This is a genomic window from Anaerotignum neopropionicum, assembly GCF_001571775.1.
In the GTDB taxonomy this organism is placed as follows: Bacteria; Bacillota; Clostridia; order Lachnospirales; family Anaerotignaceae; genus Chakrabartyella; species Chakrabartyella neopropionicum.
This window is the reverse complement of sequence record NZ_LRVM01000004.1, coordinates 1-230,686: the sequence shown is the minus strand read 5'-3', so window position 1 is coordinate 230,686 and position 230,686 is coordinate 1. Positions and strand designations below refer to the sequence as shown.

Below are 230,686 nucleotides of genomic sequence, written 5' to 3'. Positions count from 1 at the left end.
CAATATGGAGAATAGGTTTCAATCCCAAAGGATTCATTGCGAATGGCCGAGGGGCCAAAGCGTGTACCTGGGCGAAAGGAGGTGGTTCCGTCAAAGGGCACACCAAAGAGCACAATCTCCGCTTCCGCATATTCTGCATCGCACCCCAAAAAGGTCTGTATATTTTTATTCATCCTTCAACATCTCCTTTACATAAGTGGGTAAGCCAAACGCCCCCTGATGCAATTCGGTATTATAATACTTGGTTTTGATACCCAATGCATTCCATGCTTCGACTTTCAAGTCTTTTAAGGGATGCAAACCCTTTGATGCAAACCCAAACAGCCAATGCCCCGAGGGGTAGGTAGGGATATGCGCCTGATATACATAACTCATGGGGAAGGAATGAGAAATTCGCCGATGGGCGTACTTCATCGCCTTTGCATCCTCTTGATAAAAGGGACTTTCATGCTGATTGATGAGAATCCCCTCCTCCGTAAGGGCACGGCAGCAGTTCCCGTAAAATTCCTTGGTAAAGAGCACCTCACCCGGGCCAAAGGGATCTGTGGAATCCACAATAATGAGGTCGTATTTTTTATCCGTGTGGCGCACAAATTTCAATCCATCCTGAACATGCAAATGCACCCTTGCATCCCCAAAACCACAAGCCGTTTGTGGCAAAAATTCCTTACAAACGGCTACCACACGCTCGTCAATTTCCACAATGTCAATTAATTCAATGCCACTATACTTTCCAAGTTCTCGTACCACACCGCCGTCTCCGGCACCAATGACCAATACGTTTTTAATCGCCGGATTGACCGCCATGGCAGGATGAGTAATCACATCATGATAAATAAATTCATCCCGTTCGGTAAGCATCATGATCCCGTCCAAGGTCAAAAAACGGCCAAATTCTAGGGATTCAAACACCGATATTTTTTGATATTTGCTTTCTTCGTAATGAAGCTGACGAGAAACCTTTAACGAAAACCGTACGCTTGGCGTATGATATTCACTGTACCACAAATCATCCATTTTCTTCTCCTTCCCATACATTCAGCCGACTAATGTCCATACTTTCCGGCCCCGTAACCACACAGCCCTTATCCTTGGCATATTGAATATACGCAATAATTTCCTGGGTAATTCGTTCCCCTGGGGCAAGAATTGGGATACCTGGTGGGTAGCACATGACAAACTCCGTACAAACCCTGCCGCCGCATTCCGCCAAGGGAAGGCTGGTTTTTTCCGCATAAAATGCTTCTTGGGGCGAAATAACAACGGTTGGGCTGATATATTCCGTATCCAGCATATTTTTGTTGTCTTTTTTATAAATGCGCCTGATTTCAGAAAGGGCACTAATCAGCCGCTCAATATTTTTATTTTTATCTCCCACGGAAATATAGGCAAGGATATTCCCCAAATCGCCAAATTCAATTTGAATGCCATATTCATCCCGCAGCAAATCATAAACCTCGATGCCCGCAAGCCCCAAGTCTAAAGTATTTACGGAAAGCTTTGTGGTATCAAAATCAAACACGCTGTCGCCGTTCATTAGCTCCTTGGAATAGGCATAATAATCCCCGATGGCGTTGATTTCCTCCCTTGCATACTGGGCAAAATTCTTCACTTTCTCAAAGGTTTCTTCCCCCCATAAGGCAAGGTTCCTTCTTGAAATATCTAAGCTAGAAAGCAAAAGATAGGAACCGCTAGTGGTTTGAGTCAAATTGATAATTTTTCTAACATAATTGGCATTTACCTTCTCGCCGCAAAGCAATAAGGAGCTTTGGGTCAAGGAGCCGCCCGATTTATGCATGCTAATCGCCGCCATGTCCGCCCCTGCCGCCATAGCCGAAACGGGCATGTCCTTGCCAAAATAAAAATGAGTGCCGTGGGCCTCATCCACAAGAACCAGTAACCCCTTTTCATGGGCAATTTGGGTAATTTGCTTTAAATCGGAGCAAATTCCGTAGTAGGTGGGGTTGTTCACTAAAATCGCTTTGGCGTTAGGATGCATAACAATGGTTCGTTTTACGTCATCAATGGACATTCCCAAGGCAATCCCCAGTTTTTTATTCATTTGGGGATTAATGTAAACAGGCACCGCACCACAAAGCACCAGTGCATTGATCACACTTTGGTGCACATTTCTGGGCAAAATGATTTCATCCCCACTTTTTACACTGGAGAGAATCATGGTTTGCACCGCAGAGGTTGTACCTCCCACCATGAAGAAGGATTGTGCCGCACCAAAAGCATCGGCGGCAAGCTCCTCCGCCTCTTTAATCACACTGACGGGATGGCAAAGATTGTCCAAGGGCTTCATGGAATTGACGTCCACAGACAAGCATTTTTCACCCAAAAATTCCGTCAGCTGGGGATTTCCTTTTCCATGCTTATGCCCCGGCACATCGAAGGGCACCAAGCGTTCGTGGCGCATCCGCTGCAAGGCTTCCATGAGGGGCATTTTACTTTGATCCTTCAAGACTTCACCTCCTGATATACGTTCGTTCCACTAAATATTTCAATCATTTCTTGACGCAATGCGTTTGTAATATCCAAACGGATTTTGGGCGGAATTTCATAAACATCTGAATTAAACAAGTAATTTTGCAGCACCAAATCCTTTATGAGCATTTTCGTATGAAAAATATTGGACTGATAAATATTTACATCAATAGCGTCATATTTATGCAAAATATCGCTGTGGATATAATCCTGAATCGACGTTATATTGTGGTCAATAAACAGCTTTTGTCCCTCCAAATCCCGAGTAAACCCACGCACACGATAATCCATAGTGATAATATCGGAATCGAAGCTTCCAATCAAAAAATCCAACGTAGACAACGGTGTAATTTCTCCACAGGTTGCCACATCAATATCCACGCGAAAGGTGGCAATAGAGGTTTCCGGATGGTATTCGGGATAGGTGTGCACGGTAACATGGCTTTTATCCAAATGGGCCACAACGGTTTCGCCGCTGCGGGTTTTTGCCATATTGACCTCAGCAATCAAAAAAGTTACACTTGCACCTTGAGGCTCATAATCCTGCTTGGAAATATTTAGCACCGTTGCGCCAATCATTTCCGTTAGCTTCGTTAAAATCGCCGTCAAACGCTCTGAATTATACTGCTCGTTGATGTATTTAATATAGTCCTGCTGTTCTCTCGCCGTTTTGGCATAGCAAATATCGTAAATATTAAAGCTCAACGATTTTGTAAGATTATTAAAACCATATAATTTCATTTTATCTGCCATTTCGAAGTCCCCCAAACAAAAAAAGATGCACCAAAGTATTCTATGGCACATCTTATAAACCGTTCAAATTAATTTGGGGTACACACAAAAATCCAGAACTCAAGCATTGTATATAGAATGAGTTTCGCCTGTTCCCTAATTGTTTTCAGAGTCTATATAGTAAGAACTACTTTTACTACTCTTATTGACCGTTTCACAAGTGTGTACCCTAGTACACTTGGTTATGAAGTAACCAACTGGCAATTGAGTTGCCAACTTATAAAAGTTGCGCTCTTAACGCAATCAATAATGTGAAGAAATGCTTCACAATCGGCAGTTGACCCGGCTGTCCGTATGGCCTTAAGTTCAAAAAGAAACTGGTCAAAAGTGTTCTCGCTATACGCGATTGAAAACAGGATTATTTTAAGGCATAACGATTGGTTTTGTCAACAATTTTCAACAAAAAAAATAAAATTAATTTTTGTTAATAATTACCTATTTATCTTTATAGCTTAACAAACTAGTTTAAACTGCAACCACCTTCAGTTTATTCTATATTCTAAGCTTATGTTTCCCCTTAAAACATGAAGTATGTACCAACTTCATGGATTTTAAATTTATGCTTTTAATTACAGTTTCTCACACTGGTGGTTTCTATTAAATTTTTGTGTTATAATGTAAAAAAATCTAACATTAATGATGCTAAAATAAAAGGGGATTCAATATGCAGTTTAAAGCATTGGAATACTTGGAAGCAATCTATAAATATAAGAACTTTACAAAAGCAGCTGAAGCGCTTTTCGTTTCTCAACCTGCTATTTCTGCGGCAATCCGCAAGTTGGAAGAGGAGTTTAATGTAAAGCTTATCATTCGAACGCCCAAAAAAGTTATTTTTACACCCGAAGGAGAAGCTTTCATAACCAAAATCAGTCCAATTCTTAAAGAATTGCGTGAAATTGAGTGGGATATGCTGGCAAAAAGCCAAAAGCAAAAAAAGACACTGCACCTTGGACTTTCCCCCACGGCTCCTCCCGATATTGTTCATGGAATTTATCAGTATTTCCTACCTTCCCTGTCGGAAAACGAAGAGGTTTCCTTTGATGAGGGCGGCGCTTATTACCATATTGCAAAAATCTCCAATGGTGAGGTTGATGTTGCAATTAATGTAATCCCAGAGAATATTTCTGATTTTTCCGTTGCATCGATTCCTCTTTATCAACAGGAAATTTGCCTTTTAATTCACGAAAACAGCAAATTAGCACAATATGATAAAATTCCCATTCAGCTATTAAGTACTACCCCTATTGTCAGCCTAGGTGCCTCATCCTATTTGCCAAAACGACTGGAAATGGAGGCGGCAAAGAGAAATATTCATTTGAAGGTTACCTCCAAACATGTGCATCAAACAAGCTATATCGAAGAAATTCTTATAGGCGGCAGCTCAGGTATCATAAACGTAGATAAAAACAACATTCCACGGGCCTTATATGCCCATAAATCTTTAGTAACAAGGCCATTTCAAGAACCAATGTTTCTAACTATCGGAATTTTATATCGAAAGGACAGCCAGCTTCAACCGCTAACCAAAAAAATACTTGAATTCATTCAAGAAGCAGCAAAGCTTTCAGTACAAAAACAACAAATAGCTGAAAAACCTTCAAAAAAATAATATTTTTGAAGGTTTTTTTATGCAAAAAATTGAAATAATAAATAAAATTTATGATATAAAAAGATTTATGTATTGTACAATTCAACATAAATCTTATAAAATAAAAGAAAATAATATGTTATTTTAGCCAATTATTATTCAAAGGAGGAAAAATAATGACTCAAATGATGAAATGCGTTATAAAAGAAAAACCAGAGCCCGGCGCATTGGTTTTTACCGAAAGACCCATTCCTACCTATGGCGCAAATGATATTCTTGTAAAGGTAAAAGCAGCAGCTGTTTGTGGAACAGACGTACACATTATGGATTGGAACGAATGGTCCCAAAAGCGATTAAATCCCCCCTCAATTATCGGACATGAATTTGCCGGAGAAGTCATTGCTGTTGGTGATAATGTAACGACAATTAAAATTGGCGACTTAGTTTCCGCTGAAACACATATTGTTTGTAATTCCTGTGTGCTTTGCCACAATGGCAATGAGCACGTTTGCCCAAATACAAAAACAATTGGTGTAGCCAGAGATGGCTGCTTTTCCGAATATATTTCCATTCCTGCCGAAAATGCCGTTGTTTATGACCCTTCCACACCTGTGGAAATTGTATCTATCATGGAGCCCTTCGGCGTAGCCGTTCACGCCGCAATGGAATTCCCAGTTGCCGGAAAAGTGGTTATGGTAAATGGATGCGGCCCCATTGGGGTTATGGCAGTTGCCGTTGCAAAAAAATGCGGAGCCGCAAAGGTGTTTGCCGTTGAAATCAACAAGCAGCGAGGCGAATTAGCCTTGAAAATGGGTGCAGATGAAGTTTTGAACCCTATGGAGGTTGATGTAATAAAGGCAATCAAAGAAAAAACAGCATACGGCGCTGAGGTTGTAATTGAATTTACAGGTAATACCCGCGCAATCAAAACTGCCATTGAATGCATGGCACCGGAAGGAAAAATGGCGGCAGCAGGTCTGCCCGATGGCTCCGTTGACTTTGATTTCTCTGAATTTGTTTATAGTGGCAAGGTGATCAAAGGCATTGCCGGAAGATTAATGTATAAAACCTGGGAGGATGCAAAAGGCCTTCTTGCAGGCGGATTAGATCTCTCCCCCATTATCACGCATACACTACCTTTGGAAGAATTCCAAGAAGGTTTGCGCTTGATGAAAAGCGGAGAATGCTGTAAGGCAATTTTAATCCCTTAATTTAAAATAGCTTCCCCTTACCGTTCAGATAAAAATAATAAAATACAAAAGAAAACCTTTCGCCATGGGAAGGTGAAAAGAGTGTCGACAATATCGGCACTCTTTTTCTATTCAAATATTAGCAAGTATTATCATTCGTTACAGAACAGAATGAAACTCGAAGGGCTCCTCCTTTAGCAATGTTGCAACGCCTTTTAATCCTTCTGCCAAAACTTCCCTTGAATCAACACCGCTTAAAGAAATGCGAACCGCCTTAGGCGGCAGTGTGCTTCCAACAACAAATTTTTCAGCTCCAAAAACATTGATTCCGGCTTTTTTTGCATACATTTCAAATTCATAGGCATTCCAGTGGTCGGGCAATTCCAGCCAAATAAAATAGGTGTTTGGAAACCCATGAAAGGTAAAACCATTTAGATACAATTCAGCACTTTCATAACGTTTTTTTGCCTCTGCCAATTTTGAAGCTACTATCTTTTTTGCATAGCCCTCCATAATTGCCTCAGATACAATGGCTGAATTGAGTGTTGGCGTCATCCAAATGGTATTGAGGATGGCTTTTATCATGGGGTTTTTAAAAGGATTTTTTGCCACCACAAAAGACACACGCAAACCAGCATAAAACGCCTTTGACAAACCCTCGATGTGAATGCAGCGATCAGGAATCAGAGAATACATGGACAGCAACTGACTTTCCATAGTAAAGCCGTAAGTATTATCTTCAATTACAATCAAATCATTTTGAACTGCAATTCCCGCAAGCTCCTTTTTTCTTCCCGTGCTCATTGTAATGGTTGTGGGATTATGAGTGCCTGACATAATATAAATACCCTTCAACTGTTCACGATGGCAGGCAGACTCCAGATTTTCTGGGTCCATGCCTTCCTCATCAAAGTCAATGGGTACTAATTTAATTTTTAGCTCTTTTACCAGAGCCTTTAGCCCCGAATAAGTCAATTTGTCAACGCCGATGCTCTCACCAGGCTGAAATAAAGAAATAAAGCAGCAAGTCAAGGCATGCTGCGTTCCCGCACAAATAACGATATCCTCCGGGGAAACGTTGATCCCATAGCTCTGCATCCATTTTGCACCCGCCTCCCGGTGCCATGGATGCCCCTGGGGATTGGAATATTTTACATACTCATTGAGATTTCCCTTGCGGCTAAGCTTCTCTATCAAACCAAACATGTCTGTTTCCTGACTATATAAGGGATATACAGGGCCAAGATCAATATAAGATGATGAATTTCCGTCAATATCCAAGATGCTGGGGTCTGTGCGAACGGCAGCGGATACATATGTCCCTCGTCCCGTTGTGCCACTGATTAACCCCCTGCGTTCCGCTTCTTGATAGGCTCTGGTGGCCGTTGAAACATTGATGCCTATAATCTCCGCAAGCTCCCTATGCGCTGGCAGCTTTTCCCCAGGCCTCAATACGCCTGTTCTGATGTCATTTTCCAAAGCATCCGCTACGGCAAGGTACAAAAAATTGTCTGTATTTATGATTTTTGGTTTCCACATACCCTATCCCTCCAATTGTCATGCACACATTGTAGCATTGACTACACACAATTTCAAGAGTTATACTCTATCGTGTGCACACTACATGAAATTGTATGGTTAGAAAAGAGGGATACTATGAATGTAATAAATATCAATAACTGCTTTAACAATTTACAGCAAGATGAACAATCAGACATTCAAACCCTGCCCATTGTTGAGGGCGAGCCATCCTTTATCCTGGCTGCGTTGAAGCCAGAAAGAAAACTAGGCGCCCATTATCACACCAAAGGCCAAGAAATTTATCATGTTTTAGAAGGTCAAGGTGTAATGGAAATAGGCGTTTTGGAAGACGGACTGGTAAAATGGGAGGAAAGCTGCGTTCTGAATGCCGGCGATGTTTTTACAGTACCTCCTAACATGGTTCATCGGTTGGCCAATACAGGAAAAGCTTCATTAAAGCTTGTTTTTTTGACCTCTCCAACCCATTTAAATGAGGATCGTTTTTTTATCCATTAAGGAGATTTGCATATGAAAAAACTGAATTTTAAAAAAATTGATGCCTTTACAAAGGGTGCCGCCCAAGGAAATCCAGCAGGGTATGTGTTGATGGATCGTTCAGACACTTTAAATGAAAAAGAAATGCAAAAATTAGCAAGGGAATTAAAAGGTTTTGTCAATGAGGTTGGCTTTGTAAGCAGGCAGGACAAGGAGTTTGAACTGAAATTTTTTTCTTCTGAATGTGAGGTTGCATTTTGCGGTCACGCAACCATAGCAATTATGTATGATCTGATTTCCACAAATTCTGAACTTTCGAGAGAAACGGAATTAAAAATCAAGGTCAAAGGGGGAATCCTTTCCGTATTTAATCACCTTCTGGAGGAGGATGCCGTTTACATTATGGCACCCGAGCCCAAATATCTGGAAAGCCAAATCATCTGGGATGAGATTGCCCAAGCTTTACAAACAGATATTTCCAGCTTCGATAGGGAAAAACCGTTTCAGCTGATTGACGGAGGGCTTCGCACCCTTATTGTTCCCATGGCATCCTTCGAGGCGTGTGTTGGTCTACACCCTCACCAGGAAAAATTGCGGCAGTTCTGCATGCATAAAGATTTTGATATTATTCATGTATTCACAGAGGATGTATCTTTGCCCCAAAGCGGCTACAGGACACGAGTTTTTGCGCCAAAATACGGTTATCTTGAAGACCCAGCTACAGGTTCGGGTAATTCCGCATTTTGTTATTATTTATTCCAAAATAAGATGTGGACAGGCGATTTTGCCATTGAGCAAGGGACCTCCGTTGATAACCCCAATATTGTTATGATGAAGCGCTATGAAATAGAACGAACAGAAAAAGTTTTGTTTGGTGGTTGTGCAGCAACGAGAATTGCTGGGAACTATTTTTTGTAACCCAGCGGGAAGCAAACATATGATATAAAGATTTTTTAAACGAAAGATTTTTAAATGACAAAAACGTATAAAACAAATTATCTATAAGATCTTCTGTGGTGAAAACACATGAAGGTCTTATTTTGGTATAAAATCGAAGAATTGAAAAACAATGATAGAAATCATTGAAATTCTCCTACACAAAAAGCAGGATGGCTGATATTCAATCATCCTGCTCATTCTTTTTTGTTGCAAAAGAGAATTTTTTATCCACTTCAAATTATTATTTTTAATGGGCAAAAATACCTTCTTACGGTGCATCAGTTTCGCCCTCTTCTGCAAATAGTTCTTCCGCATCCTCCCATAGGGGCATACAGACAATTGCCTTAAACAAATCTCCATCCACCTTGATACCAAAGGTACCACCTTGGGCCTCCGCTAAACTTTGGGCTATGGAAAGCCCCAAGCCTGAGCCCTCAGTCGTTCTGGAAACATCTCCTCTGACAAATCTGTCTGTTAAGCGTGTTTCATCAAAATCAATGGGCGCTGCGGAAATATTCTTCATTACCAAAATCCCTCGTTCCTCAGCTTGAAAAATGTCAATATACACCCGGGAATCCGGCAAAGAATATTTCACTGCATTGGAAAGCAAGTTCTCCAATATTCTCCATAAATGTCTGCCGTCAGCCTTAATATACAAAGGCTCGGGGCAGCTTACTTTGACTTCAAGCCCTGCTGCCTCTATCTTCTCTTCCAATTCACCAATGGCCTGCAGCGTAATTTGGCGATAATCAACGCGTACTGCTTCTACGGTAATATTCCCACTGGAAACCTTGCTTGCTTCAATTAAATCCTCAATAAGCTGTTTTAAGCGATAGGATTTATCATATAAAATTTCCACATAATCCTTAGCCGCCTGATTTTCCAGCTTAAGGCTTCGCAACAAATCCACATAAGAAATAATAGAGGTTAAGGGCGTTTTTAAATCATGAGAAACATTTGTAATTAGTTCCGTTTTTATTCGTTCGCCCTTTACCGCATCAGCAACGGAGTTTTTTAATCCATCTTGAATATTTGCGATATCCGTTGCAAAATTAATAAAGGAAGGTGATATTTCCTCCAAATTAAATTGATACTGCAAATTTCCCTTAGAGGTTTCTCTGGCAGAAATCATAATTCTTTTCAACGAGCGCAGTGCCCTTAAAAAGAAAAATATGCAAAAACCATTAAATACAAATAGGGCTATCGTAGCCAGTATGCAAATGATAATGGAATGCATTTGTGCAGTAAGGATAACCACTCCCATAATGACGCAGTTTCCCAGGCCATAGCAAAGCATGACAAAAACCATCCATCCGCGGAAGGTTTTGCCTGTAAACAGTTCCGACAAACGTCGGATGGTCACAGAAATCCATGTGTTTCGCCAAAAAATTTTGCCCTTAAATTGCCTTGCAACTGACGTAACATAAGAAATAATCATTGCAATGTTGGAAATGTAAATTATTCCTAAAATAGTTGTGAAAATGTACGCCCAAAAAATTGCCGTTTCCCTAAGTATGCTCCTTAACAGGGAAAGCCCAAAAAACAAGGAAAAAAGCATTAATCCGCAAACCATCAAAAAATGGATTTCATTGTAAATTTTATCTACCGCCAGATAAGAAATTTTACCGCCCTTTTCTGTTTGCCCTGTAACACGAATCAAATAGACAAAACACAACATAATGATCAGTGTCGAGGCTGTAAACACACTAAATAATATAGGTAAGCCTGCCTTAGCAAAAATATATTCCTGTCCCAGATTATAAAATTCATCGCCCACAGCAAAAGGATCACGAATTCCAGCATAAACCTTATAATCGCTATTTTCCATAAGTAAATTATTTTGAATATATGGCATAACACCAACGTTGTCACTGCTAAAGCCTGAGGAAAGGACAACCGTTTGGTCAATATTACTCATCTCGCCACGGGTAGTATTTCCAGCAACAAGATTCCCCTGGCTATCCTCTATAAAATATAAGAAATTGACCATGCCATTAAAATAGCGAACACTTCGTTTATATTCATCCACCTGATTTTGAATATACATTTTCCGATAAAGAGGCAGTCTGCTTTCCACCAATTCCTTGTACTCATCAAAATTGTTTTTCAAAGAAATGGGAATACTTCCGTGAATGATCAAGCCATCAAAACTTTCGTTAATAGAAGTATTTCCTGTGATAATACCATCTTTGATGCCGTAATACCGCTTAAAATCAGCAATTAGTTCATCTTTGTCGATTAACTCGCCGCTTGTAATTCTACTTTCATTCCGATAATAAACCTCGGCTTGAATAACCTCATCTAAAGCCTGGGCAAATTTGCTTTTAAATTCATAGGTTTCATATACGGATTTCGCCTCAATGATGCTTCTGTCCCACTGATTTGAAATATTCGCCGCAACAATGCCGCAAAAAAAGTTTGCCATAGCACAAATAAATAATAATACAATAATGGCTGCCTTACATTTTGTTTGATAGCATTTAAATTTTTTCAATTTTGTACCCAATCCCCCACACCACCTTTAGATATCTTGGCTCTTTCGGGTTAATTTCTATTTTTTCTCGAATACGGCGGATGTGAACTGAAACAGTATTCTCCGGCGCAAAGGAAAGCTCATTCCAAACCTTTTCATAAATTTGGTCAATGGAAAAGACCTTTCCCGCATTTTCCATCAACAACTGAAGGATTCCATATTCCGTCGCCGTAAGCTTCACCGGCTCCCCGCTCACTCGAACCTCTTTTGCATCCTTATCCAACTCAAGCTCTCCAATTTTAATCACATTACTCTTTTCCGCAATACTGCCCAAAGCTGTATACCTACGCATTTGGCTTTTCACACGTGCAGAAAGCTCCAGCGGATTAAAGGGCTTTGTAATATAATCATCCGCACCAAAATTTAACCCTAAAATTTTATCTGTATCCTCCGACTTTGCCGAAAGAATAATAATTGGTATATTTAGGGTTTCTCTTATTTTCACCGTAGCATTTAACCCATCTAATTTGGGCATCATGATATCAAGCAAAATTAAATGTATTTCGTGTTCCTCCAAGGCTTTTAAAGCTTCTAGTCCATTATAGGCCTTTATTATATGATAGCCCTCTTGCTTTAAATAAATTTCAATAGCATCAACAATTGCTTTATCATCATCACAAACCAGAATATTGAATTTTTCCATCAGAAAGTACCCCCTAATTTTACAAGCTATTTCTAATTTATCATACCATGCTACTTTTACAAAATAACTCATACTTCCTTAAAGAATTCTTAATTTCTTTTTCATTTTATCCCATTACTACAAGAAAAGAAAGCCAAACCTTTTGAAAAATTCATTGACACATACTATTTTTTCTAATATCCTAAGGTACGTTGTGGGTCACTAGCTTAGTTAGTAGTGCACTGGACTTTTAATCCAAGTACCTCGGCCTCGAGTCCGGAGTGACTCGTTTTTTTGTTGACCCCAAATCCTCTTCCAAATTATCCCCACACATTTCCTTTTGAATACATTTACATACATTTGTCAGGATGCTTTCAAAAACCCATAAGCAAATATTGCAAAATTTGTAATTTTATTTTTTTTAGTATTTTTTTATTTTACTAATAAAAGAAGCACCCTTTTTTAAAGCTTTTCACTGATTACTGTTTTTATACTCCCCCCTGCTTGAAAACTTGTTTTAAAAAAGTTGCCATGAAAAGCCATGGGGGTTATAATGATGTAAGAAACACTGTTTTCCCAAGGTTACCTTTCAATTGGTCTCTTTTGCAGCATTCTGTAAAGAACATTTTGAAATTTATTTCACATCAGGAGGAAAAACATGTTACGAAAAATAGTCAGAGAATACAAGGAGATCCTTTTATATTCCCTTATTGCCCTATTTGTAGGTGTTATTATTGGAGGAATTGACGCCATTTTTGGAGAAGTACTCATTAAGATTACTGAAATACGCCGCGATAATGTCTTAACATTAGTTCCCTTTTTACCCATTTCCGGCATTCTCATTATGCTTTTATACCGCTATTTTAGTAAAGAAAGCTTAAAGGGTATGACCCTTGTATTTCAAACCGGGCATGGCAATAATGATCGTATTCCCAAAATGCTTGTGCCATTAATTATGGTAACCACTTGGATTACCCACCTTTTTGGGGGAAGTGCCGGTCGAGAAGGTGTTGCCGTGCAACTTGGTGCAACAATTGCACATACACTTGCAAAAAAGCTAAAATTTTTGAAGAATTCCCGTGTTCTTTTGGTAATAGGAATGGCAGCGGGTTTTGCCGGTTTGTTTCAGACACCCCTTGCAGCTACTTTTTTTGCTTTGGAAGTTCTCGTTTCGGGAGTATTTTTATATGAAGCCTTATTGCCTGCCTTAGTTGCCTCTTTTGCCGCAAGCACAACCTCAAATTTACTTGGCTTGGAAAAATTCGCAGTAGACATTCCAAATGTTTTGTCCTTTTCCCCGGAAATCCTACTGAAGCTTATTTTTGTTGGTGCTCTTTTTGGAATTGTTGGAGGTAGTTTTGCCTATCTTTTAAGCTACAGCAAAAAAAAGCTTGCCACCTTCATTGAAAGCCCATTAAAGCGGATATTCATTGCCGGATGTATTTTATCCCTGCTGCTTCTTTTATTGCACACAGGAAGGTATTGTGGACTGGGTACCAATTTGATCAGCCTAAGCTTTTCGGAAAAAGAAATTTTTGGATATGATTGGCTTTTGAAGTTTTTACTTACTGTTTTAACGTTAGCGGCTGGTTTTCAAGGCGGAGAAGTGACACCGCTGTTTTCTATTGGGGCAAGCCTTGGCGTTATTTTGGGGAGTTTATTAGGCTTACCCACGATGCTCATTGCCGCCCTTGGTTATGCTGCTGTTTTCGGCAGCGCAACCAACACATTGCTTGCGCCAATTTTAATTGGTGCAGAAGTATTTGGTGCACAAAACACACTTTTTTTTGTAATCGTATGCTCCTTGGCTTTTATATTTAACGGAAATAAAACAATTTACTCAGCACAAAAAAGATTCAATTTCTTTTCAAATGAAAATGTTGAAGTATAATTTTTAGGAGTAAAGTGCTGTAATGGCGAAATATTATGTTGGGATGCTTCAGGAGTCACCTTCATTTTTTAGCCTTTCAAAGAAATTGATATATATTAAATTTAGTGCGTTTTTCAATAGAAAATACGATTTTGGTACATACTGTTTCTATACGAAATATAATCATTGTCTTTGTCATTTTTTTGATCCCTTTTTTACACTTGAAATAATACGTTTTTTTTGGTATATTGTAATTTATAATGTTTTTGGAGGTGTACCATGGAATGTCCAACCTTTTCCTTATCGGAAAGAGATAGAGCAATTTTAAATTCTTTTATTCACATAACAGATGGTATTGCGGAATTTTTGGGTGGCTATTGCGAAGTCGTAATACATAATCTTGAAAATATGGATCATTCTGTGATGCATATTATTAACGGACATCTTTCCGGAAGACAGACCGGAGCTGCAATTTCAGAGGTAACCCTATCCTTCCTAAACCGAATGATGGCAGAGCCAAGTTTAAAGCATGTTTGTTATTTTGCAAAAAACAACCGCGGCGAAACCTTTAAAGCATCTATTATACCTATTTTAGGGGAAAAAGGAAATATCATTGGTCTGATTTGTTTAAATATGTATTTGGCAGCACCAATTTCAGCCTTAGTACAAAGCATGACGCAAGGCGACGGAACAAAGCAGGAGAGTATTTCCGAAACATTTGTGGAAAACACAACAGAGTTGATGCTGAATGCCTTGGATGAGGCAAAAAAGACTGTATTCAGCAATCTTTCCATCTCCTCCTCCAATAAAAATAAAGAAATTGTTTCTATTCTTTATCAAAAAGGGATTTTTAATTTAAAGGATTCTGTTATTACCATTGCGGAACATCTGGGCATTTCAAAAAACACCGTTTATATGCATATTCGTAATATGAACAAGTAAAAAAGGCCTTACGAAATCAAACATAAAAAAGCAACCCTCTTTACCAGGCATGATGTGACCCCAATAAGTTAGACTTTATAGCGTAGCAGTTTTTTTGACTGCTACGCTTCTTTTATGCAGCCAATTGGTGGAGCCTGTATTCTACTGGTCTCATCCATCCTAGTTTCTCTTTAATTCTGTATTTGTTGTAAAATTTTATGTATTTTTCAATAGCTATCTTAAGTTCTTCATAACTGTAATAAACCACACAATAATGAATCTCCTACTTCATGATTCCAAAAAAGTTTTCCATTACAGCATCGTCATGACAATTACCTTTTCTAGACATATTTTGAAAGATTTTATTTTCTTAAAGTGCATAAATGTATGCATTCATCTGATACGCCCAGCCTTGATCCGAATGGAATGTACGTCTGTATTGGCAGTCCGACGTGCTTTCTATTGCATCGTTTAGAGCGTTCATTATATTTTGTGCAGATAGCTACTGAGAAATTCCATAGCTAATTATTTCTCTATTGCACAGATCCATAAATGTATCTAGGTAAAGCTTTTTAATAATCATTCTTCCTTTTTCATCTATTTTATAATACCTGAACTCGGAGGTTTTATAATACCTGAACTCGGATGTGTCTGATGTAATCTTCTGGTGTGGAATGTACGTTTCAAAAAGCATATGAATTCTGTTTGGCGCAACCTTACTGACCTTGCCTTTATAAGAACTGTATTTGTGACTTTTCCTAGTAAATGATGTAACATTCGATGGGATACTTTTCCATAAAAAAACTGACCTCCTATAAGTAGATTTTTGGTCTAACTTATTGAGGTCAGTTCAGAAAACGGTGAAAAGGCTGCTTTTTTTATCTAAAACCTTACAGCTTCAAAATATCTTTTTGAAATTCATTATTAATAATCTGACCAAGCGCAGAGTAAATAGCACTACCACCACAGAAAATACCCTCATAGCCGGCAATTGTTTTGATAAAGTGGCTGCCTGTAAAATCACCCAAGGATAATAGGAAAAATAATAAGGTTAAGGAACCAAACACAACCCTCGTAGCCATATTATGCTTAAAAGTACCGATAAACATACCCAGTGTAAAAATACCCCACAGCAACAGATAAAAGCCCATGGAAATTTCATCCCCAGCCTGCATGCCGCCTTGAGCTATCACAGAGGGCAACAGCCAAATTCCAACCAAAGACCACCAAAATGTTCCATAGGCGGTAAAGGCAGTTGCACCAAAGGTATTGCCTGCTTTAAACTCCATAACGCCTGCCACAACCTGTGCAAAACCACCCAAGCAAAGCCCCATGCTAATAATAACTGCGGATAACGAAATAATGCCTGCATTATGTAAGTTCAACAAAATTGTAGTCATTCCAAAGCCTAACAGACCTAAAGGTGCTGGGTTTGCAACATTGCTTTTTTGGCTACTCATAAATATTTTCCTCCTAAATATACACTTAATATTCACTTTTATTTTTTTTGCCCGCACAACACCAACCCAAATTTTGAAAACTTGGGCTGTAAAGGAAGGGCTTCTCTAGCAGCTTATAGCTCAATGCCATTCTTTTTTAAAATTTCAATGTCTTCTTGGCTTAATTCAGCCGCCTTTAATAAATCTTGTCGCTTTGTGGCAGTGCGAAGAAGTGCCTGCTCTCTGCGCCATTTTTCCACATTCCCATGATGGCCGCTTAATAACACCTGGGGGACCTCTTTTTCCATAAACACAGGAGGTCGAGTATATTGGGGATATTCCAAAAGACCGTGGGAAAAGCTTTCCTCCTCAAAGGATGCCTCTTTTCCAAGGACGCCAGGCATTAGGCGAGAAATTGCATCAATCATGGTAATTGCCGCCAATTCACCACCAGTTAATACAAAATCCCCCAGAGAGATTTCATCCGTGACGATTTCTTCAATCACCCGTTCATCCACGCCCTCATAATGTCCGCACAAAAAAACCAGGCTTTCCTCCTGTGCCAATTCCTCCGCCATACGCTGGGTAAAAGGCTTTCCCTGGGGTGTCATATAAAGAACACGCGCCTTTTCGGCCTTTGGCAATATGCTTTGATAGGCGTCATAAATGGGCTGTGGCTGCATAACCATGCCTGCCCCACCGCCATAGGGATAATCATCCACCTGTAAATGCTTGTTGTTGGAAAAATCTCTGATATTGATGGCCTCTATGGAGATTATGCCTTCTTTTTGCGCTCTGCCCAAAATGCTATGGGATAACGTTTCTTGAATCATTTCAGGAAATAATGTCAGAACAAGAAACTGCTTCATTATCTCAACCCTTCCAGAAGTGTTACCGTCATAACCCCTGCTTTTAAATCCACTTTTTTAATACAATCTTTGATTGCAGGAATCAAAAGCTCCTTCTCGTCAGAATTTTTTTGCACTGCATAAACGTCGTTTGCGCCTGTAACATAAATTTTAGTAAGCTCACCCAACTCTTCTCCATCTTCGGTGATGACCTTTAAACCATATAAATCTCTGGTGTAATACTCATCTTCCTCCAAAGGGATGGCAAAAGAATCAGGAATCAAAATGGTTCCATTTTTATAAAGCTCTGCCACGTTAATGTCTGTGATTTCTTTTACAGTCAGCAAAACAAACTGCTTATGATATGCAACCTTTTGTATTTGAAAGGTTTCTCTATTGTCTCTGATTTCAACGATAATTTCTTTTAAACGCTCAAATCTAGTGGGATCTTGCGTAGTAGGAAATACGCGCATTGTTCCTTTAATTCCATGGGTACCTGTAATTTTACCGATTTCAAAATACTGTTCCATATACACCTCAAAAATGATAAATTCTCTAAATAAAAACAGGCAGGATGCTCACACCTCACCACTACAACAATAGAGTAAGCTTTGTTCAAAGGGTGCCGACAAAGTCGACACCCCAGAACGTAGACAAACCTTGGGCGTTGCCCAAACCCACTTACTTTTTGAAAAAAGCAAGACCAAAAACCTTCACAGAACCCGCATTCTATGCGGGTTTAGACAGATTAATGGTGAAACCCATGTGGGTGTTTGAGGGCAAAACCCTCAATATTTTGACTTTGTCTTCAGCCTGGGGCGCCGACAAAGTCGGCACCCTTATACTGCCCAAATATTAAGGCATTTTTTCATTGAATAATCTCAACGATAATTTTTTTATCCTCATGAACACCGGAAGCTTTTACAAGGGTACGAATTGCTTTTGCAATTCTTCCCTGTTTGCCAATCACCTTCCCCATATCTTCAGGGGCAACCTTCAATTCCAGCACTAATGTACGTTCATTTTCGGTTTCGGTTACTTGTACCTTTTCCGGAAAATCCACAAGATTTTTTGCAATGACCTCTAATAATTCTCTCATAGTCAAGCCTCCCGCCTTCGGATTATTCGCCGATTACGCCAGCTTTTTTCAACAGAGCCTTTGCAGTTTCGGAAGGCTGTGCACCGTTAGCAATCCATTTATTGGCTGCTTCCGCATCAACCTTCAGAACAATAGGTTCCTTTGTAGGATCGTAGTAACCAATCTCTTCGATAGATTTACCGTTTCTGGATGTTCTGGAATCCGCAACAACAATTCTATAGAAAGGAGCCTTTTTTGCACCCAATCTTTTCAATCTAATTCTTACTGCCATATCATTTCACCTCCTAAAAAATTTAAACTTCATTTATCGGAAAAAAGGAAGTTTCCCTTTCTTACCCTTTTGCATATTGTTCATCTGCTTCATCATTTTTTTCATTTCTTCAAATTGCTTCAGCAGACGATTCACCTCCGCAATGCTCCTGCCGCAGCCGTTGGCAATGCGTTTTTTACGAGGACCATTAAGAAGAGAAGGATTTGACCGTTCTTCTTTTGTCATAGATTGTATAATGGCTTCTACCTTCACCATTTCCTTGGCAGGGTCAACCCCTTCCATTGCCTTATCCAAATTCAGACCGTTCAGCCCGGGAACCATTCCCATTAAATCCTTCAGCGGGCCCATTTTTTTAATTTGCTGCATTTGTGACAGGAAATCCTCCAAGGTAAACTCGTTGGAGCGCATTTTCTTTTGCATCTCCAAGGCTTCCTGTTCATCAATATTTTGCTGTACCTTGTCAATCAGGGAAAGAACATCTCCCATCCCTAAAATCCTGGAAGCCATGCGGTCGGGGTAAAAAGGCTCAAGATCCTCCATTTTTTCACCCATACCAATATATTTAATTGGTTTGTTGGTAACACTTCTGACGGAAAGCGCGGCACCGCCTCTGGCATCGCCGTCCAACTTTGTCATAATAATACCATCCACACCCAACTGGCTGTCAAAACTGCCCGCTACGGTTACGGCATCCTGCCCGGTCATAGCGTCTACTACCAAAAGAACCTCCTGCGGTCTTACTGTGGCTTTAATATCCAACAGCTCCTGCATCAATTCTTCGTTAATGTGCAAACGACCTGCGGTATCGATCAAAACCACATCATGGTGTTGCTCAGCTGCATATTCCAAGGCCTTTTTGGAAATTTCCACAGGGCTTACCTCAGTACCCATTTCAAAAACAGGAATACCGTAATTTTTCCCTACCACCTGTAATTGCTTAATTGCAGCAGGACGATAAATATCACAGGCAACCAAAAGGGGATTTCTGCCCTGCTTTCTAAGCTGCCCCGCCAATTTACCGCTGCTGGTGGTTTTACCTGCACCTTGCAGACCCACCATCATATATACGGTAGGCGGACGGTTAGAGTAGGTTAGTCTGCTTTGGGTACTGCCCATCAAGGAGATCAATTCTTCATTTACGATTTTAATAACCTGCTGACCCGGGTTTAAGCCTTGCAAAACCTCCACGCCAACGGCACGGTCCGTAACCGTTTTGATAAAATCCTTAACAATTTTAAAGTTTACGTCTGCTTCTAGTAGTGCGATCTTCACTTCTCGCATCGCAGCCTTTACATCATCCTCGGTCAAAACGCCTTTTCCCCGGAGTTGCTTGAACACTTCCTGCAGCTTAGCGGAAAGATTTTCAAATGCCATAGATCGCCCTCCTTTTTACGATAATATCGAATCTGCAATTTGCTTCATGGAAGAAATTGCTTCTGTGGTTTCTTTGCTGATTTCTCCGATTGCTATTTCATCAAGAATACTTTTCATTTTGCGAACAGCCCTTTGCTGCTCTTGAAAGCGTTCTACCAAACGTAGTTTTTCTTCATATTCAATCAGTATTTTTTCTGTGCGCTTTAGCTGATCCCGCACAGCCTGACGACTGATTGATAATTCTTCTCCGATTTCAGAAAGAGAAAGATCGTTCTGATAATGCATCTCAAACACTTGCTTTTGCTTTTCTGTCAAAAGCTCACCATAAAAATCATAAAGCAACGTCAGCTTTAAAATTTCAATCATCTTTCATTCCCCCTGTAAAGGAAAATCACTTTACAATCACTTGCAATATCATACTAAAAAAAAAGCAAGCTGTCAAGTATTTTCCCTTTACAGCTTGAAATTTTTTTCAAATTAAACAGGACAGTTTATTTTCTCGATGGTAATCTTTTTTTCGGAAATAAATGCAGAACTATAACACCCCTGTTCAGAGAAAAATCGCCAAAAACCGTCTGGGCCCACTCCTGTTAAATAACAAAGCATGGCACTCATAGGTCCATTATGAGATACAATGATTACGTTTTTACTTTTATTCTCCTCAATTACGCGAATTAATCCATCTGTTACCCGTTGATAAAAATCAAAAAAAGCTTCGCCGCCGGGGAAAGCACTTGTTTTCCATTCCTTTAGCCATCGACTTAATTCTTCACCATGATTTTCCCGTATGTAAGAGCCTTCCTTATCCTCCCAATCTCCATAATGCAGCTCTCGAAAGCAGCTGTCCTTTAGTACATCTATTTTTTTATCTTCGGCGATAATTTCAGCCGTATGCGCTGCCCGGAGTAAATCACTTGCATATATTTTGTCGTAGGAAATTGTGCCAAAATATTTTTTTAATCTTTCTGCCTGCATGATTCCTTTTTCATTGATATCGCAGTCTGTCCATCCATAAAACATCCCACGCAAATTCCAATCCGTTTCACCATGTCGAACAAGATAAACCTTCATAAATATATCACCCCAAGTTATTTTACGCTATAATTGCATGTCCTAGCAAGCCTATTTGGGTTAAATTCGCAAGAAATGCGGGCATCCTTTTATGTTAATCCATAAAAAGAAGCCCGCTATCAAAAAAATAACCGGTTATCTTACTTTATATTGAAGGATTTACAATCTGTACATTGATCCATGGTTGGATTTCCTTCATGTGTGCCTACCTGAATTGCATCCAGGGTACAGTAATTTTTCGTGTTGTGATGATGTCTGCAGTTATCCACAGTACAACGAATACATTCATTACATCTTTCCATTTGAATTCCCTCCTTTTGATTAGATTTCGCTATTATTTTGTCCGTAATATAAATAAATATTACTGTTTGAATACGGTTTTTTTAAAAATAAATGGCATCCATAAATTTTATGAATACCATAAGAAATTTTTGTACTTTTTTAAAATTACTTTGCTTTTATTGTTACCAGGTTATTTGCCTGTTTGTTTAAAGTGTAAACTTTCGTCTTTTCATAGCCATTAGAAGCCTTGATTAAAACCTTCAACTCATGATCTCCAGCCAACAATGTACTTGCATCCACATTACACTTATAGGGCATTTGACCGGCAGAAGCGAGCTTTTTACCGTCTACGGAATATTCCACCGTCACAGGCACATTTCCCGGCAAAATACAATAGGTTGACAGCTCAATCATGGGGAGCGTATCGCTATAGCTTCCTGCCTTCACATAGGCCTTTGGTGTAACCCCCATTTTCTTAATGAGGTCTGCATTATCTTCGGTAGATGCAATATATTGACGCATCATTTGGGCGTTATTACTCAAAGAATATAAGTATTTATTGCTACTCCCCAAATCAACATCAAAATAAATGATACCTTTCACCTGAGGGAATAACATATTGGCGTAGGTGTAAAGCATCTGGATTCTTTCTTTTGCAAAAGCATTCAAATCAACAGACTTCCCATTGATTCCATAGCCAACCCCAGTTTCGGTAATGATGATAGGCTTTCTATCACCGTATTTGGATACAATATTTTTAAGCTTTGTAAGGGGATTTGCATATAAGCCGTTTCCATAGTACATTTCATCAGAATCCTTGCCTACTATGGGATTTTGAGGATTTTTATATTGGTTTATATATAATGAAACACCAACCCAGTCCACATAAGCATCGCCGGGATAATAGTCATCCATATCTACGTTCCAATTTGACACATCATTTGGGGAAAAAACCAATGCCACATTGGGTGCGATCTGTCTTGCAATATTGGCAATTTTAATGTACGCCTGCTTAAACAAAGCAGGATCGGCAAGATTTTGCCATACATTCATCTCGCCACCTATTCGGACCAATACCGGTGCATTCAAAGACTTCAAATACTCCATGGTTTCCTTGAGATAAGCATCTGAACTAGATTGCATAACAAGCTTTAAGGAATCATTTTCCTCCGGCATATTCAATGCAATATGAATTAACCTTGTCCCATCGGCATAAGGCCTGATTAAATAATCGAAATCTGCCACCTTGTTTTGCATACATTCAACATAAAATGAGATTGCCGTTTCCTGTTCCATGGACTTAATTCCACCACTTGAATAAACTCTACCATAATATGTACCCGCCTTAGGTTCATTTTTCATCCCATAATAAGGCACAGAAACTGTATTTTCAGTCACAGCATATACCTCTGTCATGGGATTGATTTTATTGACCCTTTCCCTCGCAAGCTTCACTCCATCAGCATAACCCAAATACTCCCCATAGGGTATCTGCGCCTTTAAAATATCAATGGCATTTCCATATTTCCCTGTATTTTCATAGGCCTTGTACATTGCATCATAAGTGCTATATAAAATTTCCGCCTTATCCCTATCCAGCGGCTTGTCCTGAAAAATATTTACAATTTCATTGCCATACTTAATGATATCATTGTTATTCCCCGCTTCTCTTGCAGTAATAAACGGCTGCTGCACCTTCCAATATGCGCTGGGAATTGCTCCAAAGGCATAAATAGAAAGCATCATAGAAAACAAAATGCTTGCCGCAACAACACGGATACCCCTTCCTTTTACAAACTTCATCTTATCCCCCCCATTCTCTAATGTAATATAGCTAAATTATAGCCAACAGACTTTCACTAATTTCTTGGATCCGCTTTCATAGCCTCTAGCGTCTTTATCATTAAATCGTCCAATTCCCAGCCTAACTGCTCTGCGCCTCTTCGGATTACATCTCTATTGCAGCCTGCGGCAAAAGCTTTATCTTTAAACTTTTTCTTAATGGATTTCAGCTCCATATCCTGAACGCTTTTTGAAGGACGCATTAAAGCCGCCGCGCCAATTAACCCAGTTAACTCATCTACAGCAAAAAGCACCTTTTCCATTTCATGGATAGGGGCAACGTCACAGCAAATTCCATATCCATGGCTTGCCACCGCATGAATCAAGCGCTCGTCCAAATCATGCTCCTTCATAATCTCCTGACATTTAATGCAATGCTCCTCCGGGTACATTTCAAAATCCAGGTCGTGCAGCAGCCCAACATTGCCCCAAAACGCCTCTTCCTCGCCATATCCCAGTGCCTTAGCAAAATAGCGCATTGCGCTTTCCACTGTTTCGCCATGACGCAAATGAAAAGCATCTTTATTATATTTTGTAAGTAATTCCCAAGCCTCATCCCTTGTAATTTGCTTCGACATGTATATTCCCCTTTTCCAAAGTATATTTTTTCCTATTTTACAGCAAAAAACAAAACCGTTCAACCCTTACAATGGAAAGTTATGTCGGAACGCTTGAAAAACTATTAAAAAAAAGGTAGAATGACCTTGTTTAATCTTATAAAATAAGAAAGGATGAAAGCTATGGACGTAACCAGCTTCGGTATTGATCATAATACACTATTGAGAGGAATTTATGTATCCCGAAAGGATACCGTAGAAAACGGAGTTTTAACAACCTTTGATGTTCGCATGAAAGAACCGAACCGAGAGATGGTTTTAGACACTTCCGTCATGCATACCATTGAACATTTGATGGCAACCTTTTTCCGCAGCCATCCCCTGTGGTCCCAAAAAACAATCTATGTTGGACCCATGGGCTGCCGTACAGGTATGTATGTTATTTTTAAAGGCGACTTGGAACCCGCTGATGTAGCAACCATTATGAAAGAATGCTATGATTATATGAGCAGCTTCGAGGAAGAAATTCCTGCCGCAAAATCGGAAATGTGCGGAAATTTTCTGGATCATAATTTGGCAATTACAAAGCTTGAATGCAAAAAATTTGCAGATGAAGTTTTAGCCTGCCTAAAAGAAGAAAATATGGTTTATCCTCGTCAGAACATCTGATTTTCTTAGGCTTTGTATTTCAAATATAAGCAAAAAACAAACATCTGAAAAATCCCATTTTTTTGGGTTTCTGTATGTTTGTTTTTTTATTTCTATTGTTATCGTAAATTTTAAGCTTTCACTAAGAAAATCAACAGTAAAAAATTATTAAAAAACTTTTTTCATGAGGAATATCACAAAAATTATGAACGCTAAAAAGGATTCTTGCATAGCAAAAATCCTTATAATTTATTTTTACGAGTTTTTGCAAAACAAAAAACTTCTTTGCAAACTTCAAAAATCCATAAAAAAGGCGGTGAATAAAATCACCGCTCATTTTATATCTCTTCTCATTATGCTTAAAGAAAATACATCTTTGTATATTTCAAAAAACTACTTTTTCGTACAACCAATACCATTCATTAATATAATTTAAACATTACCATTTGATGGGTTTTCCTTCTTTTCTCCACTGTCTGAATTCAGCCGCAGCTGTGAACAGTGCATCAGTAGAGGAATTCAAGCCAGTTTCACATGAATCCTGCACAACACCGATAATAAAACCAACGCCTACAACCTGCATTGCAATATCGTTAGAAATGCCAAACAAGGAGCATGCCAGAGGAATTAGCAGCAAGGAACCCCCTGCTACGCCGGAAGCACCACACGCAGATACTGCAGCAACAATACTTAAAACCAAAGCTGTTCCAATATCAACAGAAAACCCTAGTGTATTTACTGCCGCCAAAGTCATAACCGTAATCGTAATTGCAGCACCAGCCATATTAATTGTTGCACCCAAAGGAATAGAAACAGAATAGTTATCTTCATCCAAGCCCAAAGATTCGCAAAGTGTCATATTTACGGGAATATTTGCGGCAGAGCTACGGGTAAAGAATGCTGTAATGAAGCTGTCCTTTAAGCATTTAAACACCAACGGATATGGATTTTGCTTGATATTTAAGAAAACGATAATAGGGTTTACAATCAGCGCAATGACTACCATACAGCCAACCAACAATAACAACAGCTTGCCGTAGTCCGTGAAAATACCCAGCCCACTTGTGGAAACCGTGGCAAAAACAAGACCTAAAATACCAAACGGAGCAAAACTGATTACCCATCTAACTGCCTGAGAAACTGCATCTGCAAAGTTACCCAGCATCGTTTTTGTGGTATCGGAGGAATGCTTCAGCGCTAAACCAAAAACAACTGCCCAAGCCAAAATACCAATATAATTTGCAGTTGAAATAGATGCAATGGGGTTTTGAACTACATTCATAAGCAAGGTTTTAATTACAGTGCCAACGCCATCAGGAGGTGTGCTGTTTTGAACTGCATCCGTCAGGGTTAAAGACACTGGGAACATGAAACTACCAACAACCGCTACCAAGGCAGCAGCGAATGTACCGATTAAGTACAAAACAACAACAGTGCCCATGTTTGTTTTTGCACCCTTCTTATGCTGAGCAAGAGAGCTCATTACCAAGAAAAATACCAAGATAGGCGCAACGCCCTTTAATGCACCAACAAACAGATCTCCTAAGATGCCAATCACCGTTAAAGATGGCAATACTCTGCCAAGAACAGCACCAATAATCAGGCCTGCTACAATACGTTTAACCAGACTAATAGAATTCCATTTTTGAAATAAATTATTCATTTTATCAATTCTCCTATTTTTATAATATCATTGCGGTTACTTTGGTTGTACGAAGAAAGATAATTTTTATCAATGACCAAACACCTTTTCACAAAGTTTTTTCCCTGTGGGGGTTGCCGCCAAGCCCCCTTCTGCCGTTTCCTTTAAGGCAGGCGACATTGCCTCCCCTATTTTCTTCATGGCATAAATAACTTCATCTGCGGGAATTGCACTTTCCACCCCGGCCAAGGCCAATTCTGCTGCTACAAAAGCATTCGCAACGCCCATGGCATTTCTCTTGATACATGGAATTTCCACCAAACCTGCCACAGGATCACATACTAACCCCAGAATATTTTTTAAAGCGATAGCACAAGCGTGTTCACTTTGTTTTGGCGTTCCGCCGCAAAGCTCCACCAAAGCAGAAGCTGCCATGGCACTGGCTGCGCCACATTCCGCCTGACAACCACCTTCTGCACCGGCAATGCTCGCCTTATTGGCAATTACCATTCCCACCGCAGATGCAGTAAAAAGGGACATTACTACGTCATCCTCGGAAATATTTCTATCATCAGAAATTGTTAATAATGCCGCAGGCAAAATACCGCAGCTACCCGCCGTTGGTGCAGCTACAATTCTTCCCATGCAGGCATTTGTTTGAGAAACCGCAAGAGCCTTCACCATTGCCTCCCCAAAAATCCTTCCACAAATATTCTTGTTCGCATTTACGGCCTCTCTCATTTTAAAAGCATCTCCGCCTGTAAGACCGCTGGCAGAGCGTTTATTGGCATCCAAGCCACTTTCAACTGATTCCCGCATAACGATCAGCGAGCGCTTCATATTTTCAAACAATACCTTTTCTTCCGTTTCAGCCTGCTGTGCTTGATCCCTTAAAATCAGCTTACAAAGAGGGATGTTTTCATTTTCTGCTTGCAAAACCAAATCTGCCAAAGAGTCATATTTCATATTATCACCTCCAATTCCATATTTTTTCATATATTAATACCCAAATTGAAAACTACACCAACAAAATCTTGGGTTATTTGCATTTTCTCATTCGTTGGTATCTTTCAACTCCAAAATGCTTTCATAAGCACCATATAACCGTGTTGCTACCGCAAAAAACTCCTAAATTACGTTTTCAAACTATAGATATATTTTAATCAAATTGCTTTTAATATTGTAGAAGCCAGAATATGGGGTTGACTTAAAATAACTTGATTGATAGATTCATCTATACCACCATCAATTTCTATGGTCATTACCGCAATGCCCCCTTTGTGATCTCTGCAAAGAGAAAATCCGTGGATATTTACACTGTGCTCCGCAAGAATTTTTGTTACAACTGCAATCATACCCGGAACATCCTCATGAGGAATGATCAGTGTATCCGATTTCCCGGAAATAGAAACAACTGTATTATTAATTTTATTGATAATAATATTTCCACCGCCAATAGATGCACCTTGAACCAGAATTTCACTTCCATCGGCATCCTTTAAAAATATTTCCGCCGTATTGGGATGCGCTCCGTCAATTTCTGTTTCCTCAAATGTATACGCCAATCCTTCTTCTTTGGCAACCTCCAAGCTAATACGAATACGCTCATCATCAGTTTCCATGCCTAAAATACCAGCAACAATTGCCTTATCCGTTCCATGCCCCTTATAAGTCTTTGCAAAAGAACCACTAAAACGAATCAACGCAGAAACAGGAACAGTTCCCAGAATAGAACGCGCATATTTCCCAATGCGAACCGCGCCCGCAGTGTGGGAGCTGGATGGACCAATCATGATAGGGCCAATAATATCGAACACCTGCAGCAAACCTATTCCTCCCCTCTTTGAAACTATTTTTCCATTAAAAATCCGGACTGAAAAATCTTTTTGTCCTTGCATAGCAATTATATATGAACTTTTTCGTCAAAGTCAATAGAAAATCCCAAAAAAGTTTCCACACGACGGACATTTTTTTGTTTTAGTAACACACTTGTCTTTGATGTAAATACATTTTGCGAAATTATTGCTAAAAAAGGCAAATGTCAAAAATAAAGTTGTATTATTTTGCTACAAAATTCTTTTTTACCTTAATAAAATTATTTTCATTTTTTTATTTTTTATCCTTCAAAATTCCAAAAACGGAATTTTTATTTCAGAAGCTTCCCGACTCTGTCTAAAAATCTTTATAAAGCCTGCTTTTTCTAATATTAAAAAACCTCCATCCAAAGGATAGAGGTTTTTTTACTATATTCATAATGAAAATGGAATTCGCTGTTCTTGAAACTGTTACATATAGCCGCCCATTCCGCCCATTCCTGGATCAGGCATTGCGGGAGCCTTTGTAGGCAATTCTGCCACAACAGCTTCCGTTGTCAGGAAAGAAGATGCAACAGAAGTTGCGTTTTGCAGTGCACTTCTTGTCACCTTCGCAGGGTCAAGAATACCTGCCTCCACCATCTCAACATATTCTTCTGTTAATGCGTTAAAACCAACGCCTAAGGGCATTTCTTTCACTTTATTTACAATTACAGAGCCTTCTAAGCCAGCGTTTTCAACGATTTGGCGCAAAGGTGATTCCAAAGCCTTGATTACAATATCCGCGCCTGTTTTTTCATCACCAATCAAGCTTGTGCATGCCGCTTTTACCTGATCGATTGCATGAACCAAAGCAGTACCGCCGCCTGCAACAATGCCTTCTTCAACAGCTGCTCTTGTAGCTGCCAAAGCATCCTCCATACGCATTTTCTTTTCCTTCATTTCCGTTTCAGTAGCCGCGCCAACCTTAATTACCGCAACTCCGCCGCTAAGCTTTGCAAGTCTTTCTTGCAATTTTTCTCTGTCGAAATCGGACTCGGTTTCTTCAATTGCTTTTTTAATCTGATGAATACGACCCTCAATTTCTTCTTTATTGCCAGCACCATCTGCAATGATTGTCAATTCTTTTTCTACACGAACAGTTTTTGCACGACCCAGCATATTTAATGTTGTTTCCTTCAAATCCAGTCCAATTTCTTCGGAAATAACCTGTGCACCTGTTAAGGCAGCAATATCTGCCAACTGTGCTTTTCTTCTTTCACCATAGCCAGGCGCTTTTACCGCAACACAGGTGAAAGTTCCTCTTAATTTATTTACAACCAAGGTTGCCAAGGCTTCGCCTTCCACATCATCGGCAATAATTAAAATCTTACCGTTTGCCTGCATCACCTGTTCCAAAAGGGGAACCAATTCCTGAATGTTGGAAATTTTCTTATCCGTTACAAGAATAAAGGGATCCTCTAAGATAGCAACCATTTTCTCCATATCTGTGGACATATAAGAGGACAAATAGCCCTTATCAAACTGCATACCTTCCACCAGTTCCAGCTCGGTTTTCATGGTTTTGGATTCTTCCACTGTAATAACACCGTCGTTTGTAACTTTTTCCATCGCATCTGCAATCATATCGCCAACTTCATCATCCCCTGCGGAAATGGCAGCAACATTTGCAACATGTTTTTTCGTTGTTACCGCCTGGCTCATTTTTTTAATTTCAGCCACAGCGGCTTCCGTTGCTTTATGCATACCTTTTCTTAAAATAATAGGGTTTGCGCCTGCCGCAATATTTTTCAAGCCCTCTTGGATCATTGCCTGAGCCAAAACTGTTGCCGTTGTGGTACCATCACCGGCAACATCATTTGTCTGGGTAGCAACCTCTTTTACTAACTGTGCACCCATGTTTTCATAAGGATCTTCCAGTTCAATATCCTTTGCGATGGTTACACCATCATTTGTAATCAAAGGGGATGTAAATTTACGATCCAAAACAACATTACGGCCCTTGGGTCCCAATGTCACTTTTACCGTATTCGCCAATTTATCCACACCAGCAGCCATTAAGCTTCTAGCATCTGTGCTGTATTTAATTTCCTTTGCCATATCTATAACGCCTCCTTAAAATCAATCTTTTACTACTGCCAAAATATCATTTTGTCTCATGACCAAATATTCTTCACCGTCAAATTTGATTTCCATTGCGCCGTATCTAGAGAAAATAACACGATCTCCCTCTTTCAGCACCATCTCAACCTTTGTATCGCCTACCATACCACCTGGGCCTACTGCAACAACAATGGCTTCCTGGGGCTTCTCCTTGGACTGAGAGGTTAAAATCAATCCTGATTTTGTTGTCTCCTCCGCTTCTAACTGCTTTAATACAACCTTATCTCCTAATGGTGAAAGTTTCATATCATTACCTCCTTATTTGATTCTGTTAGCACTCGTGTTTATTGAGTGCTGATTTCTGTTATTATATTAGCATTTTTTCAAGAATATTCAAATATTATTTTTAGCTATTTTATGCTAAAATGGATTAAATTACAATAAAATTTTAAAAATACAATGCTTTTTTTAATTTTTTCTCGAAATCCCTTGCATTCTCTTTGAATTTCATCTCTATCAAAATTTTATTGTGGTAGTAAACTTATTTTACATTTATCCTATTTTTTCCCCTTAACCTACGCTCAAAAAAAACCTCTAGACATTTATGCATTTTGGAAGTATTTCAAAAAATAGTGTTCCCAAAGTAAAGGAGACAAACTGAACCATTCCTTGCCAATGCCTAAAGGGAGTCTATTATTTTTTCGTCATTTGGTCAATATCAGAAACAGCCGACAGCGCCGCAACCAACCCTTCCCCTACTGCCTTTGCAATTTGATAGGGAGCGCCGGTGCAATCTCCCGCCGCATAAACGCGCGGCAAATTCGTTGACATACGCCGATCAACCTCAATGTTTTTACCATCGGTTTTTAAGCCAAAAATCAAACTATCCGGCGGCATTGTATTTTTTGCAAAGAAAATACCATCACAGGAAATTGTTTCCTGATCCGTTTCCAAGGCTGTAAGCTTCTCGCCACTACCAATGACTGCCTTGGGCTTTGCAGCTAAAACCGTCACACTCTCCTTCAGAAATGAAACATTTTTATACAAAGGGATATAAAGCACTTCCTTACAAATATCAGCCAAAAAATTGGCCTCTGCTTCGCCTTCTTCGTTTTCACTTATGACAATAACCTTTTTGTTACGATACAGCATTCCATCACAGGTTGCGCAATAGCTGACGCCTTTGCCCAAATAATCTAATTCACCGGCAATTCCTTTGCTCTTGCTCAGCCCCGTGGCCAAAATTATGGCTTTTGCCTCGATAAAATTATTTTCCGCATTAATCATATAATGTTCACCCATATTTAATACCTGGGTAACACGGCACTCCTGGAACTCGACACCATTTTTCACTGCATGGGAATAGAAGCGGTTTAACATTTCCTCCCCATTTACGTCTGGCAGACCTAAATAATTATCCACCTTTTCAGCGGCAAATAGCAGGGAGCTATCCAGGCTTCTTCCGAAAATGCAAACCGTTTTATTACGCTGTCGGCAGTTAAGCGCCGCAGACAGTGCTGCCGGACCTCCGCCAATGATTGCTACATCAAGCATATAAAAACCTCCTAATCTTTACGCCTATTAAAAACTATTTTTCTCAATTTTATGCTAGTCATTCCAATTCGTTGAAAAATATTAAAATAAAAGTCTTATTTAATAATACTTAACGGAAATTCCGCTATATCATTCTTTTTAAAAACTATTATAAATCCAATATTTTCTTATTGTTTTTCTATAATACCATAAACTGTTTGTTTTGTCAGTGACTTTTGCACGCAAAGAAATTTCTTGCTCTAAGAAACACAAAACGATTATAAAGAAATTTTCTCAAAATACAAAAAAGACACCTGCCATGGAAAACTTGGACCGATATTTTCCATGGCAAATGCCCACTAAACACTTAAATTACTGTTTATTTCTCTTTTTCCGCCGCTCTACGTTCAATAATTTTTTTCTGGATTTCCATAGGCGCTTCCTCGTAGCGTACAAAATAATGCTTATATTCGCCACGGCTTTGAGTCATGGAGCGCAAATCAGTAGCATATTTATGCATTTCTGATGTAGGCACCTCCGCAATGATGCATTTTTTGTTTCCAGCAGCATCCATGCTTAAAATACGACCACGCCGCTTATTAATATCGCCCATAATATCTCCCATATATCTTTCGGGAACCAGAACCTCCACATGCTCAATTGGTTCTAACAATATGGGTTTTGCCTGGGGCACGCCCTCTTTGAAAGCTACAGAGGTTGCCATTTTAAAAGCCATTTCAGAAGAATCAACAGGGTGATAAGAACCGTCTGTCAAGGTAGCCTTTAAGCCAACCACCGGATACCCTGCCAAAACACCGCTTAAAACACATTCCTGCAGGCCTTTTTCAACGGCAGGAAAATACTGCTTCGGCACGGAGCCGCCAAAAATTTTCTCCTCAAATACATAGGGCAAAGTCATATCGCCACTAGGTTCAAATTCCATAACAATATCTCCAAATTGACCATGTCCACCGGACTGCTTCTTATAGCGACCTCTTACCGATGATTTTCCTTTGACTGTTTCTCTAAATGGAATAATGGGGTCAATCATATCCACTTCGATTTTGTATTTCGTTTTTAGTTTATTTACCATTACATCCATCTGCTGCTCCCCAATTCCGGAAATAAGCGTCTGTTTCGTTTCTTTATTAACCTCCATTTTAATAGTAGGATCTTCTTCTCTAATTTTTGATAAAGCCGCAGAAAGCTTATCCTCATCACCTTTTCCTTTTGGCTGAATTGCCATGGATAGAACAGAACTTGGCAATGGTAGCTTTGGAATTACAATTGGGTTCTCCTTCGTTGCCAACGTATCTTGCGTGGAGGTGTTAGTAAGTTTCGCCAGCGCACCAATATCACCGGTATGCAGCTCATTTACTTCTATTTGTTCCTTCCCTCTTACTATATAAAGATGACCAACCTTTTCAAAGGTATCCTTTTCAACGTTATAAATATTCATAGAATTGTCTAGTTTACCAGTCATTACTCTAAATAAATTCAAACGACCGATATATGGGTCAGAGATTGTTTTAAATACAAATGCGGAAAAAGTTTTATCTTCCGTACTGCAAAGCACGGTATCTGTACCATCAATAAAAGCGTGGAAATTTTTTCTTGCTTCAAATGCCGGAGACGTGAATCTCACCAAAGTATTCATCAGTAATTTGACACCATAGCCCAGTGTTGCAGATCCACACATAACGGGACAAATGCTATGATTTTTAATCCCCTCCAGTAAACCATCATATATCTCTTCCTCTGTCAGCTCAATATCATTAAAAAACTTCTCCATTAATTCTTCACTGCTTTCAGCCGCCACTTCAACCAGCATAGAACGAAGAACCTCTACCTGATCAACCTTATCTGCCGGCACCTGGCAAGGCTGCAATTTACCGTTTATTTTCTTTCTTGCATCTTTTTTAATTAAGTTAATAAAACCAATAAAATTACCATTCTCGTCATTAAAAGGAATTTGTAAGGGTGCAACCGCTTTTCCGAAATTTGTTCTTAAATCTGCTAAGGTTTTTTCAAAGTCAGCATTTTCATCATCCATTTGATTTACGAAAATAAATCTTGGCAGATGCATTTCTTCTGCATATTCCCAAGCTTTTTCCGTTCCAACCTCAACGCCTGATTTTGCCGAAACCATAATTAGCGCCGTATCCGCAACGCTCATTGCCAATTTTGCTTCCGCAACAAAATCAAAATAACCTGGTGTATCTAGGAAGTTGATTTTTGTATCCTGCCACTCAATGGGTAGTACAGATGTATTGATTGATACCTTACGACGAATTTCTTCTGCTTCATAGTCACTAACGGTATTGCCCTCATCCACTTTTCCAAAACGCTTTGTTGCGCCTGAGAAGAAAAGAGCTGCTTCGGCATATGTTGTCTTGCCGGAACCGCTGTGACCCAATAGAACTACGTTTCTTACTTTGTCTGCAGTGTAATTTTTCATAATACCAACCTCCTAAATCAATTTTATTGGCAAAAATGCCCATTTGTATATATGTGTATACATAATATGTTTTTTAAACAACATATACATTTATTATCTTTCTTCACTTGTATGGATTTTCCTTTATAATTAAATGCAAAAAAAAACATTCGGCACTTTGTACTAAAAATAGGCTTGAAAATTAGCAGTTTTTTAAAAATCCTTTGTAATAATTAGTAAAATCGCATAATTTTGTGGGATATCCTTTTATTGGTTAAGAAAGGTGCTTTTGTTTTACCAAAGAAGCGCCCTTTTGTATGAAAAAATAGACATAAACAGTTCTTAACAATAAAAAAGGCAGCTACAAAAGGATAGCCGCCCATTTTCAATATTTTAATCTTCGTTTTCGTTTTGATGCAATTCGTCAATATCCTCCACAGGAGCCTTCAAACCATGAATTTCCATTTGATTTTTCTGAGCGTAATCCCACAAGGCAGCATGCAGTGCTTCTTCTGCAAGACAGGAACAGTGCACCTTCACAGGGGGCAACCCATCTAAAGCTTCCATTACTGCTTTATTTGTTACTTCCAAAGCCTCCTGCAACGTTTTGCCTTTGACCAATTCCGTGGCCATTGAGCTTGTTGCCACGGCGGCACCACAACCAAAGGTTTTGAATTTAGCATCTTCAATACGACCATTCTCTATTTTTAAATAAACCTTCATAATATCGCCGCATTTTAAATTGCCTACCTGTCCAACGCCGCTTGCGTCCTCAATGACGCCAACATTTCTTGGGTTCATAAAATGATCCATTACCTTTTCGCTGTATTCCATCTACTTTTCCTCCTTTGTCCTTCAAGCCTAAGCTTTTTTATTCACAATTTCTTCATATAATGGTGACATATCCCTTAATTTTTGAACAATTTCGGGGATTTTTTTCAACACAAAATTAACATCCTCCTCTGTATTGCCACGGTCTAATGTCAAGCGCAAGGAACCATGGGCAACCCCATGAGGCAAACCAATTGCCATCAATACATGGGAGGGATCCAAGGAGCCTGAGGTGCAAGCAGACCCGCTGGAGGCTGCAACGCCAATGGCATCCAGCAACAGCAACATAGATTCACCCTCAATATAGGAAAACGAAATATTGCAGTTCCCCGGCAGCCTATCAGTAGGGTGACCATTCAACCGGCTATAAGGAACCTTTTCCAAAATACCGGAAATCAATTGATCCCTTAGGTGAAGTAAGCGTTTTGTTTCAACAGACATTTCCGCTGTAGCCAGTTCAACCGCTTTTCCCAACCCAACAATTCCCGCAATGTTTTCCGTCCCTGCACGTTTTTTCTTTTCCTGTGCTCCGCCAAAAATCAATGGCTGAACCGGGACACCCTTGCGGATATAAATAGCGCCGATGCCCTTGGGCCCGCCCAGCTTATGCCCGCTCATAGAGAGTAAATCAATTTTCATTTCCTCCACATGAATGGGTACATGGCCAACAGCCTGCACTGCATCCGTATGAAACAAAATTCCATGCTTTTCAGCTATTTTCCCAATTTCCCCAACTGGCTGAATGGTACCGATTTCATTGTTGGCAAACATTACAGAAATTAAAATTGTTTCTGGTCGAATGCTGCTTTCCAACTCCTCTAAACGAATTTTTCCAAACTCATCCACAGGCAAATAGGTTACTTCGTAACCATTTTTTTCTAAATATTCGCAAGTATGCAAAATTGCATGATGCTCAATTTTTGTTGTGATAATGTGATTTCCCTTAGTTTTTAAGGCTTCCGCAACCCCCCGAAGCGCCATATTGTCACTTTCGGAACCGCCGGCCGTAAAGTAAATCTCTTCCGTTTTTGCTCCGATTCCTTTTGCAACCTGTTCTCTGGCTTTTTCCAGCGCTTTTTTACTTTCCTTTGCAATACTATACACACTTGATGCATTTCCATAATACTCTTTAAAATAAGGAAGTATGGCGTCAAACACTTCATCCCTTACAGGTGTTGTTGCAGCATTGTCCATATATATTTTGGTTGTCATAAAAATGCTCCCTTCGTCGTTCTTTTTATATCATAGTATTCCGATATGTTTTGTGTGATTAAAAAATATCACTTTTTTTTGTACTTGTCAATAGATTTTGTGTATATTATGACATAAGTCATAAATAATACAATTAACATCGTTTTAATTCATAAACCATGATTATTTTATTTTAATTATTCCTTTTTTATGATTTTATCTTTTCCCCAATAGCTTTTCACTTTATAATCATTTTATAATCAATTTAAAATAATTTAGTCATTTATATATTGGGGCTACTATAATGAGGTGTTTTTATGGAATTTCACAATAGGCTTAAGCAACTAAGAAAAGAAAAAAAAATGACCCAAGCAGCTTTGGCTAAAGAATTAGCATATGGCGCAACTGCTATTTCAAATTATGAATCAGGCCATAATCAGCCTTCCATAACAGATTTGAAAAAAATAGCATTCATATTTAACGTTTCTATGGATTATCTTGTTGGAGTAAATGAAATTCGCCGACCCTATGAACCCGATAAAAAGAGCGATGATTTTGAAACCTTCATTAAGTATTATGATATGTTGGAGGACCGTGGCAAAAAAGAGTTGTTGTTTTATATGCAGTGGCTTTTAAGTCGCCAAGAAAGCGCTTATGAAAACCCTTATGATAATCCTGCGGGGTTTCAAAATTCTTCTCTCCAAGTGGCACAAAAGCCAAAAGATTTTAAATATTAAAGCACATAAAAAGAAACATACCGCTTATGTGGTATGTCTCTTTCTGATTTCTTTTTATTTACAAGCCAAGCTTCCCTTCTCGCAGTTCTTTTGCAGCCATTAAAGTAGCATTTGTTACCTCTGCACTACCCATAAGACGAGCAACCTCAGCTACGGAGGCATCCTCCTCCAAGCTTTTCACCATAGTAATGGTTTGGTCGTTTTTCGTTTCTTTTTCAATTAAAAAATGCTTGTCCGCCATTGCTGCAATTTGGGGCAGATGGGTAATACAAAGAACCTGTCGCTTTTCCCCGATGAGGCTCATCTTTTTCCCAACCTTTGCTGCAGTTTTGCCGCTGACACCTGTATCAATCTCATCAAAAATAAATGTTTCAATTTCATCCGCATCAACCAAAACAGCCTTTAACGCCAGCATAACACGGCTCATTTCACCACCCGAGGCAATTTTCGCAAGGGGCTTTAAATCTTCGCCCTTATTTGGCGAAATTAAAAATTCAACCTTATCCTTCCCCATTGCGTTCCATTCATCTCTTGGCGTAACTTGTATGTAAAACCTGGCATTTTTCATCTCCATATCCTTCAAAGAAGCTTCAATTTGCTTGGCTACACGTTCTGCCGCATCTTTGCGCAGGTCAGACAATTGCTGGGCGGTGGTATCTAAAATATGCTTTTCCGTTTCCTTCGCAGCCATTAATTGCAAAACCTTTTCCTGGCTGTTGGAAAAAAACTCAATTTCGTTTGAAATTTTTTCATAAAAATGCAAAACTGCTTCAACGCTACCACCATATTTGCGCTTCATTTTATAAATCGTTTGGAGTCGTTCTTCCACTCTTTCTAATTCCGCCGGATCATCCTCTAGATTTTGTGCATATCTCTTAACTTCCCTTGCAATATCCTCTAGCCTTGCATAGACATCCTCCAGCTCATTATAAAAATCCTCCAAGGCTGAATCCAAGGCAGTACACTCCCTTATCTTTGCCACCGCTATACTGAGGCTGTCGCAAGCTGAAGGTGTATCATCCGTGCCATCATACAAAAGGCTGGCACTTTCTACAGATAAGCGAATCAATCGCTCCATATTGGACAGACGCTTCTTTCTCTCAACAAGCTCATCTTCTTCTTCAGCTACCAATGTAGCATTTTCAATTTCTTCCTTTTGAAAATTCAATATATCCAAACGCTGCTCTCTTTGAGCTTCATCTCCCATAAGCTCCGCCAGCTGTTTGTCGATTTCTTTCATTTTTTCAAAGCTTTTTTTATACATCTCCATAACCTTTTCAAACCCGCCGCCGCAAAACCTATCTAACAGGCGAATATGCTTCGATGGGTTTAAAAGAGATTGGTGTTCATGCTGTCCATAAATATCAATTAAATCCCCAGCCAACTCACGCAGCATGCTTACCGTCACAATGCTCCCGTTAATACGGCACACAGATTTTCCGGCATCATTTAGCGTACGGGTAACCAATACGGTTTTATCCTCTTCGGGCTCTATGCCATTTTCCTCAAGCCTATTCAAAAACCCACTATCCTTTACGGAAAAAAGTGCCTCAACCAGCGCCATCTTTTGATCCTTGCGCAAGAAATCTTTTCCCATTCTTCCACCCAAAGCAAATTGCAGTGAGTCAATAATCATAGACTTCCCTGCACCGGTTTCCCCAGTTAGGATATTTAAACCATTGCCAAAAGAGACCTGACACTCCTCGATCAAAGCCACATTTTTAATATGTAAATTTTCAAGCATAGCCATCCCCCCTTATCGGCACTCAAGCACTATGAATAATACGATAAAGCTTTTCAATAATAATTGCCGCCTGATTATGGGTACGAACCACACAAAAAACAGTATCATCTCCGGCAATTGTGCCCAGAATTTCCGCATTTTGCATATTATCCAGCGCAACAGCAACTGCCATGCCCATGCCTTCCAGTGTTTTAATCACAATCATGTTTTGGGCATAATCCATCTTTACTACGGCTTCCTTAAAAACGCGGGTCAATCTTTCAGTGATTTCCGTATCATTTCCAGAAATGATCGCATATTTCTGCCGCCCCTTTTCCGTAGCAATTTTTGTCAGCTTCATCTCACGGATATCTCGGGATACTGTAGCTTGGGTAACCATAAACCCCTCGTCACACAAACGTTGTACCAATTCATCCTGAGTTTCAATATCATAGCTTTCGATTAATTCAAGAATTTTTGCATGCCTAGCAATTTTCATAGCCCACGCCTCCTTTTTCTTATGTCATTTTATTTTGATAATTTATGCCGTAAAACATCGTAAAAGTTCTGGGAATTTGTTTTTATGATTGTTGTATAAACCTTTGCTTTGCGAATTTGAACAACTTTCTTTCCCGTTAAGCTCCAGCTTTCCTGGCCATCAGCACTAATGGTAAAGGCTGTGTCCTCTCTGGGATTAATTTCTACCGTAATTGTATCCTCAGCGGAAACAACAATAGAACGGCTGGTTAATGTATGAGGTGCAATGGGTGTGATGGCAATAATTTGCGCATCCGCCTTCAAAACAGGCCCGCCGGCGGATAAATTATATGCCGTAGAACCAGTAGGTGTGCAAATGATAACACCATCTGCCCGCAGTGTGTTTACATATTCATCATTGACAAAAACATTAAACTCCAATATTTTATATAAAATACCACGGGTAATACAAATATCATTCAGGGCGTTGATTCCCTCAATTCGTCCATCCTCCGTGGCAATGGAGGTTTGGAGCATCATTCTTTTTTCCTTTTTATAGTCCCCCATTAGGACTTTATCAATGGCATATTCCGCCCGATTTTTTTCTTCCGCTGTTAGAAAACCCAATGTGCCTAAATTTACCCCTAATATGGGTGTATTATATTGACAAGCCTTTCTGCCAACGCCTAATAAGGTTCCATCGCCCCCAAGAGAGATAATAAAATCCGAATGTTCATAAATTTCATTCTCTTTTCGGGCATACATTTCCAATCCTAACAGCTCCGCTATTTTCTCCGTCAGCTGAGGAATACAGCCTTTATTCAATAAATATCTTACCAAACGCATTGTTACAGCCAAGTCCTTATCCTTATCTACATTAGGAATTAATCCTATTTTTTTCATTGGCCACCTCATTTCCCATTAAAGCTCATCGTGAGATTTGTCCACAATTTCCTCAATTAGGAAATGTATCTCCTCCCTTGATATCCCCTGCTGTTTTTTGTCTAAATAAATCAAGTACTCAATATTTCCCTCTGGCCCCTTAATGGGAGAAAAACTAAGTCCTAAAATGCCAAGGCCTTGTTCAAAAGTATAGTTTGCGATTGCTTCAATAACCTCCTTATGCACTGCAATATCTCTTACGACTCCTTTTTTTCCAACCTTTTCTCTCCCTGCTTCAAACTGAGGTTTGATCAAGCATACAAGCTGCCCTTCCTCGTGCATTACTCCCAAAACCGCCGGCAACACTTTCGTTAAGGAGATAAAGGAAACGTCTATCGAGGCAAAATCTGCTGCGTCCGGCACTTGTTCATGGGTAATATAGCGAACATTGGTTTTTTCCAAGCATACCACACGCTCATCGGTGCGCAATTTCCATGCAAATTGACCATAGCCCACATCAATGGCATAGACCTTCGCGGCACCATTTTGCAGCATACAATCGGTAAAACCTCCGGTAGAGGCACCAATGTCCATACATATTTTGCCCTCTAAAGAAATGCCAAATTCATCAATGGCTTTTTCCAGCTTGTATCCGCCCCGACTTACATATTTCATTTGAGGAGCTTTTACCTCAATATTTGCCGCAACGGAAACCTTTGTGCCGGCTTTATCCTCTTTCATTCCGTCAACGTATACATTCCCTGCCATAATATATGCTTTCGCCAGCTCTCTTGATGACGCCAATTTTTGTTCTACCAGCAAGACATCCAGTCTTTCCTTATCTGCCATAGTTCTCTCCTATTTTATCCTTCATTTTCCTAAAAATACCTTCGCCATCCAAACCATAACGAAAAAACAATTGGCTCTGAGAGCCTTGCTCAATAAATTGATCTGGGAAAGCCAAATTAGTAACGTTCACTTGATAGCCGCCATCGCTGTAAAACTCCAAAACCTTTGAGCCAAATCCACCTTTCCGAAGATTATCTTCCACCGTGAAAATATGTTTGCAGCTAAATGTTAGTTTTTCTAATAATTCCTCATCCAAAGGAGAAATAAATCGCATATTCACAAGCATAGGCGCATCCACCCCATCCTTCTCCAGAAGCTTAACGGCTTCTTGTGCCGCATGAAGCATATGTCCTTCTGCCAATACCGCAATCCCATTTCCATTTTGTATTATTTCTGCTTTTCCCAATTGAATGGGCGCTTTGTACTCCGCAAAGCCCATTTCCGCCGTCCCTCTAGGATAGCGCACAGCAACAGGCCCCTTACACTCATTCACCGCATATTCCAGCATTTCCTCCAATTCCCAAGCATTTTTAGGAGATAACACCGTCATATTAGGTATGTGTGTCAAAAAGGAAAGGTCAAAAACGCCTTGATGGGTTTCACCATCGGCCCCCACAATTCCTGCACGGTCAATAGCAAAAACTACATGAAGGTTTTCCATGCAGACATCATGAATCACTTGGTCATATGCTCTTTGCAAAAAAGAAGAATAGACCGCAAATACAGGCACAATACCCTGGCTTGCCAAGCCCGCAGAAAATGTAGTGCCATGCTGTTCGGCTATGGCAACATCAAAAAAACGTTCAGGAAAAGCAGTCTGAAAATCTTCAAATCCCGTGCCGCTGCACATGGCTGCTGTAATTCCAACCACATTGGGGTTCTTTTTTCCCAACTCAACCATTTTTTTGCCGAAAACCGCTGACCAACTTGGTCCGCCGCTTTTCCCAATTCCGTTTCCTGTTTTCATATCAAAAGGCCCAACTCCATGAAAATGTCCCGGATTCGTTTCTGCGGGTAAATAACCTTTTCCCTTGGTGGTTTTTACATGAATTAATATGGGCTCTTGCATATCCTTTACATTTTGAAAAATTTCTATCATTTCTTCTAAATTATGGCCATCTACCGGCCCGATATATTTAAATCCGAACTCCTCAAAGACTGCTCCCTCAATAAACAGCAGTTTTGCACTGTCCCGAACTTTTTCCAAAACCAAATAAGTTGCTTTTCCAAGAAGGGGAACTTGATCCCGAAATTGTTTGAAATTGTCCTTTAATGTGCGATAGCGATTACTTGTACGAAGGCTATTTAAGTGCTTACTGATTGCACCCACATTATGATCAATGGACATTTGATTATCGTTTAAAATCACAATAAAATTTGTTTTTTCCCGCCCTGCATTGTTCAACGCCTCATAGGCAAGGCCACCTGTCATGGAGCCATCACCGATTACGGCAATCACATTGTTATTTTTGCCTTGTAAATCCCTTGCTTTTGCAATTCCCAATGCAGCGGAAATAGAAGTGGAGCTGTGCCCCGCTGCAAACACATCGGCTTCGCTCTCCCCAGGCTTGGGAAAACCGCTTAAACCGTCTAATTGCCGCAGAGAAGGAAAATTATTTTTTCTGCCTGTCAATATTTTATGGATATAGGCTTGATGCCCCACATCCCAAACGATCTTATCCTCCGGAAGATTGAAGATGTATTCTAACGCAACTGTTAACTCCACCACCCCTAGGTTGGAAGCCAAGTGCCCGCCTGTTTTACACACATGTTGGATCAAAAAACACCGAAGCTCTTTGCATAGAGAATCCAATTCCTCTTTCTTCAATTTTTTAATATCTCCGGTGGTTTGGATTTTATCCAGTAATCCCCCCACAAATTCACCTGCTCTCATCAAACTTATATCCAAATACCTACCACGATTCCCAATATTCCTCCGACAAAAACCTCCAATGGCGTATGGCCCAAAAGCTCCTTCAGCTTTTCCATATCCGGCAGTTCGTGGTCTAAAATTAATAAATTGATTATTTCCGCCTGCTTTCCTGCAGCCCTTCTTATTCCTGCCGCATCATACATGACAACAAAGCAAAAAATAAGTGCTAAGGCAAAAAATGGCGAGTCAAAACCATTGTATTTCCCAATGCTAACGGCCAGAGCCATAACCAAGGCCGTATGGGAGCTTGGCATACCACCTGTTCCTACAATTCTGGTGGCATCAAATCGCTTTTCCGTAATAAATACCAGAATGATTTTTGAACTCTGAGCAATGGCCCATGATATGATTGCTGCCCATAAAGGCACGTTATATGCGATTTTCGTAAATCCCATACTCCCACTCGCTTTCTCATGTTATCCCCAATAAAATTAATTGGTTCTTTTTGTCAAGTATTTCGTTAAACCCTTCAAAAAATTGCAGCTGTCCCCCAACTCATCCCAAATGGAAACTGCTTCGTCGGAAAGTCTGAATGCAATTTCTCTGGATTTTTCAATACCATATAGATTTACATAAGTTGTTTTTTCATTTTTCTCATCACTATGAATGGGCTTACCCAGTTCCTCCATCGTGCTTGTTACATCTAAAATATCATCTAAAATCTGAAATGCCACGCCGATTTTTTCTCCGGCAAGGGCAAATTTTTCAGCCACAAGCTCTGTTGCCCCGCCCAAAATAGCACCGGCTTTTAAGGCAGCACGAATCATCGCCGCCGTTTTATTGATATGAATAAATTCAAGTGTTTTTCTATCCAACGGCTTTCCTTCATAAAAAACATCCACCACCTGCCCCACTAGCATTCCATGAATTCCAGCACCCTGGGCAATTGCCTGCATAGCACCTGTTGTTTTATGGCAGGGATTCAAGTTACAAGCCTCCGCCATTACCTCCATGGCATTGTGTAGCAAGCCATCCCCTGCAAGAATTGCCATATCTTCGCCGAAAACCTTATGGCTTGTGAGCCTCCCCCTACGATAATCGTCGTTATCCATAGCGGGCAAATCATCATGAATGAGGGAATAGGTGTGAATCATTTCCATGGCACAAGCAAAGGGCACAGCTTCCTCTTTATCACCGCCTACGGCTTCACAGGCCGCCAAAACCATCATGGGGCGTAATCGTTTCCCTCCGGCAAAAAGACTGTACCGCATTGCTTCAAATATAACCGGGGGGAAAGCCTCCTGTTTTGGAATATAATTTTCCAGACTTCCTTCTATAAATTCAATCCATCGACACATTTGTTCTTTAAAATCCATCATAGCTCCTGCTCCTCTGTTTGAAAAGGTTCCTCCTGCCAAAGGCCCGCCTCCTTACGCAAAAGTAAAATTTCACCCTCTGCAACCGTCAGTTTTTCTTTGCAAAATGCAGAAAGCGTTAATCCCTCTTTGTAATAAGCCACAGCTTCATCCAAAGAAATTTCTTCCGTTTCCAATCGCTCCACAATTTGCTCCAGCCGCTCAATGGATTCTTCAAAGTTCAGCTTCTTTTTCGCCATCAGCCATCACCGCCTTTTCCAATACCTTTGCCCTTATGTGGCCATCCTGCAGTCTTAATTGTAAGACCTCATCAATTTCAACCTGTTTTACCGAAACAATGGTTTTTTTATTTTCATTTAATGCCATAACGTAGCCCCGCTTCATCACTGCTAACGGAGAAGAAGCATACAGCCTCCCATCAAGGACTCCAACTCTTTGTCCATAACGCAATATTGTTCGGTTAAAAGCCTTTTCTATATCCAACTCATAACCTTCCAAAAGAAGCTGTGTGTTACGGATCTGTTCCAAAGGACGTTTTAATACAGGCCGCTCTTTTAAATATAGCAGTCTGCGTTTGGCATCCTCTAGAATTGCCAGTATATTTCTTTGCAAACGGCCTTCAAGCTGCGCCACCCCCTCTAACCTTTGTTGCAAAGGCTGGGTTGCCAATTCAGCAGCAGCGGAAGGTGTAGGGGCGCGTAAGTCAGAAACAAAGTCTGCAATGGTAAAATCGGTTTCATGTCCAACGGCGGAAATTATAGGGATTTCCGAAGCGAAAATCGCTCTTGCAACCTTTTCTTCATTAAAAGGCCATAAATCCTCCATAGAGCCACCGCCACGCCCTATAATAATCACATCCGCCTTTCCCCATTCATTGGCAAGCTTTATTGCCCGAACAATATCGTCGGCAGCCCGTTCTCCTTGCACCAATGCCGGAAAAACAGCTATTTCAACCCTTGGATCTCTGCGCTTTGCAATTTGAATAATATCTCTAACTGCAGCCCCCGTAGGGGATGTAATCACTGCAATGGTTTCTATGTGGGTAGGAATGTCTCTTTTAAAGTCTTGATCAAACAAACCTTCCTCTTCCAGCTTTCTTTTCAGCTGTTCAAAAGCTATTTGCAAAGAACCAATCCCCACAGGCTCCATCATTTCAGCATAAAGCTGATATTGCCCGGTTTTTTCATATAATGAAACATGTCCAAAAATGATGACACTCATTCCGTTTTCAGGCAAAAAAGGTAGGCAAAGAGCATCTTGTTTAAACATCACACAAGAAATTGCACCCACAGCATCCTTTAGGCTAAAATAGAAATGTCCCCCGGAATGTGCCTTAAAATTTGAGATTTCACCCTTCACCAAAAGACTGCTCAAAATAAAATCGTTTTCCATTAGGTTTTTAATATACCTGTTTATTTGTCCCACCGAAAAAACCTTTGGCTCAATCATAAGCTCGCTCCCTTAAAACAAAATCGGTTCTTTGCTTGCCATAAAAGGCCGTAATATTTCCAAGTTTTTTAACTCTAACTCATAAACAATGTTTTATGTTAACATAAAACATTGTTTATATTGATCTATTTTCTACGCTTCAAATAATAAATGGAAAACATACAGACAGTAATTATTTTGCCGCTACTTTCCCCAAAATACCATTGATAAAACCGGGGGCTTCATCCGAGCTGAATTTTTTGGCCAGCTCTACCGCCTCGTTTATGGCAACACCCACAGGCGTATCCTCACAAAAGCGCAGCTCATAGACTGCCAAGCGGAGAATTGCCAAATCCACCTTGGACATTCTGTCCGTATTCCAACCCTTAGCACACTCGCCGATGATGTGATCAATTTCCTCTAAATGACCTCTCGCACCTTCAACTTCACTTAAAATAAAATCTTTGTCTTCTTCTTCTACAGGTTCTTCCTTTTCCGCAAAGAAAATTTCTTTTACCTGCTCGTATTCCTCCGCCTTGTTAAAATCCATCTGAAACAGCAGGAAAAACGCATTCTTTCTGGCACTTCTTCGGCTCATAATTTAAATCCTCCACAAAAATTAAAAGGACAAATACCACCCCGAAATTTGGAGTGGTATCCCAACAACTCACTGTTTATTCTTCTTCTTGCACCTTAACGGCTTTTTCCTTCACAATTCCTGATACGCAAACATTTACAACGGGAACTTGCAGCCCTGTCATAGTTTCAACGGCGCTTTTAACCTTCTTTTGAACCTCTTCGGCTACCGTTTGCACTTTTGTGCCAAAGTTTACAATAATATCCATATCAAGAACAACTTCGTTCTCATCTTTGGCAACCTTCACACATCTCGTTTGACCTTTTTTACCAAAAAACTCTGTCAATGCCTTGGACACATTTCCAGAAACACCCTCAACCTCAAGGGCAGAGGTAACCGCAATAACACCAATGACTTCATCGGCAATCTCAATTTGACCGCCTGCTATTTTATTTTCAGACATTTTCAATTCCTCCTGTCTTTTATTCATGATTCTATGCATTTATAGAAAACTCATACGCAATAAGCATTGTCGGCTTCCATTATATCAGAAAAAACAATGGGATGCAAATAAATATGCATCCCTTAATCATACTTTTATTTTAAAAAAAATTTCAAAAAAAATCTATAATTTATTCATAATGAACGCCTTTTTCAACATCTTTGTATTCAATGGAAGTTTACTCTCCCAGAAAATGCATTTGACAAATACCCACCGTCTTAAGAACCGGAGACTTATGAAAATCCGTTAAACAAAATTAAGCGGTCACAATAAGATAACACCGACGTAAGATGCGGCTTCACGGCCGCTTTTTTTGTCAAGTCCCCAAAAATTTCTTACAGGATACCTGCATTATGCAAACACAAAACCGTTTTCCCCTACATCAACGCTCCTATTTTGACCGCTTAACGGCAACATTATTATTTGCAATTTCCCCATAAAAATACTGTGGCTGTTTAATTTGTATATTTCAACATGAAAAAATTAGGAAACAACACCTATAATGCAAAAATTGCTATGTCTGAAAAAAATCCATCCTTAATTAATTTCGAATAAATTACGTAAATATTTATTTCTTTTTTAACGGATTGATTCTAATTTGGTCAGCCTTAAATCCTGTTTTCCGCTTTACGATATCCTCAATTTGCGCAATCTCTGCATCCGTCAATGTCTCCTTATCCACCACAACATCAACGGTTTCATCATCAATTCTAACATATGCCTCTTCAAAGCCCTTTGCCTCAATCATTGCTTCCGCAGCCGTTTCTTTTTCAATTCTTTCTTGCAGCTTCAGCATACTATCGCTACATTTGTCTTTTTGGCTTTGGCTAACATTTTCGTTGTTCATCATTTCCGACAAAATGTCCTTTTGCTTTGCTCTTGCCTGTTCTCTATCCAGCTTTGCCTCAGCAAAAAACTGAGAACCGCTCTGCATTGCATCCGCGCTTACAAATACCGCAGCACCATCTCCTGTTGTGGAAGAAATTTCTGCGGTGATAGGATCAAGGCCAATTTCCGCTGCAGACAAATCGTCCGGCAAAGTGTCATAGTCCGTAATTACGGCTGCTGCATCCCCTTCCTCCGTAAGCTGCAACGCCGTTTTTGTTTCCTCAGCTTTTTTGCTGTCTTGAAAATTTAAATACCCTGCCGCAGCAATCATAACCGCCAGCGCTGTAACCACTACTTGATTTCTTTTAATAACAAACATCCTTATTCCCCCTTATTTCATTTTTAGTATCGCAATTTTATGAGCCGGCACATCCAGCAGTGCCTGCGCCGCACTGCTTAAAGCCTGGCATACCACGGCATTATTGCCGCCTTCTGCCACAATCACCACCCCTTCTACCTGCGGAAAATTCTCCATCAATACCAAAGGGGATGTACTTCCGTTTCCATCCTCCGTCATAACCACAGATGATTCCTTGCGCAAATTTTCACTGTTTTTTCCATTCTCCTGAGAACGGGTTTCTTCCGTCTTTTCTTCGTGGGCCACCACACTCTCTGTGCCCGCACGGAACGTCAGCATTACGTCAACTTGCCCTGCCCCCTGAATTTTAGAAAGGATTTCTGCCAAACGCCGCTCCATGTTTTGCTCACTTGAATTATGTACTTCCGTTATTTGTTCTTCATGGCTCGCCTTCACTATTTTTTCCTCAGTAGGAAAAAAAGTTTTCCCTAAAACTACAAGTAACACACCAATCAATAATACCAACAGTATGTTATTGCCTGTCTTTTTATTTTCCGGACGAAATAAATCCCGCCAAAAGTCTTTTTGCATCTTATGTCACCCTTCTTTCGTCATTTTTCCACCGAAATCGCTTCCTCCGCCAGTCCATACCTTTTGGCAGCGTAGGTCTGTATCTTTTTTGCATCCTCGTTGGCACAGCCAATTGCAATGCCCTCTATCATGCCATAGTTCTCATCTGTGCTGTCTTCACAAAAAGTTACGTCAACCCATTCTATATCACTATACTTTTGGGTCAAATCTTCCTTGACTCTATCCTGCAGCACCTGACCATACGCTGCTGTTACCCTTTGCTGTTCCATCTCTTCGTATTCCTCCGCCGAAAAAAAATTCTTCTCCAGCCGAACCTGATTTTGAAGCACACCAAGCTCCATATGCACTTGATCCGTGCCAAATATACCCAGGAACGGATTTAAAACGGCAGTCAATACCAGCACCCCAAGAACTAACTCAACATACTTTCGAAAGGAACCATCCGGCATCAACATACAAGCCAAAGCAGAGAAAATGGTCAAAGCCGTTATAGTTTTTATATATGCGCTTAAAGCCGCCATCATTCCAATTCTCCTTCCTAGAAACCGCCTAAAAGTAGTAAGGCAGAAAAAAGAAACATCCCTTCTGTGAGAAAAACAACACCTAATAGCAAAGCCGTATAATCTCCCGCAGCACTGATACAATCAACCAGGCGTTCCTCGCAAATAAATTCCGCCGCTGCCGCCGTAATCTTAAACACTAGCAAAATCACCGCAAGCTTTACTAACAGCGGAATGCACAAAAGAAGTAGAAAAATTGCCGCCGCCGCCAGGGTTCCGCTTTTTAACGTACCTGCCACTGCCGCCGCTGTTTCCACCGCCCCTCCCATAACATCGCCAACTACAGGGATGGAGCCTACTGCAATTTTCGCCGTTTTTGCAGCCAAGCCGTTGATTGCACCACCGCCCACCTTTTGAAGGGACAGCAAAAGCATAAAAACAATGGCTGTTCCCTTTAACGCCCAGGCAATTCCTTGGCGAAACAGCTCAGCAAAGCGAGAAAGCATGGGTTTTTCCGAAATATGATCTGCCATTTCCATGGCAACAGCCAGAAGAATTGCCGGCACAATAATCCCTTTTATTGCAAAGGATAAAACCGTAGATCCGCCCATAATGGTAGGTCCCATCAACGCTGTCTGGGTAAAATTCCCCCCGGAAACCGAAAGAACTAAAAAAATAGGAAGCATTCCCAAAAAAACTTTACAAGTTTGGTCAATCCTCTCCACAACTACGGATGCAATACTATAAAACGATGTGATAATCACCACAATCAACACCATATAGCATACATAAAACCCCATTTCCCCCACCGACTTTCCATGAAAGGAGCCACTAAGCTGCTTTAAAACAGCACTCAAAATGACAACCAAAAGTAGCTGAGTAAGTAAGCGGCCTTGTGTTTTAAATTCGCCAAAGGCCATGTTTCCAATGGTATGGGGTAAATCCTTAAAGGTAAAAGAAAATTCCCCCGAAATAATGTCTCGCACCAGAGAAGAAAAACTTGTCCCGTCCTCCAGTCGGGCATCCACATTCTCCAAGCCTAAGGAATCCAACTGGCTTTCTAATAAATCTTCTGCATAGGCGGGCGAGGGCATCAAGCCAAAAATCAAAAGCAAAACAATGATAATTTTTTTCATACTCCCTCCCCCTCTATACCAAATTCATAACTAATTCCAACAATGCCGTTAAAACAGGTGCTGAGGCCGCCATAATTAAAATTTTCCCAGCCAATTCCACCTTTGCCGCAATGGCATTTTCCCCTGCATCGGCACATAGCTGTGCGCCAAATTGTGCCAAATATGCTATTCCAATAATTTTAAGTACAATTCCAAAATAACCGCTGCCGACTCCTGCTTTTTCTGCGGCATCCCTTAAAAGGGAGATTAATCCGCTAAGCGGCGTGCAAATTGCAAAAAAAATCAAGATTCCCGCCGCTGCAGAAACCATAAGGCTTATTTGCGGAGTTTCCTTTTTTAACAGCACCGCAAATATGGTAGCCACCAGCCCCAGCGCAATAATCCGCCCCATTTCCATGGCATCCCCCCCCTTACAATTGAAATAGTGTCTGCACCGTTTGAAAAAGGGTACTAATATACTGGATTACCCAAAACAAAACAACCACAAGCCCCGCCAATGTCGTCATCATCGCTTGTTCTTCTCTGCCTGCACGAATCAAAACCTGATTTATTACGGCTACCAAAATGCCAACTGCAGCAATACGAAATACAATATTAATTTCCATAACCTTTGCCTCCCCCTTATTTCTACAGCAATGTAATAACCATTAAGAGGCCACCAAGAACCCCCATGCTAAAGTATAAACGACCGTTTTTATCCAAACGCTTATTGATCCTTTCCTCAACTTCCCGCAAATAATGCAGTAACATATCCATGCTGCCTTCTTGCTGCTCTTTTTCTAAAAAGCCAAGGGTTCGACCAAAGGCCATCAGTTCGTTCAAGTCCACAGCAGTCAAATAAGATTTTTTTCCAAGCTCCACCCATGTGCTTTCCCAAATTTCATCCGCTGAATTTCCCTGTCTTTCCTCCATTCGACTTGCAATTTCCTGAAAGGCAAGCCCCGCTACACCCTCAATTTTCCAGCTAATTTCATCTAATAACTGTGCCAGAGGCGTTCCTAAATACGAAATTTGATTTTTCATCAATAGGATTCCTCTTTCAATTTCACCCAACTCCTTTAATCGGTATTTATCCTTGGCAAAAAAGGCGTACCCCGCAAAAGTAGTTGCAGATACAATCAAAAGCGCGCCCACCCCTTGAATAAACATAGTTCTATCCCCTTTCGTATTGTATTTTTCCATGTGTATCCCAAATTTCTTCCACCGTTCCAACACCACATTTTTTAGAAAGAAACACAACTCGTCCATTTTCTATTTTTTCAAGCATATTTTTTATTTTTTTATTTCTCAAAAGCCCGTCCATGTCGTTCCCGTGAACTGTTGAAATCAGTGTTACTCCTGCATGAAGCAATTCTTCAACTCCGATAAAATCCGCCTCCTTTCCAAGCTCATCTACGGCTATGATGTCAGGCGTCATACTTCTTAGTAAAAAAAGCATTCCATCGGCCTTGGGGCAGTTTTCCTGCACATCCGTGCAAGGGCCGATATCCATTTGCGGCACCCCGTCTTTCATTGCCGCAATCTCTCCGCGCTCATCAACCACACCAACGTTATAGCTTTCCTTGCAGTTAACACCATAGCTTAGGCAGCGAATCATATCGCGTAACAGCGTAGTTTTTCCACAGCCAGGGGGCGATACAATCAGCGTATGACAAGGAACGTTATCCTCAAACAAATACGGAATCCACCTCTCGCCGCACCCTTTCACTTCCCCTGCAATTCTTATGTTTAAGCTGCTGACTTGTCGTAGGGTTTTTACCCGACCATCCTCAAGTACAGCTTTACCGCAAAATCCAACACGATGTCCGCCAGCAACGGTAAGGTATCCTTGTTTTAATTCCTCCTCAAAAGCATACAGGGAGTAGCCGCCTAATTTTTCTACCGCTTCCTTGATGTGTTTGTTCATAACAATCCAGTCTTTATCCCCATCTTTTAAAAAATATTTATTTTTGTTTGTTTTTACAAACAAAGGCCTTAAAACACGCAGTCGAATTTCCTGAATATTTTCATTGTTTAGCATTTCTTCTTCCCTTAACCTTTTTTTTACCTCAACGGGAAGTAGCCTCCATATTTCTTCCATCATCTGCATCTTTTCACCAACTTTCTACCATTTGTTTCAAATTCAGTGCAAATTATTCTTTTTTTTATTCATGCTTTGTGATATAGTTATGTTAAAATAATTTATGAGAGGTGCCAAAATGTTTTCGGTTTTGCTAGGCTTTTTTGATGCACCCACGCAAAAATTATTATTCGATTTTTGTGATCAATGCGGTGAAATTAATGTTTCTTGTGCCAGTACAAGAGAAGAATGGTTCGCTCTTTTTGAACAACATGAATATGACTGCTTCTTTTTTAGTTTTGATAAAGAAATTATGCAGGTGCGCAGTGTAATTTTTACATTGAGAAATCATGAGCAACACCAACACACACCCATATTGCTTTTTTCAACCAAAATTGAATACCTTATTACAGCCTTTGTTCATTGGCGTTCTTGCGAGTGTTTCCTTTTGCCCTTTGATGACAAAAAGAGAAACGCATTAAGTAGTCTGTTACATTACTATGTGGGCATGTACAAAAAAATACACTTTGCCGACCGCAAGTTTTGTCAGATTAATACATCTAAGTGTCTCTATAATCTTCCTTACAACGAAATTCTTTATATCGAAAGTGCAATGAAAAAATCCATTATTCATCTTAAAAAAGAAGTAATTTATGTCCCCAGTCCGCTATACCAAGTGCGAAGCATAATTCCAGGAAATAACTTTGTACAAACGCATCGCTCTTTTATTGTTAATTTGGATAATGTTTCCTATATTGATAAATCAAAGGAGCCGTGGGGGATTTTTTTCTTCAATTCGGACAAAGAAGCCTTTGCCAGCAGAAGTCATAAAAAGTCCCTTTTGCCATTTTTTCCAGGCATAGATAATGAATTATCCTCAAAAAAATTTGAATGAAAGAGAGTAGTTTTATGGAGCCTTTTACAATTATTGCTTTTGGAGATAGCCTTACTTACGGATATGGTGTTTTAGATCATATCCCTTTTCCAGCCTGCTTAAAGAAAGACTTCCCAAAATGGCGCGTCCTCAACAAAGGCGTCAATGGCGATACAACCAAAGATGCATTAGAACGCATTGAAAGAGATGTTCTCATGTTTCATCCGCAAATTGTTACCATCTTTTTTGGCTCCAACGATTGTTCCCTGGTCGAAGGCTATTACCTTCCTTTAACAGAATATGAAAAAAATTTGCGTTCCATTACTGAACTTGTACTTTCTTTGCAACATGATAAAAAATTTAATAATGGGAAAACCTTACCCATTTTCATTACGCCTCCACCCGTGGTGGATACTGACTTTTTCCCTTTTACTACTACGGATCGTGTGATGCTTTATGCAGAGGCAGTAAAAAAGATTGCCTTGGAATATGATTGTCCTTTGGTTGACTTTTTTTCAGCTGTTTGGGCAAAAAAACAAGAAGCCTACGAAGACTTCTTTCAGTTTGATGGCATTCACCTAAGCAATGCAGGCTATGCCCTATTGTATCCAATGATTCGAGATGCCATAGCCAGCTTTACAAAATAATAATTCTTACTGATATTTTTTAATGGCATGTGGTGCATAACATCTATCATTATTTAAACTCTTTCTTCCTCGCATTTTTCGCGGGGGGTTTTTTTATTTGGAAAACGTAAACACTATGAGATTCCTTAAAAAATAAAAAAGTTGAAATGTTCTCACGCTTAACATTTCAACTTTTTTTAATTTAGACCGCCCAACATTAATGATACTAACAATTTTAGCGGTTATCTCTAAAAAAGGGTAGATTTCATGGAGAACGCGTAGTTAATGAAGGATATTTTTCATTGGCAAGGAGAATAGATGTGGCGCAAAATACATCTGCGTTTTCTAAATTCAAAAACCCACAAACAGCTTTTTAAGACTTCATGCGGTTTGGCACACCCCATTGAATCCATTCATCCTCAATTTCTTTGGTAATTAATTTTCTTGAAATATGTATTCTCTCGTCCACGGCAATTCGTTATTTACGCCTTTCGTAAATATAAATTGATGAATATAAATGTTCCCACAATGAAAGGATGCCGCACACGCATTTAAATATAACCTCCACATTCGTATGAAGGTTTCATCCTTCATTTTACTAATTTCCGGCAATGCATTTTCAAAGTTTTCAATCCATTTTTCCAGTGTTTTCCAATAATGTCTTCTAAAATCCTCCACATCAATTAGGCATAAATTTTGCGCTGCAATTTGAGAAACTAATTCAACAACAGAGGGTACATATCCACCCGGGAAAATATACTTATTAATCCAAGAATTTGTTCCCCCCTCCTTATCCTCTTCTCGCCTATTTTCTTGACTTGTAATACAATGCAGCATTGATAGCCCACCCTTATTCAACAGGTCATTCACCTTAGAGAAATACACATGAAGATTTTCCTTACCTACATGTTCAATCATCCCAACACTAACCACTTTATCAAATTTTCTATCCTTTATTTCTCTGTAATCTATAAGCTGAACCTCAACAAGCTGACCTAAACCTTCTTCTTTAATTCTTTCATTCACTCTGGAAAATTGTTCCTTACTTAGCGTTACACCCATTGCTTTTACCTTATATTTTTTTGCGGCATTCAGAATTAATTCTCCCCATCCGCAGCCGATATCAAGCAAGGTTTCACCCTCTTTTAATGCAAGTTTTTTCAAAATATGATTGACCTTATTTTTTTGCGCTTGACTCAAAGAATCCTGAGGCGTTTTAAAATAAGCGCAAGAATAAGTCATACTCTCATCCAACCAAAGCTTATAAAAGTCATTCCCAATGTCATAATGATGCGCAGCATTTTCCTTACTTTTTTTAAGATTGTTTGAAATTTTGCTGATAATATGCGCATATTTTCCACTGTTACCCAAAAAACTTTCTTTGTTGTTGTAGATAGACTCCACTACGTCTTCAATACTGCCATGAATCTCTATTTTTTTATCCATATAGCCTTCGCCAAAGGCAAGGCATGGATCGTTCAAAATATCGGCCTCATGAATCGGTTCATGAAATATAATCTCAAATTTAATTTCGCCTTCTTTATACTCTACAACCTCTCCATCCCAAAAACGAATCCTACAGGGATCAGAAAATAAGTTTTTAAATAATGTTTTTAAAAATGCTTTTTCAATTATCATGATACCCCTCCTTATTTTCTTCACAATTATTTTATAAAGCGCTGAGAAATTCCAAATTCTAACGTCTTCATCTTAAAAACTATTTTCATGAAGATCCTTTTGCCGTATGCTCTGCCTTTTTGCCCAATTTCACAAGAAGCAAATCTTAAGTCCAGAAAAGCCCCTGCCTATGTCCGCAAAAAAAGGATGAAAAGTATATAAACTTTCTTAGGCATCGGCAAAAAACGATCTAAAGTCTTAAGGAGGAAGCCCCCATTCTCCAGCCATACAAAACATGTGTAGAAAATCATACCAAAAAAGCCATCGAGAAATATCCTCCATCGCACCCAGGATTTGTGGATAATTATTTTTTGTTTTTTGGTAGACATATTCTTTGTCGCAAAATATTTTTTGAGTCATGGTATCAGCACCTTCCCTTGATGCCTTTTTATCCAAAAACTCTGAGAAATGTTGAGTCAAAAATAAATTTACAATACCTATGTAATCAGCGGAAGGTTGAACCTTCCGTGAAATGCATTTTAAAAGTTGCCCATGCCGAAAGAGGCAACGAGCCCAGGAAATCTGGCTAATCAACATTTGACTTGGGTTTTTACGAATAAAAATATAGGTCTTTCTTACAAAAAAAGTTGATAGTTATTAAAGGCTAACAATTTTGCATCTACTATTATTGTATTTCATCCAGCTCCGGCTCTACAAAAAAAATGGCAAAATACTCAGTCAGGGAGCGGGAAAGTTCCTTTGCAATCAAACGAACATTGTCTTTGATCCACTCTGCATCCGCAAAAGTGTCGTTATACCCCAATTTCACTAAAGCAGCCGGCGCCGTTGTGTGAGATATTTCTTTTAAAGCAATCGTCGGCGTAACTTTTACACTTTCGGCATTGGGATAAATCTTTCCTAAATTCTTCCCCACACCCTCTGCCAGTTCTTTCCCATAAGGATTTTTTGCATAGTAAAAAACCTCAGGCCCCCGCAGCTTGCCCGCCAGAAAAGGCGGAGCTGCATTTGTATGGATGGAAAAATATACATCAAAATCTCCTTTATTCACCTCTCGAAGCATTTCAGATAGTGTCAAGTTCGGATCATTTCTGGCATACTCAATTCCAGATGCAAATAAATAAGGCTCCATTGCATCTGCAATTAAGTTTACATATTCTTCCTCTGTGCCGCCATTTATAAAAAGGTTAAACTCCTGCAAGGACGGGCTAAGATATACTCTAGGCATAAAATCCCCCTCCGCTTTTTTCTAATAGCTTATGTGGGAAGGGGAAAATATGAAATTTGTCCTTACCAATTATGACAATAGGCTTTTTTTAAAAATTTCAAAGATATCCTCTTTCTCAACCCCGTAGGGAAACGTGGCAAGCTTTTGTGGGCTTTCCATGGAGCGCTCTGTGTAATATGAAATTTCCTCCACAGTAAAGGTTTCAGAGGTATTTAAAACATCCTTGAAAAACGCTCCCATTTCCTCCGTATTTTTCATCCCAAGACACTGCAAAAGCCGTGAAACCTTTTTGTCCTCCTTGGGAAACAGCTCCAAATAAGCTTGGGTAACCAATCCATTTGCTCTACCGTGGGGTATTTCTTTTTCGTAGGTTAGAAAATAACCAAGAGCATGGGGAATAGAAGTACCCGTTTGGGCAATGGCGACACCGGCCAAGGTGGATGCCAGCATAAGCTTGTCACGATCCTGCGCCGTATAGGTTCTTGCTTTTAGGGCTGGAATGCATTCCTTGAAGATGGAAAGCCCCATCTCCACTATTTTCTCACTAATGAAATTTGCATTTATCGATAAATAGCTTTCAATTAAATGGCTTAAGGCATCCACAGCCGTATTATTTGTAATTTCCGGCGAAAGTGCATCCATATATTTGGGGTCCAAAAAAGAAATCTTAGCAAAAATCTTTGGCATTATGGCACTTTTGGTTCGTTTTTCATGGAGTGTTAAAATGGAAAATTGGGTGACCTCAGAGCCCGTTCCTGCCGTTGTGGGAATTTCCACAACATTCAGCGCCTTGACCTTTGCTTCTGTAAATAAAATATCACAGCTTTTTTCCGGGTTTGCAGCCAAAACGGCAATCGCCTTTGCTGCATCCATGGGAGAACCCCCGCCAATTCCAATCAAAAAATCAACCTCTTGAGCGACTGCCAATTTTCCCGCTCTTTCCACCGTTTCCACATCAGGATTCTCGCCAATTTCATCAAATAAAACCCAAGGGATATTCAAAGAATCTAAGGCATTTGTAACATCCTTTTGCGCTCCGTTTTTCTTAGCCGAGCCGCGCCCGGTAACCAGCATCGCTTTGCTCCCCAAGGGGGAAAATGCCTCCTTATTTGCTAACACACACCCGCGTCCAAAAAAAGTATCCGCCGGCATAAAAAATTTAAAGTTTTCCATAATTTGTCTCCTTCTCCTTCGTTAAAAGTGAAAATCATACCATTCCCATTCAGTATTCATAATTGACGCAATGTCTTCATTAGCATCCTCCGCCAATTCAAACACCACTTCAAACTCATGGTACCGCTCTCCTTCAATGGTTGCTATCCCTGAAATCATGTAGTTTCTGCCTTCCCCCTCAATATACTCACCCTCCAAAAGAAGTTCGTCTTCTTCCAGATAAATTTTATTCAGCTCTTGCTCCTTTTGTTCCTCGGTAAAATAAAGCTTCATATTTCGCCTCCTTTGCTTTTGTTTATTTCTTATCCTATTTTAGCACTAGCTTATACCAGATACAAGAAATTTTGCTTCTTCCATTTAAATGCCATTTAGTGTATACTAGGAAAAGACAGGAGGAGCTTTTATGAATTATATCGTTTTGGATCTGGAATTCAATCAATCCTTTCCTTTTAAAACAGGAGAAGTCGTTGCCCCGGTTGCAGAATGTCCCTTTGAAATCATTCAAATCGGCGCTGTAAAACTGAATGGTTATTTTCAGCAAATTGATTCTTTTAGTGTTACGATTCAACCTAAAATTTATACAAGACTGCATCCTTTTGTTGAAAAAATAACAGGCATTACGGAAGAAAAATTACAAAATCAGCCTAGCTTTCCAGAGGCTTTTGATAGGTTTGTTTCCTTTATTGGCGAGAAAGATGCCATTCTTTGCACTTGGGGCACTGATGATATTAAATCATTATTCCGAAACATTTTGTATTATAAATTGGATACAAACAGCATATCAAATAAATATTTGAATGTCCAAAAATATGCCTCTACCTATTTAAAATATGAAGATGGTAAGGCAATCGGGCTGAAAAATGCTGTCACCGAGCTGAATTTAACCGTGGATTTACCCTTTCATGATGCTTTATTTGATGCCATATATACAGCAAAGGTTTTTGAGCTTGTTCATCCCGAAGAACTTATCCCTTCTGTTTTCAAACCGGCAGCCTTGTTAATACGCACACCAAAGGCTCCTCGCACAAATACTTCGGCTTTGCTTCGCCACATCGCGGATTTAATGGAAAGAGATTTGACAACAGAAGAAAAGAAAATGTTGAAAATTGCATACTTCTTAGGACGTGCTCATACTTTTGACGTCTCAGGCCTTGCAAAGGAAAAAAAGAAAACCTAAACTTGACTTCACTTTCGCACCGATGGCAAATTTTATTGCAGCGGTGCTTTTTACATTCAATTATTAATAGAAGGTATAAAAAATTACTATGGCAAATTATTCTCTATAAAACCCCTTAAAATTGCATATTTTTGCATTGCAAAATTTTTTCTTTTTATATATATCCAAATAGCAGTCAAACAATGCCTATAATTCCAGCAAAGTGTATACCATTATGGTTAGAACACTTACAAAACGAACGCCTCAATAATTTTATATGATTAATAATTCGAAACAAAAGCATATTAATACAGCATATTTTCCATTGACATTCTTTTCAAACGCTATTAAAATTTGAATATCAGGCAAAAAATCAATCATTATTTTTTATATCAAAAACAAAGGAGGCTATCTTCATGTTGACTTCTATCGTTGGCATCAACTGGGGAGATGAAGGCAAGGGTCGTATGGTTGACCTGCTTTCAGAAGAATACGATATCGTATGCAGATATCAGGGAGGGAATAATGCAGGGCATACCGTAATTAACCATTTAGGGAAATTCGTGTTAAATTTGCTGCCTTCCGGTATTTTAAGAGAAGATGTTGTAAACATTATGGGAAACGGTATGGCAATTGACCTAGAACATCTCTATCACGAAGTAGACCGTTTAAAGAGCGCCGGAGTAAAAATTACTGCTGAAAACTTAAAAATCAGCGACAAAGCCATCATATGCCTTCCTTATCATAAGCTTTTGGACTGTTTGGAGGAGGATCGCTTGGGAGATGCTAAATATGGCTCAACCCGCAGAGGCATTTCTCCTGTTTATGGCGACAAGTACATGAAAAAATGTTTGCGTATGGGGGATTTGCTTCATCCCGAATCCTACCCCGAAACACTGAAAAACCTGATCAACTATAAAAATTTGGTAATCGAAGGAGTTTATCATGCCGCGCCTGTGCAATACGAAGAAATTTTGCAGTGGCTGGATACGTTTGGTACTCCTTTTAAAGAAAATATCATAGACACAGGCTTATATTTAACTGAAGCCGAAAAATTAGGAAAGAAAATCATGTTTGAGGCGCAGCTTGGAGCTTTAAGAGATATTGACTTTGGAATTTATCCCTTTACCTCCTCCTCCTCAACCATTGCAGCCTATGCACCCATCGGTGCCGGTGTTCCCAATTTACAATTGGATAGTGTGATCGGTATCATGAAGGCATATTCAAGCTGTGTAGGCGAAGGCCCCTTTACTTGTGAAATCTTTGGTGAAGAAGCAGATGCTTTAAGACAAGCCGGAGGCGAATATGGTGCTGCAACAGGCAGACCTCGTCGTGTTGGACCATTTGATGTTGTTGCCAGCAAATACGGCATTCGGGTTCAAGGCTGCAACGAAATTGCCTTAACAAAAATGGATGTTCTATCCTATTTGGATGAAATCCCTGTTTGTACAAAATATAAAATTAACGGCGAAGATGTAACCGAATTCCCTTACGCTTCTGTTTTGAAAACAGCTGAGCCTGTGATTGAAACAATGAAAGGCTGGAAGTGTGACATCAGCGACTGCCGCAGTGCTGCCGAACTGCCCAAGGAAGCACTTCTTTATATTAAATATATTGAAGAAGCAGTTGGCTGCCCGATTAAATATGTTTCTGTCGGCGCACAAAGAGACGCTTATATTACTATGTTTTAATTTTAACTTGTAATTGCAAGGAGGGGCTTTATGAATCAGATCATGATTATTGCAGGAAAGGAAACCGAAAAAGAAAATTTAGTCGGTCTTTTGGACTGCTATTCCGATTCTCAAATTCTGTACGCATCCAACAGTAAGCAGGCAAAAGAAATCATTGCAAGTGCATCACCCGCCCTTATTATCATAAACGCTCCTCTTCCAAGTGAATCGGCACAGGACTTAGCAATTTTTATGACACAAAGAACGGATGCTGCTGTTGTTGTTTTATTGCCGGAATCATACAGGAATATCAAGGAATACAGCGGTGAGGATTACGGAATTCTTACACTGTATAAACCCTTTAAGCGTTCAGAATTTGATCGTACGGTGAAATTTGCAATGGCCTTTGAAAGCCGCATTGCAAAAATTCAGGAAAAAAATAAGAAGCTGCAAAAACAGCTTTCTGAAGTACGAACTGTGCACCGAGCAAAATGCCTTTTAATTCAGCATTTGCAAATGACCGAATCTCAGGCACATCGCTATATTGAAAAGCATGCTATGGATTGCAGAAAAAGTAAACTCGAGGTGGCAAACAGTATTTTACAAACGTATCACGAAACATAATACTTTTACATTTTCATCTCATTAAATTTTTGTTTTCATTAGCGATAAACCTAGTGTTATGGGGATATCGCTATTTTTAAAAATTTAAGCTTTTAAAACTGGTCGATGTATATATTTCATTTAAAATAATTCGTTATAATTGATTTTTTTGTTGTTATGAAAACAAAATATACTTATTTTATATCCATAGACATAAAAAGGAGGAGCTAATGGATACACTTCAACTTTTATCGGCATTTTTAGACAAACAGGATTTATTATCCAAACTTACAGAAAGCGAAAAACTCCACGGTTTTGGTTACTCGGACATTCATGTAATTTCCGCAATCCATACCTTAGATCATGCAAATGTCACTAAAATAGCAGAATATATGCATATTACCAAAAGTGCCATTAGCAAAATCGCAAAGCGTTTGATAAAAAGCGGCTGCATATTGTCCTACATGGAAGAATATAACAAAAAGGAAATTTATTTTCGTTTGACCAAAAAGGGGGAAGCATTAAATGCGGAACATGCCAAAAGGCATAGCCTTTGGCATGCACGGGATCTCCAATTTTTAAGCACATACTCCGAAAAAGAACTTGAATTTATCCATCAATTCATGCAAGACTACAACGACTATTTGTCAGCGCAAATTAAAGAATTGGAAGGAAGATAGTGTGTATATTGATATCACATTAAAAATTACGCCAAAAATTGCAGAAGTTGCTCAAGGGAATGAGTCAAAAGCCCTTTTGGGGCATCTAGGCACGCACTTTGATGCTATGAACAAGGAGTTCCCGTTGGAATATCTGGAACGAAATGCCCTAGTCTTTGATGTAAGCACAGTTATGGAGCGAGACATTGAACTCTCCGACATTGACATCAGCAAGGTGCAAAAAGATATGTTTATTGCTTTTTACACCGGCTTTATTGAAAAAGAAGGCTATGGAAGCAAAGCTTATTTTACCCAGCATCCTCAGCTTTCCAACGAACTTATTGCAGCCTTAGTTAAAAAAGATATTTCTATCCTTGGGATTGACTTTGCAGGGGTGCGTCGGGGGAAAGAACATACGCCGACAGACCAATATTGCGCCGACAACGGCATTTTCATCATAGAAAATTTGTGCAATCTTTCGGAAATAATCCAACAAGGCTCTTATTTTCAGGCCTATACCAGTCCCATGAATTTTGCTAATATAACAGGCTTACCCTGTCGGGTGATTGCCAAGCTGTAAAAGAATTCAAATATAATGGACATTCCCCATCTATTGTGGAATGCCCATTTTCTGCTTTATTCACCACTTCTTAGTGCTTTGCAGCTATATTTCATAATAAGTAGCTCCACTGCCGCTTCCTCTGCAACCCTACCTGTTTTTATATCCAAGTCCGTTTTTAAGCAGTCCTTTAAAGCCATTTTCCAAGCTTCCTTGGAAAAGCGCCTTGCCTGGTTGATGTATTCCCTTACCGCAAAATCTCTGATTTCCAACCTCTGTGAAATTTCACTATTGGGCATACCTTCCCCAGAGAGTAAAGAGCTTAATAAAATTAAGCGAAACTGCCTTGTGATTAAAGAAAGTACCATATACGGTGACTCCTTTAAAAGCAAAAGATTATGGTAAATTGAAATCGCTTTTTCCGGCTTTTCCTCAACAACAGCCCGAACTAAATCGAACACCTTGGCCTCTAGGGATGGCGTGCATATTTCTTTAATGTCACCAATTTCAATATTTCCCTGGTTTCCTTTATAGGCAAGAAGCTTTTGCATCTCCCGCTCAATGGATTCCATATTGGACTCAACCGTTTGCAGAAAAAATTGCACCACGCTGCCTTCTATGGAAGTGCCATTTTTTTCGCACTCCTTCTTGATCCATATAGCAAGCTCCTTTTCTCCTGGCGTTTTAAACTCAACCGCTTCACCATATTTTACCATTGCTTTGTATAGTCGACTATTCTTTTCAGCCTTTTCCTCAATAAAAAGAATGCAAACGCTCTCTGGCAGCTGACTGAAATAGTCCAACAGCCTTTCTCCCTCCTCCTTGGTATTCCCTTTTTGGAAAAAGCCGCTGTTTCTAACTGTAATCAAACGCTTTTCATTGAGAAAAGGAAGCGTTTCCGCCGCATCCATAATTGCGCCTTCACTTGCCCTCTTTTCTTCAAAAATATCATGATTCATTATTTCTGACCCCGGTGGTAGCAATGCCTCCATAAGAGCCTTTTCATAATTTTTTATCAAATAGGCTTCTGGGCCAAAAAACAAGTAGCAGCCCTTAAATTCACCGTTTTTCCATTGTTTTTTTAATTCTTTCATATATCGGTTCCCTTTCCGCAACAGCTTCCATCTGATAGCTGTCCTTAGGAGATATTTTCGCTAAAATTGTTCCCTGCCTGTCCGTTCTATAAACAGATACCCCTTGGGCATTCAGTCTTTTTAGGGTTTCTTCATGAGGATGCCCATAAAAATTGTCCTCCCCGCAGGATATAATGGCAACTGTAGGCAAAACTTCTGACAAAAAAACCTCACTGCTTGAGTATTTTGAGCCATGATGCCCCAGCTTTAGAATTTCCGCCGACACATCAAGTTCCTTATACAGCATAATCCGTTCATCCTCCGTAGCAGCATCTCCCATTAATAAAACCTTTGTTCCGCCATATTCATATTTTAAAACCAAAGAACCGTGGTTATCATCGTCCCCCACGAACCTTACGCCCTCCGGAGGATATAGGCATTCAATCCTCTCACCGGATTCCCAGCTTGCCGCATCCCGCTCTTTCACAGTATACAGCATAATATCCCGTTTTTCCAATACTTCTTTCAAAGTCTGCCAATTTTGAGAATCAGCATAGGGATACTCTGAAATATATAATGCCTTTACGGGCACATTTTCGCAAAGCTCGATAACCCCCAGCATATGATCAGCGTCAAAGTGGGTTAAAAATATTCCGTCAATTTCCTTTATTCCCAAATACTCCAAATAGGGCTTTACCACTTTTACGCCAGTATTCTTTCCCAAATTCGTGCCATACCAGCCTCCCCCATCAACAACAACAGCTCTGCCATTGTAGGTTGAAATCACTGTACTATCTCCTTGTCCAACATCCAAAAAGGCAACGGTGTTTTCATGAAAAATCACCCTATTTCCAAAAACCGAAAAGCCCAAGGCAAGCATAACAAAAAAAAGGCTTTTTTTATTACAAAAACGCTTCCCATAAAAGCTCACTACACTCAAAGCAAGATAATATAAGGCGATTGATAGAATTGCAGGCGCACCAACCAAAAAATAACCATTTGGAACAGCAACCGAAACGTGACAAACAATTTCAAAGAATTTTAGAATTCCATATATCCCTCCTGCAGAAATTGCCGCCAGCGGCGGAAAAATCAACCCTCCTACAGCTGTTAAAAACGTAAAAAACAGCAAAGGCCCGCAAAAAGGAAGTATAAATAAATTTACAACAATGCCTACCAAGGAAATATGAAAAAAATGATAGGCCACAAAAGGATAACTGAATAAGGATGCAACCAAGGAAAGAATACACGCCTGCTCCGCCCTCCCCCATAGGCCGCTCTTTCCGGTTACAACCTGCAGCCCCACCCAAATGCCAAAGGCGGTCACAAAAGACAACTGAAAACCAACATTCCACAGGTAAAGGGGTTGGAATAACAAAATGATAAGGGCGGCGATTGCCAAATTGTTCAGCCAATCGCTTTTTCTAAATAAAACACGCCCCAGCAATACTACAGTAATCATAATAACCGCTCTTACCGATGAAGGAGAAAACCCGGTAAATACCAAGAAACTTGTGCAAAAGGCAATGGTAGTCAACGCCGCCACACGCGGTGTTTGCTTCAACCCCCTTTTCACTAAAATGTGTAGAAATAGGGCAAAAAAGGAGACATGAAGCCCTGAAACGCAAAGAATATGGTTGATTCCGGCTTTTCTGTACAAATCCGAAGTTTCATCATCAATATCATCTTTTTCCCCGGTAACCATGGCCTTTACAATACTACTTTCCTTTTTGGGCAATACTGTGTCAAACACCTCAAATACCTTTTCTTTTTGCTTTTGCAGCCAAACGGCAGGGCCATTGGTTTTTCCAACTTTTTCGATTCTCTCAGGATAAATTTTGTAGTCAATACCCTTCGTCTTCAAATATAATTTCTCATCATACCCTCCGGGAATGGTTTGTTCCTTAAGTGAAAGAATCTCGCCCGAAAGCACAACCACATCTCCGATTTCAAAGCGCTCCTTTCCAGTCCAGACAGCATACAATTCAATTTTTCTCTCGTCCTCCTGGCGAACCCCGCGATCTAAACGGATAAAAAGTTTTTGGTTTCCCGAAGCAGTTTTTCCTTCCTCCTTGATCACCCCCTGAATATCAGAAATTATTTGCCCCTCTAAAGAAGGTAGACCTGCCTTTACAGACTGCCCCGCAAGTGTAAACCCAATGCCTAGCATTATCATATAGCACAATGCCATGGAAATTTGTCTTTTTATCACGAAACGTGAAACTGTATAAATTGCAAAAATAAAACCGACTAAGCATATCTCTTTCGATACACCTAGTCGGAAATAAATTCCACATATAGTGAATAGCAATGCCCACAGGGCCGGACGTTTTATTTTCATAATTTTGAGTTTAGCGTCGTCTATTGCGTTGCGTTGACTGTTTTCAAGCTTTTTACGGGTACAAAAGGTGTACTGAAATCAACATGACCCTTGAAAGCTTCCACTTTCTCACCTTCAATTAAAAATTGTACCTTTCCTACATTTTCCATCTCAGCAAGGGAATTTACAATGGAATAAATAGTGAGCAGTTCTCCTGCAGAGCCTCCATTATGCTTTGTCACAAACTCTTGACTGAGGTTTACATAGCAGACTCCATCGCTGGTTGTAGTTACATCCATAATTTTCGTTTCAGGAGGAATGGTTGCAAAGTGACCCTCCTCTTTGGGTCCTGCAATGAGCTGCTCCAAAATAGTTCTTTCCTTGGGTTGATTTGCATTTACCTCTACCACTCGATCCTCAACAATTAAATCAGATGCATCTGAATTGGAAAAATACAGCTTTAATATAGCATATTCCGTTGTAGTAGCCGATACAATTGGATCAATTAATACATTTTGGCGATTCATTGCCCCATAGGCCTCGTCATCTTTTGACTGTAAGGGCACGCCCTCTACGGTGAATACAACAGCTTCCAAAAATTCTAAGGAAGTCAGCGACCACACAATGGAGGAGCGGCAAATCACTTCATCCACTCTTTCCATATCAAAATAAGCAGATGAAAAGTCAATCGTAACCTCTTGATCGGTTATTTGAACTGAATTTACCTCTAGGCCTTCAGGAATCGTTGGTTTTATTCCATCTGTTTTTATTCCCGAACGCAAATTATCTAAAACAGCGTTTATCATATCTTCCTTGTCACCCGACTGGATCTCTATTTCAAAAGCCTTCATTTTTCCACTGGCCCCCATGTAATAAATCTCAGCCACATTTTGGGTAGCGTGAAAAAACTGCTCTTTTATGAATAAACCTCCAGGAACTACCAACAATAACCCTAAGATAATTACCATAAAAAATATAACAACTTTCTTTTGTCTTGCCAAAGGGCAACCTCCTTTCTTTTGTTTTCGTGAGTATAAAAGTTCCTTGTTTTATTACTACTTTTATTATAATACGCTTTGTCGTATGGGGATTCGTACCAAAATCGTGGTGCCTTCCTCCTCTTTACTATAAACCTTGATACTCCCGTTGTGCATCATAATTGTACTATGGGTGATGGAAAGGCCAAGGCCTGTACCGCCGGTTTCTCTATCTCTTGTTTTGTCCACGCGGTAAAATCTTTCAAAAATCCGCCCCACCTCGGTATCAGGAATGCCAATTCCCGTATCTGCAACACTAATAAATGCATTTTGGTGATCCGCATCTAAATTAATTACTACACTGCCATTTTCAGGCGTATATTTTATTGCATTATCAACTAAATTTGCAATTGCCAATGTCAATTTCATTTCATCAGCCATTGCAACAACATCCCTTTCCTTTTCATAGTGAATAAATATTTTTTTCTCCTGCGCCAAAGGAAGAAGTCTTTTTATGATACCCTCTATCATCTCATTTAAATCAGTTTCCTTGAAATTTAAAGGTACCTCTTTCTGATCCAGCTTAACCAAGGTTAAAAGGTCATTGATAATGGCTGCCATTCGGTCAACCTCAGAATTAATATCATGGAGGAATTCTACATACATTTCTTTTGGTACATCTTCCTGGAGCAAAATAGACTCGCTTAAAACCTTAATCGAACTTAGCGGTGTTTTCAGCTCATGGGAAACATTGGAAACAAATTGCTGTCTTGTTGATTCCACCTTTTCCAGCTGATCTGCCATTTGGTTGCAAGCCAAAGCCAAGTCTACCACCTCGTTATGGATACGGGAGTGAACCTGTACTCTTTGCTCAAAATGACCCTCAGACATTTTTTGAATTACCTTAATCATTTTTTTAATTGGCTCAGTAAAAATTTGCGACATAAAAAACATTACAATGATAACGATAATCGCCAATCCCGCCAAAAGCAAATTGCCTTTTTGGGCAATATTGGCAATGGTATCTACAATATCTTTCATATCATCTGAAATTAAAACAACACCAACACGGCTGTTATTCATTCCGGAAATTGATACTGCCGCATATACCCTACCATCTTCCTGCTTTCTTGCAATATCTTTATTTTGCAAAGCCTCAATAACTTCAGGAATGAGAACCGTTTTTCCAGCATCACTATATCCTGTATCATATACAACCAAGCAAGAGGAATCCAGCACCAAAACGCGAAAATCATGCTCCTGGCTCATCTGAAGAATTGTTTCTTCCAACGTATTACGCACATCTTTATCCATCAAATAATCATGGGAGGTAATCTGCCCTGAAATTACATTAGCCTGGCTTAATAATTCTTTTTTGCGTTCTTCAATAAAATAATCCTGCACAGAATGAAGAATGGTGCTGGCAATTAAAAGCAGAGGAACAATCCCGATCACAACATACGTTGCCAAAAGAATCCATCGCAAGCTAAGAAAATAAAATTTCTTCTTTTTTATTTCATGCTTATTGCCCTTAATTAAAATAATAACCAACTCCCCATTTTGTAAAAATATATTTGGGCTCACTGGGATTTGCTTCGATTTTTTCTCTTAATCGACGAACATGGACATCAACCGTGCGTACATCTCCCGGATAATCATAGCCCCATACGGTATCCAGCAATTTTTCGCGGCTATAAACCTTCCCCGGATTTTCCATCAAAAGCTCCAATAAATCGAATTCCTTTGCCGTCAAATTTACTTCTCTCCCCTGAACAAACACGCGTCTGCTATCATAAGCAAGTTCCAAATCTCTGGCCTTCAAGATATTCTTGTTTACCCCCTCTACAGGTCCCTTTTTCACACTGCGGCGTAAAATCGCTTTGATTCTTGCCTTGAGCTCCAAAATATTAAATGGTTTTGTAATATAATCATCAGCACCATATTCCAACCCCATGATTTTATCCATGTCCTCCCCTTTTGCAGTAACCATAATAATAGGCACCTGGGAAAATTCTCTTGCCTGCTGGCAAACTTGCAGTCCATCCATTTTCGGCAGCATTACATCTAATACAACCAAATCAAAGCTGGAATTCTTGATTAGCTGAAGCGCTTCTTCCCCGTCATAGGCCGGCGTAACCTCCATGCCATCTTGCTCCAAAGAAAACTTTATCCCTTTTACAATGAGTTTTTCATCATCTACCACCAAAACTTGAAATGCCATATTGACCTCCTATTTATTGCGCTATAATAAACTCTTTCATCTGACTTAATTTCTTGATCCCGATGCCTGAAACATTTACGATATCCTCTGTTGAATGAAAAAGACCGTTTTTCTCTCGATAAATAATAATTTCCTTGGCAATCTTTTCTCCCACGCCAGGCAAAGCCTCTAACGTTTCCTGGTCTGCCGTGTTAATGTTTATTTTTTCTATTGTGCCAGGCAAAAAAAGGGCATACTCCTCAGACCATCTTGCTTCCAGCCCTTCCACGGTGACGGACGTTCCCATCTCTAAGAAACTACCACCCTTTATAGCGTTTAAGCCCAAGCCCAAAGCAAAAAACAAAACTACAAGCAGTAAAAGTTTCTGCTTTTTTCTAATTTTGCATAAATTTTCGCCATTTTCATTCAATTTCCATAAACCCCTTTTGTTTTCCGTTCCTTTTTGCTATACTTAGAGGCGTGTGAATTCAAAAAAATAATGAATTTTAACCATATTTTATGTTTTCTATTCTACCACAAAAATAAAGGACAGAACACAGTTCCATTTATTTTTTTAATCACCACACCAAATTTTATTCTAAAACCACCTTCAAATAATGCTTCATCCTAGAAAGCTTATTTTATTTTATCACAATTTTAGGAAAAGTTAAAGATATTAGGAGATGCCAATGAAACAATCATTTTTAATTATACTCTTGTCTTTTTGCATAACAGTCCCTTGTTTTTCCGCTTTTGCCGAACCTCTTTCATCGACTGAGGCAAGGAATGCCGCTGAAGAAATTAACATACCTGAGATTTCGGCTGAGGCCGCCATCCTAATGGATACAACCACTGGCAAAATACTATACGAAAAAAACAGTAAGAACAAAATGTATCCCGCCAGTATCACAAAGCTTATGACGGTTCTTCTTGCATTGGAAAACGGGAATTTGAACGATACCATCACCTTTTCCCATGAAGCTGTTTATAGCATTGAGCCAGGCAGTGCCCACATTGCAATGCAGGAGGGTGAGCAAATAACATTAGAACAAGCCTTATATGGCATCATGCTCCGCTCCGCCAACGAGGTCGCCAATGCCGTTGCCGAATATGTTGACGGCTCTGTTTCAGCATTTGCCCAACATATGACCCAAAAGGCAAAGGAATTGGGCTGTGAAACCACTAATTTTGTAAACGCCAACGGGCTTTTTGACGAAAATCATTATACCTCCGCCTACGATATGGCGTTAATTGCTAAGGAATTATTAAAGCAAGACGCCTATCTCGATATGATGAGCGCTACATATTACGAAATACCCCCGACAAATAAACAGCAAGAAACTCGTTATCTCCATGGCCAGCATCAAATGCTCAATCAAAATTCTCTTTACTACTATGACTATGCCACCGGAGGAAAAACAGGTTATGTAACCCAAGCTTTGAACACGCTAGTCACCTTTGCAAAAAAAGGAGACACACAGCTCGTAGCCGTTGTTTTTAAATGCAGCGGTGCACAGCATTATATTGATTCAAAGGCATTGTTTGAGTATGGCTTTGCCAATTATCAAACGACAAAGGTACTTTCCATGGAAGCTTATACTAAAACTGTTGAAGTAATAGAAACGTATAAAAACAAAACATCAACCCTTGGTAACATTACTATTGCGCCAAAGGGGGATTTCTATGAAACTTTGGCTGCTGATGCAGACTTAACGACGCTTAAAATCGAATCTGACTTTCCTGAAAAAATCAATGCTCCTGTTACGCAGGGACAGGAAATCGGTTCCCTCACGGTTAAGCTTGGAGAAAAAATAATTGCCACCGTTTCTCTTTTAGCTCAGTCCACTGTGGAAACAACCTCGCCGGAAACTCGCCTTGCCCAAGAAAAAGAGACAAAAATAAAAATATTAAAGCAAATCGGGTTAGTTTTTGCTTGTATTGCTCTTGCTTTTGTCATCCTGCTTTCTATTACCCGCACCATTGGTCACTTTAAACGGAAAAAACGTAGAAGGCAAAGGACATTGCGCAGAAAAAAACATAGCAAATACTAAAAGTCAATCCCTAGAGTGAAATATATGTAAATCCGTCGTCTTCATTTTCCCAAAAAACATAAAATTCAAGCTCGTATCGCTAGATTATAGTCAAAAATCCCTGTAATGCCAGTTTTTTATATGGTTAATTTTTGTTTGACAATTATAAACGGGGGCTTTTCATAAGCTGTGGTACCGCTCTAACTTTTGAAAGTCATCTTATTATTTTTAATAACTCGGCGCAATTAAAGGCCAATTGCAGTGTGATTCCTCAGTTTTTTAGGATAAGTTATTTTATACTTCTTATTCATATTAGCCCATCCTTTCCCTTGTTTTAAATTTAGCTTTTTCGGCAGCATTAGCTATTATGAAAAAAAAATTCCCAAACATCATTGGAATTTAGAATCACACCTTTAACGTATATTTCACCGCATAATTAGGACCACAAGCTTAGCTGGTGGTTTGTCTGCCCCCATAAGGGGCTATGAGGGTGTATTGAAAAAATACTCCTTATGCATCATACGCCCCGCTACCGTTAAAACGGTTTTAATGATTTTTATATATTTGTTAAAAGTTTTAGTATTACTACTCATAAAAGACAAAAGCCTACAGCTAAAGCAAAAACCATTCCTACCACCTGCCAAGCAGGTGGTTTTGTCATGCTAAAGCAAACAAAAAAGGACAGATTAACAATATGTTAATCCGCCCTGAAATTTCACTAAGTATTTTTATCTTATTACGCGTCTTGCTGTTACATAAGTTCTAGCACTGTAATCACTATTTAAAGCTGTAATCGTAACGCCATAGCCAGCACCATCGGTTGAGTGAATATAATTTCCATCCCCCATATAAATTCCAACGTGGCAAATTCGGCTATTTCCTCCACTGTTAAAGAAAACCAAATCTCCCGCCTGCAATTCGGACTTAGAAACCGCCACTCCATTAGATACCATAGAATAGGAAGATCTGTTTAAAGAAATGCCAAAATTTTTCATAACGGAATATACAAAACCAGAACAATCAACACCCTTACTCAAGCTTGTTCCGCCCCAAACATAAGGCGTTCCAACAAACTGCTTTGCATAAGCAACCACTTCTGCGCCTTTGCTAAATGCATAGGATCTGGTAGTACGCTCACCTTTGCGGATAGAAAGAAATTCCGCACTTACATATCCCTTCACACCATCATCGGTAATAATTCTAACCCACTCTTGACCAACACGGTCAATATTAACTTCTGCGCCATAAGGCAAAACCGCTAACACAACCGAAATCATTGATGCTTCTTTACGAAGCTTTAACCCCGTTGCAGAAGTAACTACGCCATAGGTTTCTTCAATATCCTGTCCTGCATTTTCCACGGCTACAGAAGCAGCTGCAGTTAAAAGCTCACCGGAAATAAAATCCTTGCAGACATAGCCGCTTTGACCATCGTAGGAAATGCGATACCAGTCTCCACTTTGCCCAGTAACGACGACATCTTGTCCTTCTGTCAAACGCCCTAAAATATCACTATTTCCATCGGGAGCTTTTCTTACATTTATATCATTCCCCGTAGCTGTTGCATCTGTTTTTGTGATTTCAAAATAATCAGCAGCAACAAAAGCTTTTTCGCTTTCGTAAGAAATCTGATACCAATCACCGCTTTTTCCCAATACCTTATATTCAGAGCCCTTATCTATTTTACCAACAACATCAGCGTCCCCACTAGCTTCTTTTCGAATATTAACGGCCGACCCAGTAGCCTGCCCCATATCTGCAGCAAAAGTAATAGAAGAACACGTCAAAACAATAGATGTTGCGACACAAACCTGCTTCAGTGCTTTGGAAATTATCAACACAATATCTCCTCCGTAACTAGCTAACGAAATTGTTACATAATTGTTAACTATAGTATAAATAAAATTAACAATTTTGTCAACTTAATTCTTCAAAATAATGAATAATTTTTTAATAAAAACATATACTCTTAGACTTAAATTTAAAACCTCTTTTTAAGAAAAAATAGTCATTAAAATATAGAAATTTTTCAGCTGTTACTTGGTGAATTGATATAAAACAGTTAATTGAAATGCTTATAAATCTATTTAACACATTTATGGACCTAAAATTCCACTTAAAAAAAACTCAGTTTTACAAAAAGTATCAACTTTTAAGAAGTACCTTATGGGCGCATTTTTATTTTTACTTTCATTTGAAATACTTTTGAAATAATAATCCATGATGCTCTGCTTTCATTTTTAACAATTTACTTAAGAAATTTGGCAAATTGGTAATATAGGCATCAATCCTGTTTCTTTGTCTCACTTTTTTACCGGTTTAAGCCTTTTTAAAAACAGCCGCATCTATCAAAAGATAAATTACGGCTGTTTTTATTTACTAGTATTTACTGTTATCCCCTTCATACATTATTTCATTATGGGTTTTTATTTTCTCATTGGTATCATCGTGATAGCTTTTCTCAACGTGATCACCATAGGCTGCCTCTTTTAACTTAAACTCCCCAATCAATTCTTTCAGCAATTCTGCCTGTCCGGCTAATTCTTCACTGGCGGCGGCACTTTCTTCAGCCGTAGCAGCATTCGTTTGCACCACTGCCGAAATTTGCGCAATGCCCATATTTATTTGTTCAATGGTAGTAGCTTGATGTTGAGAAGCCTTCGCAATTTCAAATATCAGCGAAATAACTTCTTTTTCACCTTCGGCGCTTTCCTCAATGGACTTTGCTGTACTAGCTGCAATTTCCGTTCCATTTTTGACAGCTTCCAATGTTTCTTCAATCAAAATGGTAGTATTATTTGCAGCCTCCGTTGATTTTGCGGCAAGATTTCTTACCTCATCGGCAACAACAGCAAACCCTTTACCCGCATTCCCTGCCCTCGCCGCCTCAATGGCTGCGTTTAGTGCGAGAATGTTTGTTTGGAACGCAATATCTTCTATTAATTTTATTATTTTAGAAATTTCTGTAGATCTAAAACTTATTTTTTCCATGGCTGCGATCATTTGCTTCATTTCCTCATTGCTGCCTTCAAGCACTTTTCCGGCTAAATCAGCCTTCTCCCGCACCAAGCTAGCATTTTCAGCATTTTTATTAATTTGATCCGCCACATCGGCAATCCCCGCAGATAATTCCTCTATTGAGCTTGCTTGCTCTGTTGCGCCTTGGGAAAGGGCCTGCGCGCCGTTTGCAACCTGATCCGAGCCGCTATCAACCTGTTGGGCTGCTTGATTAATTTGCATTAATATTGAATTTAGGTTGTCAAGCATCGCATGGGTATTAATTTTGATTTTTGCAAATTGTCCTTCATATTCTCTATTTAATTCTGTAGTCAAGTTCCCTTTGGCAATATCCAAAAGAACATCCGAAATTTCATCAATATATCCTTGATAATTTTTCAGCCTTTCAATGGTTTGTCCAAATGCATCGGCAAGCTGCCCAACTTCATCCTTAGAGTTAATATTTAACTCTGCATCAAAATTACCATCGGCAATTTGTTGTGCCGCTTTTGTGATTTTTTTAATGGGTTTTGAAATTGCGCCACTCACAAAAAATGTTACAATTGCACCAAGAAGAATTCCACCTAATATTAGAGCAATAAAGAGATTTCGTATGCTGTTTACTTCCTCCAAGATTTCACTGGTTTCCACGGTCATTGCTACAATCCAAATACTATTTGGAACAGGCGCATAGGCCGCAATTTTCTCTACCCCATTATATTGATAGCTTGTGCTTCCAGTTCCACCAGCAATCATTTTCTGAGTAAGCTCTGCCATCTCTTTTGCTGACTCATCTGTTTTCGCTATTTCAATTTGATTTGTCTGCTGCATTACCAAATCAATGTTTGCATGCCCTACCATGGTCCCCTGATTATTTATGATGTAGCCAGATCCTGTGGATCGAAAAGATAGACTCTTTGCAATCTCACAAAGGGCGGAGCCATCATTACGACCATAAAAAACCCCAACAATCTCACCGTTATCATAAATTGGTGTTGCATATATAACTACCAAAGTTCCTGTGGCATTACTAAGAAGAATATCCGATACATTAGACTCACCGCTTAAGGCCTTTTTAAAGTAATCTCTGCTGCTTACATCTACTTTGCTAGCCGCATCATCAAAAACCGTGGCCTCTCCCTGCTTACTAACAATTGCAAACGTTTCAAAGCCTTCTCTTTCTGCCTCTTTTGCTAAAAAAGCAACTTTGTCATCCCAAGAGATTTCAGTGTCTAAAAGAATACTATTATGTGCAAGCGCTTCAATAAATGTTAATCTTGCATCTATTAATGAATTTATGTATTTTGCCTCGGATTCTGCCATGGTTTCCAAATTTCTATTAGCATCCTCCATTAATTTGTCGCTTATAATTTTTACATTCACAACCCCCAGTGTCGCTGTAATAAAAAATATCACCAGCGTAAAAACAGTAACTAATTTAAGCTTTATCGATTTCATTCCCATTCCCCTCTCCTTTTTAAATTTTTTTCATTGTTTAAGTTCAAATGATTTCATCGGCTGATATTTTCTGTGTGTTTTCCCCCTCTGTTAATATTCCTAACAAATTTAATAAAAAATTTTTAACAAATATATTAATGTAACTAGCAAACAAATTTAATATTAATAATCGTGAAAAAAATACAAAATTTTAGAATTTTAGTTTGATTGTTTTAATAATATTTTACCATACAAAAGAAAAAATATCCACATATTTCGACAATATATTTTAATTATTCATTAAATTATTGCTTATTTTTTACAAAAAAAAAAATTTCCAAATTTTCAAATTATTATTTTTTTTTAAAACTAATATCATTTGAATATTATTCACTATTTACAAAAAACAGTTACATTTAATTTTTCAATGTAAAATTTTTTTTATATTTCAATATGTTTTTTCATGCAAAAAGCTTCTAAACTATAATTAGATATTATAATTCAGAAGCTTACAGTTTTATTGATTTTTTTCTAATTTGCTCTTATTTGTCTTACATTGTCCTCTTCGCCGTTCACACTTAACCCAATTTCCAGTTTTGTCTTTCCATTTGAACGCGAACCATACTCTGATAAATTCCATCTTAATATCATCGCACTGCGAAGCATGCAGCGTCTTTAACACCTCATCTTTGGGTGCATTTGGCTTTGCAATGCGAACATTTTCAAAAATGGATGCCTTCAAAAGCTTGCTGTCTTAAAAAACAAAAGAAACGGTACTCACTAAATCTTTTTTAACCATATCCTTCACGTAATGCCGCCAATACAAACCTCCCCTGCATTCACATCCTAAAAATAGACAATCACACTTGCCAAGGTAGTTTTCCCACCGCCGGAGGGCCTAACAAAAGGCACATGCTCACCATTTTTGATTTCCATATGAATTCCATCCAAAGCATTTATTTTTGCATCCCTATAGCGAAAGGTTACATTACGCAAAGAAATAGAATTGCCATTTGGCTGCTTTGGTTTTGTTATTTCTGCCATTGGCTACATGGACATAATACAATCAATTCAGCCTACAAACAGACAAATTTAAATCTAAGTATATTTCGCTTATCTTAATATATTTACAATTTAGGGTTTTCATAAAAATATTATTATCCATATGATTACAGCGTACAAGCAGACCTTGGGCGTTCCCCCTCCACTCACCAAGACAGGGCAGATGGCAAAGTCCTCTTTTTCAAAGCAAAAGTAAATAAGCCAAAATAAAAAGGATCAACCACGCTCTTGCTCAGTTAATGCTGAGAATTTTTGTGTCAGAAAACTCTTGTAAAACGTACTAATCTCCACGTATGTCCTACTTTTTCAAAACTTTGATTCATGCTAGTTAGTTTCTGAAAACTATATTTCTCAATACACCCCTGTCAAAATATGTCAATTACTCCATATGTTGTTCCTGAACCAAAGAGGGTAACTACCTTTATACAGGATACACCTTTATCAGCACACCATAAATAACCAAACCCATTTTATAAAATTTGAGGAAAGGAAAACTATCCCCAGCCTTTACTCCATAGCAAAAAAGTTAACAATATCGCTTTTTTCAAAGTTCTCAAAGAAATCATATTTTCAGTATGAACGCACAATTAAAAAAGGGTATCACCGCAACTGACACCCTCCCATGTTCCTTATTTTCCTCTCAGTCCATAGATCAATAAAAAAAACATAGCCACAGCATAGGATATGTAAATCCCATAGGTAATAGAGTTACTCCAAGGAAAGCTTGCCTGGGGATTATTTAAGGCATATATGAAAAAGAGGATTGCTAAAATCAGCATTAATAACCCAATTCTAAAGCACAACCTCTTCATTCCATCCATAACATCAACCCTCCACGAAACACATTTTCATTTATTTTACCATTAATTATTAAAGAAAAACAGTACAAAAAGATAATTCTTTTTATACTGTTTTATCAGTTTTCTTCCATAGTATATAAGCACAGACTATGTTTATAAGCTTCCTGTATTGGGTTATTGTACTTCTTTCAGTAGTTCTTCCGCTGATATATCATACAACTTTGCAATCGCAAGAAGATTTGAAGTGCTTGGGTCAGAAACGCCGCTTTCCCATTTTGATACGGCCTGTCGACTTACACCGATGCTTTCTGCCACAAATTCCTGTGTCATTTTGCATCGGGTACGGTTTTCCTTCAGCGCTTCACCAAGGGATTTTGTTATCATTTCTTTTTCCTTTCGCACACTGCCGGAGCGAATATACTTGAGAAGTGCTCGAATAACTAGCACAATAAGGATAATAACAACGGCTCCAATCCCTAAAAAAATCAGTAAACCTCCGAGTAACAACGAAACACTAAACGCCATTTTTAAGCCTCCTTTCTGGAAACAGTATAACAGAAAAACCAGATTACTTGAATCAACTATGGCGCAAGAATCAGTTTCATTTTGGTTGCACGCAAAAACTATGGTATTCAATGGAAAATTTAATAAACTAATTAATTTTTATCTTCTTCGAAAAAAAATCCATGCATGCGTTAAAAACATCATCCATAGATTTTCATACAAGTAACATCAATTATGAATATCATCCTATTTTTAAATTGGGATTTGAATCAGCATAACAAAATTAGCCTCATTTTGTCGTCTTAAGGCTAAGCTGTCTTTTTCCCAAAAAGGATAAAGATATAAGGAATAAAAGCATTGACAACGGCACCAACCCAAATATTATCGTTCAATCTATATAGTAGTTGCGGCACAATTGTGCTCCATTCAGAAATTTGATATATATACAAGAAAAAGATAGCGGCCCAACCAGTGGTAAGGTGAAATGCCCATTGAATAAAAATCATTGCAACCTGAAACACAACAATAATTGAGGCGGACAAAAACAGCTCTTTTTTCGTCATATTTCTAAAAACAAGCAGGCCGCCAATGAGCAGAGCCGCAAAGAATGTAGCAGTATATATAATAAGTACGCGTGAATTGTTTGCTGAAACAGAGCCATTCGCAAGGGTTACTATTGCAAAACGGCTTGTCAAAAAAATCACTACACGAAAAGCTACCCATCCTGCAACTACGCAAAACAGAGGAACCTTCCAAACCTTTTTCTTCACAGTATCCATTAACCCACTCCTCTCACTTAACAAAAACCATTCTAGCTATAAGTATATGCCAAATAACACAAAAAGTCATGTGTGAGTTCAAATGCTCATACATGACTTTTTGTTCGTGCGGATGGTGGGACTCGAACCCACACGATATCACTACCGCCAGATTTTGAGTCTGGTGCGTCTGCCAGTTCCGCCACATCCGCAAAGAAAACTGCTTATCTATATTAACACATATACCGACAAAAAGCAAGTAATTTTTTAATAATTCTTTTTCATTGCCAAGCAAAAGCCATCAAAAAATCAATGGCTTTTAGATTTGCAACCTTTCGACATTCAAATTAATCTACCATGTAAAAACTATTTTTGCCGCTTCCTTTCACTTTATACAAGCCTTGGTCTGCACGCCCATAAAGCTCGCTAAAATTGCACCCATCCTTGGGAAAGCAGGCAATTCCAATGCTACAGGTTACAATCGCTTCATTGGATTTCATTTCCGCCTTCTCAAGTGCCTCACAAATTTCTCCGGCTTTATTTGCGGCCTGCTCCTTATTTACATTTCTCAAAAATACCACAAACTCATCCCCACCAAGACGGCCTACAAAATCGCTATTGCGAACACAAGCTTTTAAAAGCTCGGCAGTTGTAATTAGGGCATAGTCTCCTAAAACATGTCCGTAGCCGTCATTTATTTGCTTAAAATTGTCCAAATCAAGCAACAATAGAGCATGCGTTTGTTCGCCTAATTCTTCCTTAAAGCAATGATTCACATAAAATTCAAATGCCATTCGGTTTAGCACACCCGTCAACGGGTCCTTTTCAACCTGTGTTTGCAGCTTTGAAATTTCTTTCATCTGCTGATCAATCGGCATAATCATCCCATAACACTTCTTGGGACGACCATGTCTATCATACCATACACGATATACAAACTGATTCCATTGGATTTTTCCATCACTTCCGAAAAACCGATATTGCACATTACCCGTTTCCTTGCCTGCAATTAAACTTTGCCCCATTTTCAAAAAGGCCTCTTGATCTTCTTTCAAAATAAATGGATGGGGTTTTCCAAAGTCGCTTATTTTATGCCATACAGGACTTCTGCCAAACTGCTTAAAATAATTGTCGCTTACCACAAAGGTATCTTTTTGATAATTTCCCTCAAAGGAAACAACGCCCGCAACCTCTTCTGCCGTTTTTAAACACTCATTCTCTTTTTTAATCTGAGTTGCTGCACGCCACATTAAGAAATAGATGAAAATGCAGGCCACTCCAAAAAGAAGAAACATTTGTATTATAAAAAACGTTTCCATGGATTCAAATTCGCCGGTGACTCCCGTCGTTAACACATTTGGCGCAAAACAAAAAATATACCAATCATTTATTCCCAGGGGAATATATGCAGTATACCACTTTTCCTCCCCATTGTCGTAGGAAAAGGAATTGATTAAATCATTGCCCATATCAGAAATCATCTCACCTGTATTCACATTTTTTGCATCAAAATATGCAAAAATATTGCCTTGTAGATCAAAGGATTCATATGGATGGGCAAATCTTAAAGCATTTCCCTGTTGATCTGTCACGCAAACAAAACCACTCTCCTCAAAGGACACCATAGGGGTTTGTTTTTCTGCCACAGCATCATTTAAAACGGCAATTAATACACCCGTAATCCTATTTTCTTGATATATGGGTGTTGCTAATATCAGCTTGCCCATGTCTGCCCCGTCGTGTTGAAAATAATCAATGTCTCGTTCTCCACGAATGGCATTTATATAAGCTTTTTTTTGAGAAATATCAACATACGTGCCATCTTCAAATTCCACAAGCCCCGTTTCTACATCAGCAATTGCGAATTTTTCGAAAACTTGCAAAAAACTGTTCTCATCTTTAAAATCACGAATTTTTTCTAAGGAAAAATCATCCTCTTTGCCCATATAATCAGAAAAAGAATCTAGCAGTGTAAATTCCCCCTCTAATCTTTGCCAAAAATCATTCCGCACAGTTTCTGCCTGCTTACGAAGGGCAGTATAAGTTTGCTCTTCAATAAAGCATTTACAGCGCCATGAATAATCAAAAATCAAAAAAAATACCACTCCGAAAAATATAACGAAAATCAAAAAAATGCGCCAAAACTTCTTGTTGCCTTGCATAAGCTTTCCTCACTAACTAATATTTTAAATAAACCATTTTTTGATGCTCAAAATAAATATTTTTCCTGTAATTTTCATCTAAAAAATAGATTCATTATAAATGAAGCGCATCATTATGGTTAAAAAACAGCTCACCAGGAAACTCAAGTGGCGAATGCAGTTAAAAAAACATCCTGAGCCTTTACTAGTTTACCACATTTGAGCGAAAACGTATACAAACTTTATTGGTACTAGGCTATTTTAAGGGAAGTATTCGGCAAACTTCAATCAGTGACTTTTACATTTTTTGGGTACCTATGAACAAAACAGGAAGGTACAAGTTGACACCGTGCTTCCAACCATGGGAAACAGTGCCCTGGAAAACTATGGTACATATTTTTTTGCGACCCCTTGAAGTTTAAAGCAGTAAAAAGCAGCGATGATCTTTTTTTAATAGAACCGCTATTTTGCACAAACTTCAAAAACACGCTAATCATTAAGAACCAACCTTAAACATTTCTTAATATTGCAATTTTAAAACCCCAAATTTTCAGCCAAAGAAACCAACTTTCAATAAGTAAATACTTTTTCACGTCAAAAAACATCCCTTTCGAGGCAACTCAGGCCATTGCCGTTTTTGGTCATCGCATCCAAACACGCAGCTTTGAGCTTTCCCGAAAGGGTAAAAAGGAGTTTTCTTATAGGCTTTTTTTGCTTTTTATCCATCATTCCATGAACTTTGATACCAACCTCAAACACAAATCCCCTGCTTTTTCTGCTGTTTTGCTTTTAACTTCCTTTCTTCTGTGCTTACTTTATATTATGTTTGTCCTATCAAAATGGTTCATACTTGTCCTAAACAAATATAATTTTTTTTGAATTCATTTTCAAGACAAATTACTTATAATAAAAATTAATAAAAAAAACCATTTGAACGCTGGATTGCCCTACTGCGCAGCCGTTTCGTAAAATGAACTTTTGCGAAAAAACGATACACAAACAACACCCCATCAATTTGGATGGGGTGTTCACAGCAATGATAATACCTTCATAGCTTCATTCCTACATTTCAATCTTGACTTCTCAAAACATTTACAAATACAGCCGTAACACGTGGATCAAACTGCTTTCCGGAACACCGAATCAATTCACAAATTGCCTCCTCCTTGGTTAAGGCCTTTCGATAATTGCTTTCCGTTGTCATCGCCTCATAAGCACCTGCAATCATAACGATTCTTGATACGAGAGGTATTTCTGTACCTTTTAAGCCCCTGGGATAGCCTGAACCGTCCCAATGCTCATGATGCGCCAAAACATACTCCGATAGATTTGCATAGGCATCCACCGATTTCAGAATATGATAGCCCGCCTCTGCATGTCTCTTGACTATTTCATATTCCGAAGAAGTTAGCTTTCCAGGTTTTTTGAGAAGTTCAACGTCAACAGCAACCTTTCCAATATCATGCAAAATCCCCGCCTGCTCCACCTCACGCAAATATTCTTCATTCAGACTGAGTGCCTCTCCAATTTTTCTGCTCGCTTCCCCTACGCCTTCAGAATGAATCCTCTCTCTATCATTGTTTTCGTGAAAAGTTTTGACGATTGTCTGAATTGTTTTTTTCTTCATATTTTGGCTTTCCGTAAGTTTTTTATGATACATATATTCTTCCGCTTTTGCATAAACATCCATAATATTTTGTTCCAAAGAAACCTTTGTATCCCAGCCAATGGAAACAGAAATCATTGTATCATTCAAACTTAATTCTCCAATTTGAAAATCAATCCGCTTCATAATTCTTTCCACTGCGTCTCTATTGGTTTTGGGTAACAACAGAATAAATTCATCCCCACCGATACGGCATATCATATCGTTTTTTCTGCAACTTAATTTCAAGGTTTCAGCAATAATTTGCAACAGCTTGTCTCCCTCTTGATGACCAAATGCATCGTTAGTCAGTTTCAATCCATTCACATCAATTAATGCCAAGGATAATGGCAGATGGCACTCCTTATCCAATGTCTTTAATTCTTTTTCAAAAAAATGTCTATTGTTTAATCCTGTCAATTGATCGTGATAGCTTAGGTAAGAAATCTCAGCCTCCTTTTCCTTTTTTGCTGTACAGTCACGAAAAACAATTACCACTCCGGTGATATTGCCTGCATCATCTAAAATTGGTGTTGTGCATGCTTCGATTGGAATCTTCTCACAACTCTTCTTTATTAAAATGATGTTTTCCTCCACCGCCTCCATTTCGTTCTCTACCAACACCCGTTGTACAGGACTCATTGTTATCTCACCAGAAATTTCATCAATGATACGGAATATTGTTTCAAATGGTAGTCCGGCAGCGTCGTCTTTTTGCCAACCTGTTAACCCTTCTGCCGCATCATTCATAATTTGAATGTTCCCGTTATGATCTGTGGATATTATCCCATCTCCAAGGGAACGAAGTGTTGTTTTAAACCTTAATCTTTCTTTATTCATAGTTTCTTTTGCATCATAGAGCTCTTGATTCTTTTGCTCAAGCCTTAATATATAATTCGATATTTTTTTAATCATATAAATAAATCCGTTTCCCAAAACACCGATTTCGTCATTTCTATCCAATATATTTTGCGGTAATTTTATAGACCTTTCATTGGTAAAATTTTGCATTTGCTTGCAAATCATAATCAACGGAGAAGAAAAAAATTTTTCCAAAGCAGATAAACCAATGAATAAAATAAAGATAATTAAAATTAGAATCAATAAATTTACAAATACAAATTGATTAATGGGAGCTAATATTTTTGATCTTAAAATTTCATTGTAAACAATAATATGTGTATTGTTCACAGGAAAATAAGCAATATATTTTTCTTGTCCCTGATCGGTATATCGGGCCACACCGCTTTCCCCCGAAAGCATTTTGGGGGCAATTTCCTCATCAAAAATATCTTGTATGTAGATTTTTTCGGTTTTATCTGCATCATTTACGTTTTGATAATACAAAACACGCCCGCTATTATAGAATAAGCCGACGCTTGAATTAATACCAGCATTAAATTCATTCATGATGGTATTAATATCTTCTATTAAAATATCAAGACCAAATACACCATATACCCCGTTATTATCTGACAAAGGTGCAGAAATTGTGATGGCAGTTTTATGTGTAATTAAATCCACATAAGGAGCCGATATTGTTGTTTTATTTTGCTCTATGGTATCGACATACCATTCCCTTTTTGACAAATCATAATCCGGCTCCATGTCAAAATCATAAATATTTGTAATTAAATCATCTGCATTTCCCAACGCAATATATGCTTGAGCAATATTCTCATCCAAGCTGCAAATATCAACAAGCTTATCGCATACCTTAGCATAGGTTGGGTTTTCTCGTTTCGAATAACGATCCTCTACTTCTTTCGCAATATTTTTGAACTCGGAATCCATTTTTGCCTGTTCTACAATTACTATGTATTTTTGCAAATAAGATTCAATTTCGGCGCAGAGATATTCTGATTCGTTTTTTAATTGTTCCTTTCCTTGCTGCTCCAAATAAGATTTAATTTGAATATTCAAAAAGTTGTAATATATAACAAAGATAAGTAACACAAATAAAAAAATTGTAATTCCTATTTTTCTAACGATACTATTTTTTATGCGAAACATACTCTCCCACTTCCCAAAGCGAAATATAAACCTCTTCCCTAAAATGAGTTACGGTAATTTGGAAATAAACATATAAAACATACTTTAAAATAATTATAACAAAAATATGCTAAAAAGAAAGGAATATTACAAAAATTCGCTTTAATTTGCTAAAAAACTCTTTTTTTAGAGTATATAATTAAAATTCATTGCTTTTATAAAGGTTTTCTTTAAAAAACTTTTATTTTCTAATAATAAATAAATTCAATGAAAAAACATAACTGTTATCTTTTTTTATTGTTCTGTATTTTTATTCAATTTTTTTTAATAAATAGATATATTTTGATTATTTATAAGAATTTTACCATTTTTTGGTTATAAAAATACTATGGTTTATTAAAAGAATATATACTTTTAGCAATAAATAGATTATAATGATATTATTGGAAAGGATGGCATTAATAAATTATTGTAACGTGGAATGACGCTTTTTGTTTCGCTCAGTATTTAATACTTTTAATCGTCTAAACAAAAATCAAAACCACCAGCAACGAAATTTTTTTTTAAATCAAGGAGGAATTACAAATGAAAAGTATAAAAAACAAACTAATTTTTACAATTCTAATTTTGGTTTTTCTCGCATCATCCCTTACTACAGCAATCAGTCTATGGGAGAGCTCGATAAATACAAAAAAAATCATGAATACTTTAATTGACGAAAGATTATCCAGTTCAAATAATATGTTGGGATCATATCTTGAGGAGCAATTTGGGTTGCTCAATTTAAATTCCTATGGTGAATTGATTGATCGCAATAATCGTCCCATTGCGGGGAATTTTGCATACATAGACCAATTTACGGAGGACATGGAGGTTGTTGCCACTGTTTTTGTTAAAAAAGGTGATGATTTTCAGCGTGTTTTAACCACAATTAAAGACGAAAACGGCGAAAGAGTCATTGGCTCAAGCTTAGAAACTAGTGGGCAGGCTTATCAAGAGCTTATAAATGGCAATACATTTTCAGGCGAAACCGATATTTTAGGCACAAGGTATGCGACCAATTACCACCCAATCTATGACGCAAGTAATCAAATCATCGGTGCCTACTTTGTTGGTGTGCCAATCGGGCATGTACATGACATTTTAAATGAAGGTGCATTCTCAACATTAAAAATTGTTGCAATCCTTGCTGCAATTGTTTTACTTATTGTTGCTGCAATCACTTATTATATCAGCGGAGGAATTGCCAAGCCAATTAAAAAAGTTACAAGTGCAGCGCAGCAAATTGCCCAAGGTCAATTTAATGTTGAGCTTTCAGTGCAATCCAATGATGAAATCGGGCAACTGGCAAGTGCTTTTGGTTCAACCATTGAACAATTACAAAACTATCAAGGCTATATTGATGAAATTGCAGATGCCCTTCGTGAAATATCTATGGGCAATTTAAAATTTGAGCTGCAAAGAGAATATGTAGGGCAATTTAAAAAGCTGAAAGACAGTATGCACGACTTACTTTCAAACCTAACCGAAACTCTGGTACAGATCAATCAATCGGCAGAACAGGTGCATTGTGGTGCGGAGCAGGTTGCTAACGGGGCACAGGCCCTTTCCCAAGGAGCAACGGAGCAAGCCAGCTCCATCGAAGAATTATCCGCAGCGATTGCCGATGTTGCCGACCAAATTAAGCAAAACGCAAATCATACGGCAACCGCGCAAGAAAAAGCTGAATTTGCCGGAAAAGAAATGACGATAAGCAACGGTCAAATGACAGAAATGACCCAGGCCATGAACGAGATTTCCGCCAAATCCGCGGAAATTTCAAAAATTATCAAAATCATTGAGGACATCGCCTTCCAGACAAATATTCTGGCACTAAATGCTGCTATAGAAGCTGCTCGTGCTGGGGCAGCCGGCAAGGGTTTTGCTGTTGTTGCAGATGAAGTAAGAAATTTGGCAGGAAAATCGGCTGAAGCCGCTAAAAATACCACAGTTTTAATTGAACATACAATTAACGCGGTGAATAACGGTGCGCAAATTGCCGATAAAACCGCAGGTTCTCTGGATGCGAGCGGGAATGCAACCAAAGCCGCCATCACTTTAATTGAGCAGATTGCCCAGGCCTCTCAAGCACAGGCAACGGCAATCCTTCAAATAAACCAAGGTATAGAGCAAATTTCCTCAGTTATTCAAACAAATGCCGCAACTGCTGAGGAAAGCGCAGCGGCAAGCGAAGAATTGTCCGGTCAATCCAATATATTAAAAGACCTTATTTCGGAATTTAAAATATAAATAAATAAACATCTCCAAAACACTATTATTCTAAGGTTGTAATCAAAAAGAGCTGAAGCACTCATAAAAATGAAATGCTTCAGCTCTTTTGATTTCCATTAAATTTTGCTTAAAGGATGAACGATAAATAAACAGAAGAAACAATTTTAAATTTATCAAATAGCCTTTGTTAAATGCCCCAAAATTTTTAAGCTCTTACTTCGGCAACAATATCCGCCGCCTTACGGCAAATTAAAGTAATTTCATCCCATGCTTTTGCATTGATTAATTTATCCGTTACCATAAAAGAACCTCCAACGGCACAAATGCTCTTAAAGGAGAGATATTCCTTTAAATTGTCCAAACTTATGCCGCCTGTGGGCATAAATTGAAATTGATGATATGGAGCGGACAACGCTTTAATGGTAGATAAGCCGCCATACTGCTGTGCAGGGAAAAATTTAAAGGTAGTTAAGCCCAAATCGTGTGCTGCTTCGATTTCCGTGGGTGTAACGCAACCAGGAAAAATAGGCACGTTCTTTTCAATGCAATAAGCCGCAATTTTGGGATTAAATCCAGGGGATACTATAAACTGTGCCCCTGCTTCCAAAGCTCTATCAACCTGCTCTTTATACAAAACCGTGCCTGCGCCGACAATCATATCTGGATAATTTTCACGCATCAGCTTAATGGCTTTTTCTGCACCTGCTGCACGGAAAGTAATTTCCGCAACAGGCAGTCCACCTTCCGAAAGTGCTTTTGCCAAGGGCAATGCATCCTCCTGGGGTCGTTCCAATTTAATAACAGGCACCACACCAATTTTAGAGATTTTTTCTGCAATTATCATATTTTCCTCCTTAGCGCTGTACTCTAGCACCTGCACCACCCATTAAAGCTTCTACTTCTTTGCGGCTTGCCATACTGGTATCACCGGGTGTTGTCATTGCTAGTGCACCATGAGCAGCACCATAGTTTACAGCAACCTGGGGATCAGCTGTTTCCATTAAGCCGAAAATCAAACCGGAGGCAAAGCTGTCACCGCCACCAACACGATCCATAATTTCCAGACCATCATATTTTTTTGAGAAATAAATTTCTCCGTTTGCCCAGCACATTGCCGCCCAATCATTTACTGTCGCAGTTTTTACACTTCTCAATGTGGTAGCCATTACCTTAAAATTAGGGTATGCTTTCGCAGCCTTTGCCATCATTTTTTTGTAACCGTCTAAGTTTAATGCAACCAAGTTTTCGTCGTTTCCTTCAATTTCAAAGCCGAGGCAAGCCGTGAAGTCTTCTTCATTACCAATCATAACATCGATATATTTTGCAATTTCTTTATTCACTGTCTGGGCCTTCTCCTGTCCACCGATGGATTTCCACATGGAAGGACGGTAGTTTAAATCATAGGAAACGACGGTACCATATTTTTTCGCTGCCTTCACGGCTTCGATGGTTACTGCCGCACTATTTTCAGACAAAGCTGCAAAAATACCACCGGTATGCAGCCAACGAACACCCAAAGTACCAAACAAATAGTCGAAATCAAAATCGCCGGGCTTCATCTGGGAAATTGCAGAGTTGCCACGATCGGAAACACCTACAGCACCACGCACGCCATGACCTCTTTCTGTAAAATTCAAGCCATTGCGTGTGGTTCTGCCAATGCCGTCATAAGGCAGCCATTTAATAAAGGAGGTATCTACGCCACCTTGCAAAATAAAATCTTCAATCAAACGACCGATTTCATTATCGGCAAAAGCTGTTAAAATGGCTGTTTTATAGCCAAAGCAACGACGAAGCCCACGGGCAACGTTATATTCACCGCCACCTTCCCATGCACGAAATTGTCTTGCTGTTTTGATTCTGCCCTCGCCGGGATCCAATCTCAACATTACTTCACCTAAGGAAATCTGATCAAACATACACTCATTTTTTGGTCTTAACTGAATCATTATAATGTCACCCCATCTTTAAAAATTGCAATCTCTCTGTATCCGTTTTTTTCATTTTTGGCAAGCTTGCCGCTGGCTGTTTCTTTCAATAAATCCATAAGCATTTTCCCAGCTTCTTCAAAAGTTGTTCCTTCTAAAATCATTCCTGCATTAAAATCTATCCAATTTGCCTTATGCTCCGCCAAAGCTGAGTTTGATGAAATCTTTATTGTAGGTACGACAGTACCAAAAGGCGTACCTCGTCCTGTAGTAAAGAGGATGATATGCGCCCCTGAAGCCGCAAGGTTAGTACAGGATACCATATCGTTACCTGGGCCCGTTAATAAGGAAAGCCCTGCCTGCTTCACTGGTTTTGCATAAGCCAAAACATCGGTAACGGTAGCCTCACCACCCTTTTGAATACACCCAAGGGATTTTTCCTCCAGTGTCGTTATTCCCCCTGCCTTATTGCCGGGCGAAGGGTTTTCATATACAACCTGGTTATGGCTTACATAGTAGTCTTTAAATGCATTAATCATTTCTGTTGCCTGGTCAAATACCTCTTTGCTTTCGCAACGAGCAAACAAGCTATCCTCAGCGCCAAACATTTCAGGCACCTCCGTTAAAATTGCCCGTCCGCCTGCAGAGGTGTGTAAGTTGGTCAAGCGACCGCACAGGGGGTTTGCGGTGATGCCGGAAAATGCATCGGAACCACCGCATTTAAACCCAATAATCAGCTCCCCAAGGGGAACCTTTTCTCTTTTGTCTTTTTCGATAAGGCTGGAAAGGGCCTTGATATGGGCTAACCCCGCTTCCATCTCATCCTCTTCTGTTTGTGTAATCATAAAGCGAACTCTCTCGCTGTCGTACTCTCCTAAAAAGGGTTGAAATACATCTAAATTGTTGTTTTCACATCCCAAGGACAAAACCAGAACACCCCCTGCATTGGGATGATTCACCAAAGCCGCTAAGGTCTTCTGTGTCATGGTCTGATCGTCACCCATTTGTGAACAGCCGTAAGGATGGGTCATGGCAAGAACGTCAATTCCCAATTTTTCAGCTTCCTTCGCCAGGCGTTCCGCTGTTTTGTTTACACAGCCTACTGTAGGCACAATCCAAATTTCATTTCTCACACCTACTCGTCCATCTTTCCTTCTGTAACCCATAAAATACTCGTCCCTGGCATTCCAAGCATATTCCTGGTTGCCAGAAAAAACATACTCCCCGCTTTCAGCCAAATTGGTTTTTACATTGTGCACGTGAACATGCTCGCCTTTTTCAATATTTTTCGTAGCATGCCCAATGGGGCTTGCATATTTTATCACGTTCTCCCCTTCTTTCATGTCAAAAAGGGCAATTTTATGGCCAAAAGCAATATCGTCTTTTGCCGTAAGGATAACCTGGCCGCACTGACAAGACTCACCTTTTTTAATATCGCAAAGAACCACGGCAACACTGTCCTTTGGATTAACAATAATAATATTATCCTTCATGGTTTAACACTCCTTAAGCCAGAAGGGAAGTAAGCACTTCCTTCACGTCTTTTTCATTCATTGCTTTTAAATAGAAAGCAACCAATGCAGTTAAGCCGTCAACGGCATTCAAATCGGTACCATCCCAAAAAGCAGTATTAGATAAAACTGCTTCAGCGATGCCCTCTGCATCCTTTTCTGTCCAAAGCTTTGCAAAATATTCCAAAACTTCTTTATCATCTTTAATGGTGTAAGATGTTCCATCCCCACGCATTCCAACATAGCTTCCATTTTCCATTTTTCCCTTGTAAAAGCGAATAAATGCTGCCAAGGAGAAGGCCAATGCCTTAGGTAATTCATCTTTTTCCTTCACATATCCAAGCAAACTAGGCATACATCTTGCACACCATTTCGAGCAAGAGTTTAAGGAAATATCCAACAGCTTATGCTTAATATAAGGGTTGCGGAAACGATCCTTTACGTCAGAAGCAAACTGTTCCAAGTCCGCCTTTGGTAAATCCAACGTTGGAATAATTTCTCCGTAAAGAAGCTGGTCTAAATATTTTTCAAATAAGGGGTCGTTCATCATTTCCAAAACAATGTTATGCCCTGCCAAATATGCTGCCAAAACCGTTGCGGTATGGCCACCGTTTAAAATTCGAACCTTACGTTTTTTGTACGGTGTTACATCCTCTGTCCAAATTACGTTTGCATCTGTTTTGTGAATTGGTAAAATCTCCGCCCATTCCTTTTTCCCTTCGATGACCCAAAGGTTAAACACTTCACTGGTTACAAGGCATTGATCCTCATAGCCCATTTCATTATAGAAATATTCCAATTCATCCCCAGGATAGCCGGTTACGATACGGTCAACCAAGGTGGAACAGAAATGATTGCTTTCCCTCACCCAGGTTTTAAAGCCTTCCTCCAAGCCCCATTCCTCGGCATACTGCAAAACGATACGCAATAAGTTTGCCCCGTTGTTATCAATTAATTCAACTGGCAAAAACAATAAGCCCATGTCCTTGGCACCATTAAAAGTCTGATATCTTTCATATAAAAAAGCGCAAACCTTTGCAGGAAAGGACTGTGCCGGGCGATCATTCAGCTTATCTCCTGCTTTGTAAGCAATGCCCGCTTCTGTTGTATTGGAAATTACCACCTTCAAATCCTTGGAGCGAGCCATTGACAACAAGGCCTCATAATCCTCATAAGGATTGATACAACGAGAAACTGATGTGTTCGGTTCAATTTTTTCAACGGCTTGACCGTTTTCAATCCCCCGCATAATCAAAGTATACATACCATCTTGAGAATTAATGATCTCGCCCATACCCTTTGCAATGGGCTGGCACAAAACAATAGAGCCATCAAAACAACCTTGCTTATTTGCTTTATTTATCATCCAATCCGTAAAGGCACGAAGAAAATTGCCTTCTCCAAACTGCAATACTTTTTCCTTCAAAGCCGGAGCTTGAGGAGTCAACACTTCATTTATTTTTTTCATAAACCTTATACCTCCAAATTTTTTTGGTTTAAGATATTCACAGCAACAGTATACAACAAAAGTTGTCCTGTTGTATACAACAAAAATTTAAATATTGTATTTTTAGTTAATCAAAACAATATAGCTCTCCATTTTTTGTGCATTTTGAGGTAAACACTTCTTTTTTTGTTTCTTTTTGATGTATACAAACTTCTTTATACCCTGTTATTTTTGTTGAAATATAAAAAAATATGCCTCTTCTTTTCAAGAGACATATCATACTTTGAACCTTTTGTTCCATTTTTATTCAGTTTTTTATCGCAAAACAATTCATAAGAAATGTACTCATACAAATGATTTCAGCATTACTTTTTATGATGAATTTTAGTACTCTTTTTATCTAAAACCAAATCAAAAGTAGCACTTTTTGAAGCCATCAAATGCATCTCCATTTCCTTTGCCGCCAACTCCCAGTCATGCTTCAAGCATGCAGTCACAATGCTTAAGTGCTCCTTATTTGTCATCTCTAAGCGCAAATCAACAAATTGCCCCGTCATAACACGAAAACGTAGATTTTGATTATGAATCCAGTCATAGGTCTTTAATAAATATGGATTCTGAATGGCTCCTACAATGGCTACATGAAAGGCATCGTCCAAAAAATAATATTCCTCCTCACTGAAGGTATGGGCAGGAGAAGAAAACGTATCAAAAAATTTATAAATTACCTCATCCTTAATTTTCGAGCCATATTTTAAAAGAGCATATGGTTCATAGAGAAGGCGCACCTCAAAAATCAAATTAATATCATTGATGGATAAGCCAGATACCTCAATCCCCTTCTTGGGCAAAATAGAAATTAAGCCTTCTTGCTCCAATCGGCTAAGTGCATCGCGGATTGGCGTTCTGCTCACATGCAATTCCTCTCGCAGAGCCTCCTCATTAAGCATTGCACCCGGTGCATATTCACAGCGAATGATCTTTTCTTTTATATCATGATAAGCTTTTTGCTTCAAACTTTCTTTTGCAGCCATCCCTAAGTTCCTCCCCCAAAAAAAGTTGGATAAAGTATACTACATATTTTTTAATTTGCAAAGAGAAAAATAAAATTTTGAGCAAAACTTTTCTAGAAAAGGCAAATTCTCTTATGCAATTTTTTATATATTTTCTTTTTTCTGGGAGAAACTGTATGCACTATTAAAATTTTCTTGCTTATATTTATAAAAAATTGAAATACTAAATGTTGTTTCAAAAAACATTGATTGTGCATGTGCTCTCTATTTGGATACATCATGCGACATAATTCAATTTATTTTTTAATTTTTTAAAAGTTGTTTTATCACTCACTTTTTTTGTTAAAACTAGTTCTCAAGATTTTAATGTGCTTTTTTGTTTAATTTGCTTAAAAATCACCTATCAAAATTGTTTATACTATTGAAAATTAAGCGGAATGAGATTTTTAAGTTGACACACACTAGCAAAAGCAATTATACTCCTGTTATAGGGTGATGTATACATCAAGTAAAACATCTCAGATGACTGTTAAAAAAGGAAGGTTTTTATATTATGAAAGCTCTTAAAATTATTTCACCAGGGAATGCGGCAATTGCCGAGATTGAAAAGCCCATTCCCAAAAAAGGCGAGGCGTTACTAAAGCTTCTCTACGGCGGTATTTGTGGCAGTGATTTAAGCTCTTATCGAGGCGCAAACGCCTATGTTTCCTACCCTCGTATTCCAGGACACGAATTTTCGGCAGAAATTATTGAGGTTGACGAAAATGAATATGGCTTAAAACCCGGTATGATTGTAACCTGCAATCCCTATTTTAACTGCGGTGAATGCTATTCTTGTCAAAAAGGCAGTGTAAACGTGTGTCAGGATAACCAGACCATGGGGGTACAACGCGAAGGTGCATTTAGTGAATATATTACCATGCCCTTGGAAAGAATTTATGATGGTAAGGGTCTGGATGCCGAAACATTGGCCTTGATTGAGCCTTTTTGCATTAGCTATCATGGTATATCCCGTGCGGAGGTGCAGCCGGGTGACAAGGTATTAATTATGGGTGCCGGCACAATCGGCGTTTTGGCTGCTATTGCAGCAAAGGCAAAGGGTGCGGAAGTTACTATTTGCGACGTGGCAGAAGAAAAGCTAAATTATGCCTACGAAACCTTTGAAATTCACCATAAGCTTTTAAACAGCTCCCCTGAAGTATTTCAAAAGGGGGTTGCCGAATGTACAAATGGAAATGGCTTTGATGTGGCCATTGAGGCAGTTGGTCTCCCTGTCACCTTTCAAAACTGTATGGATGCTGCCTGCTTTGGCGGCAAAGTGGTTTTGATTGGGGTTTCCAAGAAAAATATTGATGATTTTTTCTTTACAATTATTCAGAAAAAAGAACTGAATATTTACGGTTCACGCAATGCACTGAAAAAAGATTTTAATGAGTTAATCGATTTAGTATTGAATCATGATGTAAAATTAAATAAAGTAGTAACAAACCGTTATAAATGGACAGATGGCCCACAGGCTCTTGATGATTTTTCCAAAAATGCTGATAAAATGTTAAAGGTAGTATTGGATTTCACCAAATAAAAATTAGGTGAATTTAATAAAAAAAGAATTGAAAGGGGAAAAAGAAATGAAATTTAAAAAATTAATCGCTTCTATGTGTATTACAGCAATCTCCGTAGCTTCTCTTGCCGGTTGCGGCAGCAAACCCGCAGAAACACCTGCTGATCAGGGAGGGGCTGCAGCACCTGCAGACAAAGTAACACTGCAGATTGGGTTTGAAAACTCCATGACCGAGCCCATCGGACAGGCTTTGCAAAAATGGGCAGATTTAGTGGATGAAGAATCCGGCGGCACAATGGAAATCGTACTCTACCCTGACTCTCAGCTGGGCAATAAAACCGACCTCATTGACTCCATGCTTTTAGGTGAAAATGTTGCTACCTTGGCTGACGGTGCTTTCTACGCTGACTATGGCGTACCCGATTTTGGTATCGTTTTTGGACCATTCTTGTTTGACAATTGGGATCAGTGCTGGACATTGATTGAATCCGACTGGTACAAGGAACAAGAAGCAAAATTAGAAGAAAAGGGCTTGAAGCTCATTGCATCCAACTGGGCATATGGCTCTCGCCATACCTTGACAGTAAAGCCCGTTAACACAGTAGCAGATTTAGCCGGCATGAAAATTCGTGTACCAAGCAACCAGATTCAAACCTTAGGGTTTAATGCTTTAGGCGCTGCTGCAACAGGCATGAGCCTTGGCGATGTATATCAGGCATTACAGACAAAAACAATCGATGGCGCTGAAAATCCTCTTTCAACACTGTATGGTCGTAAGTTGCACGAAGTTGCTAAAAATTTGATCTTGGATGGTCACGTTTTGAACTTTACAACATGGGTTTGCTCTAGCGATTGGTTCAACTCTTTGACAGAAGAACAACAGAATATCCTTACAAAAACAGGCAAAGAAGCAGGTATTTACAACAATCAAATCCAAGAAGAATCCGAAGCAGATTATTTGCAGAAGATGAAGGATGAAGGCGTAACTGTTGTAGAACCTACAGAAGAAGTTATAGCTGGCTTCCGTGAAAAAGCACAATCATTCTACGAACAGGGCGACACATTCGGTTGGTCCGAAGGTCTTTACGACACAGTTCGCGCTGCAATGGGTGCAAAATAAATTTCATCCAAAATACAAACTGATTTTTGCGGCGGTGGGAACTCCCTTCCGCCGTAATTTTCAGAAATTGATTAGAGGGAGCGAATATGAGAAACAATAAAAAAATCTTATCTGTACTCGCTAATATTGATGTATTTGTTGCCGGAACGGCTCTTGCCATTCTGGTAGTTCTTACGTTTTTAGGCGTTGTTTGGCGCCGTGTCATTGGTGCGCCCTTCACTTGGTTAGAAGAGGTGCAGCTTGCCTGCATGCTTTGGATCGTTTTCGCAGCGGCGGGTGCGGCTTTCCGTTTTGGCAATCATGTTGCCATTGAGATGGTGGTTGATTTGATGCCCAAAAAGCTTCAAAAAGTGTTTACCGTTTTTATTTCTGTTGTTGTGGTAGCAGTTATTTCTTACTTATTTAAGCAAAGTATCGGCTTTATCGAGCTTTTTATAAAAAGTGGACGTTCAACACCCATGTTAGGAATTCCTTACAAATTCATTTATGGTATTGCACCTGTATCCTATCTCTTGATGATTATTAACTATTTCTATGCCCTCTTTAAGGGTGTAAAATCCGAAGCAAAGGAGGCGGTTGAAAGTGAATAGTGTGCTTGCTCTTTCCGCCATTGTGCTGTTGGTGCTGTTATTTTTAAAGGTTCCTGTATATTTATCCGTATTAGGCGGTTCCGCAGTTTATTTTGTTCTAAATCCGAATATAAACACCATTATGTTTGCCCAAAGAGCGATTACTGGTGTTGAAAGTATATCCTTATTGGCAATTCCTTTTTTCGTTTGTGCAGGTATTTTAATGAATTATACAGGCGTAACAAAGCGTATCATGGATTTTTGTGCCATACTCACAGGACGTATGCCCGGTGGGCTTGCGCAGGTAAATGTATTGCTTTCTACATTAATGGGCGGTTTATCCGGTTCAAACTTAGCAGATGCTGCAATGCAGTCAAAAATGCTGGTTCCTGAAATGGAAGCAAAAGGTTTTTCCAAAGAATTTTCCACAGTTGTTACAGCAACCTCTTCCATGATAACACCGCTGATTCCTCCCGGCATCGCCATGATTTTATATGGTTGTATCGCCAATGTTTCCATTGGCAAGCTGTTTATGTCTGGCTTGGGAATTGGTACTTTATTGTGTACCACAATGATGATTTTGGTACGTTTTATTTCCGTAAAACGTGGTTATCAGCCCCTTTATAAAGAAAAGGCCTCACCGAGGGAATTCGCAGCAGCAGCAAAACCTGCAATTTTGCCTTTGTGCTTGCCTATCCTAATTATTGGCGGTATCCGTTTTGGTATCTTTACCGCAACAGAAGCCGGTGCAATTGCCATTCTTTATGCAGTACTCCTTGGTGTATTCTACAAGGAGCTGAACTTAAAAAATACATTCCAGGGCCTAAAAGAAACCGTTTGTACCACTTCATCCATTATGCTGATTGTGGCTGCGGCCAGTGCTTTTTCTTGGATTTTGACCAAAGAGCGCATTCCTCAGCAGTTAACAGAATGGATTGTTGGAACAATTCATAATAAATATATTTTCTTATTGGTTATCAATATTTTCTTGTTAATGGTTGGCATGTTTATAGAAGGCAATGCCTCCATGATCATTTTGGTTCCTCTGCTTGCCCCCATTGCAGCAAGCTATGGAATTAATGAAATTCAGTTTGCCATGATTTATATCTTCAATAATGCCATTGGTGCATTGTCCCCTCCCATGGGAACGCTGATGTTTGTTACCTGCGGGATCACAAAATGTAAAACGGCAGCCTTTATTAAAGAAGCTGTGCCCTTCTATATTTTATTGGTGATCAACCTGCTGTTAATTACTTATGTGCCTGTATTTTCAATCTTTTTGGTGAATTTATTATACTGATAAAAAAAGACTTTGCAAAAAAAATCCGAAAAATGGAGCGCTTTTGCACAGTCTTTTTTATTTTGTCATTTTTTTGATTTCTAAATATAAATACTGGCTCTTTCTTTAAAACTTTTTTAAAAAATTTCTGTTTCTCAAATTAGGAATAAACAAATGCATCTGCGCTAAAAATAAGGTCAGAGGTGAATGAAATGAATCATCAAAAAACAGAAAGTCAAAGCTTTTCAGAACAAAGCAATATGGAAAACAGCCAACTCCTTCAAACAAAAATAAAGAGTTCCTCCACGTCAAAGGAACTGTTCTCGGATTTGACTAGGCATTTATGCGCCGACTTTAAACCCTCAGAATACTTAAATCAGCGATTGGCTGCCGGAGATTTTGACGAGTACCCTTTTACAATGTTAAAAATATTAGAAGATATCCCCCAATCCCCTATCCATCATCCCGAGGGCTGCGTGTGGAATCATGTTTGCTTGGTTGTGGATTATGGGGCACAGGTGCGCCAGCAAAGCCGGGATCCCCTTGTTTTTATGTGGGCTGCCCTTTTGCACGACCTGGGAAAATCAAAAACAACCAGAGAGCGTCGAGGACGGATAACGGCCTATGAGCATGATACCGTTGGCATGCATATGGCAGTTGAATTTTTGTCTGAGCTAACAGAGGATGAAGCCCTCATAAAAAAGGTTAGTATGTTGGTCAAATATCATATGCATCCATTATATATTCTAAAAAAACTACCCTTTGGAAATCTTCAGGCCATGAAGGCAGACACCGACATACGGGAAATTGCTTTGCTTGGGTTTTGTGACCGCATGGGCCGCACCGGAAGCAAGGGGGAGGACGAAAATAAAAGCATCAACGAATTTTTATTAAAATGTGGTATCAATAATTCTCCATTAAGTTTATTTTCCCATATCAATCACCGATAAAGGAAAAATGCCATGCATCCCCCTTCCTTTATAGACAGCACACATCCCTAAGATAGAATTTTAGCAAAGTCTTGGGAGAATACAACGCTCCATGAAAAAAGGGTGTCGACTTTGTTGACACCCTAAAATCTTTCCGAAACTGTATTTTATTCCTTTTTCTAGTTTTTATCGGCTCCCGGTTTATGGCGATTCCCCGATTGTTTCTTGTTGTTTCGCCCTTCTCCGTCCATTGCACTTTCTGCCATGGTAGACCCGCCCTGGGCTTTTTCTTTACGAATCCATTTTGGATCAAGCTGGCTGTCCTTTGCCATAATTTATCACCTCAAAGCAAGTATTTGCAAAAGAAAAAATACTATGCATGAAAGGCTTGAAAAAAGGCTTTTATGACAAAATAGGTGTGTTTTTTGCCATTGTCCTCTCATAAAAACAAAGCGCTTACCCATAAAATCCCAAGGAACAAGAGGTTCCACCCGGTGAATACAGCAAGATATTTGCCTGTCTCGGCATCCTTCGTAAAAGCATAAAGCTTATACGAAATAACGCTGGCCATTGAAGCAATTAATGTACCCAATCCACCAAGGTTTACGCCTATCAGTAATGCAGAATAATTTGTGGTAAACTTAGAAAGAAGCATTGCCGCAGGCACATTACTGATTACTTGGCTAAGCAAAATTGCCACCGCCATCTCTCGGGTGTCAACAAGCCTGGAAAGTGTGTCACTAACAATAGGAATATTTTTCATATTTCCGATAAATACAAACAGAAAAATAAAGGTCAACAGCAGTCCATAATCCACCCAAAGCAACGTTTTTCGTTCAAACAAAAAAGCTCCTGCCAAAACGATGACAAGTACAATACTATAGGGAAGAATGCGTAAAACCGCAAGCAGACACGCAAAAAACAGGACACACCATAAAGCAGCCTTCTTCCCCACCCTATCTGCTCCTTGCTGTTTTGGAGGAGACTCAATCTGCTCTGATGGAATAAGTAAAATTGCCGCCACAAGCAACAAAAAGGAAATTGCCGACGGTATTGCCATTGTCTTTAAAAACTGTCCCATTGTCATATTGAAAGCGGTATACAAAAATAAGTTTTGGGGATTCCCAAGGGGTGTGAGCATACTTCCCAAATTTGCTGCAATCGTCTGCAAAACAATGACCGGAATCAAAAGCTTTCCTTTCTCCGTCTGCGTCAGCGTTATAATGCAAAGGGGTACAAAGGTAATTAGGGCAACATCATTGGTAATCAACATACTGCCAAAAAAACACACACCCACGAAAACAAAAATCAGCATACGGGTAGTATGCACAAATTTAAATAAGTACGCAATAACACGGCTAAAAATGCCGGCTCTTTGAAAGCCAGCCACCACCAGCATCATGGAAAACAGCAGGCTTAAAACCCGTAAATCCAAGTATGTCACATAATTTTTTGACGGATGTACAAATAGTGCAGAAAGCAAAGCAAGCACAAAAGCCGCAAACAAAATGGGATCACCATATAAAAATGCCAAGGAATTTCTAATTTTTTTCATATTTTATTACTCCCAAATACAGAGGTATCGCTCAAATCTTTGAAAACATTTCCCTGAAAAAGATCATTTCAATTCACTGCATCATTTTACGCCTATTCTGTTTTTTTCACAATGATTTTTTGTAATGAAATTTTTAATTAAAACGGATAAACATAATCCATTTCCGGCTTTTCCGTATTTTCGATCTGCTCCACTTTAATTTTGGCAATCTCACTTCCGTCTAACTCACCTTTTTCAATGATGCCATATACCTTTATCCAGGCATCCAACTGCAGTTGGTCTGCATTCTGGTAACTGCATAAAAAGCCAATGGTCTGCATATCGGCGGCACAACAAACCATCATCATTCTTGCCAATGCAAACGCATTGTCCTCAAATTGTTCATCCTTATAAATAAAGCCCTCTACTTGAATTTTCTTCCCAATATATCTATCCAAATTATCGTATAATTCTTCCATCCACTTTACATAATTATCGGTGTCTACCATAACAGTTCCGTTCACCAACGAAAATTCATTTTCATTTTCTTCAAACACACTAACATCAACACCATAAGTATCCATATTCCCTTTGGTTTCGCCGTCGGAATACGCCTCCACACCTGGGTCAAAATATTGATTCCCCTCAAAATTTTCGCTCTTATCCACCAATGTCGTATTCGTGTCTGCAACTGCTGTATTTGCCAAGCCTCCCCCCACACTTAAACTCCCGTAAGATAATGAAGCTGCATTAAAGCTCTGGGTCGGAAGCAAAACCGCCATCAAAAGGGGTAGCACAAAAAACAAAAGGGAGCCAACGCCCTTTTTCACCCTTTGAGGCTTAAACACCTCCGGAATCAAAAAAGCAGAAATTAATACCATGGCAACAACCGCAAACTTGATTACCGGCACATTTCTGGGATGAACATATTTTAAAACCTGACCGGAGCGTATTGTCTGGAAAAAAAACAGCGCAAACCCCAGCATTACCACTGCCTTAATGGCAGCGTCTATATTATAGTTTCTTGTTTTCAGCCACTTCACAATGCATCCCACCTAAATTATAATAAATGTTAAAAAATATAGCAGTAAAAAAGCCACACAGGTAATCAGCAGCACAAGCTTTACAACAAAGGTTTTTCGAAAGCTTCCAAGCAGCATAAAAAGATTTTTAATGTCCATCATCGGGCCAAACACAAGAAATCCCATAATGGAACCGGCAGAAAAGCTGTTCCAAAAGCTTCTTGCAATAAAAGCATCGGAAGTGGAGCAAACGGAAAACAAAAAGGCTGTCGCCATCATGACAATTAGGGATAAGCCGTCTTTTGTTCCCAGCTCTAAAAAAATATTTTTGGGAACCATAACTTGAATCAGACTTGTTAAAAAAGCACCGATTACAAGATATTTGCCTGCATTGAAAAAATCCTCACCTGCATGCAAAAACAGCAGCCTCAGCTTTTCCCTAAGGCCTTTTTTTTCATTTCTTTCTATAGTGCAATAAACGCAGTCGCATGTCAAGCTATTCGCTTGTTCCAGCAGGGCAACCTTCGTTTCCGGAAAAATCATTAACAAAATCCCCACCACAAGGGCAATGACCAGCCCAAAATAAACTCTAAAAATTACAAATTCCGGGTGTCCCGGAAAGGCATAATAGGTTGATATAATAACAATTGGGTTAATAATCGGCGCAGCTAGCATAAATGTAACGGCAATGGGCAAAGCAACACCTTTTTTCACCAAACCCGTCATCACAGGCACAATAGCACATTCGCAAACAGGTAAAAATAATCCGCCAAACATTGCCGTCAAAAACCCTAATCCAAATTTTTTCGGAAAAAGCTTCACAATCGCTTCATTGGAAAAAAACACTTGTATTCCCGACGAAACAAATACCCCTATCAACATAAACGGAAAGGTTTGCATTAAAATGCTTAAAAAAACCATGTAAAACCCTTCAAAACCTGAAAAATCAAGCCTAATTTCACTGGCATTTAACCCTCGCACCACAGATAAGGCTAAATATGTAAGGGCAAACAACAAAAATATGCCAAACGAAATATTTGACAGCCTTCCCTTTGGAGCAGCCTCAATATTTGCAGCCACCTCAAAATCTGTTTCCACGGCCTGAGAAATTTCATCGTCAAATAGCTCCACCGTAAAAAGCTCCGCTTTCTTATTCAACGCTCTCATGCGCTTTTCCACGCTTTTCAAGGTTTCTTCTTGTCCATGGGTTACTTTATTTAATATAATTCGATCTGCCGTAGCAATTTGATTTTTCAATATTTCCCCAAGATTATTCATATACACTTCAAAGGTTGTTGCATCCACAAGGCATATAATATTCCCCAGCACACACTTTCCTCTCACCCCATTCTGTTCAAATAAAGTGAATACCTCTTGTACATCATACATTCCGTTGTACTCAATGATTATTTTATCGGGGGAATATTTTTCTATAATGCTCACCAAATAAGGAGCATCCAACGGAGCTTCCCCCTCCAGCGCATTGACAAAAACCATATTCTCCTTTTGAACGCCATAATCTATGTTAACCTCGCCTGCTTCAAATTGCACAACAACAATTTTTTCAGCTGATTGCGCTTGAATCTGCAGCAAGGTATTCACATAAGTTGTTTTTCCAGAATCCAAAAAACCAGTAACGATGTCCACTCGTGTTTTCATTTTCGTTCCGCCTTAATTTCTGCCTAAAAATAGTTTTTCAAGAGCACTTGTGTTTAACTGACTGCCAATAATACAGATTCTTCCCGTATAATCGGGGCTTGCTTCCATTATTTTTATCTCACCGGGAACATAGTCAAACTGAATCCATGCCCCATTTTCCACCTGCAAAAAGCCCTTTCCTCTTAGAATAACGCCATAAGTATCACCGTTTTCCAGACTGCCAAGCATCCTCTGCAATTCCTCCACGGAAAAAATCCGCGGCGTTTCCGTTCCCCATACCGCAAAAACCTCGTCTGCATCATGGTGGTGTTCATGGGCACAACAGTTGTGATGATGCCCATCTTCATGGTTATGCCCACAATGACAACCTTCTTCCCGATGAATTTCTTGTTGCAAAAGCTCTTTAAGCTGACTTTCAAGAGATTCTGAACCATCTTGTTGCGCAATATCCAGCATTTTTTCCGCACTTAGATCTTCCCAAGGCGTTGTAACAATGTTGGCTTTTCCATTCAACCCTCGAAGGGTGGAGATTGCCTGCTCCAGCTTTTGAGGCGATGCCTTTTGCGTTCTGCTTAGAAGAATGGTTTTGGCATATTTAATTTGATTTTCAAAAAATTCTCCAAAATTGGTAAGATAGTTGTCAAGCTTTAATACATCCACAACAGTTATGAGCATATTAATATGTAGCTTCTCACTCTGCTTTGCCGCCTGGCAAGCGCGAATGATCTCTGAGAGCTTACCCACGCCCGAGGGCTCAATAATGATTCTTTCCGGGTCAAAGCCTTCGATTACTTCCTGAATCGTTTTTTCAAAGTCCCCCACCAGCGTACAGCAAATACAACCCGAGTTTAATTCTTTAATTTCAATGCCGGATTTTTTAAGCAAAGTTCCATCAATGCCAATTTGTCCAAATTCATTTTCAATCAATACTACCTTTTCTTCTGATAATTTTTCTTCCAGTAATTTTTTGATGAACGTGGTTTTTCCTGCTCCTAAAAAACCGGAAACAATACCAATTTTTATCATTTTCAAAGATTCCCTCCTATTTTTTCTTACAATCGGGACAGTAACCAAAAAACACGAGCTTATGGCTGATAATCTCAAACTTAGTTTCATTTTCAAGGGCTATTTCATACTCTTTGATTGGACAGTGATCCAAGGCAATAATTTTTCCGCAGGAAATGCAGATAATATGGTGCTTATGACCAATGCCGATTACTTCATAAACAGCCTTATTATCTGTAATGTTGCTTTTTTGCACCAAGTTTTTGGAAACAAAAACATCAAGAATCCTATAAATTGTGGAAAGGCTCATATTTTTTTCTTGTTCCATCAGTATTACGTAAATTTCTTCAACCGTTAACGGTACATCGGAATCCGTCAACACTCCAAAAACCAATTCTCGCTGTTTTGTTGTTTTAATGCTGTTCTTTTTGAATATTTCTCTACAATCTTTGCCTTCCATAGAATCACCTTCCCATATAAATTATAGAATAGTTCAATTTATTTCATTACGCAATTTCGATTTAATCAAAAAAGTAATGTAAACAAACAAATAGCCTATTGCAGAAAGAATGACAATGGCCGCACCTGACGCAACATTTAGCACATACGATAGCCATAGCCCCGCGAAACAAAATAAACTACCTATCATTATAGATAATACCATTCGTAATTTCAAGTTTTTTGCCAATAACCCTGCTATGGCAGTGGGTGCCGTAAACAGCGCCAGAATCAAAATGATTCCAACAACGCGGATTAAAACCACAACGGACATTGCAATTAACACAAAGAGAAGATATTCCATAAACGCTGTTTTTATCCCTATAATGGAAGCAAATTCCTCATCAAACATATAGGCTTCCCAATAACTAAATAAAATGGTGATAACAAGCACAACAATAAAGGTGAACGCCGCCATAAAGTAAATGTCTCCCCTTGTTACCGAAAGAATGCTCCCAAACAAATAGGATGTTAAATCAGGGGGATACCCCGGCATCATGGCAATAAATAAAATGCCAAGAGCCATTCCCAAAGACCAGAAAAGTCCAATCACAACATCCGAGCGCGTTCCTCCCCTTCTTTTGATATAGCCTATACCCAAGGCTGCCAATACAGAAATGAACAGGGCGCCAATAATCGGTTCGAAACCAAAAAAATATCCCATCCCCACCCCGCCATAGGAAGTATGGGCAATTCCGCCACTCATCATAATCAGCCTTTTTTCCACAATAATCACACCAATAATACCGCAGACGATACTGGCAAAAATGCTGGCAATCACTGCATTTTGCACAAATTGGTACTGGAATAAAGATAATAGCATATTTTTTGTCCTCCTTCTTATTTTATATTCCTTGCATCCCTCCATGTTTCAAAAGGTCTAAAGGGTATCCATATAAAGCCTTCGCTATTTCTTCATTCAACTGGGTTCCACCATGATAAACCAACCTTCCGTTCATGCATGCCAAGGTTTTCACCTGGGAAGATACTGCAAGCAAATCGTGGGTAACCATAATAATTGTCATGCTTTGATTCAACTCACTAAGCAGGGAAAAAATTTGTTCTGCTGAACTTGCATCCACACTTGCCGTTGGTTCATCCAAGAGTAAAAGCTTGGGTTCCACCGCCAATGCCCTTGCAATCAGCATTTTTTGGAATTCTCCGCCGCTCAACTGGGAAATCATTCGATCCTTTAGCTTATAAATACCTACTCTTTTAAGGTATTCATCCGCCTTTTCCTTATCCTTTTGTGTATATTGATGAAACAGGGTAAAATTCGGCTTCAACATTCCCGTCTGAACAACCTGACGAACGGTAATGGGAAAGGCCTTATCCAGTGCCGAAATTTGGGGCACATAACCAATGAGTTTTTCACTTTTTCCCGGTTTTCTCCCATAAACGGATATTTTCCCACAAGATGGTGTTACCAACCCTAAAATTGCTTTAAGCAAGGTAGTTTTGCCGCCGCCGTTTGGACCGATAATCCCCAAATAATCCCCCTCCAAAACATCAAGAGAAACACCTGCAATTGCAGGTGTTTCTCTATACTTAACCGTCAAGTTTTTTATGCTAACCGCATTTTTACAATCCCCAGAACCATTTGTTGCATAAATCATTGCATAACCTCCGACATAACTTCTGCCATTTTTTTGAGATTTTCTATATAATCAGCAGCAAGGGGCGCCATCTGAACGGTCTTCCCCCCAATTTCTTCGGCGAAGGATTCAGCCTGTGCACTTGAAATTTCAGCTTGATAGAAAATCGCCTTTATATTCTCTTGTTTTGCCAAATCTATCATTTCCCGTAGTCTTTGAGGTGTTGCTTCCTTACCGCCATCTTCCAGTGCATACATTTGAAGGCCATAATCATCAGCAAGATAGCCGAAAGCGGGATGGAACACGATAAACTTCTTGTTCTGAACACCCTCAAGAGCAGTTTGAATTTGTCCGTCCAATACCTCAAGCTGTTCTATGTATGCTTGGGCATTCTCTTCATATTGAGCTTTGTTTGCAGGATCAATTTCCGCCATTTCGCCAGCAATAACCTGAACCATTACAATTGCACGTTTTGGTGAAAGCCAAATATGAGGATCTCTTTCCCCGGGGGCAATCTCTCGATCAGAATATACCTGTGAAACAGCATCCTGAAGGCTGACAATCTTCATTCCTTCTATTTCCTTGGCTTTCGGCATAATATTTGCTTCTTCTGTAGGCACACCGATGGAAAAATACAATTGAGCATTACTAAATTGCTCCATCTCCTTAGGTGTTGGCTCATAATTCTCAGGGCTGCTTCCCGGGGGAACCAAAACAACCACATCCGCCATATCTTTGCATACTGCCTTTACAAAGGTTTCCTCAGGAACTATAGATACTGCTAACACGGGTTTCTGGGTTGTTTTTGCTTCGGTATTTTCTTCCTTATCTGTACAGCCAGCCAGCATGAAAGGAACCATAATCAATACTAAAATACTAAATAAACCTATTTTTTTCATTTCTATACTCCTCCCTTTGAAATTATTGTTGTGTCAAATGCAAACTATTCGCATTTGCAACAATGATTATAATAAATTAAAATTAATCTGTCAAGTATTTTCCAGTTGAACCATTAAACTTTAATAATTATTTCCATTTTATTCAACTTTTAACAGTTATCTGCTTATTACCGAACCAATTATTTTCAAATAAAAAAAGTCGATTCCAAATGAAATCGACGCAGCCTGTCGAAGAACCTCGGACCCCGCCCAAACCTGCTTGCTTTTTGTAAAATCAAGCCCAAAAACTTACGTACAAACCGCATATTCATGAGGTTTGTATCGGGGTCAAGGTTGCAATGGCAAAGTAGTGCCATCTGCAAAAGGACAGCTTTGCGCAGCAAAGTGATGACCCCTCACTGCCCAAGATGTTCCATAGTGATTGTACTTTCTGTTAAGTTTGGTTTGTGGTGATTCAATCTTAACACAGAAAAATTTCTATGGATTTTTTATTTCGTTTAATTTGATTTTACTATGAAACAATAAATTAATTTAATGAAACACTCACTGCTTCTTGCATTATAATTTTTGTACCTAATTATTGATTTTTTTACTCTAAATTATTCTTTATCTTTTGAAAGATTAGTCGTAGCGTAAAATCTACGGCTTTTTTTGCTCACGAAAGAAAAAAAAATCATGCTTAATGCATGAATACAATTTTAAAAAAATCACCGCTTTACACAAAATCAGAATAGGTCTTTTAAAATGACAAATATATTTCCAAGCAAATGTTTAGAAACCGCCTTGTCCCACAGTTTAAAAGCACAAACACAAACTTAGAATTTATAGAAAATTTGTCGCATGGATAACAGGCTTTTGCCCCCAACGATTATCCTTCGCTTCTTGACATTGTATGTAGCCCTGGTATATACACCAAAAAATTTTCAAAAATAGGCGATTAAGTAACGGGAATTGATTTATCCAACCGATGATTATGCAAAAAAAATTGGTGTTCTTACAAGATTTAGATATTTAATACTTGATCTTAAAGAAGCATTAAAAATTCCATACTTTAAAACAAAAGCATCAGCCCAGTGAAGCAACGCTTGTCTAATTCTTTCATATATTTTCAAAACCATCAAGAGAATCTTATTGCCCATCACAACATTTCCTTGGGCTGTTGCGCAAAATCAACCAAAGGAGGATTAATTAATTTCTCCCTTTAACTCAGTAATTTTCTCCTTCGCCTGCTCCAAAACTGAAACACCCTTTTCCGTAATTGAATAATATTTTCTAATCTTGCCTGAGATTGTTTTATTTTCCCAGCTCAACAGTCCGTCCTTTTCAAGATTGTGAAAGATAGGGTACAATGTTCCCGCACTGATTTCATACCCATGACGTTTTAATTCCTCTATCATCCAAGCGCCATAAATGGGCTCTTTTTTTGCATGATGCAAAATATGAACTTGTATAAAGGCCAGGAATAATTTTCTCAAAACTGGTTCTTGCATTTTAGTACCTCCTATGCTATACTTGTATCGAAAACCGATATTGATTTCCGATAACATTATAACATATTTTATTAAAATAGACAAGGAGGATTTATGGATTTATTTTCTCTAAATGATGTTCAAATTCAGGGCATTGCCAGCTATAAACAAATCGTAATAGAGGAAGGCCGTACCACTTTTATCTGCGGAAAAAGCGGTTGTGGAAAGAGCACCCTGCTAAAGCTGCTCAACGCATCAATTTCCCCCGACCGTGGCGAAATAAACTATCGCGGAAAGCCCATTGCAAATTATAACACGGTTCTCCTGCGACGTGATGTAATACTGCTTTCTCAGAATGTTTTTCTATTTGATAACACCATAAGAAACAATTTCGTGCAGTTCTATGGCTATCGAGAGCAAACCCCCCCAACAGATGAAAAAATTGCAGAATTTTTGCAGCTATGTTCTATCAGCCTTTCTTTGGATACAAACTGCCAAGAGCTCTCGGGAGGTGAGCGCCAGCGTGTTTTCGTTGCCATTTGTCTGTCCTTTCTCCCCAAGGTTTTAATGCTGGACGAACCCACCTCCGCACTTGATGATTCCACATCAGAGGCGCTTATATTTAACCTAAAGGGGTATTGCGTAAAAAACAAAATTACTTTAATTGCAGTAACCCATGATAAATTGCTGGCACAGCGTTATGCAGATACAATTATTAACATGGAATAGGAGATGTGACATGAATCATATTGTTGTATTGAATCTTTGGCAATTCGGTATAGTATATTTGCTTTTACTGATTGTTTTGGCGATAATGAAACACTGTAAAATCAACCAGAGTAAATTGTTGGTTGTGGGCAGCTTCCGCATGAGTGTGCAGCTTGTGCTTGCCGGGCTAATATTAACTTATATTTTTAAGAATCCTCACCCACTATTTGTTTTATTGTACCTTTCTGCAATGATTGCCCTGTCTATTCACACGGCACTTGCAAGAAACAAGGGCATCAATCGACGATTTCAACGAATCGTTGCATGTGCCCTTACACTAAGCGGTCTTTTTGTTATCTTATTTTTTGTAACAGGAGTCGTTGGTGTCAGCTTTTGGAATCCCCAGTATACCATTCCAATCAGTGGTATGATTATGGGAAATGCCATGACAGGCGTTAGTCTTGGGCTGAAAACCTTTCACGAAAATATCACAATCCAGAAAACCCAAATTGATACATTACTTTATATGGGTGCTGCCCCAAAAAATATTTTGCTGCCCTTTGTAAACAAAGCAGTGGAAACGGCATTGCTGCCTACGCTCAACTCCTTACTGGGCATGGGGATCATCTCCCTTCCCGGCATGATGACAGGCCAAATCCTATCGGGGACATTACCAACAACAGCAATTATGTATCAAATCGCTATTATGATAGCAATTACCGCAGTGGTTTGCCTAGCAGTATTTTGCTCCTTATTTTTTGGATACAGAACTCTTTATAACAAACAAAACCAAATAAAGTTTACTTAAAAAAGAAAAATCTTTTTTTGCAGCACCGATGGCGCAGTGTCATCCCCCATGGCCGTTACTGCAAGAAACGACGCTGAAAAAAGCTGAAAAAATGAACGCAACAAAAGAACTGTTGGCCGCCGTGGGAATCATTGATAATCGTGTTTCATAGTATTCCAAGGGCATAAAGACGCGGCTCAATATTAAAGCACTACTGTATGAACCAGCGCTGCTCTGTTTGGATGAACCCACCAGCGACCTTGATCCCACCAACAGCCATATCATAAAGGATTTTATTTTAGCAGAAAAGCTAAATGGCAAAACCATTTTGCTGACCATCTATAACTATGCAAGACCGCGGAGCTTTGCAACGGCGTGGCGTTTCTCGTAGGTAACAGCATCTGTACACTTGACAGAGCCCTCAATTTGATTAGCGGGAACCCTCCATACATGGGTACCGTCCTTACTGCGGATATCATTGTTTTTCAGATATTCCTGCATCATTTATCTCATTGCTGCTTTTTGAGAGCTATCATTTTTTTTGCCATAAATAAACCTCCAAACCGAGTAATTTTTCTTGCATCAGTTTAGAGGTTTACACAAACTTTGCGCTACTCCTATGAAATGCTCTGGAAGCGATTTTATTGTTTCTGCATTTAGCAATTCTATTACAGCAGGCCATCCTTATTCATTGGTTCTTTCCAATGAAAACGCAATATACCGTTTCACGAAAGCCCTCATCCTTATATTTTTCTTTCTCTGTTATTGTACCTTCCAAATCCTGTACTAATTTTTTAACCATACATTGGCAAATAATATTGTCATCATCAATAGCAATTTCCAGCTCGTCAATTCCCATTTTCTTTGCTGCAGTCATAATGTTTTCCAGCAACCTTCTCCCAATCTGCTGGCCTCTTTCATTGGAGTTTACAGCGATTTGCCAAACAAATATCTTTTGTTTTTCCATAGATAAAAGAGCTCCTATATATCCTATAATTTGACCGTTTTTTTCTGCCACAAGGCAAGTAGACGGAAAATATTTTCCAAGCATCCAATATATATAATTATTATAAGATGCCACAAAGGGCGCTCCCTGTGCTAAAATTTCTCTCACCGTCTTGATATCGCCTTCTTCTAATGGTCTAATGTACAAAACATTCCCACCCTTCATCATTTCAAAGTTTCCATTTACTTTTCAAAGAGAGCTCCATACCCTTTCACGTGGTCATTAATATGAATACAACGCAAAGCATTCCACATAGAAGCCTGAATTGCCGTAATCACCGGCTTGTTCAATTTTTTTTCTAATCTCTCTATAATTGGTATGGTTCTAAGCCCCGTACATAAAATTAGTAATGCTTCCGCCTCTTCACAATCGGCATCAAAACAAAACCGATATACTTCATCCAGTTTCACTGCGTCAATCTGACTGTCTGTAATCAAGCCCATGCCCTTCATACTACATACTTCAATATCATTTTCCTTCAAATAAAGCTCTGCTTTTACGTTTACTTCATCAATATAAGGCGTTGCAACTGCCACTTTTTTAATATTCATATTCCTTAATGCATTGATTACTGAGGTAGAGGTTGTGGTAAATTTAATATTTGTTCGTTCCTCCATATCAGCAATCATTTGTTTTTCATAAGCCACGCCATTAATAAAGCTTGCACTGGTACACCCCAATAAAATAATATCCGTAGGGATATGTGACAACAGTTCGCCTGCCTCTTGTATGCTTAACAGTAACTTGTTCAGCCCTTCTACATCAGTTTTTCCCAAGGGAACCCTTGTTGCTTGGATAGAAATCCCCTCTGGTGCCATTTCATTCAATTCTGGTTCCATAACCCATCCTGCTGAAGGATAAATCAGCCCTATTTTCCCTTTATCTCCATAATTCATATCATTCATAACAAATTCTCCCCTTCCAAAACATTTTGTATGTTAGCAGCTTTATTATAATTCAGCCGAATCACAGCCGCCACAATCAACAAAACCCCTATAATTTTGAATAAATTGATTTCCTCATTAAAGAAAACAAAGCCAATCATACAAGTTGTTGTTGGTTCAATGGTTGTGATCATCGCGGCAGTGGATGCTGGAATATACTCCATTGCTTTTACATATACCAAATTTGAAATGGTGCCGCAAAATACAGCAAAATAAATACAAGTAAGTAGCAACGTACGATCTGCAAAAACCTTCCCTAGGGCCTGTGGAATATCTACCATAAATGATATTGCCGCCAAGGAAAATATAAAATTATAAGTAGTCACTGTCCATGCATCGTACTTTTTCATCATCACTGACGAAGTAATGCTATATACAGCGAAGCATACGCCTGAGGCCACCCCCCATAAAACTCCTGCAAACGAAAGCCTTCCCAAACCTTCATTGAAAACTCCCGTCACCAAAATACAGCCAAGCATAATCAAAAAAAGACAAGTTTTTTTTATCCCAGTTAATTTTTCCTTAAAAAAAACAACAGAAAACAATGTAACCAAGGCCGGTGCCGTATACACCAAAATTACCGCAACGCTAATTGGAATTCGGCCCACTGCATAACCATAAAACATGCCATAAAATAAATATCCTACCACCCCACAAATGATGAGCAGTAGTAAATCTCTTTTACTTTTGATTCTAGATATTTTTTTTGCAAATAACATGTCGAAAACTACAATTGATAACACACAAAAAAAAGCTTTTGAAAAAAAAATTTCATTTTCCGTTAATCCATGGTCAAGCAAAATTTTTATTACCGGGCCGCCCGTTGACCATATTATAGAAGCTAACACCACCAATAGTGCTCCAAACCTCGCCATTTTGTCACCTAGCCTTTTTAAGATACATTTTGGAAAATTCCGAAGAATGCCAAGCAGAATAAATCCACCTGGCATACCTCGATATCATTTATATTCTTTTATTGTTCGCTGCTCACAGTTTGTTCTGCTGTCTTTATATCTTCTCCCAGCACATCCAGCAAAGATTGCCCTTTCTCTCCTACAAGGTTTAAATACCAATCATAGCCACTAACCGCCTTTTCTTTGAAAACATTACGTTCTTCTTCCGTATATTCTTTTAGAGTGATTTGAGGCTTATTGTCGATGATCTTTTGCAGGCGTGAATCAGCATACTCATTTTGTATATCAAAGATATACGAATCCAGTTCATTTGTAATATCAAGTACCATTTCCTGTTCTTCTTCTGTCAAGCTATCCCAAAAAACAGGGTTTACGCAAAATGTGCCAACAAATATTTCTTGATTTAAAAAGTTTAAACACTTCTGAACCTCGTAAAACTTCATTTCCTCAATAGCAAACACCGGATTTACCTGCCCATCAATCATATTCAACTGAAGGTTACTATAAGTTTCCATATAAGGAACAGGCGTTGGATTCGCACCATATGCTGAATACGATGCAATCAAAAGAGGTGACGCCATAACTCTGAGCTTAAAACCCTTCATATCGTCAGGTTTATTAATTGGATGGTTCGACGTAATTACCTGGAACCCTTCTTGGAACCAAGCCAAGGGGATAATATCCTTTGCTCTGTATAACTCATTGATCTCTTTTATTGCATTTCCATCATTTAAAACCCTTCTATTTACTTCCATATCATCAGAAAAAACAAATTGTAAGCTTAATAACTGATTTTCCGGAACAATTGTTGCAACGGTTGCTGGGTTATTAATGCTGAAATTTACCGCATTATATCGAATCAGTTCAACAGCGCCAACGCCATCACCCAACTGACCTACAGGGTAAACATCCACCCTAATCTCCCCATTGCTTCTTTCTTCCACTTGCTCTTTAAATTTCATCGCATACATATCTTGAATGCTGCCAACACTTTCCTCATGAGAAAATTTCCACACCTTAACGTCTTCGTTTTCTGTCATATCTCCACTTTTGCCACACGCAGTTAATGACATCAAGCCCGATATCATAAATATAAATAGCAATGCAATTTTTTTCATGTGCTTCCCTCCTTTATCAATAAACCAGGTGATAGAACCAAGTTGCAGTTTCCGGAACCAAGATGAACAAAATGGAAGCAAGCGCAGCAAGAATTAAATATGCCGGAACGCCTTTTACAACTTTTAGATATGGCAGATTGAAAATGGCACTTGCTGTAAAAATGTTACATCCAAATGGAGGGGTTGCAGAACCAATTGCACACTGAACAGAAATAATTAATCCCAGGTGAATCGGGTCAATTCCTGCCGCCATTGCAATTGGGTAAAAAATCGGTGTTAAAATCATAATAACCACAAGCTGATCGGCAAACATACAGCCAATAAAGAAAAATACCGTTACCCAAATCAAAACCTGGAGTTGGGTGGGTGCATCCCCCAACAGCGCAGAGGTGAGCAACTGAGGGATTTGTGCGTAAGAGATCACCCAAGAGAATGCCTGCCCACAGGCTACCAAAATGAAAATTGTAGCTGTCAGCATACCCGTTGATTTTGCAATCAAAGGAAGATCCTTGATACGAATAGATCTATATACAAAAACCTCAACAACCACGGCATATAATACAGAAATTGCAGCAGACTCTGTAGGGCTGAAAATACCCGAATAAATACCGCCTAAAATAATTGCGGGAAAGCCCAAGGAAATAAGCGCACGCTTAAAGGCAACGCCTCTTTCACTCCAGGTGCATTTCTTTTCCTTTGGTGTTTTTTTGATTTTTGCGCGAATTACCGCATACCCCGCAAACAAAAGGAACAACACCAAACCAGGACCAATACCTGCCATAAATAACTCGGCTACAGATGTGCCTGTTACAACACAATACATAATCATAATTACACTTGGCGGAATCAAAAGTGCAATATTTGCAGAATTGATGATTAAACCAACGGCATCTTCTTCCTCATATCCTTCTTCTACCATGGTTGCCTTCATTGGTTTTCCAACGGCCACTACCGTTGCCTGTGTGGATCCGGAAATCGCACCAAACAAGGTACAAGTTGCAGCCGTAGAAACCCCCAAGCCGCCGCTGATATGTCCTATCAAGGAACCAACAAAATCCAGCAAACGACGAGAAATTTGACCGGCACACATAATATCAGCCGAAAAAATAAACATAGGTACGGCCAATAGCACAGATGATGAAATGCCGCTAATTAACTGCTGTGCTAAAATAATAGGGTTTACCAGTGGGAAGTATACCAACAGAACCGCAGCTGCCGCTACAATCAAAGACATAAACATAGGAAAACCTGCCAGTAATAATCCAAACATACAAACTAAGAGCAATGGGATCATGGAGCATCTACCTCCTTATTCTCTACCTTGTTTTCTGTCTCACTATTTGCTTCCAACTCTTTATTTTCAAATTCCTTATATTCCACTTCATAAATCATTTCCATACCTTCGCCACATTTCACATGGGAGCCCATATAAATGTCACGTTGAGTAATATTTTTAATAAAACAAATCAAATATTGTACTGCAACCAAAAACATGCCTAATGCAACAATTGCAACTAAAATCCACATGGGCAATTCCAATGCCGTACTGATGCGGCTTACCTTTGCATTATCCAATGCATATCTGATAAAAACGTATGTAAGCCAAGATGTTACAACCGTTGTAAAGCCGGAAATGACAATTGCCATTACTTTTTTTACCGCTCTGGGTGCATTATCCACAATGGCATTCATGTTAATATGCTTATAAAATCTCGCTGCAGTACTGATTCCTAAGAAAGTTACAATTACCATTAAAAATCCGCCCAATTCTTCGGCGAAGCTCAAACTATTATTCAATACACTCCTGCAAAATACATTGATAACCAACAAAACTGCCATGATAATAATGATATAGCCTAACAAAAACTCTTCAATTTTTAAAATAAATTTATTGATTTTCTCAATCATTTTTTTCCACCTCTCTCATTTATTGGACCGAGGATTTACGCTTGCCATAGTATTCTTTCCTTTTCTCGCTCCGAAAGAACACTCTATTTTCGACAATAGGCACCGATCCCCTGATCAGTGCCTATTGTCTTAGCAATAAAATTAGTCGTTAACAAAAAGCTTTCTAGGGAAATGAGCAAATGTCTCATGTCCTGTTTCTGTCACAACAAGAGCTTCACTAATAGACACACCATAATCATCTAAATACATGCCAGGAATACAATGGAATGTCATGCCAGGCACAAGTACTGTTTTATCTCCAGGTCTTAAGCTTGCAGTATGTTCGCCCCAATCGGGAGGGAAATTCAAGCCCATGGAATAGCCAATTCTGGACTCCTTCTCCATCCCATGCTTTGCCAACACATTCCTCCATGCAGCTTCTACCTGCTCACATGTATTCCCCGGTTTTACCTGTTCAAGGGCAGCATTTAAGCCTTCAATGGCAATTTCAGCTGTTTCCATCACTTGATTAGAAGGTTTCCCGATGCACACAGTTCTTGCCATAGGAGAATGGTATCTCATATGACAGCCTGCCAGTTCTACGGCGATAACAGTATTATTAGGATATTTTTTGTCTGTCCATGTTAAGTGAGGTGCCCCTGCTGTCTCTCCCTGAGGCATCAAAGGTACAATTGATGCGTAGTCGCCACCAAACTCTTGGGTGCCGCGCAACTGCGCTTCATAAATTTTTGCTACAACATCGCATTGGCGTGCGCCTGCACGAAGATTGTCGATTGCAGCCTGCATCGCCAGTTCGGCAATTTTGCCTGCTCTACGCTGTAAAGCAATTTCATTGGGAGATTTGACGATTCTTACCCAATTTACCAACAAATCACCATCTACAAAAGTTGCGTCGGGCAAACCTGCAATCAATCTTTCAAAGGCTCTTGCAGTAAAATAGTAATTATCCATCTCTACCGCGATGGTCTTATGATCCAACCCCAACTCTTTGACAACAGATGCCACATAATCCATGGGGTGCTTCACCAAGCTTTGAACGTGATCATCGCTATATGCTCTTACATGAGCATCATCCAGCCATGTTGTTTTTACAACGCCGCAGAATGCATCCATATAGCGACCAATAAAGTAAGGCATTTCTTCCTCAATATTAATCAAAACCATCTGATGTACATAAAAAGACCAAGCATTATGTCCTGTCACATAGCACATATTCGCAGGATCTGTAATCAATAATACATCAATCCCCTTTTCAGCCATGCTCTTTTTTACTTTAGCAAGTCTTTCAAGATACTCCCTTTTTTCAAAAGGCATTAACATTAAAATCACTCCTTTATTGTCCGAATATATATTACTATTTTAAATACTCTAACGCAGTCAACACATGGATTTTAACACCCGTTAACAATGTTTTTTCATCAATATTAAAGTCACATCTATGGTGAGGAATATCGCTTCCAACCGCCGGATTGCCCGTTCCCACAAATACAAGGGCTCCGGGTATGTTGTTATGATTGATATACTCTGAAAAATCTTCACCGCCCATGCAGCAATATGGAACAACCTTATTTCCATCAATAATTTGATTTAATACACATTCTTTTAGAAAGGCTACGCTTTTTTCCTCATTAATCACAGTATAGCTGCTGGGTAAAAACTCAACCTCACATGAAACACGATAGGCTTCACAAATAGCCTCCACCATACGCTTGAAGCGTCTTCTAGGCTGCTGTACCCCTTCATCATCACCATCATAAAGATATCTAAGTGTTCCTTCCATTTCAACAGTATCTGCAATGATATTGGAGGATGTTCCACCCTGTATTTTGCCAAACATAATCACCGTTGGCTCTAACGGGTCAATTTCTCTTGTTTGAATGCTTTGTACGGTTTGAATAATATTTGCGGCACATACAATGGGATCAACAGAATTTTGGGGTGAAGAAGTATGTCCTCCCTTTCCACGAAGTACAATTTTAAAATTATACATTTCTGCCATAACTGGGCCGCTCTTCAACCCAATATACCCACTGGGAATGGGTGTCCAAAGATGAATTGCAAAAGAAGAATCCACTCTTGGATTTTCCAGCACCCCTTCTTTTACCAAAAAGCTTGCACCATCTTCTTCTTCATTTGGTTGAAACACCAGCTTAATGGTTCCATGAATATCCTCTGTTCGACGGGACAAAATCTTTGCTGCAACCAACAGCATGGCAATATGTCCATCATGCCCACAAGCATGCATTACCCCAGGATTTTCGGAAATATATTCCACATCATTCTCTTCTTGAATTGCCAAAGCATCCATGTCGGCTCTTAAAAGCAAAGTTTTGCCGGGATATTTTCCTTTAATTAAGGAAACAACTCCTGTTTTTGCAATCGTTTTAGGCTCCAAACCTAAATCAGTTAAGTATTCTTGAATGAACCTCGAAGTTTCATATTCCTGAAATCCCAACTCAGGATGCCTATGAAAGTGTCGTCTCAGTTCTATGACCTCTTGTTTGTAGTCTTCAAAGTTTAGCATGTCACGCCGCCTTCCAGCTCTCAAAACTTATAATAATTAAATCCAACCACGAGCTTTCATGGAATTCTGAAGTTTTGTAAGCGCATTGATCCAAGCGCCATTTCTCATAGATGTATCATGCTGTTCAGATGCCGCTTTCGTTGCTTTGTATGCTTCTACAATTCTTTCTTCCAATTTTGCTTTTACTTTGTCAGCAGACCAATAATCATCTGTTAAGCCCTGTGTTCTTTCAAAGGAACAAACAATTGCACTGCCGCAATTTGTCAAAACATCAGGAACAATCTTAATTCCCTTCGCCTGAAGAATCTCTTCCGCCTCTGGTGTTGTAGGACCGTTTGCCGCCTCCATAATCAATTTTGCTTTAATTCTATCAGCATTTCCTGCATTTAATACGCTCTGCACTGCTGCCGGTACTAAAATATCGCAAGGCAACTCAAGTAAATCTGTATTGCTCAAACCAACCGTGCCAGCAAAACCTTCTACATAACCAGTTTTTGCAACATGCGCAACCAAAGCAGGAACATCAATGCCATTTTCGTTATGAATCGCATTTTTAATGTCACCGATTGCCACTACCTTAAAACCAGCTTCATGAAACAAAAGCGCAGCGGTTCTGCCAACATTGCCGAAACCCTGAATCACAATTTTTGCATCCCCGGGGATACCCATATCTTTTACCGCTTCTCTTGTAACGAAGAATACGCCTGTACCAGTAGCTTCCATGCTCAACTGGGTTCCATTTGCTGCCACGGGCTTATCGTTGATTGCAGCAGGCTGATGAAACTGCTTGATTTCTTCTAATTCATCCAGCATCCATGCCATTGTTTTGCCACTTGTGCCAATATCTGCGCCGGGAACGTCCACCCAAGCCCCTTTCATAGGTAGCTTACGGATATATGCACGGCAAAGTCTTTCATACTCGCCTTCGGAAAGGGTTCTAGGATCAACCTTCACCCCACCCTTGCCGCCACCGGCAGGGATACCCGCAACAGCATGCTTAATTGTCATCCAGAGGCCCAAGGCTTTCACGATGTCCAAATCCAAATCAGGCACAAACCTTAAACCGTTTTTCACCTGTCCTAGGGCATCATTAAAATGCACTCTGTAAGCTTCAAAAAATCTCAATTCACCGTTATCCATCTTCATTGGAATTGTAAATTGAAAAATTCTTTTGGGCTGTTCCAGATATCTCACTGCATCAGGATTGATTTTGCCAATTTCAGCTGCCGCATGCAGTGAAGCTTGTGATGTTTCAAAAGGATTGTTGCTCATTTTCGTTCCTCCATTCTTATACTTCTTCCTTAATAACTTTTTGCCGCACTATATTTTATGTTAAAATACATTGCCCTCTAGTTTAGATTGCTATTCTCTAAAACTGATACCCTCTATCAAGAGCGGCTTCGTTGATTGGAATCAATCTTTCTTTACTTCCAGTAAAAACAGCTTTTAATTCTGCCTTTACCGAATCTACATCCACAAAATCCAAATGCTTCATGGCAACGCCCAAAGCAACCATATTTGCAACCTTAGCATTCCCAATTTCATGAGCAATATCATTAGCGGGCACATAAATCACATGAATATCCGTTCTTTCAGGTTTGATTTCAACCATATTACTATTAATAATCAAATATCCTCCCGCCTTCACTTGTTTTTCATAGTCCTTCAAGGAACGTTCATCCATCACCAGCAATAAGTCGGCTTCAGAGATGATGGGTGATCCCATTTCCTCAGAAACAACCATTTGACACATTGTACGGCCACCACGTTTTTCTTGACCATAGGATGGTGCAAAAGTAACAACATATCCTTTTTTCATAGCTGCTGTACAAATCAGCTCGCCAATAGAAATAGCACCTTGTCCGCCTATGCCTGAAAACATAAATTGACTTTTCATCAGTGATCCACCTCCGTATCCTTGAATACACCCAAAGGATATACCGGTATCATGTTATCTTCAACAAAATCCAGTGACTTTAGGGGTTTCAATCCCCAGCCCGTTGGACAGGGTGAAAGAATTTCCACAAAACTCATGCCTTTGCCTTCCATTTGCAGCTCAAGGGATTTTCTAATGGCTTTTTTGGTCATAGCGATATTTCTTGGGCTATTTACTGCAACTCTCTCGCTGTAAATGCACCCTGTAATATTGGAAATGAGTTCCGCCATATTTACAGGCGCTCCTTCATGCGCAATTGATTTGCCATAGGGTGTTGTTGAGGTCTTTTGCCCCTCCAAAGTAGTAGGAGCCATCTGACCACCAGTCATACCATAAATCGCATTATTCACAAAAATTACGCTGAATTTTTCACCACGAATTGCAGCATGTATAATTTCAGACATACCCTCAGAAACCATATCTCCATCACCTTGATAAACCACTACAAGGTTTTGAGGACGAGCACGCTTAATACCCGTTGCAAGTGCAGGTGCCCGTCCATGCAATGCACAAATAGAATCAGTTTTAAAATACTGGTCTGCATAAACAGAACATCCAATGGGCCATACCATAATGGTATCTCCCAACCAACCTTTTTCATCAATAATTTCAGCAATTAATTTATTTATAATTGCGTGTCCGCATCCTCCGCAGTATTTGAAATAGTTATCCTGCAGTGCAGATGGTCTTTTATATACAACTTGCATTTCTCGCACTCCCTTCTATTTCAAATACAATTCACGGATTTTTTCATATAATTCTATGGGGGTAGGCGTAAAACCACCTAAGCGACCATAGAATTGAACATTTTCTTTGTTTTTTACAGACAGCTTTACATCTTCCACCATCTGCCCTGCATTCAATTCAACAACGAAGAATTTTTTATCATCCATATCTTTGAATGCTTTTTCAGGGAAAGGCCATACTCTCTTGGGACGAATCATCCCCACCTTTAATCCATTTTCTCTGGCAAGCTTTACAGTATCCAAGGCTACTCTCGCAACGGAACCAAATGCTACAATAATAATCTCCGCATCCTCTGTTCGAATATTTTCCCATTGCTGTTCATTTTCACGAATGGTTTGAAATTTCTCCTGTAATTTCAGGTTAAACGCTTCCCATTGTGCCGGACCATCCCCGCAAGTTGTAATTACATTGTGCGCTCTGTTTTTCGCACCGGTAACCGCGCCTTCAAATGAAACATCCTTGGTAACAATCTCACTTGGAAGTTCAACGTTTTCTCTCATTTTTGCCAACGTGGCATCACTTAACAAAACAACAGGATTTAAATACTTCTCAGCCAGCTCAAAAGCTTCCCCTATCATATCTACCTGTTCTTGAACAGAATAGGGTGTTAAACAGATTACATTGTAATCTCCATGACCGCCGCCCTTGGTTGCCTGGAAATAGTCGCCTTGAGAAGCTAATATTTCACCATCGGCCGGACCCGGTCTCATCACGTTTACAACTACCGCCGGCAATGCTGCCGCTGCCATATAGCTCATTGCTTCCTGTCCAAGGCTAAACCCTGGGCCTGCCGTGCCTGTCATGGCTCTTTTACCAGCCGCTGCTGCTCCTGCAATCATGTTAAATGCGGCCACCTCTGTTTCTGCCTGCACAAAAACCAAATCTCTACCAGGTGCCTGTTCTGCATAATACTCAGGCATTTCACTGGATGGTGTAATCGGGTAGCCAAAGAACATCTTGCAACCCGCACGAATTGCAGCTTCTGATAATGCTGCATTTCCTTGCATAAATACTTTTTCGCCCACGTAATCGCCTCCTTTACTCCAAAACGTCTTTCATTACTTCAATGGCTCCTTCAGGACAAACGCGAGCACAAGTTCCGCAGGCAATACATTCCTCCATATTTGTAACTATGGGGGTGTAATATCCCTGCTTATTAATTTTTTCCCCATTTACCAAAATTTTTTTGGGGCAAAATTTAACACAGTAATGACATTCTTTGCATCTATCAAATTCAATTTTTACAATATTCATAGGAGTATCTCCCTCCTTTTTCTTTTTTTGAGGAGGGCGGATTTAAAATTATAATCCGCCCAATGTCTAAAGTCTAAAGTAATGAGTAAATTGCTCATTATTAGCAAGTAAAAATTTGTTTCTATTTATTCACCAGGATGTTTTCTGTCTTGAAATGAAGATTCCTGAGGGCCTCTCTGGTCTTTTTTTGCAATATAAAGACTACCTGTGGCTGTACCACACAATACAGGAGGTTCGCAAGCTGTTGCGGCTGTGTGCTCGATCCCTGTCATATCAGCATCTGTTCTGTTGAGCATGGTAGCAACCTTCCAAGCCTCAAATTTACATAAATAGGATTGATTTCCAACTTTTTCAATCCAACCATGATATTCCATAAAATCACCTACATATACAGGTGCTGTGAATTCAATATCTTTATAGCCTAAGAACAAGCTTATGTCACCGTCTACATAAACCATAAGCTCTGTACCAACGTCGCCCCACTGATTTACGATTCTAGCGCCATTAACCAAATCTCCTACATAATGTCCATCTTTTGCACTCATCATTAAGTGATGAACAACCTTTTTACCTACCATAATTTCATTCTCCTTTCGTTCTACATTGTAGAATGTTTATTTTTTAAGAGGGAATTGTTTGTTTCTATTTCATTATAAGGAACAGCGTTCTCAATGTCAATGTTATTCTAAATAATATTCTAAATGAAAATCGGCCGGTTATTACAGTAGATTTTTGTAAATAAATTCGTATTATCCTTGCGTTTGCGGCTTAGCAAATTCCACAAAAAATTATGGCTTTTTCATAACCCTCTCCCTTTTTTTCAAAAGCAAAATTTATTTGTATCCCTGTAATTATTGGTAAAATCGCCCTTTCCACGCTTTGAAAATTATCACAAAGGCGATTGAATTCATTCTCATAATATAGCAAGTTCAAATCTTTTTAGAAAAACAAATTCCTATTGATAAGCTCTGTATAAAACGACCTAACCTTTTGAATCAACCGTAGTAAAGCCCTTCCTTTTAAAGTAACATTATCAAACTCTATCGCTAAAACTATTATTGGGGGTAAAAAAATACTCCCTTAAGTTATTTACATAACTTTTGGGAGTACTCATTTATACTTTGCGATACCACAAAGTTAAAACTTCATTTAATATTTCAGAAATTCACATCTTTATATCCCTTGATATCCTAAAAAATCAGACAACTCCATAGCAGCCTCTTTTAACTCTTTTATGATCTCTTCCTTTTTTTCTTCTGTATAACGACCTTTCGGAACACTTATACTCATTGCTGCCGCAATCTTGCCTTGAAAATCATACACAGGTGCCGCTGTACAGATTAATCCATCACAGAATTCCTCGTCATCAAAAGCATACCCTTGGGTTTTCACTTTCCTTAATTCAACATACATCTCCTCTAGATTAACAATTGTTCGCTCCGTTAGTTTCTCTAACTGAAATGACTCAAAATAAGTTTTTACTTCTTCTTTTGTTAAAGAGGCAAGAAATTGCTTTCCTAATGCAGTTGCATACAAAGGTTCTCTTTCCCCCACTGAAACGCTGGAACGCAAACGACGGTCAGGCTCAATCTTGCATATTATTACAACTTCCCCATTGCTGTAAACACCAAGATTTACGGTTTCCTTAAAATGACTGCATAATCTTTCCATAATTTTCTTGTAGCTTGTTTCACTTAAATAATGATTTTCAGGAATCATCTGGGCAATATCATAAAGTCCCCATCCCAATCTGTAGCCTTCACTGGTTTTTTCTACAAAACGATAAGCATATAACGTGTCCAATATTCTGTGAATTACACTTTTGCCCAAATCCAATTTTTCATTAATCTCCGCAATACTCATACCTTCGGGAGACACAGATTCTTTTAGACACAGCAATATGTCAATGGATTTTTCCAATGTTTGCACAGGATACTTTGGTTTATAATTATTAATCAACATAACTCCTCCGAAAATAAATAACGTTCCGCTCTACAGAACGTCAATCTTTTATATAGAATCTAATGTCAGTATATCATATGAACAACAAATTGTAAATATATGCTGATATGTATTTTTATGCTTCTCCTTATAAACGCTAATTTAATTGGCAAGAAAAAGGCATTTCCTCCAAAGTTGTTTCGTTAGATCCTCTTATGACAAAGAACCTACCCTTAGAATAGTGGGAAGGCTCTTTGCATTTTTTACTGCCAAGCTTATTATAGCACAATGTGTAACCAATCTCCTCAGCAACGTCTGCATACGGGATTTCAAAAGCAGATGCCATGACAGGTGGTCTGTGGCGGACGGGGAGCGTACTGTCCACAATATGAAGCAGGGTGATACAGCTACTGCCGGACACTATAATGCCCGGCAGTAATCTTATCCCCATACAAATACAAAGCAAGATACTTAATATTTGTTTTGGTTTATTTTATCTTATGGTTTTATCATTTTCCCATATACCGATACAGAAACGAAACAATCTGCCCACGGGTACAGGGTGTGTCAGGACTAAAGGTGGTTGAGGTAGTACCCTGCGTGATACCCTTTTCAGCCGCCCAAAGAATTGCATCATAATTGTACGCATCCTTGGCAACATCCGTATAAGGATTTGTAATGCTTGCCATTGGCTTGCCTGCCCCACGCCACAAGAAGGTAACCGTCTGTCCACGGGTTACGGTTGCATTGGGGCTAAAGGTTGTTGCAGTTGTTCCTGCGGTAATGCCTTTTTCCACTGCCCAAAGAACTGCTTTATAGTAATAAGCATCCTTGGAAACATCGGTAAAGGAGCAATTTGCAGCGGTAGGTTCGGGAGAACCCATAGCACGCCACAAGAAGGTAACCATTTGTGCTCTAGTACAAATCATGCTGGGACCAAAGGTGCTACTGGTGGTACCACTAGTAATATCCTTTTCCACTGCCCATTGTACCGCATCATAAAAATAGTCGCTGTCTTTTACATCAGTAAAAGGATTTTTAGTTTCTTTCGTTTCTTCTGTTTTTTCCGTTAATTCAGTCCATTTTGCATAAACCGTGGTACTTGCTGTCAGCGTTACGCTAGTGATTTTCTTGGTTAATGCTTCATCGGAGTACCATCCTGCAAAGGTATAGCCTTCACGAGTGGGTTTGTAGTCCTTCAAATCAACCACTACGCCGTTGGTTTTAGTAACACTGGCAATGTCAGAACCGCCGTTTGTCTTAAAGGTGAGGGTGCGAGTAAGGCTTACACCACCGCCACCGCCGCTACTGCCACCGGAATTACTGCTTGCTTTCTTGAAGGTCAGCAATCCTTTTACGGCGCCTATTAAGTTAGCAGGCGAAGGATCTTCATTTGTTACGCTTAAACTGCCGTTTGTGGGTACAAGACTCCAGTAGGTATAACCAAAACCTAAGTCATTGCCCTGCTCGGATGTTATTTTTGTTCCGCTTGGCAAGCCCGGAAGATTAATTACTTCGTTCTGTTCTTTGTTAGAAGATGTATCAACAACACAGAAAGGCGCAACTGTGCCGTTTGTAATCAGTTTACTGCTACTGTCTACTGTGAGTGTACCATCAATAATATATACACCATAATCACAACCTGCGGTCAGTGTTGAACCGCCTGTAACATTGACATTTCCATGGGCTTCTATTCCCCTTGAGCCATCACCTTGTGATCCTACATTTAAAGAAGCGCCATTTCCCACATTTACTTCGCCGCACAAAACTGCATAGCCCTGTTGGGCGGAAAGGTTTAGCACCGTGCCAGAACCACTTACATTCAAGATGCCATCGTAAACGCCCAGAGAGAAGACCCCATTTACCGTGACTTGTGCACCATCTTGAACGGTAACCGAATCACCATTTGCCCCTAAAGCGATAATACCGTTAATGTTAAGGGGCGCTGAACCGCTAAATACAATGTGTGCATAGTTACCGCTAGCTCCACTGATATTGCCGCTGATGGTGCTGCCTGAAGTAGTGTTGATGGTTGTGTTATTGGGCAAGGTTAAACCGCCACTCACAACGACATCACCAAGTGTCAGTGTATTGGTGACATCATCCCATGCGTAGCCGTCGTCAGCAACAGTTGCATTGCTGTGGCCGCCAACACTCAAGTCAAGATCGCCGATGATTTCTTTCACCGCAACACCATCGTTTGTGTAGGAATCCCACGCATTAGCCCATCCTTCTGCGCTATACGCCGTTGCCACTCGTACAACACCGGTACCGGAAAGAGGCAATGCCTGAATCTGTGCCACCGTTGTACCTTCTGGCAGGATGATATAGGTATTATTCACGATAGATGCACCAGTACCGATGGTCAAGTCACTGTGGAATGCATTTTGTTTAAATTCCAGATATCCTTCTTCTGCCAGTGTTAAAACCGCTCCAGAGGTCAATACCACCTTCGCAGTTGGACTGACGATGAGTCCGTAATAATCACTGACCGTAAAGCTGCCATAAATGGTGGTGGTGGTAACACCAGCATCCACAGTCTCATATCTTGTGTTTAATTTTGCCCCACTGTTTACTGTCAGTGCAGCAGTAGCATCATCATTTTCAAAAAGATATGTATCCAGCGAGCCACTGCCAGTAACTGTAATTGCATTGTATGCTTTTATTTGAAAGATCTCATTCTCTCCCTCTAGGGATAGCACAAGAGGCGCATTTGGCAGGGTGAGAGAAGTCAAAACTACATCATGCAAGTTTAATGTTGCAGGGGTTTCGCCAACTGCAGGTGCGACAGTAAGATAGCCATCATTTACATCCATGTATGCTGGTTCATCGGGAAGAAGAAGAGTAAACGTATTACTGCCCGATGGACCCGCATCCAAATAAATGTTATTGTCAATATAAATATAATAAGAGTTATTCACTGAATCGTAAAGCCTTATCTTGCCGCTGCCGCTGATATGCAGAGCCTGAATTTGCGCTACATTGTAGCTATAGGGCAGTTGGATTTCACCATTGTTGATAATTTGCCCGTTGTTTGTCACGGAATTTGTATTTTCGAGGGAAAGGCTAGTTCCCTCGGGGATGGTCAGCGTTGCACCTGTGGCGATTGTAACATCTCCAGTCAGATATAATCCACTTGGAACGGTTACATCACCATAAACAGTGCGGGCAGAAGCACCCTCATCAGAAATTGTTACGATACCATTCAACTTTACATCACTATTTCCAAAGGAGAGTGTATAGCCTGTATCAAGAATGATACCCTCTTTTCCACCGCTAGCGTTCAAGGTGCCGTCACCAGACAGAATAATATTTCCAACCTTAACACCTATACCATAGCCGTGTTTGGAGCTGATATTATTTTCATCCTCTACCTGAAGGGTGATGCTTCCTTTCGGCAGGGCAATGCCCATTTGTTCTGCTCCAATTCCGACGCCACCTATAAGCTCCGTTGTATTTTCAATGGTGGCGTTATGAAGAACCAGTGTGCCGGTGTAGCCATCTGTTGCGTTACCAGTAACGTCCTTCCACAGGGCATAGCCATTTCCTGCTGGATAATAGGTATCCACGACAGGAGTGGCGGTGACTAAATCCAAACCGGCAGATGCATCCCCACCATCTGCTGCGGAAATTGTACTGCCATCAGCAAGGGTAATGCTCGTACTGTTGCCATTTTTGTCAGTTAGCTTAACGACACCTCTTTCAGAGATTAACGTTGGGGTAACGCCTTCTCCATAGATTGCCGCTACGCTATTTGATCCTGTTACCTCTATATTACCTTTCGCTTTCAGCGTAACCGCCGTATTGGCGTTAATAACAGGAGCTTCGCCTTCACTCAAAATAGAAATACTGCCACCCGTTGTATCAATAGATACATTGACAGCGGCAATCGCCATACCATCGCCAGTGTTTTCAATATTGATATTGCCACTGGCGTTGATCGCAACATCAGCAGCATTAGCACAAATAGCAGGTGCCGGAGACTCATTGGCTATTACGGTGACATCATTTGCCCCATTCACCGTCAGCCCACCGACTGCATAATTATTGGTGCTAGAAATAGCTACATCCCCAGTTGCTGTGATATTTGCAGTACCGGTTATCGCTTGCGCCTTGGAACTTGAGACAGTGACATCCTGCGCCTTTGTTACCGTAAGGTTACCGTAGATAGCACTACTGTTAGTGACATTCCCAGTGTTTTCAACCTGAATATTGCCATTGGCAGAAAGGGTGATATTGTGGGCAGCCAGCAGCGGAGTGTCGCTTGCCCCTGTCAAAGATAAATCACTCTTTGTGGCAGTAATGGAAATTGCGGTTTCATCAGTATTTTCTGGATTTGAAACAGCGTCAACTAACATTCCATTATTGGTACGACTGCTTACACTGACGGATTCGCCCTCTAGTGTAACTGTACCAGAAGTAGCTATTACAGACACAAAACCGCCACCTGAAATAGAAATATCACCACTGGTTTGAAGATTTACAAGCGTTTCAAATAAAGCGCTGCTTGCGGTCGATGAAATGGTAATGTTACCTGAATACCCCTCTTCCGTTTCCACGGAACCATTCGTGATTGCAGGTATAGGGTTGGTGGAGGTTTGTTCAGCACTGAAATCCACACTTTCGGATAATGAAAGTGAACTATTGTTCATATTCACTGCCGGTCCAATACTACTGCTTAGGCTCAAGCTACCAGAACCAGCAATAACCAATTCGCCATTGCTGATACTAAGAGGATTTGGGCCTCCACTGGTTAAGCTGACATCACCCGATACGGTGAGAACGCCATCACTAAAAGAAAGGTATGGTGTATCCGTCGGCGGTTCATCGGTGGTTTCTACCACGAGGGCAAAACCATCATCATCACCAGTGATGATGGTATAATACATACCGTCCGCTAAAGTAGTCGTGCCGATGGTAACTTCGGGGTCCGCTGCAAAAGCCATTACGGGCAACAGCCCCAGCACCATGCAAAAGCTTAGCAAAATACTAAAAAATCTTTTTTTCATGTTGTACCTCCTAAAATTTTTTATGACGTTTTTAATTTTTTGTATATTTTAACAAAAATGTTACAATTTGTCCACGGGTGCATGGCTCCTCAGGACTAAAAGTTGTTGCGCCAGTGCCCTGTGTAATGCCATTTTCAGCCGCCCAAAGGATAGCATCATAATTGTATGCTCCCTTGGCAACATCAGTATAAGGGTTTGCAATGGTAGCCGTTGGCTTTCCTGCCCCACGCCACAAGAAGGTACCCGTCTGTCCACGTGTTACAGTTGCATTTGGTTCAAAGGTGGACGTAGTTGCGCCTGCGGTGATATTGTTTTCCACTGCCCAAAGGACAGCCTTATAGTAATAAGTATCCTTGGAAACGTCGTTGAATGCACAATTTGCAGCCGTTGGTTCGGGAGAACCCATAGCACGCCACAAGAAGGTAACCATTTGTGCTCTGGTGCAAATGCTGCTAGGATCAAAGGTGGTGTCGGTAGTACCGCTCGTCACACCGTTTTCCACTGCCCATTGCACTGCATCATAATAATAGTCGCTGTCTTTTACATCGGTAAAAGATTTTTTTGTTTCTTTCTTTTCTTTGGTTTCTTCGGATTCAGTGGTTTCACCTACATTTTCAATCCATTTTGCATAAACCGTTGTGCTTGCTGCCAGGGTTTCACTGGTAATTTTCTTGGTTAATGCTTTGTCGGAATACCAGCCTGCAAAGGTATAGCCTTCACGCGTGGGTTTGTAGTCCTTCAAATCAACCACTGCGCCGTTGGTTTTCGTAACACTGGCAATGTCAGAACCACCGTTTGTATCAAAGGTGAGTGTACGAGTTATGCTTACACCACCGCCACTACTGCCGGAGCTGCTCTTTTTAGCCTTCTTGAAGGTCAATTCACCTTTTGCAGCACCTGTTAAGGTAGCCAATCCCATTGCAGTTTCACCCGTTACGCCCAAAGCTTCATCTTTTATTAAGCTCCAGTAGGTATATTTTTTCTCGCTAAACACAGAGATTCCTTTTATGGATGAAATTCCTGTTCCTTGTGGAAGCATTTTGTCAGGAATATTTACAGTATCTTCCTGCCCCTTACTGGAAGATTTATCTACAACACAGAAGGGAGCAACTGAACCATTTGTTACAAGCTTACTACTGCTATCTACTGTGAGTGTACCATCAATGATATATACGCCGTAATCACAGCCTGCACTAAGCGTTGAACCGCCTGTAACGTTGACGTTTCCATTGGTTGCTATTCCCACTGAGCCAGTACCCCGTGAGGTAACGTTTAAAGTAGCTCCATTACCCACATTTACTCCGTCGCACAAAACTGCATAGCGCTCCTGGGAGAAAAGGTTTAACGTCGTGCCAGAGCCTATAACGTTCAACGTACTATCTACTACGGCCGACAAGCTTCCGTTTACTGTGATGTCTACCCCGTCCTGAACGGTAACAGAATCACCGGTTTCATCTAAGCTAATGCTGCCGTTGATGATAAGGGGTGCTGAGCCGGTAAATATAAGGTTCGTTTGAGAACCACTAGCTCCACCGATATCGCCAATGATGGTGCTGCTTGAAGTGGTGTTAATGGTTGTGCCGTCGGGCACAGTCAAATCGCCACTCACGATGATATCCCCAAGGGTCAGTGTATTGCTCGTGTCATTCCATTCGTAGCCGTCCGCCGCAACGGTTGTGCCGCTGCCACCGCCAGTGGTCAAGTCAAGACCGCCACTTATTTCTTTCACTGAATCACCTTCGTTGGTGTAGGTATCGAAAGTAGGAGGATCGTCTTCATTTGTATATACCCGTACTACACCGTTGCCTGTCAGTTTCAGTGCCTTAATCTGCTCGACCGTTGTGCCCAGCTTCATTTGCCATATACCATTATTCTCCAGCACGCCACTGTTTTCCACATTAACAGCGCCTAAAACCATTGCCTCTACACCGCTATTTATTGTCACCTTTGAACCGCTGATGGTAAGGTCGCCCGTAATCAAAGCACTACTCTCCTCGACGGTCAGGGCGCTGCCCTCGCTGACAGTCAGGCTATATTGTTCTGTTTCTGTGAGATCCGCAAGATGAACTGCATCACCAAAATCTCCACCGCTAGCGGATACCTTTGCGCCATTTTTGAGAATCACATTTCCCTCTGTATTGATGCCGTAACACTCGCCATCCATGGTAACACTACAGCCGTCGATGGTTAGTGCGCCCATTCTGGTGCACTGCCATGCGGAAACAGTCAGAGAATCGTCGCTGCCGCCTTGAATGGTCACTGGCTGCGCTATACCGCTGCTGCTTGAAATCGCGCTGATGCCTACGCTGCCATTGGTCTCGTTGCTGTTAGTAATACTGTTCGTCCCTTCCAGCTTGATCACCGTTTCTGCGCCCAAATCAAGAGGGGTTGCGCTGGAAGAAGTAATGCTGGCATTGTGTAAGGTTAGCGTTGCCTTTGTTTCGCCATTTGCAGGGGTGAACAGCGCATAGCCGTCTCCTGCCTTATAATAGGTAGTTACAGTAGGAGGAGTAGACAAATCCAATCCAGTGGAGGCATCCGTCCCAGTGCTTTCTATGCACAAAATTCTGGAATCGATTGCGTTTGCGCCACTAATGGAAACTGCACCGATAATCATGCCTGCATCCCCAATGGTAACCGTGCCTTGGTCATTTGGAGCGATGATTGCCTTCGCCTTGTTATTTCCGCAAATCAGCACATCATCCGCCTTGATATTCACATTGGAGGAATTGATTGCCGCCCAGCTATCGCTGCCACTGGTTCCAGTGATGGAAACACTCTTGCAGTTATCCGTGCCATCCGTGTTTGTGATGCTCACGCTACTTGCCAGAATGCCATCTTGGATAGTGCCTGCAATGGACACCTCATTTGCCTGAATGGTCAGTGTTCCCACCTTAAAACCATAGGCACTGGTGGAGGTTAGCTTGCTCCCAGCGGTGATGCTGACATTTTGATTGGATGAATGAATTGCAACGGATGCCATACCAGTGCCGTTGAGCGTAATATCCTTGGCTGCTGTCAATGCCACCCCACCGGAGGATTTAACGCATTCATAAGAATCACCACAGCTCATTTGGATACTTCCATTTGTTGAATTAACTGATACCACGTCGGAAGTATCACTCTTACCACTGTTGATACTGCCGCCATTGCTTGCGTTAATAATTACATCATTCTGCGCAGTCACAGTGATGGTTCCAGAAGTGCTATTTAGGGCATAACCGCCACCGCCATGAGTAATGTCAATTTTGCCACTTGGTGCATTTAGGGTAATGTCATTTGTCCCCACTATTTTTTCTTGTTTATATGTCTTTCCTGTATCATCAAACACAATATCTCCGTCCGTGGCGGTGAGAGACACCGTGCCACCAGAATAGAAAGGATAGCCCGAATTCGACGTAATGCTCTTTGCCGAAACAGTGACATCCTCAGCAGTGGAAATCGGCTGAGATGCAGTATCAAAGGTCAGGTTACCATCAATGCTTATGCTGACCGCACCCATACCGTTGACATTAACGCCATAATATGAACCCGCAAGGTTCAAATTGCCCTCGCCTGTGACGGACAATGCCTGCCCGTTGGTATAAATGACATCTTTGCTGCCCCCTGCCGTCAATGAATTATTTCCAGTGACAGTAATGTCAACGGGTTCTGCTGTCAATAAATTCAAAGCGGTAGCATCCGTCGTGTTGATGGTTGCGTTATTCAACTCCAGCTTTGCCTTTGCTCCGCCCTCTGCGGGGGTGAACAGTGCATAGCCGTTCCCTGCCTTATAGCGTGTCACTTCTGTGGGTTGACTGCTTGACAAGTCCAGACCGCTTTCCTTTATGTCACCGCCATAAGGGATGAATTCCCCATCCACAAGGCAATAAAGGGTGCCATAATCAAATTGGATTCCGCCGCCCCCAGAAATCTCGCCAAAAATACCGGGCTGATCCTTGGTTTTTCGATTCATGTTTAGCGTGCCGTTATTCTCCAAAACGGCACCGTTTTCCACCGTAACCGTGGACACATTAGGTTCTGCGCTTCCGCCAACCGAACCCATACTAAGCGTTGTGCCGCTGGCAATGGTCAGCTTGGAATCACTGTCGGTAATAATGAGATTGCCCACAATTCTACTCCTGCCACCGCTGATTGCGACCTGCGTACCGCCCTGGATGGTGACAACACCATTTGAGTTATAAAAATTATCGTTTGCATTTGTCTCAGTATTCTCTAGCCTCAGCGTGCCTTCGCCCATAAAGGTGATGTCGCCAGCCTGGTGAACCAGGACACAATAATTTCCGTTGCTTGTGCTCAATCTGTTTTCGCCCTCCACCTTTACAGTGACGTCAACAGGAAAGTTGGTTGCACTAGGCTGATTATCTGGCAACTTCAGCGCATAAGCATCAGAAGTGATTTCTGCATTATGCAGTGTCACCACGGCAGAGGTTGTCACGTCTACGCTTCTATAGTCAACGCTTCCCAACGTTGGGGTATACAGCACATAGCCGTCGCCCGCCTTCCAACAGTAGGCTTCCTGTAAAGCCATATAACTTTTCTCGATACCAGTGATCATTTCGATGCCACCGCCGCCACCACCATCTCCCTTATAGGTGTAATCAGTGCCGTCAATGGTGACAGTCTCACCTTCGTTCAAATTTGAAAAGTCAGGTCCATCCGTCGCCAATGCCGTTGCAGGCAACAGCCCCAGCACCATGCAAAAGCATAGCAAAATGCTAAAAAATCGTTTTTTCATGTTGTTCCTCCTTAAAATTTCTTATATACATTGTTTTAGAATAAGAGGTATGGTCGGCTCCCAATTTGGCGGGCCTGTGCCATAAAAATTTACACCAAGGCGCCTTGCTTCGGGCTCAAATTCCCTGCGGTCACACAGCCACAGGATAGGCAATGTGCTGTCTTGCGTTCGCAAATAATCACAGGCGGCAAGCCCCTCTGCCCCAGAATAGCCCACAATGGCAAGAGCCACTGAGGGGTCATTCCGCATAAAATACGCCAGCTTTACATCTCCACGCCGTTCCCGTTCATCGAAAAATCGTAAAATACGAAATCCCCTATATTGCTCCAGTATGTGGGATATTTTTTCACCAACACCGCAAAGTGCAATCATTTTTGTCATTCTTTCATTTCCTCCTTTCTTAGCTGTAAGCATCCTGTCACTGCCTCCCTCAACTCCATATCAGATACGGGTCTTTGCAGAAAACAGGTTACACGATATTGATAGCCAAATAAGCTGTAATCTTCATCGGAAATCCATAGGATTGGCACATCTGGTACTTTTTGGCGAAGCTGCCGCACCGCATCCAGTCCCGCCACGCCGTTTAACGCCACAACCAGAAGGGAGAACGGCTTTAATTCCAGCATAGACAAAAGTGCCCGTGCGCTATTACACTCCGTAATATCAAACCTTTGTGGGGAAGCTGCCTCTATCAGACGGCCTTCCCAAACATCCTCCTCCAGAAACGCCGCGCATACTGCAACATTCACACGACCGCCTCCTTTCCTTATCAAAAATGTAATTCTTAGGGAAATGCTGATTTCATGGAGGGCGCGCAGATAGTCAAAAAAATCTTAAGGGCTGTGCACACAAAATTTCCCAGTGTTTCCCTAATTGTTTCAATACTTCTTTCTCAAAATATGGAAATTCCATTGTGATTAACGTAGCACTTTTTCAAAGAAATTTCTAGGCGTTTTGCACAAGCGGTCGAAAATCTGCACAAGCGGTTACAGTTTTCCAAAATTTATGTTATAATATGAAATAGATTTATATATTCAAAGGAGGGATTTCAAATGAATGCGGCAATCGTAGACGATATGGCTACTGAATGTGAAATGCTCCGTAGCCTTTTGAAGCAATATGAAGTGGAACAGCAGAAAACGGTACAAATCAAAGAATTTCACAGCAGCAAAGAGCTGCTTTGTAATTACATACCAGGCAGCTTCGATGTTGTTTTTATGGATATTTTTCTGAACAATGAAAACGGCGTGGACTGCGCCTTAAAGCTACGGCAGCTGGACGAGAATGTCAACCTAATTTTTCTTACCACCAGCTCAGAATTCGGTGTGAAAAGCTACGATGTTCGGGCTGCGGATTACATTATAAAGCCTGCCACGTTAGAAAAGCTCACACGGGCGCTGCACTACTGCAAAATTGCAGAATCGCAAAGCGAACCCGCAATCACAGTTACCACAAAAAATCAGCCATTGGAAATCGCCCTAAACCGTATTCATTATGCAGATTTCCAGAACCGCTCCGCCTGTATCCATTTAGAAGACTGCCTTGTACCAGTATCCGGCAGCTTCTCAGAGCTTTCCCAACTGCTGACAGACTTTCCTCAGTTTATGTCCTGCTTTAAGGGCATTGTGGTGAACTTAAAGGAGGTACGGGAGCTTAACGGCGATTATCTCATCCTAAAAAACGGGGAGCAGCTACCGGTCAGCCGACGTTTACAACGGCAGGTACAACAACAGCGTTTGAGCCTTTCCGTGGGTTCACTTAGGGGGGATAGGCTATGAAACAAATGCTTGCATTGATTTTAACCGCCCTACTGCTTTGCGGAATGCTTGCACCTTCCGTTTTTGCAGAAGTACCTCCTGCTGATACAGAAACGAACGATACGGTTATGGATTCCCACAGCGACGCTGATACGGATGACAATATAGATACAATCACGCCTTCTGATACAGGTACGCCAACGGATACCGAGGAGCCCCCCGATACAGATGAAAACGACACACCGGATGAAACCCAGGATAGTTCTCTTCCCCAAGACTTTGACTATACCGACAGCATCATTTCCTATACCATTCCAGATGCCTTTACTGATACGTTTGAAATGGATTGCGAGGATACCAGCTTCACACAGCTACATAATGCACTCGATTCCGTTGGCATTTCCGGCACGGCAAAAAAGGATGACACTTCCTCTTCTCTTGCATTGTCTGTGATATGGGATTTCAGCACAGTGGATGCTGAGACACCCGGTAGCTACTCCGCTGTGGGATGCATTTCCATTCCCCATGGGGCCATACTGGCAGATGGGTTAGAAAGCACGTTGTCAATTTCCGTACAGGTAGTTGCGCCTATGCTTGCTATGTCCCCTGGGGCAATCACCCTGACCAGCTTTGATGAGCCCTACCGAACGGATGCCGTGGCGTTTGCAGTAAATACGCCCCAGGAGGTGCTTGACTCATGGTTTGCCGATTGTGTTGCAGGCTTTTCAGGCTATGACGCTGACGGTAATTACTATGATTTGGTATCAGGTGCATGGTCTTTAGATGCCGTTGATACCTCCACAGTCGGCGTATATTACGTTTCAACAACCCCAAACCTTGGAACAGAATATACGCTGGCGGAGGGTGTTTCTCTGCCCCGTCAACTGTGCGCCGTTTCCATTCAAACACCCGGTGAACCGGATATCAACTGTTGCGTAGCCGGGCGTGGCTTTTTGCATTTTCCCTGGGTAATTTCTGCTGTGCAACAAGAACAGCTAGATGATTTTACTGTATGGCTACGGCAGGATGACGGAGAATGGTCAAGTTTAAGCGATGGCTTCTTGCTTGTCTCCGATGGCCTCCAACTCTCCCAGTGGATTTTCATAAGCGGAAGCACTTATGAACTTAAGGTAACCTACCCCGGCGGTCAGACCGGTGTTCTGTCCTTTCAATTTGATGGAGAACTTAGTATAATCGATTATTCCGGAGGTGACCGGGATGGCGGTGACACTAATGGCAGCGATACAGGATCAAACACCCAGCCGGCCCCAACCACTCCCCATACACCTAACAACCCTCAAAATAAGGGCAGTCATAACAGTGTTAAAGAGACATTGGTTCCGCCGCCTGTTCCAGAGGAAGCGACGACCCAAATTCCTGTCCCTCCAACGCAATCGACACCGGAGTACTCCCAGGCAGCCTTTTCTCATGAAACAGAAGGCACTGTGGAGGGTACAGAGACATGTATGGCATTTCAACAACCAGGCACTGCTTTAACAGTGATGAATCCTGTTCCAAACAAAATTGACACCCAACAGGAGACAGTATTCCAATCTCAAGAACCCGCATCCCCTGTTTTTGAATCCTATTCTCCCACCCAAACGGAAATTTCCGCCATGCGTTTGCAAGATCTCTGCGCAGATGGGGAAAGCGTGGTTTTTGGTTCCGGTAATTTAACGGTCAGCATCCCCAGCAGTTTGCTTTTGGCGCTGAATCTGTCGGATTCAGATACCCTAACCGTTACATTGACCCAGCCGAAAAGCAATGAGATTCTTCTTGCGGTAGCGGCCTCCGGCAAATCGGTTATGGAACTAGCGGGAACAGTATTACGTCTTCGATATATGCCACTGTGGGAAAATTCGGAAATAACCGTGGGGAATGAAGCCGGCGAAAAAATCACAGACATTTCCTATGATGACGAGCTTCTGTGCTTTGCAGCAGATATGCCAGGAACTTACACGATTTCGGAATTGGCAAATGCAGAGAAAACACATAAGAGTGTTTCGCCGCTACTTCCTGCATCAATGGGCCTAATGTTGGCTGGGGGAGGAATTGCTTATTTTAGGAGGAAACACCATGGATAAAAAATCTTTTATATTGCGTCGGTCTTTGATGCTGCTCTTCATAATCACCCTATCCTCCGCCCTGTTTCTCGCTTTATACCACTTTGACAATAAGTACACAAAGACCGCGCCCCAAGCCATTAACGGCGCGCTTTATGTATCAAAGGCAGATTGGGCAAACACACCCATCCGCTATCTACAAGACGGCTGGCGTTACTACGCTGACCGCTTGCTGACACCGGAAACCTTAACGCAGCAGGGTGACAATTATCAATACCTATCCATTGGTGCGCAATCCAATTTTGCCATGGGGGACTCTCGCCGCTCTCCTCACGGAAGCGCCAGCTACGCCTTAACACTGTATCTGCCAGAAGAAGTGCACACATATACCATTGAGCTTCCAGAAATCTATTCCGCCTATAAATTTTACATTGATGATAAGCTGAAGCTGCAGATGGGCGAACCGGACTCGTTAGAATATCAGAATCAAACCCAATGTCGTATGATTACCTTTGAAGCCTCAGGAAAGACAACGCTTCTGCTGGCGGTTAGTGACCACTCATGGATATACAGCGGCCTTGTCTATCCACCTGCCTTTGGAGAACCGCTAAATTTAAATACCACTCGAGGACTGCGGATTGGCATTTGTTTGATCGTGACCACGGTGACCCTTATGCTTGCTATATTCAGCTTTTATCTTGCCATTCGTACCCGCCACAGGAACAATATCTGGATTTTTTTCCTGCTGTGCTTGGCAAGCACAGTGTTTACTTCCTATTCCGTAGTACATGGCATCCTGCCGTTATCCATCCAGCCCTGGTATTCCATAGAGCTGGTCAGTGGCTATCTGGTAACGCTGCTTGTCATCCTTCTCCACAACCGCATTTGCGATACAAAAAAATATGCACAGATAATCAGCGGTGCTTTGGCAGGATTGGTCTGCATACTGGCATTGCTTTATGGATTGTCTGCCTCACAGCTTACACTGCCATTGATGCTCGCCTTTTCCAATTTGGTTTTCGGCTTCAAGCTGCTTACCGCCGTTTATCTTCTATTCACTGCCGCAATGGCGGTTCGTCGAAATATAGAAAAGGCGACAATTCTGCTCTATGGGGATGTTATATATGCCTGTGCTTTTGTCTGGGATCGCCTTCTACCAAACTATGAGCCTGTCTTTGGCGGCTGGTTTCAGGAATGGGGCAGCTTAAACCTTGTAATCGCAACAGGCGTGGTTCTGTGGTACGATGTAGCCATGGGATACGGTCACAGCCTTATCTATGCTGAGGAACAGCGGCAGATGAAACGCCAGCTGGCTATGCAGGTGGAGCATCTTCGGCAGATGAACCAGAAGGTAGATGAAACTGCCAAACTACGCCATGACTTCCGCCATCATCTCCGCACCCTAATGACCCTTGCCAGCGAAGGGCGCTATGAAGAATTGGAAAACTATATCCGTGGTATTACGGAAATCAACGAAGGTATGCGGCTTGGCCGTCTTACTGACAACATTGAGCTGGATGCACTAGTGCAATATTATAGCAATCTTGCACAGGCAAACAGTATCCACTTCCGCACAAGGCTCCTGATTCCCGAAACGCTTAATTTTCCGATTGTTGATCTGTGTGGTCTTCTTGGAAACCTGCTGGAGAATGCTGTAGAAGCCTGCCTTCGGCAGAAAACAGGATCGAAAACGATTTTTATTGCCGGTCGAGCACAGGAAGGGCAGCTTGAATTTGTTGTGGACAATAGCTTTGATGGAGAGCTGAAAACCAGAGGAGAAAAATACCTATCCTCCAAGAGAAACGGCTTTGGTCTTGGCATTTCCTCCGTTTTGGAAAGCGTGGAACGCTATAACGGCGTAATTAATCTGTATGCCGACGACAAGGGTTTCCATGCAGAGGTTTCTCTGCCCCTTGGGATAGAACAAAGAGGAATATCTCAAAGTTTGGTAACCCGCTAAACTGATGTAAGATAAATTACTTTGTTTGAAATTTTTTTATGGAAATTTTATGGCAAAAAGAAATGATAGGTACAAAAAAGCGGCAATAACACAGATGATATAAAACTTTCTAAAAAACAATGAATCCATATTCTAATTTCTATATAAAACAAAAGGCTTCATAATAAAAATGCTTATTATTCACTCCACCGGATAACCCCTTCTCTGTCTTCATACCAAAGAACCGTACACAAGGAAAATCATATTTTGTTTAAGGGTGTCGACAAAGTTGACACCCTTCGAAGAAAACTCAACTTCTTCAAGCTTTTTCAAATATAAAAAAAACAAATAGATGATCCTCTACGACCAAAAGGCTGAAACCCCCTGACTCCCCGGATGGGCAAAGCGTATTCTGGGGAGTCCATTTCATTCGCATTCTCCTTCTCGTCCATCCCCCCAACCAGACACCGAAGATGTAAAAAAAAATTTTGAAAAAAAGACTTTTCCCAAACCCTTCGGTTTTAAAAAATTTAGTCTTCCGTCTGAAACATATTATGTTCATATGCCTTTTGACACTAAAAAATTTCCAACTTTCTTTTATGCTACCAAAAAAACACTTGGATTCTAAAATAAAATCCAAGTGTTTTTATATCTTAAATTCAGCACGGTGCAGTAACTTGATTTTTTGAGTTTCATTTCATATCAGCGTCTGTTCACAAATCCTTTACTTTTTAAATCAGACCAAAAACAATCTGATATCAGCATTTCCAAGATATATAAACTAAATTATTTGCATTCATAAAAATCTCCTATGCTCTATTGTGTCTTGCAGACTCAATTTATAGTAGCATAGGAGATTTTCTCATCGTTAAATCTTTTTTATTTTCCCTGCTTAGCAGGGAAGCTTATTGGGTTTACAAAAATAAGGAACCTATTGATGAGGTGCCTTGCTTCATGAAAAATCATACTTAGGTCGATGCTAATTTTATACATTCATCTGCACACGTTCTGCAAATTTCTGCACACTTTCTGCAATGGTCATCTTGCATCTCTGCACACTCCTGGGCACATTTCACACAGATTTTTCCGCACAACTCACATTGATCATAGGCTATCTGTCTATTCATAGACATCAAAGCAACTGACATTTGGCACATCATGGCACATTCCACTAAAATAGATACACATTTTTTTCGTTTGTTAAGATCAGTTTCTTTTAAACACGCGTCAAAACACTCATAGCAAGCCTGTGTACATTTCACACAAACATCAATACAAACTTGAAACTTATCTGTTGCTGTTGTAACAATACCCATTTTAAAACCTCCTTAACGTTGTTTCTTTTTTATCATTTGACTTTATAGTGATTTTATTCATATTCTTAATTATTTTATAAAATTGTATCCTAAAATGGTGAAATAATATTACCAAACAACAGAAAAGATTTTTTTGAATCTATCTTTGCATTATGTTTATACCACTCCATGCCATGCTTTTTACAGCTTTGAACAAAAAAATCTGTCCATCCCAAATAATCAGCATTTTTTGCCTGTAGGATTTTGTCAAAAATCAGACTGTCATGGTAGGTATCCTTGTTAACGAATTATACAAAGTAGTCTTAAAAATCACCAAATCCGGTGATCTATTTCTCATTTAACTTTTTATTATATTTAGTATATAAGCAAAAACACCTACTCGCTTTAGAATATAATATTCTAATTAAAATAGATGTTTTTAACATATACTTCCTCTTATTATTTCTCTCTTCTAATTAAAAGCTTTCTTTTATGATGTTATCATCTATGTGATGATGTAACATGCCCTGCCCATGTGAGAGATAGAACACTTCCATTTTCTCTGTACCACAGGATTCGAAAACTTTTTTTGCAAAATGACTGTTTTCAAGCACCTTATCCTTATCTTCTTGTTTGTTGCTAAAGGAAATTTCACCTGTGATTTTTACATAGTTATATTTTTCATCTGTTGCACAAAAACAAATATTGGGATTTTCCTTTAACTGTTTACTTAATTCTGTATCCGCAGACACATAGAACAAAAGTCCCTCGTTTGCAATATGCGCTACTTCAAAGGGACGGGTGTCCGGTTTGTTTCCGTTACAGGTTGCAAGATTTCCAAACTTATTCTTTTTCAAAAACTCCATAATTTCTTTCATAGCTACCTCCAAATTTTAATATCTTTTACTCTATTTTTAACGTTTTAAAGATAGTTATGCAAAATTTTATTACCCAAAATAACATTCATAAATCTTTTTATAAATAACATCGTTTATTTTAATTTTTTTCGCAGAAATTCATTTATTACAAACTAGTTTTGCGCTCCTAGATTTGGATTTCTTGTGTAGTTCCAACAGGCAAAAATCTCATTTAATATCGGACTTGATACAAAAATGGTTTCTATGAACCGTTATCAATCCTTCCCGCTGCATTTTACCTAGTTCATTTGAAAGGGCACTGCGGTCTACACTTAGGTAATCGGCCAATTGCTGACGATTAAAGGGAATGTCAAATTCACGCTGTCCTTCACGGGTCGCTTGGAAAGAAAGATACGAAAGCAAACGCCCCCGAATAGACTTCGCCGAAGTATGGAAAATACGACGGGATAAAACTAAGTTCTTCTGAGCGGAGATTGTCAGGAGGTTGCGAATAAGTTTTCCGTGATGTCCACAAGCGGAAGAACACGGCTGCAATGTTTTGGCTACATCCAAAAATAAAATACCTGTAGTTTCTGCAGCCACTGCACTAACCATCAACGGTTCTCCCGGGGCACAGGCATAGGTTTCCGCAAATACTTGACCAGGGCCAATTTTATCTAAAATACTTTTATTCCCCCAGATGTCATCGTTCTCAATAGAAACACTTCCGGTTATTACCATTCCAATTTTGTGAACAATATCTCCAGTGCGATAAATCACTTCATCTTTCCGATAGTATTTTTCTTCCGCCATAAGGCAACCCAGCATAGAAGCCACCTCTTCCGGGGTAGTGCCACGAAACAAATTTGTATTCGATAAAAAAAAAGTATCCATTTTTTTCTCCCGCTTTCATATAATACCATTATTTTCCAACATAAGGCTATTCTATTGCAAACGCAAAGTCAAGCGTATGAAGAGGCTTCCCTAAATCTTTCGAATACAAATGAGGCTTACTGCACCTTAAAGGGGTCGAGGTTCAGAAGCCAGAATAATTGTAAATTCATCATTTTGCTTTAAACCAGCAGCACGGCTTTGCAGTCTTGGGAAAGAATTCCTTTATAAATAGCAAACATCAATGCGTTCAAAACTTGAAATTTGGTCTTTCCATTGTTCGCAGCCCATACTATCGCCCCTGCTTTCTTCAATTAACAATACTTTTTCGTCAGCTGTTTCAGCAATTTTAAAGCAATTTGCTGAACACCCTCTTTTTCTGCCTGCTCTTCAAAACGCTCCACCTCACCGTCAATGCTCAGCATGATATCATCAGAAAGGCTGCGACTGGCAAACGTATAAACCACGTTATTTTCTTTGTCAATATGACGTTGCAACAAATTTGCCCATGCACCGGCATTTACTAAAATTTCCAGCTTATCCTGAATATTCGGGGCGGAATCATAGCGCGCTAATGCATTTTCAAGTTCGCCTAAGTGAAACCTACCCATATCATGCTCAACAAACATACCATGTTGAATTAGCTTTACAGCAGCAGGTCCCAGCCGCTCCATCATCTCTCGGAATAGAATCTGCTCCTCTTTTCCATGATGATGTTGATCCGCATAGGTTCGTGCAAAGGTAATCATATCCCGAAAATCATTCACTTCTACAGGGGCACCCTCCAAAATACGGCAGCTTGCATTGCGAATTACCGCCACAAGGGAAAGAATATTTTCATGTTCCTGTACCATTAAATCAATAGAGTTCATTTTCTACACCTCCTGAATGAGAAATTGCTTATTTTTCTGCTGAAAGGAAAAACGACTGCCTGAGAGACTTCCTAAAATAAAGGCGCCTCGTAATAAATAATAGTTTTCAATCCTTCCGCCTACTTCTTCCCAAAAAGATAAATGCAAATCCACAGTCTGCTGCCACAGAACATGCTGGTCACTCTGCTCCAAAATTTCATTAACGTGGTCACAGGGCATACCCTCCAACAGTACATTATTCAATGCTTGGTAGATCCCCATGGCATCATTGGAATCTGGCAATAGATTCTGCTGCCCTAATTGATATGCCGCCTGTTTCAGCTTTTCAATTTGTGTAGGATGGTTATGCAAAATTTCTGTGACTGCGGCGGCAAAGCGTTTCTCCGCAATGCCGATTTGGCTTTGCAGCCAACCATGGATGTTGCCGTTATCTATCACTTGTTCCAACGGCCCACGTTCTACAATTCCCCATTTTGCTTCCAAACTATTTTGCAAGGCAGTACACTTTTCCTCAGAGAGAACCGAATACAGGATGGCTTCCGTCAAGCTCTCCTGCAATTGAATCTTACGATACAGCCAATAATGAATTGGACCTAAAAACGCACTCATAAGCTCATCCCTTTCTGAAAATGTGGTCATGGAACAGCAAAGTGTCCCATGACCACATTCTTTTTATTATCCGCTTACTTTATCATTTACAGCTTTTAACACATCATTCACATTTAAACCATGAACCATACATGCATCTGCCAAAGTCTCCATCTGGGATGAAGGGCAACCCAGACAATGCATGCCACACTCCATCAGTGCAGGAGCGGTTTCAGGATATTTGCGTAAAATATCACCCATAATCATATCGCCTGTAACAGCCAAGCTTGTGCTTTCATCGCCAAAGAACAGCTTTAGGTCGTCCTCAACAGTGCCAATGCCCGCAATGCCGAAATTCTCTACCAGTACCTTTGCCACATTGGGACTTAAAAACGCAGGCAGTGTTGGCCCTAAATGGATATTTTTCACACCAAGATGCAACAAGGCCAGAAGTACAATCACTGCTTTCTGTTCATACCATGCAATGTTGTACACTATGGGCAGGTCATTGATGTCCTCCAGTCCAAAAACCTCTTTCAGTTTCAGTGCAATGACTGCCAAGGAGTAGGAATCGTTACACTGTCCTGCATCCAGCACCCGAGGAATCCCTCCAATATCACCCAACTCCAGTTTGTTATATTTATACTTGGCACAACCAGCGGTAAGAATTACAGCATCTTTTGGCAAAGCTTTGGCGAAGTCGGTATAATAATTACGGCTCTTGGCACGACCATCGCAACCCGCCATAACCACAAATTTTTTGATTGCACCCGTTTTCACAGCTGCCACCACTTGATCGGCGAGAGCCAAAACTTGGTTATGTGCAAAACCGCCTATGATTTCTCCCTTTTCGATTTCCGTAGGAGCTACACAACGTTTTGCATGTTCAATGATTTCTGTGAAATCCTTTTCCTCTCCAATGGCACCGGAAATATGCTTACATCTGGGGAAGCCTGCCGCACCAGTTGTATACAGCCGATCTTTATAGCTATCCTTAGGAGGAACAATACAGTTGGTCGTCATGAGAATAGGGCCGTTAAAGGACTCAAATTCTTCTTTCTGCTTCCACCATGCATTCCCGTAATTTCCCACAAAATTGGGGTAATTCTTAAATGCAGGATAATAGTGTGCGGGCAGCATCTCAGAATGGGTATATACATCTACGCCGCTTCCCTGTGTCTGCTTGAGCAGCATTTCCAAATCCCGCAGATCATGCCCAGAAATTAGGATACCGGGACGAGAACCCACACCGATGTTTACTTTGGTGATCTCAGGATTGCCATATGCTTCAGTATTTGCACCATCCAATAAAGCCATACCGGAAACACCATATTTACCTGTTTCCAGCGTTAGTGCCACCAAATCGTCTGCAGAAAGCTTGTCATCCAAAGTAGCAGACAGGGCGCGCTGAAGAAAAGCGTCAACCTCACCATCGTCCCGAAGCAAAACATTGGCATGTTTGGAATAAGCAGAAAGACCTTTTAAGCCATAAGTAATCAATTCACGCAAAGAACGAACATCTTCATTTTCTGTGGAAAGCACACCTACCACGGCTGCCTTCTCTTCAAATGTAGATTCATCCCCTTCCCAGCGTGCCGCCTCGGGCAGCGTTTCCCCGTTCCTTACCTGTGCAAGCAGTTCACGCTTTGCATCCAGCGTTGCACGGATGCGGGCTGTGATAGCTTCTTTATCAAAGTTGGCGTTGGTAATCGTTATGAAAAGATTTAATGTAATCAAGTGATTGATTGCAGTGGAAATCTCCGCGCCCTGTGCACGCAGCGCAGTCGTGACAGCGGATAAGCCTTTGGTGACATAAATCAACAGATCCTGCATCGCAGCAACATCCGGCTTTTTGCCGCAAACACCTACTTGGGTGCATCCGGTACATCCGGCGGTTTCTTGACATTGATAACAAAACATTTTATTTTCCATGGTTATTCCTCCTCATAAAGGGCATTGTTTAATATAGTTTTTCTAGGTAGACTCCATTAGGTAGCTGACGGAAAAACAACGGTAAGCAGCATTTTAAATGCTTCTTTGGCGAATACTGCGTGAGGCTTCTTTGCAGGCATAATCAAGGATTCCCCCACCCCCAGAACATACTCTGAACCATCCACAGTGAACTGACCGGTACCTTCCAGCACCAAAACCATTGCATCACCACTAGAATCATGAGAACTGATCTCTTCGCCTTTCCCAAAGGCAAAAAGCGTAATGCTGACATGTGGATTTTGCGCCAGTGTTTTACTTACGATTTGCCCTGCCTGAACAGTAACCTCATTGGCTAAAAACAGAGCTTTTTCCTGTTCCATATTTTTGATGTAATTCATTGAATAACCCCCTCAGTCTACATTTTCAATTGCATCAACAGGGCATCCACTTTGCGCCTGCACCGCTGCATCCAACACTTCATCAGAAACTTCTCCTTCGGAAGCAATTGCAAGCCCTGCATCCGTCATTTCAAAAACCTCTGGACAATCCATTGCACATAACCCACACCCGATACAACTGTCATTTACAAAATACTTCATAAAAACATCTCCTTTCTGGGAATCACTCGTTATATTGATAGAAGTTTTGTTTGTTGGACTCAGTATATCATGGCTTCTCAAACATTTACGTTGTTATTACAACGTAAATGAAGTTTTTTATATTTTTTACTTTTCATAATAAGAAAAAAGTACTTCTACGGGTTTTGACGATTTCAAAAATCCATACCGCAATGCCATGCATAGATAATAAGGGCAATGCATACAAAAATTCAAAATAACATAAAAACAGACAGGATTTGAAGAACCTTAATAAAATGAATTTGTAAGACATTATTCTAAAAGCATTCCTATAAAACGTTGCAAATATTAAATTTTCAACAAAAATATTATTTTTTTTCGTTAGTACTTTAGACCAAATTAATTGCAGGTAAAAAGAAATTAATTTTGTACATTTCCACAAAGTATTCTTTTATAAACAATCCTCATTGATTTTCCTATGCAAAATAGCATACTATTGGTTTACATACTTATATCTAAGGAAGCGCTGATTTAATGGAGGGTGTGCAGATAGTCGAGGAAATTTTTCAATTGGCAAGGAAAAAAACACAGCAATAGCAGCGCTATTTCGAGGCTTTTTGACACTGTCCAAGTGGAAAATTAACCGATTCGCTATGCACACGTAATTAATCAGCGTTTCCCTAAGGAAAGCGAGGCATCTTACATGGAAATTGGCTTGTATGAAAAACTCCCTGAAGATTTACGCAGTATACTCCTAAAGGAGTTACTTCAAAACCCCTTCATGGGAATCAACATTACAGATAAAAATGGAAAAGTCCTTTTTGTGAATAAAACCCATTACAAAATTACAGGACATCCACCAGAACTATATATAGGACAAACGATGAAACAAATAGCAGACAAGGGTTTAATTTCAGAGTCAGCTACATTAATCACTCTAAAAACAAAACAAACGACAAATTTGAGTCAGATTTCATCCCACAAAAACCGTTATTTTCAGGTAACAGCTATTCCTGTTATGGACAGCAGCGGTGAAATCAAATATGTCATCAACTATTTGATTGAAGTCTCCGATTTAGTAAAGTTACGGAATCAACTTCATGATGTCAATATACATAATCAAAAATTACTAAATTATAATGAGCATCTTCGTAAAAAATTAAATCTTTCCGGCGAATTAGTCTACCAAAGTCTTATTATGCAAAATGTTGTGGAAGCCGCAGCAAAAGTTGCAGAACACGATGTTTCCGTATTAATTACAGGGCCCTCCGGCACCGGCAAGGAAATGATTGCAAATTTATTACACGCCCATAGTAACCGCTACAAAGCACCTTTTATAAAAATTAACTGTGCTGCAATTCCTGAACAACTTTTGGAAAGTGAATTGTTTGGTTACGAACCTGGAGCTTTTACTGGTGGTAATCCAAAAGGGAAAAAAGGTCTTATGGAAAGTGCTGATACGGGTACATTGTTACTTGATGAAATCGGCGAATTACCTTTAAGCTTACAATCAAAACTCCTTCGAGTTTTACAGAATCATGAACTGCGACATATTGGTGGCAACAAAGATATTAACGTGGATTTCCGTCTTATTACATCTACAAATGCAGACCTAAAAACGATGATTCAACAAAAAACCTTTCGTGAGGATTTATACTATCGACTCAATGTAATTGAGCTAAAAATGCCTGGTCTGGAGGAACGCAAAGAGGATATTGTATTATTAATCAACCACTTTTTGAATATCTACAACACAAAACATAATACAAACAAAACCTATCAAAAGGAAGCTTTGCTTTACTTAACATCATGCAATTATCCTGGAAACGTGCGTGAGCTGCAAAATATTGTAGAAAGAACAGTGGTCATGAGTACAGGCGCCACCATCACCTTAGCGGATGCTCAGCTAGCAGCTGGACATCTAAAACCCGTGTTTCAAGAAAACATTCTCGCTGACACACTTTTTACTGATATTGAACATGGAAAATGCTTAAAAAAATTAGTTGCAGATTATGAAAAGGAGATTCTTGCACTATGCCAAAAAAAATATAAGAGCGGAGCAAAAATGGCAGAAGCTCTTCAAACAGATCAGTCTACCATTTCCAGAAAACTTTCACGTTATCACATTTTGAGCGATTCCGACTGATTAAACATCATAAAATCTATGAAAAATGCACATTTGCAAGGATTATGCGAAAATGCAATGATTCTTACAAATGTGCCCATATTAAATATGTACCCCCAATTTATTACGTTTTTATGTAAAGTTCCATAGATTTTGTTAAAATTTTATTTTTGTTTTTTTAGAAGTATGCATTTTTGCAAGAAAAAACACCATTTTTTCCCTTCCGAACTACTTTTTTCGATAAAAAAATATACTATGTGTCAAAAATACGTTTTTTCATTTCAAATATCATTTCTCCATATTTAAAATTACATTTTTCACAATTAAAATACAATTTTTTAATTAAATTTAGCTTTTTTTCGCTTTAATTTCTATAATAATGTGATTTTGGTATGAAATGTGCTGATTAATTTAGCATCGCGATAATTAATATTATGCTATTCAACGTTGTTACCAACAAATGAGTTAAACAAATTAAGAAGGAGCTGTTTGAAATGTATTTTTGCGACTTAAAAAGAATGGAAGACAAAATCAAAACTTTTGCAAAATTTGGAGATGCAGGTCATGGTGGTGTCACAAGATATTCTCTTTCTCCCGAATCTATCCTAGCTAGAGATGAATTTGTAAAAAGAATGACAGCTATTGGTGCTACAATTGAAACTGACGACTTGGCAAATATGTATGCTACTATTCCCGGTTCCGATCCGAATGCCAAAAGAATTGTAATGGCTTCTCACTGTGATTCAGTAAAAAACGGTGGAAATTATGATGGTATTTTAGGGGTTATGGGTGCTATGGAAGTATTAGAAACAGTAGTAGCCGAAAGTATTCCCCACAAACACCCCTTAACTGCAATGATTTGGACCAACGAAGAGGGCTCTGAATTCCCCCCTTGCATGATGAGTTCTGGTACTGTTTCCTATGACTATATGCCAGAAAGATTTAGAGATAACTTTGAATTTAATAAAATGATGGCTTCCAGATCCATCTTAGATCCAGAAATGACTTTTGGAGAAAAACTGTCCACATTTAAGTATAAAGGGGACAAGGCAAACAGAATCAATCCGGATCAATACAAAGCCATGTTTGAACTTCATATTGAACAGGGTCCTATTCTTGAGGATGCAGGAAAAGATGTAGGCGTTGTAACATGTGTACTTGGACAAATGTTATACAGAATAAAATTCTATGGACAAGCAGCCCATGCGGGCACATTCCCTATGAAAAAAAGAAAAGATGCTTTTTATGCAGCGTCTGAAGCACTTTGTTATTTGCATGAAGAAATTGATAAACTGGGACATGAAGATTTGGTATACACAACCGGTGAAGTTGTAATCCATCCTTGTGTAAACACAGTTATCCCAGACTTCTTCGACTTTTCTATCGACGTAAGACATGAAAATCCCGAAGTTCTTAATCAGGTTCGTGAAATTCTTGCAACACTTGAAAAAAGAGAGTGGCAAGGATGTAAATGTGAAGTTGTTCTTGGCTGGAACCGTGATACTGTTTACTTTGATGAAAAATTGATTGACCATGTTAGAGAAGCCGTAGCAGAGTCAGATATTCCTTATATGGAAATTAAATCTGGTGCCGGTCACGATGCACAATACATTTCTTATATGGTTCCTACTACAATGATTTTTGTTGTATCCAAAGACGGTCTGTCTCATACGGAAGTAGAATACACTACTCCTGAGCAATGTACAAACAGTGTAAGCGTTATGTTAAATGCAGTTTTAAAAGCTGACAAGGCGGATGATTAATTAGCTGATGTCTTCCAAATTAAAATACATTTACTCGGTGGGAGCTTCTCACCCCACCGAGAACTACTTTTCCTAAGGCTTGCGCAGCCTCTATCATTTGAAAGGAGCATATTATGGATTTATTTTTATTAACGGCCGATACAATGACAAACAAGGCCTATCTTGATGTTGCCAATTCCCCCATGATGTGGGCAGTAGTAATTCCTACCGTTATTATGGTTTGTATCCAGGCTTATGTTTTCATACAAGATGCGATTAAAGCAGGCCCTATTGTAGGTCTAACCAAACAAGATACCAAAGAAGCAATGCGTGCAGGTGCCATTTGCTCTATTGGACCTGGTCTTTCAATGTTTACGGTTATGATTGCTTTAATGAGTATTTTAGGCGGTCCCTTTGCTTGGCTGCGTCTTTCTATTATCGGTACCATCACAACGGAAATGCTTGGTGCAACCGCAGCCGCAACCGCAATGGGTGTTGACTTAGGTGGCCCGGATTATGGTATCACTGCATTTTCTTGTGCTGTTTGGGTTATCACATTAAATACATGGGGTTTCTTTATCGTAAACCTTTTATTTGCTCATAGAATGGAAAAAGTTAAAATGGCTGTCGAACGCCACGATGCACATATGTTTGACGCTGTTGGTCTTTGTGTAATGATCGGCTGTGTCGCTATGTTCCTCGCTGGACAAATGGTTGGCGGCACCGGCAAATTCATTGCAGCAATCGCAGGATTTATTATCATGACAATTTTAATTCAGATTTCAGAAAAATATCCGAAACTGAAAGAATACAACCTGGGTATTGCTATGTTGGCGGCAATTTTTATTGCACAGTTTGTTGTTCAAATAGGAGGTTAATACTATGAGTAATGTTCAAAATACTGCGGATATTGATAAGAGATTTTATGAAGAATACACTGTTAAAATGATTAAGCGAGGTCGTTTAACCACACTACTTGCTGCTCTGCTTACTTTTATACCTGCCCTATATTTATGGTTAGCATTGGGTTTTAAACCTTCTTGGAGTGTAATTGGACAAGGTTGGGCTATTATTGTATCATCTTATTTAATTATTTATTTTGTTGAACCACTAGGCTTTTATCCTGTAATGGGGCTATCGGGCATTTATATTGGTTATTTAGCAGGCAATATCCCCTCTGTTCGTCTACCCGCCATGATTTCTGCTCAAGTAGCCACAGGTTGTGAAGCAGGTACAAAAAAAGGGGAATTGGTAGGTACAATCGCTATCGGTATGTCTGTATTTGTTAACTTGGCCTTCGTTACTTTTGCCGCAATTACGGGCGTTGCAATTTTAAACGTATTGCCGCCCTTCATTGTTAGTGCTTTTAATTATACATTGCCTGCAATTTTAGGTGGTGTAATTGCCCAATATTTTAAGAAAAACAAAATTTTTGTGCCTTTGATTTTAACAATTTGTGTTGTATTGCAAAAAGCTCCGCTGCCTAGCGTTGCAAAATTCCCCAGTGCAATTTTACTAAGCTTTGTTCTTGGATATTTCATATATAAATCAAATAAGAAATAAACAAACTTTGTCATATTGAACTTCAATTGTGCCAATGAAAATCAGTAAATTTATTGGGGTGGCGGTGCCAAATCCCGCCGCCCGCTTTTTCTATCAAGGTATATTTTCAAAAGTGAATTGAAACTATACCTTGATAAAAAATTAAAAGTACTCTGTTTTTTTATTTAGAAAGGATGATTCTATGAACCAGACTTGCATAAAAATATTTTCCTTCGGCCCCGAGGATTACCACAAAATGGAGAATTTTTTAAATAAAATGCTTCAACAAGGGTGGCGTCTACGCTGGTGCAAGGGACCTTTGGCCGGCTTTGAGCGAACGGAAAATAAAGATCTACACTATATTGTAGACCCTTATGCCGTATCATCCATATTAAATTTTAGAAAATTCCCAAAACATCGATTAAACGAATATATGGAAAATGGCTGGTATGCCATAGGTAAAAGCAAAGGATGTTACATTTTTTCCAGTGACAACCCAAATCCAGAAATTCCAGCATTAGAAGAAGGATTGCCAGAATCCGTGAAAAAGACCAGTTTAATAACATCTCTTGTATTCGTTGCGCTCCTTACGATTGTACTTATAAAATTATTCACTACCCCAGCCATATTATATTGTATACTTCTTACTGACATTTATATTGTATTAACAGGAGTTATCTTGTTTTTAATTTTTTACCATATCGTCAATGCAATTTTTTTAAAAAAAGACAGAATTAATTCGATATGTATCCATAGCAAAAGAAACCTCATTCATGATGTAATGATATTTAGCTTCTTTATTTTGGCAATATTTTTACAGGCAAGGAATCAAAGTTCCATGCTAAGTTATTTACTTCTTCCTATTCTTGTTGTTGCAATTGGATCTATTATTTTAGTCACAGTATCAAAGGGAACAAAAACATCCCAAGAAAACAATAAAAAATTAATTCCTGTAATTTGTATTATGGGCCTGATATTGATCATACTAATCCCTTTATCAGTGCATCGTTTGCAGGAAAATAGTTTTATTAATGGTAAAAAAAGAGCAGATCAACTGCTTACAGAAAGCTATCTTTTACCTGTTGCCCATCTCAATGATTTTGTAACAGTAACAGGTTTTAAAAATGCAATTAAAGAAAATAACTCAATATTAGGGAATAATACTCTCTATGCTGAAGAATTTCAGGATTTGTCTGTATTTACAAATCGTACAAAAATGAAGTCAAAAATCCTCGCCAAACCAATATTTAACTATTTATTTTTTCAAACTCAAAAAGAACAAAATGATTATTTTAAGCAGAATAACTTTAATGGTATTACCTATTATAGCCTGGAAAAAACAAATACTATTTTATATCAGGTTGATAATATTGTTTATCTCTGTACCCCTCCTTCCGGTGTAACAAAGCAACAAGTTGTGGAACTCCTGCTTTCTTATTGAAAATATTAGGATCAAACAATATACAAAAATTTTTTCCATGTGCCATAGAGATATCTTTAAACCATGATGAAGTAGATAATATCTATCGGCAGACAGTGACGATTTCATGTCTGCCGTTTCCCTTTTACGCTATTTTTGCCTCAAATTTTTATATATTATGGACTTCTGTTTGCTCAATCATTAGATAAGGTATAATAAACTGTACAAATTAAAAAGAAAAGATCCATTCTCCCTGAGGAACTCTGTATTGCAGTTTTCTTTCTCGGAATATTTTTATACTTTACATCTATTGTCAAAGGTTTTTTCAAAAAAATGAACTGTGGAATATTGCATTAATTTTATTATATAAGAACATCAATCAATCGTTTTTGTATTGCAAAAAAGCAAAAGACAAGGCGTATCGGTAACCTTGTCTTTTGCTTTTTTATTGAATACTGGTTCTAAATATTATATGGAAAGGTAGAATTTTTCCTCTATATCTGTTAATTTTAGCTTTGCATTTTTATCAAAACCACTGCGAAAACTTCTAACATATTATAACAATCTTCTTCATAAATTTCGCCCATATTTGCAACTTGAATCATACCTTGTTTTGCATAATCACCTTTGCCAGCATAAAATGTATATCCTCGTTTTTCCATTTCAATAAGAAAAGCTGTGTTATCAACACCAGCAGGTAAAAATACCGATGTTACCGTATTCGCCATGTGTTCATCTAACAGCAAACGGCAATCCAAAGCTACAAGGCCTTCACGAATAATTTCAGCACATTTTTGATAACGAGCAATTCTGCCCGCCAAAGTTTCATCTTCAAATATATTTGTCAAAGCAACATTTAACGGCCAAAATAAAGTTACATTGGGTGTATTTGGTGTTTGATGTGCCGTTACTGCACTTTGATAGTGTTTGAACAAGCTTAAGTATACATTCTTGCATTGGTCAGCAGTCAACGCTTCCAAAATTTCACGTTTTGCGCAAACATATGCAGAACCGGGGAATGCACCAACGCATTTACCACCAACAGATGTACAAATGGAAATATTATTTTCCACAACGTCAATATTTTCACCGCCCGCAGCGGACACGCAGTCAACAAAGAAAATTTTGTTGTATTTTTTACACAATTCCCCAACCGCTTTTACAGGGTTAATCATTCCTGTACACGTTTCATGGAATACCATTGCCACTACCTTTACATTACTGCTTTGTGCAATCGCATTTTCTATTACAGCAACGTCAGGATAAGCGCCCCAGGGAAAAGCTATGTCTGTCAAAGGTGTTTTGTATTTTGTAATAATTTCTAACAAGCGTTCGCCAAACATGCCGTTGCGAATCAAAAGAACGCCTTCGCCTTCCGTAAATAAAGAAGAAAGGACGGTTTCATTGGAAGAAGTACCAGAACCAGAGATAATTAAACTTTCATAGCTATCATCTGCGTTAAAAAGCATATTGATTTTCTTTTGTGTGTCTACAAACATTTCTTCAAATTCTACACTACGATGGCAGATATCATAGTGTAATAATGCATGTCTTACATTGTCTTTTACTAAAACAGGACCTGGGCTAAATAATTTTGTCATGCTCATGTTGCGTTACCTCCCAAAGAATTCATCGGCTCAAATTGGTTGTTATTTTTTGTTTTTTTTTAGGAAAAAACCCTTTGAATTTTCCTTAACTTCATCATAGCAGTTTTGCTTTTAAAGTCAACGAAACCGAAGAAAACAGGTAAAAATCAGAACTCCTAAATCCCAGGGATAGCAATATATTCGTCTTTTAAAATACTTGTTCTAAATTAAAGGACATAAAAGCCTCTAAATTTCGTAGTTTGCAAGAAATAAATAATAAAAAAGCCACGAAAACAGGAATCCTACTTCCATACGCTTTCGTGGCAAAATATGGTTAAAAAATTGTAAAAATCAGCTCTAATCTTCTCGCCAATATTTCGCACGTTCCACCGCTCTATGCCAATTGTAAAGAAGCGTGTCCCGTTGGTCTGCACTCATTTTGGGCTCATAACGATGATGCAATTTCCAAATATTAGAAATATCATCTATGGAGCTATACTCGCCAATCCCCACCGCTCCCATAAAAGCAGCACCCAAAGCAGTCGTATCCGCCACTTGCGGAATATCCAGAGGAATACCCAAAATATCTGCTTGAAATTGCATCAAAAAACGATTTGTTGTTGGTCCGCCATTGCAGCGCATTACCGTAATTGGCACCTTTGCATCTTTTGACATAATATCAAGAACATCACGAACCTGATATGCGGTTGCCTCCAAGGTGGCACGTACAATATGCGCTTTTTCCGTAGCACCCGTTAATCCAATCAGCATGCCAGAGGCATAAGAATCCCAGTGGGGCGCAGCAAGCCCCGTAAAAGCTGGTACAAAAAAAACTCCCCCGTTATCAGGTACTGACATTGCCATACTTTCGGTTTCTTGGAAGGATGAAATAATATTCAAATTATCATGCAACCATTTTACTGCGCCACCTGTTATATATACACCGCCATCAAGGGCATAGGTGCGCTTTCCTTTTAATTGCCACGCAACTGTGGGCAAAAGTCCGCTCCCTGCGCAAACAGCAGTTTCACCAGAATTCATCAGCATAAAACAACCTGTGCCATAGGTGGTTTTAATGGTACCAGGAGTGACACAAGCTTGTCCTGCCAACGCAGCCTGTTGGTCTACCAAAATACCTGAAATCGGAATATTGGCACCCAAAAAATCAAGGGGATCCGTATGACCATAAATGCAGGCACTGTCTTTGATTTCGGGTAAAGCATTTATTGGAATGTCAAACAGTTGCAACAAATCTTCATCCCAATCTCCAGTATGAATGTTAAACAGTAACGTTCTTGATGCAGTAGATGCATCAGTTACATGAATCTGCCCATGGGTCATCTTCCAAACCATCCAAGTATCAATGGTGCCAATCAATAGGTTTCCTTGTCCAGCCAAAGTTTTTGCTTCAGGCACATTTTCCATGATCCATTGTAATTTTGGTGCAGTAAAATACGAATCAATTAATAACCCAGTTTTATTATGCACCAAATCGTTGTATTCATCAGCCATCAAATCAGCACGTCGGGAAGTTCTTCTATCTTGCCAAACAATTGCGTTATAAATCGGCTCCCCTGTAGCTCTATTCCATGCCAAAACAGTTTCGCCTTCATGATTTAAACCGATACAAAGTAAAGATGAAGCACTCACACCAATATTCCCCAGCGCCTGCGCTGTTGCCGCAAGGACACTGTTCCAAACTTCTTTCGGGTTATGTTCAACCCAACCAGTCTTTGGATAAAGCAGGGAGATTTTTTCATATCCCCTTGAAACCACATGCCATTCTTGGTCAAAAAGAATGGCGGTCACGCCAGTTGTTCCTTGATCTAATCCTAAATAATATTTTGCTCCCATATACTTTCCGCCCTTTTCTTGTCCAAAACCTCTATTTCTCTTCCAATAAATTTTAACGCAAAGAATAAAAACAATCAAGGGAAATCAAATTTTGTATAGATTGTATAAAAATTGTGCAGCCAAAAACAATAGGCTGCACAATTTAAAAGATTACGCCTTCGATTAATCTAAAATCCAATGCTGTGATCTTTCTACGGCTCTGTGCCAGTTGAATAATAGAGAGTCTCTTTGATCTTTATTCATACGCGGTTCATAGTATCTTGAAATTTTCCAAAAATGAGAAACTTCTTCCGGTGAAGAAAATTCGCCAATGCCCATCGCCGCCATATATGCTGCACCAAGGGCTGTGGTATCGGTAATTTCTGGAATTTCCAAAGGAATACCTAAAATATCCGATTGAAATTGCATTAAAAATTGGTTCGCAACTGCGCCACCATCACAACGCATAGTAGTAATCGGAACACCAGAATCTTTTTCCATCACATCCAAAACATCTTTCACTTGGTATGCAGTGGATTCCAATGTGGCACGCACAATGTGCTCTTGAGTGGTGCCTCCAGTAATACCAATCATCATCCCCCTTGCGTAGGAATCCCAATAAGGAGCGGCTAAGCCTGTAAAGGAAGGCACAAAATACACGCCTCCATTGTCCCCTGCCTGTCTTGCCATGGCTTCTGTTTCAGCGGCAGATTTAATGATTTTCAAGCCATCTCTTAGCCATTGGGTTGCCGCACCAGAAATATAAATCCCTCCATCCAGGGCATAGGAACATTTCCCGTTTAATTGCCAAGCAACCGTAGTCAAAATTCCATTCGGAGAATAAATTGGTTTATCTCCAGTGTTCATCAACATAAAGCATCCCGTTCCATAGGTTGTTTTTACGGAACCAGAAGTGATGCAATTTTGTCCAAACAAGGCTGCTTGTTGATCAACCATTACGCCGGAAATCGGTGCACGAATCCCCATAAAATCCATGGCATCGCTGTAGCCGTAAATCATAGCACTATCACAAATCGTAGGCATAACGCTACGGTCAATATGTAATAGATCCAAAATATCCTGATCCCATTCTCCTTTATGAATGTTGAAAAGCATCGTTCTTGAAGCAGTGGACGCATCCGTAATATGCACTTTCCCGTGGGTCATCTTCCAAATTAACCATGCATCCATATTTCCCGCCAGAAGCTGCCCTTTTTTCATTAATTCTCCAGCTTCAGGCACATTATCTAAAATCCATTGGATTTTTGTTGCACTAAAGTAAGAATCGATAATTAAGCCTGTGTTGTTACGCACAAGATCTGCGTATTTTTCGCTTAGTTCATCAGCATGTCTAGCAGTTCTTCTATCTTGCCAAACGATTGCATTGTATACAGGTACGCCGGTTAATTTATCCCACAAAACAACGGTTTCCCCTTCATGATCAAGACCAATACAAGTGATTTCTTTGGGCATTGCACCAACAAGCAACATTGCTTGTCTCGTTGCGGACATAATCGATTCCCAAACTTCAATGGCATCATGCTCCACCCATCCTGCTCTTGGGTAAATTTGGGTAATTTCCTTGTATCCTCTTGCTGCCAAAGTCCAATTCTCATCAAATAAAATTGCAGTGGTACCGGTTGTTCCTTGGTCAATTCCTAAGTAGTATTTTTTTGTCATAGAGATTCCTCCACATAATAAAGATATTTATAAAATATTGCAAAGCGAAGACAAACCTTGGGCGTTGCCCAAACCCACTTGCTTTTTGAAAAAAGCAAGACCAAAAACTTTTATGAGCCCGCATTCTATGCGGGGTTGGGTGATCAAGATTGCAAAGGCAAAGAAGTAACATCTGTCCCAAGGATAGCTTTAGCGTAGCAAAAGTGATGACCCCTCACCGCCAAGATTGGGCAGACAGCGTAGCTGGCTTTTGCGCAGCAAAAGTGATGACCCCTCACTGCCAAGATTGGGCAGACAGCGTAGCTGGCTTTTGCGCAGCAAAAGTGATGACCCCTCACTGCCAAGATTGGGCAGACAGCGTAGCTGGGATGACCCAAACCCTTGTGGATGTTTGAGGGGAAATCCCTCAAGGGTTTGGCTTTGTCTTCAGTCTGAGATATTTACAAAATATTGGTAATGGTATTCCAAGTTAGACTGTGTGCATTGGCATAGCGCATATCACAGGCTGTACAATCTAAAAACTTTTGGTAAGAACGGTTCATATGGGTTTGATCAAAATATCCAAAGGAAACCGCAGTATTTAATAGGGATTTGGGGCTTGTTGCAAGGATATTGTGAAGAGAGAATTGGAGTTGCGTCATTTCCGAAAATAATTTTGTAGAAACACCAACATGTTCCTGAAAAACGCGGTTCAGATATCTTTCGCTACAACCAACAATTGCGGCGATTTCGGCCACCTTAATCACACCTTGATTTTCAAGAATAATACCTACGCAACGGGAAACCAATGCCATAGGCGAAAATTGAGCAGCATTTAACCCATTTAAATAGCCACTCAACAAAATGTTTCTTTCATGGAAAGACTCTCCTCGTTTTAATTCGTTTAAAAAAACATCTATTTGAGGTAAGAATTGTTCCAAAGGCAAAGCTCTATCCGTTAAGTCATTGGCTGGGATGTCAAACAACCAATGTACCACATCAGGGTGCAGGTGAACACAATAAGCCACTGAACGCGGCATAATACGTAGTTTACGCAAAAAAGTCAAAACCCCACCTACATAACCATGTGAAGCGTTATTTCCCAGTATAAAATAAAGTGACATATATCCGTTGGGGATGAGTGGATAATGTAATTCTTCGCCACTTAGGTTTGCTATCTCAAAGGTATCTAGTATGAAATTATGGTGCTCATGGTCGTGGGGAAAAATACGCCGTTGTAATTGTATGCCCGTTCCATCAAGTAAAATAGGCGCTAAAGGTTGCGCACTTGGTCGGTACTTGGCTGCTTGTTTATTACTTATAAAAAAAGACATACAATACCACTCCTTGCTAGTAAAAATAAGAACATACCCCTTAATAAAATTAGTTTAACATATAATTTTGCAAATTAAAATTCCGATTTATGCCATCTTCTTTTTAAATAACATGCTAAACTTTACATATTAAAAGTTGGTAAAATGGTTTCAAGTAGGCAAAGCGGCACGATTGTCAGACACAAGTTCGTTGTAATGTAGCAAAAGTAGTACACATAAAAAGGAGGTAAACATATGAACGAAACCCGTAATAACAAAGTCTTAACACGTGCACTTGGACTTCCCGAATGCGTAACCATTACCGCCGGTGCTGTAATTGGCGTTGGGTTGTTCACAGTGGGTTCTTCTCAAGTAGGTGTCTTGGGCGGTTCCATCATCATCGCAACTATCATTGCTTTCTTATTAGTATTATGGCCTTCTGCAATTTATGGCGAGATGGGCGCAGCCCTTCCCTTAGCAGGTGGTACATATGCTTACGCAAAACGGGCGATTAACTATCCCGTAGCTGTGTTTTGCAGCTGGAATTATACTATTGCGCAAATCGGTATCGGCGGTTCTGAAGCCTTGGCTTTTGCAAACTATTTTCAACGTTTATTAGAAGCTTTAGGTCTTCCAAATAACATTGACCCTCGTATCCTTGCTGGTGCTTTATTCGTTTTATTCGTGTTTATTAATTATCGTGGCATCGCCATTGCCGGCAAATGGCAGGATGCTTTCATGTTTTTCTTCTGGGGTGCATCTTTGGTATGGTTTGCAACTGTAATCCGCGAAATGGATTTTACAAACTTCTCTTACGTTTTTGCTGGTATCCCAGCTGAAATCACTGCATTTGCAAAATGCGTATTGATGGTATGGTGGTGCTTCGCTGGTTTTGAAACAGTAGTTGGTATGGGTGCGGAAGTTAAGTTCCCTCATATTACGATCCCTCGTGCCTTAACAATTTCCCCTTTCATCGTATTTGGAGTAAATGCATTATTCCAATGGTTCTTATTGGGCATCACGCCCCCAGAAGCACTTGCTGGTTTGGCAACTGCTGATGCACCTTTCGCCTTCTCTATGGAAGCAGCCGGTTTGGTTGGTATTCCTTTAGTAATCCTCTGCTTAGGCATCACATTTGGTGGTGACTTTTCCACAATGAACCCCTGCGTAACTGGGCCTGCACGTTATATGTACGTAATGGCAAATGACGGTTCCATGCCTAAGGCTTTTGGTAAATTACATCCAAAATTCAACAGTCCTTATATCTCCATATTAACAGTTGGTGTCGTTGGAATCGCATTAATTGCAACAGGTTCTATCGCAGTATTGGCAGCGATGTGTGCATTCTGTCAAATGACCTGCTACATTATCGGCTATATTTCTTATTTAATGTTACAAAAGAAAGAGCCAAATTTGCACCGCCCTTACAAAGTACCTTTCGGTACCTTTGGTGCATACTTCAGTATCGCAGCTTATGCTATCTTGGCATTATTGGCTCTTGATATGAGCGCCCTTCCTTACAACCTTGGCTTTAACGTAATTTGCATCCTATATTACTTTGCCTTCGTTCGTAAGCGCCCTATTCCTCAAGAATCAGTCGATCTTGAATTATTAACATTGCAAACAGTTGAGCCTACTGCTGAAGAAAAAACTGCCTTGGATAAACAATATCTTCGTTGGAAATACGGCGGTTACATTGTATTTGTAGTATCCTTGTGTATGTTTATCGTTGGTTTTTTACTCTAATTCTCTGATTGACCCCTCAATTGAAAAGAGATAAAGATCTATTTGAAACGAATCCAACTGCAAAATTTTAGTTAATATTATTAAAAAAAATTCCCTAAACCATAAAAAGCCCTTATGGTTTGGGAATTTTTTTGTATTTTTGGAATGTCCGTTTGCACAACGTTAATCTTAATTTCAAACCATACCCCCATGCAAGGCGCTACAGTAATAAAACTTTAATTAACGTACTATCCTTGACCATTGCATAGATACCCCTGTATACAATTACAACGATTAGGCTAAGGTGTTACAACTACATTATACCACTACAAAGGTAGTATAGAAGTAGGCGAAAGCACCAATTTAACTTGCCTTAGGTTTTCATTTGAATATCAGCCATTTAATTCATCAAATATTTCTTTTACGGTTGTGATTTTATCCACACGCCATACATTTTCGCCGCAAAAAAGCAGAGAATTTTCTTTTTCCCCTAAAGCAGCTTGCATGAGGGCGCGGGAAATACAGTAATGGGTTGTTGCCGGATTACAGTGCTCTATACAACCAAAACACTTTTCCACAGGCTGACGGCTTGTTTCTCTTTCCTTAGCAAAATTATTGCGTATAGCTCTGCCTGGCAAGCCTACCGGACTTTTCACAATCATAACATCTTCTTTTTTCGCTTCTATATAGGCCTGTTTGTAGGCATCAGCTGCATCGCATTCTTGGGTGCCTACAAATCGGGTTGCCATTTGTACCCCACTACAGCCCAGACTTATATAATGATCAATATCTGATCTATCATATACTCCGCCGGCAAAAAACACAGGAATATGTCCATATTTTTCTTCAAAGCTATTTACGTATTCAACTATTTTTACGACCTCTTTATCGTATTCCTCATTGGTCAAGTTTTCTGCTTCTTCTGGTGTAAAGCCTAAATGTCCACCAGCTTTTGGCCCTTCAATAACCAGAAAATCGGATACTCGCCCAAATTTCTTGTCCCATCTTTTAAACATTAATTGGGTAGCCCTTAAAGAGGAAACAATAGGTGCAAATTTGACTTTTGTATCCTTAAGCAGTTCCGGCAGTTCCAATGGCAGTCCTGCACCGGAAATAATAACATCGGCGCCGCTTTCAACGCAACATTGTACATACTGGGCATAGTTTGTGGCTACACGCATTATGTTTACACCTATTATGCCGCCGTTGCTTACCTCTTTGGCCTTTCTTATATTGTCTGCCAATGCCTCAAGATTCGCTTTCAAAGGCTCTTTGTAAAAGCTCTCTTTTAAAAACCCAGGCTGTGCTGCTGATATTACACCTATACCACCTTGGGCAGCAACTGCCCCAGCTAAACGCCAAAGGCTTATACCTATACCCATTCCTCCTTGTATAATCGGCACTTTTATTTCTAAATCACCAATTCGTACCCCTTTGAGTTTAATCATCCTACACCTCATTTTGTATTATTTATCAAACTTTAGTCTGTGAATATGATAATATATACCACATCATCTGTCAATAGAAACTACGTCAGCTTGTTTGCTGCGCTATGGCAGTTAATGCAATGCTGATTGCTCTTAAAAATGCAAACGACCAAATAACGCTTTGCACTTGTTACAAATGCGAATTCTCCATTCAATTTCCAATTTTCTCTATGCTAAAGACTATTTCTATAGCACTTTCAACTGCAGTTTATGGCATATAACATGTGACAATGAATTTCAGCACCGCCGCCAGACCGCCAGTATAAAGATAGATTTTACTTAGTCCCCCAGTGTGTCTAATTCTTTTGCAAGGTGGGCTTCAAAGAATTCAGCCTTGCTGCTGCTTCGCTTTGGTTACATTGCCTTTAGGACGTATATGCCTTGGAATTCAGCAGTAAAAAAATGCAATCAGGATCCAGGGCTTAGCCGGAGGCCTCTATTCCTTACACTCGTCTGTTGAATGCGCAATGTAGAGTGCCAATACAACAGCGAGAGCCATAAAAATGTTTACGGTAAAAAGTATTGCTCGTCCCGGCCACGCAATGAGTAGAAAGACTGGCATCAATCCGCCTCCTATTAAAAAAGCCTTTTGTCCATCGTTTTGCTTCCTTTTACCAATCTGAAATGTATTTTTTATAAATACCTCTACAATGATAATATTATAATGCATAATAGGTATGATGTCAGTATCTTTTGATTTTGCCGTTTAATCTTGTTGCTATACTCTAAATTGCAAAAATTTTTAACACATATTTACATTCTGGATACAATAAAACCATCATTTTAGGAGCTGTCACTTCAGGCCAAGTTGGCCGAAGTCAGGCAAACGTTTCCGGTCGTCCATATCACCACACAACACCGGTTTCGCTTCCAGGCTAAATTTCAATAAAATTATATCCAGTACAGGCTATTAAATATATAGTCTACACGAGTATATATCGCCTATAGTCTATAATGATACCGATAAAATTATTTTGGAGGTATCGACTATGGCACTCAATTACATCTCAATTGGACAAAAAATTAAAGCAATCAGGAAAAGAAAAGGCTTCTCTCAGCTGACACTCTCTGAACTTATTAATCGGTCCCCAACCTATATCAGCTACATAGAAGGGGGGATCAAAAGCATGAGTTTGGATACCTTTATCCTTCTCGCCAATGCTCTGAATACTACGGCGGATGAACTATTAATAGATAATCTTGAAAACACAATAAAAGTTTCCAACCATGAATTTGCCGCACTTTTTTCAGATTGCAGCGACTATGAAAGAAGGATTTTGTTTGACGTAATCACGGCAACAAAGAAGTCTATACGAGAGAATAAACATTCCGTTCGTACTCGTTAATCATGATTATATAAATCATGATTGGCAAGTACAATCTACTAGAAGTCAAGGAGTAGACCTCTGGTTTGCAAACGAAAAAAATGCTAGAACTGTATCGTTTTCGTAAAAATACATTTTCATGAAACCCGATTGCATTTTCAGCAAAATCAAGGTTTCACTAAGTTTGTTTGATTTAATTATCTGATCTGTTATAGAGCAAGTCGGCTCTTTTCTGAAATAGCGGGCTACAAAATTAAGGTTTTCGATTCCATTGATTTGCCCGGTCAATGCACTATAACCCGCCGGCCTACTTCAAGACGGAAAGCGATATTTTGATGTTTGTAAACGCCCTGATTGAAAATAAATACCACTGTGCGAATGAAGAAACGCTTTTGAATCACAATGCTTCTGACACTTCAGGCTGGTAAACCGCCCCTTGAAGAAGCTCAATCCTCATGAGAAGTACACCGTTTATGAAGTAAGTGCCGACCGCCCTAGATGAGAACAAGGACAGTCTCAACGAATTGTGGACAATAAAGCTAAGAAGAATATAAAGAGACCATGCAAGAACCAAAAAATTTTGCATTCAAAAAAACATGCTCCAAGCAAATTTATCGGTCAAAGCGAATATCCGTCTTTCTCATGTGAGTGATATTGAACTTGGTAAAGCAAAAATAATGTTTGCCACTTTTACCCCAATTGCAGAAGCTCTGAAAATTTCCGCTGATGTGCTGCTGCGTCCTGCCATTCCCCAGGTGAACAATTTATATCAGAATGAGTTTGCAGAAATTCTTGGAAATTGCACCCCTGATGGAATTGATGCTATAATCAAAATCGTCAAGAAATTAAAAACCACAATGCACTCAAATAAAATGTATATGTTATTTAACAGGTTAGAAAACCGTTTTCGACCTGTTATTTTTTTCGTCTTTTATAAACCACGGGTCAAACATTTGACCCTTGGTTTATTCCTTTTATCCACAAATATCAATAAGATATTTAAGAGACTATTTTATTTCGGAGGCAATCGCTATGAATGAAGTTGAGCTATTTAATAAGATGAAGGGGATTGGGGAAACGCCACAATTCTCTATTGTTTTTGGTGAGGATTCCGAACACTCAAGAAAAATTGCAGAACATAAAGAGTGGTTGCAACGTATTCGTCACGAAAGACCAAGTACTAAGATGCCATATAAGGTTGGAATCTATATTCGCTATTTCAATCAAACGAAATATGAAGATTATCTTTTATATCACAAAAAGCAGTTTGCGGACACAGTTGATCTTTGCCCGAATTGGGCGCTGGTAGATTTTTATATAGATGAAGGTTCCTCGACGCCCAATATGGAATCGTCCCCCGAATGGAGCCGTTTGTTGAATGACTGCTTTGACAAAAAAGTGGATTTGATTATCACACAGAAGGTTTCCAATGTATCGAAAAGGATACACGAGATATCTCTCTGCGCTCGCTTGCTTGCAGCCCAAAATCATCCTATTGGTATCTATTTTATCTCAGAAGATATTTTCACCCTCGCTTCCTATTACCAGCAGGATTTAAGAGACACCTATTTCCTGCCCTCTCCTGATTGGCAAGCACTTTTCGATGATGAAAACAAAGTAAGGGGTATTCTGCATGATTGATGAACAGAAACGATTGCAAAAACAATTGGATATCGAAAAGACCCGTAAGCGAATGCAAGCTACCATTGATTCCGATAATTATGAGTATGTCCCGGAAAAGAAACAGACAGATTACTACGACAACGATATCCATCAGCGTGTGGCTATCTATGTTCGTGTTTCTACAGATGATGTGAAACAGACAACCTCCTATGAGTTGCAGAAGAAATACTATGAGGATTTCGTCTTGCATCATCCAAACTGGACGCTTGTAAAAATTTATGCCGATGAGGGAATAAGCGGCACTTCACTCAAACACAGGGATGGATTCAACCGCATGATTGCCGAATGCAAGGTTGGCAGGGTTGATATCATTATCTGCAAGAATGTATCCCGCTTTGCCCGTAATGTTGCCGACTGTATCGGCATTGTTCGGGATTTGGCAGCGTTGAAACCTCCGGTGGGTGTTTTCTTTGAGTCCGAAAGGATTTTCTCTTTAAAGGAAGACTCTCAGATGGCTCTGACTTTTCTGGCTACTATGGCGGAGGAAGAATCACATACAAGAAGCCGAAGCATGGAAACCTCTCTTCGTATGAGATTGGATAACGGTATCCCCCTAACTCCCAAACTTTTAGGATACACTCATGATACCAATGGCGAGTTAGAAATTAACCCTGATGAGGCACCCACCGTAAAGCTTGCTTTTTATATGTATCTTTACGGGTATTCTACCGGGCAGATTGCGGATACACTCATTGCTCTTGGACGTCGTTCTTATCTTGGGAATATCAATTGGACGACAGGCAGCATCATTCAAATTTTAAGGAATGAACGACACTGTGGTGACGTGTACACCCGAAAAACTTATACACCAAACTACAGAGACCATCTCGCCAAAAAAAATCGCGGAGAGCGGCCCCAGAGCAGATATTTCAATCATCACAAAGGGATCATAACAAGAGACGATTTCATCGCCGTTCAACGAATGCTTGATAATGCTAAGTACGGAAACAAATCCGTCTTACCGGAGCTTCGCGTTATTGGCAGTGGTATCTTAAAAGGTTTTGTAACTATAAATCCCCGGTGGGCGGGATTTAAAGAGGCCGAATACTTTGGGGCTGCCAAAAGCGTTTATCCCACCCTTGATACTGAGGAAGCGTCTGCCCCTACGGGAGCGAAGGATGAGTACCAACTTGAAGTGGGCGCCGGAGATTTCGACTTACGTGGGTTTGAAATTACTCGCTCCGAATTTTTTGATTCCGGTCGTCGCCCAACTGTGACTTTTGGAAATAAAAAAATCAAATTTAGTATGACGTGTATACGAAAACTTGGCGAAAAAAATTATATAGAATTGCTTGTTAATCCCATTGAAAGAAAATTTGCAATTCGCCCTGCTGATAAGAATAATCGAAACGCTGTCATAATATCTAAGGTTTCAAATGCGAACTATTACCCTCGTGATATATCATCAGCTGCGTTTAGCAATACGCTCTTTTCATTGTTTGGTTGGAACACCGATTGTAAATACCGAATCATTGGTTCCCTATATGAACAAGACAAGGAAATGGCATATGTTTTTGATGTTATCAATTCTGAAGCCCTATTCAAGTCTTATATTTTAACCACAAAGGAATTATCTGAAGAAGGACAGGTTTCCATCCAGCCACTGACACCGTATGGCAAACGGATTCGGGCAATTCCAGAGGAATGGACTTTCTCTTTTGGGAAGCAATATTATCTGCATGAACAATCTCTTGCTGTCATTGAAAACCAAAATGAGCATGATTGGAAACTTCTCTTAGAGGGCCAGCTTTTTAAAACCGGGAAAAAGATAGCTGTGACAGGTTTTGAAGCGTTGAAACAATACATCAAACATGAACTAAGTGGAATCACACCCCAGGAGGCAGATCATGAATAAAAATGAAGCACTGCAGATGCAATCAGATGACTCACAGGATATGAGCGATCATTCTTGGTCAGTGGAACCCGCAACATCGAGCAGTACGCCCGTTCTTACTAAAAAAGATGCGTTATTGGAGATGGGTACATCCTTTGATTTTGATGGATTTCAAGTCGTTCGGCGTGAATTTTTTGCTCACTTGAATGAACCGTCGGTATCTTTCAATAACTATAAGTTTTATGTGAATACCGCTTGTCTTTCAAAGTTTCCTGAAACAGAACATGTGCAAGTGCTTATCAATCGAAAAACCAGGATTCTCGCTTTGCGCCCTTGCCAGGAATGCGAAAGAGATTCATTCCTTTGGTGCAACAATTCTAAGGGGAAGCGTAAACCTAAGCAAACGACTTGCAAATTGTTTTTTGCAAAAATCGTTTCGCTTATGGGTTGGAATCCCAACTATCGATATAAGCTTACAGGGAAGCTTATACATGCAAACGGCGAATACCTTATTGCCTTCGATTTAACTGCTACCGAAGTGTATCAGCGGGCATTTCCTAAAGGTACGAAACCCAAGACATCAAAAACTCCGGTATTCCCTTCAGAATGGCAAGATCAATTTGGTTTGCCGTTCAAGGAGCATCGGCAATCCATGCAAATCAACATATTTGACGGTTACGCCATTTATGCAATCAAAGACAATTCCAAGATGGATGGCAACGCTTCTGCTGCAGCGCAACAAGATTTAGTGCCAAGTTCAAATAATGGAGGTATCGGCGAATGAATGAACCATCTAACTTGTTTACACAAATATCAATTGATTTAAAGAAATTTCGTATTCGAGTACATAAAGAATCATTGCATTTAATTGGAGATCCAAAATATATTCATTTTCTTGTAAACATAAATAGCAGACTGGTGGCGATTCGAGCCGTCGAAAAGGAACAGGTCGATTTACAGACACATAGGGTGGATCAAACTCGCATGAAATCGGATTTTTCTTTTGAGATATACAGCCGCCCTTTCATTGAAAGGTTATGCAAAAAATTTAATTGCTTCAGCAAGGGTAATTCCTATCGTTTAACAGGAATCGCTATTCAATCTGAACGAATTGCTGTTTTCCCCCTTGATTCCCTTCAAAAATCAAAAGCTAAGGGAGACATTTATGGAAAGTAAGACATTACAAACCCTTAAAATCGACAAGGACTTCAAAAATTTAATTTGTCCTCTGGAAAATAAGGAGTATCTTCAGCTTGAAGCCAACCTTTTGGCAGATGGCTGCGGTGATCCCATTATTACGTGGAATGGATTCATCATTGATGGTCATAATCGCTATGAACTATGTATAAGACATCAGATTCCTTATACTGTTGTAGAAATGAAATTTAATTGCCGCGAATCTGTCATTTCATGGATTTGTGCTAATCAGCTTGGAATACGCAACATTACCGTGGAAACTCGGAAGTTTCTTATCGGTATGCAGTATGAATCGGAGAAACTGTCTCATGATCTTAAAAATGCGCAAGGCAAAAATCAATATGATAAACCCGAAAGCGAATTATCTTGTGGCACACCCAATTCAAAGGAGGAAACCCGACCATCTCCTTCTGGTCATGTCATTGCCCAGCGTATTGCACAGGAAAATCAAATAGCGGAGGGCACAGTTCTAAAGTATGCAATATATACCCGTGCCCTAGAAGCCATGGGGCAGAAGGTGCCCGAAATGGTTCCGAAAATTTTATCGGGCAGATATAAAATATCTCATAATAATGTGGTCGACTTATCTCTACTCACTTCCGATGAAATCAAAAAAGTAGGACATAGAATGGAGCGAAACCAGCAACCCTTTGTTCAATATAATAGTACACGGCAAAAAACACAGAACACATTGGAACAGGCGAGTTCAAACGATTCCCCTTCAACCCCCTCCGTAAAGGATATGCCCGCCTTTGATCCGGATGCTGCGATAACCGCTCTAACACTTACAATCCCATCATGGGTAAGCTCAATTAAACGTACTCGAATGAATACGGATTTTGACAGGGTTTCTTTTTATGCCAAAGATAAACTTACAGAGACACTCATCCATCTTCAATACACAATATCAAAGATGCTGTCCGCAATTAAGGAGGAGGAATAAATGAACGATTTTAGTATGTATGTTCCTAATGTTCATTTTGAGCAAATTCCCATTAGGAATCTTGTTTCCAATCAAGAATATCAACGCAATCTATCTCGATCTCATATTGTGCGGGCGGCCGCCAGCTTTAATTTATATCAGATAAACCCAGTGAAGGTCAGTCGCCGAGATGGTATTAACTATGTTTTCAACGGCCAGCATACCATTGAGATCGTGGCTCTCACATCCGATTCCAGAGAAACGCCCGTGTGGTGCATGGTTTATGATGATTTGAGCTATGAACATGAAGCAGATATCTTCGCCAATCAGATGAAGTTCGTAAAACCGCTCAATCCCTATGAGGTATTTATGGCAAACATTGAAGCCGGCAATGATGATCAACTCATCATTCGTGATTTGGTGGAATCTTATGGGTTAAGCATCGGAACCAAAAAGGGGCACGGAGTAATCTGTGCGGTATCAACCCTTGAGTTTATTTATAAAAAATGTGGATTCCATGGCTTAAGCCGTGTTCTTCGGTTAATTATTGGAGCTTGGGAGGGAGACCTCAACTCTTTTTCGGGCAATATTTTAAATGCTATTACAAGGCTTATTATCGTTTTTGAAGATACTCTAAACGACGAGGTATTCAAAGAAAAACTTGGTGCTGTTTCTGTGAAGCAGCTTGTCCGAACAGCCAAAGAGCGTCGCCCCGGTTCTATGGGCGTTGCTGAAGCAATGGTGCTTGAATACAACGGAAAAAAGAAAAGCAATAGCAACCGCTTATACATCAACAAGTTGTATTCCCGTGAGCATGCTATTTTCAAGACATTGAATGCACCTGACGATATGCTTAATGATGAAGCAGAGAGTTTTGAGGACGCTAATGAAGAGGATATGGAATAGGTAAGAAGCATCTGACGTGTTGAGGTTTACACATACTTTGGGATACTCCCAATAACGATCAATTTTTTATGTCAGTTTTTTGAGTTTACACGGACTTTGAAACGAACTCCCGTTGAGTGTTTTTTCTACGTTCCCACCAACCAATTCTCTGATTTGCCCCTTCATTACTTCTTCGATCAACTGTACAATTTTCTCAGACATGGTTTACTGTCTCCTCTCAGAATGGTTGTGTGATTACTTTCATTCTATCAGAGATTTGCAGACCATGTCTTTTTTATCTCTTTTTCAATTTGCGCAACTTATTCTACCTTATCTAAAAATACCCCCTTTCGTTAGATTTTTTGTCTAACCAAAGGGGGTTCTTTCATAGTGAGGCGGAAATTTTTGTAGCTTTGCCTTTAGACCTTCATTTTCTAAAAACATTTTTCTGCCATTTCGTTGGAACCAAGATTTTATCCAAACTGGTTAGGATAGCTTTTTATTTTCAATATAATTACAAATATCGTGAACTGTAATTAAAGAAACGATATCCAGTGCATTAATATCAATATTATACTTATCTTCCAGCATTCCAATGAGATTTATAATTTCAAACGAATCCAAATTTAAATCAGTTTTTATAGCTGTATCCCCTGTAACCTCGACCTCTGGCGCAAAGGTATCTTTTATCATTTCTATCAATTCAGTAAGCATATTATATCTCTCCTCTTTTAATTTTTCTACTTGCTGTTTTCGGAAATTCCTCATCGCAAAACACAACACTTTCAATTTGCTTATAAGAAGCTAACTTCTTGTTGGTTTCGTTTATTTTTTTACGAATTAACTTTTGGTCAAGCTCTGTATAAACTTTAGCTGTAAGTTTTCCGTTTTGCAGACAAACTACAACCTCTTTAATCTCCTCAATCTTAATCAATTCTAGTTCAAGCTCTTCCGGGCTGATGTTTTTTCCATTTGGCAATACAATTAAATTCTTTTTTCTGCCCACAATATATGCATAATTGTCTTCAATATAGCCTAAATCTCCGCTTAAAAACCATTCATCCAGAAATGCTTCTTCCGTAGCCTTGGAATCCTTATAATATCCTTTAAATAGGTAAGGGTTTTTAAACACAAGCTCTCCGTCTATTGTTTTTGCTTCGGAATTAAAATTTATTCGTCCAATACTTCCAAGGCGATTATCCTCATTTGGATTTACAGTAATGGAACCGCAGGTTTCGGTAAGTCCGTATCCATTAATCACCAGTATGTCCAGCTCTTGCATACGTTTTGCAACTTCCAAATCCAGCGGCGCCCCACCAATGACAATGATTTTTAAATTTCCGCCAAGCAATTGGGAACAAGCCTGTTTCCTTGCAGTAAGATGATCTAAATCGCTTGTTTTCATAAATTCTTGGGCTTTCATATGAATCATTTTATCAAAATACGTTAGCAATGCCGGCACCAAAAAAGTACAGTATGGCCGAACTTCTTGCATTTCCATGAAAAGATTCTTCAAGCCTGCTGAAATAAATAGATTGCCACCACTATACATAGATGTAAATACCACATTTGCAAAGGGAAGAATATGATTGAGCGGTAATGTTAAAAATATAGAGTCTTTTACCTTAAGACTATAGGAAAGATAAAGGCTCGTCCGTAGCAAATTAATTTGAGACTGCATTACACCCTTTGGCTTCCCCGTAGTTCCGGAAGTATAAAATATATATGATAATTCTGTACCGTCAGTTTTTTGTAATTCCACCGCTGAATCACAATGAAGATGGTTCTTGGTATCTGCTTCTATGCAAATTGTATACTTAACACTTTTGTTGTTTTCTGTTATACAGTCACATAACGGCTGGTTGAAGCCAGAATAAATCAGACAAGAGGTGTCGCTATGCTCCACCATATACGCTTTTTCCTGTAGTGTTGCCATATTATCCAGCATAATTAGAACATTACCCGAAAGAGGCACAGCAAAGCACCACATTAAGCATTCATACGAATTTTCAGATGCAATGGATATCTTGCTATTTGTTATGCCCTTTAAAACAAGTGATTTTGCCGCAGCTGTAACTTGTTGTGAAAAATCAGAATAAGTTACGGAACACATTTTTCCATCTTTTAAATAGGAAAATGCAGTCTTTTCACCATAATAACTTGTAGTCAAAAAAAGCAGGTCACTGATCGTTGAAATGTTTTCAAACATGGATATCCCCCCTAGGCAAGTTCCTTCTATTATGTTTATTTTTTCTTTACGAAAAGCCTTTCGTGTTAATAATAGTTGCTATGCTGGCTTCAATTTCCTTATGAATTTCTATGACTTCCTCATCGGTAAAATAATTTTCCCAATATATATACGAAAATCCAATCGTTTCCCAATTCAGGTAGTCTGTTATATGTAACGTCATAGGCAGAAAATCAGTTTCACAATTATGGTGCTTCAATGTTGCAAAAGAAACAGACGGTTTTTGGTTGGTACAAAAATATGAAAAAGAAAACTGTGGAATATACTTACCATATTTTTTTTCGTATTCCTCTGAAAATATTTTTGTATTCCAATCGAAATTTCTGTGCTTATAATAATCTACGGACTGTTTCCGAACCGACTGATATAACTCAAAAATATTGTTATATTTCGTGAAGTCAAAAATAAAGGGAGGCCCAATTTCATAAACACCTAAGCTGTTTTTTTCATTGGTTCCCAAACGATTTCCAATAGGAATTTCAAAATAAAAACGCTTGCACCCTGTTTTGATATTTATAATCTGTGCAAGAACTGTAGCAATCAAATTAGGTGGAGAAATATTATTTTTGGAACAATACTCAAATAAATCATCTTTTATTTTTTTGCTTGTCTGGAATGTTAATTCCTTAATTGCCGACTCATCAATATCAATTACATCATGAAAAAGATAGTCACTATTCGAAATTTCCAAAAACCTATCTTCCCAAAATTCTTTATCTGTAAAATATTTTTCACTTTCATAATATTTTTTTATATTCTCCAGATATTTTGAAAATGGGTGCCATTTCACTTCCTCATCTTTCAAAAGCAGAACCTTCTGAATTTTATCCGTTAGCATTAATATAGATATTCCATCAAAAATCAGGTGATTAAAACTAAAGTGGATGCCATAACAAGAACCAGCAATGGAATAAATAAATATGTAATAAAGTTTCTCCCTATTATTTATCTTTGTTGCCCAAACCTCCTTGCAAAACAAATGATATTCTTCTTCAGTAGAAAAATCAAAGATAGGAATATCTTGTTTCTGATAAGGTAGAAATTCCATATACTGTCGACCATCCATAGTAAGACATCTTGCTCCAAAAACATCGGCTGTCTTGATACATTGATCAATTGCAAAGGAAAGCTCCTCTGGGGAAAAACTTGATAAAAATTCCATTGAATATGATATTTTCATAGGAATACTACCTATTGCTTCATTTACATCAAAAATATATTGTTGTTCATCACAAATGGGCAAAATACTCATAAAATTCTCCTTAATCTATTCATATCGAGACTTAATATTTAGCCAAGCAATTACCATGCCCTGACTTTTCAAGTTTGTCCTGTAATTGTGCAATAAATTGTTGGAATTCTTCTTTTGAAACATAATGTTCGGTAGTATCAATATTAAAATTTATTTTTTTCAAAACCTTATCTATTTCATCAGGATATTTTATTGACAAATCGCTTACAGTTGCAATTGTTCCGTCTTCAACGATCTCAATCATTTCCATTCCAAGATAAACACCACATGCGGTTTGCCAGCAAGTTGCATTTGTGTTGAATTCCTTAAATATTTCCTCATGGGACACCGTGTTATGATAATAAACAAGATTATCACTATCATCATAAATTAGTATACCGACATTTTCAGTTCCTGACACGTCCATTTGATTTTTTAACTGCTTTGCTTCATTTTCGCTGATTTTATTATGCAACAAATATTCCTGAATGCTAACAGGCGCCTGATAGATGAACATACTGGCATCGCACAATGGGCTTAATCTTTGTATTGAAAATACCTCTTCATGGGGTATGAGAAGATATTCTCTCTTTTGGTTTTCCACAGTAAAAGGAATGGGCGGACAATCCACAACAATATATGGGTTTTGGGGTGTAGAAATAAACTTATCATTTACACAGGCTTCCAAATAATAGGATTCACAAGACCATGTATTAAATATCTCATTGCCTTTTGTTGCTTTGTCTGTTTCAAAAATAATTGCATAATGCCTTTTACTTGGTAAATTTTTAAAATAAATATGTTCAACAAGCCCAGGATTCATGCCAAAACCCAATAAAATTTTGCTATTGACTTTTGTTTCAAGAAGACTTTTATAATAGTCATAACTTGTCATCTCAGCATCGTCATTTTCGATACCTGCGTCCACATACGCCAAATTATACTTATAAACAAGATCAAGAAAGAGTTTCGTACGTAGGCCTGTAAGATTAATAAAGAGGTCTATTTCTGAATGATGTTCGTTTATGTATTGAATAGCGTCCATATTATTGTATTCAAGGTCACAAATCGTAATATTGTGACTGCACCCATGTTTTTCAACAAGCTTCATAAATGCCTTTCCAATGTTCCCATAACCCGCAAGTAAAATATCCATAAATTTCAAAGCTCCTTTTGATTTTAATGATTCATATAATTCGTATTTTTTTGAATTTTATTGTAATCCTTATCCTCAAGATTGAGGATTAGAAATATTACTGTTAAAACAAGAAAACTAATGCCAATGATTAAAAATGTCTTCCTAATACCAAAGAACATGGCAAAAGCAAATAGGTAGGCCTGACCCATTTGGGCAATACCAATAACAACATTGCTGAGGGCAAGGGTACTGCCCTGCCCGTATTTTATCGATTCAGGCAGTTGTGTGAAATAGATGTTCTGCACCGATTGAAAAAAACTGTCAGCAAAGGCGATGGCAACACAGGCAAATACCAGCGCAAATACTGATTGAATCAGTCCATAGTAAATGATTGCAGTAGACATAACAACAGCTGATATAATCAGTACAATATACGAATCCAATACGGAAAGAAGCTTCTTTGTAAGCACCGGACCAAGATAAATCGAAATCAGTCCAAAAATAATAATAATATAAGAAATTGTCTCCACGTTTAAACCTTGACTTTTCCCTTCTAAGGGAAGGAAAAAATCAATAAATCCCATGCAGATAAAATATGGTACGGTTAAAAAGAAAATATAGCCGATGACCCGTTTATTCCAAACAAACTGGAACAAACTCATACCTGAATTTTCTTCCACATAATTCATGGCATTGGGGACGTTATTTTTATTATAAAAAAGAACGGATATCAGCAAGAGAATCAAAAGGATAAGCGCAGAAGCAACATATACCCAGCGATAGCCCAAGCTTGCGATAACAGTAGCGCCCAAGGCAACTCCAACAATGGTACCCGCATTCGTTCCAGCACTGCTCATCGTAAACCCTCGCATGACACGTTCTTCATCTGGTTGCATGGCCACCATGGAATCCAGGACGTTGAGTAACAAACCAGCACCACTTCCAAATACACTTCTACCCAAAATAAACTGTGCAAGGTCGCCAGCGGTCGCTGCAGTCAGTTCTCCAACGATGGCAAGAATGGTGCCGATCACAAGCAACTTATGAAGCGGAATCTTTTTTATAAGCACGCCTGAAACAAAAGCAAAAATGCCGACAAACAAAAGGGTGACGGAATACGCAATTGCCACCGCAATTTCCTTTGAAACACCGAAGGTTTCATTGTATAACTGCATCGCAAACAACGGACCACATACAACCGACAAGTGGTAGGCAGTTTGACCCAAAAACATTGGCGTTCTAACGGAGCTAGCGTCAATAAGCTGACCGGGTGCCAAGGATTTCTTTGCAAAAAACATTTTAATCCCAAAAAAGATTTCCTTTAACAGCAATAATGAGAGCAGCAAAACGACAGCAGTTGAAATAATAATTTCAATTAGCTTTGCTCTCATTTCTTTCATAAAACTGTTTTTATTAAACCCAACCTCAACAGCACCCACCACTTCATTGGTATCTGAAACGATTGGTACTTGAACCAGACAATAAGAACCAAAGTAACCCACATAATCCGGATAAATAAGTGTGTTGTTCTGACAAATTAAGTTGATTGCATGTTTTTCTGCAACCTCTAATGGGTAAATTGCTCCTGCTTCTTCAGGCATAGCCAAAATAAAATAAATTCTATTGTCAAAGAATTTATTAATTCCCAAATAAATATCTGCATTCCAAAGGTTATCTTTTTTATTGAGTCCTGTTTCATCAACATAGAAAACATCATCCTCAGAATTGCTTGCATTATGATTAAGGAAATTTATTATATTTTTATAGCTTTGAGAGTTAAAATCTTCTAAGTCAACAATGTTTTCTACATCCTCTGCAGAAATATTTTTCGCAATCAAATTGCCAATGGAAGAAATTTTATCTATTGAGGTGTCTTGATAAGCGTTGTAAAGAACATCTGTATATTTAACGATAACAAGTGCTGATACTGCTACAACGATTATAATCACCATAAAATTGTATGTAAAGTCTGTAAATCCTACTTTTTTGTAGTAATATATAGCAAACACAATAACTATGCTAAGTCCCAAAAGAAACAAAAAAATTCCGCAAAACCAGGCGAATATAATACGCATATGTTCCCCAGCAGAAAAGGCAATCTCTGTGTTTACCGGAGTTAACGTTTTTGTATTAACATTCAAACGATAAGTATCATAGCTTGATACAAGCATAATTTCATCCTGACTTGCACTGGCTATAGAATAGTAAAGCGCAGGATCATTGAAAAAGTCATCACTTTTCGTCATTGTTGCAATTGTCTGAATGCTTTGACCATCATAAAACCTTACAGTTCGTGAACCAATATCAGAAATCGCAAGATGACCATCGACAAGAGTCATGGAATACGGAATATTAAAGCCTTTTTCTTTTTCATAAGAAAGCAATTTAACATTATCTGCATTTGCTGAAATTTCATAGATATTCCCAAGAGCAGTAATTACATAAAAGTTCCCTTTTGCGTGATCATAACAATATTTTATGGCGTGCTCTTTTTTATCGTCCCAAGAAACAGAGGCCTTTATCTGTAGTTTATTGTTTCCGTTCAAATTGATAGAATATAGAAGAAGTTCGTCATCTGTTCTTGTCACAAATGTAAGCGCATCATCAATAAACTGTAAATCCATTATTTGGCTTGTCCTGTCAAAAAGATGCTCCACAGGATAGGAAGCAGAATAGATACTTCCCAAAAATTTCCCCGAAGGAGAAAACTCATCAATTGAAATATTGGAAATAGCTGCATCATTCACATACTGATAATTCGTAACAAATATTCTGCCATCTGGCGCTTGTGTAAGTTCTTTATAACATGCGCTAGTATTGATATATGTCCAATTGCATTTACCTTCTTTGTTAATTCCAATTAAACGGTAATTTCCCTGATCAATATAGAGCTGATCTCCGTTATCTGCAACTTTAAAAAATACAGGAGAAGATATTTGTGGACCATTATCAAAAGGTTTATACAAAAAACAATGCCAATTAAAATAAACATAGATAAAAGAGACTACAGCTAATAAGACAGTAGCGAAAATTAATATATTATACTTTTTTTTAGACAAATTAATGCTCATATAATTTCCTCATAAAATATTTTAATAATAAAGAAAGCTAATTTCTGTTAGACCTATTTTTTAATTCTATAAAATATTGCAATTTAAGCTGTCCCAGTCAATACACATAGAGAAAATCCTCTTTTTATGAACTTTCATCTTAGCACAATCAGGCGACAAAAACTGTTTTTGGGGTAATTGCCATCATTTTAGGGATAATTGCATAATTTTGTTAAAAAAGGTAACTATCAACTAAACCGTCCCTTCCTGTATCATACTTTTTGGAATTACTTCATTTGCATTGAGAACAATTTGAGTAGTGAATTTGCCATTGCTGACAGAGAATCTGTATGTACCGTCATACTTCTCGGTGGTATAGATTATGCTATGTATCCCTGTGCCACCGTCTTTCTTTTGGGTTTTTGGCAGTTCCCCCTCAAAGACAATTCCCTCGCAACAGCTATTCTCCACCTGTATTCGCAACCTTCCATCCATATATTTGGAAGTAACAATGATTTCCTTTTCATAATTTTCCGGGAGCCTCAGGCAACCTTCAATGGAATTTTCTAGTGCGTTACCAAAGATACAAGTCAAATCAACGTTATCAATCCCTGCTCGCTCGGGTACTACCATATGAAAATAAATTTTGATTTTAGCTCTCTCTGCCTTTTGTGCATAGGCATTACAAATACTGTTTACAATCGGATTTATACAATAAACTGTGGTTTTACTCCTGTCCATGGCTGCATTAAAACTTTTCATATAGTCTTCTAGTTCCGCCACATTTCCGTTTTTCAGCAATTCTATGATAACTGCATTGTGGTGGCGCATATCGTGCTTTTGCTGAAATGCCAAGGCTACTGACACCTTCTGGCGGGCAAGCTCAGATTCCCACAATTTCTCCTGCTGTGCCATAAGCAGCTGACGTTTTTCCAATGCGTATTTTTCAACAATGGCATTGGCTTGAACATACAACAGGTAATATACCGCCAAAAACAACATGTAGACAGTAATAATAATGACTTTGTTCCAATTTTCAATATTCCAAGACCAATAGGGGGATGGATAATATAGCACCATAATTTGCATGATTAAAAACATCAACGGTACCAACCCTGCTGCACACCATTCCTTGTCCAACGCACCCACCAGCCGTCGAAAACGTGGGCGTACAAATTTATAAAGCAACGGAAGGATTACTGCATATATTACCAGACGATTTATCATGAAATTAATTACGAAAGCAGGGCCTTCCCCATGTATTGCTAAGATATCACTGATATAGTTAATAGCTAAATAAATATTAACAAAGGTTATAAAACTAAAAAGTGACACAAAAAAATAATCTTCTGAGCAAATCAAAAACCAAGAAAGTTCTATTACTAAAATAATAAGGATTGCAAATCCATCTACCGAATTGATGCCATGTGTAAACAAGTGATAGGACAGGAGGCTTATTCCGCAAAGCATCACAAATAATCCTATCATTATTCGTTTTTTGGCCGGCTCTCGAAAACGCATTGCCGCAGATGACATCAGCGTAAAAACAACAACAGATTGCAAAAATGAAAAAAACAATAAAATGTTGTATAGCAAGTTTGTCGCCTCCCTTCCTACTTTATCCTATCATAAAATTACCCCAAAAATTGTTTTTGGGGTAATTGCCAATATTTTAGGGGTAATTGGCACATATTATTCCTCTGTGAACATTTGAAAACGCAAAAACTCCTCTTTGAGTTTCTGATAGGAGCGGTAAGGGTAAGTTATGGATTCACCAGTATCAAAGGTTATGGTATTTTTGGAAATCTGTCGGATGTATTTAAGGTTCAAGTTTAAGGAAACACCGCACCTAACGAAAAATTTGTTCTGTGAGAGCAGCTCAAAAAGTTCCGAAGCTGTCATGCGTACCTCCATCTTCTTCCCTTGAATGGTATGAACGATCTGATAGTTATTTCGTCCGGTTTCTGTAAATACCACATCCCGCAACGCAAGCCGAGTAATCCCCTCCGATGTCTTAAGGATGACAATCACTCGCCTTTCTCTATCAATACGTTGGATAATCTTGTCCAAAGCCGCAAAAATCCCCTCTTCAGCATAGGGTTTGACCAAATATTGTGCAGCTTCTACTTCAAAAGCTTCAATCGCATGGTCTCGAGAAGTGGTAATAAATATAAATTCACTGTTATCTCCTAACTGACGTAATTCTCTTGCTACATCAGTACCAAGCATACCAGCCATATAAATATCTAGCAGCAGTATATCAAATCCTCCATGCTCAGCCACATAAGTTAACAGTTCTAATGGGGCAGAAAAGGAGTTTATTGTTATTTCATATTGTGGGTGATTCTGCATGTAAGCCTCAAGGCAGCTGCGAGCACGGTCAATTTCTAGTAATTCATCATCGCAGATTGCAATACGAATCATTCATCCGCCTCCCTTCATCTTAATCATAAGCCAAGCTACAATATAACCATGACCTTTATAAATATAGTATATAACATCAGAGGTTTTTTCAAGCTTTTCCCTCTAATAATTATTACATCATCCGTTTTGTTAAGCTTCACTACCATATTTGATCCATCCAAAACATGGAATGTAATTTCTCCGTTCACTTCTTTAGACATTCTAAACCAATTAGGAGCATAAGTATATTGGGCAATCACTGCTTCCGTTTCATAGATAACAAAACAATCCTATCTCCTCAACCTACCAAAAGCTATTCTGTCCACTTAACCCCAAGGATTGACCGGTTCTCAACAAGCGCTAAATGATTCCAGCCATTCTATTGGAATAGCTCATATTGATAAGACAGAGTCGGTGAAAGTTCTTCTGAAATAAGGTTTTATAAGGTCTTCTATATACAATATTAAATCATAGGCGGCCTTTTATTATGGCAAGAAAAAAGAAACCAGTACACAGGGTACAAATGACAGACGAAAAGCGCAACATCATTCAGCAGCTTCTGCAGGAATATGACATTCAGTCAGCAGAAGATATTCAGGACACACTCAAGGATCTACTCGGCGGCACCATCAAAGAAATGATGGAATGTGATATGGATACCATCTTGGCTATGAAAAGTCAGAACGCTCTGACAGCGATATTTTCCGCAATGGTTACAAATCAAAGTATATCAGCAGTAGCTATGGAAGCTTGAATATGCAGGTTCCACGGGACGGTAAGTCGACCTTCAAACCACAGGTAGTCAGAAAACGCCAGAAAGATATATTTAGATATTGACTAGAAGATTATCTCTATGCATGCCAAAGGTATGACCCCAAACAGATTTCAGATGCCCTCTAGGATATTTATGGGTTTGAAGCTTGCCAGAGCTCTATTTATGATGTTACGGACAAAATCATGCCCCAGATTGAGGACTGGCACAATCACCTTCTTTCAGAGGTATCCAGTACTGTAAATATCCTCTACCCATTGAACATCGTGCTCCTGTAAAAGACCCCTATAAAAAATTTTTTTCCCTCTAAATTCTTTCCGTTTTTCTTCTGGCCATAATAAAAACCTCCTATGATTTTTTATTCTATCATAAAAGGCTTTTTATTAAATACCTAATTTAAAGACATTGTTTCACGAACCCTCTTGAAACGCTCTCAAAGTTTTTGATTTTTTTGGCTTTTCTTAGACTTTGGAATGAGTATAACTTCCTCTAATATTCCGATGACTTCTTTGGACAGCGCAATATCTTCAATATCCAAAATATAATGTTCTTTTGCTCCGTTGTATGGGAATCCCGTCTGTGCAGCTTGCATTTGTTTACTTATATCAGCCAGTTTTTTCACAAATACAGTATTATCGCAAACCAAAAGAATAGGCTTGTTGTTTACATATACCATATATTCACCAAACATCTTTTTGTATCGTATTTCGCCAACCCCTTTTATTTGGGCACAAACGAATTCTATGTATTGAAGAGAAGTAGCCATTTTTTCTCACCATTTTCTGCATTGCTCAATGTGTTTCCCCTTATCTCCCTGTGCTTCAGCGTAAAAAACTGATGAAGTAGATCGTATGGAAACGCTTCGCATTAGCCGCAATGCACCTTTCCTTAATTTTCACAACACGCTTTCGCAAGACAACTCTTGACTCAAAATGGTTTTATCATAGAAATGCAACCCTTGCAATTTATTTGCTCTCTATAAGAACAATCGCTGCATAAAATACCACATCTTGACTCAATTGCGAATTATGCCTCCTTTTTTAAAAGCATAACACACACAACATCATATATACATCGTGACAAAATGCCGATAAAGCTGACGCCCGATTGAAAAACCTCATTTCCTTCAAGCATTTTTTAAGCCGACAGAAGACAAATAAATGAGAGTCTTCGGCCAAAGGTCTTAAACTACCTATTTTCCTAGGATGAGCAAATCTAATACTGCGGATTCCATTTCATTTGCGTTGTTCTTCATGCTCCCGAACCGCCCCACCAAATACCGAAAGTGTAACGAGGATGGTTATGGGAAGAAGAAAAAGCGATCTTTTCCCTAAGAGAAAAGAAATACCCCCAGTTTCTCAAACTCTTCCGTTCTTAAAAATAGGTTGTTCGCCAATCTGATTGCTTCAGTAATTCATAACAAGGTTAACCAGCCATTTCAACTTTTACCTTTTCGTGGTTCTTAACGTTATTTGCATAAAATTTCTGTGATTCCCACTAATACATTTACAAAGCCATCCAATTCTTCCTTTTTAACCTCCGTTGTATTTTCCATTGCAATTGTTGGACTTACATAAACATCGTTCTCCTTGATATTATTTAAAATATCGGTTTTTATGGCCTTAAGTTCCGGATAACTATCAAAAAAGTCCAATTTTGCCTGCGCTTCGGGTGTCGATGCTTTTTCTAACAGCACATATGCCGCAAAGCTTTCAGCCATATCCTCTGCGCAGTCTGTTGATGCATAGCTTGATACAAACTCAGATTGATGTCGGAAAAAGAAATATGGATTTTCAGGATTGACATACCAATCGATGATAATATCTCTCCAGAATAAATTATAATAGGCTTGAATATATGAATCCTCCTTTGCTACACACATCCACTCCGTATACCTATCAATAGGATAGCCACTCCCCTTATCATATTTTAATTGGTTGTCATTCAGTGTAATGTAGTGAGCCATTTCATGCACTACCGTATATGGATAAAAACCATCATCCTTAATATCTGCCCAATCCACAGCCATGCTCCAAACTTCGTTTTCAGAACCCAATTTGGTGACATATGCTAAAACTCCATATTCCCCATCTCCTGCAACCACAAAATATTTGAAGTTTGTAAACATTTCTTTTGGTAAAATAGCTGTTGTTTCTTCCCAAATCTGGTGTAAAGCCTCCTGTTCTTCTGCTTCTAGCCTGTTCAAACCATTTTCGGCTCCATCTTGATATACCGCCTCGTGTTCCGGGGTTATAATAAACATTCCCAAGGTTTGCTGATTTTTATCACTCAATGTATTTAGAATGATTGCATCTGCATCCAACGCCCTATAATTCTTTAATATCTCTCTCATTTTAAATTCAGCATTTACAGTACTATTTTGTGTACCATTTTCCTCAGCAGCAAAATAGTCATTTCGAATTTTATTAAGACTGTTCCAATCTTGCGTTGATATTTCTTTCTTCAAATTCTCCATAGTTTCCATTCCATAATCCATTTGCTGTTGCCCGCTTCCCACCGTAAAGCCTAAATTTTTGTAATAATATACACCATATTGCCTTATGGTTTCCTTATCAAGTAAGTCCGTAATTGCTTTCCAAAGCTTTACTTCCTCACGCGTTATCCTATAATCCCCTTTTGATTCTCTTTCAGCAATACGCGACTCTGCATCATTTATAAGCTGCCTTAATTTGTTTTTCACACTATCGGGCGCATGTTCATTAAGATCGCCCAATAGTGCAACTATTTTTGACTCTTGCTGCTGCATGGAAAGTACATCGGTACTTTTTCCCTCTGCTGAGCCTAAAAAAAGGCCGGCTGCTGTCACTGTAACGCATAAAACTCCCATCAACATGCATCTGCTTGCACGTATATAGAAATTCCTTATTTTTTCTTTGAATATATTTGAGCTGCTTTTCATATTCCCTTATACCAACCTTTCTAATCTTTCCATTGCAAACTTCATTTTACTTGTGTTAGAAAAGATGAAAACAGACTGATTCGCTTAAAATCTCCTATTCCACTTATCTTCGCCCAAATCATTTCTTTCTTCCCCAGCACTAAAATTTAGCCTTTTGTTTTTTCTACCAATACCTATCACTTTTTTCTCTATGATTTTAAAACTGTTTTTTATTAATGCATAAATTACAAAGCAGTTAAAAAGACTAAATTCCACTTCCCACATTAGCATATCCCCTTAAAGCAAGATACATCTATCTTTTTAAAGCTCCCCTTGCCTCGCCCACGGTATTCCCAGCTATTCCGTTAATTCCGCAGTAATATTCCAAAAAATCAACTGCCAAATAAGAATCGGCGGTTTCTTTTTTTATTTCAACCACTGCCTTTAAAATTTGTACTGCCTCCTCATCCGTAAAATATCTATGTAACCCAGAGCTCCATGCAGGATTTTTAGGTTTGTTTCCGTTTGAATGATAATTCCAAAACAGCATTTTTTTTGCTTCCTGAGGCGACAATTTAATCTTATATTTTGAAGTTGTGCTTACATAACCTTCTTCTTGCTCATCCCCCTCATAAATATCATCCACCAAAAACAAAGCAAAAATAAATCTTTCGTTTTCGCCCGTTCCGGGTGTTCTTGTAGTCAGCACACAAAGGCTGTTTTTTTGCACTTGTTGAAGCTTCATTGCCTTGCCCTTACGTTTTCCATTTTGTACAACACCGGCAAAGGCTTTCCAATCTTTTAGCATTTGGCTTTCATAACAAACAATGCCATTATCTTGGCAGTAAGAATCTAATTTTTCACGAGTGATTTCGCCTTTTAAATATTCCAAACAAGGGCAATCCTCAGCGTTACACCAAGTTCGGTTCTCAATTTTAATATTATTGTAAATCATCTTGTCGCTGCAAACACCATAAAAACCTATCTGTTCCTTGGATTTCCCACCATCGCAAAAATTGCACTTAAAAGCAACATTTGCGCGCTTTCCCTTTCTCGTTTTGGCCTTTGCAGCAGGTGCAATTGAGCGAAACAATGCCTTCTGTTGCAACTCCTTCACTTTCTTCTCGTGGGCAAGTAATTTCTGTTTCTGTCTTTCTTCAAGCAATTCTCCCACTAAGAAGTTAAGCTCTTCGTCTGTAGTTGTAAGAAACGAAAAAAATGCATCGGGGAAAACAAATGTCTTATTTCCAACGGAAAAAGAAATTATAATATGATTTTTCTCCAGCTTTTGAATTGTTCCATCACCAAAAGTTTTATGCTTAACTGCTTTTCCAAGTATGTTCATTTCCAAGCCCCACCTCTCAATATCTGCTTTTAATTTACCGATACACCCCTTATTGTGCTGTTTAATTTAATCTTATTATGAAAAAATCCTGCATCTGTAATCAGTTACTTTTGATAAACACATGAACTCTGATTAAAAAAAGTAATCCGCTGATATAAATCCTAACGGGGCGGTACTTTCTAAACATCCTAAATTTTCCTTTGCCACAGTTCAGCCAACAAAAAATCAAGCATTCCCTCTGTATGAAAAAAAACAATCCAATTTTTTGATTATATACTAATAATAATACTTTATTTCAAATTACACAATATTTCTAAATGAATAAAAATGAAATTTGTGGATTTTGAAAGTTTTTTATTAAAAATGAGCTGTTTTTAACATGTCATATTGAACAGTTCAACATAATTTTTTTGAAGTTTATTTTGCAATCATTTATTGCCTTTGGGGTTTACGCTGTACTCAAAAGAGGTTGTAACAAAAGATACTCTGAATAGCTATTCTGCTTTTGGTGCCCCTTTTAAGCCACAAAAAGTGATATACAAACAAAGCTTGAAATAATATTTGTAATAATTTTATTCCAACCCCCATAGTTCTCAATTCACAAAAGATGGTAAAGAATTCATCAATATCGATCAAAAAGCATTCACAAAAGCACCTTATCTGCTATGCGATTTGCGTTCAACACTATATATCCATCTTTTTTTCCTGTATCAGAAAGCATGAAATGACTATTTTCTTGACATATGCAGACATGCTATTGCTTTATACCGGTCATTTAAATTATACCAAACCTTTTGGGAATCAATGTAATTTAAATGCCTCCCGCTGCTAGTATGATAGCTCCTATTATTACAGCATTTATATCAATCCGTCTTTACCGGAAATTAAATACAGCAAAAATATACTCCCCCTCCACTGCTCCGAAACAAACCGATTCAACTTTAAATTAGGTTATTTTTCTTCTTACTGCAAAAAATTATAATCTTTCAGTGGTAGACAAATTACCTGTTATTGTTTTAAAAGAAAAAACAACAGAAGAGCCGCATAATTCACTCCCTCATTGAACTACGCGGCTTTAGTTTGATTTCTTTTTTAATTGCAATGCAGTACAATTATATAATTTAAAAATCTCATAAGATTCTTCATCTCATTTATAACCCTTTTTAAAGGAAAAAACGTCCTTCCTACGTTCGGATTTTTTAACTATATCTTTATACCTACAATGTGTCATTGTCAAACTACTTTCTATGAATAAGTCCTTTTTTAACAATTTCTCTTAATTGTTTTCTATTTCCTTTTTAAACATCAAAATCTATTCATAAGCTCCTGCACAAAATGTAACGCCATGCCCATGCAAACAGATTTATTCCCAAAATTACACAACCGAATATAATCTGCATCTTCACCAATAAAATTGCACTTCATTACATATTGTTTTAGGTCATTCATATAAGGCTCAATATATTGCACCATAAATCCGCCCAACACAACGTCACAGTCAAGTACAATGCGAGTGTTATGAATACCGATTGCTAAATGCTTTAGCATGTCTTCCCACATACTACGATAAAGCTCGTTCCCTTTTTTAACGCCATCGAAAAAATCCTCAAGATTAATTCCAAGATCATCACTAAATCTTCTTGCACTGCAATAAGGTTCTAAACAGCCTGTTTTACCGCAGCTGCATTCCAGACCTCTAGGCTCTACACAAATGTGTCCGAATTCCCCACTGCAAACATTATCACCTAAATATGATTGACCATTAATAACAACTGCACCGCCAACACCGTTTTCTAATAAGAAATATGCCATATTCTTTTGCTCGTGATTAGAAAAATATTCAGCCATCCCCCCTGCCGTACCATCGTTTTCAACAAAAACAGGGTATGGAATTTCAGACTGGAAAAAATCATAGGAAATATTTCTTACCTTCAGCGTTGGAGCAAATAAAATCATTTTGTTTTCTTTATCAAGAAGCCCTGGAATGGCAATTCCAACGCCCAAAATTTTCGTGGCATCAATTCCGCTTGATCGAATAAATGCCTTTAATTCTTTTGCAACAAGACCACCCATTTCTTTTTCGAAGGAATTCACATGATATTTTATTTTTTTGTATCCAATCTCATTCAGCCTTAAATCTGTAATTATCATTCTTATATTAACTTCTGCGATAGCAATCCCTATAGAATAGTAGGCATCTGAAATAATATCAAGAACTGCGGCTTTTCTGCCTCCGGTATATTGTTCACCTTGAAAACTGCAAACTAAATTCGCTTTGAATAATTCAGACAAATTCTGAGTGATGGTAGGAAGGCTTAAGCCCAATTCCGTTGCCAATTCTTTTTTTGTTTTTGGCGCATCTGAAAAATAAAGGCTGTCGTAAACCCTTTTTCTATTATTTCTGCGTTGTTCGCTTATTTCGTTTTGTAGTGTTACCATACCAATTCCTCCAAAATATCTCTTTTGCAATAAACAATAAAATGCGTTCCCAGTCGGGCTTTTATCTAGTATAACATAAAACTAATTTTTTTCATTTTCAAAATAAATCAATCCGGCGGCAGTAAAATTTTTCAAAAAGCCCACCGGATTGTTTTTAGCTTATCCCTATAAATTCAAGAACAATAACTTACACAAAAGGATTTTCGCCTTTATAAAGCATCCCCTTCGGCTGATTAAAATTAATTTCATCCGCATCAATCCCCAGATAACGGAATAATTCATATAAAACCTTGCCAAAATGACCGAAAGCAACTGCACCATGATGGGGATAGTTCTTTTCAATCAATACATGACGATAAAATCTGCCCATTTCGGGTATTGCAAACACACCAATGGAACCAAAAGAACGTGTGGGCACAGGCAATACCTCACCTTCGGCGATATATGCTCTTAATTTAGTATCCGCAGTGCTTTGCAAACGGAAAAAAGTAATATCCCCCGGTATAATATCGCCCTCCAACGTGCCCTGCGTTACTTCTTCCGGCAATGAACGAGCCATAATCTTTTGATATTTCATTTCACAGAAAGAGAGCTTTTCTGCCGCCGTATTTCCACAATGGAAGCCCATGAAAGTATCTTTATGGGTATAATCAAATTTACCGTAAATATCCGTCTGAAACATATCATAAGGTACAGTATTATTAATGTCAAGAAGGGTTACTGTATCTTGGCTAACTACGGTACCGATATATTCACTTAAAGCTCCAAAGATATCAACTTCACAGGAAACAGGTATCCCCTGCTTTGCCAATCTGCCATTCACATAGCAAGGCACAAAGCCAAATTGTGTTTGGAATGCAGGCCAGCATTTCCCTGCGACAACAGCATATTTTCTTGAACCTTTATGCTCTTCTACCCAATCCTTTAAAGTTAATTCATATTGGGCAAGCTGATTTAAAATTCCTGGCTTTTTATTACCTGAGCCAAGCTCTTGTTCCATTTCTTTTACAACATCAGGAATTCTTGGATCGTTGGCGTGCTTATGAAAAGCTTCAAACAAGTCTAACTCAGAATTTTCTTCAATTTCAACACCTAAGTCGTATAAACGCTTGATAGGGGCGTTGCAAGCCAAGAAATCCTGTGGTCTTGGACCAAAGCTGATGATTTTCAAATCCTTTAAGGCAATGACTGCTTTTGCCAACGGCACAAATTCCGCAATCATATCTGCACATTCCTTGTCTGTACCAACGGGGTAAGAAGGAATATATGCCCGAATTTCTCTTAATTTCAAATTATAGCTTGCGTTTAACATACCGCAGTAAGCATCTCCACGGTCGTCAAGGAGTTTATCGCCTGCTTCTTCGGCCGCTGCAATAAACATTGTTGGGCCGTTAAAATATTTTGCCAACAGTGTTTCCGCCGTTTCAGGTCCAAAATTCCCAAGATATACAACCAGCGCATTGCAACCGGCAGCGTTAACATCCTCCAACGCCTGTAGCATATGTTTCTCATTCTCTACACAAACCTTGCTTTCATAAATTTCGCCATATTTCTCTGTGTATGCTTTCACAACTGCCGCCCGTCTTCTTTCGGAAAGCGTCATCGGGAAGCAATCACGACTAACAGCAATCATACCAACCTTAACTTCCGGAATATTTTTCATATTTAATCCCTCTCTTTACTTACTTTCTTTACTTAAATCAATATTATCTCCAACAAGCCCTACATAAGCGCCCTGCTTTGCCTCGTTGCTCTCGGCATGAGCCAACAGCCATTTATTTCTTGCCCATAAAAGACTGTCTTCAAAATTATAGGCTGTAATTTCCGGCTTTTCAGTATTTGTTCCCTTCGGCAAAACAACAAGCACCTGGAAGCCTTCATTTTCTGCTGTGCAACAGGGTGCATAATGTAGGGTGGTTGCGTATACCTCAGCCAATACACCCCCAGGACAGTGAAAAGCCTTAACTCTTTTCGTGTCCAGCTTTCCGTTATCAATCTCCTCTTCTTTTGCAAGCAAAAGGATAAAATCCTTTGTTCCAAAGTTGATTTCGCTATCCCTATGATACTCCAAGCAATTTAACTGTTGGTTAAAGCCATTGCAATAGCCCATTTGAATTGGCATACCTCCAAAAACATTATCGGCAATGATTTTTGCAATCTCCAATTCCTCCAAAAAGTCTACGGAGGGTTCATAAACCACACCTTGGTGCAACGGTGTTTTTTCTTTTAATACTTCTAATAATTTTGTTGTATCATAATTTTCAAGTATTTTTCCATAGGGTGCAAATTCTTTGTCGAAAACACTATAAATCTTCATAATTCCTCCTCCTATTACAATGAAGAAAGACTTTCAAAGGAATCCTTCAAATTATCATATAGTTTTTTGTAAATCTCGTAAAATTTAAGATATTGATCTGTGTTTTCTTGCATTGGCGGTTGTGGTTCATTATACACAATTGCTTTTTCACAGGCTTCTTCTATACTTTTGTATACTCCGGCGCCAACACCTGCCAATAATGCAGCACCAAGTGCGGGGCCTTCCTGGTTAGAAACCGTATTCACAGGAAAACCAAACAGATCCGCCATCATCTGCCGCCAAAAAGGGCTTCTGCCGCCGCCGCCGCAAGCAAGCATTTCCTTTGGCAAAACTTCCATTTCGGTCAATACCTCTAAGCAATGCTTTTGGGAATATATAACACCTTCCAATACAGAACGAATCATTTCTTTTTTTCCATGAATTCCAGATAAGCCGATAAAAGCACCTCTTGCCTTACTGTCTAAAATCGGACTTCTTTCTCCCATTAAATAGGGAAGAAACAGCAAACGCTCAGAGCCGATGGGCACACGTTCTGCCATAGCAGTCATAATATTATACGGGTCGGTATCCAAACCTTTGGCAACCTCTATTTCACTTGTGCAAAAGGTATCTCTTACCCATTTCAAGGAAAGCCCTGCTGCAAGGGTACAGCTCATGACTGTATATTCCCCCTTTACTGCGGCACAAAATGTGTGCACACGACCTTCGGGATCAAGCATCATTTTATCCGTATGGGCAAATATTACGCCGGAAGTGCCAATGGTTGTAAATGCTGTGCCGTTTTTCACAACACCCACACCAACGGCTGCCGCTGCGTTGTCTCCTGCACCACCAACCACAGGAATCCCTTCCGTCAAGCCAGTTTTTTTCGCAGCTTCGGGTGTTACATAACCAACAACATCTGCACTTTCATAAACCTTTGGCAACATAGTCCTATCTAAGTTGAGTTTTTCGATAATTTCATCGCACCAATCTCTCGTACGAATATCCAATAAATTCATGCCTGAAGCATCACTCACTTCTGTAGCAAGCTCCCCTGTCAAGCAGTATCGAATATAGTCCTTAGGCAACAGTATATGGGCACATTTTTTATAAATTTCAGGTTCATTTTCTCTTACCCAAAGAATTTTTCCAAGGGAAAAACCAGTCAAAGCAGGATTTGCAGTAAGTTCAATCAAACGCTTTCTGCCGATTGTTTCTGTAATTTCCTGACATTGCTTTTCTGTTCTGCCATCACACCAAATGATACTATTTCGCAGCACATTACCAGCTTCATCAAGCATAACAATACCATGCATTTGACCGGAAATCCCAATCCCAACAATTTGAGATGGCAAAACACCGGAATCCTCCACAACTTTTTTGGCAGTTACACAAGCGGCGTTCCACCAATCCAATGGATCCTGTTCGGCATATCCATTTTTTGGTTGATACATTGGGTACTCCACAGTATGGGCTGCTACCGCTTTTCCGAATTCATCAAACAATACAGTTTTTGTTCCCGATGTACCTAAGTCAATTCCCAATAAAAATCTCATGGCATCCTCCTAATTATGAAGATTTTGCGCGTCTTTTGTTCAAAACGTCTACTAATACAGCAATAATCAAAACCAAGCCTTTTACAACCTTTTGCCAGTTTGCATCAATCCCTAAAATAGACATCCCATTATTCAATACACCCATAAATATAGCACCAACAACAGCTCCGCCAACTGTACCTGTACCGCCGTAAGCCGAAGCACCACCAATGAAGCATGCACCAATGGCATCTAATTCATAGTTTGTACCGGCACTTGGGGCTGCGGAGTTAAAACGAGCAATACAAACCAATGCGGCAACAGCTGCTAAGAAAGACATATTGGTATAAGCCATAAATAAGGAGCGGTTCGTATTAATACCGGAAAGCTTTGCTGCTTTTTCATTCCCCCCAATGGCATAAAGCGTTCTTCCGGGTACTGTTTTTGCAGTAAAGTAAGAATAAATAGCAACAATAATAAGCACAATGATTAAAACAAAAGGAATACCTTTATTCTTCCCCAAAAGATAGGATAAAACCAAAACCGCAAGACAGATTACGCCAACTTTGCCATAGGCCGCTATTGCTGTATTTACATCATAGCCCTTACGAATCTTCTTGGTGCGATTTAGGATTTCCATTGCTAAATACACAAGACAAAGAATACCTCCTACAATTAATGTTGTGGCAAGAATAACGCCTTTGCCATCTGGGTTTAAAGGCAAATAACTGGTGAACATAAACAAATAATTATCTGGAAACGGCGAAATCGTCAAACCATCCAATATTAAAAGTGCAACGCCTCTCCAAAGCATCATACCTGCCAGTGTAACAATAAAGGGCGGTATTCTGATATAGGCAATCATATATCCATGAATTGCACCAATGGCAATACCCGTTAATAAACAAATAAAAATTGAAAGATAAACATTCATGCCCATAACAACGATTAATTTTCCGGCAATGGCCCCCACCAAGGCAACAACAGAACCAACAGAAAGATCGATATTACCGCCGGTTAAAATACAAAGGAGCATACCTGTTGCTAAAATTAATACATAACTATTTTGATTAATTAAATTAGTAATATTCGTAGGTGCAAATAAGGAGCCTTTGTTTGCAGAAGTAATTAACACTTGAAATAATATCATTACGAATATTAAAGCAAGAAACATGGTGTTTTTCTTGATAAAGTCCTTCACCCTAGTCATGATGCACTCTCCTTTTCTTCTTTGCTGCTTTGTAAAATTCTAGACATGATTGCTTCCTGGCTGGCATCTGCGATATCCATTTCACCAACTAATCTACCTTCATTCATAATATACACTCTATCGCACATACCCAAAATTTCGGATAATTCTGAACTAATCATAATGATTGATTTTCCTTCGGCTACAAGCTGATTCATAATACGATAAATTTCGTATTTCGCACCAACGTCAATACCCCTTGTTGGTTCATCCATAATTAATACTTCCGGGTCTGCAAAAATCCATTTACTTAGAAGCACCTTTTGCTGATTTCCACCAGAAAGATTGCCCACATTAATTTCAACATTAGGACATTTTGTATTTAATTTTTCTTTAAATTCTTTTGCGACCTGCAGCTCTTTATCTGTATCAATGACGCCTCTATGGCTAATCTTATCCATTTTCGTTAATGTTGTATTGATTTTAATACTATTTTCTAAGATAAGGCCGTTTCCTTTTCTATCTTCTGTTACATAGGCAATTTTATTGTTAATTGCATCCTTTACATTTTTTATATGTATTTCTTTCCCGTTCATAGTAATGCTGCCTTTCGTCTTCCCGCCATAGCTTTTTCCGAAAATGCTCATGGCAAACTCTGTTCTTCCTGCGCCCATCAAGCCACTAATCCCGACAATTTCGCCTTTATGAACGTTCAAACTAATATCGTTGCAAACAATTCTATCTGGTTCCACAGGGTGATAGACTGTCCAGTTCTTAACTTCCAAGGATAAATCACCTATGTATTTTTCTCTTTTTGGGAAGCGATCCTCAAGCTCACGGCCAACCATGCCTTTAATAATTCTAGGCTCGCTAAAATCATCTACGCCTTTTACTAAGGTTTCAATGGTAGAACCATCTCGAATTATGGTTATTTTATCTGAAACATAAGAAATTTCGTTTAATTTATGGGAAATAATAATACTTGTAATTCCTTTTTCTTCTCTTAATTTAAGTAATAATTCCAAAAGTTTCAAACTATCATTTTCGTTTAATGATGCTGTAGGCTCATCTAATATTAAAAGCTTTACATCTTTAGAAAGCGCTTTTGCAATTTCTACAAGCTGTTGTTTTCCTACGCCAATGTCTTTAATCAAGGTTGTTGTTTTTTCTTTTAAACCCACCATGTCCAAATACTTTTTTGCTTTATCGTGGGTAGTATTCCAATCAATATTAAACATAGAACCTTGTTCATTTCCTAAAAAAATATTTTCTGCAATAGAAAGATAAGGTACAAGAGCCAATTCTTGATGAATAATTACAATTCCTTTGTGCTCACTATCTTTTATGGTTTTGAATTTACATTCCTCGCCACTATAAAAAATATTTCCTTGATAGGTACCATAAGGATAAATTCCGCTTAATACGTTCATTAATGTGGATTTCCCGGCACCATTTTCGCCAACCAGTGCGTGAATTTCTCCTTTTTCCACTTGCAAATTAACATCATCAAGGGCTTTTACACCTGGAAATTCCTTAATAATATTTTGCATTTCTAAAATAAATTCAGCCATCGTAATCCCTCCAGCTGTGAAGTTTTTTCTAACCAATTAAATTCAGGTTAGACTACTGCTATATTTATTAACCCCATTGAACATGACCTTCTTTTTATAAAAAATGCAGGCAGATCCACATATGTGAACCCACCTGCAAATGAATCCGATTATTTCAAATCAGCTTCTGCGTAGTATCCACTATCGATAAGAAGCTCTTTGTAATTGTCAATATTTGCAAATACAGGATCGCAGAGGTAAGAAGGAATAATACCAGTGCCATTGTCATATGTTTGTGTGTCGTTGATTTCAGGTTCGGAGCCTTTTACGATAGCATCAACCATTGCAACAACCTTACTTGCCAATGTTCTTGTATCCTTGAATACAGACATACTCTGAAGGCCAGCAATCATATTTTTCACTGCTGGTTTATCACAATCCTGTCCTGTGATAACGGGGAAATTCTCTGCTGCATAGCCTGCGCCTACAAGCGCATTTGTTACACCAATTGCGGTAGAGTCATTGGAGCAAAGAACTGCATCAAGCTTCACACCACTAGGATCATAACCAACGGAAGTAATAATGTTTTCAAAACGCTTCTGAGATTCTTCTGTGCTCCAGTTAGGAGTTGCAACCTGTGCTTTTTCTGTTTGTCCGGATTTTACAACCAATTTGCCGGATTCAATGTAAGGATTTAATACATCCATAGCACCACCGAAGAAGAAGTTTACGTTGTTGTCATCAGGTGCGCCTGTAACCAATTCGATGTTGAAAGGCCCTGCCTGATTGTCTAAATCCAAAGCATCTTTGATATATGTACCTTGCAATGTACCTACTTTGTAGTTGTCAAATGTTGCATAGTAACTTACTGCATCAGAGTTCATAATCAAACGATCATAAGCAATAACGGGGATTCCTGCATCTTTTGCACCCTTTAATACTTCTGTTAAAGAAGAGCCATCAATTGCTGCAATAACAAGAACTTTGCACCCGCCGGAAATCATGTTTTCAATCTGAGAAACCTGAGTAGGAATATCGTTGTCACCAGCATACTGCAAGTCAACCGCATATCCTGCATCCTCCAGAGAAGCCTTCATGTTGCTACCGTCCTGATTCCATCTTTGCAAACTTTGTGTTGGCATACTAACACCGATTTTAACTACATCAGCGCTGTCTGCATTGTCTGCGCCTGCACCTGCATCTGTTTTGCCGCCACCGCAAGCTGCAAGTGAAAAGATTAATGTTGCCGATAATAACATTGCTAAAATTTTTTTCATACCTTACCCTCCTAATGAAAATGAAATGAAATGTTATTAAAAAACTTTTACCAAAGAACTTTAAAAAGTTTAATTAATTATAACCCCCCTTAACAAAAAAGTCAATTAATTGGCAATAACAAAAAGATCTTTGTGAAAACTTTACAAATATGCACCTTCAGAATTGTTCCTTTTGAAGTCATCCTACGGCATTCCTACTAAATAATATGGCATCCACCCCTTCCTTTTTAAATTTAATTTTTTTTGGCATTTTTTAAAATTGAGCTGTTTTGAGAAGTGTTTTTAAATCCAGTCCCCCTCAATACTTATATGGTATGTCTTATTATATGCAAAATTTTCCAGCATCATGCAGACAAGGGCAGAACCAATGGAACTGGCTCTACCCTCAAAATCCTACTCATATATCGTTTGTATTTTTTGATGAATAATCTATGCTCATTCAAAGCCCAAAGGTACTTTCGGAACCTGTTTTCGTTTGGCTTTTTGCATCTACACGTTTATTCAACATTTCGATCATTATAAACATAAGTACAAGTAAGCCGCCAGTAGTGAACGGTCTGCGGCATGGTAAATGCATATTGCACCACCGGCAGGATGCGGATGCTTTCGCTGTGGAAATAGCTGCGTTTCAGGTAATCCGTCATGGTGGCGGTGAGAACATACTCGCCGTCATCTTTGAAAGTAATTTTGCCGCCCTGTGCGTTGAGTCCTCCGCTGAAAGCCTCCGAGAGCGGAAGAACCTTGCCGTCCTTTGTCACAGACCACTCCACCGGCAGCACCTGATTGTTGCCGTGGGTTCTGAGGTCGAGGGCGGTGTCGGTATAGGCAAATTCGGGAAGCTCAAAACCGATGGTCAGCACAGGCAGAACCTCGCATTTATCATGGCTTTCGTACAGGAATACACGGCCGGTTTCATCGGTAACTCTGGCTGTCACTTCATAGACACCGGCTCGTTTGAAGCGGATTGTGCCGCCGTCGTTTGTAAGTGTTCCGTCCACATAAGTCGGCCAGTCCTGAAACCCGTAGGTGTTGTCCACCAGCCATTCGACAGTGAGACCGTCCAGATCGGATGTTTCGGTTTTGACCGTAATATCCGTATCGGTGTGGACATATTCCGGCAGACTGTAGCGGACGGCAGGCACGGGATACACCTTAAAGCCCTGCTCATAGCGGTAGGTTCTGCCGCCGTCGTCGGTAAATTCCGCTTTCAGAACATAGCTGCCCTTGGCATGAAACTGCAGTTCACCGCCGCTGTTGCCCAGCGTACCCCCCGCCGCATCGGTGAGGGATACTTCCTTTCCATCACGGAGCATCGTCCATTTGGCGGTATGGCTGCCGATTTCCCCGAACACTGCCTCTACCATCACGGTGTTGTCGGTGTGGAAAATTTCCGGTAGATAGAAGCCCGCGGAGCCTACCGGGTAGACGGTGATATTGGCGGTACCGGCAAACACTCGGCCGGTGGCGTCGGTGACAGATGCGGTCAGCATATACACGCCCTTTTCCTTGAACCGAATGCTGCCGTCGGAGACCGTCCCCTCAATAAGGGCGCCCGTTTCGGCAGGCTCGCCGTTTCGGGTCAGGGTATAGGAAAGCGCAAGTCCGTCCGTTTCTTTTGTTTCTGTTTTGAGGGTAATGCTTTTGTCCGTATGAGAAACGGCCGGGAGAGTGAGCTTGACCTCCGCCACAGGGTAGACCGTGATACTATCCTGCGCGGTGATAACCTTGCCCAGCTCATCTGTAATAGAGGCTGTCAGCGTATAACTGCCCTTTTCCTTGAACAGCACCGTTCCGCCGGTAGCGGTCAACTCACCGGAGAGAGCCGTTTCCATATCCAATGCGGTGCCGTCCTTTTCAAGGGACCACACCACCGCATTGGAGCCGAGATTTTCAGTGGAAAGCTCCACGGCTACGGATTTATCGGTATGGGTGGCTTCGGGCAGCGTGAATGCTGCCGTCACCACCGGATAGATGCTGATGGTCAGCTCATGGGTCACCGTAACGTCCCGGCTGTTTTTGGCCGTGGCAATCAGGGTGATGCTGCCGGTCTGTGTGAATTTCACCTTGCCGCCGTTTTTGTCAAGGGTACCGTCTGTCAGCTCGGAAAGCTCCGCGGGCAGACCGTTTTTCAGGGCGGACCATGTCACACCGCTTAATGAGCCTGTCGATGTTTTCCGTTTTTTCGCTGTAGGCTACGGCATAAAAAGTGGTTAATTCGCTTTTGTCAAAGCTGTCCAACCTTTTGGCAAGGTAGTTTAACTTGTCAAGGTTATAGGTTTTTCCTGACAGCAGTGCATTGGCACGGTCATTCAGATACACGTAGTCTACTGTGACCTCTGTTTTAGAATTATTTGCGATGTCAAGGTTCTTGCAAAACTCTGCAATTTTTTCTTCTCTGCAAGGTAATTCAAGACCTGTCAGATCATTTGCGGTTTTAATTCTAATTGTCGATTCTCATTTTAATCTAGGAAATTTTCTCATTTTACCATTTAGTCCCATTATATTTTAATGTGAAAATTATCACTTTAACAACAGCATTAATTCTTGGTGGCTCTGCCCCCAAACCCCCGGGATTTATCGCATTTGTTCTCCAAAGCATGAAAATGGCTTAGGGTAAATGCTATTTTATTTATTGCAAGGAATACTACCTCAATTTGACACTCACCTATTTTAATTTTATAAAGTGCACTATTTTAAAATAATAATCTACATCTAATGTTCATTTTCATTCCTCCATTCTGATTTTAGGTATAAGAAAAGAGCCACCTCATTACGAAGTGACTCTAACCGTTATCATTCATATAGATTTGTAATTTCCAAACCATTTGTTTTTGCATAGTTTATTGTGTATGCTGTTCTACCGCTTCCACCGTCATAGTAAGCAATCATTTTGCTGCACCTGTCCACCATATATCGGTTTCTTTCGTGGTAGCAGCCTTGCTTGTAATGAGTATTTAATGTGATGACTTCATCGCACTGGGGGAGGGTATCATAATAGATTTCTCTGTCTGATTCTTTCCAGCGTACAGCCTGTTCCTCAAATGGAACTACTGCAATTAGCTTAATGATTTTGGGATCGCTCATTTTGATTACTCGTTTTCGCTTTGCCACAACATCTGCGCACATCAAATCGAAGCCATAGCAACCCCCGAAGTAGAATGTGTCAATGCCGTTTTCGATTGCTTTGTCGATTTCCTCCCACAGTCTTAATTTCAATATTTCCAGTTGTTCTGCCGTTTTTGGCAGCTTTTCGCTTCTATGTCCTGTGAAGCAGAGTGAATGCTCTTTTTTCTGCATAGTATCGCTCCTTTCGCATCATACTATATACATAGTATCTATTTAAGTGTAAATAGTCAAGATGTAATGTTTCATATAGACTATGTGTATAGAGGTGAATAATATGGATAATACTAACTCAATTTTTGAGATTAAAGATTATGGCAAAATCAACTTCCATGTGAAGGAAATCATGGATGCAAAGAATATAACACGGAGCAAACTTTCTAAGCTTGCCAATGTTCGTTTTGAAGTAGCTGATAAATGGTACAACGGAAATATTGAGCGAATGGATATTGATGTCCTCACTCGTATTTGCTATGTTTTGGATTGCAATATCAGTGATTTAATGACCTATTCAAAGTAACAAAAAGAGTCTGTTTTAGCAGGCTCTTTTTTACTGCTTCACAGACATAATCTCATCACCATATCTCGCAATTAAAAAGGACTGGATAATTATTTTAAAAGTAAATCCGCCAATTAATTCTTTATCCGCAAGCTCATTTTCCTTGATATAAAGCTTTTCATTGGCTATTGTTTTTGCAGCTTGGTACAAGGCATAGCAAGTTGTGCTAATGCCGGTGAGAGGAATTTCAGATAGTGCAATCTTATTTGGATAGATGTGATCCTTTGCTCGCTGCCAAAGCTGTTCATTGGCTGTCAGTAAATAAAGTAATGCAAGGTTCCGTTTCTTGGTATCTTCCAAAAGGGCGCTGCCTTGTGTAAGGTAAAAGTATCTATCCTTGTGATAGGTGGACAGAAACCATTCGCCAGTAAAGCTTCGGATGAGTCCTCTCAATCTTTTCTTGAAATAGAAGTCATCGGAACTCCAAAAGCTATCTTTGATAAAGTCAGCATATCCGACTTGACCAAAATCTGCTCGGTCTAAAAGATAGGGACAATGTGCCATTTTGCAGCCGCCTTTGGTGTACTGGATGCAATAAACACATCTCTTGAATTCTTCCTTTTCGTCAATTATTTTCTTTCCCATGATAATCATTCCTTTCGTTCTTGGTAAAAAATTTGGAACAGACATCATCATCCGTTCCGTATCCTGCAAGTTTGTTCCATACATAAAATAGCGTGACATTGTTTTCATTCCTTTCGATTTTGTTGAAATAAAAAAAGACCAAGCCTTTGGATTTCTCCATAGACTTGGCCTTGATTTGAAGTGGCGCCCTTTTGCAATCCTCCATAAAACCCGTTGGTTAAAAAAGGGCGCTACCCATATATTTGAGTAAAGTGCCTGTAATTTAGGTCATATTCATTCCTTTCTCCCGAAACGCAAAAAAGGCTCTGATTTCTTGCTGTTGAAATCAGAGCCTTACTTACATTTTATTTGAATTATTGAGTGGCGCCCTTTTTTTAAAGGTCGCTGAAAGTGGCTTAAACACTGGGTTTGTATCGATTTTGTAAAAAGGACGCTACTTTTTATTTTGCCGCTATGTACTGTGGTTTTAGAGCCTATTATGTGCATAATCGTGATAGTTCGAATACACTTACAACCGAAAATTGATGTTTTCACATCCACGAAAATGACATGTAAAAAAACGCTTACTTTTTGAGAAAAAAGGCTTATAAATGGCGATGTCATCGGCATTTCTGCCGATGACATCTTCTACTACCATTTCTTATGTGTCATTAGGTCAAAATAGATGCAGCTATTTTGAATTTCTCAACTACGTTCTCTGTATCTTTTAATCAGAGATGCAAATATTCACAGCTTCCATAATAGTTGAACATGTCATTGGTGAAATTTGACCTTGCTTTAGTTGCCATACAGTATATCCATTTTGATCAATAACTTGACTGTGAATGTTATACTTCTTTTCGCTTATCAACTTGATAACTAAATCTTTACCAACGCACGCCTTTTCCAGATAGAATAATTTCCGTACACTGTCTGTATGAATTAAATGATCACCTTTTGTATCAAGAGCATACACCGTGTCCTCAGTCCAAACAATAAAGTCAGGATTAAAGGTATCAGTACCTTTTCCATCCAATAGTTTTATTTTCAAAACGCCGTTTTTAGGATTCCTCATCCAGACTAATCCGGTCTTATCAAGTGCTTTTGCAAAATCCAATTCAAAGCCGTTAAAATCGCTGTATCTTGCATGCACAGAATTATTAAATTCTATGTTTTCATCACTGATAATAACTTCTCCTATCGGTACTGTATCCAAAGGATTCTGCATGATGATTGAATTTTGCCTATAGATTTCCGCAATCTTTGCAGCTTCTTCTTTTATATAAGATGCTGCATTGCTATTATACTCAACAAGAGCATCAAATTTAGGTGCTGATATATCGCAAATGGTTATAGCGTTCTTGGCTAATTTATCAAGTTCTCTTTTGAAAATCCAACGTACAGTAACCTTATTACTATGAGCTGTTGCTGTTGCAACTTCTCGTCCATCTTCGTTAGAACCAATGTCGGTTATAACCTTAATAGTACTGCCCTCACCAATAGTATTCGTATTATCTGTTGAATAGTCTATCATCTTATCAATTACATTCTTAATTTCTGACATAGCTCTATTTGACACAATAGCAATGTCAGGCACCTCAACATGATGCCTTGGTGCCTCCGTAGGCTTTATCTTATTTTTACCGCTACCAATATGATATGATATTGAAATTTCTGGAATGTCAATGGATAAGGTTTTTCTAACTTCTTCTAGTATTGATTTAAAAACATCCTTTTCGTCTGTTTTTATGTAAAAGCTAGCCATATTTAACTTATCATCTGGATAGTGAGTTGCGTTAGGTTGCCTTAAAACTCTACCAATCACCTGAGTTACCTGAGTACTTGACCCCATGTCTTTATCAATGTATGCAAAATAGCAAGCAGGGTCATCCCACCCTTCTTGGAGCGATTGGTTAAATATTATGTGCCTAAAGCTGCCTTTTGTGAATTCTTCATAATCGTTATCGCCGCCACTAAACAAGTTAAAATTATCAGGTTTCGGAAATCTTTTATCAAATCTCAAATTACAGTATACTGCAATTTCCTCTGGAAGAACCCCCTGTTCAACAAGGTGCCTCCATATTTTGATTGGTCTTGCTCGCCTTTCATTAAAAGGTACCAAGTGATTATCAACCTCAGAAGTAGCAAGCAACATATTTGTATCACTCACATATATAGCCTTTGGTAAGAACCTACAATCGTATTTTTTCGTTGCTTCTTCTGTTTCTTTCATATCATCTAATAAGTTATTGATTGCTAATTCCATTGGAGTTAAATAACCACCTAATGATATATGCTTTTTAATAAGGCCGCTATCAACAACTTCTTTGTTACTTACAGCAACAACTAAATCGCTATCCTTCATACTTTTTTCTTTCTTTAGACGAGCAATATACCATTCCAGAGCCTTTGGAACTTTAGTTGTTGCACTTGCCGCAATTAGGGCTGTAGGTGATAAATCAAGTAGTATCTGTGTTTGCTGATCTGATAAATTATGACCCTCATCATAAACAATTATTAAGTCTCTTTTCACTCCTGTAAACGACTGTCGTTTTTTAAGCATATCCCATAAAGAGCTATCAGCATTATCAAAACCTGTTTGAAAAACATGCCTATCTCCTTCTTCCTTATCCTTCTGATTAATCTTACCTACAGTAGCTATTAAAATTAAACCCTTCTTATCATCCTTTAAGTTCCGTTCTTTGCAATCTAACAACGGTTTAACATCAAAATTAGGAATATTCTCTGCATATTTGCCATTAGAAAGGTTGTCTAAAGTTTGGCTTACAACAACTCTTCCTTTTGATAACCACAATACCACAGGTTGCGTGTTCAAATATGCTCTTATCTGTTCAATACAGTCAGCAAGAATGAGAGTCTTGCCGGAACCAGTTATAGACGATAAGTTTTGATAGAAAGGAATTATTTCTTCTTTTGTCCTCATTAAAGGATCTTTTAAATAATCTGCAAGTCTAGTCGCAAGCATTTCCGATGCATCTATCTGAAAGTTTTTCGGTTCCACTTTTAATCCTCCTCATTATTGTATCTATCACTATTTTCATTGAGGCCAAGGTGCATAAGTACTTTATCAGGTATTTGATAAAATCTTACTTTTGGTGTCTGATAAACTTGGTATCTTGCATACACATGAAATGGTGTATTGACACCTTCTTTTTTTGCCTCTGCTAATAGTTCCATATAGGTGTTTTGGTTTAATTCACCAACTGAATCTTTACCGTTCCAAATAATGAAGAAGCCCTCACCTAAAATATTTTTGCCAACCAAATATTTATAATTTTTATTTATCCTCTCAATAACACTGGTTGCCTTTCTTTTATCGTCTTCCCAGTGTGATGTTGTAATGACATCAATAAGTTCTTCCCGCTTCATTTCAAGAATAGCTTTAGCATCTACCTTTTTATCTAAAATCCAATATTCGAACCCTCCAGCTAATTCATCTTCTAATTTTTCAACTACACCATTTTTATTGACTCGTTCACCAGTGATAGCTCTCCTCACGCGTTCCCTAGTTAAGGTTCGAGCATATTTATCTTCTTCTTCGCCTTTTTCAATAAGAATAAAAGATCTTTTAGCATCAGAAATGTCATTTAATTCAAGTACAGCGTGTCCAGTAGTTCCTGAACCAGCAAATGGGTCAAGGACTATGCCATCTGTGGGACACCAAAGTTGAATAATTTTTTCAATGAGTTTTAAAGGTTTTACTGTTTGAAAATCATGACCTTTTCCTAAGATATAATTTAGTTCATTAATACCAGTTTGACTATGCCCACTTTCTTCATGAATCCATGATTGGCATCCTATTTGAAACAACTCGTCATAGTCTTCATCTGCCCAAAAAGTGAGAGCTACTTTACCCCTTTTCACTTGATTTAGATATCTTTTTAGACGTGGCCGCCCATATCCGTTCTTCAAGAAGTGTAGCACGGGCATTACTTTATTGTCCCTAATTGCAATTGCTTTCTTCTCTGCTTTTAATATGGATTCACCTAAATTTCCCTCAAAAAAAACAACGGGATTATTATCCAAGTTTTGACTTTCTGGAATAACGGGTATAGGCACTCCTTTGAGAACTAGAGCTTTAGGTCTGCCATCACCTATATCCTTTTCAACATATTTGGAACCCCAAGATTCTAAATACTCTTTCATATTCTTTTTGGTATTACGCCAGGAACCTGTTCCAGGATAATGTAAAGCACCGTTAAATGGGGATTGTATGGCATATCTATCTTTATCAGTTTTTGTTCTAGCAGCAGGGTCACCGCTAGTCCATAAACCTTCGGGATCATTATCAGGATTTTTATACTTAGCATTCATTTCTTCTGTTCTGTCTAGTAGTGTTGTTTTTGTACCCTCTTTGCTCTTAGAGTATACTAGCACATATTCGGTTGCACTAGACAAATGAGTGCTATCATTTTTTGGCGAATATGATTTTTGCCAATTAATAATACCTATTCTATTTTCTTCACCAAAAACTTCATTAAGCAACATACCCAAATGGAAAAATTCTCTTTCATCAATGCAAATAGCTAAGACTCCGTTAGGCTTTAACATGGATTTCATCATCTGAATTCTGGGTAGCATAAACTTCATCCATTTTGTATGCCTAGAACCATCTTCTAAGGTGACAAGTTCGCCTAAATCCGGATCATTGGGGTCTGTGTCCCATTTATCATTATATCTAAAGTCTTTTCCGGTATTGTAAGGTGGATCTGTGACAATCAAATCTATTTGGCCTTTATATTTATAAAGCGTAACCATAGCTTGAAGGTTCTCTCCATCAATAATAATATTGTTTCCCTCAGCATTATAATCACTAAAGCTAAGCTCTTTATCCACTTTTACTATGCGGGGCATTACCTTACGCTCAATAACCTGAGCTGTACGTTTCCCATTAAATGACAGGGTAATGCCGCCACTAAGTATCTTCTTTGCAAAGTCAAGAAGTTCTTCTTTGCTCATTAGCTCTAAACTATTTATATTATTATCCATAATTATATAATCTCCATCTATTTAATCTTTAACATAATCTACAATATCGCCAATGTTGCAATCCAGTTCCCTGCATATCTTTTCCAGAACCTCCATGCTAACCCTTTTATTTCTTGTCAATTTAGAAAGAGTGGAGGGGCCAATACCCGTTTGGTCTTTTAACGCGACCTTATTCATATTCTTGTCAATCAACAATTTCCAAAGTTTATTGTAACTAAGTGCCATAAAAACGCCTCCAACCGCATAAATGCATACCTAATTATAATACCATATCCAAGCACATAACACAATCTAATAGTATTATTTATGAAAAATTTCATATCACTTTTGATACCAAACATATCGTTTTTAAACTCTTAACTATACTGAGTAAACTCACCTCATATAGGAATGAGATTATTTTTCAAAAATTCAAAGGTTTCTCTACTCCCCCAGCAACTCTTGTTCCATTTCCATATTGTTATCAAAAGTGATTCGGATGCGGTCTGCGGATAAAACCACCACCTTGGTGATAATCCCCTTGACCACATCATCACAGTATTCCTTTACGCTCAGGTCAATATGTTCCAGTGTGTAAAGCAGTTCATGGATTCGGGCTTGCGTGTTTTGGGCGAGCATGGTCTGCTCTTGGTGTTCGCCAAGTTGCCCTTGCAATCCCTTTATCTCCGCAGCGATTTCCTCAAACTTGGCATCGAAGTAATCTGCACCGGCGCTGGACTTGGAGCTGAGTTCCACCAAATCCATCATCACGCTCTGCAACTCGGCGATACGGTTTTGGACAGCCGCTTCATTGAAGCTGTCATCATCCTGTGAACCGATGGCCAGCCGCAGGCCTGCCTTGAGGGTTTCGATGACATCGGCCTTATCCTCATCCAGCCGGTTCAGGGCGGTGACAATGGCTTGGTGCAACCGACTTTCCTCAATGGTAGGGGATTCCTTGCAGTATTTTGTGCCATACTCCAAGCGGTTGATACAGCGCCAGACCACCTTTTTCTTACCATTCCTCGCCCAAGTGACCCTGCGGTATTGTGTACCGCATTCACCGCAGCAGAGAAGCTCGGTCAGCGCATATTTGCTGCTGTATTTTCCTTTTTCGGTTTTTACAGCTTTTTTGGCCACCTTACGTTTCCCGGCTCTGCGGGCGATTTCCTCCTGTACAAGGTTAAATAAATCCTTTGAAATAATCGACTCATGGTTTCCGGTTACATAATACTGCGGGATTTCGCCGTTGTTTTTCCGGGTTTGTTTGGTCAGGCAGTCCACCACATAGGTTTTCTGCAGCAGGGCATCACCGATGTAACGCTCATTTCGGAGCATATACTGCAGAACGCCAATTGACCATTCCTGCTTTCCGGTGGGGGAGAGAATTTTGTCTGCCTCCAGTGATTCTTTTATTTTTCGGACGCTGGCACCGGAGTAATAGCTTCTGAAAATCCGTTTGACGATTTCCGCTTCCTCCGGCACAATCTTAGGCTGACCGTCCTCACTTTTTTCATAACCCAGCAGGCGGGAGTATTGAAAGGAAACCTTTCCGCTTTTGAAGCTCTGGCGCTTGCCCCATGTGACGTTGCGGCTGATGGATTCGCTCTCAGCCTGCGCAAAGCCGCTGAGGAAGCACAGCGCCATTTCACTTGCCATCTCCATCGTGTTGATGCCCTCTTTTTCGAAGATGATGGGGATGCCCTTTGCCTTGAGCTTCCGAATATACCCGATGGCATCCAGCGTGTTTCTGGAAAACCTGGAGACGGATTTGGTCAGCACCATATCGACTTTGCCTTTTTCGCACAGTGCCATGAGCTTGAGAAACTCGGTACGCTTTTTGGCACTGGTCCCGGTGATGCCCTCATCAGCAAAAATACCGGCAAGCTCCCAATCCTTGTTTTTGCTGATTTTCTCCGTATAATAAGCAATCTGCGCAGTGTAGCCGGGGGGATGGTCTATATTGAATTTGGTGTACAGCGCCTCCAGATTGTTGGTTTCCACCTCGCCGTCATACACAGTCTGGTAATCGGACATCTGCGGTTCGCCGAACTCCTTGCAGAAATCCGCAAGGCTGATGAAGCGCATCCGGAGATCCGATTCGGGCTTTAACTGCCATACCCGGCAGCTTTTCAGCAGCGTGAGTTCTTGGGTATCCCGCTGACCGTTGACAAGGCGATCATATACACCGTCTGTCCATTTCACCTCGCCGATGTCCTTTTGGCGGCTGAGAAAGGCGTTCAGTTCCTCCGACTGAAAGAGAGGATCAACCACCGCCTTGTCGCCGCTGACATACCCGGCAGGGTTGCCGTAGTACAGGATGATGTCTTTTTCCATCCGGATATTTCGCATGATATTGCCTCCTTTACGTCATGGTCATGCCTCCATCCTGAGAATTCTGTTGAAAGGCTTCCATTTCTTTCTCTGTGGGATGAATGAGCTTACCATCCTGTAGCTCCAGCACACAGAAGTCATCCCGGTCGCAAAGCATGATGCGGTGCTGGTAAGGCTTCTGCATCTCCACATAACTGAGCGCTTCCTGCTCGGTGCAGAGCCACACACCGGAGGCATAGCGGCCATCGGGCAGAAAGCTGTAGCCGCTGTATTTCACCTCATGATTCTGCAAATCCAACGCTCCCACCGGCCTGATTTGGGAAAGTTGAAGCTTGGCGCTGTCCGGCAGAAGCTCCGGCTTCAAAATCCCAATGACCTCACTGCGGTTTTTGAGCGCAAACTCCCCGGTACGGAGCGACACCAAAAAGATAGCAGCGCCGCTGGGGTTGGCACTGGCTCCGTTCCCGCAGAGGCAGAAGTACAGCTGCCTCTCCGGATTGTCCTGACCGATTACGACAACCTTTCTCTGAATATTGCAGCCCAAGCCGGTTGCCGCACAGTCCGCTGATGTATATGCTGATTTTCGTTCCAACGGTCAGCCCTCCTTTTTCTGTTGCAGCAGGGCGGTCAGGTCGGAAATGAGAGAAAGCCTTGTATCATCCGGCATGGTCTTGAACGCCGCACGGACATAGGCCTCCACCGCCTCCGGGGACTGGTCGCCGATTTCGATAATGTCCACCTTGTGCACACTGACCGTACCGTTGGACAAACCGAGGCGCACAATATCGCCGTAGTCCATACCGCTGGCGGTGCGCAGTTCTTTGGGAATCAGTACCCGACCTTTGCTGTCCATGAGTTTATAGATGGGCTTATTCTTCATCCTCCGCACCTCCCTCCAGCACCCAGCGGATGGTGTCGTGGCTCACGCCGAGGCTGTCAAACAGCTCCATGAGCTGGGGCGGCAGCTGCCTGACGGGATCGGCGCTGCCAATGATGATAGCGCCGACCTCACAGCGGATATCCAGATCGTCATCCAGTGGAATCCCCGCCGCCTCCAAAAGCGCATGAGGTACCGACAATTCTGCGGATTCCGGTGCTTCCACCGGCTCGTTCACATGGTTGATGCCATCCTTTGTGAGAAAAAACTCGCCGTAGCTGTTGATCTGTTTCACCGGGTGGTGGGACAGATACGCCAGATGCACGGTATCACCGGCAGTGACGCACATGGTGTCCAGTACACCGGGCGGCAGGATGATGCTGCCGTTATCGGCAATTTGGCCTTTCGTTTCAATGATTTTCATAGTGCAAACCTCCTTTTTACATCCCCATCTGCGGGGCATTGATTTGTTGTTCCTCTGCCGATTTCAGCTCCGACACAAAGGTGCGAAGCTCATCCTCGGTCAGAGAGATGTTGGCGATCTCCATTTCTTTGAGGAAATAGGCGGCCTGCTTGTACTCGCCAGCCAGCTTCTGCATTCCTTTGGCGTTGTGGTAGCCACTGCTGATGCGGGTATATCCCTTGAAAATGCAGTCGTAGCTGCCTGTTTTCTCATTTTGCTGCACGGTCAGGTACAGCCCCACATTGGCTTTATCCCCGCAGCGCAGATACAGGTCATCGTGAACATTGCCCACCACAAACTGATAGGCACCGCTGCTTTCTTCTTCAATCAGGGCTTTTGCCCAACGGATTTTTTCAAGTCCAGTCATTCTTCGTATTCACCTCCAAAGTCAAATAGATTTAATTGGAACGTATCCTTTTCTCGCTCCTTGGGATCGTAGTTGGTAATGATGACCTCCGGGTATTCGCAGCCGCCCTCATACCGCTGCGCCAGATTGCTCAGGCGGGTGACCGGTGTGATGGTGTACTCCTGATACAACTCCCGGATAAATTCGCAGTCGTTATAGCTGACCATCCACTTGCCCTTGCAGCCTGCCAATGCATCCCGGAGCCGTTGATGATCGGTTTTCAGGAATTCCACCGCATAGTGACCCTCGGTCATGTAATACGGCGGATCGCAATAAAAAAAGGCATCATCCCGGTCGTACTGCCGGATCAATGCCTCAAAGTCCTTATTTTCCACTACGGTATCCGAAAGCCGCCTTGATGCCTCCCATATCACAGTGAACACCTTTCGGATGTCAAAGGGCTGGCAGCCATAGGAGGTGCATCCGCTGCCGTAGCTGTAGCGGATGAGCTTGAAAAAAGCAGCCGCTCGCCATACATCGCTTGGCTCAGCCTGCTCCAGCAGAATAGCTCTCAGTTCCTCAAACTCAGGCGGCGGGAGGTTTTGTTGCGCCAGCTCCAGTTCTTCTTTCAGATATTCCGTATCGAATTCATCCTTTTCAAAGAAGCGGCGCAGCACATTAAATTCATGCCGGGAGTTGAGTGGCAGGAAGCCCAGCTCCTTGAGGAAGGCCAGCGTCCTGTTTTTTACACAGTAGAACAGGTTGGTCAGGTTGCCGTTGAAATCATTGTAGACCTCCATGCCTTTGCAGTCCGGCGGTCTGCCGAATAAAACCCAACCCCCACCGCCAAAGACTTCAATGTATCTGCCGAAGTCCTTGGGGAAGAGCCTGTATATGATATTGCGGAGGGCTTTTTTGCCGCCCACCCAGCTGATAAAGCTATTGATATTCCATCACCTCCCTCTAAAAAGAAAAGAGCCGATGCTCACTACATTTTCAGTGACATCGACTCGTCTGGACTATGATATTCATATTCGCCGGTTTTCTCGTTGTACAGGTAGCCCTCATCGGCCAGATCCACATCGTGAATCTCAGCCGCCATTTCCAGCGCTTCCTTGGAGCCGCCGGAAGGGATATCGCAGAACATTTCCTCACCATCTTCGTATTCCTTTTTTCCTGTGTTATATCCGAAGTCCTCGTCAGCCCATTTGTGTTCAAAGGATAGGTCAGGATATTTTGCCGCCAGTGCAGCAATGACATTTTCCGGACGGCTCCATGCGGTCTGGAACTCGATATGCTCACCTTCAAAATCCTGCGGGGTATATGCGCCATCGTAGCCATAGCTGTTCCACTTGGTTCCCCAATTGGAAATCGACCAGTCATACCAATTGTCTTTGCCGTACTTCTCACGCTCGGCCATACCAAGGTTGCCACGGAAGATATGCTCAGGCATCGGGATAACCTTGTTGAAGTCGATGCTGCCGAGGCCGATCTTATCATCTTTGATATCCTCGAACATCGCCTTGACCTTTTCCGGATCGCCGGATACTCTTACAATATTGGTTACATGATTTGGCATTACTGCATTCCTCCCATCGTCATGCCGAAGCCAAAGGACTGGCTGCCTTTCAACTCGTCCTCCGGTTTGATAAAGAAGCGGTCGCTGCTATCCCAAAAGCTGAGATACAGCTCACCGTCCTCTACCTTGATTTCTCGCTGTTCCAGCCCCTCGCCCCAGCCATCGGAAAACTGTGAAGAAAGCCATTCTGTCAGCTCTGCAAACTCAGAGGAAGAGAGCGTACCGTGGGTTTGCATCTCGGTCACACCCCACAGCTCACCGTTCCATTCTTCAACAGTCGGGTTAATGCTGTACACCTTTCGGCTGAGATCATCATCAAGATAAACGGCAAGGCCACGCTCGCCCTCGCTGGGGAGCTTTTCTTTCTGAATGAGGGCAAGGATTTCATCCTCATATTCCAAAACTTCACCGGCGGATAAATCCTCCCGGTAATCGTCCATATCGCCCCATTCGTTTTTTCTGTAGATATGGGGGAAGAGGGGGCTGAAGAGCCGCAGGGATTGCAGTTCGTTTTTCATGGTGCATCCATCCTTTCTTTTTGATTTTGGGCGCAAAAAAAGCGGCTGTGTTTTTCAGTCACGAAGAACACAGCCGCTTCAAAATTGCCCTGTAGCGTATTGGCTTTATGAAATTGTTTGCCGGACTGATTCCGGCCTAAAACAAGAAACACCCCGCTTTCTTGTTAAAAAGCGAGGTGCATCTATGAAAAACGAGGGTCTTGAATTTTTCATTCAAAACCCTCGTCAGGCCGCATAAACACTGGCTTTTTCAGCCCTGTATCTATTTTGACCTAATCTTCTGGCGGAAGCGGTGGGATTCGAACCCACGAGCCCGTGAGGACTACCTGATTTCGAGTCAGGCCCGTTATGACCACTTCGATACGCTTCCATTTAATAATTATTCAGTTTCCGGAGCAAGTAACATGATTTCGAGTCAAGCTCGTTATGACCACTTCGATACACTTCCATTTAATAATTTTTCAGTTTTCGGGGCAAGTGACCTAATTTCGAGTCAGATCCATTATGGTCACTTCCTTAGCCCTCCAAATATTTCAGTTATTTCCCAGCAGAAAGCCTATTTATTATACCAATCATACAACAAAAAATCAAGTTTTTTGTCTATAATAAAACACATGAGTTTTTTCCCCGCCTTGACACCAAGCGCAAACTAATGTAAATTAATATATATTGGGATATTTTAACTTCCTACCTATATATATAGGGTCAGATAACATAAGAAGCAGGTGTTTTCATGAAATCACAACAACAATCAAACTATACCAACGAAAGTATTACATCTTTAAAAGGTGCGGATCGCGTCCGCCTTCGACCGGGTGTTATTTTCGGTTCCGACGGCTTAGATGGCTGCGAGCACGCAGTTTTTGAAATCCTATCTAACTCTATCGATGAAGCCCGGGAAGGCTACGGAAATAAAATTGAAATCGTTCGGTATAAAGACCACTCCATTATGATTAAGGATTACGGCCGCGGGATTCCTGTGGATTATAATTCCAAGGAAGACCGTTTTAATTGGGAATTGGTTTTCTGCGAGCTTTATGCAGGCGGAAAATATCAAAATAACACCGGTGAAAACTATGAGTTTAGTTTAGGCTTAAACGGCCTTGGCACCTGTGCAACTCAGTACGCTTCGGAATATATGGATGCAGTCATTTATCGTGACGGAATCTGTCATAGCCTTCATTTTGAAAAAGGGGAAAATATAGGCGGCCTTATGAAGGAAGGTGCAGAAAAGCATCCCTCGGGAACACAAATCAAATGGCGTCCCGATCGGGATGTATTTACGGATATCAATATTCCCCTCTCCTACTTTCAAGATATTTTGAAAAAACAGGCTGTGGTAAACGCAGGCTTGACCTTTGAGCTGTTTGATGAGGAAAGCGGTGAGAAGTTTGTTTATTGCTACGAAAACGGCATTAAGGACTACTTATTAGAACTTTCTGGAACAGACAACCTCACCGATGTTTATTATTTGCAAACAGAAACAAAAGGACGTGATCGGGAAGACAAACCTGAATACAAGCTGAAATTTGAGACAGCCTTTTGTTTTAACAATCAAATAAATGTCTTGGAATATTATCATAATTCCAGCTTTTTGGAATACGGCGGATCCCCCGATAAGGCAGTAAAAAATGCTTTTGTTTTTGCCATAGACAAATATTTGAAAGGCAATAATTTGTATAAAAAAGATGAAAAGAAAATCACCTTTACTGATATTGAGGACAGCTTGATTTTAGTCATCAACTCCTTCTCCACCGTTACCAGCTACGAAAACCAAACAAAAAAATCCATCACAAACAAGTTTATTCAAGAAGCTATGACGGATTTTTTCCGTGAGCAGCTGGAAATTTATTTTATTGAAAACAAAATAGAGGCAGAAAAAATTGCAGCACAGGTTTTGGCAAACAAGCGCAGTCGGGAAACAGCGGAAAAAACCAGAATTTCCATCCGTAAAAAGTTGACCGGCTCTTTGGATATGAATAACCGCGTGGAAAAATTCGTGAACTGCCGTACAAAAGACATTAACCGCCGTGAAATTTATATCGTGGAAGGTGATTCCGCTTTAGGTGCCTGCAAGCTAGGCCGAGATGCGGAATTTCAAGCAATTATTCCCATACGAGGAAAAATATTAAATTGCTTAAAGGCGGATTACAACAAAATTTTTGCCAACGATATTATTACGGATCTTTTAAAGGTTTTGGGCTGCGGCGTGGAAATCAAAACAAAGCATACGTCGGACTTAAACTCTTTTGATTTAAGTCAATTACGTTGGAGCAAAATCATTCTTTGCACCGATGCAGATGTGGATGGCTTTCAAATTCGTACCCTCCTTCTAACCATGCTTTACCGCTTGGTGCCTACCTTGATTCACGAAAAGAAGGTGTACATTGCTGAATCCCCTCTTTATGAAATTACAAACGGAAAGCAAACCTATTTTGCCTATTCTGATAGCGAAAAAGGAGAAATTCTTGGCAATCTTAAAGGGAAAACAAAAATTAGCCGTTCCAAAGGGCTTGGAGAAAATCAGCCCGAAATGATGTGGGAAACCACCATGAACCCCGAAACAAGGCGTTTGGTTTTAGTTACCCCCGACGATGCAAGGCATACTCAAGAAATGTTTGAATTGCTTCTTGGAGAAAATTTAGCGGGCAGAAAAGAATTTATTGCCGAAGAAGGCTACAAATATCTAGATTTGACAGACATTAGTTAAGAAAGACGGTGTTCCGAAATGGCAAAAAAGAAAACAACATCAACTGAAGCAAAGGAAATTTTTATACAGGAACAGCCCATTACCCAAACCTTGGAATTAAACTATATGCCCTATGCCATGAGCGTCATCGTTTCTCGTGCAATTCCCGAAATTGACGGATTTAAGCCCTCTCACAGGAAGCTTTTATATACCATGTATCTCATGAATTTGCTTAAGGGTGACAGAACAAAATCCTCCAACGTAGTGGGGCAGACTATGAAGCTCAATCCCCACGGAGATGGGGCAATTTATGAAACTCTGGTACGCTTAACGGAAGGTAATGGCGCCCTTTTGGTACCCTTTGTGGATTCCAAGGGGAATTTCGGCAAGCAATATTCTAAGGATATGGCTTATGCTGCGCCCCGTTATACAGAAGTAAAGCTTGGTACCATCTGTGGAGAGATTTTTGGGGACATTGATAAAAACACCGTGGATTTTGCGGATAATTACGACGGCACCATCAAGGAACCTACGCTTTTGCCCACAACCTTCCCCAATATTTTGGCCAACCCTAACCTGGGAATTGCCGTTGGTATGGCAAGCTCCATTTGCAGCTTTAATTTATCCGAGCTTTGCGAAGCAACCATACAATACATTAAGGACGACTCCATCGACCTTTGTGACCATCTCCCTGCTCCCGATTTTTCAACAGGCGGCGAATTGATCTACAACCGTAAGGATTTGGAACAGATTTATAAAACAGGGCGAGGCAGTTTTAAGGTACGGGCAAAATATCGTTTTGACAAAAAAAACAGCTGTATCGAGGTTTATGAAATCCCTTACACCACCAATATTGAAAGCATCATTGATAAAATACTTCTTTTGGTAAAAAACGGAAAAATTAGGGATATTACGGACATTCGCGATGAAACGGACTTAAACGGCTTAAAAATCACCTTGGACATCAAGCGAAACACCAATCCCGAGCTTTTGATGCACAAACTTTTTAGCCTGACGCCCCTTTCCGACAGCTTTAGCTGCAATTTTAACCTGCTTATTCAAGGGAAGCCAATGACCTTGGGTGTAGGTGATATTTTAAAATACTGGGTGGAATTTCGCTTGGAATCCATCCGCCGGCAACTAGCCTTTGATATTAACAAAAAAGAGGAAAAATACCATTTATTAATGGGTCTTTCCAAAATACTCATGGATATTGACAAAGCAATTGCCATCATCCGTAATACAGAGCAGGAAAGCATGGTCGTACCCAATTTAATGAGCGGCTTCGAGATTGACCAGATTCAAGGAGAATATATCGCGGAAATCAAGCTGAGAAATATCAATAAGGAATATATTTTAAGACGCATTGAGGAATTAAAGACCTTAGCGGAGGAAATTCAAGACCTGAAAGATACTCTGAAAAGCGAAGGAAAAATCAGAAATATTATATGCAAGCAATTGAAAAACGTGCAAAAAAAATATGGAAAGCCCAGAAAAACGGAAATTGTGCAAGAAGAAGCGGTTGTCACCATTACAAAAGATGACCTAATTGAGGACTATGGCGTAAAGCTTTTCCTAACCGAGGAGAATTACTTCAAAAAAATCCCCCTTGCCTCCTTACGCTCCGCCGGGGAGCAAAAGCTGAAGGAAGAAGACAAAATTCTTTCCGAACTAGAAACCACCAACCGCAGCGAAATCCTATTTTTCTCCGACCAGTACAATGTTTATAAAATGAAGGTAAGTGATATTGCAGATACCAAAGCCAGCGTTTTGGGAGATTATCTGCCAAACCTTTTGGGCATGGATGCAGATGAAAAAATTATTTATATGACCACCACCACTGACTATGTGGGCTTTATGGTTTTCTTTTTTGAAAACGGAAAGGCAGCAAAGGTGCAGCTTTCGGCATATGCCACAAAAATGAACCGCCGCAAGCTCGTAAATGCTTACTCCTCACGGGCAAAGCTAGTTTATCTGGAAAAGCTGGAGAAAGATGCAGATTATATTTTAATGCGAAACAATGACAAGGCAACCTTGTTAAACACAGAAATGATTCCCATAAACGCAACCAAAAACGCATCGGGGATTCAGATTTACACCTTAAAGAAAAACAGTCAAATTTCTGCGGTCTTCAAACCGGAAACATTTATTTCCGAAAATATCGAATATTACCGCACCAAAAAAATACCCTCCACAGGGCATTTTATTCAAGAAAAAGACAAGACTGCAAACGGCTTACAGGTGCAACTGAGCTTAGGGCGGGAGGAATTAAACCCTTAGACAAAACTATTTAGAAGCGGTAATTTCTTAAAAAAGACGTTACCGCTTTTCCTTTTGGATTTGCAATGAAATCATTCTAAAAAATCCATTTTTTCGTATAATGCTATTGTTGTCGACATATTTTCCGTGCACTATAATGGTAAATATTGGAATAATTTTTTTTTATAGCAATAATTTAAAAAAGGGAATTAAAAAAATGAAGAAAACGGTTGTTTTTCTACTTATGCTTTGCCTCGTTTTACCCTTGGCTTCTTGCACCACCAATACCGAAAGCCCCACAGCCTCCCCAACACCTGCAAATGCACGTATTGAAAAGACCGTAGTACAAAATCAAGCTGACAATTATCAGCCCATTAGGGAAATTGGCGCCTTCAATCAGGATATTATTACGCTAGAACTCCTTTCAGCCTGCACCCTTGGTGAGGTCGACAAGGCCGCCCTCCCCTATTGGAACGGGTATATTCTGGAAAACAAGATCAGCGTGAACTTTGAAAGTGAAAATTGGTGGAACGAATACACTCCGGGACCATATTATTTTTTGGAGGATGAAATCAAGTACCTTAACGAAAACGGCTTCAACTGCGCCCGTGTTCTTTACAGCCTTTCCTTTCTGGGAAATCCGTCTAATCCCGATGAAATCAACGTTTCCCAGCTGGAGCAGCTGGATGAATTGATTGCTTGGGGCGCAAAATATAACATACATATCATGCTCAGCATTACCGGTGTGCCCAACAAATGGAATACCTCCTGGGAGGAAGAAGGGGTACAATCCAACGACATTATTTTTACAGACGGTAAAATACAAGCCTTATTCACCGCCTATTGGGATTTACTTGCCAAGCGATACGCAAAAATCCCCAGTGGTCTGTTAAGCTTTGAGCTTCTTGCGGAACCGGCCATTCCAAATGGAGATTTGCAGCAATACTGCGATGTTCTCTCACCCGTTACCCAGCGCATTTGGAGCCATAACCCCAACAGGATTGTCATTGCAAACGATGCCTGGAAGCAGGTTCCCGAACAATTAGCCTCATTGGGCTGCTGTCTTTCCTACCACTCCCACATTTATACACTGGACAAACGAACCTTGGAGGGCTTTGGAATCCCCTATGAATCCGTTTGGCCAATGCAATATTTGCCAATGAGTTACAGCCCCGACAGTGGTAAGCTGGTGCTAGAATGTGAAAATAGTCTAAAAAAAGGAATCCTCCACGTTTATTATGGCTATGTAGGTACAACAATGAATGTATCTGCCGACGGTCAAACCCTTTTATCGCCAGAGCCTTATCAATCGGAGGAGATGATTTTTAAAACATCCTGCATCCTTCCCCAAGGAACAAAAAAACTTACCTTTACGCCCTCAGATTGGGGTAGTCTTATGGCAATCTCCATTGAACAAGAGGATGCTCAGGTAATTACCATTCCCACGCATAATCTTTATGGCCCTGATCATGGTTTTGAACCCTTCCCTACAATCATGATTCATGATGATGGAACCCTTGAAAATATGGATCATCCACCCCATCTCCTGAATTCGGCGTATATTCTGGAAAAACAATTAAAGCCTTATATTGACTGTGCAAAACGTAACCATGTTTCTTTCATTATGACTGAGGTAGGAACGGATACATTGGAGCTATCCCCCACAGAATATGTGGAATATCACGAAATGTGGTTAGGTGCCTTGAAAGAAAACAATATTGGTTGGATGTATAATTGCGTGCATAATGCCCTTGCGCCAAAAAATTTAATGTGGCTTAACGATGAAAGCAGCAAATTTACACAGTTCAGCAATACCGATATACCGAATTATCAAGTGAATGACGTTATTATGGATATGCTTAAACGCTATCAATAATGAATTACAAAATTTATTGGGGGGGGAGCTTCAAGAAATCCATTTCCCTACCAAAAACGAAACCCTTTCTTTAGACTTAATCCCTAAGGAAAGGTGCTTTTTATTCTTAATGCAAAAAACTGTTTTCTTGGAATAAAGCCACGAAAACAGTTTTTTATTCTCCTCTTATCCCTTGGCAGGGAGCCTTACTTTTCCTTTGTTACAGAAAACTCCATTTTGTAGTAGGCTGTTTTTGCGCCCTCATCAGGTATCAATAAAGAATGACCTTTGTAGCCTACCCTCTGCACATTGCTGTAGTATCTGCAATCACCAACGGTAAAATTCACATCGTCATCATATATGACATCCTTCAAAATTAATCCCCCACTATTCATAAAAAGTCCTACCTCTTTATCCGTACATCCAAAAGCCAGAACAATCAAGCTTTTCTCTATATTCTCTATTTCCGTAAAATGCTCCTTGTTTTCCACCTCGTACACGAAGGAAACGCCTGTTAAATAACCGTTTTCTATTTCATATTCCAGCTTGGGAGGTTCCCCATCCAAGAGGTCAATAGAAATGGTTGCCTTCGAAGGCTTTTCTACCAACTGTCCATTCTTATCCATATAGGAACCTTGGTTCACATCAAGATATTTGCAAAAATAGTTGTAGTTTTGAGCAAATTCTTCCATGGTGATATCCCCGCGGTTCGGCGGCAGCTGCTGAAACTGCATCATGATAATAGCGATAAAAATAAATATCCCATGCAATACAATGCAAGCTGCCACACGGTACCATTTTGTATCCTTTATGGTATAGGAAATGTCCCCATCCCAAGGCTGAGTTTCTTCTGCTTTGCACACTTTATAGCTTTTATATAAACGCACTAAATTATAAATTGGAATCCAATAACCTGTACCCTTGCCAACAACTACCCAAGTACGCTTCAAGCCCTCAGCATAAGTCAAGTGGGCTCCATGGGCTTTTTCCACCCTTAACCCAAAGACCCATTTACCAAAAGTAGTGCCAAAACGGTTTAACAGCAAAGGCTCTATGAAAAGCATTAGCGCGACGGTTATGACAGCACCAATAATCTGCCAAAGATAGCCCTCATGGGAAAGGTTCACATGTAAAATAAACCCAAGAAAAAAATCCCAAATAAAGTTATAGATACCAACATCAGTCATTCTGGCAAAATATCGGCGCCATGGACGATAAACTTGATTTTGAAATTCTGGTTTACAAGAAAAAATCTGATCCAATGCACTGGTACCCAATTGATCCAGATACTTTTTTGCATCAAAACTTTCAAGGTCAGCCCCTTCCTCCAGAATTTGTCTGCAAATCTCTTTACCCAAGCAGCCATCCTCTAGGCCATCAAACCGCCTTTGCAGCAAAGCCTTTAGGGTTCTATCCCCTGCACTTAACATAACAAAATTGTTCTCTGAAAAACCCATTTTCTCCAGCAGCATCAGTCTTTGAAGCTTTTCCCCATCCGCTTCACAATATACCCACGACCCATCCTCCATACGTTTTGGTGTGACCAGCCCGTTATTTCGGAATCGGGAAATGGTCTCTAATTCCACACCATAAGCCGCACTCATTTCTTCCTTCGTCATACTTTTTCCCCCTTTTAAAACTTCTTCCGTTCTAATCCCTGTGAAGCAAGCGCTTGCAAACAGAAAGCTTTATGAAAGCCTTCTTTCTTAAAAAATGCGTGCCTGGCTGAAAGCGGAAGTAAATATCTATATTATTTGCATTATTTTCCTGTAACAGTTTACCAAAACAAATCTCCTGCTACAACGCTTTTTCTTAGATTTAAGAGTATCGTAAGATATAAAAAACTCCTTACCATAAGTATAAGGAGTTTTTTAAAAAAATTAATGCTAAAAACTGATTTGCTCTGCGGAATCCGCTTTAGGCACCCCATTGTGCAAAATGCGGACACTAAGAAAACAATACTACTTGTTTTAATAGTCCTTTCCCCCTGCGCTTCTCCAGGCATTGGGGTGTTCCTTGGGGCAATCCCTAATGCAAACATTAGAAATGATTTTATCTGTATTTTCACATTTAAGTATTCATTGCCTATAAAAAACAACTTTCAAAATAGGTTTCAAACCGTTGCTTTGTCTCCTTTGTATACGTTTTTTTTATTTTGCCATCATAATTTCAATAACCTTCATATCCACATCGCCCAATGCTTCATGGGAAAGCTTTGCCAAATTCTTAGCTGTTTCCTCTGCTTTTTCACTGATAAATCCATCCGTAGCTTGAATAATGCTGTCATCCATGGCAAACATGGCAGAGTACACTGCTTCACCTGCACAAATTGAAAGCTTCAAGGAGCATCCGCCCTTTGCTCCGTCACAGAACATACCGGCAACGCCGCCCATCAAATTCTGAACTGCTCCGGAAACCTGCTCAAGCTTACCGCCCATCATGTATGTCATCCCTGCCGCACCACCTGCTGCCGCTAAAGTGGCACCGCATATGGGGGACAAACGTCCAACATGGCATTTCATATACATAATAATCAACATCCCCAAAAATTCTGCCCTTAACAGCTTTTCTTCGGAAATATTCATATGCTTTGCAAAAACTGCCATAGGCACCATGGTTTCAATGCCTTGATTGCCACTGCCCAAAAATGTCATTACAGAGCCGTTACCCCCGCTCATACGAAAATCGCTGGCAGCAGCAGTAAGTCCTTTGATTTCCGTGAGCATATCATTGGAAATCAAGCCTTTCTTGGTTAAATTTTTCAACGCCACACCAACGCCAAGGGCGTATTTCTTTTGCATGCCAATATCAGCGATGGAAAGATTCATGGCAATGCCTTCCTTGATAAACTCTAAATCCGCCACATCTACAGCGTTTGCCCATTGGTAAAAATCAGCAAAGGTATATTTCGTTACATCAAAAGCTTTTGTGGTTGCCTCCGCCGCCGAAAACGTGCGCCGATCTAAAACAACTTGGTTGTTTTTTTCGGCAAACACCATATTGTCATGAGATTTTTCCGTTATGGTATGGGCTTTTTCCGCCTCATTAGTGGCACAACAATCGATATAAAATTCACTACTGGGAAGAACCTTCACAGAAACGAAGCCTTCCTTCACTAATTTTTTTGCCTCGCCAACCTGTTCCGGAAGAATTTCCGCAAAAATTTCCATGGTATTTCCGGGTTTGCTTAATAAATACCCCAAGACGCAGGAGAGCTCAATTCCATTGGTTCCCGCATTAGGAATTTGCACACTATAGGCATTTTTGAAAATATTGGAGCTAATGACCATATCCAAATGGGTAGCGGGCTTTTGTAACAGCTCACAAGTTCTGGAAACCGCCAACCCGATGGCAACCGGCTCCGTGCAGCCCATGCTGGGTTTCATTTCACTTTTTAATGCATCAAAAACAATATTCATATCCATAATGATTTCCTCCTTGTATATCCCCACGCCTCTTTTTTATCTCTTATCTATTTTAAAGAGCAAATTTTGTGCCAACTGATAATTCCATGATTTTTCAGAAGTCAGCATAATTTTTTTCTCATTTTTGAGAAATAATTAAATTTTCTAATTTTAAGAGCGTCGGAAATTTTATATTTATGTAAAATCAGCTCAACTAATATCTATTTTCTATCCCTTAACTATTTTTTATGGATAGCAAATTTTAGCAAATGAAAATTTAAAATTCTCCTAAAATTGAGGGATAAAAGGGTCATTCCTTGGCAAACACACTATGTTTTTGTGTCTTTACGGCTTTTCAATTAAGGCAAACAAAAAAGCCTTTTTCCAAAACAGCACTCCCCTGTTTTAAAAAAGGCTTTCATCTTTTTATTTTATAAGCAACAAATCATTCTCAAAAAAGAGACGATTTCTCAAAATTGAGATTAAAGTAAATTGTATTTTTTTAGTTTTCGGTAGAGAGTTGCGCGGCTAATTTGCAGGGAATCGGCAAGCTTTTCCTTATCCTTCAAGGAGGCCTCCTCCTTTAGCATATTTGATAGCACACGCTTTTCATACTCCTCTATAATTTTATCCAAAGACCATGCATCATAGCCCTTTGTGGAACGAAGCACAATGTGGTCAGGCAAATCGGCAAGGTGAACCTCATCCCCTTCCACGATATTTGCCAAATATTCTATAATATTCTTTAACTCCCTTACATTCCCCGGCCAATTATAGTTTACCAGCGTCTGCAAAGCCTCTATTGACACCCCTTGGATACGCTTATTCAGCTTTTGATTATAATAGGTGATATAATACTCCACCAAGGGAGAAATGTCCTCTTTGCGCTTGCGTAGAGGCGGCAGCTCAATGGGGATGATATTCAGCCGATAATATAAATCCTCCCGGAAGGTTCCCGCCTCCACCATTTGCTCAATATCCTTATTTGTGGCGCAAATTACCCGAATATCAATGGGAACGGGCTTATGTCCGCCGATACGCTCTAACTTTCGTTCCTGCAAAACACGCAGCAACTTTGTTTGCACATGCAAAGGCATATCGCCGATTTCATCCAAAAAAATAGTGCTCTTATCCGCCAGCTCAAACTTGCCAATGGCACCTTTTTTCTTTGCCCCGGTAAAAGCCCCCTCCTCGTAGCCAAACAGCTCGCTTTCCACCAAATTCTCGGGGATTGCCGCGCAATTAATGGAGATCATCAGCTTGTCCTGTCTTTGACTAAGGTCATGAATCATTTTCGCCATAATTTCCTTTCCAGTGCCGCTTTCTCCCCGCAAAAAAACGGTGGAATCGGATTTTGCCACCTTTTGCCCAACGGCAATGGCCTCCTGCATTTTTTTGCTTTTGCCAACAAAGGACCAGCCTTTTTTATCGTTATTTACAACCTGCAGCTGTTGCTGCAGCCGATCTCTTGCCTCGGCGGTATAAAGCTTGCTTTCCAAAAGCATTGTCATATATTTCAAAAATTCCTCCAGCTTCGCACGATTTTTCAGAAGGTTTTCCTGTTGCCTTTCCTCAAAGGCAACAATGGATATGACTCCCACCACAACGCCGTTTTTGAAAATGGGATATGCCAAATCCGCCAATTCTTTGCAAACGGCCCGTTTCTCACAACCAATACAGCTTGGATTTTGCGCCACATTTGTAATAATCCCACATTCACCGGTTTCTAAAATTTGATTGAAAAAATTTGCATGGGCAATGGTATTGCCAATTTCAGTGGCATAATTTCCTGTTCCCGCCACACGAATCAGCTCATTATCCACCACCGTAACGTCAGACTCTAAAATTGACGAAATGGCCTGGGTATAGGCCTGAATAAAGGTTTGAATTTTCATCAAAGCTGTCACATCGCTCACCTCTTCTTGTTTTAGTATAGCGAAAAAATGTAAAATAAACAATCATAATGATTGCTTTTTACTTCCTTCTACTGTTCAGTTTTATAATTTTCACAATTTTACCAAAGCATAACGACTTCTTTTTTTATTCTTGTGTTGCTACCTCCTAATAAATTTAGTATACTAAAAGCTGAACTTTACAAATGATAAGGAGGGCTAATATGATTTTTATTCAGCCAAAAGCTACTGATGCTGCCTTGCATTTTGCATCCGAAGAGTATTGTATGACTGCCTTGGGGCAAACCCAAGATGTTTTCATGCTATGGCAAACGGATTGCTGTGCTATGCTGGGCAGTAACCAAATTGCGCAAGACGAAATTGATCTTTCCCTTGCAAAACAGCACAACGTGCAAATCGTGCGCCGCGCCAGTGGCGGCGGAACCATTTACACCGATCAAGGCACTTTGCTTTGTACATTAATCACCCCATTTTCCCATGGGGACGACGCAAAAGAAATTGGAAGAACCCGCTTGGCAGAGCCTTTGATTATGGCTTTGGAGAAAATGGGGATCCACGCTGAGATCAAAGGGAGAAATGATATGCTCTTAGACGGTAAAAAAATTTCCGGCTTGGCACAGCGTTTGGGGAAAAACTGCCTTTGCAGCCACTGTTCCCTTTTATTTGATACTGACATTTCTGTTTTGGAAAAAATATTAACTGTGGATGAATCCAAAATCAAAAGCAAAGGAATTTCTTCCATACGCAGTCGAGTAACCAATATTCGTGAACACCTTCTTAAAAAATATACAACCCAGGAATTTAAAGCTCTTTTGATACAAGCTTTATCTGAAATCATGCCTATGGAGATGTACGCGTTTTCCCAGGAGGAGCTTGCACAGATAGAAAAAATCCGAGTGGAAAAATATGCAAATCCCCTTTGGACTTACCGCACCAATTCCAGCTTTACCCACCACAGCGAAAAACGGCTGCCCTTGGGTAAGATTGAGGTTTATTTGGAAATCAAGGAGGGCAGCATTCACTCCTGCTCCATTCGCGGGGATTTCCTCTCTATAAAACCCATAGAAGAATTTGAAAATACACTTACCGGCAAAGCCTTTGATAAGGATGCCTTGTCGGCTTGTTTAAACACCGTAGATTTACTTCCTTATCTTGGCGGAATTACAGCCGAGGAATTTTTGTCCGTTTTGTTTTCCTAATGGGAACATTGGCAGTACAAAAAAGCGTATAAAATGTTAGTATATTTAGTGGAGGATTGTAATATGTTGGAAAAACCCCAATGGTTGAAAAGAACCTTTCGAGATAATTCAAATTTAAACTATGTTCGTGAAATGCTAAGCGCACTTCATTTAAACACAATTTGCGATGAGGCAATGTGCCCCAATTATGTTGAATGCTTTACAAAAAAAACTGCCACCTTTATGATATTGGGTGTGAATTGCACTAGAAATTGCCGCTTTTGTAACGTAACCAACCGTGAACCACAAGAAATAGATGCCAACGAACCAAGCAGAGTGGCGGAGGCCGTTTTCAAGCTAGGACTGAAATATGTGGTAATCACTTCCGTAACCAGAGATGATTTGCCCGACGGCGGTGCCGCTCATTTTGCTGCAACAATACGAGCCATTCATGAATTATGTCCCGATACCGCCGTAGAAGTTTTGATTCCCGATTTCCTAGGAAATAAAGAAGCTTTAAAAATTGTTACTGATGCCAACCCCGAAGTAATCAGCCATAACATAGAAACAGTAAAAGCGCTGTATGATCAGGTTCGTCCTCAGGCAATTTATGAAAGATCCTTGGATGTGTTAAAATCCATTAAGCTGCTTGCGCCTCATATCCGTTCCAAAACCGGCATTATGCTCGGGCTTGGAGAAAACGATTCGCAGGTTTACGAAGTAATGGAGGATTTAAGAGCTGTTGGCTGCGAATTTTTGACCATTGGTCAGTATCTCGCTCCATCTTCTGCACACCACCCCGTTCAGGAATACATAACGCCAGAAGCATTTGACCACTACGGTCAAATTGCAAAGGAAAAAGGTTTCGCCTTTGTTGCATCTGCACCCTTTGTACGCAGCTCCTATCATGCTGCCGAAGCACTGGAAGCTGAAAAATAAGAAACAAGCATAGAAAAATGGCAAGTATCCGCCGTGGTACTTGCCATTTTTTATAACCTTTTTTATGATAGAAATACGTTTTTCTCAACCAATCTGTTCCTTATAAGTATCATAAATGTCTAAAGAGGTTCCATCCATCAATAGACGGTATTCCTCCCAAGCCAAATCGTAGTCATATGCTGCCTGTAATTTTACCAGTTCAATCTGCAGAAACTGAAGCTCCAAAGCCTGTAATTCAACGGCAGAAATCAAACCAAGCTTTGCAGATTTTTGCTGCTGCTCCCACTGGGTTTTTGCCTTTTCATAGGTATCCTTTTGCAACTGATAAGCCGACGCTGCTTTATCAATACTATCCAGTTTTTTCTTTAAATTGTTGGCAATGGTAATCTTCTGAGTTTCCATGGCAACCTTAGCAATATCCATATCTGTCTCATGCATTTTGATTTGCCCAGAATATAGGGTAGTATCCTTGGATTTTTTTTCAGCCTGCTGATAATCGCGGCGCAAGGTCTTTAGCTGATAGTTCTTATCAGTGGCTTCTTTGAGCAACTCATCGCTATATTCCGGCGCATATTCAATCACCCTTGTTAATTCAGGCGCTTCAACCTCCAACGGATCATCAATGGGTTTCCCCATCAAATCATTCAGCTGACGTTTTAATAATATTAGGCCGTTCTTTGCATCCGCAATGTCCTTTTTGTTTTGAGATATCGCCAGCTTTGCCTGTGCCAAATCGGTACTTATACCAAGACCCAGAGTGGATTTTTTCTCCTCAATTAAATAAAGACGTTCCATCAACTCCAGTTTTTTCTCAAGCAATTCAATGCCTTCTTTCACATGCACGGTTTTTTCCACCAGAAGCTGAGAAACCAATAAAGCTTGATTATTCCAATCCTCTTTGGTCTTATTCAAGTCTAACTTTGTATTATTTAAATCCTGCTGCTGATCCTCCAGGGTATTCCGCTGGGTATCCACAATGCTATCGGTCATATCCTCCATGGCACTGGCGATCTTCGAACTCCCAGAAAGCAAGCCACTGCTGATTCCAACCAACGCCTGGTCTGTATAGCCCAAAGTATTTCCCGAAAGCGTATCCCCTGTAACCGCCCCCTCCAATGCGCTCTTTCCGGTACTTGACGAGCTTCCTGCCGATTTTCTTGCATTGGCAGCACTATCCTGGGCATTCTGCAAATCGTCCAAACCATCATTTATGGCATCCAAACCAGAAAGCACCTTTTTATAATTCAACGTCAGTGTGGTTTGGATTCGGTTGTTTTTCAATACTTCCTTTTGTATTTCTTCCAAGGTCATAGACTTCACAACAGACTCCTGTGCAGTTTCTTCCTGTATCGTCTCAGACTTTTGGTCCGTTGTTTTAGCATATGCCGGTAGCGCCACACTAAAAGTCAGAACACCAGCCAAAAGTAAAGCCCCACTTTTTTGATATTTGAATTTTGCCATTTCTACCCTCTCCTTCCAAAAAATCACTGGGCAACTGCCTGAATATCAGGTTCTTCCTCAGAAATCCGCAATGCCTGTTCTTTTTTCTCAATTCGTTTCACCTTTATGAGCCAAATCACACAGCTAAGTATCAAACAACCGCCGCTGATATAGCCTAATATCATCATTTCATCATGAACTGCATCAAACCCAATACCCATAAAAGCCACATTGCGGTAGCCAATAACAAAATGGGTTAGGGGAAATACCTGCGCCAGCTTTTGATAAAAGCTTGTGAATGCCATGGTCGGCCATGTAAACCCACTCAGCACCAAACTTGGCGAAGTAAATACCAATGAAAAAGAGGTGGCAAACACAGGGTTTGGCATAATGGCGGAAAATAACTGCCCCATGGCAATAACGGATAAAAAAAACAGACTGCTATATCCAAACCAAACATCAAAGCTTCCTTTCATAGGGATACCGTACTTGTTTACTATAAGCCAACAGCAAACCGCCCAAGTACCCATGGAAATGATATAATACACCAAAGCTTTTATGACTACCTGAAAAATCGGGTTTACTTTTTTAATTTCCCCTAGCTTGCCGCTTTCCTTTTCACGAGCAAGGGAAATTGCCGCAAAATAAATTAAAACCTGCTGCACAGTTGCAATTACAAAACCAAAAGTCAAAAAATAACCAAAGTTGTTGGTGGGATTATACCACTGACGAGTATAAAAGCCCACAGGATTCATTTTTGCCAGCCCATCGTCCACAGTGTAGCCCTTTGCCACCAAGCTTTTTACCGCAGTCTGCGTAGAAAGGGTTCCCAAAATTTCAGCACCCCGCAGATTTATGGTGCTTCCATAGCCCATATTCACAGCGCTAGAGCCAAGAAGAACCTCGGCCTGCCGCCCTTGCTGCAAATTCGTTGTAAAATCCCCGGGGAAAATAATACAGCCTACAATTTCCCCATCCTTCATTGCCTTTTCTATTTGTTCCTCATTTTCATAATAACCCACAACATCGAAATAAGATGACTGCTGGAACGCTTCAACCACTTCTCTCGTTTTTGCGGTGTAACTGTAATCCACAACACCCATTTTTAGATGAGAAAAGCTTCCGGCGGAAAAGCTCATTCCACAAATACAGGTAACAAATATAGGAATGAATATCATAATGATTAAAGTACGAGGACGCTTCAAGAGATAAAGCCATTCTCTAAAAAACAAACCAAACGCTGCGATCATGCCTGAACGACCTCCTTTTCCACCAGTTTGGGCTTCTCCTTCTTTCTTGCACTATAAACCTTCCATAAAAAGGAAATCAAGCTTAGCATAAAGGCACCCACGGCAAGATACAAAAGCATATCCCTGCTGTAAACAATGCTCTCTGTTTCAAATCCCACGCCCGTCAAAACAATATTTCGCACAGGAACGAGGAAATGCGTTGGGGGCAAATACTGAGCTGCCTTCACCAATACCTCCGGCATCTCCGTAAGAGGCCATGAAAAGCCTGAAAGAATGAAAAGGGGATAGGTCATTGCCATGAGCCACTGAATACAATGAATGGTATTTTTACAAAGTGTACCCAGCAATGCGCCCACGCCAAGCAGACAAAGAATATAGCAGCCACAAAGAATTGCCACATCCTCCCTGTTGCCTCGCATGGGAAAATCAAAAATAGTTATAATTGCATAATAGTTTACCAAAATATTCCCATAGCCTGTAACACCGTAAAAAATATATTTATTGATAAAATGAATTATACTTTCTTTTGCCTTCATTTTTCCCGAAAGAATACCCTCTTTTTTTTCCTCTGCAAACGCCGTTGCAACAGTCATCAAAAAAAGCTGGTGGAAAATCAAACCCGTTAAACCCAGGCCTAAATAGGTCAAATAGCTAAACTGGGGGTTAAACCAAGGGCGCAGCACTGTGGATATGGGCATAACCATTGCCGTTGCATCTTCAACGGTGCTTCCTTTCGCCACAAAGCTTTTTACGGCAATTTGAGCTGAAATGGTTTTTACCACCTGCATGGAGGACACCACAGCACTATTGCCAATAATATTGTTGGCACTGTTAACACCGATCAAAACCTCTGCCTGCTGTCCAAGCTGTAAGGATCGTGTATAATCCGGGGGAATTATGACAACGCCAAGAACCTCCCCCTCTTCCATAAGTCCAACGGCCTCATCCTGCTCCGTAACCACATAGGTCACATTAAACCGGTCGGCTTCATCAAAGGCGGCAATTAAGGCCCTTGTTTGCGCAGAGGAATTTTGATCCACCACTGCCAAAGGAATATTATTTACAACATGTCCGCTAAAAGCAGCGCAAACCACGATACTTAAAGCAAGGGGGGCAATAAGAAACATAAAAAGCATACGCTTGTCAAGCCAAAGTGTTTTTATTTCTCTGCCAAAACCCTTAATAAATGTTAGGATCATTGTGCCTCACCCACTTCATCCAGGTTGACGCTTACAAGCATACCAGGGTAAAGCATAATGTTGTCTTCCCCAGAAAGGGCAATTTTCACTTTATATGTAACAACGTCCTGGTCATTCAACTCGTTTGTAGATTTTTTAATTGCAAAATCCGGATTTTTGCTTACATTTACAATCGTCCCATGGAAAACCGTATCTGGATAGGTTTTGCTGGTCAAAGGAACAGTTTGCCCAATTTGCAACTTGCCCACTTCATACTCGTCTACGTTTGCATTGATCCAACGGTCGTCATAATCCGTCAGGGTTATAATGGTTGTACCGCTGCCCACCAATTCTCCCACAGAGGAGGATACTAAGGTAACAGTGCCGTTACAGGGAGCATATTGCATCGTCTGCCCTAAGTTCAAACTCACCTCAGCAACCACTCCTTGGGCCGCCTCATACTGAGAGGTTGCCGCCTGGACATCCAGCTTTGCGGCCGTCAGCTGTGTAGTGAGCTTATCCATGGTATCCTGTGCAACTGCCTCCATTTCAAATAATTCCTGATACTTTGCATATTCCTCTTCCAACAAAGCAACATTTGCCTCCGCCTTTTCCTTTACGGCCTTAGCCGCATTCAACGTACCTGTAGCTTGTGTTTGCTTCACCAAAATATCCCTCTGATCAGAGGTAAAAAGCAATTCTCCCTTCGCTACCTCCTGCCCTTCTGTAACGGGAATTGTCATCAAATAGCCGGGGATTTTTGCGCGAATATAAACCTCTTTACATTCAACGGTACCGGTAACCATATTGGGTTCAACTGCTGCTTCTGCGGTATTTGGGTTGTTTATCCCACACCCACTTACGGCACAGCAGCCTGCCACCAATAACGCAAGTAAAATTTTTTTTTTGTTCAGCATATTCTTTCAAGCTCCTTTTCACCATTCAAAATCTTTTTATGTTAACAAATTATTAAAAATAGGACGAATCAACAGCATTGCAAAATCCGTCATTTCCTTCTTCGACATAGGCAATCCCTCTAAAAGCCATTGCTTCACCAAACCCAGGGCGCCGCAAGCAATAAATTGGTGGATATACTCCTCCTTTACAGGATCGAATTCCTTCCCCATATCCTCCTTAACCTGCTTCCCCTTTCGCTTCATGATCTCTGTTAACTTTCTTGCAAAACGGTCGCTTCTAGGGTTTAACAAAAGACAGCGGCACAACCTTTGATTTTCTGCAATAAAACCACAAATCTGCCCAACAACAGGATACTCCCATTCTGCTCCCTGCTTTATTTCAATTTGCTCCAGCATTCGGGAAAAACCTGCCGCAATTTCGTTTTCCAACTCATCCAACAGCTCAAATACATCGTTATAATGCAAATAAAAGGTCGCCCTGTTTAAGTCGGCACGGCTGGTAATATCTTTTGCCGTAATTTTGCCAAAAGGCATTTCATCCATTAAATCCATCAGGGCATCTCGCATCATAGTTTTTGTTCTTTTTATCCTTCGATCAACCTTTTCCTCTTTCATGGCATTCACCCTTTCCAATAGTCTTGTTCTCTCAATTAAGACCATCTCCTTTTACCATGCCTTTTCTGTTTGGTATTATAGCACCTTGCAAAAAGATAATCAACAATTTTCGCTTAATTAAAAATTTTTAATTTTTATTCTTGGACATCTTTTATTCCTACAATTAATAAAATCTGATTATCAAAAAAAACACCCTACTTTGACCACCTAATTTTTTTTAAAACCAAAGTAATCATCACAACCAGCTCAGCTGGTGGTTTGCTCTGCCCCTAGAAGGGGCTTTTACCAACTTGCATCTAAAGATGCATTGAACGGTTTGCCAACCGTTTCTTATTCTCTGGCTGCTGCTAAAGCAGTTTACTTCTTGCCTGTGCTCACTTGCTCACCCGTAAACGGGTCAATGTATTCTTTTAGCGTTATTTGGTCTGCCGTTAAGTCCTCTTGTATCTGATTTCTTATGTATTCTTCTAT

205 protein-coding genes, 3 tRNA genes and 3 pseudogenes (1 of these 211 cut by a window edge) are annotated in these 230,686 nt (G+C 39.8%); 51 read left to right on the top strand and 160 right to left on the bottom strand.

The features are described from left to right. The 4 genes in view from speB to speD are tightly spaced (at most 14 nt apart) and all read right to left on the bottom strand, a layout consistent with a single transcriptional unit that may run on beyond the window. A protein-coding gene (speB, locus tag CLNEO_RS08325; protein WP_066087215.1) for an agmatinase crosses the window boundary here: on the bottom strand, positions 1 to 173 show its beginning. It extends 676 nt beyond the left edge of the window; only the first 173 of its 849 coding nucleotides appear in the window; it begins with the start codon at positions 171 to 173; its stop codon lies off the left edge, out of view. Then, a complete protein-coding gene (gene speE / locus CLNEO_RS08320; protein ID WP_066087212.1) occupies positions 166 to 1,017 on the bottom strand; it encodes a polyamine aminopropyltransferase in 852 nt (283 codons plus the stop codon). Before speE ends, speB begins: the two co-directional genes overlap by 8 nt. Beyond that, positions 1,010 to 2,449 carry an aminotransferase class I/II-fold pyridoxal phosphate-dependent enzyme gene (locus CLNEO_RS08315; protein WP_066087439.1) on the bottom strand — a complete coding sequence of 480 codons (1,440 nt, stop codon included), beginning with the start codon at positions 2,447 to 2,449 and terminating at the stop codon, positions 1,010 to 1,012. Before CLNEO_RS08315 ends, speE begins: the two co-directional genes overlap by 8 nt. Positions 2,450 to 2,463: 14 nt before the next feature. After that, positions 2,464 to 3,243: an adenosylmethionine decarboxylase gene (gene speD, locus CLNEO_RS08310; protein ID WP_066087209.1), complete on the bottom strand. Its 780-nt coding sequence runs from the start codon at positions 3,241 to 3,243 to the stop codon at positions 2,464 to 2,466. 703 nt (positions 3,244 to 3,946) lie between these two features. Between speD and CLNEO_RS08305 the strand changes: the two genes are divergently transcribed. Together CLNEO_RS08305 and tdh are read left to right on the top strand one after the other, a co-directional pair. Beyond that, positions 3,947 to 4,891: a LysR family transcriptional regulator gene (locus CLNEO_RS08305; protein WP_066087206.1), complete on the top strand. Its 945-nt coding sequence runs from the start codon at positions 3,947 to 3,949 to the stop codon at positions 4,889 to 4,891. Between the two features lie 155 nt (positions 4,892 to 5,046). Continuing rightward, the gene (gene tdh, locus CLNEO_RS08300; protein WP_066087202.1) at positions 5,047 to 6,081 is read left to right on the top strand and encodes an L-threonine 3-dehydrogenase; all 1,035 of its coding nucleotides are present in this window, start codon (positions 5,047 to 5,049) and stop codon (positions 6,079 to 6,081) included. Between the two features lie 138 nt (positions 6,082 to 6,219). Here the strand turns inward: tdh and CLNEO_RS08295 are convergent, their stop codons facing one another. After that, positions 6,220 to 7,599: an aminotransferase-like domain-containing protein gene (locus tag CLNEO_RS08295; RefSeq protein WP_066087199.1), complete on the bottom strand. Its 1,380-nt coding sequence runs from the start codon at positions 7,597 to 7,599 to the stop codon at positions 6,220 to 6,222. A 117-nt stretch (positions 7,600 to 7,716) separates the two neighbouring features. Here CLNEO_RS08295 and CLNEO_RS15790 point away from each other — a divergent pair, with 117 nt between their 5' ends. Both CLNEO_RS15790 and CLNEO_RS08285 read left to right on the top strand, forming a co-directional pair. Then, positions 7,717 to 8,097, top strand: a complete 381-nt coding sequence (locus tag CLNEO_RS15790; RefSeq protein ID WP_066087196.1) for a cupin domain-containing protein — start codon at positions 7,717 to 7,719, stop codon at positions 8,095 to 8,097. A gap of 12 nt (positions 8,098 to 8,109) precedes the next feature. Beyond that, on the top strand, positions 8,110 to 8,994 hold the full coding sequence (locus tag CLNEO_RS08285; protein ID WP_066087191.1) for a PhzF family phenazine biosynthesis protein: 885 nt from the start codon (positions 8,110 to 8,112) through the stop codon (positions 8,992 to 8,994). A gap of 289 nt (positions 8,995 to 9,283) precedes the next feature. Here the strand turns inward: CLNEO_RS08285 and CLNEO_RS08275 are convergent, their stop codons facing one another. After that, positions 9,284 to 11,521, bottom strand: a complete 2,238-nt coding sequence (locus CLNEO_RS08275; protein ID WP_066087185.1) for a sensor histidine kinase — start codon at positions 11,519 to 11,521, stop codon at positions 9,284 to 9,286. Next, positions 11,496 to 12,191 (bottom strand): response regulator transcription factor, encoded by a 696-nt coding sequence (locus CLNEO_RS08270; RefSeq protein WP_083531924.1) that lies wholly within the window; start codon positions 12,189 to 12,191, stop codon positions 11,496 to 11,498. The genes CLNEO_RS08275 and CLNEO_RS08270 overlap by 26 nt, the downstream gene beginning before the upstream one ends. Before the next feature lie 195 nt (positions 12,192 to 12,386). On the opposite strand from CLNEO_RS08270, the gene CLNEO_RS08265 reads away from it, so the two are divergent. The 3 genes from CLNEO_RS08265 (at position 12,387) to CLNEO_RS08255 (ending at position 14,982) form a co-directional block, all read left to right on the top strand. Then, positions 12,387 to 12,459, top strand: a tRNA-Lys gene (locus tag CLNEO_RS08265). Positions 12,460 to 12,828: 369 nt separating this feature from the next. Further along, positions 12,829 to 14,061, top strand: a complete 1,233-nt coding sequence (locus tag CLNEO_RS08260) for a chloride channel protein (protein ID WP_066087182.1) — start codon at positions 12,829 to 12,831, stop codon at positions 14,059 to 14,061. Positions 14,062 to 14,319: 258 nt separating this feature from the next. Next, positions 14,320 to 14,982, top strand: a complete 663-nt coding sequence (locus CLNEO_RS08255; protein ID WP_066087179.1) for a helix-turn-helix transcriptional regulator — start codon at positions 14,320 to 14,322, stop codon at positions 14,980 to 14,982. Between the two features lie 112 nt (positions 14,983 to 15,094). On the opposite strand, the gene CLNEO_RS16755 is transcribed toward CLNEO_RS08255, so the two are convergent. From CLNEO_RS16755 to CLNEO_RS08195, 12 genes are all read right to left on the bottom strand, one after another. Further along, positions 15,095 to 15,229, bottom strand: coding sequence for an IS3 family transposase (locus CLNEO_RS16755; protein ID WP_157723519.1), 135 nt, complete (start codon positions 15,227 to 15,229; stop codon positions 15,095 to 15,097). Positions 15,230 to 15,851: 622 nt separating this feature from the next. Next, entirely contained in the window at positions 15,852 to 16,421 is a 570-nt protein-coding gene (locus CLNEO_RS08245; protein ID WP_066087175.1) for an acetate uptake transporter, read from the bottom strand. A 113-nt stretch (positions 16,422 to 16,534) separates the two neighbouring features. Then, positions 16,535 to 17,269: a tRNA (guanosine(37)-N1)-methyltransferase TrmD gene (trmD, locus tag CLNEO_RS08240; RefSeq protein WP_066087172.1), complete on the bottom strand. Its 735-nt coding sequence runs from the start codon at positions 17,267 to 17,269 to the stop codon at positions 16,535 to 16,537. Then, on the bottom strand, positions 17,269 to 17,778 hold the full coding sequence (gene rimM / locus CLNEO_RS08235; RefSeq protein WP_066087170.1) for a ribosome maturation factor RimM: 510 nt from the start codon (positions 17,776 to 17,778) through the stop codon (positions 17,269 to 17,271). Before rimM ends, trmD begins: the two co-directional genes overlap by 1 nt. Before the next feature lie 338 nt (positions 17,779 to 18,116). Next, the gene (locus tag CLNEO_RS08225; RefSeq protein ID WP_066087163.1) at positions 18,117 to 18,347 is read right to left on the bottom strand and encodes a KH domain-containing protein; all 231 of its coding nucleotides are present in this window, start codon (positions 18,345 to 18,347) and stop codon (positions 18,117 to 18,119) included. Positions 18,348 to 18,369: 22 nt separating this feature from the next. Continuing rightward, positions 18,370 to 18,618 carry a 30S ribosomal protein S16 gene (rpsP, locus tag CLNEO_RS08220; protein ID WP_066087160.1) on the bottom strand — a complete coding sequence of 83 codons (249 nt, stop codon included), beginning with the start codon at positions 18,616 to 18,618 and terminating at the stop codon, positions 18,370 to 18,372. A gap of 33 nt (positions 18,619 to 18,651) precedes the next feature. Beyond that, positions 18,652 to 19,992 (bottom strand): signal recognition particle protein, encoded by a 1,341-nt coding sequence (gene ffh / locus CLNEO_RS08215; protein WP_066087155.1) that lies wholly within the window; start codon positions 19,990 to 19,992, stop codon positions 18,652 to 18,654. 15 nt (positions 19,993 to 20,007) lie between these two features. Continuing rightward, positions 20,008 to 20,358: a YlxM family DNA-binding protein gene (gene ylxM / locus CLNEO_RS08210; protein ID WP_066087152.1), complete on the bottom strand. Its 351-nt coding sequence runs from the start codon at positions 20,356 to 20,358 to the stop codon at positions 20,008 to 20,010. 111 nt (positions 20,359 to 20,469) lie between these two features. Next, positions 20,470 to 21,063 (bottom strand): histidine phosphatase family protein, encoded by a 594-nt coding sequence (locus CLNEO_RS08205; protein WP_066087149.1) that lies wholly within the window; start codon positions 21,061 to 21,063, stop codon positions 20,470 to 20,472. 140 nt (positions 21,064 to 21,203) lie between these two features. Then, positions 21,204 to 21,365: a DUF1540 domain-containing protein gene (locus tag CLNEO_RS15390; protein WP_083531922.1), complete on the bottom strand. Its 162-nt coding sequence runs from the start codon at positions 21,363 to 21,365 to the stop codon at positions 21,204 to 21,206. A 145-nt stretch (positions 21,366 to 21,510) separates the two neighbouring features. Continuing rightward, on the bottom strand, positions 21,511 to 23,148 hold the full coding sequence (locus CLNEO_RS08200) for a glycosyl hydrolase (protein ID WP_066087147.1): 1,638 nt from the start codon (positions 23,146 to 23,148) through the stop codon (positions 21,511 to 21,513). A gap of 56 nt (positions 23,149 to 23,204) precedes the next feature. Next, the gene (locus CLNEO_RS08195) at positions 23,205 to 23,765 is read right to left on the bottom strand and encodes a hydrolase (protein ID WP_066087145.1); all 561 of its coding nucleotides are present in this window, start codon (positions 23,763 to 23,765) and stop codon (positions 23,205 to 23,207) included. Between the two features lie 162 nt (positions 23,766 to 23,927). Between CLNEO_RS08195 and CLNEO_RS08190 the strand changes: the two genes are divergently transcribed. Further along, positions 23,928 to 24,413 (top strand): S-ribosylhomocysteine lyase, encoded by a 486-nt coding sequence (locus CLNEO_RS08190; protein WP_066087142.1) that lies wholly within the window; start codon positions 23,928 to 23,930, stop codon positions 24,411 to 24,413. Positions 24,414 to 24,831: 418 nt separating this feature from the next. Here the strand turns inward: CLNEO_RS08190 and sstT are convergent, their stop codons facing one another. The 9 genes from sstT to nifS form a co-directional block, all read right to left on the bottom strand. Next, positions 24,832 to 26,055 (bottom strand): serine/threonine transporter SstT, encoded by a 1,224-nt coding sequence (gene sstT, locus CLNEO_RS08180; RefSeq protein ID WP_066087135.1) that lies wholly within the window; start codon positions 26,053 to 26,055, stop codon positions 24,832 to 24,834. A gap of 69 nt (positions 26,056 to 26,124) precedes the next feature. Continuing rightward, on the bottom strand, positions 26,125 to 27,000 hold the full coding sequence (gene sdaAA, locus CLNEO_RS08175) for an L-serine ammonia-lyase, iron-sulfur-dependent, subunit alpha (RefSeq protein WP_066087131.1): 876 nt from the start codon (positions 26,998 to 27,000) through the stop codon (positions 26,125 to 26,127). A gap of 197 nt (positions 27,001 to 27,197) precedes the next feature. Next, complete coding sequence (gene sdaAB / locus CLNEO_RS08170) at positions 27,198 to 27,851, bottom strand: L-serine ammonia-lyase, iron-sulfur-dependent subunit beta (protein ID WP_330382582.1); 654 nt, start codon at positions 27,849 to 27,851, stop codon at positions 27,198 to 27,200. Between the two features lie 468 nt (positions 27,852 to 28,319). Next, positions 28,320 to 29,948, bottom strand: coding sequence for a chaperonin GroEL (gene groL, locus CLNEO_RS08165; protein WP_066087129.1), 1,629 nt, complete (start codon positions 29,946 to 29,948; stop codon positions 28,320 to 28,322). A 21-nt stretch (positions 29,949 to 29,969) separates the two neighbouring features. Next, positions 29,970 to 30,257, bottom strand: coding sequence for a co-chaperone GroES (locus CLNEO_RS08160; RefSeq protein WP_066087126.1), 288 nt, complete (start codon positions 30,255 to 30,257; stop codon positions 29,970 to 29,972). A gap of 387 nt (positions 30,258 to 30,644) precedes the next feature. After that, a complete protein-coding gene (locus tag CLNEO_RS08155; protein ID WP_066087122.1) occupies positions 30,645 to 31,505 on the bottom strand; it encodes an NAD(P)/FAD-dependent oxidoreductase in 861 nt (286 codons plus the stop codon). Between the two features lie 358 nt (positions 31,506 to 31,863). After that, positions 31,864 to 33,942 carry an elongation factor G gene (gene fusA / locus CLNEO_RS08150; protein WP_066087118.1) on the bottom strand — a complete coding sequence of 693 codons (2,079 nt, stop codon included), beginning with the start codon at positions 33,940 to 33,942 and terminating at the stop codon, positions 31,864 to 31,866. A 372-nt stretch (positions 33,943 to 34,314) separates the two neighbouring features. After that, the gene (nifU, locus tag CLNEO_RS08145) at positions 34,315 to 34,755 is read right to left on the bottom strand and encodes a Fe-S cluster assembly scaffold protein NifU (protein WP_066087115.1); all 441 of its coding nucleotides are present in this window, start codon (positions 34,753 to 34,755) and stop codon (positions 34,315 to 34,317) included. Between the two features lie 27 nt (positions 34,756 to 34,782). Further along, complete coding sequence (gene nifS, locus CLNEO_RS08140; RefSeq protein ID WP_066087111.1) at positions 34,783 to 35,964, bottom strand: cysteine desulfurase NifS; 1,182 nt, start codon at positions 35,962 to 35,964, stop codon at positions 34,783 to 34,785. A gap of 296 nt (positions 35,965 to 36,260) precedes the next feature. Between nifS and CLNEO_RS08135 the strand changes: the two genes are divergently transcribed. Further along, positions 36,261 to 36,680: a helix-turn-helix domain-containing protein gene (locus CLNEO_RS08135; protein WP_066087107.1), complete on the top strand. Its 420-nt coding sequence runs from the start codon at positions 36,261 to 36,263 to the stop codon at positions 36,678 to 36,680. A 58-nt stretch (positions 36,681 to 36,738) separates the two neighbouring features. Here CLNEO_RS08135 and recN read toward each other — a convergent pair whose 3' ends face one another. The 19 genes from recN to spoIIIAA all read right to left on the bottom strand — a co-directional run bounded on the left by recN (position 36,739) and on the right by spoIIIAA (position 51,863). After that, positions 36,739 to 38,424, bottom strand: a complete 1,686-nt coding sequence (recN, locus tag CLNEO_RS08130; protein ID WP_066087104.1) for a DNA repair protein RecN — start codon at positions 38,422 to 38,424, stop codon at positions 36,739 to 36,741. 22 nt (positions 38,425 to 38,446) lie between these two features. After that, positions 38,447 to 38,902 carry an arginine repressor gene (argR, locus tag CLNEO_RS08125; protein WP_066087101.1) on the bottom strand — a complete coding sequence of 152 codons (456 nt, stop codon included), beginning with the start codon at positions 38,900 to 38,902 and terminating at the stop codon, positions 38,447 to 38,449. Between the two features lie 29 nt (positions 38,903 to 38,931). Then, the gene (locus tag CLNEO_RS08120; RefSeq protein WP_066087098.1) at positions 38,932 to 39,783 is read right to left on the bottom strand and encodes an NAD(+)/NADH kinase; all 852 of its coding nucleotides are present in this window, start codon (positions 39,781 to 39,783) and stop codon (positions 38,932 to 38,934) included. A gap of 18 nt (positions 39,784 to 39,801) precedes the next feature. Next, a complete protein-coding gene (locus CLNEO_RS08115; RefSeq protein WP_066087095.1) occupies positions 39,802 to 40,611 on the bottom strand; it encodes a TlyA family RNA methyltransferase in 810 nt (269 codons plus the stop codon). Further along, positions 40,601 to 42,487, bottom strand: a complete 1,887-nt coding sequence (dxs, locus tag CLNEO_RS08110) for a 1-deoxy-D-xylulose-5-phosphate synthase (RefSeq protein ID WP_242864186.1) — start codon at positions 42,485 to 42,487, stop codon at positions 40,601 to 40,603. Before dxs ends, CLNEO_RS08115 begins: the two co-directional genes overlap by 11 nt. A 23-nt stretch (positions 42,488 to 42,510) precedes the next feature. Next, positions 42,511 to 42,939, bottom strand: a complete 429-nt coding sequence (locus tag CLNEO_RS08105; RefSeq protein WP_066087093.1) for a divergent PAP2 family protein — start codon at positions 42,937 to 42,939, stop codon at positions 42,511 to 42,513. 36 nt (positions 42,940 to 42,975) lie between these two features. Next, positions 42,976 to 43,863, bottom strand: coding sequence for a polyprenyl synthetase family protein (locus CLNEO_RS08100; protein ID WP_242864185.1), 888 nt, complete (start codon positions 43,861 to 43,863; stop codon positions 42,976 to 42,978). Beyond that, positions 43,860 to 44,099, bottom strand: a complete 240-nt coding sequence (gene xseB, locus CLNEO_RS08095) for an exodeoxyribonuclease VII small subunit (protein ID WP_066087090.1) — start codon at positions 44,097 to 44,099, stop codon at positions 43,860 to 43,862. Before xseB ends, CLNEO_RS08100 begins: the two co-directional genes overlap by 4 nt. After that, positions 44,074 to 45,309: an exodeoxyribonuclease VII large subunit gene (gene xseA, locus CLNEO_RS08090; RefSeq protein WP_066087088.1), complete on the bottom strand. Its 1,236-nt coding sequence runs from the start codon at positions 45,307 to 45,309 to the stop codon at positions 44,074 to 44,076. Before xseA ends, xseB begins: the two co-directional genes overlap by 26 nt. 172 nt (positions 45,310 to 45,481) lie before the next feature. Then, positions 45,482 to 45,886: a transcription antitermination factor NusB gene (nusB, locus tag CLNEO_RS08085; RefSeq protein ID WP_066087084.1), complete on the bottom strand. Its 405-nt coding sequence runs from the start codon at positions 45,884 to 45,886 to the stop codon at positions 45,482 to 45,484. A gap of 76 nt (positions 45,887 to 45,962) precedes the next feature. Continuing rightward, positions 45,963 to 46,328, bottom strand: coding sequence for an Asp23/Gls24 family envelope stress response protein (locus CLNEO_RS08080; RefSeq protein ID WP_066087082.1), 366 nt, complete (start codon positions 46,326 to 46,328; stop codon positions 45,963 to 45,965). 607 nt (positions 46,329 to 46,935) lie between these two features. Next, on the bottom strand, positions 46,936 to 47,574 hold the full coding sequence (locus CLNEO_RS08075) for a SpoIIIAH-like family protein (protein ID WP_066087079.1): 639 nt from the start codon (positions 47,572 to 47,574) through the stop codon (positions 46,936 to 46,938). 12 nt (positions 47,575 to 47,586) lie between these two features. Beyond that, positions 47,587 to 48,144: a hypothetical protein gene (locus tag CLNEO_RS08070; RefSeq protein ID WP_066087074.1), complete on the bottom strand. Its 558-nt coding sequence runs from the start codon at positions 48,142 to 48,144 to the stop codon at positions 47,587 to 47,589. Between the two features lie 20 nt (positions 48,145 to 48,164). Next, a complete protein-coding gene (locus CLNEO_RS08065) occupies positions 48,165 to 48,668 on the bottom strand; it encodes a stage III sporulation protein AF (RefSeq protein WP_066087072.1) in 504 nt (167 codons plus the stop codon). 14 nt (positions 48,669 to 48,682) lie between these two features. Continuing rightward, positions 48,683 to 49,780: a stage III sporulation protein AE gene (locus CLNEO_RS08060; RefSeq protein WP_066087069.1), complete on the bottom strand. Its 1,098-nt coding sequence runs from the start codon at positions 49,778 to 49,780 to the stop codon at positions 48,683 to 48,685. A 13-nt stretch (positions 49,781 to 49,793) separates the two neighbouring features. Continuing rightward, entirely contained in the window at positions 49,794 to 50,177 is a 384-nt protein-coding gene (gene spoIIIAD, locus CLNEO_RS08055) for a stage III sporulation protein AD (RefSeq protein WP_066087066.1), read from the bottom strand. Positions 50,178 to 50,190: 13 nt separating this feature from the next. Beyond that, positions 50,191 to 50,385 (bottom strand): stage III sporulation protein AC, encoded by a 195-nt coding sequence (spoIIIAC, locus tag CLNEO_RS08050; protein WP_066087063.1) that lies wholly within the window; start codon positions 50,383 to 50,385, stop codon positions 50,191 to 50,193. Positions 50,386 to 50,407: 22 nt separating this feature from the next. Beyond that, entirely contained in the window at positions 50,408 to 50,929 is a 522-nt protein-coding gene (locus CLNEO_RS08045; protein ID WP_066087060.1) for a stage III sporulation protein AB, read from the bottom strand. Between the two features lie 4 nt (positions 50,930 to 50,933). Beyond that, positions 50,934 to 51,863, bottom strand: a complete 930-nt coding sequence (spoIIIAA, locus tag CLNEO_RS08040; protein ID WP_066087423.1) for a stage III sporulation protein AA — start codon at positions 51,861 to 51,863, stop codon at positions 50,934 to 50,936. Between the two features lie 115 nt (positions 51,864 to 51,978). Here spoIIIAA and CLNEO_RS08035 point away from each other — a divergent pair, with 115 nt between their 5' ends. Continuing rightward, a complete protein-coding gene (locus CLNEO_RS08035) occupies positions 51,979 to 52,734 on the top strand; it encodes a LytR/AlgR family response regulator transcription factor (protein ID WP_066087058.1) in 756 nt (251 codons plus the stop codon). 14 nt (positions 52,735 to 52,748) lie between these two features. Continuing rightward, positions 52,749 to 53,360, top strand: a complete 612-nt coding sequence (locus CLNEO_RS08030; RefSeq protein ID WP_066087055.1) for an SGNH/GDSL hydrolase family protein — start codon at positions 52,749 to 52,751, stop codon at positions 53,358 to 53,360. Positions 53,361 to 53,774: 414 nt separating this feature from the next. Here CLNEO_RS08030 and CLNEO_RS08025 read toward each other — a convergent pair whose 3' ends face one another. The 4 genes from CLNEO_RS08025 to CLNEO_RS08010 form a co-directional block, all read right to left on the bottom strand. Beyond that, positions 53,775 to 54,977: a class I SAM-dependent methyltransferase gene (locus tag CLNEO_RS08025; protein WP_066087053.1), complete on the bottom strand. Its 1,203-nt coding sequence runs from the start codon at positions 54,975 to 54,977 to the stop codon at positions 53,775 to 53,777. 664 nt (positions 54,978 to 55,641) lie between these two features. Next, a complete protein-coding gene (locus CLNEO_RS08020) occupies positions 55,642 to 56,202 on the bottom strand; it encodes an N-acetylmuramoyl-L-alanine amidase family protein (protein WP_066087050.1) in 561 nt (186 codons plus the stop codon). A 69-nt stretch (positions 56,203 to 56,271) separates the two neighbouring features. Further along, a complete protein-coding gene (locus tag CLNEO_RS08015) occupies positions 56,272 to 57,375 on the bottom strand; it encodes an iron-containing alcohol dehydrogenase family protein (protein ID WP_066087047.1) in 1,104 nt (367 codons plus the stop codon). Between the two features lie 21 nt (positions 57,376 to 57,396). Next, the gene (locus tag CLNEO_RS08010) at positions 57,397 to 57,648 is read right to left on the bottom strand and encodes a hypothetical protein (protein WP_066087044.1); all 252 of its coding nucleotides are present in this window, start codon (positions 57,646 to 57,648) and stop codon (positions 57,397 to 57,399) included. Positions 57,649 to 57,778: 130 nt separating this feature from the next. Between CLNEO_RS08010 and CLNEO_RS08005 the strand changes: the two genes are divergently transcribed. The 5 genes from CLNEO_RS08005 to CLNEO_RS07985 all read left to right on the top strand — a co-directional run bounded on the left by CLNEO_RS08005 (position 57,779) and on the right by CLNEO_RS07985 (position 62,043). Beyond that, on the top strand, positions 57,779 to 58,552 hold the full coding sequence (locus tag CLNEO_RS08005; protein WP_066087041.1) for a 3'-5' exonuclease: 774 nt from the start codon (positions 57,779 to 57,781) through the stop codon (positions 58,550 to 58,552). 395 nt (positions 58,553 to 58,947) lie between these two features. Beyond that, on the top strand, positions 58,948 to 60,222 hold the full coding sequence (locus CLNEO_RS08000; RefSeq protein WP_066087039.1) for an adenylosuccinate synthase: 1,275 nt from the start codon (positions 58,948 to 58,950) through the stop codon (positions 60,220 to 60,222). A gap of 30 nt (positions 60,223 to 60,252) precedes the next feature. Further along, positions 60,253 to 60,825 (top strand): ANTAR domain-containing response regulator, encoded by a 573-nt coding sequence (locus CLNEO_RS07995; protein WP_066087034.1) that lies wholly within the window; start codon positions 60,253 to 60,255, stop codon positions 60,823 to 60,825. 209 nt (positions 60,826 to 61,034) lie between these two features. Continuing rightward, the gene (locus tag CLNEO_RS07990) at positions 61,035 to 61,484 is read left to right on the top strand and encodes a MarR family transcriptional regulator (RefSeq protein WP_066087031.1); all 450 of its coding nucleotides are present in this window, start codon (positions 61,035 to 61,037) and stop codon (positions 61,482 to 61,484) included. 1 nt (position 61,485) lies between these two features. Then, complete coding sequence (locus CLNEO_RS07985; protein ID WP_066087028.1) at positions 61,486 to 62,043, top strand: cyclase family protein; 558 nt, start codon at positions 61,486 to 61,488, stop codon at positions 62,041 to 62,043. Positions 62,044 to 62,099: 56 nt separating this feature from the next. Here CLNEO_RS07985 and holA read toward each other — a convergent pair whose 3' ends face one another. From holA to CLNEO_RS07955, 6 genes are all read right to left on the bottom strand, one after another. Continuing rightward, positions 62,100 to 63,116, bottom strand: a complete 1,017-nt coding sequence (gene holA / locus CLNEO_RS07980) for a DNA polymerase III subunit delta (RefSeq protein WP_066087025.1) — start codon at positions 63,114 to 63,116, stop codon at positions 62,100 to 62,102. Further along, positions 63,082 to 65,436 (bottom strand): DNA internalization-related competence protein ComEC/Rec2, encoded by a 2,355-nt coding sequence (locus CLNEO_RS07975; protein ID WP_083531914.1) that lies wholly within the window; start codon positions 65,434 to 65,436, stop codon positions 63,082 to 63,084. Before CLNEO_RS07975 ends, holA begins: the two co-directional genes overlap by 35 nt. Before the next feature lie 20 nt (positions 65,437 to 65,456). Then, positions 65,457 to 66,416, bottom strand: a complete 960-nt coding sequence (locus CLNEO_RS07970; protein ID WP_066087019.1) for a GerMN domain-containing protein — start codon at positions 66,414 to 66,416, stop codon at positions 65,457 to 65,459. Between the two features lie 63 nt (positions 66,417 to 66,479). Continuing rightward, a complete protein-coding gene (locus tag CLNEO_RS07965; protein WP_330382579.1) occupies positions 66,480 to 67,976 on the bottom strand; it encodes a sensor histidine kinase in 1,497 nt (498 codons plus the stop codon). Then, positions 67,924 to 68,613, bottom strand: a complete 690-nt coding sequence (locus CLNEO_RS07960) for a response regulator transcription factor (RefSeq protein ID WP_066087016.1) — start codon at positions 68,611 to 68,613, stop codon at positions 67,924 to 67,926. The genes CLNEO_RS07965 and CLNEO_RS07960 overlap by 53 nt, the downstream gene beginning before the upstream one ends. Before the next feature lie 13 nt (positions 68,614 to 68,626). Continuing rightward, complete coding sequence (locus CLNEO_RS07955; RefSeq protein WP_066087015.1) at positions 68,627 to 69,022, bottom strand: ComEA family DNA-binding protein; 396 nt, start codon at positions 69,020 to 69,022, stop codon at positions 68,627 to 68,629. A 259-nt stretch (positions 69,023 to 69,281) separates the two neighbouring features. On the opposite strand from CLNEO_RS07955, the gene CLNEO_RS07950 reads away from it, so the two are divergent. After that, positions 69,282 to 70,643, top strand: a complete 1,362-nt coding sequence (locus tag CLNEO_RS07950) for a D-alanyl-D-alanine carboxypeptidase family protein (RefSeq protein WP_066087012.1) — start codon at positions 69,282 to 69,284, stop codon at positions 70,641 to 70,643. Between the two features lie 707 nt (positions 70,644 to 71,350). Here the strand turns inward: CLNEO_RS07950 and CLNEO_RS07945 are convergent. The 9 genes from CLNEO_RS07945 to CLNEO_RS07900 all read right to left on the bottom strand — a co-directional run bounded on the left by CLNEO_RS07945 (position 71,351) and on the right by CLNEO_RS07900 (position 83,979). Continuing rightward, positions 71,351 to 72,460, bottom strand: a complete 1,110-nt coding sequence (locus CLNEO_RS07945) for a C40 family peptidase (protein ID WP_157723514.1) — start codon at positions 72,458 to 72,460, stop codon at positions 71,351 to 71,353. Between the two features lie 541 nt (positions 72,461 to 73,001). Continuing rightward, positions 73,002 to 75,083, bottom strand: coding sequence for a methyl-accepting chemotaxis protein (locus CLNEO_RS07940; protein ID WP_066087006.1), 2,082 nt, complete (start codon positions 75,081 to 75,083; stop codon positions 73,002 to 73,004). Between the two features lie 819 nt (positions 75,084 to 75,902). Continuing rightward, the gene (locus tag CLNEO_RS07930; RefSeq protein ID WP_066087000.1) at positions 75,903 to 76,100 is read right to left on the bottom strand and encodes a hypothetical protein; all 198 of its coding nucleotides are present in this window, start codon (positions 76,098 to 76,100) and stop codon (positions 75,903 to 75,905) included. 647 nt (positions 76,101 to 76,747) lie between these two features. Beyond that, on the bottom strand, positions 76,748 to 76,939 hold the full coding sequence (locus tag CLNEO_RS07925; RefSeq protein ID WP_330382578.1) for a hypothetical protein: 192 nt from the start codon (positions 76,937 to 76,939) through the stop codon (positions 76,748 to 76,750). 153 nt (positions 76,940 to 77,092) lie between these two features. Further along, positions 77,093 to 77,443 carry a helix-turn-helix transcriptional regulator gene (locus tag CLNEO_RS07920; protein WP_066086996.1) on the bottom strand — a complete coding sequence of 117 codons (351 nt, stop codon included), beginning with the start codon at positions 77,441 to 77,443 and terminating at the stop codon, positions 77,093 to 77,095. 287 nt (positions 77,444 to 77,730) lie between these two features. Next, entirely contained in the window at positions 77,731 to 78,201 is a 471-nt protein-coding gene (locus tag CLNEO_RS07915) for a hypothetical protein (RefSeq protein WP_066086993.1), read from the bottom strand. 107 nt (positions 78,202 to 78,308) lie between these two features. After that, positions 78,309 to 78,392, bottom strand: a tRNA-Leu gene (locus CLNEO_RS07910). A 135-nt stretch (positions 78,393 to 78,527) separates the two neighbouring features. Then, positions 78,528 to 80,273, bottom strand: coding sequence for a sensor domain-containing diguanylate cyclase (locus CLNEO_RS07905; protein WP_157723513.1), 1,746 nt, complete (start codon positions 80,271 to 80,273; stop codon positions 78,528 to 78,530). 1,117 nt (positions 80,274 to 81,390) lie between these two features. Continuing rightward, complete coding sequence (locus CLNEO_RS07900; RefSeq protein ID WP_066086988.1) at positions 81,391 to 83,979, bottom strand: HD domain-containing phosphohydrolase; 2,589 nt, start codon at positions 83,977 to 83,979, stop codon at positions 81,391 to 81,393. 564 nt (positions 83,980 to 84,543) lie between these two features. Between CLNEO_RS07900 and CLNEO_RS07895 the strand changes: the two genes are divergently transcribed. Continuing rightward, the gene (locus tag CLNEO_RS07895) at positions 84,544 to 86,247 is read left to right on the top strand and encodes a methyl-accepting chemotaxis protein (RefSeq protein ID WP_066086985.1); all 1,704 of its coding nucleotides are present in this window, start codon (positions 84,544 to 84,546) and stop codon (positions 86,245 to 86,247) included. Positions 86,248 to 86,434: 187 nt separating this feature from the next. Here CLNEO_RS07895 and CLNEO_RS07890 read toward each other — a convergent pair whose 3' ends face one another. From CLNEO_RS07890 to CLNEO_RS07870, 5 genes are all read right to left on the bottom strand, one after another. Further along, a complete protein-coding gene (locus tag CLNEO_RS07890) occupies positions 86,435 to 87,073 on the bottom strand; it encodes a bifunctional 4-hydroxy-2-oxoglutarate aldolase/2-dehydro-3-deoxy-phosphogluconate aldolase (RefSeq protein WP_066086983.1) in 639 nt (212 codons plus the stop codon). 10 nt (positions 87,074 to 87,083) lie between these two features. Then, entirely contained in the window at positions 87,084 to 88,181 is a 1,098-nt protein-coding gene (locus CLNEO_RS07885) for a sugar kinase (RefSeq protein WP_066086980.1), read from the bottom strand. After that, on the bottom strand, positions 88,178 to 89,650 hold the full coding sequence (locus tag CLNEO_RS07880; protein WP_066086977.1) for a UxaA family hydrolase: 1,473 nt from the start codon (positions 89,648 to 89,650) through the stop codon (positions 88,178 to 88,180). The genes CLNEO_RS07885 and CLNEO_RS07880 overlap by 4 nt, the downstream gene beginning before the upstream one ends. 13 nt (positions 89,651 to 89,663) lie before the next feature. After that, positions 89,664 to 91,136 (bottom strand): tagaturonate reductase, encoded by a 1,473-nt coding sequence (locus CLNEO_RS07875; protein ID WP_066086974.1) that lies wholly within the window; start codon positions 91,134 to 91,136, stop codon positions 89,664 to 89,666. A 344-nt stretch (positions 91,137 to 91,480) separates the two neighbouring features. Beyond that, positions 91,481 to 92,149 carry a GntR family transcriptional regulator gene (locus tag CLNEO_RS07870; RefSeq protein WP_066086972.1) on the bottom strand — a complete coding sequence of 223 codons (669 nt, stop codon included), beginning with the start codon at positions 92,147 to 92,149 and terminating at the stop codon, positions 91,481 to 91,483. A 532-nt stretch (positions 92,150 to 92,681) separates the two neighbouring features. Between CLNEO_RS07870 and CLNEO_RS07865 the strand changes: the two genes are divergently transcribed. From CLNEO_RS07865 to CLNEO_RS07845, 5 genes are all read left to right on the top strand, one after another. Further along, positions 92,682 to 93,710 (top strand): zinc-binding alcohol dehydrogenase family protein, encoded by a 1,029-nt coding sequence (locus CLNEO_RS07865; protein ID WP_066086970.1) that lies wholly within the window; start codon positions 92,682 to 92,684, stop codon positions 93,708 to 93,710. Positions 93,711 to 93,756: 46 nt separating this feature from the next. Next, on the top strand, positions 93,757 to 94,809 hold the full coding sequence (locus tag CLNEO_RS07860) for a C4-dicarboxylate TRAP transporter substrate-binding protein (RefSeq protein WP_066086967.1): 1,053 nt from the start codon (positions 93,757 to 93,759) through the stop codon (positions 94,807 to 94,809). Positions 94,810 to 94,895: 86 nt separating this feature from the next. Continuing rightward, positions 94,896 to 95,399 carry a TRAP transporter small permease gene (locus tag CLNEO_RS07855; RefSeq protein ID WP_066086964.1) on the top strand — a complete coding sequence of 168 codons (504 nt, stop codon included), beginning with the start codon at positions 94,896 to 94,898 and terminating at the stop codon, positions 95,397 to 95,399. Beyond that, positions 95,392 to 96,678 carry a TRAP transporter large permease gene (locus CLNEO_RS07850; RefSeq protein WP_066086961.1) on the top strand — a complete coding sequence of 429 codons (1,287 nt, stop codon included), beginning with the start codon at positions 95,392 to 95,394 and terminating at the stop codon, positions 96,676 to 96,678. Before CLNEO_RS07855 ends, CLNEO_RS07850 begins: the two co-directional genes overlap by 8 nt. Positions 96,679 to 96,869: 191 nt before the next feature. Continuing rightward, on the top strand, positions 96,870 to 97,607 hold the full coding sequence (locus tag CLNEO_RS07845) for an HDIG domain-containing metalloprotein (protein WP_242864184.1): 738 nt from the start codon (positions 96,870 to 96,872) through the stop codon (positions 97,605 to 97,607). Between the two features lie 158 nt (positions 97,608 to 97,765). Here the strand turns inward: CLNEO_RS07845 and CLNEO_RS16120 are convergent, their stop codons facing one another. The 11 genes from CLNEO_RS16120 to CLNEO_RS07800 all read right to left on the bottom strand — a co-directional run bounded on the left by CLNEO_RS16120 (position 97,766) and on the right by CLNEO_RS07800 (position 107,288). Further along, positions 97,766 to 97,918, bottom strand: a complete 153-nt coding sequence (locus CLNEO_RS16120) for a hypothetical protein (protein WP_164493069.1) — start codon at positions 97,916 to 97,918, stop codon at positions 97,766 to 97,768. A gap of 107 nt (positions 97,919 to 98,025) precedes the next feature. Continuing rightward, entirely contained in the window at positions 98,026 to 99,141 is a 1,116-nt protein-coding gene (locus CLNEO_RS07840; RefSeq protein WP_066086958.1) for an SLC13 family permease, read from the bottom strand. Between the two features lie 137 nt (positions 99,142 to 99,278). Further along, positions 99,279 to 100,163 carry a TIGR03943 family putative permease subunit gene (locus CLNEO_RS07835; RefSeq protein ID WP_066086955.1) on the bottom strand — a complete coding sequence of 295 codons (885 nt, stop codon included), beginning with the start codon at positions 100,161 to 100,163 and terminating at the stop codon, positions 99,279 to 99,281. Positions 100,164 to 100,175: 12 nt separating this feature from the next. Beyond that, positions 100,176 to 101,801, bottom strand: a complete 1,626-nt coding sequence (locus CLNEO_RS07830; protein WP_066086952.1) for a permease — start codon at positions 101,799 to 101,801, stop codon at positions 100,176 to 100,178. Between the two features lie 12 nt (positions 101,802 to 101,813). Continuing rightward, on the bottom strand, positions 101,814 to 102,827 hold the full coding sequence (locus CLNEO_RS07825) for a CobW family GTP-binding protein (RefSeq protein WP_066087413.1): 1,014 nt from the start codon (positions 102,825 to 102,827) through the stop codon (positions 101,814 to 101,816). Between the two features lie 16 nt (positions 102,828 to 102,843). Beyond that, positions 102,844 to 103,266, bottom strand: coding sequence for a Fur family transcriptional regulator (locus tag CLNEO_RS07820; RefSeq protein WP_066086950.1), 423 nt, complete (start codon positions 103,264 to 103,266; stop codon positions 102,844 to 102,846). Positions 103,267 to 103,299: 33 nt separating this feature from the next. Further along, complete coding sequence (locus CLNEO_RS07815) at positions 103,300 to 104,127, bottom strand: metal ABC transporter permease (protein WP_066086947.1); 828 nt, start codon at positions 104,125 to 104,127, stop codon at positions 103,300 to 103,302. Between the two features lie 22 nt (positions 104,128 to 104,149). Continuing rightward, positions 104,150 to 104,920: a metal ABC transporter ATP-binding protein gene (locus CLNEO_RS07810; protein ID WP_066086944.1), complete on the bottom strand. Its 771-nt coding sequence runs from the start codon at positions 104,918 to 104,920 to the stop codon at positions 104,150 to 104,152. Beyond that, positions 104,917 to 105,798: a metal ABC transporter solute-binding protein, Zn/Mn family gene (locus CLNEO_RS07805; RefSeq protein ID WP_066086941.1), complete on the bottom strand. Its 882-nt coding sequence runs from the start codon at positions 105,796 to 105,798 to the stop codon at positions 104,917 to 104,919. The genes CLNEO_RS07810 and CLNEO_RS07805 overlap by 4 nt, the downstream gene beginning before the upstream one ends. A gap of 971 nt (positions 105,799 to 106,769) precedes the next feature. Further along, entirely contained in the window at positions 106,770 to 106,937 is a 168-nt protein-coding gene (locus tag CLNEO_RS15780) for a hypothetical protein (RefSeq protein ID WP_157723512.1), read from the bottom strand. A gap of 45 nt (positions 106,938 to 106,982) precedes the next feature. Next, positions 106,983 to 107,288 (bottom strand): PadR family transcriptional regulator, encoded by a 306-nt coding sequence (locus CLNEO_RS07800; protein ID WP_066086938.1) that lies wholly within the window; start codon positions 107,286 to 107,288, stop codon positions 106,983 to 106,985. 93 nt (positions 107,289 to 107,381) lie between these two features. Between CLNEO_RS07800 and CLNEO_RS07795 the strand changes: the two genes are divergently transcribed. Continuing rightward, positions 107,382 to 107,996, top strand: coding sequence for an ABC transporter ATP-binding protein (locus tag CLNEO_RS07795; protein WP_066086935.1), 615 nt, complete (start codon positions 107,382 to 107,384; stop codon positions 107,994 to 107,996). 10 nt (positions 107,997 to 108,006) lie between these two features. After that, positions 108,007 to 108,783 (top strand): ABC transporter permease, encoded by a 777-nt coding sequence (locus CLNEO_RS07790; protein ID WP_066086932.1) that lies wholly within the window; start codon positions 108,007 to 108,009, stop codon positions 108,781 to 108,783. 324 nt (positions 108,784 to 109,107) lie between these two features. Here the strand turns inward: CLNEO_RS07790 and CLNEO_RS15775 are convergent, their stop codons facing one another. From CLNEO_RS15775 to CLNEO_RS07695, 21 genes are all read right to left on the bottom strand, one after another. Continuing rightward, positions 109,108 to 109,266, bottom strand: coding sequence for a hypothetical protein (locus tag CLNEO_RS15775; protein ID WP_162266464.1), 159 nt, complete (start codon positions 109,264 to 109,266; stop codon positions 109,108 to 109,110). 184 nt (positions 109,267 to 109,450) lie between these two features. After that, positions 109,451 to 109,915 carry a GNAT family N-acetyltransferase gene (locus CLNEO_RS07785; protein ID WP_157723510.1) on the bottom strand — a complete coding sequence of 155 codons (465 nt, stop codon included), beginning with the start codon at positions 109,913 to 109,915 and terminating at the stop codon, positions 109,451 to 109,453. Between the two features lie 35 nt (positions 109,916 to 109,950). Continuing rightward, complete coding sequence (locus CLNEO_RS07780; protein WP_066086927.1) at positions 109,951 to 110,673, bottom strand: maleate cis-trans isomerase family protein; 723 nt, start codon at positions 110,671 to 110,673, stop codon at positions 109,951 to 109,953. Beyond that, positions 110,670 to 111,587 (bottom strand): DMT family transporter, encoded by a 918-nt coding sequence (locus CLNEO_RS07775; RefSeq protein WP_066086925.1) that lies wholly within the window; start codon positions 111,585 to 111,587, stop codon positions 110,670 to 110,672. Before CLNEO_RS07775 ends, CLNEO_RS07780 begins: the two co-directional genes overlap by 4 nt. A 98-nt stretch (positions 111,588 to 111,685) precedes the next feature. Then, positions 111,686 to 112,744 carry a DctP family TRAP transporter solute-binding subunit gene (locus CLNEO_RS07770; RefSeq protein WP_066086923.1) on the bottom strand — a complete coding sequence of 353 codons (1,059 nt, stop codon included), beginning with the start codon at positions 112,742 to 112,744 and terminating at the stop codon, positions 111,686 to 111,688. A 16-nt stretch (positions 112,745 to 112,760) separates the two neighbouring features. Continuing rightward, positions 112,761 to 114,038, bottom strand: coding sequence for a TRAP transporter large permease (locus tag CLNEO_RS07765; RefSeq protein WP_066086920.1), 1,278 nt, complete (start codon positions 114,036 to 114,038; stop codon positions 112,761 to 112,763). Next, positions 114,035 to 114,652 carry a TRAP transporter small permease gene (locus tag CLNEO_RS07760; protein WP_066086917.1) on the bottom strand — a complete coding sequence of 206 codons (618 nt, stop codon included), beginning with the start codon at positions 114,650 to 114,652 and terminating at the stop codon, positions 114,035 to 114,037. Before CLNEO_RS07760 ends, CLNEO_RS07765 begins: the two co-directional genes overlap by 4 nt. A 141-nt stretch (positions 114,653 to 114,793) precedes the next feature. After that, complete coding sequence (locus tag CLNEO_RS07755; protein WP_201032886.1) at positions 114,794 to 115,972, bottom strand: M24 family metallopeptidase; 1,179 nt, start codon at positions 115,970 to 115,972, stop codon at positions 114,794 to 114,796. A gap of 34 nt (positions 115,973 to 116,006) precedes the next feature. After that, entirely contained in the window at positions 116,007 to 117,176 is a 1,170-nt protein-coding gene (locus CLNEO_RS07750; RefSeq protein WP_066086915.1) for a M20 metallopeptidase family protein, read from the bottom strand. 36 nt (positions 117,177 to 117,212) lie between these two features. Further along, the gene (locus CLNEO_RS07745) at positions 117,213 to 118,448 is read right to left on the bottom strand and encodes a Glu/Leu/Phe/Val family dehydrogenase (protein WP_066086913.1); all 1,236 of its coding nucleotides are present in this window, start codon (positions 118,446 to 118,448) and stop codon (positions 117,213 to 117,215) included. Positions 118,449 to 118,545: 97 nt separating this feature from the next. Next, entirely contained in the window at positions 118,546 to 119,073 is a 528-nt protein-coding gene (locus CLNEO_RS07740; protein WP_066086910.1) for a 2-oxoacid:acceptor oxidoreductase family protein, read from the bottom strand. Continuing rightward, on the bottom strand, positions 119,073 to 119,819 hold the full coding sequence (locus tag CLNEO_RS07735; protein WP_066086907.1) for a thiamine pyrophosphate-dependent enzyme: 747 nt from the start codon (positions 119,817 to 119,819) through the stop codon (positions 119,073 to 119,075). The genes CLNEO_RS07740 and CLNEO_RS07735 overlap by 1 nt, the downstream gene beginning before the upstream one ends. Positions 119,820 to 119,834: 15 nt before the next feature. Continuing rightward, complete coding sequence (vorB, locus tag CLNEO_RS07730; RefSeq protein ID WP_066086904.1) at positions 119,835 to 120,884, bottom strand: 3-methyl-2-oxobutanoate dehydrogenase subunit VorB; 1,050 nt, start codon at positions 120,882 to 120,884, stop codon at positions 119,835 to 119,837. Between the two features lie 13 nt (positions 120,885 to 120,897). Next, positions 120,898 to 121,113: a 4Fe-4S dicluster domain-containing protein gene (locus CLNEO_RS07725; protein WP_066086901.1), complete on the bottom strand. Its 216-nt coding sequence runs from the start codon at positions 121,111 to 121,113 to the stop codon at positions 120,898 to 120,900. Positions 121,114 to 121,238: 125 nt separating this feature from the next. Continuing rightward, positions 121,239 to 121,691 carry a hotdog fold domain-containing protein gene (locus CLNEO_RS07720; RefSeq protein ID WP_066086899.1) on the bottom strand — a complete coding sequence of 151 codons (453 nt, stop codon included), beginning with the start codon at positions 121,689 to 121,691 and terminating at the stop codon, positions 121,239 to 121,241. Between the two features lie 595 nt (positions 121,692 to 122,286). Beyond that, positions 122,287 to 123,075 (bottom strand): IclR family transcriptional regulator, encoded by a 789-nt coding sequence (locus CLNEO_RS07715; RefSeq protein ID WP_066086896.1) that lies wholly within the window; start codon positions 123,073 to 123,075, stop codon positions 122,287 to 122,289. Between the two features lie 136 nt (positions 123,076 to 123,211). Beyond that, positions 123,212 to 123,505, bottom strand: coding sequence for a hypothetical protein (locus CLNEO_RS15770; protein ID WP_157723509.1), 294 nt, complete (start codon positions 123,503 to 123,505; stop codon positions 123,212 to 123,214). A gap of 58 nt (positions 123,506 to 123,563) precedes the next feature. After that, complete coding sequence (locus CLNEO_RS07710; RefSeq protein WP_066086894.1) at positions 123,564 to 128,063, bottom strand: S-layer homology domain-containing protein; 4,500 nt, start codon at positions 128,061 to 128,063, stop codon at positions 123,564 to 123,566. Between the two features lie 31 nt (positions 128,064 to 128,094). Continuing rightward, complete coding sequence (locus CLNEO_RS07705) at positions 128,095 to 132,801, bottom strand: S-layer homology domain-containing protein (RefSeq protein ID WP_066086892.1); 4,707 nt, start codon at positions 132,799 to 132,801, stop codon at positions 128,095 to 128,097. A gap of 21 nt (positions 132,802 to 132,822) precedes the next feature. Beyond that, entirely contained in the window at positions 132,823 to 133,182 is a 360-nt protein-coding gene (locus CLNEO_RS07700) for a response regulator (protein ID WP_066086890.1), read from the bottom strand. Further along, positions 133,179 to 133,550, bottom strand: coding sequence for a response regulator (locus CLNEO_RS07695; protein WP_066086888.1), 372 nt, complete (start codon positions 133,548 to 133,550; stop codon positions 133,179 to 133,181). Before CLNEO_RS07695 ends, CLNEO_RS07700 begins: the two co-directional genes overlap by 4 nt. A gap of 303 nt (positions 133,551 to 133,853) precedes the next feature. Here CLNEO_RS07695 and CLNEO_RS07690 point away from each other — a divergent pair, with 303 nt between their 5' ends. The 3 genes from CLNEO_RS07690 to CLNEO_RS07680 are packed head-to-tail and all read left to right on the top strand — an operon-like array spanning position 133,854 to position 138,581. Then, positions 133,854 to 134,579 (top strand): LytR/AlgR family response regulator transcription factor, encoded by a 726-nt coding sequence (locus CLNEO_RS07690; RefSeq protein WP_066086885.1) that lies wholly within the window; start codon positions 133,854 to 133,856, stop codon positions 134,577 to 134,579. Beyond that, positions 134,576 to 136,642, top strand: a complete 2,067-nt coding sequence (locus CLNEO_RS07685; protein WP_066086882.1) for a peptidase — start codon at positions 134,576 to 134,578, stop codon at positions 136,640 to 136,642. Before CLNEO_RS07690 ends, CLNEO_RS07685 begins: the two co-directional genes overlap by 4 nt. Next, a complete protein-coding gene (locus CLNEO_RS07680) occupies positions 136,635 to 138,581 on the top strand; it encodes a sensor histidine kinase (protein WP_066086880.1) in 1,947 nt (648 codons plus the stop codon). Before CLNEO_RS07685 ends, CLNEO_RS07680 begins: the two co-directional genes overlap by 8 nt. A 947-nt stretch (positions 138,582 to 139,528) precedes the next feature. On the opposite strand, the gene CLNEO_RS07675 is transcribed toward CLNEO_RS07680, so the two are convergent. The 8 genes from CLNEO_RS07675 to CLNEO_RS07640 all read right to left on the bottom strand — a co-directional run bounded on the left by CLNEO_RS07675 (position 139,529) and on the right by CLNEO_RS07640 (position 145,594). Beyond that, positions 139,529 to 139,876 carry a four-helix bundle copper-binding protein gene (locus tag CLNEO_RS07675; protein WP_066086878.1) on the bottom strand — a complete coding sequence of 116 codons (348 nt, stop codon included), beginning with the start codon at positions 139,874 to 139,876 and terminating at the stop codon, positions 139,529 to 139,531. A gap of 455 nt (positions 139,877 to 140,331) precedes the next feature. Further along, positions 140,332 to 140,733 (bottom strand): pyridoxamine 5'-phosphate oxidase family protein, encoded by a 402-nt coding sequence (locus tag CLNEO_RS07670; protein WP_066086876.1) that lies wholly within the window; start codon positions 140,731 to 140,733, stop codon positions 140,332 to 140,334. A gap of 207 nt (positions 140,734 to 140,940) precedes the next feature. Next, entirely contained in the window at positions 140,941 to 141,606 is a 666-nt protein-coding gene (locus CLNEO_RS07665; RefSeq protein WP_066086874.1) for a Crp/Fnr family transcriptional regulator, read from the bottom strand. A 311-nt stretch (positions 141,607 to 141,917) separates the two neighbouring features. Further along, on the bottom strand, positions 141,918 to 142,475 hold the full coding sequence (locus tag CLNEO_RS07660; RefSeq protein WP_066086870.1) for a hemerythrin domain-containing protein: 558 nt from the start codon (positions 142,473 to 142,475) through the stop codon (positions 141,918 to 141,920). Between the two features lie 3 nt (positions 142,476 to 142,478). Next, positions 142,479 to 143,084: a hypothetical protein gene (locus CLNEO_RS07655; RefSeq protein WP_066086867.1), complete on the bottom strand. Its 606-nt coding sequence runs from the start codon at positions 143,082 to 143,084 to the stop codon at positions 142,479 to 142,481. 66 nt (positions 143,085 to 143,150) lie between these two features. After that, positions 143,151 to 144,995, bottom strand: a complete 1,845-nt coding sequence (hcp, locus tag CLNEO_RS07650) for a hydroxylamine reductase (protein ID WP_066086863.1) — start codon at positions 144,993 to 144,995, stop codon at positions 143,151 to 143,153. Positions 144,996 to 145,051: 56 nt separating this feature from the next. Then, positions 145,052 to 145,393, bottom strand: coding sequence for a cupin domain-containing protein (locus tag CLNEO_RS07645; RefSeq protein WP_066086860.1), 342 nt, complete (start codon positions 145,391 to 145,393; stop codon positions 145,052 to 145,054). Positions 145,394 to 145,405: 12 nt separating this feature from the next. Beyond that, entirely contained in the window at positions 145,406 to 145,594 is a 189-nt protein-coding gene (locus CLNEO_RS07640) for a ferredoxin (RefSeq protein ID WP_066086857.1), read from the bottom strand. Between the two features lie 682 nt (positions 145,595 to 146,276). Here CLNEO_RS07640 and CLNEO_RS07635 point away from each other — a divergent pair. From CLNEO_RS07635 to CLNEO_RS07615, 5 genes are all read left to right on the top strand, one after another. Beyond that, positions 146,277 to 147,719 (top strand): sigma-54 interaction domain-containing protein, encoded by a 1,443-nt coding sequence (locus CLNEO_RS07635; protein WP_066086854.1) that lies wholly within the window; start codon positions 146,277 to 146,279, stop codon positions 147,717 to 147,719. 473 nt (positions 147,720 to 148,192) lie between these two features. Then, a complete protein-coding gene (locus CLNEO_RS07630) occupies positions 148,193 to 149,461 on the top strand; it encodes a Zn-dependent hydrolase (RefSeq protein WP_066086851.1) in 1,269 nt (422 codons plus the stop codon). A gap of 113 nt (positions 149,462 to 149,574) precedes the next feature. Next, a complete protein-coding gene (locus CLNEO_RS07625; protein ID WP_083531910.1) occupies positions 149,575 to 150,318 on the top strand; it encodes a DUF5058 family protein in 744 nt (247 codons plus the stop codon). Positions 150,319 to 150,322: 4 nt separating this feature from the next. Continuing rightward, positions 150,323 to 151,003: a hypothetical protein gene (locus tag CLNEO_RS07620; RefSeq protein ID WP_066086848.1), complete on the top strand. Its 681-nt coding sequence runs from the start codon at positions 150,323 to 150,325 to the stop codon at positions 151,001 to 151,003. A 235-nt stretch (positions 151,004 to 151,238) separates the two neighbouring features. Next, positions 151,239 to 152,423 carry a DUF2812 domain-containing protein gene (locus CLNEO_RS07615; protein WP_157723508.1) on the top strand — a complete coding sequence of 395 codons (1,185 nt, stop codon included), beginning with the start codon at positions 151,239 to 151,241 and terminating at the stop codon, positions 152,421 to 152,423. A 488-nt stretch (positions 152,424 to 152,911) separates the two neighbouring features. Here CLNEO_RS07615 and CLNEO_RS07610 read toward each other — a convergent pair whose 3' ends face one another. The 3 genes from CLNEO_RS07610 to glpK (CLNEO_RS07600) form a co-directional block, all read right to left on the bottom strand. Further along, positions 152,912 to 154,009 carry a pyridoxal-phosphate-dependent aminotransferase family protein gene (locus tag CLNEO_RS07610; RefSeq protein WP_066086842.1) on the bottom strand — a complete coding sequence of 366 codons (1,098 nt, stop codon included), beginning with the start codon at positions 154,007 to 154,009 and terminating at the stop codon, positions 152,912 to 152,914. Positions 154,010 to 154,345: 336 nt separating this feature from the next. Beyond that, on the bottom strand, positions 154,346 to 155,842 hold the full coding sequence (gene glpK, locus CLNEO_RS07605; protein WP_066086839.1) for a glycerol kinase GlpK: 1,497 nt from the start codon (positions 155,840 to 155,842) through the stop codon (positions 154,346 to 154,348). Between the two features lie 162 nt (positions 155,843 to 156,004). After that, positions 156,005 to 157,501: a glycerol kinase GlpK gene (glpK, locus tag CLNEO_RS07600; protein WP_066086835.1), complete on the bottom strand. Its 1,497-nt coding sequence runs from the start codon at positions 157,499 to 157,501 to the stop codon at positions 156,005 to 156,007. Between the two features lie 149 nt (positions 157,502 to 157,650). On the opposite strand from glpK (CLNEO_RS07600), the gene CLNEO_RS07595 reads away from it, so the two are divergent. After that, on the top strand, positions 157,651 to 157,896 hold the full coding sequence (locus tag CLNEO_RS07595; protein WP_066086833.1) for a hypothetical protein: 246 nt from the start codon (positions 157,651 to 157,653) through the stop codon (positions 157,894 to 157,896). A gap of 45 nt (positions 157,897 to 157,941) precedes the next feature. On the opposite strand, the gene CLNEO_RS07590 is transcribed toward CLNEO_RS07595, so the two are convergent. Further along, positions 157,942 to 158,814: a helix-turn-helix domain-containing protein gene (locus CLNEO_RS07590; RefSeq protein ID WP_066086830.1), complete on the bottom strand. Its 873-nt coding sequence runs from the start codon at positions 158,812 to 158,814 to the stop codon at positions 157,942 to 157,944. Between the two features lie 234 nt (positions 158,815 to 159,048). Here CLNEO_RS07590 and CLNEO_RS07585 point away from each other — a divergent pair, with 234 nt between their 5' ends. Next, on the top strand, positions 159,049 to 160,539 hold the full coding sequence (locus tag CLNEO_RS07585) for an APC family permease (protein WP_066086827.1): 1,491 nt from the start codon (positions 159,049 to 159,051) through the stop codon (positions 160,537 to 160,539). 371 nt (positions 160,540 to 160,910) lie between these two features. Here the strand turns inward: CLNEO_RS07585 and CLNEO_RS07580 are convergent, their stop codons facing one another. Then, positions 160,911 to 161,966 carry an NAD(P)H-dependent flavin oxidoreductase gene (locus CLNEO_RS07580; protein ID WP_066086825.1) on the bottom strand — a complete coding sequence of 352 codons (1,056 nt, stop codon included), beginning with the start codon at positions 161,964 to 161,966 and terminating at the stop codon, positions 160,911 to 160,913. 475 nt (positions 161,967 to 162,441) lie between these two features. Next, positions 162,442 to 162,567, bottom strand: coding sequence for a hypothetical protein (locus CLNEO_RS16415; protein ID WP_278276621.1), 126 nt, complete (start codon positions 162,565 to 162,567; stop codon positions 162,442 to 162,444). 427 nt (positions 162,568 to 162,994) lie between these two features. Between CLNEO_RS16415 and CLNEO_RS07575 the strand changes: the two genes are divergently transcribed. The 9 genes and pseudogenes from CLNEO_RS07575 (at position 162,995) to CLNEO_RS07540 (ending at position 169,872) form a co-directional block, all read left to right on the top strand. Beyond that, on the top strand, positions 162,995 to 163,351 hold the full coding sequence (locus tag CLNEO_RS07575; protein WP_066086822.1) for a helix-turn-helix domain-containing protein: 357 nt from the start codon (positions 162,995 to 162,997) through the stop codon (positions 163,349 to 163,351). 222 nt (positions 163,352 to 163,573) lie between these two features. After that, positions 163,574 to 163,692, top strand: a pseudogene (locus tag CLNEO_RS16660) (type IV secretory system conjugative DNA transfer family protein); the annotation flags it as partial. 222 nt (positions 163,693 to 163,914) lie between these two features. After that, entirely contained in the window at positions 163,915 to 164,370 is a 456-nt protein-coding gene (locus CLNEO_RS16170) for a helix-turn-helix domain-containing protein (protein ID WP_330382581.1), read from the top strand. Beyond that, positions 164,363 to 164,971: a recombinase family protein gene (locus CLNEO_RS07565; protein WP_066086817.1), complete on the top strand. Its 609-nt coding sequence runs from the start codon at positions 164,363 to 164,365 to the stop codon at positions 164,969 to 164,971. The genes CLNEO_RS16170 and CLNEO_RS07565 overlap by 8 nt, the downstream gene beginning before the upstream one ends. After that, positions 164,964 to 166,868, top strand: a complete 1,905-nt coding sequence (locus CLNEO_RS07560) for a recombinase family protein (RefSeq protein ID WP_066086812.1) — start codon at positions 164,964 to 164,966, stop codon at positions 166,866 to 166,868. The genes CLNEO_RS07565 and CLNEO_RS07560 overlap by 8 nt, the downstream gene beginning before the upstream one ends. Next, entirely contained in the window at positions 166,861 to 167,631 is a 771-nt protein-coding gene (locus tag CLNEO_RS07555) for a hypothetical protein (protein ID WP_066086810.1), read from the top strand. The genes CLNEO_RS07560 and CLNEO_RS07555 overlap by 8 nt, the downstream gene beginning before the upstream one ends. Beyond that, entirely contained in the window at positions 167,628 to 168,023 is a 396-nt protein-coding gene (locus tag CLNEO_RS07550) for a hypothetical protein (RefSeq protein ID WP_066086808.1), read from the top strand. Before CLNEO_RS07555 ends, CLNEO_RS07550 begins: the two co-directional genes overlap by 4 nt. Further along, positions 168,013 to 168,987, top strand: a complete 975-nt coding sequence (locus CLNEO_RS07545) for a ParB N-terminal domain-containing protein (RefSeq protein WP_066086806.1) — start codon at positions 168,013 to 168,015, stop codon at positions 168,985 to 168,987. Before CLNEO_RS07550 ends, CLNEO_RS07545 begins: the two co-directional genes overlap by 11 nt. Beyond that, positions 168,988 to 169,872, top strand: coding sequence for a DUF6551 family protein (locus tag CLNEO_RS07540; RefSeq protein ID WP_066086803.1), 885 nt, complete (start codon positions 168,988 to 168,990; stop codon positions 169,870 to 169,872). Between the two features lie 66 nt (positions 169,873 to 169,938). On the opposite strand, the gene CLNEO_RS16410 is transcribed toward CLNEO_RS07540, so the two are convergent. The 8 genes from CLNEO_RS16410 to CLNEO_RS07505 all read right to left on the bottom strand — a co-directional run bounded on the left by CLNEO_RS16410 (position 169,939) and on the right by CLNEO_RS07505 (position 179,942). Further along, on the bottom strand, positions 169,939 to 170,073 hold the full coding sequence (locus CLNEO_RS16410) for a hypothetical protein (protein WP_278276620.1): 135 nt from the start codon (positions 170,071 to 170,073) through the stop codon (positions 169,939 to 169,941). Positions 170,074 to 170,337: 264 nt separating this feature from the next. Beyond that, positions 170,338 to 170,565 carry an acyl carrier protein gene (locus CLNEO_RS07535; RefSeq protein WP_066086800.1) on the bottom strand — a complete coding sequence of 76 codons (228 nt, stop codon included), beginning with the start codon at positions 170,563 to 170,565 and terminating at the stop codon, positions 170,338 to 170,340. Between the two features lies 1 nt (position 170,566). After that, the gene (locus tag CLNEO_RS07530) at positions 170,567 to 172,060 is read right to left on the bottom strand and encodes an AMP-binding protein (RefSeq protein ID WP_066086797.1); all 1,494 of its coding nucleotides are present in this window, start codon (positions 172,058 to 172,060) and stop codon (positions 170,567 to 170,569) included. A 46-nt stretch (positions 172,061 to 172,106) separates the two neighbouring features. Next, entirely contained in the window at positions 172,107 to 173,351 is a 1,245-nt protein-coding gene (locus tag CLNEO_RS07525; protein WP_066086794.1) for a condensation domain-containing protein, read from the bottom strand. A gap of 31 nt (positions 173,352 to 173,382) precedes the next feature. Further along, a complete protein-coding gene (locus tag CLNEO_RS07520; protein WP_157723507.1) occupies positions 173,383 to 174,495 on the bottom strand; it encodes a hypothetical protein in 1,113 nt (370 codons plus the stop codon). Positions 174,496 to 174,509: 14 nt separating this feature from the next. Next, entirely contained in the window at positions 174,510 to 177,539 is a 3,030-nt protein-coding gene (locus tag CLNEO_RS07515; RefSeq protein WP_066086789.1) for an MFS transporter, read from the bottom strand. 231 nt (positions 177,540 to 177,770) lie between these two features. Next, positions 177,771 to 179,114, bottom strand: coding sequence for a sensor histidine kinase (locus CLNEO_RS07510; protein ID WP_066086787.1), 1,344 nt, complete (start codon positions 179,112 to 179,114; stop codon positions 177,771 to 177,773). Positions 179,115 to 179,210: 96 nt separating this feature from the next. Next, on the bottom strand, positions 179,211 to 179,942 hold the full coding sequence (locus tag CLNEO_RS07505) for a LytR/AlgR family response regulator transcription factor (protein WP_066086783.1): 732 nt from the start codon (positions 179,940 to 179,942) through the stop codon (positions 179,211 to 179,213). A 466-nt stretch (positions 179,943 to 180,408) separates the two neighbouring features. Here CLNEO_RS07505 and CLNEO_RS16655 point away from each other — a divergent pair. Continuing rightward, positions 180,409 to 180,923, top strand: a pseudogene (locus CLNEO_RS16655) (transposase); the annotation flags it as partial. A gap of 203 nt (positions 180,924 to 181,126) precedes the next feature. Here CLNEO_RS16655 and CLNEO_RS07490 read toward each other — a convergent pair. The 13 genes from CLNEO_RS07490 to CLNEO_RS07430 form a co-directional block, all read right to left on the bottom strand. Then, entirely contained in the window at positions 181,127 to 181,459 is a 333-nt protein-coding gene (locus tag CLNEO_RS07490; RefSeq protein ID WP_066086778.1) for a TfoX/Sxy family protein, read from the bottom strand. A 702-nt stretch (positions 181,460 to 182,161) separates the two neighbouring features. Then, positions 182,162 to 183,541 (bottom strand): hypothetical protein, encoded by a 1,380-nt coding sequence (locus tag CLNEO_RS07485; protein WP_157723505.1) that lies wholly within the window; start codon positions 183,539 to 183,541, stop codon positions 182,162 to 182,164. A gap of 156 nt (positions 183,542 to 183,697) precedes the next feature. Continuing rightward, the gene (locus CLNEO_RS07480; protein WP_066086772.1) at positions 183,698 to 183,877 is read right to left on the bottom strand and encodes a hypothetical protein; all 180 of its coding nucleotides are present in this window, start codon (positions 183,875 to 183,877) and stop codon (positions 183,698 to 183,700) included. Between the two features lie 28 nt (positions 183,878 to 183,905). After that, a complete protein-coding gene (locus tag CLNEO_RS15375; protein WP_083531908.1) occupies positions 183,906 to 184,937 on the bottom strand; it encodes a hypothetical protein in 1,032 nt (343 codons plus the stop codon). 1,305 nt (positions 184,938 to 186,242) lie between these two features. Continuing rightward, a complete protein-coding gene (locus CLNEO_RS07470; RefSeq protein WP_066086769.1) occupies positions 186,243 to 187,376 on the bottom strand; it encodes an ROK family transcriptional regulator in 1,134 nt (377 codons plus the stop codon). Between the two features lie 187 nt (positions 187,377 to 187,563). Then, positions 187,564 to 189,039: an L-fucose/L-arabinose isomerase family protein gene (locus CLNEO_RS07465; RefSeq protein ID WP_066086764.1), complete on the bottom strand. Its 1,476-nt coding sequence runs from the start codon at positions 189,037 to 189,039 to the stop codon at positions 187,564 to 187,566. A 15-nt stretch (positions 189,040 to 189,054) separates the two neighbouring features. After that, entirely contained in the window at positions 189,055 to 189,693 is a 639-nt protein-coding gene (locus tag CLNEO_RS07460; protein WP_066086761.1) for a DUF4867 family protein, read from the bottom strand. A gap of 14 nt (positions 189,694 to 189,707) precedes the next feature. Next, a complete protein-coding gene (gene xylB / locus CLNEO_RS07455; protein WP_066086758.1) occupies positions 189,708 to 191,231 on the bottom strand; it encodes a xylulokinase in 1,524 nt (507 codons plus the stop codon). 13 nt (positions 191,232 to 191,244) lie between these two features. Beyond that, positions 191,245 to 192,420, bottom strand: a complete 1,176-nt coding sequence (gene mmsB, locus CLNEO_RS07450) for a multiple monosaccharide ABC transporter permease (RefSeq protein WP_066086755.1) — start codon at positions 192,418 to 192,420, stop codon at positions 191,245 to 191,247. Beyond that, positions 192,417 to 193,970 (bottom strand): multiple monosaccharide ABC transporter ATP-binding protein, encoded by a 1,554-nt coding sequence (gene mmsA / locus CLNEO_RS07445; protein WP_066086752.1) that lies wholly within the window; start codon positions 193,968 to 193,970, stop codon positions 192,417 to 192,419. The genes mmsB and mmsA overlap by 4 nt, the downstream gene beginning before the upstream one ends. Positions 193,971 to 194,119: 149 nt before the next feature. Further along, positions 194,120 to 195,226 (bottom strand): multiple monosaccharide ABC transporter substrate-binding protein, encoded by a 1,107-nt coding sequence (gene chvE / locus CLNEO_RS07440; RefSeq protein ID WP_066086750.1) that lies wholly within the window; start codon positions 195,224 to 195,226, stop codon positions 194,120 to 194,122. Between the two features lie 497 nt (positions 195,227 to 195,723). Continuing rightward, positions 195,724 to 197,373: a hypothetical protein gene (locus CLNEO_RS07435; protein WP_330382575.1), complete on the bottom strand. Its 1,650-nt coding sequence runs from the start codon at positions 197,371 to 197,373 to the stop codon at positions 195,724 to 195,726. A 646-nt stretch (positions 197,374 to 198,019) separates the two neighbouring features. Beyond that, positions 198,020 to 198,523 carry an SLOG family protein gene (locus CLNEO_RS07430; protein WP_066086747.1) on the bottom strand — a complete coding sequence of 168 codons (504 nt, stop codon included), beginning with the start codon at positions 198,521 to 198,523 and terminating at the stop codon, positions 198,020 to 198,022. Between the two features lie 103 nt (positions 198,524 to 198,626). Between CLNEO_RS07430 and CLNEO_RS07425 the strand changes: the two genes are divergently transcribed. Then, positions 198,627 to 198,869: a helix-turn-helix domain-containing protein gene (locus CLNEO_RS07425; protein WP_242864183.1), complete on the top strand. Its 243-nt coding sequence runs from the start codon at positions 198,627 to 198,629 to the stop codon at positions 198,867 to 198,869. A gap of 30 nt (positions 198,870 to 198,899) precedes the next feature. Here CLNEO_RS07425 and CLNEO_RS07420 read toward each other — a convergent pair whose 3' ends face one another. From CLNEO_RS07420 to CLNEO_RS07355, 13 genes are all read right to left on the bottom strand, one after another. Next, positions 198,900 to 199,592, bottom strand: coding sequence for a hypothetical protein (locus CLNEO_RS07420; RefSeq protein ID WP_066086745.1), 693 nt, complete (start codon positions 199,590 to 199,592; stop codon positions 198,900 to 198,902). 607 nt (positions 199,593 to 200,199) lie between these two features. After that, on the bottom strand, positions 200,200 to 202,494 hold the full coding sequence (locus tag CLNEO_RS07415; protein ID WP_066086742.1) for a DEAD/DEAH box helicase: 2,295 nt from the start codon (positions 202,492 to 202,494) through the stop codon (positions 200,200 to 200,202). 2 nt (positions 202,495 to 202,496) lie between these two features. Beyond that, complete coding sequence (locus tag CLNEO_RS07410; protein WP_066086740.1) at positions 202,497 to 204,482, bottom strand: site-specific DNA-methyltransferase; 1,986 nt, start codon at positions 204,480 to 204,482, stop codon at positions 202,497 to 202,499. A gap of 21 nt (positions 204,483 to 204,503) precedes the next feature. After that, complete coding sequence (locus CLNEO_RS07405; protein ID WP_066086738.1) at positions 204,504 to 204,707, bottom strand: helix-turn-helix domain-containing protein; 204 nt, start codon at positions 204,705 to 204,707, stop codon at positions 204,504 to 204,506. Positions 204,708 to 204,905: 198 nt separating this feature from the next. Beyond that, a complete protein-coding gene (locus CLNEO_RS07400; RefSeq protein WP_201032884.1) occupies positions 204,906 to 206,813 on the bottom strand; it encodes a recombinase family protein in 1,908 nt (635 codons plus the stop codon). A 13-nt stretch (positions 206,814 to 206,826) separates the two neighbouring features. Next, positions 206,827 to 207,387 carry a hypothetical protein gene (locus CLNEO_RS07395; RefSeq protein WP_066086736.1) on the bottom strand — a complete coding sequence of 187 codons (561 nt, stop codon included), beginning with the start codon at positions 207,385 to 207,387 and terminating at the stop codon, positions 206,827 to 206,829. Between the two features lie 3 nt (positions 207,388 to 207,390). After that, on the bottom strand, positions 207,391 to 207,675 hold the full coding sequence (locus CLNEO_RS07390; RefSeq protein ID WP_066086733.1) for a division/cell wall cluster transcriptional repressor MraZ: 285 nt from the start codon (positions 207,673 to 207,675) through the stop codon (positions 207,391 to 207,393). Next, positions 207,665 to 208,096: a hypothetical protein gene (locus CLNEO_RS07385; protein ID WP_066086731.1), complete on the bottom strand. Its 432-nt coding sequence runs from the start codon at positions 208,094 to 208,096 to the stop codon at positions 207,665 to 207,667. The genes CLNEO_RS07390 and CLNEO_RS07385 overlap by 11 nt, the downstream gene beginning before the upstream one ends. Before the next feature lie 16 nt (positions 208,097 to 208,112). After that, entirely contained in the window at positions 208,113 to 208,502 is a 390-nt protein-coding gene (locus tag CLNEO_RS07380) for a hypothetical protein (RefSeq protein WP_066086730.1), read from the bottom strand. Continuing rightward, a complete protein-coding gene (locus CLNEO_RS07375) occupies positions 208,499 to 209,407 on the bottom strand; it encodes a DNA adenine methylase (protein WP_083531907.1) in 909 nt (302 codons plus the stop codon). The genes CLNEO_RS07380 and CLNEO_RS07375 overlap by 4 nt, the downstream gene beginning before the upstream one ends. A gap of 62 nt (positions 209,408 to 209,469) precedes the next feature. After that, positions 209,470 to 210,060 (bottom strand): DUF1281 family ferredoxin-like fold protein, encoded by a 591-nt coding sequence (locus CLNEO_RS07370; protein ID WP_066086724.1) that lies wholly within the window; start codon positions 210,058 to 210,060, stop codon positions 209,470 to 209,472. Then, entirely contained in the window at positions 210,060 to 210,578 is a 519-nt protein-coding gene (locus CLNEO_RS07365) for a hypothetical protein (protein WP_066086721.1), read from the bottom strand. The genes CLNEO_RS07370 and CLNEO_RS07365 overlap by 1 nt, the downstream gene beginning before the upstream one ends. 281 nt (positions 210,579 to 210,859) lie before the next feature. Next, a tRNA-Ser gene (locus tag CLNEO_RS07355) sits at positions 210,860 to 210,948 on the bottom strand. Between the two features lie 363 nt (positions 210,949 to 211,311). Between CLNEO_RS07355 and CLNEO_RS07350 the strand changes: the two genes are divergently transcribed. From CLNEO_RS07350 to CLNEO_RS07340, 3 genes are all read left to right on the top strand, one after another. Further along, positions 211,312 to 213,288, top strand: a complete 1,977-nt coding sequence (locus CLNEO_RS07350) for a DNA gyrase/topoisomerase IV subunit B (protein ID WP_066086717.1) — start codon at positions 211,312 to 211,314, stop codon at positions 213,286 to 213,288. An 18-nt stretch (positions 213,289 to 213,306) separates the two neighbouring features. Further along, entirely contained in the window at positions 213,307 to 215,547 is a 2,241-nt protein-coding gene (locus CLNEO_RS07345; RefSeq protein ID WP_066086714.1) for a DNA gyrase subunit A, read from the top strand. Between the two features lie 196 nt (positions 215,548 to 215,743). Continuing rightward, on the top strand, positions 215,744 to 217,402 hold the full coding sequence (locus tag CLNEO_RS07340; protein WP_157723504.1) for a cellulase family glycosylhydrolase: 1,659 nt from the start codon (positions 215,744 to 215,746) through the stop codon (positions 217,400 to 217,402). Positions 217,403 to 217,587: 185 nt separating this feature from the next. Here the strand turns inward: CLNEO_RS07340 and CLNEO_RS07335 are convergent, their stop codons facing one another. The 3 genes from CLNEO_RS07335 to CLNEO_RS07320 all read right to left on the bottom strand — a co-directional run bounded on the left by CLNEO_RS07335 (position 217,588) and on the right by CLNEO_RS07320 (position 222,692). Next, positions 217,588 to 219,000, bottom strand: a complete 1,413-nt coding sequence (locus CLNEO_RS07335; protein ID WP_066086704.1) for an RDD family protein — start codon at positions 218,998 to 219,000, stop codon at positions 217,588 to 217,590. Between the two features lie 531 nt (positions 219,001 to 219,531). Then, positions 219,532 to 220,806, bottom strand: a complete 1,275-nt coding sequence (locus CLNEO_RS07325) for an L-cysteine desulfidase family protein (protein WP_066086699.1) — start codon at positions 220,804 to 220,806, stop codon at positions 219,532 to 219,534. 461 nt (positions 220,807 to 221,267) lie between these two features. Continuing rightward, complete coding sequence (locus CLNEO_RS07320) at positions 221,268 to 222,692, bottom strand: sigma-54 interaction domain-containing protein (protein WP_066086697.1); 1,425 nt, start codon at positions 222,690 to 222,692, stop codon at positions 221,268 to 221,270. 209 nt (positions 222,693 to 222,901) lie between these two features. Between CLNEO_RS07320 and CLNEO_RS07315 the strand changes: the two genes are divergently transcribed. Together CLNEO_RS07315 and lipA are read left to right on the top strand one after the other, a co-directional pair. Beyond that, on the top strand, positions 222,902 to 223,897 hold the full coding sequence (locus CLNEO_RS07315; protein ID WP_066086695.1) for a lipoate--protein ligase: 996 nt from the start codon (positions 222,902 to 222,904) through the stop codon (positions 223,895 to 223,897). A gap of 63 nt (positions 223,898 to 223,960) precedes the next feature. Beyond that, positions 223,961 to 224,815, top strand: coding sequence for a lipoyl synthase (lipA, locus tag CLNEO_RS07310; protein WP_066086693.1), 855 nt, complete (start codon positions 223,961 to 223,963; stop codon positions 224,813 to 224,815). A gap of 84 nt (positions 224,816 to 224,899) precedes the next feature. Here the strand turns inward: lipA and CLNEO_RS07305 are convergent, their stop codons facing one another. The 6 genes and pseudogenes from CLNEO_RS07305 to CLNEO_RS07280 all read right to left on the bottom strand — a co-directional run. Further along, positions 224,900 to 226,276, bottom strand: coding sequence for a TolC family protein (locus CLNEO_RS07305; protein ID WP_066086690.1), 1,377 nt, complete (start codon positions 226,274 to 226,276; stop codon positions 224,900 to 224,902). 23 nt (positions 226,277 to 226,299) lie between these two features. Further along, positions 226,300 to 227,505, bottom strand: coding sequence for an ABC transporter permease (locus CLNEO_RS07300; protein ID WP_066086688.1), 1,206 nt, complete (start codon positions 227,503 to 227,505; stop codon positions 226,300 to 226,302). Next, positions 227,502 to 228,704, bottom strand: a complete 1,203-nt coding sequence (locus CLNEO_RS07295) for an ABC transporter permease (RefSeq protein ID WP_066086685.1) — start codon at positions 228,702 to 228,704, stop codon at positions 227,502 to 227,504. The genes CLNEO_RS07300 and CLNEO_RS07295 overlap by 4 nt, the downstream gene beginning before the upstream one ends. Further along, on the bottom strand, positions 228,701 to 229,600 hold the full coding sequence (locus tag CLNEO_RS07290) for an HlyD family secretion protein (protein WP_066086683.1): 900 nt from the start codon (positions 229,598 to 229,600) through the stop codon (positions 228,701 to 228,703). The genes CLNEO_RS07295 and CLNEO_RS07290 overlap by 4 nt, the downstream gene beginning before the upstream one ends. Before the next feature lie 36 nt (positions 229,601 to 229,636). Then, a complete protein-coding gene (locus CLNEO_RS07285; RefSeq protein WP_066086679.1) occupies positions 229,637 to 230,215 on the bottom strand; it encodes a TetR/AcrR family transcriptional regulator in 579 nt (192 codons plus the stop codon). A gap of 357 nt (positions 230,216 to 230,572) precedes the next feature. After that, a pseudogene (locus CLNEO_RS07280) lies at positions 230,573 to 230,686 on the bottom strand (IS200/IS605 family transposase); the annotation flags it as partial.

Bases quoted from the DNA above. Each gene is read 5' to 3' on its own strand.
- speE (WP_066087212.1), bottom strand. From the start codon at position 1,017: ATGGATGATTTGTGGTACAGTGAATATCATACGCCAAGCGTACGGTTT.
- CLNEO_RS08315 (WP_066087439.1), bottom strand. From the start codon at position 2,449: ATGCCCCTCATGGAAGCCTTGCAGCGGATGCGCCACGAACGCTTGGTG.
- speD (WP_066087209.1), bottom strand. From the start codon at position 3,243: ATGGCAGATAAAATGAAATTATATGGTTTTAATAATCTTACAAAATCG.
- CLNEO_RS08305 (WP_066087206.1), top strand. From the start codon at position 3,947: ATGCAGTTTAAAGCATTGGAATACTTGGAAGCAATCTATAAATATAAG.
- tdh (WP_066087202.1), top strand. From the start codon at position 5,047: ATGACTCAAATGATGAAATGCGTTATAAAAGAAAAACCAGAGCCCGGC.
- CLNEO_RS08295 (WP_066087199.1), bottom strand. From the start codon at position 7,599: ATGTGGAAACCAAAAATCATAAATACAGACAATTTTTTGTACCTTGCC.
- CLNEO_RS15790 (WP_066087196.1), top strand. From the start codon at position 7,717: ATGAATGTAATAAATATCAATAACTGCTTTAACAATTTACAGCAAGAT.
- CLNEO_RS08285 (WP_066087191.1), top strand. From the start codon at position 8,110: ATGAAAAAACTGAATTTTAAAAAAATTGATGCCTTTACAAAGGGTGCC.
- CLNEO_RS08270 (WP_083531924.1), bottom strand. From the start codon at position 12,191: ATGGAAAAATTCAATATTCTGGTTTGTGATGATGATAAAGCAATTGTT.
- CLNEO_RS08260 (WP_066087182.1), top strand. From the start codon at position 12,829: ATGTTACGAAAAATAGTCAGAGAATACAAGGAGATCCTTTTATATTCC.
- CLNEO_RS08255 (WP_066087179.1), top strand. From the start codon at position 14,320: ATGGAATGTCCAACCTTTTCCTTATCGGAAAGAGATAGAGCAATTTTA.
- CLNEO_RS08245 (WP_066087175.1), bottom strand. From the start codon at position 16,421: ATGAGTAGCCAAAAAAGCAATGTTGCAAACCCAGCACCTTTAGGTCTG.
- trmD (WP_066087172.1), bottom strand. From the start codon at position 17,269: ATGAAGCAGTTTCTTGTTCTGACATTATTTCCTGAAATGATTCAAGAA.
- rimM (WP_066087170.1), bottom strand. From the start codon at position 17,778: ATGGAACAGTATTTTGAAATCGGTAAAATTACAGGTACCCATGGAATT.
- CLNEO_RS08225 (WP_066087163.1), bottom strand. From the start codon at position 18,347: ATGAGAGAATTATTAGAGGTCATTGCAAAAAATCTTGTGGATTTTCCG.
- rpsP (WP_066087160.1), bottom strand. From the start codon at position 18,618: ATGGCAGTAAGAATTAGATTGAAAAGATTGGGTGCAAAAAAGGCTCCT.
- ffh (WP_066087155.1), bottom strand. From the start codon at position 19,992: ATGGCATTTGAAAATCTTTCCGCTAAGCTGCAGGAAGTGTTCAAGCAA.
- ylxM (WP_066087152.1), bottom strand. From the start codon at position 20,358: ATGATTGAAATTTTAAAGCTGACGTTGCTTTATGATTTTTATGGTGAG.
- CLNEO_RS08205 (WP_066087149.1), bottom strand. From the start codon at position 21,063: ATGAAGGTTTATCTTGTTCGACATGGTGAAACGGATTGGAATTTGCGT.
- CLNEO_RS15390 (WP_083531922.1), bottom strand. From the start codon at position 21,365: ATGGAAAGATGTAATGAATGTATTCGTTGTACTGTGGATAACTGCAGA.
- CLNEO_RS08200 (WP_066087147.1), bottom strand. From the start codon at position 23,148: ATGAAGTTTGTAAAAGGAAGGGGTATCCGTGTTGTTGCGGCAAGCATT.
- CLNEO_RS08195 (WP_066087145.1), bottom strand. From the start codon at position 23,765: ATGTCGAAGCAAATTACAAGGGATGAGGCTTGGGAATTACTTACAAAA.
- CLNEO_RS08190 (WP_066087142.1), top strand. From the start codon at position 23,928: ATGGACGTAACCAGCTTCGGTATTGATCATAATACACTATTGAGAGGA.
- sstT (WP_066087135.1), bottom strand. From the start codon at position 26,055: ATGAATAATTTATTTCAAAAATGGAATTCTATTAGTCTGGTTAAACGT.
- sdaAA (WP_066087131.1), bottom strand. From the start codon at position 27,000: ATGAAATATGACTCTTTGGCAGATTTGGTTTTGCAAGCAGAAAATGAA.
- groL (WP_066087129.1), bottom strand. From the start codon at position 29,948: ATGGCAAAGGAAATTAAATACAGCACAGATGCTAGAAGCTTAATGGCT.
- CLNEO_RS08160 (WP_066087126.1), bottom strand. From the start codon at position 30,257: ATGAAACTTTCACCATTAGGAGATAAGGTTGTATTAAAGCAGTTAGAA.
- CLNEO_RS08155 (WP_066087122.1), bottom strand. From the start codon at position 31,505: ATGCTTGATGTAGCAATCATTGGCGGAGGTCCGGCAGCACTGTCTGCG.
- fusA (WP_066087118.1), bottom strand. From the start codon at position 33,942: ATGAAAAATTACACTGCAGACAAAGTAAGAAACGTAGTTCTATTGGGT.
- nifU (WP_066087115.1), bottom strand. From the start codon at position 34,755: ATGGAATACAGCGAAAAGGTAATGGATCATTTTATGAACCCAAGAAAT.
- nifS (WP_066087111.1), bottom strand. From the start codon at position 35,964: ATGACAACCAAAATATATATGGACAATGCTGCAACAACACCTGTAAGG.
- CLNEO_RS08135 (WP_066087107.1), top strand. From the start codon at position 36,261: ATGGAATTTCACAATAGGCTTAAGCAACTAAGAAAAGAAAAAAAAATG.
- recN (WP_066087104.1), bottom strand. From the start codon at position 38,424: ATGCTTGAAAATTTACATATTAAAAATGTGGCTTTGATCGAGGAGTGT.
- argR (WP_066087101.1), bottom strand. From the start codon at position 38,902: ATGAAAATTGCTAGGCATGCAAAAATTCTTGAATTAATCGAAAGCTAT.
- CLNEO_RS08120 (WP_066087098.1), bottom strand. From the start codon at position 39,783: ATGAAAAAAATAGGATTAATTCCTAATGTAGATAAGGATAAGGACTTG.
- CLNEO_RS08115 (WP_066087095.1), bottom strand. From the start codon at position 40,611: ATGGCAGATAAGGAAAGACTGGATGTCTTGCTGGTAGAACAAAAATTG.
- CLNEO_RS08105 (WP_066087093.1), bottom strand. From the start codon at position 42,939: ATGGGATTTACGAAAATCGCATATAACGTGCCTTTATGGGCAGCAATC.
- CLNEO_RS08100 (WP_242864185.1), bottom strand. From the start codon at position 43,863: ATGATGGATTTTAAAGAACAAATGTGTCGATGGATTGAATTTATAGAA.
- xseB (WP_066087090.1), bottom strand. From the start codon at position 44,099: ATGGCGAAAAAGAAGCTGAACTTTGAAGAATCCATTGAGCGGCTGGAG.
- xseA (WP_066087088.1), bottom strand. From the start codon at position 45,309: ATGATTGAGCCAAAGGTTTTTTCGGTGGGACAAATAAACAGGTATATT.
- nusB (WP_066087084.1), bottom strand. From the start codon at position 45,886: ATGAGCCGAAGAAGTGCCAGAAAGAATGCGTTTTTCCTGCTGTTTCAG.
- CLNEO_RS08080 (WP_066087082.1), bottom strand. From the start codon at position 46,328: ATGTCTGAAAATAAAATAGCAGGCGGTCAAATTGAGATTGCCGATGAA.
- CLNEO_RS08075 (WP_066087079.1), bottom strand. From the start codon at position 47,574: ATGTTTGTTATTAAAAGAAATCAAGTAGTGGTTACAGCGCTGGCGGTT.
- CLNEO_RS08070 (WP_066087074.1), bottom strand. From the start codon at position 48,144: ATGCAAAAAGACTTTTGGCGGGATTTATTTCGTCCGGAAAATAAAAAG.
- CLNEO_RS08065 (WP_066087072.1), bottom strand. From the start codon at position 48,668: ATGATGGCGGCTTTAAGCGCATATATAAAAACTATAACGGCTTTGACC.
- CLNEO_RS08060 (WP_066087069.1), bottom strand. From the start codon at position 49,780: ATGAAAAAAATTATCATTGTTTTGCTTTTGATTTTTGGCTTGATGCCC.
- spoIIIAD (WP_066087066.1), bottom strand. From the start codon at position 50,177: ATGGAAATGGGGCGGATTATTGCGCTGGGGCTGGTGGCTACCATATTT.
- spoIIIAC (WP_066087063.1), bottom strand. From the start codon at position 50,385: ATGGAAATTAATATTGTATTTCGTATTGCTGCAGTTGGCATTTTGGTA.
- CLNEO_RS08045 (WP_066087060.1), bottom strand. From the start codon at position 50,929: ATGTTTATTCAAGGGGTGGGCGCGCTTTTGATTGTATCTGCAACTACT.
- spoIIIAA (WP_066087423.1), bottom strand. From the start codon at position 51,863: ATGATGGAAGAAATATGGAGGCTACTTCCCGTTGAGGTAAAAAAAAGG.
- CLNEO_RS08035 (WP_066087058.1), top strand. From the start codon at position 51,979: ATGTTTTCGGTTTTGCTAGGCTTTTTTGATGCACCCACGCAAAAATTA.
- CLNEO_RS08030 (WP_066087055.1), top strand. From the start codon at position 52,749: ATGGAGCCTTTTACAATTATTGCTTTTGGAGATAGCCTTACTTACGGA.
- CLNEO_RS08025 (WP_066087053.1), bottom strand. From the start codon at position 54,977: ATGATAATTGAAAAAGCATTTTTAAAAACATTATTTAAAAACTTATTT.
- CLNEO_RS08020 (WP_066087050.1), bottom strand. From the start codon at position 56,202: ATGCCTAGAGTATATCTTAGCCCGTCCTTGCAGGAGTTTAACCTTTTT.
- CLNEO_RS08015 (WP_066087047.1), bottom strand. From the start codon at position 57,375: ATGGAAAACTTTAAATTTTTTATGCCGGCGGATACTTTTTTTGGACGC.
- CLNEO_RS08010 (WP_066087044.1), bottom strand. From the start codon at position 57,648: ATGAAGCTTTATTTTACCGAGGAACAAAAGGAGCAAGAGCTGAATAAA.
- CLNEO_RS08005 (WP_066087041.1), top strand. From the start codon at position 57,779: ATGAATTATATCGTTTTGGATCTGGAATTCAATCAATCCTTTCCTTTT.
- CLNEO_RS08000 (WP_066087039.1), top strand. From the start codon at position 58,948: ATGTTGACTTCTATCGTTGGCATCAACTGGGGAGATGAAGGCAAGGGT.
- CLNEO_RS07995 (WP_066087034.1), top strand. From the start codon at position 60,253: ATGAATCAGATCATGATTATTGCAGGAAAGGAAACCGAAAAAGAAAAT.
- CLNEO_RS07990 (WP_066087031.1), top strand. From the start codon at position 61,035: ATGGATACACTTCAACTTTTATCGGCATTTTTAGACAAACAGGATTTA.
- holA (WP_066087025.1), bottom strand. From the start codon at position 63,116: ATGAAAGAATTAAAAAAACAATGGAAAAACGGTGAATTTAAGGGCTGC.
- CLNEO_RS07975 (WP_083531914.1), bottom strand. From the start codon at position 65,436: ATGAAAATAAAACGTCCGGCCCTGTGGGCATTGCTATTCACTATATGT.
- CLNEO_RS07960 (WP_066087016.1), bottom strand. From the start codon at position 68,613: ATGGCATTTCAAGTTTTGGTGGTAGATGATGAAAAACTCATTGTAAAA.
- CLNEO_RS07950 (WP_066087012.1), top strand. From the start codon at position 69,282: ATGAAACAATCATTTTTAATTATACTCTTGTCTTTTTGCATAACAGTC.
- CLNEO_RS07940 (WP_066087006.1), bottom strand. From the start codon at position 75,083: ATGGGAATGAAATCGATAAAGCTTAAATTAGTTACTGTTTTTACGCTG.
- CLNEO_RS07930 (WP_066087000.1), bottom strand. From the start codon at position 76,100: ATGGCAGAAATAACAAAACCAAAGCAGCCAAATGGCAATTCTATTTCT.
- CLNEO_RS07925 (WP_330382578.1), bottom strand. From the start codon at position 76,939: ATGGATGGAATGAAGAGGTTGTGCTTTAGAATTGGGTTATTAATGCTG.
- CLNEO_RS07920 (WP_066086996.1), bottom strand. From the start codon at position 77,443: ATGGCGTTTAGTGTTTCGTTGTTACTCGGAGGTTTACTGATTTTTTTA.
- CLNEO_RS07915 (WP_066086993.1), bottom strand. From the start codon at position 78,201: ATGGATACTGTGAAGAAAAAGGTTTGGAAGGTTCCTCTGTTTTGCGTA.
- CLNEO_RS07900 (WP_066086988.1), bottom strand. From the start codon at position 83,979: ATGTTTCGCATAAAAAATAGTATCGTTAGAAAAATAGGAATTACAATT.
- CLNEO_RS07895 (WP_066086985.1), top strand. From the start codon at position 84,544: ATGAAAAGTATAAAAAACAAACTAATTTTTACAATTCTAATTTTGGTT.
- CLNEO_RS07890 (WP_066086983.1), bottom strand. From the start codon at position 87,073: ATGATAATTGCAGAAAAAATCTCTAAAATTGGTGTGGTGCCTGTTATT.
- CLNEO_RS07880 (WP_066086977.1), bottom strand. From the start codon at position 89,650: ATGAAGGATAATATTATTATTGTTAATCCAAAGGACAGTGTTGCCGTG.
- CLNEO_RS07875 (WP_066086974.1), bottom strand. From the start codon at position 91,136: ATGAAAAAAATAAATGAAGTGTTGACTCCTCAAGCTCCGGCTTTGAAG.
- CLNEO_RS07870 (WP_066086972.1), bottom strand. From the start codon at position 92,149: ATGGCTGCAAAAGAAAGTTTGAAGCAAAAAGCTTATCATGATATAAAA.
- CLNEO_RS07865 (WP_066086970.1), top strand. From the start codon at position 92,682: ATGAAAGCTCTTAAAATTATTTCACCAGGGAATGCGGCAATTGCCGAG.
- CLNEO_RS07860 (WP_066086967.1), top strand. From the start codon at position 93,757: ATGAAATTTAAAAAATTAATCGCTTCTATGTGTATTACAGCAATCTCC.
- CLNEO_RS07855 (WP_066086964.1), top strand. From the start codon at position 94,896: ATGAGAAACAATAAAAAAATCTTATCTGTACTCGCTAATATTGATGTA.
- CLNEO_RS07845 (WP_242864184.1), top strand. From the start codon at position 96,870: ATGAATCATCAAAAAACAGAAAGTCAAAGCTTTTCAGAACAAAGCAAT.
- CLNEO_RS16120 (WP_164493069.1), bottom strand. From the start codon at position 97,918: ATGGCAAAGGACAGCCAGCTTGATCCAAAATGGATTCGTAAAGAAAAA.
- CLNEO_RS07840 (WP_066086958.1), bottom strand. From the start codon at position 99,141: ATGAAAAAAATTAGAAATTCCTTGGCATTTTTATATGGTGATCCCATT.
- CLNEO_RS07830 (WP_066086952.1), bottom strand. From the start codon at position 101,801: ATGAAAACACGAGTGGACATCGTTACTGGTTTTTTGGATTCTGGAAAA.
- CLNEO_RS07825 (WP_066087413.1), bottom strand. From the start codon at position 102,827: ATGATAAAAATTGGTATTGTTTCCGGTTTTTTAGGAGCAGGAAAAACC.
- CLNEO_RS07820 (WP_066086950.1), bottom strand. From the start codon at position 103,266: ATGGAAGGCAAAGATTGTAGAGAAATATTCAAAAAGAACAGCATTAAA.
- CLNEO_RS07815 (WP_066086947.1), bottom strand. From the start codon at position 104,127: ATGCTATTATCTTTATTCCAGTACCAATTTGTGCAAAATGCAGTGATT.
- CLNEO_RS07810 (WP_066086944.1), bottom strand. From the start codon at position 104,920: ATGATTTATGCAACAAATGGTTCTGGGGATTGTAAAAATGCGGTTAGC.
- CLNEO_RS07805 (WP_066086941.1), bottom strand. From the start codon at position 105,798: ATGAAAAAAATAGGTTTATTTAGTATTTTAGTATTGATTATGGTTCCT.
- CLNEO_RS15780 (WP_157723512.1), bottom strand. From the start codon at position 106,937: ATGGGCAATAAGATTCTCTTGATGGTTTTGAAAATATATGAAAGAATT.
- CLNEO_RS07800 (WP_066086938.1), bottom strand. From the start codon at position 107,288: ATGCAAGAACCAGTTTTGAGAAAATTATTCCTGGCCTTTATACAAGTT.
- CLNEO_RS07795 (WP_066086935.1), top strand. From the start codon at position 107,382: ATGGATTTATTTTCTCTAAATGATGTTCAAATTCAGGGCATTGCCAGC.
- CLNEO_RS07790 (WP_066086932.1), top strand. From the start codon at position 108,007: ATGAATCATATTGTTGTATTGAATCTTTGGCAATTCGGTATAGTATAT.
- CLNEO_RS15775 (WP_162266464.1), bottom strand. From the start codon at position 109,266: ATGATGCAGGAATATCTGAAAAACAATGATATCCGCAGTAAGGACGGT.
- CLNEO_RS07780 (WP_066086927.1), bottom strand. From the start codon at position 110,673: ATGAATGATATGAATTATGGAGATAAAGGGAAAATAGGGCTGATTTAT.
- CLNEO_RS07775 (WP_066086925.1), bottom strand. From the start codon at position 111,587: ATGGCGAGGTTTGGAGCACTATTGGTGGTGTTAGCTTCTATAATATGG.
- CLNEO_RS07770 (WP_066086923.1), bottom strand. From the start codon at position 112,744: ATGAAAAAAATTGCATTGCTATTTATATTTATGATATCGGGCTTGATG.
- CLNEO_RS07765 (WP_066086920.1), bottom strand. From the start codon at position 114,038: ATGATCCCATTGCTCTTAGTTTGTATGTTTGGATTATTACTGGCAGGT.
- CLNEO_RS07760 (WP_066086917.1), bottom strand. From the start codon at position 114,652: ATGATTGAGAAAATCAATAAATTTATTTTAAAAATTGAAGAGTTTTTG.
- CLNEO_RS07755 (WP_201032886.1), bottom strand. From the start codon at position 115,972: ATGTTAATGCCTTTTGAAAAAAGGGAGTATCTTGAAAGACTTGCTAAA.
- CLNEO_RS07750 (WP_066086915.1), bottom strand. From the start codon at position 117,176: ATGCTAAACTTTGAAGACTACAAACAAGAGGTCATAGAACTGAGACGA.
- CLNEO_RS07745 (WP_066086913.1), bottom strand. From the start codon at position 118,448: ATGAGCAACAATCCTTTTGAAACATCACAAGCTTCACTGCATGCGGCA.
- CLNEO_RS07740 (WP_066086910.1), bottom strand. From the start codon at position 119,073: ATGAAAAGTCAATTTATGTTTTCAGGCATAGGCGGACAAGGTGCTATT.
- CLNEO_RS07735 (WP_066086907.1), bottom strand. From the start codon at position 119,819: ATGCAAGTTGTATATAAAAGACCATCTGCACTGCAGGATAACTATTTC.
- CLNEO_RS07725 (WP_066086901.1), bottom strand. From the start codon at position 121,113: ATGAATATTGTAAAAATTGAATTTGATAGATGCAAAGAATGTCATTAC.
- CLNEO_RS07720 (WP_066086899.1), bottom strand. From the start codon at position 121,691: ATGGTAGGTAAAAAGGTTGTTCATCACTTAATGATGAGTGCAAAAGAT.
- CLNEO_RS07715 (WP_066086896.1), bottom strand. From the start codon at position 123,075: ATGTTGATTAATAATTATAAACCAAAGTATCCTGTGCAAACATTGGAA.
- CLNEO_RS15770 (WP_157723509.1), bottom strand. From the start codon at position 123,505: ATGGGGATAAGATTACTGCCGGGCATTATAGTGTCCGGCAGTAGCTGT.
- CLNEO_RS07710 (WP_066086894.1), bottom strand. From the start codon at position 128,063: ATGAAAAAAAGATTTTTTAGTATTTTGCTAAGCTTTTGCATGGTGCTG.
- CLNEO_RS07705 (WP_066086892.1), bottom strand. From the start codon at position 132,801: ATGAAAAAACGATTTTTTAGCATTTTGCTATGCTTTTGCATGGTGCTG.
- CLNEO_RS07700 (WP_066086890.1), bottom strand. From the start codon at position 133,182: ATGACAAAAATGATTGCACTTTGCGGTGTTGGTGAAAAAATATCCCAC.
- CLNEO_RS07690 (WP_066086885.1), top strand. From the start codon at position 133,854: ATGAATGCGGCAATCGTAGACGATATGGCTACTGAATGTGAAATGCTC.
- CLNEO_RS07685 (WP_066086882.1), top strand. From the start codon at position 134,576: ATGAAACAAATGCTTGCATTGATTTTAACCGCCCTACTGCTTTGCGGA.
- CLNEO_RS07680 (WP_066086880.1), top strand. From the start codon at position 136,635: ATGGATAAAAAATCTTTTATATTGCGTCGGTCTTTGATGCTGCTCTTC.
- CLNEO_RS07675 (WP_066086878.1), bottom strand. From the start codon at position 139,876: ATGGGTATTGTTACAACAGCAACAGATAAGTTTCAAGTTTGTATTGAT.
- CLNEO_RS07670 (WP_066086876.1), bottom strand. From the start codon at position 140,733: ATGAAAGAAATTATGGAGTTTTTGAAAAAGAATAAGTTTGGAAATCTT.
- CLNEO_RS07665 (WP_066086874.1), bottom strand. From the start codon at position 141,606: ATGGATACTTTTTTTTTATCGAATACAAATTTGTTTCGTGGCACTACC.
- CLNEO_RS07660 (WP_066086870.1), bottom strand. From the start codon at position 142,475: ATGAACTCTATTGATTTAATGGTACAGGAACATGAAAATATTCTTTCC.
- CLNEO_RS07655 (WP_066086867.1), bottom strand. From the start codon at position 143,084: ATGAGTGCGTTTTTAGGTCCAATTCATTATTGGCTGTATCGTAAGATT.
- hcp (WP_066086863.1), bottom strand. From the start codon at position 144,995: ATGGAAAATAAAATGTTTTGTTATCAATGTCAAGAAACCGCCGGATGT.
- CLNEO_RS07645 (WP_066086860.1), bottom strand. From the start codon at position 145,393: ATGAATTACATCAAAAATATGGAACAGGAAAAAGCTCTGTTTTTAGCC.
- CLNEO_RS07640 (WP_066086857.1), bottom strand. From the start codon at position 145,594: ATGAAGTATTTTGTAAATGACAGTTGTATCGGGTGTGGGTTATGTGCA.
- CLNEO_RS07635 (WP_066086854.1), top strand. From the start codon at position 146,277: ATGGAAATTGGCTTGTATGAAAAACTCCCTGAAGATTTACGCAGTATA.
- CLNEO_RS07630 (WP_066086851.1), top strand. From the start codon at position 148,193: ATGTATTTTTGCGACTTAAAAAGAATGGAAGACAAAATCAAAACTTTT.
- CLNEO_RS07625 (WP_083531910.1), top strand. From the start codon at position 149,575: ATGGATTTATTTTTATTAACGGCCGATACAATGACAAACAAGGCCTAT.
- CLNEO_RS07620 (WP_066086848.1), top strand. From the start codon at position 150,323: ATGAGTAATGTTCAAAATACTGCGGATATTGATAAGAGATTTTATGAA.
- CLNEO_RS07615 (WP_157723508.1), top strand. From the start codon at position 151,239: ATGGAGAATTTTTTAAATAAAATGCTTCAACAAGGGTGGCGTCTACGC.
- CLNEO_RS07610 (WP_066086842.1), bottom strand. From the start codon at position 154,009: ATGAGCATGACAAAATTATTTAGCCCAGGTCCTGTTTTAGTAAAAGAC.
- glpK (WP_066086839.1), bottom strand. From the start codon at position 155,842: ATGGGAGCAAAATATTATTTAGGATTAGATCAAGGAACAACTGGCGTG.
- glpK (WP_066086835.1), bottom strand. From the start codon at position 157,501: ATGACAAAAAAATACTACTTAGGAATTGACCAAGGAACAACCGGTACC.
- CLNEO_RS07590 (WP_066086830.1), bottom strand. From the start codon at position 158,814: ATGTCTTTTTTTATAAGTAATAAACAAGCAGCCAAGTACCGACCAAGT.
- CLNEO_RS07585 (WP_066086827.1), top strand. From the start codon at position 159,049: ATGAACGAAACCCGTAATAACAAAGTCTTAACACGTGCACTTGGACTT.
- CLNEO_RS07580 (WP_066086825.1), bottom strand. From the start codon at position 161,966: ATGATTAAACTCAAAGGGGTACGAATTGGTGATTTAGAAATAAAAGTG.
- CLNEO_RS16415 (WP_278276621.1), bottom strand. From the start codon at position 162,567: ATGCCAGTCTTTCTACTCATTGCGTGGCCGGGACGAGCAATACTTTTT.
- CLNEO_RS07575 (WP_066086822.1), top strand. From the start codon at position 162,995: ATGGCACTCAATTACATCTCAATTGGACAAAAAATTAAAGCAATCAGG.
- CLNEO_RS07565 (WP_066086817.1), top strand. From the start codon at position 164,363: ATGAATGAAGTTGAGCTATTTAATAAGATGAAGGGGATTGGGGAAACG.
- CLNEO_RS07560 (WP_066086812.1), top strand. From the start codon at position 164,964: ATGATTGATGAACAGAAACGATTGCAAAAACAATTGGATATCGAAAAG.
- CLNEO_RS07555 (WP_066086810.1), top strand. From the start codon at position 166,861: ATGAATAAAAATGAAGCACTGCAGATGCAATCAGATGACTCACAGGAT.
- CLNEO_RS07550 (WP_066086808.1), top strand. From the start codon at position 167,628: ATGAATGAACCATCTAACTTGTTTACACAAATATCAATTGATTTAAAG.
- CLNEO_RS07545 (WP_066086806.1), top strand. From the start codon at position 168,013: ATGGAAAGTAAGACATTACAAACCCTTAAAATCGACAAGGACTTCAAA.
- CLNEO_RS07540 (WP_066086803.1), top strand. From the start codon at position 168,988: ATGAACGATTTTAGTATGTATGTTCCTAATGTTCATTTTGAGCAAATT.
- CLNEO_RS16410 (WP_278276620.1), bottom strand. From the start codon at position 170,073: ATGTCTGAGAAAATTGTACAGTTGATCGAAGAAGTAATGAAGGGGCAA.
- CLNEO_RS07535 (WP_066086800.1), bottom strand. From the start codon at position 170,565: ATGCTTACTGAATTGATAGAAATGATAAAAGATACCTTTGCGCCAGAG.
- CLNEO_RS07530 (WP_066086797.1), bottom strand. From the start codon at position 172,060: ATGTTTGAAAACATTTCAACGATCAGTGACCTGCTTTTTTTGACTACA.
- CLNEO_RS07525 (WP_066086794.1), bottom strand. From the start codon at position 173,351: ATGAGTATTTTGCCCATTTGTGATGAACAACAATATATTTTTGATGTA.
- CLNEO_RS07515 (WP_066086789.1), bottom strand. From the start codon at position 177,539: ATGAGCATTAATTTGTCTAAAAAAAAGTATAATATATTAATTTTCGCT.
- CLNEO_RS07505 (WP_066086783.1), bottom strand. From the start codon at position 179,942: ATGATTCGTATTGCAATCTGCGATGATGAATTACTAGAAATTGACCGT.
- CLNEO_RS07490 (WP_066086778.1), bottom strand. From the start codon at position 181,459: ATGGCTACTTCTCTTCAATACATAGAATTCGTTTGTGCCCAAATAAAA.
- CLNEO_RS07485 (WP_157723505.1), bottom strand. From the start codon at position 183,541: ATGGGAGTTTTATGCGTTACAGTGACAGCAGCCGGCCTTTTTTTAGGC.
- CLNEO_RS07480 (WP_066086772.1), bottom strand. From the start codon at position 183,877: ATGTGGGAAGTGGAATTTAGTCTTTTTAACTGCTTTGTAATTTATGCA.
- CLNEO_RS15375 (WP_083531908.1), bottom strand. From the start codon at position 184,937: ATGAACATACTTGGAAAAGCAGTTAAGCATAAAACTTTTGGTGATGGA.
- CLNEO_RS07470 (WP_066086769.1), bottom strand. From the start codon at position 187,376: ATGGTAACACTACAAAACGAAATAAGCGAACAACGCAGAAATAATAGA.
- CLNEO_RS07465 (WP_066086764.1), bottom strand. From the start codon at position 189,039: ATGAAAAATATTCCGGAAGTTAAGGTTGGTATGATTGCTGTTAGTCGT.
- CLNEO_RS07460 (WP_066086761.1), bottom strand. From the start codon at position 189,693: ATGAAGATTTATAGTGTTTTCGACAAAGAATTTGCACCCTATGGAAAA.
- xylB (WP_066086758.1), bottom strand. From the start codon at position 191,231: ATGAGATTTTTATTGGGAATTGACTTAGGTACATCGGGAACAAAAACT.
- mmsB (WP_066086755.1), bottom strand. From the start codon at position 192,420: ATGACTAGGGTGAAGGACTTTATCAAGAAAAACACCATGTTTCTTGCT.
- mmsA (WP_066086752.1), bottom strand. From the start codon at position 193,970: ATGGCTGAATTTATTTTAGAAATGCAAAATATTATTAAGGAATTTCCA.
- chvE (WP_066086750.1), bottom strand. From the start codon at position 195,226: ATGAAAAAAATTTTAGCAATGTTATTATCGGCAACATTAATCTTTTCA.
- CLNEO_RS07430 (WP_066086747.1), bottom strand. From the start codon at position 198,523: ATGCAGAAAAAAGAGCATTCACTCTGCTTCACAGGACATAGAAGCGAA.
- CLNEO_RS07425 (WP_242864183.1), top strand. From the start codon at position 198,627: ATGGATAATACTAACTCAATTTTTGAGATTAAAGATTATGGCAAAATC.
- CLNEO_RS07420 (WP_066086745.1), bottom strand. From the start codon at position 199,592: ATGTCACGCTATTTTATGTATGGAACAAACTTGCAGGATACGGAACGG.
- CLNEO_RS07410 (WP_066086740.1), bottom strand. From the start codon at position 204,482: ATGGATAATAATATAAATAGTTTAGAGCTAATGAGCAAAGAAGAACTT.
- CLNEO_RS07405 (WP_066086738.1), bottom strand. From the start codon at position 204,707: ATGGCACTTAGTTACAATAAACTTTGGAAATTGTTGATTGACAAGAAT.
- CLNEO_RS07400 (WP_201032884.1), bottom strand. From the start codon at position 206,813: ATGCGAAATATCCGGATGGAAAAAGACATCATCCTGTACTACGGCAAC.
- CLNEO_RS07390 (WP_066086733.1), bottom strand. From the start codon at position 207,675: ATGAAGAATAAGCCCATCTATAAACTCATGGACAGCAAAGGTCGGGTA.
- CLNEO_RS07385 (WP_066086731.1), bottom strand. From the start codon at position 208,096: ATGAAAATCATTGAAACGAAAGGCCAAATTGCCGATAACGGCAGCATC.
- CLNEO_RS07380 (WP_066086730.1), bottom strand. From the start codon at position 208,502: ATGACTGGACTTGAAAAAATCCGTTGGGCAAAAGCCCTGATTGAAGAA.
- CLNEO_RS07370 (WP_066086724.1), bottom strand. From the start codon at position 210,060: ATGCCAAATCATGTAACCAATATTGTAAGAGTATCCGGCGATCCGGAA.
- CLNEO_RS07365 (WP_066086721.1), bottom strand. From the start codon at position 210,578: ATGAAAAACGAACTGCAATCCCTGCGGCTCTTCAGCCCCCTCTTCCCC.
- CLNEO_RS07350 (WP_066086717.1), top strand. From the start codon at position 211,312: ATGAAATCACAACAACAATCAAACTATACCAACGAAAGTATTACATCT.
- CLNEO_RS07345 (WP_066086714.1), top strand. From the start codon at position 213,307: ATGGCAAAAAAGAAAACAACATCAACTGAAGCAAAGGAAATTTTTATA.
- CLNEO_RS07340 (WP_157723504.1), top strand. From the start codon at position 215,744: ATGAAGAAAACGGTTGTTTTTCTACTTATGCTTTGCCTCGTTTTACCC.
- CLNEO_RS07335 (WP_066086704.1), bottom strand. From the start codon at position 219,000: ATGACGAAGGAAGAAATGAGTGCGGCTTATGGTGTGGAATTAGAGACC.
- CLNEO_RS07325 (WP_066086699.1), bottom strand. From the start codon at position 220,806: ATGGATATGAATATTGTTTTTGATGCATTAAAAAGTGAAATGAAACCC.
- CLNEO_RS07315 (WP_066086695.1), top strand. From the start codon at position 222,902: ATGATTTTTATTCAGCCAAAAGCTACTGATGCTGCCTTGCATTTTGCA.
- lipA (WP_066086693.1), top strand. From the start codon at position 223,961: ATGTTGGAAAAACCCCAATGGTTGAAAAGAACCTTTCGAGATAATTCA.
- CLNEO_RS07305 (WP_066086690.1), bottom strand. From the start codon at position 226,276: ATGGCAAAATTCAAATATCAAAAAAGTGGGGCTTTACTTTTGGCTGGT.
- CLNEO_RS07300 (WP_066086688.1), bottom strand. From the start codon at position 227,505: ATGATCGCAGCGTTTGGTTTGTTTTTTAGAGAATGGCTTTATCTCTTG.
- CLNEO_RS07295 (WP_066086685.1), bottom strand. From the start codon at position 228,704: ATGATCCTAACATTTATTAAGGGTTTTGGCAGAGAAATAAAAACACTT.
- CLNEO_RS07290 (WP_066086683.1), bottom strand. From the start codon at position 229,600: ATGCTGAACAAAAAAAAAATTTTACTTGCGTTATTGGTGGCAGGCTGC.
- CLNEO_RS07285 (WP_066086679.1), bottom strand. From the start codon at position 230,215: ATGAAAGAGGAAAAGGTTGATCGAAGGATAAAAAGAACAAAAACTATG.